Here is a 230,686-nt window from a genome sequence, read left to right on the forward strand (position 1 = left end):
TTGTTTGTCATAAAGTTACATGCTCCACATGAATCTCTTTTTCCAGCCATTCTGCTCCAATCTGGGCAAAACTTTGGCTATTGGCTGTTGTGTAAAAATGATGTTGAAGAGGTCCCGCATCTCGGCTACGATTGATTTCAAAATAGTTAAGCAAAACCGAGATATCCCGTACACACTCTGCCCCACTATCGATGAGCTGAACCTTTGGTCCCATAACATTTTGGATGATAGGGCGAAGGAGTGGGTAATGGGTACAACCCAAAATCAGGCTATCCACCTTTCCAACCAAGGGGCGCAGGGTTTCATAAACCACTTTCTTGGTGACACTGGTTGATAAGGCACCAGACTCGACCAAGGGAGCAAACTTGGGACAGGCCAAACTTTCCACCTGTAAGTCCGGGTCCAGATCATGGATCTTCTGACGGTAGATGTCTGATTGGACCGTCATGGGGGTTCCGATCACTCCGATTTTCCCACCTTGACTGGACTTGATGGCTGCCGAAGCTCCTGGCAAAATCACACCTAGGACAGGAATGTCTAGTTGAGCCTTGATCTCTTCCCAGACGACCGCAGTCGCAGTGTTACAAGCAATGACAATCATCTTGACATCCTTGGTCAAGAGAAAGTTGACCAACTGCCAAGTATATTCACGGATTTGCTCAGCAGGACGGGGACCATAGGGTGCCCGCGCCGAATCTCCAATATAGACGATTTCTTCATGGGGAAGCTGGCGCATGAGCTCACGAACAACGGTCAAGCCCCCGACACCCGAATCCAAAAAACCAATTGGTCGATTATCCATACAGTCTTCTTTCTAGTCTTTTTCTGATTGATAGTTCATCATAATTACTCGTCCTAAATGAACGGATAGACAGCTTGATAGAATGGCAACTGCCTCTCTCTTAATCATAATCAAATATCAATAGAATGCAAGGAAAAAGTCTTATCCTTGAGAACTATTGAACATAGTGAGAAGTCTGGAACTTTCATCCCAGACTTTTCCTTATTTATTTTTTCTTTTTATTGTTAGCGAGGGCTGCTTTTTGTTGGCGGATGATTTGGTGGTAAACTTGTTGTACCTTGGCTTCGCTTGGTTTTTGACCATTTGCACTCAAGAGAGCACGAACTGCCTCAGCGTTCAAACGTGGGTTGTCCGCAAATTCTTTTTCGATTTGCTTACGAACCAAGTACATCCCTCCAAGAGCTCCTCCTAGAAAAGCTAGCACAATCAAGACAATTGCTAAAAGTAAGTCCATTCTTTTTCTCCTGTTTCTTTTTGAGTCCTCTATATTATACCACAAAGTGACTTTCCTGACTAGTTTGTTTTACGCTTTCAGGGAGGAGGGAAACTAATTCTAAGCTAGTCTTACAATCAGAATGAACTATGAAATTACGAATAATTCTCCCCCTTCCTCTCTTTTCTCTACTATTTTAAGAAAAAGCAATATCAAATATGTTTTTCACCAAAAACCTCTTGACAAATGCTAGATGACCAGTAGAATGGGAGGTGAGGAGATAAATAGAAACAAATTAAACGAAACTGCTTCATGTAATGTAAGCGATTTCAGATAAACAAAGGAGAGTTTTATGAAAAAACACTTTTGGGAGAAATCCTGTCGCTATAGCATCCGCAAGCTGACGGTTGGGACTGCTTCTGTTTTACTGGGAGCTGTTTTTCTAGTCAACCACACTGTAGCCGCAGACAGTGTTGAGGTTAAGCAAACTGAACCAACCTCTGTCGAAGCTATCACTAAGCCTGATAGCGAACCCAAAGCAGCTGAAGCTACTGAAACTACAAATACGTCTCTAGCCGAGAGTCCAGTAGTTTCCGGAAGCAAGCCAGCTAACGAGACTCAGACGACAAATAGTCAAGCTAGTGAAGAAGCCATTGTAGAAGCTAAAGAAAATAAGGAACCTGAAAAAGCAGATCAGCCAGTGACAAAGCAAGAAAACTATCAACTCAACTACGATCAGCCAACAGCTCCCTCCTATGATGGATGGGAAAAACAAGCCCTTCCTGTCGGAAATGGCGAGATGGGAGCTAAGGTCTTTGGTCTGATCGGTGAAGAAAGAATCCAGTATAACGAAAAGACTCTCTGGTCTGGAGGACCACAACCCGATAGCACCGACTATAACGGAGGAAACTATAAGAACCGCTACAAGGTCTTGGCGGAGATACGTAAAGCCCTTGAAGCTGGTGACCGCCAAAAAGCAAAACAGCTAGCTGAACAAAATCTAGTTGGACCAAACAACGCCCAGTATGGACGTTACCTAGCCTTTGGAGATATCTTCATGGTCTTTAATAACCAGAAGAAAGGACTAGATACTGTAACTGATTATCATCGTGGTTTGGATATCACAGAAGCCACTACGACAACTTCTTACACCCAAGATGGGACCACCTTCAAACGCGAAACCTTCTCCAGCTATCCTGATGATGTCACTGTGACCCACTTGACCAAAAAAGGAAACAAGACACTTGATTTTACCCTTTGGAATAGCCTGACAGAAGACTTGCTTGCTAATGGGAACTACTCTTGGGAATATTCCAACTATAAGAATGGTCATGTCACTACAGATGAAAACGGAATCCTTCTAAAGGGAACTGTCAAAGATAACGGCCTCAAGTTTGCATCCTATCTAGGAATTAAAACGGACGGAACAGTCACTGTTCAGAATGAGACTCTAACCGTCACAGGTGCAAGCTATGCGACCCTCTATCTCAGCGCCAAGACAAACTTTGCTCAAAATCCTAAAACCAACTATCGAAAAGACATCGACCTCGAAAAAACAGTTAAAGGGATTGTCGAGGCAGCTAAGACCAAAGACTACGAGACACTTAAAAAGGCCCACATCAAGGACTATCAAAGGCTCTTTAACCGCGTTAAACTAAATCTAGGTGGACACAAGACTGCTCAAACGACAAAAGAGGCCCTTCAAAGCTATAACCCTAACAAAGGGCAAAAGCTGGAAGAACTCTTCTTCCAATATGGTCGTTATCTACTGATTAGTTCGTCTCGTGATCGGACAGATGCCCTTCCTGCCAACTTACAGGGAGTCTGGAATGCCGTAGACAATCCACCTTGGAACGCTGATTACCACCTCAATGTCAATTTGCAAATGAACTATTGGCCAGCCTACATGAGCAATCTTGCTGAAACAGCCAAGCCAATGATCAATTACATTGACGACATGCGCTACTATGGTCGTATCGCTGCCAAGGAATACGCAGGTATCGAATCCAAAGACGGACAAGAAAATGGTTGGCTGGTCCACACTCAAGCAACACCATTTGGCTGGACTACTCCTGGTTGGAATTACTATTGGGGGTGGTCGCCAGCTGCTAATGCCTGGATGATGCAGAACGTTTATGACTACTATAAATTCACTAAGGACGAAGCTTATCTCAAAGAAAAGATTTATCCTATGCTCAAGGAAACCGCTAAGTTCTGGAACTCCTTCTTGCACTATGATCAGGCCAGTGACCGTTGGGTGTCTTCTCCATCCTACTCACCAGAACACGGTACCATCACCATCGGAAATACCTTTGACCAGTCGCTAGTCTGGCAGCTATTCCACGACTACATGGAGGTCGCCAACCATCTAAAAGTCGACCAAGACTTAGTCACAGAGGTCAAGGCTAAATTTGACAAACTAAAACCCCTTCACATCAACAATGAGGGCCGTATCAAGGAATGGTACGAAGAAGACAGCCCACAATTCACCAACGAAGGCATTGAAAATAACCACCGCCATGTTTCCCATCTGGTAGGTCTCTTCCCAGGTACACTCTTTAGCAAGGATCAGGCTGAATACCTAGAAGCTGCGCGTGCTACCCTCAACCATCGCGGAGATGGTGGGACTGGTTGGTCTAAGGCCAATAAAATCAACCTCTGGGCTCGTCTCTTAGACGGTAACCGTGCCCATCGCTTGCTTGCTGAACAGCTCAAGTATTCAACCCTAGAAAACCTTTGGGATACTCACGCGCCTTTCCAAATCGACGGAAACTTTGGAGCAACTAGTGGGATGGCAGAAATGCTCCTGCAATCTCATACTGGCTATATTGCGCCATTGCCAGCCCTTCCAGATGCTTGGAAAGACGGACAGGTTTCTGGCTTGATTGCCCGTGGTAACTTTGAAGTCAGCATGAAGTGGAAAGATAAAAACCTGCAAAGCTTGTCCTTCCTTTCAAATGTCGGTGGAGACTTAGTTGTAGACTATCCAAATATCGAAGCCAGCCAAATCAAGGTCAATGGCAAAGCAGTCAAGGCAACTGTCCTCAAAGATGGCCGCATCCAACTGGCAACACAAAAGGGGGATGTTATTACCTTTGAACACTTCCATGGTCGTGTAACCAGTCTGACAGCAGTTCGACAAAATGGAGTCACTGCCGAACTCACCTTCAATCAAGTTGAAGGCGCTACCCACTATGTCATCCAAAGACAAGTAAAAGATGAATCTGGCCAAACCTCTGCAACTAAAGAATTTGTAACCAATCAAACTAACTTTATCGATCGATCACTAAATCCTCAACTCGCCTATGCCTATACTGTCAAGGCGATGCTGGGCGAAGTTTCCACACAGGTATCCGAACAGGCCACTGTCGAAACATACAGCGAGTTGATGGACGACCGAGATAGCCGTATCCAGTACGGAGCTGCCTTTGGAAACTGGGCAGATTCAGAATTATTTGGAGGAACAGAAAAATTTGCTGACCTTTCAAAAGGGGACTACACAGACCAAGACGTGACTGCTACTGTTCCTTTCAATGGTGTTGGTATCGAAATCTATGGACTAAAATCGTCCGAACTAGGTCTTGCTACTGCTAAAATTGACGGAAAAGAAGTTGGAGAACTTGATTTCCATACTGCTGGGACAACTGAAAAAGGCAGCCTCATCGGTCGCTTCACAGGATTATCAGATGGACCTCATACACTGACTCTTAGTGTTAAACGTGAACACAAAGGACGTGGAAGTGAGCGCTCGAAAATTTCATTAGACTACTTCAAGATTCTAGCAGGAACAGGTAACACGATAGAAAAAATGGACGACCGTGATTCGCGTATCCAGTATGGTTCCCAGTTTAAAGACTGGTCTGACCCTGAGCTCTACGATGGTACGGAAAAATACGCTGATATTAACAACAGCGACCCAAGTACTGCTTCAGAAGCTCAGGCAACTATTTCCTTTACAGGAACGGGCATTCGTATTTATGGCTTGAAGAGCCTCGCTCTTGGACGAGCACGTGTTACACTAGATGGCAAAGAAATGCCAAGTCTAGACTTCTACACTTCAGGTGCAACCGAAAAGAGAGCCTTTATTGGCGAATTTACAAACCTTACTGACGGTCCGCACACCCTGACATTACGTGTTGACCCAGATTCACCAGAAGGTCGCAAGAAAATTTCTCTAGATTCCTTTGATATTATCAAAGCTCCTGCTATTGGTATAGATAGTCCAAGTATCGCTCCTCTTAAGGAAAATGACAAAGAAATTTCCTTAAGCCTACCAGCTGGAGATTGGGAAGCCATTGCTGTAACCTTCCCAGGTGTCAAAGATCCTCTGGTATTGCGCAAAGTGGACGAAACGCATCTGGTTACAAGTGGGGATCAGACCGTGCTATCAATCCAAGACAATCAAGTTCAAATCCCAATTCCTGAAGAAACCAATCGCAAAGCTGGAAATGTCATTGAAGCTTATACCATTCAAGGAAATACCACAAGCAGCCCTGTTGTAGCCGTCTTTACTAAAAAAGATGAGAAGAAGGTTGACGAGAAGCAGCCAACTACAAGCAAGGGGGACGAACCAGCTCCTACTGTAGAGAAACCTGAGTACACTGGGCCTATCGGAACTGCAGGGCAAGAAGAACCACCTACTCTGACAATTCCTGAATTCAACGAACCTATTGGAACCGCGGGGCAAGAAGAAGCACCTACTGTTGAAATTCCTGAATACACCGAACCTATCGGTACGGCAGGGCAAGAGGAAGCACCTACTGTTGAAATTCCTGAATACACCGAACCTATCGGAACAGCAGGTCAAGAAGAAGCTCCAATAGTAGAAAAAACTGAGTACACTGACCCTATCGGAACTAGTGGAGTTCAGGCTGCTCCAACCCTCATCCGACCTGAGTATCAGTTACACACCTTGAAAGATAAAAAGACGGGTGTCGAAATTATCGGTGGAGTTGCCGACTTAGAAGGAATTTCTCACGTTTCTAGCCGACGTGTCCTAGCTCAAGAACTCTTTGGCAAGACCTATGATGCTTACGACCTACAGCTTAAAAATCCAACCGATCATAGCTTGCAGCCAAAAGACTCTGTTCTGGTTCGCTTGCCTATTTCAGCTAACGTAGAAAAGGTCTACTACATCACTCCGACCAAGGAGTTGCAAGTCCTTGATTTCACCGTTCGAGACAGAAAGGTAGAATTCATCACTAGTCATTTCAGTACCTATGCTGTCGTCTATCAAGCTGCTGGAACAACCTCTAACACAGAGGAAAAACCAAGTGCTTCAGATACAGAAACCTTAGCACACGAGACTGAACAACTTTCATCTAGTCCTAGCCTTGCTAAAACTGGAAATCATTCTCCTAAAGAAGAACTTCCAGCAACAGGAGAAGCGTCCAACCCACTCCTCTTCTTAGCAGGCCTCAGTCTAGCCCTCACAGCCACTTTTATGTTAAAAGGCAGAAAGGATGAATCCAACTAACTTTTAACATCACAAAAACAGGATGAAGAACAACTTCATCCTGTTTTATTTTTGAATCAAAGGTTATTTTACAGCAGGTATAAAAAGGCTAGGGTCAAGAGACTTGCTAGAAGCCCAACTCCCCAAAAGAAGAAATCAACCTTCCACTCGCTCCAAGGATTACCCTTACCTGAGAATCCTCCAAGCTCAAAATGATGATGCACAGGTGTCATACGGAAAATACGCTTTCCACCACTAAGTTTGAAGTAAGTAACTTGCATCATAACAGAGCTTGTCTCAAAGACATAGATAATCCCAATCAACAAAAGGGTCCATTCTTGGTGGAGGGCCATAGAGATTGCTGCCAGCATCCCACCAAGAGCCAAACTTCCCACATCACCCATGAAGACCTTGGCAGGCTTGTGATTAAAGACGAAGAAGCCTAACAAACCACCAATCATTGAAAGAATCACAAGAAGAATATCCAGTTGATTTTGCATATAAGCAATCACACCATAGGCCGATAAGCTAATCACTACTGAGATACTAGCCAAACCGTCGATCCCGTCAGTCAGATTCACCGCATTTGAAAAGCCAACTAGCCAGAAAAGGGCAAAGAAAATATAGAAAATTCCCAAATGAACTTGGTAGCCAAAAACTGAAAGCATATCACCACCACGCTCATAAAAGAGGTAGAATATTACTCCTCCAAGCAGCTGGAGAGCAAGTTTTTGCTTGGGATTCAAGCCCTCGTTGATCTTGCGAAAGACCTTGAGGAAATCATCCAAAAAACCTACCAAACCATACAAAACCAAGATAAACAAAATCATGCTAACATTGTTGGTTAATTGTTGGGTAAAGAGAGCGACAAGGAAGCTAACAACTACTGCAACGATCAGGAAGACAAGACCTCCCATAGTTGGAGTCCCAGCTTTAGCTTGGTGTTGCTTGACATCCTCGTGCATCTGTTGACCTGTAATCTGTGCTTTTCGATAAAATCGGATAAAGGCTGGAATGCCGATCAGGGTCAATAGAAAGGCAAGAATTCCAGCACTAATGGAACTAATCATCTTAATCTCCTAAAGTTACTTTCATTTTTTTAATGTCTTTAAGGGCCGTATTGGCACGGACACTTTGTTTTTTGACCGTTTTGCCACTACCTTCCCACTCGACTTCTATATTCAGCCATTTGGCAAATGTTTGCACATTTTCATCTGTCCATCCATACATATCAGGCATTTCTTCGACCTTATCTGACAGGATCAAGATCTGCTGATTGGCTTCCAAATTATCTCCTTCAGAAACCGAGAGTTCCTTGATTTTGGTTCCTGTTCCGATAACGATTGGTTGGACAAGGTTACGACGCAATTCCTCTGCTAGGTCACCCGGAGTAAAGTCCTTGGTAGCTGGCATAGCATAGCTTGTCGTCTTGCTGATCTGATCCAAGTTCTTAGCAGTTGACTGAAGATTGAGGGATTCTTTCATAGCAGAAGCTCGCTCAAGGATTGGGTTGGCAAACTCTCCCAGCTGAACGCCTGAATAATGCTCTGGCTGTTGCACCGTCACATAGAGGATAAAGTCAGGATTCTCTGCAGGATGCATCGACACAACAGAGAAGATATAGTTGGTTTCACCTGTCAGGTAACCCCCATTTTTCTCATCGGCAATCTGAGCAGTCCCTGATTTCAGGGCAACATTCTGACCCGGAACATTGACATTTGGTTTTCCTGTACTGTGGTTGTACATAGTACCGTAGACAGGATCTGTCCCGACCATGACCATGTGATCCCGAGTAGAGGAAGCTGCCGCTTTTGATACAGGATTTCCGACGATTTCCTTTTGAGACTTACGAACAGACTGGTCATTTGGATCATAGAGGGCGCTGATAAATTTAGGCTCCAACATAACCCCATCATTGGCAATGGCTGTAAAGGCACGAAGCATCTGGGTCTGAGTAACAGAGATCCCTTGTCCAAATGAACTCATGGCAATATTGACAATGTTATCCGCAGGTAATTGACCTGTGTACTCATCTGCCAGACCAAAACGGGTCGGCACCCCAAACTTAAAGCGGTTAAGATAGTCCAGCCATGTCGCATCGCCCATCTTTTGCTCGAGCAAGGTCATCCCGATATTACTTGAGTGGGCAAAACCTTGAGAGAAGGTCATGGTGCCACCACTAGTCAACCCTTCATTGACGTCCCAGTCTCGAATGGTCGCATCTGCTATTTTCAATTCACTGCTGTTAAAGTATTCGCCACCGGGGAAGGTGTTGTTATCAATAGCTGAGGCCAACATCATCACCTTCATAGTGGATCCTGGCTCATAGTTACTTTGATAGAGGATATCACGCCAGACAAAGTCTTTTGTGATGCCATCCTTGGTATCTGCATTGAAGGTCGGCCGTTGAGTCGTAGCCAGGATTTCCCCTGTCTTAGCGCTGACCAAGGTAGCCGTCATATACTTGCCCTTTACCTTTTCCTGAAAGGCATCCATCTGGGTTTCCATAAAGGATTGCAAGGGACTAGAAAGGGTTGTGTACACATCCTTTCCATCCACCGTTTGTTGGGAAGCTTGATCTGTACCCGGAACAATATTTCCCAAACGATCCTTCTCATAGGTGATGATCCCATCTGTACCCGCCAGAATGCTATTTAAAGAACTCTCCAAACCAGATGTCCCAATCAAACGTTTGGTGCCATCCTCATTTTCATGGAGTTGCGCTAAACCGATAAAGGATGAAGCAAACTGTCCATTAGGATAATTACGGTTAGGGCTTGTTGTAAAGTCAACTCCCTCAACGCCAGCAGTTTTTAGGTCATTTTTAATGGCCATCATATTGGCATAGGTGATCCCATTTCCCTTGGTACCAAAGGATACCTGTTTCAGATCTGGCTGAGAAAGTTGTTCTTTGACATAGGACTCCTCCATATCCAGATACTTATGGAAAATTTCAGCTACCTTATTAAATTGAGAATCCTCTACATAGAGAATTTTGCCGGTTGCTGACTTGTAGGTCTTGTCAATAATGGCATAGATATTATACGAAGTCGCATCCTCAGCAATAGGTGTTCCATTTCGATCGTAGATGGTTCCCCGTTTTGCAGGAATCGTCTTGGTTGTTTGATGGACCTTATTTGCTTCTTGAACCAAGTCCTTACCAAATTTTTTACCCGTTCCGATAATGACCGCAAAGTTGACCAAAAAGACAGCGAAGAGTATGACAGCCAATAAACTCAGGCTTTTTCCTACTCTTCGGCGGTTTTCTTCTGGAGATTTACGATTACGAACGGCATAACGGATGATTTTTTCTTTCCACTGTTTCATTTCTTACTCCGCTGCTCGGATATTTTCGTTATTCAGCTGCAAATCCTTAGAGTTTGCAATTTCTTTCAAACGTTCTGAACGAATCAATTCATTGACCTCTTGCTTGGCATCGTCTAGCTCGGTTTTCTTTTCTTCGATTTGAGCATTGACCTTGGTCAATTCATTCTGAACTTGTAATAGCTTGGTCTGCATAAACACAACACTGATTGCCAAGATAATCATTGTAACAGCAATCGAAACATAGAAGGCCTTTTCCACACGTGAAAAACCTTTAAACTTCGTTTGCAATAACTGGCTTGTTTTTTCGATTCTTTCTGCCATGTTTTTCCTCTTACTTGTGAATTTTTCTAGCCACGCGCAACTTGGCTGAATGCGAACGGTTGTTGGCTTCTAGCTCCTCGGCACTTGGCAAGATTGGCTTGCGGGATACCAATTCCATCTTGGGCTTAAGGTCATCTGGAATGAAGGGCAAGCCTTTCGGAACTTCAACCGTTGAAGCTTCCTTGAATAATTGCTTGGTCAAGCGGTCTTCCAGCGAATGGAAGGTAATGACCGAGATTCTCCCATCCAGAGCCAGCATGTCCATGGCCTGCTGGATGGATTCATCTGCTGCACCCAGCTCATCATTGACTTCAATTCGGATAGCCTGAAAAATCTGCTTGGCAGGGTGTCCCTTTTTCTTGAGCTCCTTGGCAGGCTTGGCCGACTTGATAATCTCTGCCAACTCCGTCGTCGTCTCGATTGGTTTCACCTCACGCGCCTGCTCAATCTTGCGGGCAATCTGTTTAGAAAACTTATCCTCCCCATACTTGAAAAAGATCCGAACCAAGTCATGATAGTCATAATGATTGACAACTTCATAGGCCGTCAGACGAGCTTCCTGATTCATGCGCATATCCAGTGGGGCATCTTTTTTATAAGAAAAACCACGCTCACGCTGATCTAGCTGAGGACTGGACACTCCCAAGTCATAACAAATTCCATCAATTTCCTGGACACCAGCCTCCTGCAAACGTGCCTGCAAATGACGGAAGTTATCCTTGATAAAGGTTACCATCCCCTTTTCGATATAGGGCGCCAACCGTTTTTGCGCGTTGTCAATAGCATTCTGGTCCTGGTCAAAGGCATAGAGATGCCCTTTTTCGCTCAATTTACTTAATAAATATTCGCTATGGCCTGCTCCGCCCAAAGTCGCATCAACGTAGATACCGTCAGGTTTTACGTCAAGCATATCAATCGTTTCATGAAGCAAGACCGTTACATGATGAAATTCTTTTGTCATATCTTATCTATTTTACCACAAATCTGACCAGCTTGCACTTGTCAGACAAGACTAAGTTTCTTCGAAAAAAATTCCCCAAAAAATGTCATATATACTTGACACCCTATCTCCAAAAGAATATAATATAGTCAAATATATGCGACACAAATCAGAAAGGAGAGCAGATGAATCGTGTAAAAGAATTTCGCAAGGAACTGGGCATTTCCCAGCTCGAGCTCGCCAAAGATATCGGTGTCTCGAGACAGACCATCAACATGATTGAAAACGACAAGTACAATCCAACCCTGGAACTCTGTCTCAATCTCGCCCGCAGCCTCCAAACTGACCTTAATAGTCTCTTTTGGGAAGACGATTTTTAAAAAAGGAGCAAACAAATGAAAAAAGAAACTCTCACTGACAAACTGATCAAGCGCATATACGGTATTTCTGGTCCCCTTGACGAACACAAACGGCGCGAAGCCGATCGTATCGGGAATCAGGTCTTTATCGTTCTCTTTTATCTGATGACATTTGGCAATCTCATTCCCTTTGTCCTTGCTTATAAATATCCACAAATTGTCGCTATCGGCTATCCTCTCGTGGTGTTTGGCATTTCGATGCTGGCTGCCCTCTATGTGGTCTCCCAAACCAAGAAAACGGGCATCACAGCTATTGATCCCGAAATGCTAAGCCCCAAAGAAAGCAAACAGCTACATTTTCCTGGTCTAAAGGCCGGTCTGATCTATGGCATGGGCATGTTCTTTGGAATACCGCTTCTGAATGTCCTAACCGATGATAGCAAGGATTATCTTGGTTCTCTTTTAAATACAGGGCATTTTGTATCAACTATCCTAGCTACCCTCTTCTTCGGATTTACCATACAAATTATCGTCTCTCTTCGCATTCGAAAAGCCAAGAAAGACCAAGAAGACGACTAGGAGGTGTCTTATGAAATCACTAGCTAGACTACTTATCAGTCATGTTTTTATCAGTATCTTTGTTACCTTTTTCCTACTTTCTGGACATATTGAGCATCCTTTCTTGATTATCTTTCTTTTATTCCTTCCTGTATTGAACAAGGGACAGAGATCCCAGAAAATCCAATCAAAAAAAATACGTCTTCTAAACGCATCTCTCTGTTTTATCCTCATATCCTTTCCACAACTTTTAACAAATCCTATGGATTGGAGATACCTGGTATTTCTAATAATCTGTATCATTTTTAGTTTGGTTTACTTCTATACTCTCTATCAACTCTTTAAAGAAGTCAATCAAAAATCGCTCATTTAGAAGGTTACTCCCATGAAAAAAGAAGATTTCACCACTCGCTTACTCAAACTATTCTTTCACATACAAGGGCCTTTTGATGAATGCCGTCAAGAGATGATTTACAAGGCTTGTGCCCGTGCCTTGATCCAAATCGTTTACTCCTCCCTCCTACTCTTCTTGTTCTATCTCCTATTTGGACGCTTCATAGAGTTGGTTCGAGATGCCATGCCCTACCTCTATTTTGGACTTATCTTCGTCCTCTCATCTAGGGCTAGACTAGCAGTTCGCAACTTGCATTTGGACAAGGATGACCCGTCCGAAATCCATCACAAAAGCTACAGCAAAAGTCAAATCAACCTTCGTAGTTGGGGTGTATTCATCAGCATTCCAATTAGCTTGTTTGTCTTATCAGCCTTTCACAAACTCTTTGTTCAGCATCTCCCCCTCAATACCTTTTGGGACAATCTCTCCCAGTTCGATAAAACGCTCCCTTTACTAGTCTTAGGTTTGGGAATTGGTGCCATCTTTGGAACCATGACCTACACCTTTTTATCGGAACACGAGATGAAACACTCTGAATCAGGAATACATAAGGAGAATATAGAAAAATGACCAGTGTATATGATTTTTCCGTTTTGAACCAAAACAACCAAGCAACTCCACTGGAGAGCTATCGTGGTAACGTTCTCTTGATTGTCAACACTGCTACCGGATGTGGTTTAACGCCCCAGTACCAGGGGCTCCAAGACCTCTATGAACGCTATCAAGATCAGGGTTTTGAAATCTTGGATTTCCCTTGCAATCAGTTCATGGGACAAGCACCCGGCAGCGCAGAGGAAATCAATAGCTTCTGTAGCCTACATTATCAGACAACTTTCCCTCGCTTTGCCAAGATCAAGGTCAACGGCAAGGAAGCAGATCCTCTTTATGTTTGGCTAAAAGACCAGAAATCTGGCCCGCTAGGAAAACGAATCGAATGGAATTTTGCTAAGTTTCTCATTGGTCGAGATGGACAAGTCCTTGAGCGCTTCTCTTCCAAAACAGACCCCCGAACCATCCAAGAGTCTCTCCAAAAAATACTCTAATTTCTTTTTAAAACGTATCCTTTCATTTAGTTTGAGCCATAAAAGGATGCGTTTTTTCTTTAAAAAGTAACGGATTTTCTTTAATTTATATTTATTTTTTTGCTTTTTGCTATTGCAATTCTTTCATTAATTTAGTATATTTGTTATATTAAAAGTTTTCAGTCATTTTAAGGGAGAAATGACCTTTTAAATTTTTTTATCTTAAAATGAAAGCGCTTTATAAATAGGAGGTAAGGTGGCTTACAAATTATCAGAGAGTTTTTTCATTAAATCAAGTTGTAACCAAGTCAGACTTGGGCTCGGGCAGTAGCTGACTGCCTTTCTAAAAATTAGGAGTATACTATGAATCGATACCTTTTTGAAAAGGGGCAAACGTTTAGCATTCGGAAGTTGACTATAGGTGTAGCCTCTGTCATCGTTGGACTGGCATTTTTTGCTTCTGGAACCGTGCGTGCAGACGAAACGTATCCTGCCACGACATCCAATTTAGATCAGCAAATTAAACAAGTCGCAGATATAGAAGAGACCAAGGCTGAACCAGTCAAAGAAGAAGGCCGTGTAGAGACTGAAAAACAAGAAACACCTGCTGCAGATACCAACAGTGCTGATTTGCTCCCTGAAGATATTCAGGACCGTGCCTATCCAGACACACCTGTCAAAGAACTCGACACAAAGACTATCGTTGAGCAGAAAGCTAGCCCTAAAGTAGAAACTGAGAGCATTCTAAAGGCTAAGGAAGAAACTCCAAAGGAAGCCGAGAACGGAAACCGTGCCATCATTAACGGTGGACAAGACCTCAAGCACATCAACTACGAGGGACAACCTGCTACTGCTGCAACTATGGTCTACAGCATTTACAATGGCGGTTCTCAACAATACATCGTTTCTGGGTCTGGTATTTTTGTAGCCCCTAATGTTTTCTTGACAGTTGCGCACAACTTTTTAGACAAAGAGGGCCATGTTCGTGGTGGAGACTCTGCGCGTTTCTATTACAATCTAGGCTCCAACGCTCCCGTTAAGAATTCTCAGCCAAATTCAGGAAATACCACACTCTTTCAAGAAAAAGATATCCACTTCTGGAATAAAGAAGAGTTTAGCAAGGGATATCAAAATGACTTGGCAGCAGTTGTATCACCTGTCCCTATACAAATTGCAAGCCCAAATAAAGCAGCAACTTTTGTACCACTCGCTGAGCATAAGACTTACAAAGCAGGGGACCCTGTCAGCACGATTGGCTATCCAACTGACTCTAGCTCAAAAGAACTCAAACAGCCTATCGTAGCTGGACAACTCTATAAAGCTGACGGCAAGGTAAAATCCGTTGATCCTTATGATGACAAAGGAGCTACTGGCATCACTTATCAAACAACTTCTGTATCTGGTTTGTCTGGTGGCGGAATTATCAATGGTGATGGAAAAGTCATCGGCGTACATCAACACGGAACTGTTGACAACGGTGTCCCTGAGAAAGATCGCTTTGGTGGCGGACTTGTCCTCTCTCCTGAACAACTCAAATGGGTCAAAGATATTATTGACAAATATGGTGTTAAGGGCTGGTATCAGGGTGATAATGGCAAACGATACTACTTTACACCCGAAGGTGAAATGCTCAGAAATAAAACAGCTGTCATCGGAGAAAATCAGTACTCCTTTGATGAGAGCGGTGTCGCTACTCTAGTCAAGGGAATTGATTACGGACGTGTCGTTATCCAGCACGTGGACGAAGCAGGCAATACAGTTAAAGAAAACGATACTTTCTTAGACAAAACAGAAGTGGGAACTGGCTTTGACTATGATTTCAAGAAAGCAATCACTCCAACCGAATTCTACAAGCAAAATCTAGAGAAATACCAGATTCTTTCCATTGATGGGGTTGAGATTCAGAAGCAACTAAAAGACGAGTGGAACCACAATGTCGTTAGTAAAACAGCTCCTGGAACTCGTGTCATCAAGGTGATTTATAAAGTCAATAAAGGCTCCTTCAAAGTTTACTACCGTCAAAAAGGAACCACTACTGAACTAGCGGAAGCGACAGTTGATAACAATGAAGGTCAAGAGTATGACGTTTCCTTTGTCAACACTTTCCATGCAAAAGACATTGCTGGCTATCGTCCAGTAAAAACTAGATTGGAAGCAACTATCCAGCAAAAAGGTGTGAATGAGGTCGTCTTTGAATACGAGCCAATCGCTGATACATACAATCCAACGACACCGACTCCACCAGTCTCTCATCCAGAAGACAAAGAAACTGAGATTGGCAATCATGGACCTCTTCCAAGCAAGGCCCAACTCGATTACCACAAGGAAGAATTGGCAGCCTTCATCCACTACGGAATGAACACTTATACCAATTCTGAATGGGGAAATGGGAAAGAAGACCCCCGATACTTCAATCCAACCAACTTGGATACCGACCAGTGGATTCGTACTCTGAAGGAAACGGGCTTCAAACGAACCATTATGGTTGTTAAACACCACGACGGATTCGTTGCTTACCCATCTAAGTACACCAACCATACCGTAGCTGCTAGCCCATGGAAAGATGGAAAGGGTGACCTTCTCGAAGAAGTTTCCAAGTCTGCTAGCAAGTACGACATGAACATGGGGGTTTACCTATCACCATGGGATGCCAACCATCCTAAATACCATGTTGCAACCGAAAAGGAATACAACCAATACTATCTCAACCAACTGAAAGAAATCCTTGGTAATCCAAAATACGGTAACAAAGGGAAATTTATCGAGGTTTGGATGGACGGTGCGCGTGGTAGCGGTGCCCAAAAAGTAACCTATACCTTTGATGAATGGTTCAAATACATCAAAGAAGCCGAAGGAGATATCGCTATCTTCTCTGCTCAACCGACAAGCGTTCGCTGGATCGGAAATGAACGGGGAATCGCAGGGGACCCTGTATGGCATAAAGTTAAAAGAGCCAACATCACAGACGATGTGAAAAACGAATACCTCAACCATGGTGACCCAGATGGTGATATGTACTCTGTAGGGGAAGCTGACGTTTCGATCCGTTCGGGCTGGTTCTACCATGACAATCAACAGCCGAAATCACTCAAAGAGTTGATGGATATCTACTTCAAGTCTGTTGGTCGTGGAACGCCACTTCTTCTCAATATTCCACCAAATAAAGAAGGAAAATTCGCAGATGCGGATGTGGCTCGCTTGAAGGAATTCAAGGCAACCCTAGACCAAATGTATGCGACTGACTTTGCCAAAGGTGCCACTGTAACAGCAAGTTCGACTCGTCAAAACCACCTTTACAAAGAAAGCCACCTCACAGACGGTAAAGATGACACCAGCTGGGCGCTCTCAAATGATGCCACAACCGGTAGCTTTACAGTCGATTTGGGGCAAAAGAGACGCTTTGACGTCGTTGAACTCAAGGAAGACATCGCCAAAGGTCAACGTATCTCTGGTTTCAAGATTGAAGTCGAAATCAACGGACGCTGGGTGACTTACGGCGAAGGTTCGACCGTTGGTTACCGTCGCTTGGTTCAAGGCAAACCTGTAGAAGCACAAAAAATCCGTGTAACCATCACCGGTGCTCAAGCAACCCCAATCTTAACCAACTTCTCAGTCTACAAGACACCAAGCAGCATTGAAAAGACAGATGGCTACCCTCTTGGACTGGAATACCACTCAAACACAACGGCAGATACAGCTGGAACAACTTGGTACAATGAATCTGAAGGTGTTCGTGGCACTTCTATGTGGACCAATCAAAAAGATGCCAAAGTAAGCTATACCTTCACAGGAACCAAGGCCTATGTCGTCTCTACGGTCGATCCAGGTCACGGAGAAATGTCCGTCTACGTTGATGGTCAAAAGGTTGCAGATGTGCAAACTAAGAATGCTAGTCGTAAACGCAGCCAAAAAGTCTTTGAGACAGGCGATTTAGCACCAGGCCAACACACTATTACCCTCGTGAACAAAACAGGCGAACCAATTGCTACAGAAGGAATCTACACCCTAAACAATGATAGTAAAGGGATGTTTGAACTCGAGTCTACTAACTACGAAGTCGAAAAAGGAAAACCAGTCACTGTTAAGATTAAACGTGTTGGTGGAAGCAAGGGGGCTGCTACTGTGCGCTTCATCACAGAACCTGGAACTGGGGTTCACGGTAAAGTTTACCAAGATACAACTCAAGATGTGACCTTTAAAGACGGAGAAACAGAAAAGACTGTTACCATCCCAACGATTGACTTTACAGAACAAGCCGACTCTGTCTTTGACTTCAAAGCCAAGCTCACTTCTGTCACTGATGGTGCCCTGCTCGGTTTCGCTACAGATGCAACCATCCAAGTGATGAAAGCTGAATTGCTGATCAAGGGCCAAACAAGTTATGATGACCAAGCTAGTCAGTTGGATTATAGTCCTGGCTGGCACCATGAAACCAATTCGGCAGACAAGTACCAAAAAACGGAGTCTTGGGCTTCCTTTGGCCGCTTAACTGACGAGCAAAAGAAAAAGACAACTGTCACAGCTTACTTCTACGGTACTGGACTTGATATCAAGGGCTATGTTGATCCAAATCATGGTATCTACAAAGTCTTTCTAGATGGCAAAGAAGTTCCTTACCAAGATGGCATGGGAAATGCTTCAACTATTGATGGCAAGAAATACTTTAGCGGTCGTGCAGCCCAACGCCAAGGCAATCAAACTCTGGTTAGCCTAAAAGGTCTGGACGAAAACTTGCATGCAGTCACCCTTCAACTCGATCCTGATCGAAACGATTTGTCTCAAAATATCGGTATTCAAGTGGACCAATTCATCACTCGTGGCGAAGGCAGTGAACTCTACAGCAAAGCAGATATCATCCAGTCTATCTCTAAATGGAAAGATGATCTGTCCAACTTTGATCCAGCAGGCTTGAAAAATACGGCTACTGCACGCCAAGCTTTCCAAGCAAATCTAGAAAAATTGAGAAACCAACTCAGTGCTGATGCAGTGGATGTTCAGGATGTCATGTTGACAGTCAGTGCCCTACAAGATATCCTATCTAAGGATGAGAACTATCAAAGAGGCCAAGAGGAACCTAGTCCAGAGCAACCGGAACAGCCAGAAGAACCTGAGAAACCTGACCAGCCTGAGAAACCAGCTGAACCAAAACAACCGGAAATTGAGTATGATAAGGCTATGGACAGCTTGACAAAAGCTATCGAGAAAAAAGTCGCTGAGCTTGGATCCAACAAGGAAGCTAAGAAGAAATTATTAGAAATTGCTGACCAAGCCATTGCTGCCATCCAAGAAGCTAAAACTCAGGAAGCAGTCAATCAAGCACTAGAAACCGCTCTCGAACAAATCAACAAACTCGAAGCGGCTCAGCCTGAGAAACCTGCTGAACCTGAAAAACCAGTTCAGCCTGAAAAACCAACTCAACCGGAAACTCCAGCGCAACCGGAAAAACCTGCCGAGCCTGAAAAGCCAGCTCAGCCTGAAAATCCGACTCAACCAGAGAAACCGGCGCAACCGGAAAAACCGGCGCAACCTGAGAAACCGGCGCAACCGGAAAAACCGGCGCAACCTGAGAAACCGACTCAACCGGAAACTCCAGCGCAACCTGAGAAACCTGCTGAGCCTGAGAAGCCAGCTCAACCGGAAAATCCTGCTCAACCGGAAAATCCTGCTCAACCGGAAAAACCTGCTCAGCCTGAAAATCCGACTCAACCTGAGAAACCGGCGCAACCGGAAACTCCAGCGCAACCTGAGAAACCAGCTCAACCTGAGAAACCAGCTGTGCCTGAGAAACCAGCTGTGCCTGAAAAACCAGCTGTGCCTGAAAATCCTGCTCATCCGGAAAATCCTGCTCATCCGGAAAATCCTGCTCATCCGGAAAAACCAGCTGTGCCTGAAAAACCGGCTGAACCCGAGAAACCGGCTGAACCCGAGAAACCAGCTGAGCCTGAGAAACCAGCTCAACCTGAGAAACCAGCTCAACCTGAGAAACCAGCTCAACCTGAGAAACCAGCTGTGCCTGAGAAACCAATTACTTCTTCAAGTCCTGAGGAAGGGCTCAAGGACCTTGTCTTTACACTTCCAAGTTTGGAAATCGTCAATAAGACAGTACCGTTCAAGACTATCCGTCGCGAACACCCACAATTAGACAAAGGAAAAGAGCAAGTTCTATCAGAAGGAAAAGACGGTCTCTTAGTCGAGTATGTTGAAGTGGACGGTGACAATCGCAAGGTTCTCCAAACAGAAGCAACTCCAGCTCAAGATCGAGTGATTGAGGTAGGTAGCAAACAAAGCTCAGTTGGAACAGAGGCACCACCAGTTGTGACTCTTCCTGAGTATGTTCTACCAAGAGAGACTGAAAAAACTGCTCCAGCCGTAACAGACAATTCACCATCAAAAGATGAAAAAGCTCCTGTTACAGCTACAATCAAAGAAGATAAGGAAAGAGAACTCCCTGCAACCGGGGAACAAGAAACGAATGCCTTCCTCTTCTTGGCAGCCATTACTTCTATCTTGTCTCTCCTCATCTTCCAAAAGAATTTTAAAGACTAATAACAATCTTTGGTTGATTCTTTCCCATTATTTCAGTTCCCCCGTTGAGAAGACCATCTGGTCTTCTCTTTTTTATCAATGGCAAGCAAAAAAAACATCCATAAATTTATATGGATGTTTTAGTATAAAATTCTAAACTAAGTTTATCATTGAGGATAGGTATTTTCAAAGTCAACTACGATTTCAAGCAAACGGTCATCTAAAAAAGTCAAAACTTCTTGTCTAATGTCTTCAGGAATGCCATAGTAAGCTTCGGCAATCCCTCCGCAGATAGCAGCGATAGTATCGCTATCTCCTCCGATGGAAATCGCATTTCGGATAGCATCCTCGAAATTTTCAGACTCAAAGAAGACCTCTAAGGCCTGGGGAACAGAGCCCTGACAAGTCACATCAAAAGTGTAATCCTCTCTGATGTCGTTCAGAGTAAAGCCCATAGGATAATAATTCTTATCAATATGGTCCCTGATTTCATCCATACTAGCACCATTTCGTGCCAAGAAAATTGCTACAGCCGTCGCTTCAGCTCCCTTTATACCCTCAGGATGATTATGAGTCACTGCTGTAACCGCTTGTGACAAAGACTTGGCTTGCTCTATACTATCTGCCACAAAACCGACAGCGCTGATGCGCATAGCGGCACCATTACCATAACTACCATAGGATTGAGGATCCTCAGAAAAAATCCAATAGAAAAAGTGACCTCCATAACCACAATCGGGATAATGACGGCCGACTTCCTGCATGTACTTGACAGCATTTTTTGACAATTGACTCCAGTCTTCCTTGCTAGCCAATAAGGCTTTAGCAACCGCCAAAGTCATAATACTATCATCGGTCGGACAAGAATTCTGGGTGAACAAATCAAACTCTTTGCTTTTATGATTATCCGCCTCGAATCGAGAACCAACAATATCTCCAATAACCGCTCCTAGCATGATTTACCTCCTGCAACATTCTCTACTCTTATGAAAATAGAGTCCATTAAATCCTTTTGAAATTTACTTTATTATAGCATATTTAGACATTTTTCAGGGACTTGGACAGGCTCTATGCTTGCAGTCCCATATAGGCATAGGTTCGATTTCTAGGAGACTCTTTTTCCGTAACCATCCTAAAATAAAAGCGATGCTCCCGCCCATCCTTGGCGTTTTCCTTGTTTAAGACAAAGTAGTTTTTCTGATTCATTGCCATGGTTCGTAGGATATCATCGATCAAAAAAGTCAAGGGAACATTCATGGCAGAGTATTTTTGGAAATCCTCTTCAAAGCGGATATAACTATCTGAAAAATAATCCATCTGCAGTTTGTTTTCATGCATCTCTTTTCTAATCATCAATCTCCTCCTCCCACAGTTGAATTTCTAAAACATCTGCAACCTCTATCAGCCTATATCCCTCGTTTGTTCTAATAGATAAGGTTTTAGAGGACAACTCTTTCACTTCACCAATGATAGTGGTTTTCTGTTTCTTTTCCTTGACAACAAAACATCCCTTCAATTGACCAACATAAAGCTGAGAAAGCAAGAGTAGCTTCTCAACTAAATTCAAATTCGTCGAAAAATCAACACGTTTTTTTTCTTCGCTAAGCGAGCTGGTATGCTCTGAGAGAAAAAAGCCCATCCACTTCTGCATCCCTGGATCTTGATAGTCACGCGCAGATTGAAAAGGTAAATAAGAACGATCAATCATTTTAATCCATCTAATCCTCCAGCAGAATGTCCCCCAATCAGCTTGCTTCTGGCAAGGCTCCTAGAGGCTTCTTCCAGTGCATTGGCTTTTAAAAGGGAAGTAAAACCAAATTGTTCCCGAATAGAGTCAATAGCCGTCTGGAGCCTTTCTTCTTTTTCTAACTTGTCAACATCATCAAAGAGAGATATCAAACCAAAGGACTCGTCTACAAAGCCTGAATAGTTTACTCCGACACTTCTGACTGCTCCAGAAGTGTATTTGTTATGAAATAACTTCAAAACATAATCCGTTAAGACAGCTGTATTATTGGTAGGTTCGATCTTTATTTGTGTGTGAATAGACGACCTAACTTCCTGTTTAGAGAAACCAAGATAGATAGAGACAAGGGTTGTTTTCTTTCCCACCCTTCTCAATCTAATAGCCACCTGCTCTGCCATTTCTCGGAGAATAATTTCGATATCCCATATCTTCACGTAATCTCTCGGCAAGATTTGAGAATTTCCCAACCCTTTGGACTTAGCTTTATAGGGTTTATGCACATTGCTCTCGTCAATCCCGTTAGCATGAAACCACAAACGCAGGCCAGCCTGACCCAGAGCTTTCTTTAATTGGTCGGGATTGCTGGTTGCCAATTCCTTGATGGTAAAAATCCCCTGAGCATGCAAGCGTTTCTCCATCCGCCTGCCAATACCCCAAAAATCCGTCATCTTGGGAATGGCCCAGACTTTCTCTTCCACGTCTTGATAAGACCAATTGGCCCTCATGGTCGGGGTGTGCTTGGCCTCATTATCCAGTGCCAACTTGGCCAATAAGGGATTGGCATTGGACATGCCCACTGTAGAGTAGATCCCTGTCTGCCTCCAAATATCCCTCTGTATGCGGGCAGAAAGCAGATCCAGCTTGTCTTTGCGAGAGAGATTCTTGTCTGGGACAAAATAATTGAGCGAACTGGTCAGATCAATAAAGCCCTCATCGATAGAGTAGGGATAAATATCGTCTGGGCTACCATAGTTTTGAAAGATTCGTTGGATTTCCATATTGACTGCTATGTATTCATCCATCCTAGGTGGTACAATCAAAGTCACTTGGGCCCAATCTTCGATGTAGCGAACATAGTCTGAGTCAGTTGGCAAGCCTTGCTTTCGAGCATTGTAATAGGAAAATTTGCGCGTTTTGATATCAAAGGGCAGATCATAAGCCCGACCAACATTGGACTTACCAAAAATCTTCTTAAACATGGGGGAGGAGGCTAGGATAAGGCCAGTTGAATTATCCGCGCGACTCATGACACAAAGTGAGGTCTTCAGCGGATGCAAGCCCCTTTTCACACACTCGACACTGGCATAAAAAGATTTCATATCGACAAAGGCAATATCACTCTTGGGCTCTCTGGAATAATCAAAGTAGCCCATAGACTAACCCTCCATCGGCACAAAATTCCCAACGATAATCCCTACAATCCGAGGATCTTCCTCATAGGAGATGAAAATGTCCTTGTATTTAGGATTGATCGAAACCAGACGCAAACCATCTTCCTCACGATAAACCCGTTTGATATAGGTCTGGTTGTTACAAACCACTGCATAAACAGCCCCATCATAATCAAATCCTGTTTCCCGAATCAGAGCCACGGAGCCATTTTGATATTTAGGTTCCATGGAGTCCCCAGCCACCCAGGAAGCAAAATCATGGGCTAGTTCTTCATTAAAGTAGACGGTATCAAAATTTCTATCGTCATATACCGAAGCCCCGATCCCTGCTGACATGCGTTCATAGACATGATACTCGTAGAGACGCTCTGGCATGGTCGCCACTTTCTGAATTTGTTCCTCTTGAGCCAAGTTGCGAGCATAAAGAACAACCTTTTCCTTCTCTTTGTTAGATAAGCTATTATAAAGACGGACAATCTCAATCTGGGTGAAATATCCTTTTGCTACTTTTAAAATCTTCTCCAGCTGAGCAACTTTCTCCTGGGACGGTTCCTTGATGCCACGCTCCCAAGCTGAATAAGCCTGAAAGCTAATCCCAAGTTGGTCTGCAATCTCTTTTTGTGTCAGTTTTAGCTCTTTCCTCCGAGCTTTGAGTTTTTCTGGTTGGTACATGATTCACCTCCTAGTGTGATGCTTTAATGGACATTATCTCCCTTAGAAAGACACATTGATGGTTGAGCTTACATTTTCAAAGCTCAACCAATTTGGTTTAGTTTTATTATATAAAAAAAGTGAACGATTGTCCACTGGGAAAAACAAGTTTAAACAGCACCACTTATCTATTCTGAACAAAAAAGACATCCAAGAGAAAAATCTTGAATGTCTGGAAAGATTATAACTCCATTAACCTTTTCAGTAGACTGGAAATAATGATATTATAGCCTTGTTATCTCAAATACTGCTGTATGAACCCACTCATTATGAATTTGTAAGTCATTTTCTATAACCCTACTAAAGGTGAAACCATTTTTTAAAAGCACCCTCTGAGAGGCTAGATTACCCGTTGCCGTTCCTGCAATGATTCTATTGAAACCATAAGTCGTAAAGGCCTTGTCTAAAACGAGCTTAACCGCTTCGCTTGCATAACCTAAGTTACTAACATTTTCCCCAATTCTATACCCAAGCTCTGCTGTTTTTCGATCACCCTCTAAGACACTTAAATTGATTCTCCCGACCATAACGCCTTGCGAATCTCTAATAAGATGCATATAGACATCACGATTCGTTTGTTCCGTTAACAATTCCCTTGTAATTTCTTTAAAACCTTCTAAATCAAAATAGTTAGCTGGTCTAGGAGGTAAATTTCGCTCAAAATACTCCCGATTTTCTGTTTCAAAAGCATATACATCTAGACTATTTCCTTCAGACAGCAACTCTAAACTGATCATTTCAAATCCTCTCCCATCATTATCCACACTCGAATTTTCTCATGTTTACACAAAGTGAAATCTACAGAATTTAAAGAGATTCTTTTGTTTTCTATATAGTTTCTACATTATAACACAAAATACTATGGATAAGCATAATATTCAAGGCGCCAGACCAGAAAAACGAGCTGGAGTGACGCTTAAGGAAACTTCTGGAGTACTAACGCACAGCGATACAACTCAGATTTATGTCAATACTTCTAATGTAGTCCCCCTATCTGCTGGATAGGGTAAATTTAGGGCAAACTTTTGTAGAAAGTACAGAAAAAAGCACCCATAAGGTAAACTTTTGAGTGCTTTGAAACGTTGATAGTATCGTATTGATTAACGTTTTGAGGCAACTGACTCTGTCAGGTTGCAGCCACATTTGTAAGCGACTAAAGTCGCAACAACTGTGTCAATTGCACCAATTTAAGTATGAAAGTACAAAAAGAACACCCCGAAAGGTGCTCTTTGTAAGTATCGTAATTCTTTCGAATTAACGTTTACTAAATTGTGATGCTTTACGAGCTTTCTTAAGACCTGATTTGGAAAGCGTGGGTTTCAGTTAGACTAAAAATAGCGTAATATCAAGGCTTTTCAAAACGATATCTACTGATTAATTTCATAAAATTTGAATCAATATTTTTTAAATAGGGGAATTTCTTAACGCAAAACTTTCAAGCCTATCCTCTTCCTTCTTATCTTAATAAAGTTTGTAATATTGGAATAACAACGATAAATAGAACCGTACTTAGAGTCACCACATTCGTAGAGAATTCCACATCTCCTTTTCCCTGACTAGCAAGGATCGGGAGAACAGCTAAAGCTGGTGTAGCGGACTGAATCATAAAGGTCTTAAATTCTACTGTCACCATATTTGGTGCAAAGAACTTCAAGACAAGAAGCATGATCAGAGGAGCTAGGATAAAGCGTCCAACCAAGGTGACAATTGTATCTTTATCAAGAGCAATGGTATTCAAGCCTGCCTTAGCAAGAACGATACCAATATAAATCAGAGATAAGGGAGTGACGATATTTCCAACATAGGTTAAGGTATTCGTTGCGAAATCTGGAATAGAGATTCGAAGAATCAAAAATAGTAGAGCCACAAGAAAACCTACAAGCGGAGCTGGTAGCAATTTCTTCCAGTCAAATTTAGTTGCCTCCTTGCTTTGACCCGACTTACTATCGCTCGTCATCAAATACACGCCCAATGTCCAGGTGGAAATCGTGTTGGTGATATAGTAAATTAAGAAATAAGGAAGAGCCTGATCCCCAAAAAGAGCAACGTTTAAAGGTAAACCAATAAAAATAGTATTAGCATTCACAAAGGTATTAATCATGGTTCCTCGCCGTCCTGGACGAACCTTGAAAAGCCTAACCGCAATATAAGCTACGATATACCCCAATTTAAATGCTACAAAAGTATAAAGGAGGCCTCCAGAAAGACTGATTAGCTTATCTAGCGTTAGGTATTTCATCACCGACACAAAGATTGATGCTGGCAAGGCTACATTCATGATTAAATGAGATAGGTTAGGTCCAAAGTCGTCTCCAAACCATCCCTTCACCTGAAGAACATACCCCAAAATAATGATAGCGATAATCGGAATGATACTCGTAATCGAGGTTAAAAAGAGTGACATAGGTATCCTTTCTAAATTACTTAAGTCCACAGCCCATACAAATCTGTCGGTAGCGAAGGATAGCAGCAGAAATGAATTATTTATACTCTGGATACCACTTCAAATCACGAACTGCTTTGGCCATATCTGTTTCCTTAGCACGCGCAAGACCTTGCTCTTGCGCTTTTTTAGCGACTGCTTCTGCTACTTTAATAGAAACATCTACTACATATTTGAACGGCGGCAAAACAGGAGCTCCTGGTTGACCTTGATTGACAATACCACTCAATGAATGAGCCGCTGCTCCAATCATTTCATCAGTTAAAAGACTTGCTTCAGAGGCCAGCATACCTAGACCAAGACCTGGGTAAATCAAGGCATTATTGGCTTGACCAATCACATAGTCGACACCTTTATAAGAAACCGTATCAGCAGGAATTCCTGTTGCGACAAAAGCTTTGCCATCTGACCATTCAATCAAATCTTTGGCACTAGCTTCAGCTAGTTTGGTTGGATTTGACAAAGGGAAGATCATCGGACGCTCTGTATTTTCACACATAGCCTCTACTATTTCTTTCGTGAAGGTATTAGGCTGAGTAGAAGTTCCTACAAGAATGGTTGGCTTCACAGTCTTCACTACTTCAAGCAGGTCAGTCAACTTGTCTGCGTTACTAAAGTCAGCACGTTTCTTAGCAAACGGTTTTTGCTCAGGAGTTAGGTCATCCATGTCATCAAAGAGAAGACCTTGTTTATCAACCATAAAGAAACGTTTATAAGCTTCTTCTTCAGAAAGACCTTCACTCACCATTTCACGAAGAACACGAGAGGCAATTCCTGCACCCGCAGTACCACCACCATAGCAGAGATAAACTTGATCTGTTAATTTTTCACCACTAATATCCAGTGAACCAAAGATACCACCCAAGGTAACGATTCCTGTGCCTTGAATATCATCATTAAAAGTTGGAATTTGTTTCCGGTACTTTTCAAGAATATTAGCAGCATTCAAGCGGCCGAAGTCTTCCCAGTGAAGGTAGAATTTAGGAAAGAGACGTTCTGCTGTTTGAACAAATTGGTCAATGAAGTCGTAGTAACGATCACCACGAACCCGTTCATGACGATTTCCTAAGTAATTAGGATTGTTACGAAGTTCTTCACAGTTAGTCCCTGCATCAATAACTAAAGGAAGGACCATAGAAGGATCGATTCCAGCAGCACCCGTGTAGACCATCAATTTCCCAACAGAAATATCGACACCATTTGTTCCCCAGTCACCGATTCCAAGAATTCCTTCTGCATCTGTTACAACAATGAGACGAATCTCGCGATTCCCAGCAGCATTTTTCAAAGTGGCTTCAATATTTTCAGGATGATTGATATCAAGATATCCCGCATATTGTGGATCTACAAAGAGATCACTATAGCCTTCAATGGTATCTGCAATAGTTGGATCGTATACAATTGGATTGAATTCCTCCAAATGTTGAGAAAAGAGGTAATAGAAAAGAGTCCGGTTCGTGTTAAAAATTTCCATTAGGAAAAGACGCTTTTCCAAATCATTGGCTTTTGTTTGCATTTGTGCATAAGTTTGCGCCGCTTATTCTTCAATCGTTTGAACATACGGTGGCAGTAAACCAATAAGGCCTAGTTCCTTCCGCTCCTCTAAGGTAAAGGCAGTACCTTTATTGAGGAAAGGATTATTTAAAATATCATGTGCAGTCATAGTGCAACCTCCTTTTTACTTCTATTATACCACTTAAAATGAATTGTTTGGAAAACTTTGTTGTTTGAAAAATACAATTGTGTACGCATATGTTATAATGAGTCTACGAGAACAATTTTCTATTAAGCTCTTTTATACTTAAAATACCATTATTAATGACACTTTAAGTTGTTATATTTTATAAAGTTCTGGACTCATAAAACTCTCGATGATCACTCTTTACTAAAAGTTTCGAGCAAAAGAAACTAATCATACAAATTGGCAATCCGAATTAAAATAAATATCATATAAGTTTGTTATACAATACTTTGTATTTTTTAAGATGTTTTTTTGTCATGCAAAACTTGTATTCTATTTATATGACGAATAAAAACTATTTACAACAATATATTTCCCAAAAAGTGAAATATTTTCGAACACAGAAAAAAATGAGCCAGGAAGAACTTTCGGAACAAGCAGGGCTCGGGCTTAAGTATATCAATCAACTTGAAAACCAAAATGTGAATCTGACCATTCACAGTCTTGAAAAAGTGATTGTCGCCCTAGAGATGACCCCAGAAGAATTTTTCAATTTTGATAGCCTTGAATCAACCTCTGATAAGACCGACAATCTTTCACTCAAAAGAATCAACATGAAGATTAAACAGCTCCCTATTGATAAACGAGAAAAGATGTTAGTCATTTTTGAAAGTATCTTAGATAACCTCTGATATCCCTGACTCACTTACATTTTAACCGGTGAATACTCGTATAGTCAAATTGTAGGATACGGATAAAAAGTATTTATCTGGTGATTTCCACTTATTTTCCTTCTCCAACTAATGAAAGTGAGCCCATATGAATTTAAAAGATCTACAATATTTTTATGACCTCTGCCAGCTTCAATCCTATACGGAAGTAGCAAAACAACATAAAGTCAGCCAACCATCTATTTCTTATGCCATCAAGCGCTTAGAGGAATCTTTTAATTGCAAATTGATTCACCATGATCCTTCACATCGCTCCTTTAAACTAACTAATCAAGGACAAATCCTTCTGAAGCATACAGAACTGATTTTACCTGAGGTCATTTCTACTCGCAAAGAAATTAATCGCTCTTTGGCGCATTGCTCTACTGTAGGATTCCCTCCTATTATCATTCAGTATCTTTTCTCTGTCTTAAATAAAGAAACTGAATTTGATTTTTTAAAAAAGGTACGTCCTATTCGTGGTGGATCCGTAGAATTATTAAACCTTCTCCTTAAGGGAGAACTAGATGCGAGCTTACTCGGATTGATTGAACCACTCAATCATCCTTCAATAGAGACACATGAACTCTTTCATAAAGAACTGTATGTCGTTTTATCTAAGAACCATCCTCTTGCTACTGCTCCTTCCCTCACTTTTGAAGAATTAGTAGATCAATCCTTTATACTTTTAGACGAACACTTTGTTCACCTGAAAGCTTTTGAACTACTTAATCAAAAGCATCAAAACAAGGCAGAAATATTCTTTAAGACTGATGACATTGTCATTCTTAAAGAACTTTTAAAGAAAGGGATTGGCCTTAGTTTACTGGCTGATATCGCACTTTCTGATGAAGATGATGATTTAATAAAAATCCCTCTAATACCGGAGGACCAGATAACATTTACAGTTTATTATGCTTATCTCAAATCAGCTACACTGTCATCAGAAGTAGAAGCCTTATTTAATCTCATTAAATCATATGAATAGAAAAAACTCTAACTATCAACTACCTGATAGCTAGAGTTTTTTACAAGACTAAAGTACGAAGAAATAGGATATGATCGCCGAATTTTTCATTTACCTGATACCATTCAACGAGATTCCCAATTATAAATCTACAAAGTGTCGATAAAAAAGAACACCCAAAAAGGTGCTCTTTGTAAGTATAGTAATTCTTTCGAATTAACGTTTACTAAATTGTGATGCTTTACGAGCTTTCTTAAGACCTGGTTTGACACGGTTTGATTTCAAGTAATCTATAAATAGCTTTACATCAAATTTTAGCAGATTTGTACTGCTTTTTTATTTCAAAAAAATTGAATAAGTTTGTTTGAAATGGGGAAATTTATTATTCCTATAAAGAGCCATCTAAATATTTACTTAGCCGATCTTTTATAAAATTAGTTGCTACACTTTTAATTACTTCCAAAGTCATAGGCAGAGCTTTTTCTTTGATACTATTCTTAGTCCTATTCCATATAGTATTTTCTCTAATTTTATTTAGAAAATCATGCCCCTCCCAAGTCAAAGCGCCAACACTAAAAAAATAGATTTCATCACTAGCATACGTTGGTTTATAACTTTTTATTAAACCCGCTTCAAACAATAAGTCGCAATGGTAAGCTATTGTCTCTACATCATACCCGTCAATTTGTAGATTAAACAACGCAGTTGATTTATACTCATCCTCAATTTTAAAAAGTATCAAACGACATAAATCCATATCTCTCTTCATCTTATATCCTCTACACATTGACATATATTCACAGTGTACAACTTATTAATAGAAGGGTCAAGTGATAGGTCAGTGGATTTTATCAAAAAAACTATAATTTTATAGAAAATAAAACGAATGTCTTAAATTTTACTTTTTGATTTCGATATTTCTCAGCTCTTGCTCACTTTCTCCAAATTTAATCATTTGGGGATCAAATAAATCTACTAAAGGATTATCTAATCTACCAAACTCTTTATTAGGTCCGCCTACTATAATTCTAAATTCCTTCTGATCTTTATACTCACTAGGCTTCTCCAAAAGAATTAAACTTGGAGTTCCTATTACATCATAAAATGAATACGTGAATTTTTTCTTTTTCTTATCATAATAGTGTACAGTACCATAATAAAATTCTTTCGCAATCAATGCCTCTCTCATTGTATCAACATCTACGTAGATAAACGGGCGAAAATTTCCACTATCATCAAACGCTATGCTTCCTTTAGCTGTTTCTTGATTTAAAAGATTTTTTATAAAAGTGCTACTTAATTTACTGTTTTCGATATCACTTTTTGTTATCTGGGTAAAACAAGAAATTCTCCAAGTTGTTTCTAAGGATCTATTAAACTCAAACTTAAAATTATCAAAACGATAATAATCGAATACTGTGCCATTTTCCTCTTTAGTACCACTTTGTATAAACCTATCGGGAACTAATACTAAGTCATAGTCTCCTTTTTTTAAGTACTCCTTAATAGCAATTTGTAAACATTTGGGATTTAAATAATTAGGAAACATAGGAAAATTTCCAATAATTAGTTTTACTGTATCAACAAATTTTACTCCTTTGGGACATTGAATACAGTAATTTCTCCCCGTAGTTGTAATTTGAGTATTTGTTAACGCAACATCTCTGTTAACATATTTTGTATATTCTGTAGAGCCTTCAATTGCTTTTTGAGCTTCAGTGCCTTTTTCTTCAAATAATTTAATAGATGGAAAAAAGACTTTTCCAGAAACTAATTGTTGAAAATGATTTTCTTTTTCTCCAACATCTTTAATATAATCTGAAAATTTAATAAACCCTACAATTTCTTCCTCAATAATAGGATCAATATTATTGAAATCCTCAGTTTTCGATATATACATTTTTGGTTCATTAACAGTCATTTTAACCTCTAGTAAATATTTAATATTATTTAATATTATTTAATATTATTTAATATTATTTAATATTATTTAATATCTTAATTATATTTAAATTTCCTTATTTTTACAAAAAAATTTAATCATTCGATTGATAGGAATTTATGAAAGCAACCAGGTTATTTACTTTTATTCTAGATTTACAAATCTTAATCTATTTTTTATTCCATATATATAAGTTGCTTTTACCTTTATCATATACTCTGTCCGATATTAAAGTTAGAATTTTACGGAGTAATATCAAGCCTAAATCTTACGTAACATGAACTTTCCGAAAAATAAGTATTTTCTAGAAAGAAGTTAATTGCTCATTATAGTACATAACGTATTTTTCTTTATAAACACTTGTAGTATGACTTTATTTATCAAAGGAGGAATAAATGAACGATTTTGAATACGGCTTACCTGTAGCTTGGCTAGTGGAATTTACTGAAGCTTTGAATAAAGCTTTAGATTTTAGAAAATTTTATGTAACTTTAGATAGTCTAAATTTAAAACTAAGTATAGAAAGCAATAGACTAGTTGATAAAATCAAGGACGAGCTATCAAGCTTCCTTCCTTATGGACAATTGAAAAGTAATAAAAGTCCAATTTATTTTGACTTAAACTATCCGGATGGTTGCTTGGGAATAGTATCATTTAATAGTAGAAACTACATTGATGTAGACTTATTGCATGAATACTTTGAGAAAATGGATCTACTAAAGGAAGATGCCCCAAAAATCTATTACAACAAACTTATCAACCAATGGATTAACGATGCTGGGATAATTGAAAATGATATTCAACTACTACTTCGACAAATTACAAAAAAATATCTGAACCAGTAACTTTCTGGCTTCAATCTTTTTTATAGAAAGAGGCTTACTTTATAAAATCAAAAAACAGTTTGCTCCAATAAAAGAAATTTAATTACCTCATTTTATATTTATAGAGATAGATCGTTTAGTATTTCTGAGATCATTGTCTAATTCAGAAATTTGACAACCTTTAAGAAATCTCTTATTACTTAACGGTCTGTTTCTACTAACATGTTCTTTCATTATTAAAATTTTCACTTTATTTGAAACCTTTTCAAAAATTTTATGTTTCTCAGATAATCTTTTTGAAGATTCTTTAGCAACGTAATAACGATTACTATTTTTACTTTTTAATAAATCTAGAAGATACTCAGACATCTTGCTATTAAATTTGTACGGAATATACTGATCTCCAGATTTAACCATTGGTAAAAATGATCCCTCACTATCACCAACACAAGTATATAACTTCACATTATCATGTTCAGAAATTGTTCCGTCACCTGGTAAATTAGGAAGATGATATTTTACTACATTTTCATTAAAAATTTGACTACAAAGATTCTCCTCGAAACGTTCATTTTTATTCGGCCACTCATAGATTTCTTTAGCTTTTAGGATTGTATCTATTTCAAACATATCAGAATCTTCCGCTGTTTTAGCTACAAACACGAAATAAACTTCTTTTTCTTTATTAATCAATTGACGAATTTCTGTCGATAATGCATGATTGGCATGACAAAAGGAATATAAAAAGTTATTGTTCCAAATAAAAGGATCTTCATTATATTTTTCATCTTTAAATCCATCAAAACTAATCTTGTATTTTTCATTATCAATTATGAATTCTTGTTTCTGACGAATTGGGTGTCCAATAAATACAATGCTAATTCTTTCGCAACTTTTCTTTTCTTCCTCGTTATCTCTAATAGTTTTCATATGTCTCCTATCTCGCTAAATACATTTTAGAATTTCAATTCCTAATAGATATCTTGACATCTATTTTATCATATTCATTAAAAGTATGCTCGATACTGTCAATGTTTTTCTGAAAAATAGAGAAATCCAAAAACATCTCGTACAATTCATACAAGATGTTTTATATTAACAAGCCACTCTCAAAAATGTTACTTTTAATATGACTTTTTGAGGATATTTTAACTATCAAGTTAGTAGAAATTTAGAAACAGGTATCATAAGTTATATAATAATAGTAACATCGAGAATTTTTAAAAGTATGTAATAAAAATATTTCATTTTACTGCTCTAAAAATCAATAGTGGAAATTATAAGGGAAATTCTTGATTTTTAAACAAAAAAAGACATCCAAGAAATAATTCTTGAATGTCTGTAAACGTTGATATAATCGTATTGATTAACGTTTTGAGAATTGTGATGCTTTACGAGCTTTCTTAAGACCTGGTTGGGGCACCACTTATTTCATCTAATTTCAAAGTGCTTTAAAATCAACGTTTTCATATGTTTTCAAAAAATAAAATTTCAACTAATTTCAATCAGTTTCATTAAAATAAGGTAAACTTTCATAAAAAATAAGTAAAAATCGAACCAGAATATCAAAAGTTTCCCTTATATAAAATTTATACATATTAGAACAACACCATAGAAAAGAGAGCCACCGCTCTCTTTCTTTTTATCTATTATATTTTCGTTTTCCTGCTAAAGCAAATAGTCCAACACTTGCTCCAAGCAATGCTAAAAGTCCTGAATCCTTCGTTCCTGTATTTGGAAGTTGTTTCTTAGGTTCTTCTTTTGCATTTGTAGCTTGTGCATTTGTAGCTTGTGCAGGAGCTTGATATGTTTTATCGTCTTTAGTTCCTACCGTCGCAACTACTGGTTTGTTTTGTGCCTTCGCATCTACAATGTCAACTACTTTACCAGTTGCGTCGGTAATTTCTTTAGGTTGACCACCTGCTTTACGGATTGCATCTTCTTTATCTTTCAAAGCCTGCAAGCGTTGTTGTTTTGCAAGGTATGCGTCATGGTCAGCTTTGAGTTGCTTGAAGTTCTCATACCCACGAGCCTTAGCTTCTGCGATACCCTCTAGGCGAGCCAACTCTTCCTTAGCAGTTTCCAACTCAGCACGGAGTACGCCAAGCTTAGATTTAGCATCAGTAAGCTCTTTGTCCAAAGTCTTAAGGACTTCATCACGCTTAGTAAGAGCGAGATTAAGAACTGTATAAGTGTCAGTAGCTTCTTTAGATGCTTCACGTTTGCGAGCAAGGTCTTCACCAGCTGACTTACGAGCCAAGACTGCTACATCATGAGCCTTAGTAAGAACTTCCAATTCACCTTTGGCAGTTTCAAGAGCCTTGTCTGCTGTTGCTTTTTCAGATTTAGCTGTTTCAAGAGCCTTTTTAGCATCAGCAAGAGCCTTAGCCTTGTCAATAGCGTTTGTTTTAGCTAGTTCAAGAACTTCTTTGGCAATTTTTAGAGCTTGCTTGTCTTCAGCCAACTGAGTTTTGGCGTCTTCAAGAGCCTTTTCGAGAGCTGGGAGGTCAATCTTGTTCAATTGGATATCGGACAAGTGTTTGCGAGCAAAGTAAAGTTCATCGTCAGCTTTACCATACTTAGTCTTAGCAAGATATACCCCATTTTCAGCGTCTTTGAGTTCTGCATAGGCATTGACGTAAGACTTCTCAGCCAAGTCTACCTTTTCCTGCAATTTTGCAAGCTGTTCTTGTTGACTTGGGGCAGTAACTACTTTCGTCTTATCAAATTTTGAATTGTTTGAAAGTAAGTTATCTGAAATCTTGATGTAGTGGATTACAGAAGTAAAGCGCTTGTTAGAACGGAAACCAAGACCAGTGTACTGCATGTACCCAACATTAGGGCTTGCTGGAAGTACCCCACTAAGTGAGTTTGCGTGTCCCCACTTAGCATGAGAATCGTCGAACAACATAGACAAGATATCGTCATAGATACGACGTTTAAGGTCTGCAACAGTAGTTGTTTCGTCGTCACTGAAACCTGCAAGCTCACCCAAAAGCAAACCGTTGTCTTTTTCTCCTACCTTGCTAAGAGCATCGAAGTCGTGACCATACTCTTCTTTAGAGGTACGAGCCACTTCGTTAGCAATACGAATTGCATCTTCTGTAACCTTAACAGGGTCTGTACCGAATTGTTTACGAAGTTGGTTGATAAGGTCTGCTGCGAACAAAGAAAGCTCTTTACGAGTTTCGTAATCAAGATTGTTGATATCTACCTTTGTGTTAAGGTCTTTCTTAGACGCTTGAGGGTAGTTCAAGTCGTAACGATAAACTTCCCCACCATCGAAAGTAATTTTACCAAATTTTTCGTACTCTTTGAAAGCGAGCGCTTTTAGTTGGTCGGAAAGCTCTTTGCTTGGGTTAGAAATGTACTGTTTAAGAAGATTTACATACTCCTGGCTTACGTTGATGGTATATTTACCACCTTGGTCAGACAACCCTTCTTTAGCACGGTCAAGATCGGATTTGGCTGCTTTAACTGCTTCTTCTTTTTGAGATTGGTTAGCTTTAGCATCGTTAAGGTCTGTAGTAGCTTGTTTAAGCACTTTTTCTGCAGAAGAAATCTTGTCTTGGGTGTCTTTTATAGCCTGTTCTTTGTCTGCAACAGCTTTTTTACCGTCGTCAAGTTTTTTCTGAGCTTCATCTACCTTTCGTTCAGAAACCCTAACTTGTACAGTAGAGGTGTAAGCATTCTTTTCGAGTACACGAATATCAGTAGTAGATGAAAGAGAATCTACCTTATTCTGAGCCTCAGCTACCTTGTTAGATGCATCTGTAGCAGTCTTTTCAGCATTAGATACTACCTTAGTTTGGTCTTCAACCTTTTCAGCAGTTGCAGATACAGACTTATCAGCATCAGCTACAGTCTTCTCAGCAGTCGCAAGCTCGTTAGCTTTCTTGTCAGCGTCAGCCTTAGCCTCAGCCACCTTTTTAGGTGTAACAGAATTAGCTTCTTCTACTTTCTTAGTAGTTTCAGCGATAGTCTTTTCAGTATTAGAAATCTTAGTTTCTGTAGCTGAAACAACTTCTTTTTGCTTAGCTACATCCTGACTAGCTTTATCTGATTCAGCTTTAGCCTTATCTACATCTGATTGACTCGGAACTTTAGGGACTACCTCGTCCTGAGCAACTACTCTAGTTGCTGGCTCATTAACGGCTACTTCAGTCTCACTAGCCGATACCGTAGTAGATACCCCAAAGGCAGTAAGTGCTAAAGTAGAAACAACTGCGCCTGTGCGCAATTTCTTGATGGTTCCGTGACCTTGAGTGTTTGATTCCATCGTATAAACTCCTTTATGTCTTAAAAGACTGTTTTATGAATAATATTATACCACATTTTACAGTCTTTTAAATATTATTATTGCAAAAAAATCAGTCTTTTGATAACGATTTATTCAATGAGATAAACTTGTATGATAGTTATGAGGTACTATCATGACTGAAAAAATAAATTTAAGAGAATTTGTTGCAAAACAAATCAGACTTCTAAGACTGAAAAGCGGGATGACACAAGAATATCTAGCAGAAAAGGCTGATCTGGGATTCAACTATATCTATAGATTAGAGAATAAACAGTTAAACGTTAAGCTTGAGACCATTGAAAAAATCATACAAGCGCTTGAAGTTGATATGAATACTTTTTTTAATATCGAAAATCAAAATCAAAGCAGAGAATTTTCACAACTCATTGAAGATATTAGAAACCTACCAACAGAAAAAAGAGAACCTACTATAAAAGCTCTCCGAGATATATTAAAACAAATAAATTAAGCCAAGTATTTTTGAACTTGGCTTTTTTAAAATTTGCTAATTTAGTTTTTAGTCCCTCAAATTATGGATGCACTTGATACAGATATAGAAACTTTTTTCGATATATCCGTAACCGAAAGCAATCCCTTAATAAATCAGCTAATATATAAAATTAAGGAACTAACACCTAGTAAACAAGAACGAGTTCTCAAGCTCATGATACAGCTTATTGACGAAATAGAAACATAAACCAAGTCACGAAAAATTGACTTGGTTTTATTTTATTCTCCTGTAAATAAAAACCGAATATTCTTTGCTATGGTTAAAAATTTCTAAGACCCTAGCATAAATTCTTTTCACCTACCGAAAATGAATAACCAAAATCCCCTACAAAATAGGTATCCCAGCGAAGAGGTCTAAATACCTGAGCAAAATAAGAAGAGTCTGACGAAAATTTAGAACAACATCATGCTATAATATATATCCACTGGCGTAAGTTTTTGACTACCTGTACTATAATATTTATACAATGGCGTATTTTTGAGATAATTCAATTTTTAATATTAAAATGACGTAGCTGAAGGAATCCCCTTGCGATATAGTAAGTGAAATTAAAAGATCGGGGTGATGAAAAATGTACTATTTGAGTTAAATTGATAACATTTGATAACTTGTTATCATCAAAGATTAAAATTACTTGTCAGCATTCTAAAAAGTCTGACCACGCAAAGACAAGGAGAAATTTATATGTCAAAAGAGAAAAAATTAATCGTAGGCAACTACGAAAGCGCAAGAGCATTTTTAAATGCTTTATCAACTTCTGTTGATATCCCCTCAGAAATCAGAGTAGTTGATACAAATAGCGGAATCATCAATGAAGGTCAAGAAAATCACCGTTCATGGGCATCTCTTACATGCGTAGATGTCGAACTCTATGAACAGTTCTCTAGCATTTCTCAAGAGGCTTACTGTCCAACCTTCAAAGTCAAATTGAAGAACTACTCAAACGAGAACTTGGATAGTTTAGTCAACGCTGACATCGTACTTAACCAGTATGACTTGTCATTTGTTCTTGACAAGTTGAAACAGCCAGTCGGCATCGCTCTTGTAGCTGAGCTTACTGATATTGCACTCAAATAGAAAAGAGGTGGCTTATGAAAAATTTCTTAAGAAAAATCATGGAATTAGAGTGGTACTATCAGATTTTCATAGCCTCAATTACCCTTGTTTTAATAGCACTACTTCTTAAGTTTCTTCTATGGATAGTTCCATTTATATTAGGTTCTTTGTTGTTCCTGTGGCTTGTGACAGATGGAGAAATTTTCTCTCTAGCTTGGCATCGATACAAACAAAGAAGTCAAACTGCTATTAATCCTTTATTTGATAGCTTCTATAACTGGTTAACAGAAGTCGGTGTAACAGAACTACCAATCTCTTCACTAAGTTACACACAAGGTGTCGAAGTTACGGAACAAGGTATTTACTTTGTTCATATTGACAAAGAAATCTCTGATGAAGCCCTTGGAAACTTTGAAACAAAAGTAAGACAAGTTGTAAAAACTATGTCAAACGATTCTATAGATTGCGTTGTAAGTCGCTCTAAGCGTGAGCCCTTTCTTGCAGTCAAGGTTCGTTTAGTGTCAACTAATGACATGATGCTAATGCAAAAAAATCAAAGAGAAGAGGACTTCTAGCATGATTAAAAACGTTTTCGAGGTCAACAGTAGGGGACACCCTTCCCCTTTCAACATTGACATAAACCGATATTTCGCTTTAATAATCGCAGGCCCATCAGCCTCGGGGAAGAGTACGTTTTTAAGAAGAATTATCGGTCTCATTTCATTTTATGATACAGATGCTGAAGCTTATTTCATGGACTTTAAAGCAGATGAAGAAATGTTTCCAATGACTAGTGACCATGTCGCAAGAGGTTTTAACTGTTTAGAACTTTTTGAAACAGTCTACAAACGTTTTGAAGCTAGACTTGATAAGCAAGAACAAAACTCGCATAATCTTTACCTAATTTTTGATGAGTGGCAAGCTTTCCTAGCTTACCTAGAACAGACTGATAAAAAGAAACATAAAGATATTTTATCAAAAATGTTGATGATGAATAGCATGGGTAGAAGTTTAGGTTTACGAATTATTTTGTCTAGTCAGCGTTTCTTGATGTCTGACCTTCCAGGGCGCTATAACTTCAACTGTATAATTTCATTGTCTACTAGTTTTCTCATGTCTACCAACAATAGACAACTCCTTTTTCCTGATATGGAAAAAGATGAAGTTGTAATAAAACCTAGAGGGTATGGATATTTTCAACTAGAAGGGGAACCTGTTAAAATGTTTCGTACGATCCAAGTAAGAGACGAAGAACGGTTAAACCAGCGGATGCAAGAGCTATTTTCAAGATATAGCTAGCGCTTTTTCTGCTACACTTGTTTGATGCGACACTGACCTACCTAGGGATTTCATCGGTTTAGTGTCGGCACGACATTACCAGCAGAAAAATGCCTATTCGCAAGGGCTTGAGGGGTGGAGATTTTTTAAGCGCAACGATGCCGAAGGCAGGGAGTGAAGCGCCAAAAAATACTACCCCGTCCCTTGTTGAATTGGCAAGCGTTCTCGGTTCGATAGGGTTCCATCGGGCAGGAGAGGCTGGGGTTTGGGGCAAAGCCCCAAGAGAAGATTTATTGGGGTTACTACGACCCCCAATAAATCAATAATCAATAATCATAGAAAGAAAACAAAATGGCTAAAGAAAAACGTTCAAATAAATGGGCATTCCTATTCTATAAGGAAAGTGCCCCAGAAAATTATTTAGAAATTCTCGAAGAGTTACACATTCCATTTGTTCTTAGCCCTTGGCATGATAAGGACATTAACAGGGAAACTGGGGAATTTAAAAAATCGCACAAGCACGGAGTCTTATTTTTTGAATCGCTAAAAAGTTATTCCCAAGTATCAGAGCTTCTTACTGAGAAACTCAATACACCTTCCCACGTTGAAGTTGTCATGTCACCAAAAGGTATGTACGATTATTTCATACATGCAGAAAACCCTGAAAAAACTTTATACAATATAGAAGATATTGAATCAGGTTGCGGATTCGAACTTGATAAGTTCTTGATAGAGCAAAATTCAAATTTATTTCTAGAAACTGTTATCGATGTAATCACCGATAACGATTTTACCGAGTTCGAAGACTTAGTTCACTACGCTAGAAATAAAGATATTTCACTACTGGGATTAATAATTGAACGAACCTACTTTTTTACAAAATTTTTAGATTCTAGACGTTATAATCCCCAAAACAACAAAAAAACCTCCTCAGAAGATACTTTGGTGAGCAATACTGATGAGGCAAATACAGATGATTAAAAATCAACTGATACTTCAATTATAGCACAATAGGGAGAAATAACTTATGCAAGTAATTCTACCAGATGAACAAGTTAAACAAATTCAGCTCCTACTTGCTGAACTTATCACAAAAGAAATTGAAAAGAAACTGCACCATTGTAACCTTGAAAGCCCATTTTTAAACAAACAGCAGGCTTGTCACTATCTAGGCATCTCAAACAATACTCTAGATAGTTGGATCAAGAAAGGACTGCCTACAATAAAAATAGGCAAGACTATACGATTTAATAAAGAAGCCATTAATTCATGGCTTTACTCACAAAACTAGAAATATCTATATTTTTGTTTTATAATAGTCATGATATTTTCTGGTTCGATACACAAGGAGAATATCATGACTATCACTAAAACAAAAAATGGTACTTATCGTTTAAAAATCTACATTCCAATAGAAGCTCGAATGCCACTTGGAATCGTCAGCAACAACTACTACGATAAACGATTCAAAACAAGAAAGGAGGCACGACAAGCAGAGATAGACTTACTCACGAAGTTAAACCAAATTGAAGACAATGCGTTTTCGGGACTAGGAAAAGAAGATATTCTTTTCTCAGACTTCTATAATAATATTTGGTGGGAATCCTATAAAGCAGGACAAACTACATCAACTTCTAAGCCACCAAGCAGGTCAACAATTGCTAATACCAAAACATGTTTTGAAAAGCATATACTACCACTTCTTGGCAACTATACGATTCAATTTTTAAACCAAAATAAACAGGTTATTCTAAATTTGATGACGGCAAAAGCCAACGAATATGCCAACTTCAAAACTTTACGAAGTTACGTTATTTCTATTTTTGATTGGGCAGAAGAACTTGAATATATTGAAGCAAATAGAGTTGCAAAAACTTTAAGACGAATTAAGGCTGTTAAAAAAATTCAACTTGCAGAATCAAAACGTGATGAAGATTTATATTTAACTCATGAGCAACTCCAAGAGTGGTTCTCAGCATTTCAAGAAGATTTAGAGAATGATAAAATAACCCTTAAAGATTATGTCCTATTTTATCTCACTTTTTTCTTAGGCGATAGAAAATCTGAAACCTATGCTCTTCAATGGAAACATATCGATTTTTCAAAATCACAGGTTCAGCTAATTCAAGCTTTAGATAGATATGGACAAGTGAAATCTACTAAGGGAAATAAGAAAACTATTTTCTCTATTTCTAATGACTTACTTCAACTCCTTACCTCTTGGAAAGAACAACAAAAATATGAACTGGCAAAATTTGGCATCATCAGTAATCCAGAACAATTTATTTTTACATATATCGACACAAAAGGAAACATCAATAAGCCTTTACATGCTGACTATCTAAACAACAAAATGAAAAGTATTAGAAAGCGACATAAAGAGCTGACACATGCTACACCTCATAAACTGCGACATACAGGAGCAACACTTGCTAAACAAGCAGGAATGAGCTTAGAAGCTATTTCTGAAGCTCTAACACATAGCGACACAGGTACAACACAGATTTATGTCAATACTTCTAATGTAGTTCCTATGGCAGTCGGTGAATTTGCCTTAAAGTCTCTAAAACAATAAGGTAAAAATAAGGTAAACTTTGAGGTGAACTTTTCAAAAAAACACAAAAAAAGCACCCATAAGGTAAACTTTTGAGTGCTTTGAAACGTTGATATAATCGTATTGATTAACGTTTACTAAATTGTGATGCTTTACGAGCTTTCTTAAGACCTGGTTTCTTACGCTCAACTTTACGTGAGTCACGAGTAAGAAGTCCTGCGCGTTTCAATGAATCGCGGAAGTCTGGGTCTACTTGAAGAAGGGCACGAGCGATACCGTGACGGATAGCTCCTGATTGACCAGCGTATCCACCACCTACAACGTTAACGAAAACGTCGTATGAACCTACAGTTGAAGTAACTGCGAATGGTTGGTTGATAACGAGACGAAGGTCAGCGTGTGGAATGTACTCTTCAACATCTTTTTTGTTAACAGTGATTTTACCAGTTCCTGGAACAAGGCGAACGCGTGCAACAGCGTTTTTACGACGTCCAGTACCTGCATATTGTGCTTGTGACATACTTTATTGTTCCTTTCCTTAGATAAGTCCTGAAATGTCAAGAACTTCTGGTTGTTGTGCAGCGTGAGTGTGCTCAGCTCCAACAAATACTTTCAATTTCATACCTTGAGCGCGGCCAAGAGTATTGTGTGGAAGCATACCTTTAACTGATTTTTCGATCAAACGTACTGCATTTTTAGAACGAAGTTCACCAGCAGAGATTTGTTTCAATCCACCTGGGTGGTTTGAGTGAGTATAGTAGATCTTATCAGTTGCTTTTTTACCAGTCAATTTAACTTTTTCAGCATTGATAACGATTACGAAGTCACCTGTATCAGTGTGTGGTGTGAATGTTGGTTTGTTTTTTCCGCGAAGTACGCTAGCAACAACTGCTGAAAGGCGTCCAAGAGGTACATCAGTTGCGTCAACAACGTACCATTTGCGTTCTACTTGGCCTGGTTTAGCCATGAATGTAGTTTTGTTCATGATTTCTCCTATATGAATATCGTTTTTGTTTACTGGGCGGATGTTCCGGTCCGCGGGGTATTTGAAAGGTTCCGGGGCCTTACAAATGGGGTAAACAATACCGTCTACTATCATACCAAATTTTACTACTAAAAGTCAATAGATATGAAAAATATTTTTACCGATTTCGGTGTTTAACATCTAGAAAAACCTCGCTTTTGCGAGGCTCTCCTATTTGTAAGCTAAGGCACGTTTAAAGGTTTTCCAGATTCCCAAATCATCTGTCTGAAGGACTAGGCTGGCATACATACGTCCGATAAAGGCTGTTGCAGTTACTGCAAAAACAACCGTTATGGCAAGTGAAATCCAAGCTTCTAGACCACTTGCATACCCATTAATAGCTCTAAATGGCATAAAGAAGGTCGAGATGAAAGGAATATAGGAACCAATTTTCAGAACTAAATTGTCTCCTGCAGCACCTAGAGCGGTCACTCCAACGAATCCTGCGATAATCAAGATCATCAGTGGCGACAAGGCCTTTCCTGAATCCTCAGGGCGAGAAACCATAGAACCTAGGAAGGCTGCCAAAACAACATACATAAAGAGACTAACCAATACAAACAATAAGGTATTGAGCGAGAAGGCATCTCCTAGATGATTTAAAATACCAGATTGAGCCAAGATTGGTAGGTCTTTAAAGAGCAGAATGGCAGCCAGTCCACCCACGACGTAAATCCCAATATGGGTCAAAATCACAAGAAGCAGAGCCAGCATGCGAGCGTAGAAATAATGACTAGCTCTGATACTAGAAAAGACCACTTCCATGATTTTGGTTCCTTTCTCGCTGGCTACTTCCTGAGCAGTGACGCTAGCATAAGTAATCAAAATCATATAAAGGAAGAAACCGAGCCCTGCGGCCGCAATGGTTTGAACAATTTTTTTATTTTCCTTAGATTCATCAATCTTCTCGGTAAAGTCAACAGTTTGAGCCAGGCGTTTTTCCTGTTCTTGAGACAGATTAGCCGCCGAGCGATTGAGTTGGTATTGCAGTTCATTTAGCTTATTGGTTACAGCTAGTTTGATGCCACTTTCAAGAGAAGTTTCACCGTGATAGACGGCTTTGATGACGCTGTCCTCTTGGTCAATGGTTAGGTAACCCTTGATTTTCTCATCCTTGATGGCAGCTTGGGCACTGGCTTCATCCTTATAATCAAAGTTGATACCATTAGTACCCTTAAGCCCTTCTTCCACAGATGGCACAGTGGTTACTACTGCTATCTTGCTATTCTTGGCCATAGAAGAATTTTGGAGATAGCCAATTCCTACAGATAAGGCTAAAAAGAGGAACGGCGAAATCACCATAAAGAAGAAACTCCACGACTTGACATGTCGAAGATAGGTTTCCTTCATTACAATCCACATATTTCTCATACTTCCACCCCTGATTCTAGTTTAAAGATTTCATCGATTGTTGGAGCTTGTTGGTCAAAGGTCGCGATGTATTGACCTTGAGTGAGGATTGGGAAGAGTTCCCTTCCAGCACTTTCATCATCGAGGATCAATTTCCAACTGCCTTGCTTGGTCAAGCTCACCTGTTTGACATGAGGAAGTTTTTCCAATTCTTCCTTGCTTCGTTCACTTGAAACAAAAAGACGTGTTTTCCCATATTGATTGCGAACATCCTGAACTGGTCCATGCAAGACCACACGCCCATCACGAATCATCAGGATATCATCGCAAAGTTCCTCAACATTGGTCATGACATGGTCAGAAAAGATAATGGTCGCACCGCGCTCTTTCTCTTTCAAGATGACCTGTTTGAGCAACTCGGTATTGACTGGATCCAGACCACTAAAGGGCTCATCCAAGATAATCAAGTCTGGTTCATGGATTAGGGTGATAATCAACTGGATTTTCTGCTGATTTCCTTTTGAGAGGCTCTTGATTTTGTCGGTCAATTTGCCCTTCACTTCCAATTTTTCCATCCATTGAGGGAGTTTTTCTTTGACTTCCTTAGCATCCATGCCCTTTAGAGTAGCCAAGTAACGAACTTGCTCAAGGACTGTCAATTTGGGCATGAGGCTGCGTTCCTCAGGCAGATAACCAATACGAGCGTAGGTTTCCTGACGAATCTCCTGCCCATCCAGACTAATTGCTCCTTGATAGTCCAAAAATTTCAACATACTGTGGAAAATCGTTGTTTTCCCAGCACCATTTTTCCCGACCAGTCCCAAAATTCGTCCTGGGCTTGCCTGAAAATCGACACCAAACAAGACTTGCTTGGAACCGAAACTTTTCTCTAGATTTCTTACTTCTAGCATTTTCCACCTCCGAAATATGTTGCACTTATTATACTCCTTTTTGATAGCCTTTACAAGGATTTATGTACATTTTTATCTTATTCATCCCTCCTTAAAAACTAAACTCTCTAAGGATTTTAAGTACCCAAGTGATAGACCAATTATAGCCCATTAAAGTGCATACAGGTGCTTTTACTCCCCAATTGCCCATTTTTGATCCTGAACCGTCCTTTTGAAACTAAAAATCCACCCCGAAGGATGGATTGATGAGTTAACGTACTTCTGCATTCACTTTTTCTTCGAGTGATGCTTGGATTTTCTCCATGTAGCGAGCTACTTCTTCATCGGTCAGGCTATCTTCTGGATTTTGGAAGGTCAAGCTATAGGCCATTGACTTCATACCAAGTCCTAATTTTTCACCTGAGAAGACGTCAAAGAGTTTGATATCTGTCAAACGTTTCACACCGGCAGCTTGGATAGCATCTACAACTTCTTGGTGAGTGACTTCTGCCTTGAGAAGTAGAGCAATATCACGACTAACAGCTGGGAATTTGGTAATTTCCACAAATGGAGCAGCAGGTTGAAGCGCAGATTCGATGGCTGAAAGGTTGAGCTCAGCTACATACGTTTCTGGAATATCATAGGCCTTCGCAGTGACTGGATGCACTTGGCCAAGGAAACCAAGAACTTGGTCACCGAGCGAAATCACGGCTGTACGTCCTGGGTGGAGACTTGCAATCTCAGCTGTTGCTGTATAAGTCACTTCAAGTTCCAAGCGAGTAAAGAGCGCTTCAAGGATTCCCTTAGCATAGAAGAAATCAACTGGAACTGCTGCTGTTTGGAAGTCTTTTTCAGCCACCAAGCCTGTCAAGGCAAAGGCAAAGCTGTTGATTTCATTTGGAAGTTCTTCTTTTGGATTACCTATTTGTTCAAAGACTTTTCCAATCTCGTAAAGGGCCAAGTTTTTATTCTTACGAGCCACATTATAAGCCACCGTATCAAGGATACCTGAAATCATATTTTGACGGAGAACTGAACGGTCCACAGTCATTGGCCACATGAGTTCTGTAAGGTTACTTGGTTGAGCTGTGAACTCAACTGCTTTTTCAGGAGTTGTTAGAGCGTAGGTAATGATTTCTGTCAAACCTGCCCCTTCAGCAATCGTACGAACTTGACGGCGAAGTTTTTGTGTCGCAGTCAATTCACCAGCTGTACCATCGTCTTTTGGAAGACTAGTTGGCAAACGATCGTAACCATAGATACGAGCGATTTCTTCAAAGAGGTCAGCTTCGATGGTGATATCCCAACGACGACGTGGGACGCTGACTGTAAAGGCTTCAGCATTTCCAGAAAGACCAAATCCAAGATGGCGGAAGACATCCTCGACATCGGCATAAGTAAGATCAGTTCCAAGGACACGGTTGACGTCTGCAAGGGTTGAAGAAACTTCTACATCAGAAGTATCAAGCTCACCTGCTGAAACGATACCCTTACGCACCGTCGCACCTGCAAGATCAGCAATCATGCTAGCTGCAGCATCCAAGGCTTCATTGACTGTTGCTACATTAATCCCTTTTTCAAAACGAGAAGATGACTCAGAACGAAGGTTGAGGCGTCCGCTAGTCTTGCGAATCGATTTGCCATTGAAAACAGCCGCTTCAAGGACAACACGACTAGATTTCTCAGAGATTTCTGTTGCTTGACCGCCCATGACACCTGCAAGGGCTACTGGTTTGTCAGCGACAGTGATGATTAAGTCATTTGTTTCCAAGTCACGTTCTTCACCATCCAAGGTCACCAATTTTTCACCAGCACGCGCTTCACGCACACGAATCTCGCTTCCTTCAAAGGTATCCAAGTCAAAGGCATGCATCGGTTGACCAAAGTAAAGCAGGATGTAGTTGGTTACGTCAACTACGTTATTGATCGGACGAATCCCTTCGTTCATAAGAAGGTTTTGCAACCATTGTGGACTTGGTGCGATGGTCACATTGTCCAAGATACGGGCTGCATAGTAAGGCGCCTTGTCTGTCTCAATGCCTACAGAAAGGGCATCTGCTGCAGCTTCATTTGTTTCTGTTAAACTGAATTCTTTAAAGTTGACTGCCTTGTCATAGATGGCTGCCACTTCGTGAGCTACCCCACGCATAGATAGAGCATCTGCACGGTTTGGTGTGATAGAAAGTTCGATGATTTCATCATCCAGGTCTAGGTATGAGAAGACTTCCTCACCTGGAACGGCATCTTGAGGCAAGATTTGGATACCATCTGCGAATTCCTTTGGTACAACTGAGTCAGAAATTCCCAATTCACCAAGGGAACAGATCATTCCAAGTGACTCCAAGCCACGAATTTTCCCTTTTTTAATCTTGTAATTATCAGCAATACGAGCTCCCGGAAGTGCCACCATGACCTTGATACCAGCACGCACATTTGGGGCACCACAAACGATCTGACGGGCTTCTTCTTCGCCAACGTTAACCTGACAGACATGCAAGTGAGTTTCTGGCACATCTTCGCAAGACAAAACCTCACCGACGACAATTTTTGAGAGACCAGCAGCCGGTGATTCGACACCTTCGACCTCGATCCCTGTAGTTGACATTTTCTCAGCCAACTCTTGTGATGGCACATCGATGTCCACCAATTCTTTCAACCATTTATAAGATACTAACATAATTCTAATTGCAAGAACCCACAAGTAAGTTCTTTTCAATTCCTTTCTTTTTCTTCGAGTCAGTCCTTACTATTCTCATCGAGAGAAAATGACTAGGACTGTATAGGACTGTGTTTCAGGTTTCAATCTTATTTAAACTGTTCTGAGAAGCGGACATCGCCTTGGCAGAAGTATTTAAACATAAATTTATGAGCAAATTCTTGCTATGAAGCTACATTTTTTATAGCAAAAAATAACTTCCCAATTAAAATCTATTCATTCAATCTTCATAGAATGCTTAACTATTTCTTCACAACCACCTTGAATTAATTTTTTTAAATTTTGATAACCAGGATGATATACAGCATAAAAATTAAGTTCTATATTTAAATACGAGCTTTCTGAAACTTCTTCTAGCAACTCTTCTATAAAAAAACTAAAATCTTCACGCTTACTCTTTGCTAAAGCACCACAAACATATATATTTAATTTATCTTCTTTTGAATCCTGGGACAATATTTCTAATTGTTCGATTAATTTTTTATACGATTGTTTTCGGTAGTCCTTTTTATTATCATCCTTTACTGCCGAAATTACATTATCCATTACAGATTCAACAACATCAGAAAATAGATCAGTTACATATGATCCGTATAGATTTCTCCAAAATGTACTTGTTTTCATAGTTAAAAATCTTAAATGACGATCATTGATATTTGAATGATGAAATGAAGAAAAATTACTATCAGGAGATTGTTCTCTTTTAGCAGAGGGATTTACCATAAGTAATATATTTGAAGGATTTATGTAGTCTTTTTGATGGTTTTCAATAGCTTCTTCATAGGATATATTTTCAGATGTCGCTTTATCATTATTTTTAGATTCTTTATAAATCACAAATGAAGATATATCACCAAACTTCTCTAAAAGTTTATTATAGTTTTGTTCCGAAATCATAAAATTTCCTCGCGTTTGATTTATTATTTAAACTGTTCTGAGAAGCGGACATCGCCTTGGTAGAACCCACGGATATCATTGATTCCGTAACGGAGCATAGCGACACGCTCTTGTCCAAGACCAAAGGCAAATCCAGAATAAACAGTCGCATCGATTCCACTCATTTCAAGGACACGTGGGTGAACCATACCGGCCCCCATAATCTCGATCCAACCTGTTTTCTTACATACGTTACAGCCTTCTCCACCACACTTGAAGCAAGAAACATCCACCTCGACAGATGGCTCTGTGAATGGGAAATAAGATGGACGCAAACGAATTTGACGCTCTTCACCAAACATTTTTTGGACAATCAACTGAAGTGTTCCTTGAAGGTCTGCCATAGAGATATTTTTCCCAACAACCAAACCTTCGATTTGGTGGAACTGGTGACTGTGGGTCGCATCATCCGTATCACGACGGAACACACGTCCTGGTGAGATCATTTTCAAAGGACCTTTTGAAAAATCATGAGCATCCATCGCACGCGCCTGAACTGGAGACGTGTGAGTACGAAGCAAGATTTCTTCTGTGATGTAGAAAGTATCCTGCATATCGCGAGCTGGGTGATCTTTTGGAAGGTTCATACGCTCGAAGTTGTAGTAGTCTTGCTCCACTTCAAAACCATCCACGACTTGGTAACCCATCCCAATGAAAATATCTTCGATTTCTTCACTGGTTTGTGTCAAAACGTGACGGTGACCAGTCGCAACTGGGCGACCTGGAAGTGTCACATCGATGCTCTCACTTGCTAGTTGAGCTTCTACTTTCTTTTCTTCCAAGAGCTTAGCTGTTTCTTCAAAGGCCGCTGTCAAAACATCACGCGCTTCATTAACGTGTTTCCCGATGATTGGACGCATCTCAGCAGAGACATCCTTCATCCCTTTGAGGATTTCCGTAAGGGAACCTTTTTTACCAAGGACAGAGACACGCAAGTCTTGCATCTCTTTTTCATTTTCAGCAGTAATCTGCTTCAAGCTAGCCAGCGTTTCTTCGCGAAGCGCTTTTAATTGTTCTTCAATAGTTGACATAATTCCTCCATCAGTCTCTCGTAGATAAAAAGAAAACCACATGCCAAAAACTCCACTCGGAGCGTTGACACGCGGTACCATCCGTTTTCATCTGACAAGTCAGACCTTCATTTCTAAATCCATGCGCAAGTGAATTCACCCAGCTTTCATATAGAGAGCTTGCAGTCACGGCTCTCCTCCCTGATATACTTCCCTTGAGTTACTAGTCTTGCGGATTCCTATTCAATTACTACTTAGTTTATCAGATTTTTAGTTAAAAAACAAGTTAGATTAGACTAATTTCAGTATAAAACTCGTTCCTTTTTCTGTTGTTCCATTTTCCACAAATCCAAGCGACTTGAAACACCTCCTAGAAGCATGATTGTAGGTGTAGATTTCCTTGACTCTCAATTCTTTCCATCCTTTTACTCGAGCCAATTCAATCAAAGTACTTAGAACCTTTTTTCCAAGTCCTCGATGTTGGTAAGCGGGATTCCCAATCACAATGGGAAGATTATCCTGAGATAGAGTAACATCCCCAATTGGAAACCATTCTCCCTTCTCCTTGACTTCAATCCAAAAAAGCTCACCATGCTGATCCAAATAGGAATACATAGCTTCCAAGGTCGCTGGACTGTAAGGACTCTTCACACCATCTACGAGGTAAACCAAGTTCACATCCTGATACCAAGCAAAAGCTTCCTCACAATGATTGACCTTATAATAAGGAACAAGACGCAGTGCATTATCTATTTGTAAAATCTGTTTCATCTGCTTTCCCTTTCAATAAAAGAGTTGCTGCTTGATTAAAACCATCACACCAGTTATACCATTTTGCTTCATACTCATCTTGAGCTAGGATACGGTCTTTTAAATCCAAAACAGAGTAAATCTTTCTTTCCTCACAAGCTTGCGCATAGAGATGATACAGTTCATCGCCACCATCTCTATCCCACTCAGCAGAAATCGTATCCCGACCCGCCAATAAAGCCTGATAAGCCCTGTGATGCCCGTCTGTAATCAACAAGCAATCTCCGAATGCAAGAATACTGATTGGATCAACATTGCTCATTTCTTTCGGCTGATAAAGTATCTGGATGCCTGCTAGTTTCTTTTCTGATAAGTATAGTTGAGTCGGATGGAGATCTTTTATATTGACTTTCATTTCTTTCTCCTCAAGGAAATTTGATACTCACTTCTGCTTGCCTTTAAATCGCCATTGGAAGCGAAGCTTGTCATAGAAAGGAAATTCGATAAACAAGACTCCCAAGCCCACACAGAAACTGGCAAGAACATCTGATGGGTAGTGAACTCCCAGATAGACCCGAGATAGCAACACACTGACTAGGTAGAAGCCAAGGACGATTTGCACGATTTTTCTCCAGACTGGATCTTTAATCCGTTGACTGAGAATGATAATCAAAGTCCCTACCATCAACGTTACAGCCAGAGAATGCCCGCTTGGAAAAGAAAATCCTTTCTCCTCTACCAGATGTAAGATAGCTGGTCGTGGGCGCTGGTAAATATTTTTAAAAGTCACTATTAAAAGACCAGCCAAAGCCAGATTGCCTATCATAAAGAAACTTTCTATCTTCCACTTCTTACGATAAAAGATAAAGGCTGCAATGGCAACCCAGGTGATAATCACCGGGATATCAATCAAATGCGTAAGCGCACGGAATAGAACTGTCAAATAATCTGGCAAGTCCCCACGAAGGGCAGTCTGAATCGGTTGATCAAAACCGACCAGCGTTTCAGGATAGAACTTAACCATATAGCCAAGAAGGACGAAAAGTAAAAGGGCAAAACTGCCCTTCATTAAAAATGTTTGTTTATCTCTCATAATGTTTTAAGGTTGGTTTCAAGAGGACGTATAACAACCAGAATGAAACGGCAAAGATTAAACCTTCAATCAGGTTAAAAGGTAAAACCATGGTCATCAAGTAGTTAGAAAGTCCTATAATTTCTCTAATATCAAAGTTGGCAAACTGCGCGTATAAAGGAACCGCATAGACATAGTTGAGAACCAACATGGCAGAAGTCAATCCAATAGTTCCCGCTAGAGATGCTAGTAGGAAACGAAGGGTGCTGCGTTCCTTTTTCCAAATCAAACCAAAGGCGATAACAAAAACTCCCAGAGCTACGATATTCATTGGCAAGCCAATGTGGGTGTTCACTCCTTGACTATTCAGAAGCAACTTCAAGAGTGAGCGCATCAAGAGAATGCCTAGAGCAGCAGGCAAATCCATCACCACCAAGCCCACAAGGACTGGCAAGATACTAAACTCGATCTTGAGGAAGGTTGCCGCTGGCAAGAGCGGAAAGTCAAAGTACATCAGCACAAATGAAATGGCTGATAAAATCGCAATGGTCGAAATTCGACGTGTGTTTGTCATAACAGGTTCCTCCAATTTTCTATAAAATCAGAAGAAGTTGGAAAGGATCCCTCTATCTATTCTCACTTTTTATATCCCAAAAGTTCCCTCTCACTCTTTTGAGCAAACGGTTACAATTCATCAATAAACTCATCAGAACAGACAAAGCCATTCTTTCGTCTTCTCCCATCCAGACTATACTGTCGGTTGTGGAATCGCACCACATCAGCTTGCGCTCGCGGACTTCTTTAACTAAGATATTTTGGATTAATCTAGGCGTCGCAGTCGAAGATAATACTTGAGTATATCGAGACAAGACAACGAAGAGTAAGCCAAAATAGCTAGTTAAAGTCACCGCCGGTCGGGAATCTCACCCAGCCCTGAAGACCCTTTAATCATAACAAAAAACGCTTGCAAGTGCAAGCATTTTGATTATTTCAATTTATCTACTTCATAGGTGTGAACAAGCTCAAGACCTGCAAAATTCTGCTGACGAAGAGCCTCATAGACAATCATGCAGACGGTATTAGACACATTGAGACTGCGGACATGTTCATCATTCATAGGAATACGGAGTGCTTTCTCAGGATGTTCCCGCATAAAGTCCTCTGGTAAGCCCTTATCCTCACGTCCAAAAAGAAAATAATGGTCCTCGTCCGTCGATAAATCTGCTTCAGAATAGACCTTTTCCGCAAATTTGGAAATCAAGTAAAGTTGCCCTTTCATCTGAGACATAAAGTCTGCCAAATTATCATAAAAATGAATCTCTAACTTGTCCCAATAATCCAAACCAGCTCGCTTCATCTTCCGATCATCAATCGGAAATCCCATCGGTTTGATGATGTGGAGGGGAGAATTGGTCGCAGCGCAAGTACGCGCAATGTTACCTGTATTTTGTGGAATCTGAGGTTCAAATAATACAATGTGATTTGTCATGACTGGCTTCCTTTTATCATTGCAAAAAAATAGCCACACTGCCCGGAGTCAAGCTCAGCAAACAGCGTGGTTAAGGCATCGTTAACTTACCTCACAACAGGTTTGAAGTAAATCAGCGAAGCTACTTTCTTAGTATAACACTTTCAGAATCAATGTCAATAGAAACGACTTGATTTTTTTACTTTTTTTGATGAGAATTTCATGCTTGGTCATTCTATTTCTGAAAAGGGATAGTAAAAGAGTAAAATCACTTCAAATCAGAGATATTTTATAGAGGATAAACATATTTATCTTCAAAAACTTGAAAAAGTCCTTTCTTCCTTCAAAAATCGGCTTGGCAAGTGCATTTTTTGCTAAAAAAGGGTATGATAGTTACATCATGAAAAAGTAGGTTTTTTATATGAAAATTGTCCTTGTTGGTGGAGGGAAAGTCGGTTTCGCCCTCTGTCGTTCACTGGTTGCAGAAAACCATGACGTTGTCCTCATCGAACAAGATGAGGCTGTTCTCAATCATATTGTCAGTCGCTTTGATATCATGGGACTCCTTGGAAATGGTGCAGACTTTGCTATCTTAGAGCAAGCCGGCGTTCAAGAGTGTGATATCTTTATCGCTCTAACTGAGTACGATGAAGTGAATATGATTTCAGCGGTACTTGCCAAAAAAATGGGCGCTAAAGAAACCATCGTTCGAGTGCGAAATCCTGAATACTCTAATGCCTATTTTAAAGAGAAAAATATTCTTGGATTTTCACTTATCGTTAATCCAGAACTCCTAGCAGCCCGTGCCATCTCAAATATCATCGATTTCCCTAACGCCCTCTCAGTTGAGCGTTTTGCTGGAGGTCGTGTCAGCCTGATGGAGTTTGTTATCAAAGATTCTAGCGGGCTCTGTCAAATGCCAATCTCAGACTTCCGTAAGAAATTTGGCAACATCATTGTCTGCGCTATGGAAAGAGACCATCAACTCATGATTCCAAGTGGTGATGTTACTATCCAGGACAAGGATCGGATTTTTGTTACAGGAAATCGTGTAGATATGATGCTTTTCCACAACTATTTCAAATCGCGTGCAGTGAAAAGTTTGCTTATCGTTGGAGCTGGAAAAATCGCTTATTATCTGCTTGGTATTTTAAAGGACAGTCGCATCGATACCAAGGTTATCGAGATCAATCCTGAAAGAGCTCGTTTCTTTAGTGAAAAATTCCCAAATCTCTATATCGTACAAGGAGATGGAACTGCTAAGGACATCTTACTGGAAGAAAGTGCTCCTAGCTACGATGCGGTCGCAACCTTAACTGGTGTTGATGAGGAAAACATCATCACCTCTATGTTTCTTGACCGTGTTGGTGTTCAAAAAAACATCACTAAAGTCAACCGAACTAGTCTTCTAGAAATTATCCATGCGCCTGATTTTTCAAGTATCATCACGCCGAAAATCATCGCAGTGGATACCATTATGCACTTTATCCGTGGTCGGGTAAACGCCCAATACTCAGACCTTCAAGCCATGCACCATCTAGCAAATGGCCAAATTGAAACCCTGCAATTCCATATCAAGGAAGCCAATAAAATGACTTCCAAGCCCCTTTCACAGTTAAAATTGAAGAAAGGTGTGCTCATCGCAGCCATTATCCGAAAAGGAAAAACAATCTTCCCTACTGGAGAGGATATGCTTGAGGTCGGAGACAAGTTACTCGTGACGACCTTATTGCCAAACATCACCAAGATTTATGATTTGATTGAGAGGTAAAAAATGAATAAAAGTATGATTCGTTACCTCCTCTCAAAACTTCTCTTGATTGAGGCTGTTCTCCTTCTAGTACCTGTTGGTGTAGCAACCTATTACCAAGAATCCAGTCAAGTATTTATCGCTCTCTTTTCTACGATTGGAATTTTAGTCCTTCTCGGTGGTCTAGGAGTTTTACGGAAACCGAAAAATCAACGGATTTATGCCAAGGAAGGGGTCTTAATTGTTGCCCTCTGTTGGATTCTCTGGTCTTTCTTTGGTGGCCTCCCCTTTGTCTTTTCAGGACAAATCCCAAGCGTCATCGATGCCTTCTTTGAAATCAGCTCTGGTTTTACAACTACAGGAGCAACTATTCTGAACGATGTTTCCGTTCTCAGTCGTTCCCTCCTCTTCTGGCGAAGTTTTACCCACTTGATCGGAGGGATGGGGGTGCTTGTTTTCGCACTTGCCATTATGGACAATGCCAAAAATAGTCACTTAGAGGTGATGAAGGCTGAGGTCCCTGGACCTGTCTTTGGCAAGGTCGTATCCAAGCTAAAAAACACTGCCCAGATTCTCTATCTGCTTTATCTGGCTCTCTTCTCCCTTTTTGTGGTTATCTACTACCTAGCAGGCATGCCTCTCTATGATAGTTTTGTCATCGCTATGGGAACAGCCGGAACTGGGGGCTTTACCGTCTATAACGACGGAATTGCCCACTACGGTAGCTCACTCATCACCTATCTAGTTAGTATCGGAGTTCTGGTTTTTGGGGTTAACTTCAATCTCTACTACTACCTCATGCTCCGTCGGGTCAAGGCCTTCTTTGGAGATGAAGAACTGCGGGCTTATGTCATTATTGTCCTCGTGTCTACAGGTTTGATTACTCTCAATACCCTCCACCTTTACCAAGGTGTCTCTAAGAGTTTTGAGATGGCTCTCTTCCAGGTTTCCAATATCATCACGACAACAGGTTTTGGTTACGGAGATATTACCAACTGGCCCCTCTTCTCCCAGTTTATCCTCCTCTTCCTCATGGGAATCGGTGGCTCAGCTGGTTCAACTGCAGGTGGTCTCAAAATTATCCGTGGACTCATCCTCACAAAAATTGCCAAAAATCAGATTTTATCTATTTTATCCCCTCACCGTGTTTTGACTCTGCATGTCAATAAAATCGTGATTGATAAGGATACCCAGCACAAGATTCTCAAGTATTTTGTGATCTATGCTATGATTTTGTTGTCGCTCATCTTTATCGTCAGTCTTGATAGCAATGATTTTCTAGTCGTGACCAGTGCTGTCTTCAGCTGCTTTAATAATATAGGACCTATTCTAGGTACAACCTCGAGTTTTGCCATCTTTAGTCCCATCTCTAAAATCCTGCTCTCTTTTGCAATGATTGCAGGTCGCTTAGAGATTTACCCCATTTTGCTCCTCTTTATGAAACGTACCTGGTCTAAACGTTAATTACAATACAAGCCCCTTTTACAAGTAAGTAGAAGGGGAATTTTTCTATTAAAAATGAGAAGACCATTCGGTCCTCTCCTAATCTGTTTATTTTTTTAGAGCTTCTTTGTATCGAGCAACTTCCGCTTGGTTAGCCCAAACATAGTGACCTGGACGAATTTCTACCATAGATGGCTTATCTGTCTCATAGTCATGTTGGTCAGGATCGTAAACTTTCAAGACCTTCTTGCGTTCCAAGATTGGATCTGGAATCGGTACAGCAGATAGAAGCGCCTGAGTATATGGGTGGACAGGATTGTTAAACAATTCCTCTGTCTCCGCCACTTCGACGATAACTCCCTTATAGATAACTGCGATACGATCTGAGATAAAGCGAACAACTGACAAGTCATGCGCGATAAAGAGATAAGTCAAGCCCAACTCTTTTTGGAACTTCTTGAGCAAGTTCAAAACTTGCGCGCGAACAGATACGTCCAAGGCAGAGATTGGCTCATCTGCAATAACAAAATCAGGTTCCATCACAAGGGCACGGGCAATCCCGATACGCTGACGTTGACCACCAGAAAACTCGTGTGGATAACGGGTCAAGTGTTCTTTCAAAAGTCCAACTTCATGGATCATCTTTTGAACTTTTTCTTTCCGATCTTCTTCATCTTTAAACAAGTGGTAGTTGTAAAGACCTTCAGAGATGATATAGTCAACTGTCGCACGCTCATTCAAGCTAGCTGCAGGGTCCTGGAAAATCATCTGGATACGACGGATTAAGTCTGCTGATTCCTTATGAGATTTTTTCCCATTGATTTTCTGGCCATCAAAGATAATCTCACCTTTACTAGTGTTATTTAAACCAATAATGGCACGACCAATCGTTGTTTTCCCACTACCAGACTCACCTACAAGAGAGAAAGTTTCTCCCTTGTTGATAAAGAAGTTAGCGTTTTTAACCGCCACAAACTTCTTACTTCCTTCACCGAAGGAAATTTCTAAATCTTTAATTTCTACTAATTTTTCAGACATTTCCTTCCTCCTAGTCTTCTAGATGAGCAAAGCCCATTTTATCACGAATCTTGTCATGCAAATCTGCAATGACTCCAGGTTTTTCAACTTTAGGAGCATTCTCATGAAGCAACCAAGTCTTAGCCCAGTGGGTGTCAGTGACTGAAAACTTAGGTGCCTTCTCTTCAAAATCAATTTGCATCGCATAATCTGAACGAAGGGCAAAAGCATCACCTTTCAACTCAGTATAAAGAGACGGTGGTGTTCCTGGGATAGAGTACAATTCTCCTTTATCATCAGCAAGCTGAGGCAAGCTAGACAAGAGACTCCAAGTATATGGATGACGTGGATCGTAGAAGACTTCCTCAACAGTACCGTATTCTACAATTTCCCCAGCATACATAACCGCTACCTTATCCGCAATACTTGCTACCACACCAAGGTCATGGGTGATAAAAATAATGGTAAAGTGGTACTCATTCTGCAAGGTTTTAAGCAAATCAATGATTTGCGCTTGAATTGTTACGTCAAGGGCCGTCGTTGGCTCGTCACAGATCAAAATATCTGGACGACACGCAAGGGCAATCGCAATAACGATACGTTGGCGCATCCCTCCAGAATATTGGAAAGGATACTCGTCAAAACGTTTTTCAGCGTCTGGAATTCCGACCTTGTTCATATAGTCGATTGCCATTTCTTTGGCTTCCTTGGCTGTTTTTCCTTGGTGTTTAACGATAACTTCTGTGATTTGGCTACCGATTGTATTAATTGGGTCCAAGCTTGTCATTGGATCTTGGAAGATGGTCGCAATTTTAGCACCACGAATCTTCTCCCATTCCTTGTTAGAATTCAAGGCGGTCAAGTCTTGTCCACGATAGTCGATGCTTCCTTGGGCAATACGTCCATTGTCTTCTAACATCCCTGTAAAGGTTTTTGTTAAAACAGATTTACCAGAACCGGACTCACCTACCAAGGCAAGAACTTCTCCTTCAATCAGGTCCAGAGAAACTCCTCGGATAGCCGTCAGAACTTTGTCACGAACGTCAAATTCCACGACAATATCACGAGCAGTCAAAATTACATTACTTTCTTTTGTCATGTCTACTCCTATCTATGTGTACGTGGATCACTAGCGTCCGCTAGGTTTTGACCAACAACGAAAAGAGATAGGGATACCAAGATCAAGGTTGTCAACGGAATCCAGAACAAGTAAGCGTTGGTCGTAACGTTTTGTGAGTAATCTGAGATCAAACGTCCCAAACTTGGCACTGTTACAGGCAATCCCAATCCAAAGAAGGAAAGGAAGGCTTCATAAGAGATGAAACTTGGCAACATCAAGGTCATTGTAGAAACAATAACAGATACCAATTGTGGCATGATGTTTTTAACGATGATTTTAAAGGTTGGCGTTCCAAGTGTTTGAGAAGCAAGGTTGTATTCCAAGTCACGGTAACGCATGATTTGGATACGAATCATATAAGCAATCCCAATCCAAGTTGTCACACTCATGGCAAAAATCAAATTCCAGAAACCAGCACCAATTGAGTAAGTTAAGACAATGACAATCAAGAGAGATGGAATGTTTGAAATAATGTTATAAACTTCCATCATGACGCGGTCAACGGATTTTGAAATTCCCCAAATTCCACCAACAATAACCCCAATCACAAGGTTGATAAAAGTTGCAATGACAGAGATGAGGATAGAGTTACGCGCCCCAAACCAAACTCCGTCAAACAAGGATTTGCCATTGCTGTCTGTACCAAACCAATGCTCAGCATTGGGCTTGATAAAACGAGCAGAGAAGTCATTGACCTTACTTACATCGTTGAAGTCAAAATCTGAGAACATTGGGTAAATAAAGCTCATCAAGATAATGGCAACCAAAATTCCTAGCATAAAGACTGTTGATTTTTTCTTTAGAAACTGTCTAAATACAGAACCCCAGTATGAATAGGCAGGAGCATCAATTGTTTCAGAGGCAAAATCGTCACGTTTTACGAACTGAAATTTTTCTTTTCCGATTGTTGACATTATTTGCCTCCTTTCTCTGTCAATTTAATACGTGGGTCAAGCATGGTCATCCAGATATCTCCTACAAAGAGTGAGAAGATAGAAATACATGTGAAGATGAAGACGAGACCAACTACCATTGAGTTGTTTGATGCCTTAACAGAGTCAATCAACATTTTACCCATACCTGGGAAGGCGAAGACCGTTTCTGTCAATGTTGCACCACCAATAACTCCGATTACGGCACCAGGAATACCTGAAACCAAAGGAACCATGGCATTTTTAAAGATGTGTTTATTTGAAATTTCTTTTTCAGACAGTCCTTTTGCACGAGCAAATCGAACGAAATCTTGAGATTGCAAGTCGATCATGTAACGACGAATCCAGATAGCTGTACTTGGCGCTCCCAACAAACCTAGAATGACTGCAGGCAAGACATAGGAACGCCAATCCCCAGCACCCAAGATAGGGAATGAGTCTGGCAGACCGATAGATGATCCAATCAAGCGCACGATGTAAACCAAAGCGATCGTTGGAAGGGCAAGCAAGAAGGTTAGAGCACCTGTAGAGAAACTATCAATCCAAGTATTCTTGTGGCGAGCCATAGCAGATCCAAGAGGAATTGCGATAGCATAAGAAATAATCAAACCGATCAAACCAGCAACAGCTGAGCTTGCAATCATTGATGGATATTGATAATTGCTTTCTGTAGCTGTATATGGATCGTCTTTACCATAGTTAGCTACCTCACGCGCATCTGCTTGACTTGGTGACTTGTAGGTACGAGAGTAAATATCTACAGAGGAAGTCTTTTTACCCGTAGGGAATTGAACTTCTGATGTCTTGGTTTGTCCCTGACCCTGTGTGATAACTTGAAGCACTGGTGTGTTCGCATAAGTTGGGTAAGAGTCTCCCAAGTTAATGTTCACAAAGTTTTGGTGTACAAATGGGAATTGATTATTGAAATACAAAAGGTATTTATGTTTTGTACCTGAACCAACCAATGACCAACCAATAGCAGGGTCATTTTCAAAACGAAGATAGCGTTCCAAGTTTGGATTTTCAGGGTCTTGAATCTTGTTTGTATGATCAATGTCGAGCAAGTTCGAGTAGAATTTGAAAACACGTTCAAAAATTGGAATTTCACGCGTAGCATAGAATTGACCACTTTCTGAGAATACACCGAGTGTCCAACCATTCCCTAGTTGGTTGATGTATTTTTCGTAGATTGCCTTATTAGTATCATTGGCATCAACTGTTACAGATGAGTCCATTGTGCTCGCTTTTTCTTGCAACTCCTTGGTATCGTAGTACTCGATATAGCCCATCCGCTCATAAACGGTATTTTCATAGTTATCCCGTTTATCTGGCGTCGTTGCAATTTTGTTATAGTTGGTATCCTGCTTGAAAATCAGTTTTCGAGGAACCATCGTATAGATAATCGTGTAGGTCAAGGTTGTCACCAAGAAGATAGACACCAATGAACGCAATACACGCATAAAAATATATTTCTTCATATCGTTTCCTTTTAAAATCCCAAAAGAACCTTCTCCTCATGGAGAGAAAGTTCTCTTGAGAGTTATTTATTTAACGTGATTAGTCAATTCTTTTTGAACTTTTTCGTTTGATTCTTTTTTCTCTTTGAGCCATTTTTCACGAGCTTGTTCGTAATCAGCTTTCGTTACAACCTTGTCTTGCAACTGAATATACTTGAAGTATACATCTGAGCCTTTATCTCCAGATTGGCTATATGATGCAGAGAATGGCACAACACGAGAAATGAATGGTGCAGCACCAGTTGATGACATAGCTGGCAAGATGAGTGAGCTATCTGTCAACCAAGCTTGAGCTGCTGCATATTTTTCATAACGAACATTCAAGTCGCTTGTTTCTTTAGCAGCTTCATCAACTAGCTTATCGTATTCTTTCAAACCAACTTGAGCTGCTGCAGCATTATCTGCACCTTCGTAACCCATGTATGTTTTTGTTTGTTCAGTATTCGTTGTTTTCAAGATATCAAGGTAAGTTGATGGATCTTCATAGTCAGGGTTCCATCCAACGGCACCTGAGAGATCCCAGTCTTCTGCTGCTGCATTCGCCGCATAGTAGGTAATATTATTAAACTCATCTTTAGAAACTTGTTGAATATCAATAACTACGTTGCCTTCACCAAGCACTGTTTCAACGGATTGTTTGAAGGATTGAATACGTGCGATATAGTTTTTAGCTGTTTGGTCTACTGGAACATCCAAATGGATAGGGAATTTTACACCTTCTGCTTCCAATGCTGTTTTGGCTTTGGCAAATTCAGCTTTGGCTTTATCGGCGTTGAAGAGTCCATCTTGACCATCCGCAAAGCTTACATTCTTCCATTCATCGCCATAAGCTGCCATCTTATCAGTCACCAAGTCACCGAAAGTTTTTTCGCCAGCAGAGACAAAGTCAGGTTTTACAAAGAGGTTACGAACGGCACGAGGAGCACCTTCTTTACCATTTACTTGAGCTGAGTAAGACGTACGGTCAAAGGCAAAGTTCAAGGCTTGACGGAAGTCCTTGTTAAGAAGGGCTTTCTTAGTAGAAGTCTTCTCTTCGTCAGTTGTCTTAGAAGTGTATTTGTAACCTTGGCGGTCAATATTCACACCCAAACCACCAACACCAGGTCCTGATGGGGTGTAGAAGATATTTTCCTTGTAGGTTTCTTCTACTTTAGAGTAGTTTGAACTTGTTGGGTAAAGACGGGCATAGCTATAAGCTCCACTTGTAAAGTTACGTTCAATAGACTCTTGGTCTGAACCATCATAGTAAGCAAGTGTTACTTTATCAAGATGAACATTGTCTTTATCCCAGTATTGTTCATTTTTAGCGAACTCGATAGAAGACTTAGCAGTCAAACCTTTCAGCAAGAATGGTCCATTGTAAAGCAATGATGTAGGGTCAGTCGCTTTAGCAAAGTCAGATCCTTTTGATTTTTCAAATTCTTCGTTCAATGGCCAGAAGATTGAATAAGCCATCTTAGAGTTCCAGTATGGTTCGGGTTTGTTCAAAGTATACTCAAGTGTATAATCGTCAACTGCTTTCACACCTACTGAAGAAAAGTCTTTATTGTTTCCAGCTTTATAGTCAGCTAGACCTTTAACTGAATCTTCTGCTAGATAAAGTGCTTCAGACTTGTTATCAGCTGCGTGTTTCAAGCCATTTACGAAGTCTTTAGCTGTCACTTCAGCATACTCTTCGCCATCTGATGTCATCCATTTGACACCTTTACGAATCTTGTAGGTATAAGTCAACCCATCTTTTGAGACTGACCAGTCTTCTGCAACTGCAGGAGTCAAATTCCCATATTTATCATTTGTAAAGAGACCATCGATACCATTTGAAGTGGCAATTTTGGTACTTTGTTTCCCTGAAATGAGGTAATCCAATGTTTCTGGGTCAGCTGAATAAACATAACCATAGGATTTTGGAGCTGTTGAATCAGATGATTTTGAAGAACCACAAGCAGCGAGAACGCCAGTTGCCAGCAAAGCAATCCCTGCTGTAACAAATACTCTACTTTTTTTCATGTATGTAACTCCTCTTAAAAAATTTAGGCTTATTGCCAATTATACCATAGATTTCTCAAAAAGTAAACGAATTTTCAGAATATTTAGGCGTGTAACCACAAAAAACTTTCATTTATCAAATTTTTCTATTCTTTGTTTGCTATCTATAGAATCAAAAGGGAAGTTAAGGCTCTATAAAGCCTGATTTTCAGATTTTCTCTCCCCATTTTTCCATCCAATCAGAAAGGGCAATCTTCTAAATTGGATTTTCGATTAAGAAACTATTGACGTAGAATGATTTTCAAGGTATAATATTAAACGTTGAGGCGGTATAGCCAAGTGGTAAGGCACGGCTCTGCAAAAGCTTGATCGTCGGTTCAAATCCGTCTACCGCCTTTCAGTACCTGAAATAACAGGAATTAACCGAATGAAAAGCCCGTAAATCGGGCTTTTTTGTTTTTTTCTTCGGACAAATAAGGACAACTTTGAAAATCTTTTGGGGCGAATAAAAAACAGTGACGAAAATCACTGTTTTACTCGGTTTCTTCTTCAGGTTCTAGTTCTGTGATTTGAACTTTTACCTTGGTAACACGTCCATTTTTCACCTTATCATTGGTTAAGATAATCTGCTTGTTTTGGCTGACCAATTCATAACTAATTTTCTCAGTTGTTGGAATCGTTCCAACACCTGTCAAATAATAACCAGCGATAGTATCAACGTCATCGCTTTCTAGTTCAACGCCAAAGTAGTCGTTGAAGTCGTTAAGATTCATGGTTCCTTGTGCAATATAGGTATCCTCACCGATTTGATGGACTTCGATTTCTGCCCTGTCCGTTTCATCATCAATTTCGCCGACAATCTCTTCTAGGAGATCCTCCAGAGTTACCAAACCAGCCATACCGCCGTATTCGTCTAGTAAGATAGCCATTTGATTTTGGGTATTTCGAAGCTCTTTAAGGAGGTCATCCACAAAGATGGTCTCAGGCACAAATAGTGGCGTTTGGAGGATTCGCTTCCAGACAATATTTTCAAAACCATCCGCATAGGCAGCGTTTAGCAAACGCTTGGTATGGATCAAACCGATCACATTGTCCTTATCCCCATCATAAACAGGGATACGTGAGAAATTTTGCTTCAAAATACTTTCGATAATCGCCTTACTGTCATCCTGAATATCCACCATGAAGGCGTCGGTTCGGGGCACCATTAGCTCACGAGCCATCAGCTCATCTAAAGAGAAGATCCCCTGTAGCATTTCAATCTCATCTGCATCTAGTGTTTCTTCACTATTGGTGAGCATGTACTCTATTTCATCACGTGTCATCTTTTCATCAGCATCATCAAAGGTCATTGGCGTCACACGGCTCAACAAATTAGTTGAAGCAGATAACAGCCAGACAAAGGGACTTACAATCTTTCCAAGACCAATAATAATTGGTGCTGTTCGAATCGCCAAAGCATCTTTCAAATTGAGGGCAATCCGCTTAGGATAGAGCTCACCAAAAACAATGGAGATATAGGTCAAGAATGCCAAAGAGAGGAAACTTGCAATGGCGTAAGCCGTCTCTCCGCTTCCCATCCAAGATGCGATCACTTGCCCAAGGGTATCCGCCAATTTGGCCCCTGACAAGATGGTAATTAACGTGATACCAACTTGAATCGTTGATAAAAAGTGATTAGGATTTTCAAGTACCTTTAACAAACGGATGTAGCGTTTATCGCCTTCTTCTGCTTTTTGCTCTACTCGGGCACGGTTTAGTGACACCATCGCCATTTCAGTGGCTGAGAAAAAAGCATTTAACAAGGTCAAGATAAATAATAATACAAACTGTAGCAACAAATTCTGACTGCTCGGGTCTTCCATGGTCTTTCTCCTAAAATAGTATCTTGCGTTCCATTATATCATAAATCGGCCTAGGAATCACATTATTTTCTAATTTATACAATCGCTCCCTTATCGTATGATAAACAAAGGAGCGATTTTTGTTCTTTTGTAGATTGTTTCTAGTTTGTCACTGTGACTTGACCTGTTCGGTAATCAAGCTGGATGCCCTTTTGAACATTGGGGATCAGGACATTGAATTCCAATTCACCATCCGAAGACTTGGCTTCGATTTGTGAAGCGGATGGAACTAGATCCTCATTTGTCGCATAGTGAAGCGTCACCCGATAACGGACTCTCTTATTCTGGTCCAAGGCTTTTCTGACCAAACTCTCATAGTAGTTCTGACCTGTCGAATCCTCAGCTTGCGCTTGATTCGCCCAAGCTGTCTGGACTGCAATGTTCTTGGGATTGCTGGTAGAGGCATCAAAACCATCCAAACCACCTATTAAGGCATAGCCCAGCAGGTGTCCTCTATCAACTGCATGTGTATAGGTCCCCTTTAGATTCTTGACCTGATGCCACCCTGGTGGAGTCCAAGAGGTGGATCCATTTCCAGTCTCTTCCCGATTCTTATATTGCCGAGTCGCTTTAGATAAGATGGCATTGGCAACAGTTGGAACTGTTTCTTTTCCCACTGTCTTTGTTTTATTATCCGCATAGGGTTTGCTGGAAACCTTGGCATCTAGATTGGTTTTATTGCCATTGACAACAAAGGCACCTGCTCCATTCCACTCGAGCCCCCCCTTGATTTGGTTTTTGAGTGAATCAGTTAAGACACTTTCAGCTAGCTCCTGACTAGGAGCTTCTGAAGCTTGTCTTTTCTGGCTAACCTTGGTTTTAGGCGTGTTTGGTGTCGACTGCATCTGCTTGATATAATAGCTTCCAGCAGCCAAGAGTAAGAATATAAGTAACCCTACCAGGGCCTGTCTCGTTTTTTTGTTCATTTTTCTCCTTATTTCTTTAGAAAAAGACTGGTTTCCCAGTCTAATTTCCTGTAAATTTACTAATCAATTCTTGCCACTTTGCCGGAGACAAGATAGCCCACGGATCCTGTCCCTTTCCTAGAATCCCGTAGCCGATCATCAAGCCGATTCCTAAAGCAAGGAATCCCAGCAAGAGTACGATAAAAATCAACAGTAAACGACGGAGTACATAGCGTAAGTTTTTATTCTTCATCCTTAACCTCAATCCGCTGAATCTTTGCTCCTAGCTGAGCTAACTTCTCATGGAAGCGGTAGTAACCTCTATCAAGGTGGACTAATTTACCAACAACTGTTTCTCCCTGCGCAACCAGACCTGTCAAAATCAAGGCCGCACTGGCACGAAGGTCCGTTGATAGAACTTCTGCCCCCTGTAAAGCCTGTCCTCCGACAATACGAGCTGTATCACGGATAATCTCTGAGTGCAAGCCCATCCGACGCATTTCCTCCAGATGTTGGAAGCGATTCTCAAACACAGTTTCCACCATGGTTGATTCCCCTTTTGCAACTGTCATCAAGGCTGTAAATTGCGCCTGCATATCTGTTGGGAATCCTGGATGTGGTAAGGTTTTTACATGAACAGCTTTGAGATTTTCTAGTTGAGACCGGACACGAATACCTTCCGACTCCTCCGTCACCTCTACTCCCATTTCAAGGAGTTTAGCAATCAAGGGGCGATTATGTTCCCAGACTGCATCTCGAATGAGGACATCGCCACCAGTCATGGCTGCCGCCACCATAAAGGTTCCAGCTTCGATACGGTCCTGTACCACATTATGAGTTGTTCCATGGAGTTCCTTGACACCAGTCACTGTGATTGTTTCAGTACCAGCTCCCTTGACCTTGGCTCCCATTTCATTAAGAAGGATAGCAAGGTCAACAATTTCCGGCTCACGCGCAGCATTTTCAATCACTGTCACACCATCAGCTAGAGTCGCTGCCATCATCAGGTTTTGTGTTGCGCCGACACTAGGAAAGTCCATGTAGATATGAGCGCCGTGCAGACGTTCGGCCTTGGCTTCGATGTAACCAGCTGTCTGGGTAATCTTAGCCCCCATAGCTTCCAAACCCTTGAGGTGGAGATCAATCGGACGACTCCCAATGGTGCAACCACCTGGCATGGATACCTTAGCATGTCCTACACGAGCAAGGATTGGTCCCAAGACAACGATCGATGCCCGCATCTTGCTAACATACTTATACGGAGCTTCCTCCGTGATATCTCCAGTCGCATCGACCTCGACAACATGAGCTTCCTCATCAAAGTCCACCTTGGCATTCAGACCTCGAACCACTTGATTCATGGTGAAAACATCTGACAAGATTGGAACATTCTGCAAGACTGTCTCACCCTTGCTTGCTAGAATAGTCGCTGCCAACAAGGGCAAGACTGCATTCTTTGCTCCCTCGATGGTCACACTCCCGACCAGACGATTATCTCCGCCTTGAACCACAATTTTTTCCATAGTTGTTTCCTTTACTTTTGATTTTATAATAGTCCTCTAAGTGCTTCTTGCCACAGTTGGTACAAACTGATAAAGAATGAACTCAAGATGTAGCCCATTACAATACTAAAGAAGCCTACCAACAAATGAACTTTTTTTGTGTTAATAGCGGTCACTTTTAAAACCTTTTCCCATCTCACAAGATCCTTTAAAAGGTAAAAACTCAAATAAATAAAGAGCATATGACTACTTAAAGTGAATAATAATTGAACCATTTGACTATTATACCACCTTATCCGCTTGCGCGCTAGTTTTCGATTTTTCTACAGATTAGGGATTGTTTTTAAGATAATCAATCGCATCCTGCAAGGTTTTAACGGGCACGATTTTCATCTCTGTCTTGATTGTTTTAGCAGCTTCTAGGGCTGTTTCATAGTTGCTTTTCGCATTGGGATCTGCTTTTTTCGCTTCCTCGGTGACTGGATTGTCAGGGGCAAAAAAGATGTTGGCTCCCTGACGAGAGGCTGCAACTACTTTTTTGTCAATTCCACCAATATCGCCAACATTTCCATCGCGATCAATGGTTCCCGTACCTGCTACGATACGACCATTACGCAGACCTGGATCTGCTATCTGGGTATAAATAGCTAGACTAAACATGAGACCGGCACTTGGCCCACCGATTCCAGCTGTGGAGAAGCGAATCGGAACGTCACTAGTCACTTCCGTACGGTCAATCAAGCCAATCCCAATCCCGTTTTTTCCGTTTTCGAGAGCGATAATTTTACCTTCAGCAGTCTTGACTCTTCCGTCTTCTTCGTAGGTTACCTTGACTGGATCTCCTAGTTTTTGAGAATTGACATAATCAATCAAATCTTTGGAACTGTCAAAGGTCTTATCATTAACAGCCGTCACCGTGTCTGCAATATTCAAAATACCCTTAAAAGTTGAATTGTCCGTCACGGTCAAGACATAAACTCCTAGGTACTTGAGTTCGATATCCTTGCCTGCCGTCTTCAAGCCTTGATACTTGGCCATATTTTGGGATGTTTGCATGTAGAACTGATTGATCCGCATAAACTCTGCATCAGTAGAACCACCCGTTGTCTCCTGAGCGCTTCTAATATCCGTAAATGGAGTCAGCCAAGCATAGACAAGATGCGACAGGGTTGCATGCCGAATACCGACTGTTACAAACTGGTAAGCCCCTGCTTCTGTATCTTCTGTTTCATTGACTTTCAAAACTTGACGAATATCTTCCGCTCCACCTGGAACTTCTATGTAGTAAGGTAAAGGTACTACAAAGGCTAAAAAAGTCAATACTAGTGCTAGGATGACATATAAGGGCCATCTAGTTTTTTTCTTCATGTTCTAATTCCTCCACAACACTGTTTGGGACATATTGCTGAATCTCCTGACCAAACTTCAGAAGTTCTCTCATGGCTGAAGAGCTAATATAGAGATGCTCTGGGCAACTATATAGGTAGACAGTCTCAATCTCTGGAGCCAGTTGATGATTGTAGTAATCAAAACTAGCCTCATATTGCAAGTCTGCGGCATTCCGCAAGCCACGGACAAGGGTCTTAGCACCCAATCTTCTTGCAACATCGACGACTAATTGGTCATGAGAAGCCATGACCTCTACATTTTCTAAATGCGCCACCGCTTTTTCAACTGCTCGTTTGCGATTTTCAACAGGGAGAAAGCCTTGTTTGTGGGGATTGTAGAACACCCCGACATAGAGCTTATCAAAGAGTTTGCTGGCTCGCTCAATGATATCCAGATGTCCATTTGTCATCGGATCAAATGAACCTGTAAATAATCCAATTTTATCTGACATAAACTGTCACCTTACTAATCCCATATATTTTTTCCTTCCAGATGCCTAAGCAGGCAATTTCTTCTGGGAGTTCTACAGACTTATCGGTTTCGCAGACAACCATGACCTCTTCGGAGAAAAGGTTTCTTTCTGCCATTTTTTCGATATCTGCAACGATTTGTTCCTTGGCATAGGGAGGGTCTAAAAAGACCAGATCAAAGGGACCTGTCACTTGCTCCAAGGCCCGTTCAGCTTCCATCTTTAAGAGCTGAAATTTAGAAACTTCCTTGGTCATTTGGATATTTTCAGCGATGATAGCTTGTGCCTTTCGATCCCGTTCTACTAAAACAGCATGGGACATGCCACGTGATACTGCCTCAATAGATAGACCGCCACTGCCCGCATAAAGATCCAAGACACGACCGCCCTCAAAATAAGGACCAATCATGTTAAAGATAGCTCCTCTCACCTTATCTGATGTCGGCCTAGTCGTCTTGCCTTCTAGCGTCTTGAGGGGACGCCCCCCATAGATTCCTGATACGATTTTCATACCGTTTATTATACCAAATTATGGGCAAAAAGAGAAAGAAAACCGAACCTTACGGTTCGATTCCCTACAAGATATTTTCGTAAGTATCGCGGACTTCTTGTGGCCAAACACTAGTCTGAACCTCTCCGATGTGTTTCTTACGAAGAAGGAACATGGCCATCCGAGACTGTCCAATCCCTCCACCGATTGTCAATGGGAAAAGGCCGTTAAGCAAGGCTTTATGCCATTCCAACTCCAGACGGTCTTCGTCTCCTGTAAGGGCCACTTGACGGCGAAGCGTATCTTCATCGACCCGAATCCCCATTGAGGAAAGTTCAAAGGCGCAGCCAAGAGATTCATTCCAAACCAGAATATCTCCATTTAGTCCCTTGTAGCCATTCTCAGACTCTGTGGTCCAGTCATCGTAGTCAGGCGCACGGCCATCATGAGGTTTCCCATCAGGTAATTCCCCACCAATACCAATCAAGAAGACTGCACCGAACTCTTTACAGATTGCATTTTCACGCTCTTTTGGTGTCAAGTCTGGGTAACGTTCTACCAACTCTTCTGTATGGATAAAGGTGATTTGTTTTGGCAAGATTGATTCGATATCATAGCGAGCTTCTACTGCTAGCTCTGTCAGACGAATAGCCTTGTAAATCTTTTCAACTGTTTCTTTAAGATAAGCGATATTGCGTTTTCCATTTGGAATAACTTTTTCCCAGTCCCACTGGTCTACATAAACAGAGTGGGTCGCATCAAGTGAATCTTCGTCTGGACGAAGGGCCTTCATGTGAACAAATAGACCCTCACCCTCACCGAAACTAAAACGAGCCAAGGTATGGCGTTTCCATTTAGCAAGTGAATGAACGACCTCGTAGGTTTCATCTGGAATTTGCAAGACCTTCACAGTTACTGCATTTTCAACACCTGAAAGATTATCCTGCATCCCATCACCGACCCTACTCAAGATAGGACCTTGAACTTCGACAACTTCTAACTTATCTTTCAAATACTGGGTAAAAGTGTTTTTGACAAAGGAAATTTCTTCTTGTTGCTGGATAAAACTTTTCTTCATAAGCTACTCCTCAAAAAATTAATTAAAAGCATTATACACCTATTTTCAAGAAAAGAAAAGGGTAAATAAGAAAAAGTCAGTGCTCTTTGGAACACTGACTCTCTAGACTTTTAATCGTTTCGACCAAAGATTCGTAAGATGCTAAGGAAGAGGTTGATAAAGTCTAGATAGATGCTGAGAGCCATTGAAATGACCCAACCTGTTGCTACTTGCCCTCTAGACTGCTCATAAACATAGCGAATCTTTTGGTTGTCCCAAGCAATCAAACCTGAGAAAACCAAGACCATGGCAATACTAATCATGTAGTCAAAGAAGCTATTGGCTAGAAATAGATTGACGATCATAGCAATAATTAACCCGACAAGCGCAGCCATCAGAGCTCGACCCATTCCACTCAAATCTTTCTTGGTGAAAATTCCGATTGCCGCCATGACAAAGAAGAGTAGGGCACTGGATACAAAGGCTGATAAGACGGTCCCAGGTGTATAGAAGGCTACGACAAAGCTGAGCGTAAAGCCATTTAAAACAGAATAAACTAAAAATACTGGGAGAGCTGCTGGGCTATTTTTGGCAGCCATGCTACTTGCAACAAAGACTAGAGCAAGTTCTGCAAAAGTTGCAATCATCAACCAGAGACGGCCATGCATTAAAAAGTAGATCAATTGAGACTGAAAGACTGTCAACATTAAAGCTGACACCAGAGCTGACAGACCAATCCCAAGTCCCACAAAGGCGTAAACCTTAGCGTAAAATTGATTGAGACCTGAACGTTCTTGAATAATTGTTTGATTCATTCTGATTCTCCTTTTTCTATAAATATGTATGTCTTGATTATAACAAAGTTTTTATAAATTAGCTGAAATAAAACATCAAAATGCCTGCGGCAATGGCAACATTGAGACTCTCTGCTCGACCCTTCATGCCAATATGAACCAGCTGATCAGCACTCTCAGCCATGACAGAACTAATCCCCTGCCCTTCATTTCCCATGACTAAAACAAAGTCTTCTAGGGGAGAAAGCTCACGATAGTCCTTGGATTCTTTGGATAAGGTCGTTGCTAGAATGGGCATAGCAGTCTTCTTAGCCTCTTCTACAAAGGAAGCAAGAGACATCCGATAGATGGGCAAGTGAAAATGACTGCCTTGCATGGAACGCAAGGTCTTGAGACTGTATATATCTGCTGACTTGTCTGAAACAATGACCCCTGTAAAACCTGCAGCATCCGCAGTCCGAATCATGGTACCTACATTACCAGGATCTTGAACGTCTTCTAAAAATAGAAACTTTCCCTGACTAAAATCAGGCAGTCCCACTTCTTCTTTTTGAATCACAGCGACAATGCCTTGAGGGGTTTGCGTATCTGCTAAATCCCGCAAAATATCCTCTGAAACCCAGATAGTTTGAGGAAAAGCAGCTAGCTGATCTCGGTAACTTTCTAGGGCAAAGATTTTCTCAATCGTTACTCCTGCTTGAACAGCTTCTTCAAACAAGTGCCAGCCTTCAATCAAATAGGCAGACTTTCGATATTTTTTTTGATGCAATTTCTTGGCATTTTTCACCACAGAATTGGCTTTTGAGGTTATAATAGTCATAGAAACATTATAACACAATTAAAGGGGGTTAGTATGCAAAAGGTTAGAATGATTGCCCAAGGCAGGGTGCAGGGTGTTGGTTTTCGCTGGGGCGTTTATACTTTAGCTCTTGAAATCGGTGGCATCACTGGCCGTGTCTGGAATAACGACGATGGTACAGTGGAAATTCTCGCTCAGACAGACTCCTCTGCTACCATGGCGAAATTTATCCAAGAAATCCGAAAAGGTCCGACACCTTTCTCAAAAGTCACCTATCTAGATGTGCAGATGAGCAACTTTTCATCCTATTCGGACTTTAAAGTCGCAAATTAGGTCTCCAGAACTATTGTATATTTTACAAAAAAACAGTAGAATAGAAAGGTATAATTTTTAAAGAAGGAATGAAAACATTGAAATCTATTAAACGTTTTGCCCTCTCAGCTATGGGAGTGGCTATGCTACTTATCTTGACAGGCTGTGTTTCTGTTGATAAAACGACTGGAGAACCGACTGGATTTATCTGGAACACCATCGGAGCGCCTATGGCAGAGGCCATCAAATACTTTGCTAATGATATGGGACTTGGTTTTGGGATGGGGATTATCATCGTCACCATTATCGTGCGTTTGATTATCTTGCCACTCGGTATCTACCAATCGTGGAAAGCGACGCTTCACTCTGAAAAGATGAACGCCCTCAAACACGTGCTTGAACCACATCAAACACGTCTCAAAGAAGCAACAACTCAAGAAGAAAAACTTGAGGCTCAACAAGCTCTCTTTGCCGCCCAAAAAGAACATGGTATCAGCATGCTAGGAGGCGTCGGATGTTTCCCTATCTTGCTCCAAATGCCTTTCTTCTCTGCTATCTACTTTGCAGCCCAGCACACTGAAGGGGTAGCTAGCTCTACCTTCTTGGGTATCGAACTTGGTTCACCAAGTATGATCCTCGTAGCCTTTGCTGGTGTCCTCTACTATCTCCAATCAATCCTCTCGCTTCATGGCGTAGAAGATGAGATGCAAAGAGAACAGCTCAAGAAAATGATCTACATGAGCCCACTCATGATTGTGGTCTTCTCCCTCTTCTCACCAGCTAGTGTGACGCTTTACTGGGTTGTCGGTGGTTTCATGATGATTCTCCAACAATTTATCGTCAACTATGTCGTTCGTCCAAAACTTCGTCAAAAAGTACGTGAAGAATACGAAAAGAACCCTCCGAAAGTCAGCCCTTCTGCAGGTGCAAGAAAAGATGTGACTCCTAAGCAGGCTCAAGCGATCACGACCAATAAGAAAAAGAAAAACCGCAACTCTGGCAAACAACGATCTAGATAAGACTCAAAAGGCTTAGCTGAAAGGCTAAGTCTTTTTGCATCACAAAAGCCCGATGTTTCCATCAGGCTTCTTTTTATCCATGTACACGTTTCATATAGTCTTGATAACTTTCTGTATCCATCAATTCCTTGGCATTCTTAACACGGTCCGCTGTTGGAGGTTTGACTCCTTCGAGCGAATATGGAATCCCAAGTTCACGCCACTTGAATTCTCCCATAGTGTGATAAGGTAGGATTTCAAATTTGTCAACGTTTTTGAGGGTTTTGACGAATTTACCAAGTTCAATCAAATCCTCATCTCTATCTGTCAATCCCGGAACCAGCACATGGCGAATCCAAACAGGCTTCCCAATATCTGATAGGTACTGGGCACAGGCCAAGATATTTTTATTGGTTTGGCTAGTGACAATCTTGTGCTGTTCTTCGTTGATTTCCTTGATATCCAAGAGAACCAAATCTGTCACAGCCATGAGTTTATTAAACTTTTCGAGATAACGTGGTTTATTACGGAATGGAAGGGCGCAGGTATCCAAGGTACAGTGGATTCCTTTTTCCTTGGCCTTGGTAAAGAGGGCAATCAAGAAATCAATCTGTAAGAGAGCCTCTCCACCACTGACAGTGATTCCTCCCTTGTCTCCCCAGAAACCACGGTAGCGAAGGGCTTCTGTCAAGACATCGTCTACTGTCCGTTCGCGTGATTTATTGGTCTCCATAGCCCATGTATCAGGGTTATGGCAGTACTGGCAACGCATGTGACAACCCTGCAAAAAGACAATAAAACGAATCCCAGGACCATCTACCGCCCCAAAACTCTCTGTCGAATGCACCATTCCTGTCACTTGTCCATAGTCAATTGTTTCTTCAGACATATCGTCACCTTCCTTGAAACCGTTTTATAGTTTTATTATATCACGACTTGAGGGAAAAACAAGATTTTTGTCTATTTTTTAGAAAGCAATCTGTTTTTCACTTTCATTTTCATTTTTTTAATGATCGGGTTCAAAATCAAAACCATACAAGGTTGCAAAATAGTCCTCAGGACGCTCTGCACGGCGGATTTGGCGGGCTTTACCTTCTTCGGTATAGAGGATTTCCGCTGAACGCAGTTTGGCATTGTACTGATAACCCATGGAGAATCCATGTGCACCTGTATCATGAATCACCAGCAAATCACCGATTTCTGTATGAGGCAGTTCACGATTCACTGCAAATTTATCATTGTTTTCGCAGAGTGAACCAACCACATCTACCACCTCAACTGGTCCGTCTGAATGGGTCAGATTGGTGATATGGTGGTAGGCTCCATACATGGCTGGGCGCATGAGGTTGACTGCTGATGCATCCACACCTAGATAGGTACGGTAGGTTTTCTTTTTATGAGTGACTTTTGTGACGAGAACTCCGTGAGGTGCCAACATAAAACGGCCCAATTCAGTGAAAATCTTGACCTGACCAAGACCTGCTGGCGTAAGGACTTCTTCATAAACCTTTCGCACGCCCTCACCAATCATAGCAATATCATTTGGCTCCTGGTCTGGGCGGTAGTTGACTCCGATTCCGCCAGAAAGGTTAATAAAGTCCAGTGAAATGCCCAATTTTTCTTTGATTTCCACAGCTAATTCAAAGAGTTGGCGGGCCAATTCTGGATAGTAGAGATGGGTCACGGTATTGGATGCTAGGAAAGAGTGAATCCCAAATGTCTTGGCTCCTTTTTTCTTCAAAATGGCAAAGGCTTCAAAAAGCTGGTCCTTGGTCATGCCAAACTTGGCTTCTCCAGGATTGTCCATGATATCTGTTCCTAGCTCAAAAACGCCCCCAGGATTGTAACGACAAGAGATGATTTCTGGAATGCCTGCCGCTCGCTCCAGATGTTCAATGTCTTCAAAGGCATCCAAGTTAATGGTTGCCCCCAATTCACGCGCATAAGCGTACTCTTGGTCTGGAGTATTGTTTGATGAGAACATAATCTCAGAACCGGGGAAATCCAGTTTGTGGCTCATCAAGAGCTCTACATAACTAGAACAGTCCACACCACAACCTTCTTCTTGGAGGATTTTCAAGATGGTTGGAGTTGGAGTGGCCTTGACTGCAAAATATTCTTTGAATCCCTTATTCCAAGAAAAGGCCTGGTTGACTGCTCGCGCTTTCTCGCGAATCCCCTTCTCGTCATATAAGTGAAAGGGAGTCGGGAACTCGGAAACAATCGTTTCTAAATCTTCACGGCTAATAAATGGTGTTTTCATAAGCTTCCTTCTATTCTGTTTGCAAAGAAAGGCTGGGACAATCGTTCCAACCTTTAGTTCTATCTCTTATTTATCTTCGTCAAAGATATTTCCAATCTCAACATCGATGGATTGGTTCTTGACATCAATATTGGTTACCTTCAAAAGTGACTTGTAATCGAACTGCTTTTCACGTTCTTCTTGGGCATTATCTGCAAAGACTGCGACACCAGCCAATTCAGAGTCGAACTCACGCAAGAGACTAATCATCCCATTGACAGTTCCGCCACCTTTTAGGAAGTCATCCACGATCAAGACTCGACTTCCTGCCTTGAGGCTGCGTTTTGAAAGGAACATTTTCTCAATACGGTCACCACTTGAACCTGAAACATAGTTGACGCTGACCGTTGAACCTTCGGTAATTTTTAAGTCACGACGCACGATAACAAAAGGAACATTCAGAACGTTGGCAACCGCATTTGCGAGCGGAACACCCTTAGTTGCTACTGTCATAACGGCATCGATTTTTTGGTCCATAAAGCTCTTGGCAATAATGCGACCAATATTTTTCAAAATGGCAGGTGTACTGAGCAAATCAGATAGGTAGATATAGCCACCTGGCAAGATACGGTCGCTTTCTGAAAGCTTGTCACGTAAGTCTGCTATCATTTCTTTGGCTTCATGACTCGAGATTGATGGTGTAAAGATAACGCCACCACCTGCTCCAGTCACAGTCTGGATATGGCCGATTTCAATTTCCTCAAAGGCACGCTTGATAATCACGATGTCTTCTGAAATCGATGATTTAGCAGATTCGTACTTTTCTGCAAAAGTGTTAAGACTTGTTAGTTTGTATGGATTATTAATCAAATAGTTGGAAATGACAACCATCCGATCACTTCTTCTTAATTTCATTTTTATTTACCATTCCATTTAATTTTGATATTTTATCCATTATACCACATTCGCATAAAAAAACGAACATTATTGCGTAAAAAATGCTCGTTTTTCTTAAATTATTAATCTAAATCTGGTTTATAGAAGGAACGATTGTCCATAGCGAAGATTTTATTGGTCATCTCTCCTTTATCCACCAAAGCTAGAGCCGTTGACATCATCATCATGCTGGCATCTAGATTGTCAATCATATGGATAATCTCTGCCTCCATAACGCGTGGACGGACTGGACTTCCATACTCTAGCAAGCCATGATGACTGAGGATGACATGGCGCAGTAGCACCACTTCTTCTCTAGTATCATCGATGCCCAGTTCCATGACTGTCTTGGTAATTTCACTATCGATGAGGGCTATATGGCCGATGAGATTGCCTCGTACTGTATACTCCGTCTGATTGGGACCGCTGAGCTCTAAAACCTTGGCCAAGTCATGCAACATAATCCCAGCATAGAGCAGGCTCTTATTGAGCTGAGGATAGATCTCACTAATGGCATCTGCCAAGCGCACCATGGTTGCTGTATGATAGGCTAAACCCGTTTCAAAGGCGTGGTGGTTGGTCTTGGCAGCTGGATAGGAGTAGAATTCCTTATCATACTTGGTGTAGAGACTACGCACGATACGCTGCCAGACAGGATTTTCAATCTTGAAAATCATTTGCGACATGTAGTCACGGATTTCCTTGACATCAACTGGCGACTTGACCTTGAAATCAGCTGGATCATTGGGTTCCCCAGGTTGAGGCAAGCGGAGAGTGATTTGATTGACTTGAGGAGTGTTATTGTAGACTTCTCGACGTCCCTGCATGTGGACTACTTTCCCTGCGGTAAAGGCCTCAACGTTATGAGGTTGGGCATCCCAGAGTTTTCCTTCAATCTCGCCACTATCGTCTTGGAAGGTAAAGGCTAGGTAGTTTTTCCCAGCACGTGTCTGTCTCAGGTCAGCTGATTTGATCAGGTAAAAACCTTCAAACAGCTCATCTTTTTTCATGTGACTAATCTTCATATTCTTCCTCATCTTCTTGGAAATGGAGTAGTTCAAGCGCAGGCTCACCTTCTGATAACTCAATGTGACGGAGCGTCCGCTCGATAGCTGTGGTACGACGGTTTAGTAATTCATCAATATTGCCAGAGGCATGTTGGAGATGCTTTTGTGCCTTGACCAGAATGCCCCCGAACTTGCCAAACTCGGTCTTGACACTGGCTAGGGTCTTACTGATATGGTCGGCACTCTTTTGGATATTGAGAGTTTTGAAGCCAACTGATAGAGAGTTAAGCAGGGCCGACAGGGTACTTGGACCAGCAACAATAATCTGCTCCTCCCGTCTCAAATCATCAAAGAAGACCGGATTGCGGACGATTTCTGAGTAGAGTCCCTCTGTCGGAACAAACAAAACTCCAAAATTGGTCGTTCTTGGCGGTGCTATGTACTTGCTCTTGATATCCTTGGCAAAGCGCTTGACGCTCATTAAGAGCGACTTGCGACAGCGTTCAATTTCGTCCTTATCACCTGCTTCATAGGCTTCCTCTAAGCGATAATAATCCGCCAGTGGAAACTTGGAGTCAATCGGCAAATAGACATATTCCCGATCACCCTGTCCAGGTAACTTGATAGCGTACTCTACTCGCTCGCTAGAGTTCTCAACCGTTGCGTATTCTCGTTCGTACTGGGCAGGAGTCATGATGTCTTCGATGATTTGCCCCAGTTGCAATTCTCCCAGAATGCCTCGCGTCTTGGTTCCTGAGAGAACCTTGTTGAGGGCTCCGACATCACGGGCAACCGTCTGCATTTCTCCCAAACCTCGATTAACAGACTCTAGTTGCTTGGAAACTGTTTCAAAGGAGGCCTGCAAGCGTGTCTGCAAGGTCTTTTCTAACTTTTCCTCGACCGTTTGGCGCATTTGCTCCAAGCGTTGCTCATTTGATTCCTGCAAAGCTTGAAGGCGTTGGTCAGTCTTGTCTCTGGTTTGGAGGAGATTATCTGTCATTTCTTGACGGACTTGAGTCAATCCTTGATGCAACTCCATTCGCACTTCCTGCAAGCGGTCGCTGACAGCCACTTCCAGATCTTTTTGATCTAGCTGGCTGGCTTGTCTGGCTTGTTCAAACCGGTAATCCAACTGGTCTGACAGATGATCTGCCTGATCCTCCAAACTCTTGGCTAGATATTTATCTTGCTTATCCTGCCTTTGCCAAATGAGAAAGAGCCCAAGAAGATTAGCAACTAATAAAATAACAAGTAAAATCTCCATCCTATCTCCTGTCCTTGCTATGCAGTACGACTACATAGCCATCTAGGCAAGTCACCGAAACTTCCCTATCTATATATTCGTTAGAAGCGTACACTTTTTTAAAGAAAAAATTCTCCTCAGTCAACTCATACTTGGCACCGAGAATGGTCAACCTGCTATCCCGAACCGGCATAAAGGCTAGATAGTCATAGTCCAAACGTGGTTGAAGCTGACTGGTCCCTTCTGGACAATAGCTAATCACATTTTGTCCATCCTCAATCGCTATCTGGCGCATATAGGGCGCCAACTTGGGATTGCTAGGCAGAAAAACATTGGCCAGCATATGGTCAATACGACCACCAAGAGCACCAAAAATAGTGACCTGAGCCTGAGGATTCTTTTCGAAAATCGTTAAGAGTGCTAGTTCCAGATCCGTATCATCTTTTTCCGGCTGGGCTTGAACAAAGCGCAGAGCACGCTTTTGAATCATCTGTCGCTCTTCTGCAGTGACGGAATCAAAATCTCCAACGGCTAGAGCGAGAGGCAGGGCTTCTTCCAAGACCCAGAGCGATCCTCGATCCACACCGACAAAGCAGTCAAAATCCGTCCGATAATGACCACGGTCTCCGCCTGCAAAAACTGCAACCCTAGTCCAGTTGTTTTCGGAGAGCTTGCACTCGTTCATTGACATCTCCCTTAAAGACATAAGACCCTGCTACAAAAACGGTCGCTCCAGCTTCTTTGGCTTGAGCAATGGTTTGATCATCAATACCCCCATCTACTTCGATCTCAAAGTTCAAACCTTTTTCCTGACGAAGGGCAACCAACTCACGAATCTTATCCATGGTTTCTGGCAGAAAGGCTTGTCCACCGAAGCCAGGGTTAACTGTCATGACTAGGACTTGGTCAACTAGATGAAGCACATGCTTAATCGCTTCAACTGGTGTACCAGGATTGATAACAACTGATGGCTTGACACCGAGTGAACGAATTTTTTGGAGGGCACCATGAATATGAGGCGTTGCCTCTATGTGAATGCTGATGATATCTGCACCTGCACGCGCAAAGTCCTCTAAATGATGTTCAGGATTAGCTACCATCAAGTGGCAGTCAAAGACCATCTTGCTATGGGGACGCAGACTCTCGACCACACCTGCACCAAAACTGATTTGTGGCACAAAGTGACCATCCATGATATCGATATGGGCATACTCTGCTCCAGTTGCTTCTAGGCGTTTGATTTCACGTTCAAAGTTGGCATAATCTGCTGCCAGAATTGACGGAGCAATCTTGTATTGAGACATAGGTTTCTCCTTATTTTGGAATTTTTTTGCTGACTTTTTTATAGGTTTCTCTGCGATTTTCAATTTCACTGAGGAATCGCAGGTAGTTGTCAAAACGGAAGGTTGCAACAACTCCCTCTTCGACAGCTGGCTTAACCGCACAAGACGGCTCATGGGTATGGGTACAAGTACGGAACTTACAATCTCGACTGACACTAGCAATCTCTGGGAAGGCCTGATTGAGGTCTTCTGCTGTTGAAACTTCATAATCCAGTGATGAAAATCCTGGTGTGTCCGCAATCTTTCCACCATTGAGGTTGTAAAAACTAACAGCCCGAGTGGTATGGCGACCACGACCTAGACTATCTGAAATTTCTCCTGTTTCAAGATTGAGATCCGGAGCAATTTTATTGAGAAGGGTTGACTTACCAACACCCGTTTGTCCCATAAAGACCGTAACCTTGTCTGTCAACAGAGGCAAGAGCTCTTCCTTACTAGTCACAAAGTCGTAACCAATAGCACCATAGGTTTGTTGGTAAAAACTTAATTCTTCCCTATCTTCCAGCAAGTCCATTTTAGAAATATAGACAATAGGATGGATGCCCTTGTGCTCCAAAAGAACCAAGAAACGATCCAGCAAACTACTATTAAAATCAGGTTCCTTGACGGACATGATTACCACAGCTTGGTCGATATTGACAATAGGTGGGCGAACCAGACTATTTTTTCGTTCGTGAATCTTGAGAATGTAACCTTCTGAATTTTCCTCCGCAGAAAAATCTACCCAGTCCCCAACATAGGGTGTATGGCCTTTTTTGCGGAAATTCCCACGCGCGCGTGTTTGATAGACCTGGCCATCACTCTCTACATAGTAGAATCCTGCCAAAGCTTTAATGATTTGTCCCTGCATCTTAGAGTCCTTGTCCTTTAAGTGCATCTGCTAGGCTAGCAAATTCTGACAAGCTGAGAGCTTCTCCACGTACACTTGGTGACAAGCCTGCCTGATCCAAAGCCTTGGTCAGTTTGTCCTTGATTTCTTCGGTCTTGCCAAAGTAGCCTGTTAAATTGTTCCACAAGGTCTTGCGACGATGGGTGAAACTAGCCTTGGACACCTTAAAGAAGAAGCTCTCGTCTTCCACTGCTACAGCTGGTTCTGGACGGCGTACCATTTTCAAAATAGCCGAGTCTACGTTTGGCGCTGGTACAAAGACTGTACGAGGCACGATAAAGGCCACCTTAGCTGTCATGTAATACTGCACAGCAATAGACAAACTACCGTAAGCCTTGGTATTCGGTTGGGCTGAAATGCGGTCTGCCACTTCTTTTTGCATCATGACGACAAACTCACTAAAAGGAATGCCACTCTCAATCAAGTGCATGAGGATAGGCGTCGTGATGTAGTAAGGCAAGTTGGCTACTACCTTGATTGGCAGTTCAGGATTTTTGAAATTCTGGATATGCTGCGCCAAATCAACCTTGAGAATGTCCTCGTTGACTACGGTCACATTGTCAAAATCACGCAAGGTATCAGCTAAAATCGGTACCAAACGGTGGTCAATCTCAAAAGCCATGACTTCCGCTGCACGCTCAGCCAAAAACTCCGTCAAGGCACCAATCCCTGGCCCGATCTCAATGACATTGACCTGGTCATCAATCTCAGCCGTATCCACGATCTTTTGAAGGATATTGGTATCCGTCAGGAAATTTTGCCCGAAGGACTTTTTAAAGGTAAAACCGTGACGCTCCAGCACTGCCTTGGTCACGCTATAATCTGCAATTCTCATTTATTCTCTTTTCTATTTATTAGCTAAAAACAATATATAGAACCCACATAATTCCTAGTACCAATACAATCCAAAACACAAAATGAATACGATGCTTGTTTGAATCGGATCCAGTCATATCAAGCGCTTTCTTATCTTCTTGGGGGTTCATTTTCTTCAATTCATCCTGATAGGCAACCGAATCTAGAATATTGTCTTCTGGCAATAATTCTGAAGTATAATAATCAGGAAAACCCATAGCAAGGCCAATTAAGTTCTTATCCGTTAGAGAAAAATCCAAATCCTTTGGTTGATTTTCCTGAATAGCTCGGATATTTTTTAACAGTTTATCAGAAACTACAGACACTTGGTCCATAAAAACAACATCTAAAAGATCAAATCCAAGCACATCACCATCTTTGACGTTTGCAAGAATATAACGAACAAAGGCATCATATAGTTGCAAGGCTTGCGGGGTATTTTCTTCTAAAAAAGACCGATTTTGGAGGGCATTTTGCTGGAATTTTTCAATAGAAAGTAAGATATCTACATTCTGCTCTTGGTAAAACTTTTCTGCTTCCTCTTCATCTTCTTCGAGTTTTTCTGCTGTTTCCCAGAGAGCAATAGGAGCTTTTAAATCTTCTTCATCCCAAAACAATTGCCAAAAATAAGGTATTGTGTAAATTCCCTCTGTTAGAATACGGGCTTCATCTCCGTTTTTTAAGTAAATATAACTTCTATTTGCCATATCGTTTCCTTTCACCATTTTTATGAAGGCTTTACCTTCCGTCAAAGTCACTCCAAACAGGGCCAACTGTTTAGATCACCTCTTGTTGTCAAAAAGTCAATGCATATTGTTCTAATTTTCATTCATTATCTTTTAAGAAAATCATTTATTCTCTTTTCTATTAGGAACGGCGATATATCCAAACAAATTCATTTCCTCTAGAACTCTGATGAATCAGGTCTTTTAAATAGATACTGGGATTCGTCAGTTCTTTTGTTTCTGTATGATAGCTTGTTATTGTCTGCCCACCATGTCGGAGAAGCCACTCTGTATCCAATCTAGGCAAATATCTGTCCTTTTGAAGAAAACTACAAAGCTCCTCAACTGTCATATCCTCCGGGATATCAAGATCCATCTGATGAGAAAAAACATCATCCCCCATGCAGATAGACTCTCTGTCAACTTGTATTTTCATTTCGCTCTGTCCTTATAAGTTTCTATTTGAACGCTATCAAAATAAATCTAAGTACCTCTATTGTAACACATTCCCTTTGTATTTTTGGGCTATCTAGCTATTATCATAACTTTCCATAGTCTCTTCCACTTCTGCCAAGGTTATCCCAAATAACTCTAAGCGCTTGAGGAGTTGCTTGCCGTTGGAATAGCCGATGCGGAGCTGCTCGCCTAGATACTCTCTGCGTCTACGACTGTCTGCTCCCGCTAGGAAACCAAGACGAATCAAGTCACTACGAGATATATCAAACTCGTTCTCTGTTTCAAACTGCTCTGTCACTTGACTTAAGGCTGTTTTCAGGTCTTCATAGCTGGCGTGTTCAATTCCCAGAGAACGTCCCTTGGACTTGGATTTGGGAACAGCCTCATCTCGCTTGAGAAAGGCATGCTGCACCGTTGGAATGGCCGTCATAATCATGCGCCGAATCCGCTCCCCATTAAAATCTGGATCTGTAAAGACAATGACTCCATGCAGTTCATGCAAGCGACGAATGCGCTCTATATCTTGGTCATTTATTGCGGAACCTCTTGTTTCGTAGGTCTCTACATCAAAGTAGCGTTTGAGATTGACCGTATCATCGCGACCTTCGACCACGATGACTTGGGAAATTTTTTCTTTCATCACTTGCTGTCCAATCCAAAGATACGCTCTGCATTTGCAGTTGTTACTGCGGCTAACTCCTCGGTCGTCATCCCACGCAAGTCGGCGATAAAGTCCACCACATAGCGAGTATAGGCTGTTTTGTTTTCACGGCCACGTTTAGGCACAGGAGCCAGGTAAGGTGCATCCGTTTCTACCAAAATCTTGTCCAAAGGAAGTTCCCTAGCGGCCTCTTGGATATCCGTCGCTTTCTTAAAGGTCACCACACCTGAGAAAGAAATGGTCATGCCAAGCTCGACAAACTTCTCCGCCCACTCCAAAGAACCTGAGAATGAGTGCATAATTCCACCACGAGGACCAACGCCCTCGCTCTTGATAATCTCATAAGTATCTTCTAGCGCATCACGGGTATGGACCACAAAAGGTAAATTCAAGTCCTTGGATAACTGAATCTGACGACGAAAAACCTGTTCCTGCACTTCCTTAGGTGCTGTCATCCAATGGTAGTCCAGACCAATCTCACCTAAAGCAACAACCTTGGGATGTTTTAGCTTTTCAAGCAAGTAAGCTTCGACCTCGTCTGTGTATGTCCCTGCTTCCGTCGGATGCCAGCCAACAGTCGCGTAGAGTTGTTCATACTCATCTGCTAACTCCAGGGCACGTTCAATGGTTGGTTTATCAAAACCAACAATATTCATCTGTGTCACACCCATCTCAGCAGCCAAGGCGATTTCTTCTGTTTCACGGCCTGCAAATTCTTCTACATTTAAATGTGTGTGCGTATCAAAAATCATCTCTTCTAACCTCATTTTCTTCCATCTATTATACCAAAAATAGCATCCCTCGGCTTGTAAAAATATTCTAATACCAATCATTCTCCCTTGACTGCCTTTTCTCAAAGCAGTATAATAACACTTATTGAAATTTTCAGCAAAGGAAAAGAAAATGTTTAGAAAATTAAAATATACCTTTATCGGTCGACCACTCAAGTCTCTCACAGACGGCGAAGGAGGGTTATTGGGAAAAATGCAGGCACTTGCAATGTTATCCAGTGACGCCCTGTCTTCTATTGCCTATGGGCCTGAACAAGTCATTCTCGTTTTAGTTAGTCTCTCTCCTCTCGCTATTTGGTGGAGCCTCCCTATCGGTATTTTTGTCCTCTTACTCCTCGCTAGTTTGACCATTTCCTATCGTCAAATCATCCACGCCTATCCTCAAGGCGGAGGAGCTTATATGGTCACTCGGGAAAATCTCTCCCCCGAACTAGGCTTGATTGCAGGAGGCAGCCTCCTTGTTGACTATATGCTGACAGTAGCCGTATCCGTTGCGTCTGGAGCTGATGCCATTACTGCAGCTATCCCTGCCCTCCATCCTTATAATCTTCATATCTCTATTTTCCTAGTCTGCCTGCTCATGCTCTTGAATTTAAGAGGCTTGAAAGAATCTGCCAGCTCTCTGATGATTCCCGTCTACCTCTTTATCTTCAGTACCGTCTTTCTCTTGCTTTATGGGTTCTTTCAACTATTTACAGGTTCCCTAAACTATCAGGCGACTTCAACCATTGGACAAACTGTTCCGAGCCTTTCCATCGTTCTCCTACTAAGAGCCTTTACCAGCGGTTCGGCATCCCTGACAGGGGTTGAGGCTATTTCAAATGCGGTACCATTTTTCAAAACTCCGAAAGAAAAGAATGCTGCTCAGACCTTAACCATCATGTCGCTGATTTTAGGATTTCTTTTTGCAGGCATCACCTTCCTAAACTACTGGATGGGCATCACGCCTCAAAACGGAGAAACCATCCTTTCGCAAATGGCCAAGGGCATTCTTGGTGATTCATTCTTTGGTCATGCTAGCTACTATCTCTTCCAGTTCTCAACAGCCTTAATTCTAGCTGTAGCTGCAAATACTGGCTTTTCAGCCTTCCCTATGCTAGCTTACAATATGGCTAAAAACAAGTACATGCCCCATCTCTTTATGGAAAAGGGGGATCGTCTCGGTTACTCCAACGGTATCTTAACTCTGGCCTTCGGGGCTATGATCCTTCTTCTCATTTTTAACGGGAATACTGAACGCTTGATTCCTCTTTATACTATCGGAGTCTTCGTTCCCTTTGCCCTTTCTCAGACTGGGATGATTCGCCATTGGAAAAAGGAAAAAGGAGCAAACTTCTTAAAATCTGCCTTCGCTAATATCCTTGGGGCCATCATTTGTTATGCCATTGTCCTCATTTTACTCCTCTTCAGACTGGGTGATATCTGGCCATTCTTCCCAATTATCCTAGTCTTAACCTTCCTCTTTTTGTCCATTCACAGTCATTATCAAAAAGTAGCAAAACAACTACGACTCTACGAAGGAATCCAAAAACGCACTTATGACGGCAACCTTGTCCTTGTCCTAGTAGGAAACGTCACTCGAGTAAGTGTCGGAGCCATTAACTACGCTCAAAGTATCGGTGATGAAGTGTTGGCCATGCACATTTCTACTAAAGAAACGGAAGAAAAAGACCAAGAAATTCTTCAGGAATTTGCCGATTACTTCCCAAATATCACTCTGAAAAATATCAACACTAGCTACCGAAACATCATCACCCCTAGCGTCAAGTATGTCAAACGAATCGCCCAAGAAGCCAAGCAAAAAAACTATACCGTTACAGTCCTCGTCCCACAGTTTATCCCTAACAAGCCTTGGCAAAACATCCTGCACAATCAAATGAGCCTCAAACTAAAATACGCTCTCAGATGGCATGAAGACGTCGTTGTCGCTAGCTACTCCTATCACTTAAAAGAATAAAGAAAAGGCCCTACCAGAACTAAAAAGCGTCTGGTGGGGCCTTTTTCTGAATCCAGCCACTATGCTTAACTAAAAAGCATGACTAGGAATATTATTGAATGTGGTTAGCTAAATCTTCTTGGGCTTTTTTGTTGGACTCAACTTTTTCTTTTTGCCATTTTTCATAAAGCTCTTGGTACTGTTTCGCAGTCACGGGATCTTTTTGCAACTCAAGGTATTTGTAGTTGTCCGCATCCCCTTTGTGTCCGACAAATGAGAAGGCTCCTGTGAACGGTACAGTCTTACGGAAGATTGGATTAGCTCCTCCACTTTGAACCGGCAGAAAGAGAGCACTATCTGTTAGCCATGCTTGAACTTCGGCAAATTTCTCATAGCGAACCTGAGTGTTTTCAACTTCTTTATCTGCCTCATCCAACAACTTCTTGTAGGTAGAGAGACCGATTTTTTCCTTGACATCATTGTCTTTTCCTGGAGTTAAGCCAAGATTTTTTAACTGAGAACCAGAGTCTGGATCCAAGAGGTCAAGATAGGTTTTCGGATCTGAATAATCTCCACTCCAACCTGAGATGTCGATGTCATAGTCCTTTTGTTCAGCTGTGTCAGCAAAGAAGGTTGCATTGTCTTTCTCGTCTGGAGAAAGTTGAATCACATCGATAACAATATTATCTGATCCAAGTGTCTCCTCAACCGTCTGCTTGAAAGAACTGGCTTGTTGTACGTCCAACTTAGCAGTCTGGTCCACTGGCATGTCTAGATGGATTGGGAAAGTCACACCTTCTGCCTGTAAGCTTTCTTTGGCTTTGGCAAATTCTGCCTTGGCTTTATCAGCATTCAAGAAGGCAGGCTGAGCGTCGTTTAGATTGACATTAGCCCACTCTGTGCCATAGTTGACCATCTTTTCATTGACAGCATCTCCGAAGTTTTTCCCACCAATTTGAACAAAATTGCTTGGTGTGACTGTGTTTCGAAGGATACGGTCAGCTCCATCTTCTCCATTTGTCTGTGCGGCGTAGGCATGACGGTCAAAGGCAAAGTTAATCGCCTGACGGAAGTCCTTGTTTTGCATAGCTGCACGCGAATCGGTTTTTTCTTTATCCGTCTGTTTCATGGTTTGATTGTAACTTTGACGGTTGACATTGAAGAGATAGTAGAAAGTCACAGCATCCTGAGGAGTATAGGTAATCTTATCTTCATTCCCTTTTTTCAACTGGTCAAAGACAGAACTTGTCGGGAAGATACGGCCATCTGTGTAGTTGCCTTCTAAGAATCCTCGAGCCAAACTATCTTGGTCTGAACCATCATAGAAGGAAAGTTTTACCTTCTCAATTTTCACATTGTCCTTATCCCAGTAATTAGGGTTCTTTTCAAACTCAATTAAAGATTTTGATGTGAAAGACTTGAACAAGTATGGCCCATTTGACAGGATACTAGATGGGGTAACACTTCCAAAGTCATCTCCCTTAGATTTCAAAAAGGCTTCATTGACAGGGCTCAAAATTCCCCCTGTTGTCTTTGAATTCCAATAAGACTCCGGCTTGTTCAAGGTGTATTGGAGAGTATAGTCGTCCACTGCCTTGACTCCAACCGTCTCAAAGTCAGATGTTTTCCCTTCGACATAATCTGCCAAACCTTTGATTGAATCCCGTACCAAGTACAAGTTCTCAGCCTTTTTATCCGCTGCATACTTAAGACCTGTCACAAAGTCATGAGCTGTCACTTCAGCGTATTCTTCTCCTTCAGAGGTATACCACTTAGCCCCTTGGCGGATTTTGTAGGTATAGGTCAAGCCATCCTTTGATACCTTCCATGACTGCGCCATAGAAGGAACGAGGTTGCCGTACTTATCATTTTCCAACAAACCATCAATCAAGTTTGTCGTAATGCTAGAGGTTGAACCACGTGTCGAAGTGATATAGTCTAATGTATCTGGATTGCTAGCAAATACATACGAGTAGGTTTTATCTGTATTTGATTGTGCCGAACTACAAGCCACCATCAAGAAGCTTGCACTCAAAATTCCAGCCCCTAGTAGGAGGGCTTTTGATTTCTTCATAACTGTTCTCCATTTTTATAGTATATGAAACATTATACATTATTTCAGAAAAAATATAAAGCATTTACAGACTGATATTATAGGAAAAAGAAAAGCCAGTAGACTCGAGTTCCTACTGACTTCTTTGTTGAATTCGTTTGGATTATGCAGCCAAAACTTTGCGTCCTTTACGACGACGAGCTGCCAATACGCGACGACCGTTTTTAGTTGACATACGGTTACGGAATCCGTGTTTGCGCGCACGACGAAGTTTACTTGGTTGATAAGTACGTTTCACGATGAATACCTCCTCATAGATTTTGTATTCGTTTAGCCGGCTATAAAGTGATCAGTTACTAAACATACTTTACTATTCTATCTGATTCTGCCACTTTTGTCAATAGCTCCAAGCAAATGTTTTCTAGCTTTTCCTATGAAAGCCCTATCTACGATACTGTTTCAAGAAACGAGTCATCTTTTCTTGGATTTGTGCTAATTCGTCCACTCGTGGGAGGTAAACGATACGGAAATGGTCTGGTTCTTGCCAATTAAAGCCGCGACCATGAACCAAGAGAACCTTTTCTTGTTTCAAGAAATCAAGAACGAACTGTTCATCATCATTGATGCGGTACATATTGCGGTCAATTTTAGGGAAGATATAAAGACCCGCCTTCGGCTTGACCGCAGACAAACCTGGAATATCTTGAATAGCATTGTAAATGAAGTTTCTTTGCTCATAGATACGACCACCAGGAAGGAGTAATTCGTCCACTGACTGGTGCCCACCTAGTGATGTTTGTACGACTTGCTGGGCCAAAACGTTAGAACAAAGGCGCATGTTGGACAGCATATTGAGACCTTCGATATAGCCCTTGACATGAGTCTTAGGACCAGACAAGACCATCCAACCCACACGGAAACCAGCGATACGATGCGATTTTGACAGACCGTTCATGCTGACACAGAAAACATCAGGTGCCAAGCTTGCCACAGGCGTGTGTACATGCCCATCCATTACCATGCGGTCATAAATCTCATCCGCAAAGATAATCAAATCGTTTTGACGAGCAATCTCAATAATCTCCAGTAAGAGTTCCTCAGGATAAAGGGCTCCAGTTGGGTTATTTGGATTGATAAGGACGATAGCCTTGGTATTGGAAGTAATTTTTGACTTGATATCGTCAATATCAGGATACCATTCTGCAACTTCATCACAGATATAGTGAACCGCATTTCCCCCAGCTAGGCTGACAGCAGCCGTCCAGAGAGGATAGTCTGGCATAGGCACCAAGACCTCATCTCCATTGTCCAAAAGCCCCTGCATGGACATAACAATCAGCTCACTGACACCATTTCCAAGGTAAATATCATCAATGTCTACATTGGGAAATTTCTTCAGTTGGCAATACTGCATGATGGCCTTACGGGCTGAGAAAATCCCTTTGGAGTCAGAATATCCCTCACTATCACGCGCATTCATAATCAAGTCATGAATGACTTCATCTGGCGCTGTGAAGCCAAATTCTGCTGGATTTCCTGTGTTCAGACGTAAAATCTTTTCTCCGTTTGCTCGCATCCGCATAGCTTCTTCTAAAACGGGGCCACGGATATCATAAGCAACATGCTCTAACTTACTAGACTTGTTATATTCTTTCATCTTGTTTCCTCAATTCGTCAGGATAGTAACATTATACCACTAGAAAGGGATTGCGACAAGTTTCCTGAAATGAGCAAGCAAAGAAAAAAACTCACAACGACTAGGTTCTCACCGTCTAAACAACTAGAATACAGAAGCATTTTCTCACATACCAAAAGACAAACCTAGAAAGACCAATGCTAAAAAGGAATCATACAAAAGATTAAACATGAGAAAGAGCCCCCACGTGACCAAATAGTCCAAGCGACCACTTCTCTTTGCAATCACAAATAAAATGATGTGGTAGACTAAGTGAAAGAGAAGAAAAACAACAAAACCTGGATAGAGAACAGGCACGACTCTTTCCAGCTGCCAAAGCATCACTACTTCTCCTACAAGTGACGCAAGGATAATTCCATTATAAAGAAGACTTATTTTTTTAGAAGCTTGAACAGACTCTTTCATACTTTCTCATCCCTTCACTATGTTTCCTAATATCCCGTTTTCTTTTATTTTAACATATCTCCACCAAATCGAATCTCCGATAATATTTATTTAAATATGATTTTTACTTTACTTCTTTAGTGAAAAGGATTACAATAAAAGTAAGAAAATTTCAGGAGGTTTCATTATGGCACAACGTTACCAAAATGTTATGGTTGCAATTGATGGTTCTAAAGAGGCAGACTTGGCTTTTGTTAAAGGTGTTTACACTGCTCTACGCAATGATTCCAAGCTCACCATTGCCCATGTTATTGACACACGCGCTCTTCAAAGCGTGTCTACCTTTGATGCTGAAGTTTACGAAGAACTCCAAGTCGATGCTGAAAGTTTGATGAAGGAGTACGAAAAGCGTGCGAGAGATGCGGGCGTGACGGATATTCACATCGTCATCGAAATGGGAAATCCGAAAACCCTCCTTGCCCGTACCATTCCAGACGCAGAAAATGTTGACCTGATTCTCGTCGGTGCAACGGGTCTTAATGCCTTTGAACGCCTCTTGGTTGGCTCTTCATCTGAATACATCCTCCGCCACGCAAAAGTTGATTTGCTCGTCGTGAGAGAACAAGAAAAAACATTATAGGAACATAAAAGGAGCCTGCTAGGCTCCCTTTTTTCTTACTTATTTCTCTCTTTATGTCGCTCATAAGCCTTGAGCTGACGCTGCAGTTCCTTTCTGATAGCAGGTTCTGGAGCATATTTTTCGTCCCAGTCATCCGGTTTTAAGATTTTATGTGTAACTGGATCAAAATGGGCTTTTCCATCAGGAAAAACCTTCCCCATGTTTGCCTCATGCACAATATCAAAGATGCGTTCTGGATCCACTCCCATCAAGGCAAAACTGCCGTAAGTAAAATATAGTGTATCGATTAGGGCATCAACCTGACCGATTAGATCTTTTTGGGCAGGCGTTTTTTGCCTCACCTTTTCGGCCGCCTTATCAAGTGCCGCATGCATGCTTGCAAGTGACTGCTGGAATTCTTCCTCTGAAGAACTTGCTGCGCGAACAAACTCTACTAATTCTTCAATTTTAAAGTCTGCACGATGGGTCGCCCCTTCAATATCCCATGCTTGCGGCTCTTCCTGCGTCCGTTCATCCATCATGTGGTGGAAGGTCTTGACCTTATTAAAATGGTAATCTCGACTGACAAAAACTTTTTCTGAAGCCAAAACACCAAAGTGCTCGAGCGCCTTGTGGATGCCATCTTGTTGGTTACTTGCAGTAATGTGCTTGGCAACTTCTTTGACGCTGCTACTGCCATTTCCCATGGCTACAGACATACCAACACCTGCCAACATTTCCAGGTCATTGTCTGAATCTCCGAAGGCCATGACTTGGTTGAGATCAAAACCATACTCTTTCCCAACTCGACGAATGCCTTCTAGTTTGGAATTCCCTTGGTTGATGATATCCGCAGCGAAGGGATTGCTTCGAGTCAATTTCAAATCTTCAAAATCACTTGCAGCTTTCTCAGATTCTTCGGGTGTCATCAGCATTAACACTTGATAGATTGGCTCATTGATCAAACGAAGTAGGTCATCTTCCTTTTGAGGAACTGCCTTGCTGACCATTCGATTAAAGGAACGGCTAACGGTTCTTGTTAAGCCAGTTGGAATGAAACGGCTAACCAGCTGTGAAAAGGATCCGAGACCAAATGACATAATTTTCGAACCAACAACAGCATGCTCGGTTCCAAGAGCGATTTCTTTTCGCTCCTTTTTAGCATAGGCAATCAGTTGACGCAGACTTGACTTGGCAATCGGGCTAGCAAATAAGACTTTTTCTTTATTAAAGATATATTGTCCGTTATAAGTTATTGCAAAATCCAGATCTAAATCCTCCATCAATTCCTTGACAAAGAAAGGCCCCCGTCCTGTCGCCACTCCGACAAGTACCCCTTGTTCTTTCACAATCCTAATCGCGTCCTTAGTGGATTTCAAAACACTCTTACGATCGTTGACTAGCGTTCCATCGATATCAAAAAAAACAGCTTTGACTTCCATCCTATCCCATTCTCCCCTTTTGTGTTACAATGATTATACCACATTTCAGAGAGAGTGAGTAAATCATGCCTAAGAAAATCCTTGTTTTACATACAGGTGGAACTATTTCCATGCAAGCTGACGCCACTGGTGCCGTTGTAACTAGCCAGGAAAATCCCATGAACCATGTTTCCAATCCGCTTGAAGGGATTGAGGTTTATGCCCTAGACTTTTTTAACCTGCCGAGTCCCCATATCAAACCCAAGCATATGCTTGCACTCTATCATAAAATCAAAGAGGAAGCAGACCACTACGATGGAGTTGTCATCACACATGGAACAGATACGCTAGAGGAAACTGCCTACTTCCTTGATACCATGGAAATCCCACACATGCCCATCGTTCTAACTGGAGCTATGCGTAGTTCCAACGAACTCGGTAGCGACGGTGTATACAACTATCTGAGTGCTTTACGAGTTGCCAGCAATGACAAAGCAGCCGACAAGGGTGTGCTGGTCGTCATGAATGATGAAATCCACGCGGCCAAGTATGTTACCAAAACCCATACCACCAACGTCGGTACCTTTCAAACTCCTACTCACGGGCCTCTCGGTCTCATCATGAAGCAAGAAATTCTCTACTTCAAAACAGCTGAGCCTCGTGTCCGTTTTGATCTCGAACATATTCAAGGTCTGGTTCCCATCATCTCTGCCTATGCCGGTATGACAGACGAGCTGATCGATATGTTAGACTTGGAACAGCTAGATGGCTTAGTCATTCAGGCTTTTGGAGCAGGCAATGTTCCCAAAGAAACAGCTCAAAAATTAGAAAGTCTCCTCCAAAAAGGCATTCCAGTCGCCTTGGTTTCACGTTGTTTTAACGGAATTGCAGAACCTGTTTATGCCTACCAAGGCGGAGGAGTGCAGTTGCAACGAGCTGGTGTTTTCTTTGTCAAAGAACTCAATGCTCAAAAAGCGCGCCTCAAATTATTGATTGCTATCAACGCGGGACTAAAAGGGCAGGCCTTAAAAGACTATATGGAAGGCTAATCCTCTTCTCTAGAATACAAAATCAGGAAATCTTCTCGATTCCCTGATTTTTTCTATTTGCGTTTTCGTGTCGAACGACGTTCTGTCAAACCGTGAGGGAGAAGAACTTCACGTTCTTCCAACTCTTCCTTGTGCATGATTTTAGTCAACATACGCATGCTGATAGCACCTAGATCATAAAGAGGTTGGGCAATAGTAGTCAAGTTTGGACGAGTGAATCGTGCAATCTGAGAATCATCTGTCGTAATGATTTCAAACTCTTCCGGTACAGAAATACCGTGATCTGCCAAGCCATTTAACACACCTGCAGCCAATTCATCACCTGTCACAACTGCAGCTGTAGCCTGTGAAGAAACCAAGCGTTCTGCCAAGGCATAGCCATCATTATAGCTGTATTTAGACTCAAATACCAAGCCCTCGCTATAAGGGATTCCTGCCTTTTTCAATGCTTCTTTGTAACCAATCAACCGAATTTTACCGTTGATATCGTCAACAAGTGGCCCACTGACAAAGGCAATCTTTTCATTTTCTTGAAGCAAATGGGTGACGGCATCAATCGTTGCTTGTTTGTAATCAATATTGACACTTGGAAGTTGGTGTTCTATATCCACAGTACCAGCAAGAACAACTGGTGTCCGTGAACGAGAAAATTCTGAACGAATCTTTTCAGTCAAGTGATAGCCCATAAAGATAATACCATCAACTTGTTTTGAAAAGAGAGTATTAACTACTGAAACTTCTTTTTCATCGTCTTCATCACTGTTGGCTAGGACGATATTGTACTTATACATCTCTGCAATATCATCAATTCCTTTGGCTAGGGTTGAAAAATAGCCATTAGTGATATTTGGAATCACAACACCAACTGTCGTGGTTTTCTTGCTGGCCAAGCCACGCGCTACCGCATTTGGACGGTAGTCAAGACGATCAATCACCTCTAGAACTTTTTTACGAGTATTCTCTTTGACGTTCTTATTGCCATTCACTACACGGCTAACAGTTGCCATTGAAACCCCAGCTTCACGGGCAACATCATAAATCGTTACTGTATCATCTGTGTTCATTCTATTTCCTTTCTATATTGAAAATTTCGCTTTCATACATCTGCTTACTCCATTTTATCACTTATTGTAAACACTTTCAAGTATTTTTTAGAGAAACTTTGAAAAAATTTCACAACCTATTCCCATTTTGAAAAAGCGAGTACGATTTCTTGATTTTTGGGATGTTTTGCTGTATGATAAGGAAAAATAAAAGGAGGGAGGGAATGTTTATGGCTTTTACAAATACTCAGAGACGTTCGGCCAGTTTTGGCGTTGTGACCAGCTTGCCTGACGATGTTATCGACTCTTTATGGTTTATTATCGATCATTTTTTGAAAAACGTCTTTGAATTAGAAGAGGAACTTGAATTTCAACTGCTAAACAACGAGGGGACCATTACCTTCCATTTCTCTAGTCAGCACCTGCCGACTAGTATCGACTTTGATTTTAATCATCCCTTCGACCCTCTTTACCCTCCTCGGGTCCTTGTTTTAGACATGGACGGGAAAGAAACCATCCTCCTTCCTGAAGAAAATGACCTATTTTAAAAACTCTAGCTTCTCGGCGCAAACTGCTGAGGAACTAGAGTTTTTTCTATTTGTTCAATTCTTGATACAAGTAGCGTATAGGCTGTTTGAGTACTGGATGAATAAAATGGGGAGCTATTTCCAATAAAGGTTCAAGGACAAAGAGGCGTTCTGCTATATAAGGATGAGGTAAGATGAGCTCGTCTGTATAAATGACTTGGTCCTCCACAAAGAGTAAGTCCAAATCAATCAAACGAGGCCCCCAATGCACCTCTCGAACCCGTCCCATTTCTGACTCAATGGCTAATAATGTTTCTAACAAGACTGGAGCCGGTAGCCAGGTTTCTACTTCAATCACCTGATTGGCAAAGCTATCCTGCTCCACACCGCCCCAAGGCTCCGTCGTCAAGACACTGGATTCTTTGAGAATATGGATACCTCGAACTCGCAGTTTGTCAATGGCTTGTTCCAAGTTCGCTTGCTTATCCCCCATATTGCTTCCTAGAGCGATAAAAGCTCGTTGCTTACGACGGTGAATGGTCACCGAGCAGGTATCCAACGGTAAATGCACTGGAGCCCAAGGTTTTTTGAGTTCCAACTCAATTTCTTGGACAAGAGGATAGGTCTCAAAGGTACGCTCTACTAGTTTGTAGGCTACCGTTTCAATCAAGTCCTCAGTGGTTTCCTGAAACCAAGTCGTCCACTGCTGACAAAGTTCTCCGTAATGGACAGAAGCCGCCAAGTCCAAGTCTGTCGCTGCCTTGGTCATATCATAGGATAAGCTTGCGGAAATAACAAACTTCTGCCCCAATTCTTTCTCACTAGGGAAAAGACCATGATAGGCAAAAATTTCCAAATCTTTAATCTGCAGTTGATCCATAACTTGTCCTTTCTAGAAAAATCCGCTTAAAGCGGATTCTTTTTATAGTCCCATTAGACGATAAGCCTGATCTCGGAGGTCCTTATCTGTTTCAAATAGACCACGAGCGACTGTCGTCAAGGTTACCGTGCCTGGCTTTCTGACACCACGCATGCTCATACACATATGCTCGGCCTCAATGACAACAAAGGCTCCTTTAGCCCCCAGATAGTTCATCAAGGCATCAGCCACTTCAATATTCAACCGTTCTTGAATCTGTGGTTTTTTAGAATAAACTTCAACCGTACGTGCTAGCTTGGACAAGCCTGCCACACGACCATCTGGAATGTAGGCAATGTGCGCTCTCCCATAAAAGGGCAAGAAGTGGTGTTCACACATAGTGTGGAAAAAAATATCCTTTTCTACAACCATATTATCATCAATAATCTCAAAGGATTTTGACAGGTGTTCCTCCGCTGTTTGACCAAGACCTGAAAAAATCTCTTGGTACATACGGGCTACACGAGCAGGTGTTTCCTGCAATCCCTCGCGATTAGCATCCTCACCGACAGCCTCAATAATCATTTTTACAGCCGTTTCAATCTTTTGTGTATCCATTCTCGTTCTTCCTCTCCATCAGATAGGTTCTCACTTGGCTCAAGAAATACAAGGAGCCCGTAACAATCCTAACTGTTTTTTTCTCTTCTTTTCTATCTGTCAATTTCTGCTCTAGAAAATCCTGCCAACTTTGATAGTTGAGATTTCTAGACTCAGCTGCCTCTTTCAATACTCTTTCATCCGTCGCCCGACTATCGTCAAAACAGGTTAAAGTCAGTTGACTATCTGGCACCGTTTCTAGCAAATCCAGCATATCCTCCAAAGCCTTGGTTTTGATGCAGGTAAAGAGGATTTCCTTATGATAATCCGCAAAGCGTTCTCGCAAGGTTACCAACAAGGCCTTGATAGCATGCGGATTGTGAGCCCCATCCAAAAGCAGCAAAGGGGCACTAGACACGACCTCCAAACGCCCTGGCCATCTGGTTTCCTCCATGGCTTGAGCAACCAAGTCATTGCTAGCTAATTCTCGTCCAACCTCCTGACAATAAGTGTCTAAGAGAGCAAGCGCCATCCCCGCATTTTCTATCTGGTGCAAGCCAAGCAGACCTGTTTGAAAGCGACCTTGTCTGACAGAACTGGTATAATCAAAGATTTCACCCGCTACCACGCTTTCTTGATGACGAACCTGATAATCTTTTCCATAGGCAAGTCTAGGCGCATCTTTCCCTTCCGCAATGCGGTCAATAACAGTCAAGGCTTCAGGAACAATATGACCTGTCACTAATGGAATACCTTGTTTGATAATACCAGCCTTCTGCTCTGCTATGGCTTCCAAGGTGTCACCAAGTAGGGCTACATGATCCAGTCCAATGGTCGTAATTCCTGTTAAAATCGGCTTGCAGACATTGGTACTATCCAAAAGACCACCCATGCCCACTTCCATGATGGCCACATCTACTTTCTCTGAGGCAAAGTAATCATAAGCTAGAGCTGTGATAATCTCAAACTCAGTCGTTCCTTGTAAAGCAGCGACCTTCTCCCCCTCAAGCAAAGACTGATAGTCTGCCATGAGGGCTTCTAGCCTAGCCTCGGGAATGGATTCCCCATTGATGCTAATCTGGTCTGTGTAATGAATGAGATAAGGCGAGCTAAAAACTCCAACTTTCAACCCCATCTTTTCCAGCATACTTTTCAAAAAAGCAATGGTCGAACCCTTTCCATTGGTTCCACCGATATGGATAACCCTGAGCTTGAGATGGGGATTGCCACGCAAAGCTAATAGTTCCACCATTCGTTCCAAACCAAAATGCGGTTGGTCCGTCCGGTAGTGAGCAATCCACTGATTGTTTTGAATTTCTTTCATCTTATTTATATTGTTTTAAATCTAGATTTTCTGCATCATCTGCCAAACGAATGGCTGACGCAATTTCAACTGCCATCTTATGACTGGCTACATCGTGCACGCGCACCACTTCGACACCCTGTCTCGCAGCGATACTAGTCACATGAGCCGAAGCGGTGTCCCGATTTCGGAAACCGACTTCCGTTTCAGGATTGACTTCAAAGCCATTTCCCTCCAAGATATTGAGGACAAATCGCTTGCGCGAAACTCCAAGAAAGATTGGATAGCCTTTCTGATGCAGTTTATCCAGATCACGTAGAAGGAGTAGATTTTCTTTCTTAGTCAGACCAAAGCCAATTCCTGGATCCAGCAGAATATTTTCTTGTGCAATCCCAGCTTCTTCTGCTCTTGCTAAGGCTCGTTCGAAGAAAGACTTCATCAAATCTTCGATTGGCATTTTTTCAAAGTCAGCTAACTCTTCCTCTGTAAAAGCTTGTCCAAAGCCAAAATGAGGAAATATGAGCGAACTAGGGTGCTGAGGTCGAGTCATGACTGGATTAAACATGATAACTACTTGCGCTCCCGCTTTGGCAACCACATGAGACATTTTCTCATCACCCATGAGACCAGTGATATCATTTACCAGATTGGCACCAGCTTCCAAAGCAGCTTCTGCCACCTGACTTTTCCAAGTATCGATGGAAATAAGGACATCACTTTCCTTACGGATAGCTTTGATTACTGGAACAACACGCTGGATTTCCTCTTCTATCTCAACATAGCTGCCACCCGGCCGAGTTGATTCTCCACCAATATCTAGCATGCTAGCTCCTTCAGCTATCAATTTACGGGCTTGCTGAAGAGCCTGGTCAACAGCAAAAAACTGCCCACCATCCGAAAAGGAATCTGGGGTTACATTGATAATTCCGCAAACGGCTGTTTTTGCCTGACTAGCTTTATTGGACATACGGTCACTCCTCAAGGTTTTTCACCACATTATTTCTCTATTTTACCATAAAAAGAAAAAGATGGATACGCTAGCATTTATCTTTTCCAAGTAAGGAAATGGTTTAGAAAGGTAAGCCTACATTTCGACTAATCAAAACCAGTAAAGCCAGCAAACAGAAGGCGATACCATTGACAATCATATGAAGCAAGATTGACATCTCTAAACGTTCTGTTCTGTAGGCTGTCCAAGTTAAAACTGTCGACATTCCTCCATAGATAAGGAGAGAAGGCAGATTGGTCGGTGTGTGGAGCAAGGCAAAGACGACTGCACCTACAAGATAACCCAACTTCTCCTTCCCACGGAAGATCTTTTTAGGGATAATTCCACGACACAATATTTCCTCACAAATGGGAGCAATCAGAACCAGTAAGAAAAAACTGGAAATCAGCGAGCTATTCTGAACCAGATTATTAATAGTTGATTGGTTGCTGGTCGTAGATTCATTCATCAGACGAAGCAAGGCAGATCCGAATAAATTACTTGTGAAAATAACCAAATAACTCAAAACCAAGCGGGCCAGATCTTTTGCCTTGAAAAAAGAAAGATTGAAGGTCGCAATCTCTGTTTTTCGCGCACTAAAGATAAAAACCGCTAGAATAGCAACCGACAGCAAAGCCACCAAGAGTCCTGACTGGAGGAGTGGGAATTGTCTAGCAGATAAAAGGGCAGATAAAATTAAAGGAAGTTGGGATAACACCAATCCTATTAAAAAAATCAACACCCATATTCCTCTATCCAGAATTTCTTGCCAGATACCTTTTTTCTTCATGATGTACCTCCTTATAATAAAAAGGGGAGACTCCCCTTTTTCTATTATACCATTTATAGCTTATAGCGCCATGCTAATATAGTTCAGGATGAACAAGGCATCCAAAATCCAAATCATCACGTGCACATCCTTGGCTTGACCTTTGACAACTTTTGTCAAGGTATAAGTCAAGAAACCAACAGCAATACCTTGTGTGATAGAGTAGCTGAATCCCATAAAGATAGATGTGAAGAAGGCAGGAACCGCTTCAGCCATATCATCCCAAGGAATGTTTTTCAAGTTAGAAAGCATCATGATTCCGACGATGATCAAAATTGGCGCTGTTGCAGCTGTCGGAACAATCGCTAGAAGTGGGCTAAAGAAGCTAGAGAGAGCAAAACAGATTGCAACAACTAGGGCCGTCAAACCAGTACGTCCACCAGCACCGATACCCGCCGCAGACTCAACATAAGTCGTAACGTTTGAAGTACCTGCAATGGCACCTACTGAAGTCGCCACCAAGTCAGAGTAAAGAGCCTTGTCCAATTTAACTGACTCATGGTTTTCCCCACTTGTCGCAACGATACCAACTTTTTCACCAGTACCGATAAGAGTACCAATTGTATCAAAAATATCCGTTAGTGAGAAGGCAAGAATAGCCATCAAGGTTTCTGGTAAACGTGAAGTGTTTGAAATCAAAGATCCTAAACCTTCTGAGCCCAGAGCGGCACCAAACAAAGTCCCAAGATCATTAACTGCTGATGAAAGATTGTTGCTAGCGAAGTCAATCCCTGATAATTTCACAACACCAACAGCAATGGCAAGCACAGTCGTTGTTAAAATAGAAAGAATGATTCCACCTTTGATGCCTTTAACAACAAAGAAGATGGTAATAGCCAGACCAGCAAGAGCCACCAATACTGCTGGAGTATTGAAGTCTACCAATCCTGGAACGGCTGCTGAGTTTGCAGTAAGTGCAGCTTGAGCCTTGTCTGCTCCTTCACCTGCTACAGTATAAGTACCTGGGTCAATTGAGAATTTCAAGAGACCAGCATTCTTAATCCCAACATAGGCAAGGAAAACACCAATACCAGCTGAAATAGCTGAACGAAGTGTTGTAGGAATAGATTCGATGATCATTTTACGAACATTTGTCAAGGTAATAATCAGTGAAATAATTCCACAAATGAAGACCATACCAAGAGCTTCTTTCCAAGTATAGCCCATCCCAAACACAACTGTAAATGTGAAGAAGGCATTGAGTCCCATACCTGGTGCTTGTGCGTATGGCAAATTAGCATAGAAAGCCATCATCAAAGTACCAACTACAGAACCGATAATTGTTGCCAAGAACACACCTTGAACAGGCATCCCTGTTTGTGAAAGCATTTGAGGGTTTACAAAGAGAATATAACTCATTGCAAAGAATGTTGTTAAACCAGCAAGCACCTCTGTACGGACATCTGTCCCGTGCTCTTTTAGTTTAAATAGTTTGTCCATGTTTAATCTCCTTTTGTTTTTTTACGAACAATGAGAGTATTATATCATTTATCATTCACCTTTTCAATATATTTGTTTGATTTATTTAACAAAATGAAATTTCTATTTTTGTTTTGAGTCTGTTTTTCTTCTTTCTTTTTGATATAATAGTAGACATCTTATCTGGAATGTACTAGGAAGGTTTATATGACTAAAAAAATTATCGCAGTCGATTTGGACGGAACCCTGCTCAACTCAGAGAGTAAGATTTCAGATTTTACTCGAAACACAATTAAACGAATTGCTGAAAAAGGCCACCATGTCATCATCACTACTGGGCGCCCTTACCGTATGGCAAAAGAATTTTATCAGGAACTAGAGTTGCACACACCTATGATCAACTTCAACGGTTCTCTTACCCATCTACCAGGACAGACTTGGGAACACGAAAAGTGCTTGACCTTGGACAAAAAATACCTCTTAGACATGGTCAAACGCAAAGAGGATATCCAAGCCGACTTTATTGCAGGAGAATACCGCAAGAAATTTTATATCACGGCTCCTAATGAAGAAATTGCCAATCCCAAACTATTTGGTGTAGAAAATTTCCAACCAGAAAATCAATTCAAATCTGAATTGGTGACCAAGGACCCTAACTGTATCCTCTTGCAAACAAGAGTCGATGATAAATACGCGCTAGCAGATGAGATGAATCGTTTTTACCAACACCAACTAGCAATCAATACCTGGGGAGGGCCCCTCAACATTCTCGAATGTACACCAAAAGGGGTCAACAAAGCCTTTGCTTTGGAATACTTGCTCAATGTTATGAACCGTGACAGACAAGATTTGATTGCCTTTGGTGATGAGCATAATGACACCGAAATGTTGGCATTTGCAGGCAAGGGATATGCCATGAAAAATGCCAATCCTGATCTTTTGCCGTATGCAGATGAGCAACTCTCTCTGACAAATGATGAAGATGGTGTTGCCCATACCCTACAAGATTTATTCCTATAACGCTCAAAAAGTTAGCTTGTGCTAGCTTTTTTGATTTTCACAATTTTTCAATTAATCGTCCTGTTTTCATTTTTTTATATTAAATTACCCTCTTATTTTTTCATACATTTCCACAAAATGTTTATATATTAACATTTTGTAAACGAGTTTTCATTGAAAATTAACACATATTTATAAGAAATGGTTGCTTTTTGTTTGAAAACGGTTTATACTTAAAGTTAGGCTTAAAGTTTTCTTAAACATACAGTCAAACATTTTATAAGGAGGAATGACAATAATGAGTATCGGAATCATTATTGCGAGCCACGGCGAATTTGCTGCGGGTATTCATCAGTCAGGATCTATGATCTTTGGTGAACAAGAAAAGGTTCAAGTTGTAACCTTTATGCCAAATGAAGGTCCAGATGACCTTTACGCTAAATTCAACAACGCTGTGGCTGCATTTGACGCAGAAGATGAGGTTCTAGTATTGGCTGACCTTTGGAGTGGATCTCCATTCAACCAAGCTAGTCGCGTAATGGGAGAAAATCCAGAACGTAAGTTTGCCATCATCACAGGACTGAACTTGCCGATGTTGATCCAAGCCTACACAGAGCGCCTTATGGACGCGAATGCAGGTGTGGATAAAGTCGCTGCGAATATCATTAAAGAAGCCAAAGATGGCATCAAGGCTCTTCCAGAAGAGCTTAACCCAGTTGAGGAAGTTGCAACCGCTGCAGCTGCTCCAGTTGCACAAGCTGCTATTCCAGAAGGAACAGTTATCGGTGACGGTAAACTGAAAATCAACCTTGCTCGTCTAGACACTCGTCTCCTTCACGGTCAGGTTGCCACTGCTTGGACTCCTGATTCAAAAGCAGACCGTATCATCGTTGCTTCAGACAACGTTGCAAACGACGAATTGCGTAAAGAATTGATCAAACAAGCAGCTCCAAACGGAGTAAAAGCTAACGTTGTCCCAATTCAAAAATTGATCGACGTTGCAAAAGACCCACGTTTCGGCGAAACTCATGCCCTTATCTTGTTTGAAACTCCACAAGATGCACTTCGTGCTATCGAAGGTGGCGTGCCAATCAAGACCCTTAACGTTGGTTCTATGGCTCACTCAACAGGTAAAACAATGATTAACAACGTTTTGTCTATGGACAAAGAAGACGTTGCAACCTTTGAAAAATTGCGTGACCTCGGTGTTGAATTTGACGTACGTAAAGTACCAAACGACACGAAAAAAGATTTGTTTGACTTGATTAAGAAAGCAAACGTTCAATAATGTTAATCTGTTTCGATCATTTTTGAAAACAGGATTAAATACTTTATTAAAACTAAATAGAAAAGGAATAAAACCATGTCAGATATTTCAATCATTTCTGCTATCTTGGTTGTAGTTGTTGCCTTCCTTGCAGGTCTTGAAGGTATCCTCGACCAATTCCAATTCCATCAACCAATCGTCGCATGTACCCTTATCGGACTTGCAACTGGTAACCTCGAAGCAGGTGTTATGCTTGGTGGATCTCTTCAAATGATCGCCCTTGGTTGGGCAAACATCGGAGCTGCCGTAGCTCCTGACGCTGCTCTTGCATCTGTTGCGGCAGCGATTATCTTGATCAAAGGTGGTAACTTTACTACTGATGGTATCGCCGTTGCAACAGCAACAGCTATCCCTCTTGCCGTAGCTGGACTTTTCTTGACTATGATTGTTCGTACAATCTCAGTTGGTTTGGTTCACACTGCTGATGCTGCTGCTAAAGACGGAAATATCGCTGCTGTTGAGCGTGCTCACTTTGTTGCACTTCTCCTTCAAGGTCTTCGTATTGCAATCCCTGCTGCCTTCCTTATTGCTATCCCAGCTTCTGCCGTTCAAGATGCTCTTAAATTGATGCCAGACTGGTTGAATGGTGGTATGGCTGTCGGTGGTGCTATGGTCGTTGCCGTTGGTTACGCTATGGTTATCAACATGATGGCAACTCGTGAAGTATGGCCATTCTTCGCAATCGGTTTTGCTCTTGCAGCAATCTCTCAATTGACTTTGATTGCCCTTGGTGTCATCGGTGTTGCCCTTGCCTTCATCTACCTTAACCTTACAAAACAAGGTGGAAACGGTGGCGGCGGAGCTGCGACTTCTAACGACCCAATCGGTGATATCCTAGAAGACTACTAGAAAGGGGAACAATCATGGCTGAAAAAATTCAATTATCAAAATCAGATCGTCAAAAAGTTTGGTGGCGTTCACAATTCCTTCAAGGTTCTTGGAACTATGAGCGTATGCAAAACTTGGGTTGGGCTTACTCTTTGATCCCAGCTATCAAAAAATTGTACACTAAAAAAGAAGACCAAGCGGCTGCTCTTGAGCGTCACCTTGAGTTCTTCAACACTCACCCATACGTAGCTGCTCCAATCATGGGGGTTACTCTTGCACTTGAAGAAGAGCGCGCTAACGGTGTTGAAATCGACGATGCGGCTATCCAAGGGGTTAAAATCGGTATGATGGGACCTCTTGCTGGTATCGGTGACCCAGTATTCTGGTTTACAGTTCGTCCTATCCTTGGAGCTCTTGGTGCATCACTTGCTGCATCTGGTAACATTGTTGGTCCCCTTCTTTTCTTCTTTGGATGGAATGCTATCCGTATGGCCTTCCTATGGTATACACAAGAGTTCGGTTACAAAGCTGGATCTGAAATCACTAAAGACATGTCTGGTGGTATCTTGAAAGACATCACTAAAGGAGCTTCTATCCTCGGTATGTTCATCCTTGCCGTTCTTGTACAACGTTGGGTGTCTATCAACTTTACTGTTAACCTTCCAGGTAAACAATTGGCTGAAGGTGCCTACATCAACTTCCCAGAAGGACCTGTATCAGGTGCTGAGTTGAAAGGTATCCTTGGTCAAGCACTTGGTGGATTGAGCCTAGATAAGATTCAACCACAAACCCTTCAAGGTCAGTTGAACTCATTGATTCCAGGATTGATGGGACTTCTCCTTACTTTCCTTTGCATGTGGTTGCTTAAGAAAAAAGTATCACCAATCACAATCATCCTTGCTCTCTTTGCAGTAGGTATCGCAGCTCGTTTCTTCGGTATCATGTAATCCAAGTGATTGAAGATGTAGATAAAAAAGAATCAGGATTAAACCCTGATTCTTTTTGTGTGTCAACTTTTTCTCCTAGTAAGATAATGAAAGCTTCCAATTACAACTGCTAGAATGGCAACATAGAGCATCTGTTTGGCTTCTAAAGGCACAAAAGATCCTTGCAGGATAAAAGTATTGGCAAGTACGCCAACAAGGGCTCCAAGGCTCAAAAACGTGAGCAAGAGTAGCTTGTATCGATTAAAGGGAAGGCTGACCTTGGCAACTAGACACAGACCATTGATCAGAGCAAAGAGGAAGCAAATAAATTTGACCTGACCTGAGACAGTGATAAAGAAGTTCGTCAGGAGAACACTAGCAACCAAAATGCCACCACCAATCGCAGCATTGATTAAAATATCTCGCATAAAATGGGTGCTAACCTTCTCTTTATTGGACTCAAAAGTTAGGAAGAAGGATGGAATCCCAATCGTAATGGCTGAAATGATTGTAAATTGAATAGGGATAAAGGCAAATTCCAAACCAAATATTACACTCAAAATGGCAAAAACGATGGAGAAGAAGGTCTTTGTTAGAAAGAGAGAGGCTACCTTTTGGATGTTATTGATGACACGGCGACCTTCCATCAAGATATCATAAAAAACTGCAAAGTCATCTGTCAGAAAAACAATATTAGATACACTTTTAGCTGCACTCGTAGCACCATTCATAGCAAAGCTGATGTCTGCTTTCTTGAGAGCCAGAACATCATTGACTCCATCACCACTCATAGCAACTGTTTTCCCAGCATTTTGCAAAACGGTCACCATCTTTTCTTTCTGCTCAGGTGTCACGCGACCAAAGATATCGTGTTCCAAGACTACTTTTTCAAAGTCCTCATCACTCACCTTGGTCATATCAATCGCACGGGCTGATTCTTTAAATCCTGCCTTACGAGCCACCCCATATACAGCCACATGATTATCACCACTGATAATCTTTACTTCAACACCTTGAGATTCGAAATAGTCAAAGGTGTCCTTGGTATTGTCCTTGATCTCATCCGACAGAACGACGTGCCCTAGTAGTTCCATATTGGCTGGAGTCGTGATTTGGTCCTTGCTATGAGCAAGCGATAAGATTCGAAAACCTTGTTGTTTTAGATGTTCATAGTAAGGATCCATCGGTTGAGTAAAGCCTAGAAACTCATAAGCCCCGAAGAAATAGGTCCCGCCCTCTTTTACTTGGACAAAGGAATACTTGTTTTTGCTTGAAAAGGCACCGACCTCTTGAACTTCCCACTTTTTCTCACAGGTTAAGTAAGTCTTCAGAGCTCGCGAAGTCGCATTCTCATCGTCAAAATAGGCTAGATAAGAAGACAGTTTCTCTGCTACATTAGCATCCATTTCTTGGACCTTCATATTACCAGTCGTGATGGTACCTGTCTTATCAAAACAAAGAACATCTACCCGCGCCAAGGTCTCTACACAGTATAGCTCCCGCACCAGAACCTTCTTTTTGGCCAGCTTCATGGCCGCTACTGCTAGGGATACACTGACCAGGAGAATCAACCCCTCCGGAATCATGCCGACCAAGGCACCTGAACTTCCCAAGACAATCTCAACATAAGTCCGTCCCAGACTAAAACCTCTGACATAGAGCAGAATGGCAACCGGCACCAGCAAAATCGAGACGATTTTTAAAATCTTATCCATGTAATCGCGCAGTTGAGAAGGGTATTTTTTGAATTCCTTGCTGGATTTTGCGAGTTTGTTAATATAGCTATCCTGCCCCACAGCCGTCGCCGTAACAAGGCAGGATCCGCTAATGACATTGCTTCCGCTCATCAGCTGGTCACCAATCGTTTTAAAGACCGAATCACTCTCGCCAGTCAGCAAGGACTCATCCACTTCAATATTTCCTTCAAGCACTTCTGCATCGACAGGCACCTGGTCTCCCAGATTGAGATGCAGATACTCCCCTAAAACGATGTCCTCTGGATCAATCTCGATCGTTTGACCATCTCGGTTGACCCTGTACTTACTTTTACCAAGCAAACTTAGCTTTTCCAAGGCATTTTTTGATCGCACTTCTTGGAAAATCCCAATGGCTGTATTGATAGCAATCACACCTAAAAAGAGCATATTCTCAAATCGCAAGGTTGTGGCTACCAGAACTGCCAGAGCCAAGTTCATGGCATTAAAGAAGGTAAAGATATTTGAAAAAATGATTTCCTTGGTCGTTTTATAAGGTTTAATATCGCTGATATTTCGTTGACAATCCTTGATGTCTTGACTGCTTAAATACTTCATTTCTACTCCGATATCCTTTTGTACTACTATAATAACACATATCTTTTTCTCTGTCACTTAAAGACTCAAAATAAGAAGAACTCCCTTGGCAAGCATTATCTATCACTACTTTAAGAAATTACTTGAAAAAAAGAGGCTAGAATTCCCCTAACCTTTTTTCTTTATGCTTTATTCTGCCAAGGCACCCATTGGATCCCATGGTGCTAACACGATTGGTTCTGCTTCATATGCGGCTTGTTCTTCTGCTGTCAGCAATTCCTTACGGACAACGATTTGGTAAGTGTATTCGTCCATCCAAGCGTCTGAAGCAACAAAGTAACCATCTGTACCGACCTTGTCTCCCCATGAGTTTTCAACTTTCCACTTGAGTGATTTGCCGTTTTCATCCAAATCCACACCTGTCAAGACCATGGCGTGGGTCATCAAGCTTTCACTGTAGTCCAAACGTCCAGCCTTGTCTTGAGTCAGTTGGATATCCATGCTTGATTCGAAGTCATAAACATCTGTCGCAAGGATCCCTGCTTTACGGTTGCTGAGTTGGCCGACATCAGAACCAAACCAAACGGTCTCACCTGTTTGCATTTGAGCAATCGCTAATTCTTTCAAACGCTCCATAGGTACATTGATGTAGCGAACTGCACGGCTACCAACCACATTTCCTAACATCTCAACTGTGTAAGATTTACCGTAAGGCTTGTCAGCAGTTGGGGCGTTGATAACCGAAACATAATCTTCTAGAGGAAGATTGACATATTTCTTGTAAAACTCTTGTGGTGTGATCCCCTTTTCGCTTTGGTAGTTATCATCCTTATCACGATAAGCAAAGTCAAAGTTACGTGGTGGAAGTCCTAGTGACATAGCAAGGAAGTTAAAGATTTCTTGCAAGAGGTCTTCTTTCTTAGCTTGAACAGTCGCTTGGTCTGCACCAGAAGCGAGCAAGTCACGCAAGATTTGAGCATCTTGGCGAAGCAATTTGTTAAGGATGGCATTGAGCTCACGGCTGCTGCTAGATGAAACAGACTCAGGATAAACAGACTTAGGAACGACACCGTATTTCTCAAAGAGGGCAACGACCATATCCCACTGTCCACCGTCTTGTTGTGGAGTTTGGAGTAGGAAGCTAACCTTACGGCTCGTCAATTCTTGGTCTGCAGTCGCAATCACTTGCTCCAAGAACCAGTTAGATTTTTCATACTTGTCCCAGAAGAAAGTGTGGGCTTGTGACAATTCAAAGTTTTCCAATTTATATTGAGAAATGAGTTTGTGACGGAAGGTGTTGAGAGCTGCAAACATCCAGCAACGACCAGACGCTTTCTGGTTAGTAACCTTGTCCTTGGTCAAATCCAATGAGAAAACAGGTGCATTGTCTACATGACTTTGGCGACGTTCTAGAGCTGCAAAAATTCCATTGTGGCTGGCAGCATTTTCGATCGCTTGGTATTTGACATTTGCTTCATAGTTGGCAAATAGTTTATCTGTAAATGATTCTTGAATCGAGTTCATAGATTCCTCCTTTTATTCTACTGTCTATTATAACTCTTTTCACAAAGGAAGCAACTGAAAAACGAAAAAGGCAGGGATATTCTCCTCACCTTTTTACTAAAATACATTGACTTAATCAATACTAGCAAGGAGCTCCTCTAACTCCTCCTTGGTCAGGCGACGCCACTCACCACGTTTCAGGTTCTCGTCTAAAATAAAAGTTCCCATAGTCAAACGTTGTAGATCCACCACTTCCTTGCCACAGTAGGCCACCATTCGTTTGACTTGATGAAACTTCCCTTCAGCAATGGTCACGCGAACCAAACTTTGATTCTTTTCTGGATCTACCGACACAATCTCCAGCTTAGCTGGCTGACAGGTAAAGTCTTTGAGAGGAATGCCCTTTGTAAATGTCTCCACATCTTCTTGGGTCATAATTCCCTCGACTTGTGCCAGATAGGTCTTATACACATGACGTTTTGGTGAAAGCAAAGCATGGGCCAGCTGGCCGTCATTGGTCAAGAGTAGGAGACCATGTGTATCGATATCCAAGCGCCCTACTGGGAAAACTCCCTTGGTCCGTGCCAAGTCATCCAACAAGTCTAGAACCGTTCTATGCTTGGGATCCTCAGTCGCCGAAATGACTCCTTGGGGCTTGTTCATCATGTAGTAGACAAATTCCTCGTATTCTAGCTTTTGACCATCAAAGCGAATCTCATCTCTTTCTTCATCAATCTGCAGTTTCGCTGACTTTTCTTTTTTACCATTTACCGTCACGCGCCCAGCCTTGAGCAAGTTTTTAACCTCAGTTCGACTCCCTACAGCGCAGGCAACTAAAAATTTATCTAATCTCATAGAACTATTATATCATACTCAAAAGGAGGCTAGCCCAAGTGACCAACCTCCTTTCCTTTTCAGAGTCGGAAAGCTAACTTCCTCTGTCCCAGAAGATAGCTAAGACAATCATGGCACCGAGAACTGCTGGGATAATGGCTGTACCGTTTAGGCTTGGCCCCCAAGAACCAAAGAGTAATTGTCCTAGAAAGGCACCAATCCAGCCGAGGAACATCTTCCCAAAGCATCCCATACGTTCTCCACGATTGGTGATAGCTCCAGCTAATAGTCCGATTAAAAGGCCGACAAACATGCTTCCAATCATAGCTTCTCCTTAATTTGCCCAGTCTCCATTACGGAAGAGAGGTACGCGCGTTCCATCCTCACGGATACCGTCTATATCCATTTGATTCGAACCAATCATAAAGTCAACGTGAACATCTGAACGATTAAGCCCTGCAGCTTCAAGCTCTTCTTCGCTCATATCTGCTCCACCAACAACGCTGGTCGCATAGGCTGCACCGATAGCCAAGTGATTTGAAGCATTTTCATCAAAAAGGGTGTTGAAGAAGGTAATGCCTGACTGTGAAATTGGACTTGGATCTGGTACCAAGGCACATTCACCCAAGGCACGCGCACCCACATTTTCAAAGACAAGGTCTTTCATGACCTGATCCCCCTTCTCAGCAGTGATATCTACGATTTGTCCATCCTTAAAGGTCACTTTAATCCCTTCGATGATATTTCCATTGTAGCTAAGCGGTTTTGTAGAGGTTACATAACCATCTGCACGACGGAAGTCAGGCGCCGTAAAGACTTCTTCTGTTGGCATATTTGGTAAGAACCCTTCGCCCTGTGCATTGATAGCACCAGCTGATTCCCAAACGTGGTTTTTCGGCAAACCAAGTGTCAAATCTGTTCCTGGCGCTGTGTAGTGAAGGGCTGAAAATTGCTCCTTATTAAGCATATCTGCCTTGCTCTTGAGGATGGCTGCATGTTCTTCCCAAGCCTTAACAGGATCTTCTTCGTAGACACGGCAAGTTTTGAAAATTTGGTCCCAAAGGAGATCGACTGCTTCCTCGTCGCTTGCTGCATTTGGGAAGACCTTCTTAGCCCACTCAAGTCCAGCAGCGGCCGCCACTGTCCAGCTAACCTTGTTGGATTGCGTTGCGATACGCATTGGCTTCATGGCAAGTCCCATCGCTTTTGCAGAAGCTGAAAGTTTGTCAGCATCCACTCCGTTCAAGGCACCTGGGTCAGAAGAACGAACCCCAAGACGGCTAGCCTTGTTCTCCAAGAGATAGTTCATCTCAGCAATCTTGTATTCTGGCACATTGTCCAGACGCTCCATCGGAGCATGGAGGAATTTCTCACGGTTAATCACATCATCTGTCCACTGAACGATGACCTCATGAGCACCCAAGGCATAGGCTTCCTTCACGATCAGATGAGCCAACTCGCGTTGCTCCACATCAATAGAAAGAGCCAAGGTGTGACCAGGTTGCACGTTAATTCCGTTCGCAACCAACAATTTAGCATATTTTTCTAGATTTTCTTTAAAATTTGGTAAAACCATTTTATTTTTCCTTTTCTATTGTTATTTCTCTTTAAACAAGGACAGCAGGCTAACTGCTGCTACCGTACCGCAAATCAAAGCGGTCATTTTCAAAATCGTATCAGGGTCAAGATCCAGCTGGTAATCAAATACCTTTTGCGCTGGCTTATCCTGAGCGGAAATGGTAAGTTTCATAAAAACCTCTTTCTATATTTTAGAAAAACTCATCAAACAAACTCATCAAACAAACTCAACTGGTTATCCTCTGGCATATTTCCGAGAATGCCCATTTCATCCATCTTTTCAACCAAGGTTGATGAGAGGCAACCGCGTTTGCGGAGTTCTGTTTTAGAGAGGAATTCTCCCTCTTCACGCGCTCGCACCAGTTGCTTGGCAACGTTCTCTCCTAGACCATCCATTGCTACAAATGGAGGGATAAGAGTGTCTCCGTCAATGAGAAACTCTGTCGCCTGACTACGATAGAGATCGAGTTTGCCGAATTTGAAGCCACGTTCCCACATTTCATTGACAATCTCAAGAGTTGTGTAGAGATCAATTTCCACATTAGAGGCTTCGTTGTTTTTCCGTTTTTCAGCGATTTCTGCCATTCTGCGCTTGATGGCATCCAAACCCGCACCCATAGTCTTGATATCAAAAGCCTTAGCGCGGATTGAGAAGTAAGCACAGTAATAATAAATGGGGTGGTGAACCTTGAAGTAGGCTACGCGAAGGGCCATCATAACGTAGGCCGCCGCATGGGCCTTAGGGAACATGTACTTGATTTTCCCACAGGATTCGATATACCACTCTGGCACCTTATTGGCCTTCATAGCCTCGATGTAGCCATTTCTCTCCTCTTCAGAAATCTTGAGCCACAAACCTTTACGCACCCGTTCCATGATGGTAAAGGCCATCTTAGGTTCGAGACCCGCATGCATGAGGTAAACCATGATATCGTCCCGACAACCGATAACAGTTGATAGATCCGCAATCCCTTGCTTGATCAGATCCTGGGCATTTCCCAACCAGACATCAGTACCGTGGGACAGACCTGAGAGCTGAAGCAACTCTGCAAAGGTCGTCGGATGCGTCTCGTCTACCATCCCACGTACAAAGTTGGTTCCAAACTCTGGAATTCCCAGCATCCCTGTTGGAGTTCCAATTTGCTCAGGTGTCACCCCTAAAACTTCCGTTCCAGAAAAGAGGGCCATCACGCCTTCATCATCCATGGGAATTTCATTAGGGTCAATCCCAGACAAGTCTTGTAGTTTCCGAATCATGGTCGGATCATCATGTCCCAGTACATCAAGTTTGAGGACATTCTCATCGATATCGTGGAAGTTAAAGTGAGTGGTCTGCCATTCAGCCGTCACGTCATCTGCTGGATACTGGACAGGCGTAAAATCGTAGACGTCCATGTAGTTAGGAATAACAACGATTCCCCCGGGGTGTTGTCCTGTAGTCCGCTTGACACCAGCCGCACCTTGAGCGAGGCGTTCCACCTCTGCATCACGATAGAACTTGCCATAATCTCTCTCATAGCCCTTTACAAATCCATAGGCAGTCTTGGCAGCAACTGTACCAACCGTTCCTGCACGGAAGGCATACTCTGAACCAAAGATATCACGAACATCCAAGTGGGCACTAGGCTGGTCTTCTCCCGAGAAGTTCAAGTCAATATCAGGAACCTTGTCTCCATCAAAACCAAGGAAGGTTTCAAAGGGAATATCTTGCCCATTTTTGCTGAGTTTGTGACCGCAGTTTGGACAGTCCTTATTGGGCATATCAAAACCTGAACCGTAAGAACCATCGGTGATAAACTCACTGTACTGACACTGACCACAGACATAGTGAGGAGAGAGAGGATTAACCTCCGTAATCCCAATCATGGTCGCAACGAAACTGGACCCAACAGACCCACGAGAGCCAACCAAGTAACCCCGTTCATTGGAACGTTGCACCAGCATCTGGGAAGCCAGATAAATCACGGCAAATCCATTCCCCAGAATAGAAGTTAATTCTTTTTCAATCCGCAAATCAACAATATCTGGTAGCGGATTTCCATAAATCTCAAAGGCCTTCTTGTAGGTCAGCTCAGCGACCGTTTCTTCAGCTTTATCGATGAAAGGTGTATACAAGTCGCCCTTAACAACCTCAACAGGCTCAAAGATTTCTGCCAAGGCATTGGTGTTTTCAATAACCAGTTTACGAGCCAATTCCTCTCCCAAGAAAGCAAATTCATCCAACATCTCATTGGTTGTTCGAAAATGAGCCTTAGGTAGCGGGGCCGGTTGGGCATGTTCGCCATGACCAATGGTTCGGTTAATCACAGCCCCCTGTCCTAAACTACGGACGATAATTTCACGATAAATCTCTTCTTCTGGTTCGATATAATGGACATTTCCCGTAGCTAGAACAGGCTTGCCAAGACGGTCTCCCACTTCTATCAAACTTTTGATAATGGTCTGAAGTTCCTCCATATCCTTGACCTGCTCCTTGGCAATCAAGGGCGCATAGATAGCTGGGGGCATGACCTCGATAAAGTCATAATACTTAGCCACCTCAACCGCCGCATCCACACCTTGGGAAACAACTGCGTCAAAAACTTCACCCTCCGAGCAAGCTGAGCCTAAAATCAAACCTTCCCGATGGGCATCTAGAACCGTTCTCGGAATTCGTGGCACCCCTTCAAAGTACTTGGTGTTGGACAAAGAAACCAGTTTAAAGATATTTTTTAGACCAACTTGATTCTTAACATAAATAGTCGCATGCTTGATTCGAGCTTTTTTATAAGAATCTGGACTGATTAGATCAATATTGAGTCTAGCCAAATCCGTCACACCATGTTTGTCTGCTACCTCTTTGATAAAGATGAAAAGCAAACGACCAGTAGCTTCCGCATCGTAGTTGGCCATGTGGTGATGTTCCAAAGCCACTCCAAAACGCTTGGTCAAAGGCCCCAAACCATGACGTTTATACTCAGGGTAGAGATTTCTAGCAAACTCTAGCGTATCAATGACTGGCTGGCTAATCTTAGGCAGACCATGGCGCTCATAGTTGGCATTCATAAAGCCAACGTCAAAGGTGGCATTGTGGGCAACTAAGACTGTATCCTTGCAAAACTCTTGAAATTCTTGCAGAACTTGTTCCAGTGGTTTAGCATTTTTGACATGGTCATCTGTAATTCCAGTCAACTCAGTGGTAAAAGCTGACAAGGGATGCCCAGGATTGATAAATTCATCAAATTCGGCAATGACATTCCCCTTGTACATCTTAGAAGCCGCAACCTGAATCAAGTCATTATAGATGGCTGAAAGACCTGTCGTTTCCACGTCAAAAACTACATAGGTCGCTTCTGACAAGTCCATCTCCACTTCGTTGTAGACGATAGGAACTCGGTCTTCAACAATATTGGCTTCCATTCCATAGATCAGCTGGATCCCAGCTTTCTTGGCCGCCTTATAGCCATGTGGGAAGGACTGAACATTACCATGATCCGTAATGGCAACCGCCTTATGTCCCCACTTAGCCGCTGTCGCAACGATTTCTTCAACCTCTGGTAGAGCATCCATAGTCGACATATTAGTATGAGCATGAAACTCAACCCGACGCTCACCTTCTGGCATTAAATCCTTCCGCTCATAGTGAACAACTTCCTGCACATCCTGCACATTCATGGTCAAATCGCGTGTGAAGTTATTCATCTCTACATTCCCACGAACACGAAGCCAAGAATTTTTTTTAATGATGTCAAACTTCTGAGCCTCTTCTTCATTCTTAACCCATTTTTGCATTGAGAAGCTCGAACTATAGTCCGTCATCTTAAAGTTGATCAAGACACGACCTGTTCTGGTCACCTTATGCTCCACATCAAAAACGACCCCTTCAAAGACCAAACGATTTTCCTCAGTTGTCACATCGATCATCTGGGTCACTTCTGCCTTATCTAGTTTTAGCTTGGTCGCAGCCTTTTTAGCCTGAAAATCAAAGGCTGGTTTCTCTTCTACTGGTGGAGGAGCCATTTGTTCCAGTTGTTCCATAGCCCGCAAAGCTTCTTCGTTGGCAGCCTGGACGATTTGTTCATTCTCCACATGAAAGGCTTCCTCCTGCTCTTGTGTAAGGGTATCATTCTTTTCTATCTGGCAAACAAAAACAGGGAAACCAAATTTCTCAAGTTGCTTTGCTAAGTTAGGAAGATGATTCTTCTTAAAGTGTTCCTTATCAATCGCCTCTGAACCTTCAATAAAGAGTTGATTACCCTCCGCACGAACTTGCAGATTCTGATAAAGAGACTTAAATCCTTGGCTAGCACACGGACCTTCAGAAAAAGCCTCCTTATAGTAGGCCTGCAAGAGTTCATTAGAAAATTCTTGAGAAAGAGCCTTGATTTCAAAAACAGCTTGATTGCCTGTCTTAGAAAATTCCTCACTCAACCCCTTCTTTAACTCTAGAAAAATTTCGATAGGTAAAATTTTAGAAAATACAAAATGAAATTCCCATACCTTACTAATTTTATGAACCACAACACGCTCAATACTTGCATCAATAAGAGCAGGATCCTGTCTCAGCTGATCAGAGATTCCTAGTTGATTCATTAAAATTTCAAACTTACTTGACATTCATTTTCCTCACATTATTCTCTTACTATTTTACCATAATTAAAGAAAATATATAGCTAGTACCATTTTCCTTGCGATTTAGATGGAAAGGTTTTATACTTGTAGTAGATAAAACTATACTGATCCATAGTCACATATTAAAAAGTGAGATGACATCTCACTTGGCATCTCACTCTTTTTATTCTTAAAATCCATTATGGTCGCTGAGTTCCTTGAACCAGTGCCCTGATTTCTTCAGACGGCGTTCTTGTGTTTCCAAGTCAAGCTCAACCAAACCATAGCGGTTTTTATAGCTATTGAGCCATGACCAGCAATCAATAAAGGTCCAAATCAAGTAACCCTTACAGTTGGCTCCGTCTTCAATAGCACGGTGCAGTTCACGCAGATGTCCTTTGACAAAGTCGATACGATAGTCGTCCTGAATCATGCCATTCACACGGAACTTGTCTTCCCCTTCAACACCCATGCCATTCTCTGTCAACATCCACTCAATATTACCATAATTTTCCTTGATATTTTGGGCAATATCATAAATCCCTTGCTCATAGATTTCCCAACCTCGGTGAGGATTGATTTTACGGCCTGGCATGACATAAGGCTCATAGAAATGTTCAGGCAAGAGGGGACTGTCTGGATGCTTGGCAAAACGTGGGGCCATGACGCGCAGAGGCTGGTAGTAGTTGACTCCAAGAAAGTCCACTGTATGCTGGCGAATAAGCTCCAACTCTTCAGCAGTAGAATCTGGCAGTAAATCATGCTCAGCTAAAATCTCCACCAATTCTTCTGGATAAGTTCCCAAGACAGATGGATCTAGGAAAGACTGCGCTTGAAAGAGATCCGCAATACGAGCGGCTTTCACATCTGCAGGATGTTGACTACGTGGGTAGGCCGGTGTCAAGTTGAGGACAATCCCAATCTTAGAACCTGGCAAAACCTCATGACAAGCCTTAACTGCAAGAGTGCTAGCCAGTTGCGTATTATAGGCTACCTGAACCGCCGCCTTGGCATCCACCTTATGAGGATAGTGGGCATCATAGAAATAGCCAAACTCAACAGGAACGATAGGTTCATTGAAGGTAATCCATTGGTCCACCAAGTCACCGTAAGTCTCAAAACAAAAACGAGCATAGTCTTCATAAGCCTTGACAGTTGCCTTATTTTCCCAACCATCGCTGTCTTCTTGGAGGGCAAATGGCAGGTCGAAGTGATAGAGATTGACTAAGAGACGAATCCCCTTGGCCTTAATGGCTTCAAAGACCTGACGGTAGAAAGTCACACCTTGAGGATTGACTTCTCCACGACCTTGCGGGAAAATACGTGACCACTGGATAGAAGTACGAAAGGCTGTATGACCTGTTTCTACTAGAAGCTCAATATCCTTTTCCCAGTTTTCGTAAAAAGTCGATGTTTTGTCAGGTCCAATTCCATTGTAGTAACGATTTGGCTCTACTTGGAACCAATAATCCCAGAGATTGTCTCCCTTTCCGTCACCAGGTACACGACCTTCTGTCTGTGGTCCAGAAGTAGAGGAACCCCAGACAAAATCCTTTGGAAATTTTAACATACTTATACCTCTTAACTTGATGATGTATTTCTTCACTCTCATTATATAGAAAAAACAAGGTAAAAACTAGTTACATTTTTGCCTTGTTTTTCTTCTGATTATAGTTTTTATTTCTTGCTTAGAATTTCAAGGGTTTCGAGCAAGTTGTCTGCGTGAACTTCAATGGTGTCACCAGTTGCCTTGATCTTAACTTCGACAATGCCATCAGCCGCTTTCTTCCCAACAGTGATACGGATTGGCAACCCAATCAAGTCGCTATCGCTAAACTTCACTCCGACACGTTCGTTACGGTCATCTGTCAAGACTTCGTAACCAGCTTCCATCAAGTTGGCTTCCAATTTTTCTGTCAAGGCTTGCGCTTCTTCATCGTTAACATTGACAGTAATCAAATGCACATCGAATGGCGCCAATTCTTTAGGGAAGTTAACTCCCCAAGCGTAACGGTATTCACCTTTTGGAGTTTTATTGACAAAGAGGCGAGCGTGTTGCTCCATCACCGCTGAGAGGAGACGGCTGACACCAATACCGTAACAACCCATGATGATTGGGATCGCACGGCCATTTTCATCCAAAACATCCGCACCCATGCTTGCTGAGTAGCGAGTTCCCAATTTGAAGATGTGACCAATCTCGATACCACGCGCAAAGTTTAGAACACCTTGTCCGTCTGGAGAGATTTCACCCTCACGAACTTCACGGATATCCACATATTCTGCAGTGAAGTCGCGACCTGGGTTCACACCCGTCAAGTGATAGCCATCTTGGTTGGCACCAGCAACAGCATTGCGAACATCTTGCACCTTGCGGTCAGCAATGATTTTGACATTTTCTGGCAAAGCAACTGGTCCAAGCGAACCAAAGCCTGCTGGGACGACACTTGCCACTTCTTCCTCGCTCGCAACGTCAAAGAAATCTGCACCCAAGTGGTTTTTCAACTTGACTTCGTTGAGTTGGTCATTTCCAACTAGAAGGGCTGCGACAAGCTCACCATCTGCCATGTAGAAGAGGGTTTTAATGGTTTGCTCTTCTGGCACGTTAAGGAAGGCTGCCACTTCATCGATGGATTTAACATCTGGAGTTTCCACTCGAGTCACTTCTTCTTCCGCAACAACACGGTTGCTTGGTTTGTACTCGTTTGTTGCCATTTCCAAGTTAGCCGCATAGCTAGACTCACTTGAGTAGGCAATAGTGTCTTCACCAGAAACCATCCATTTGAGCAATTCTGCTTTGATTTCTTCTTGCACTTCTGCAGGAATTTCATCAAATGAGGCAACTGACTTGTCCAAGACAACCCAGCGGTCAAGGTCTGTACGAGCAGGGGTGATGGCCATAAATTCTTGGCTATCCTTACCACCCATGGCTCCACCGTCACCGATGATAGCCTTGAAATCCAAACCACTACGAGTGAAAATTCGTTCGTAGGCCGCCTTGTACTCGTCATAAGTCACATCCAAACTATCGTAATTAGCATGGAAACTATATCCATCTTTCATGATAAATTCACGCGTACGGAGAAGTCCGTTACGTGGACGTTTTTCATCACGGTATTTCGGTTGGATTTGGTAAAGGTTAAGTGGCAATTGCTTGTAAGATTTCACAGAGTCACGAACAATAGCTGTAAAAGTTTCTTCATGTGTCGGACCTAGGATAAAGTCTGACTTTTCACGATTTTTCAGTTTATAAAGGTCTTCACCATAGGTTTCGTAACGGCCTGATTCGCGCCAGAGATCGGCACTGAGAAGGGCAGGAGCCAACATTTCCACCGCACCAATCTTATCAAACTCTTGGCGCATGATATTCTTAGCCTTTTCAATCACACGGTTAGCGAGTGGTAGGTAAGAATAAACACCGGCAGAAACTTGACGAACATAACCAGCACGCAACATAAGGGCGTGGCTGATAACTTGAGCATCGCTTGGCATTTCACGAAGCGTAGGGATTAGCATTTTACTTTGTTTCATAATATTCCTCGATTATCTAAAAAAAGAGTCGCATAATGTCATTCCAAGTCACAGCTAGCATCAAGACAACCATGATAACTACACCAGCCATGGTGACATAGGTTTCAATCTCTTGTTTAAGGGGTTTCCGGCGGATAGCCTCTAGGATATTGAGCACAATCTTTCCACCATCCAAAGCCGGGATAGGAATCAAGTTAAAAATCCCGATATTGATGGAAATTATAGCTAGGAAGTAGAGGACATTCTCAAGACCATTTTTAGCAGCATCGCTACTTGCCTTAAAAATAGCCACGGGACCACCGAGTTTGTTCAAATCTGGATGGAAAATCAAGTTTTTCAGAGCCGAAAGGATGCGGAGTCCTGAGTCAGCAGCAGTTGTAAATCCACCAACAAACATGGATAGAAAGTCTGACTTGACTCCCGGTTGAACCCCAAGAATATAACGTCCTTGATTCTCTTCTGGTGTCACAGTAACTTGCTTTTCGCTACCATTTTCAGAAATGGTCACATCCAAGGTCGGGGCAGTCTTGTCCTTGGTATCTGCTTCCACAGCCTGGGTCAAGTCTTGCCAATTCTTAACCTCATGCGAGCCGACCTTGGTGATTTGAGCTGTCTCAGCTACGCCCACCTTGGCCAAAGCTCCTTCTGGCATGACATGAAAGAGATTGGTCTGAGTGTCTCTAACACCACCCTGCAAAAAGATCAGGATCCAAAAAACAACAACACCTAAGATAAAGTTATTCATGGGACCTGCAAAGTTGGTGATGAGCTTGCCCCAGATAGAAGCATTTTGATACTGTACATCCAGAGGGGCGATGCGCACTTCGGTTCCGTCTTCTTCAACAACCGTTGCATCGTGATCTACTGCAAAAGTCTTTTCTTCTTCCAAAACCAATCCTTTAATGAAGAGCTTGTCTTCAAAGTCAAACTGGGTTACCTGCATAGGAAGAGCCGTTTGATCCAGCTTCTTCCCTGAGAGGTTAATCCGTTTGACCTTGCCATCATCAGCAAGTGTTAAACTGACTGGAGTTCCTGTCTTGATTTCTGTCGCATCATCACCCCAGCCTGCCATACGAACATAGCCTCCTAGAGGAAGGATTCGAATGGTATAAGCAGTGCCATCCTTGCCGATATGGGAAAAAATCTTGGGCCCCATACCAATGGCAAATTCACGAACTAGAATGCCTGATTTCTTGGCAAAATAAAAATGTCCAAACTCATGCACCACCACAATAATCCCAAAAACGAGGATAAAGGTTAGCAATCCAATCATTCAATATTCCTTTCTTTAAAACAGGCCAAATAAGTGCATCATTGGAAACACAATCAGCATGCTGTCAAAGCGATCCAACACACCGCCATGTCCAGGGATAAATTTTCCAGAATCCTTAACACCGAAATGGCGTTTCGTAGCACTCTCAATCAAGTCACCAAACTGACCTGCCACACTGAAGAAGGCAGCAAAGAGACTCATTCTATAAATTCCATAAGGAAGAGCAACTGTACTGTCCACTAGCATGAAGATTACCGTTATCAGTACCGCACCTAAAATACCCCCGACAAAGCCCTCAATGCTCTTATTGGGAGAAACTCTCGGAGCCAACTTATGCTTGCCAAAATTCACACCCGTCAGATAAGCTGCACTATCTGTCGCCCAAACGATAAAGAGAGCCAGAAGAACCTTGTCAAAACCTGCCACCCGAGCATCTAGTAAGGCGTTAAAGCCAAAACCAACATAAAAGCTCATCGCAATTGGAAAAACAGTATCTTCAATCGTATAGCTTTTACTGAAAACGGTCGTCCCTAGCATTATGGTAATCAAAACACTGTAAGCAACCACATTCCCATCAACTGGCAAAAAAGTTAGATAATTTTCTAAGGGGATTGTGAGGGCAAAGGTCGCAAAGAGGGTCATGGCACCCTCGATGGTCATGGTCTTTAGCCCCTTCATCTGCAAGAGTTCATGGACAGCCAGCATCGCTAACAAACCAATTCCTATCTGCAACAAGAGTCCTCCCACAAATAAGACTGGAAGGAAAATAGCCAGGGCCAATACCGCAAACAATGTTCTCTTTTGTAAATCTTGGGTCATATCTTCTCCTAAACTCCTCCAAATCGGCGATTCCGACGATTATAGGCTGTAATAGCCTCCTTCAAAGAGGCTTCATCAAAATCGGGCCACAAGGTATCCGTAAAGTAAAGCTCGCTATAGGCTGCTTGCCATGGCAAGAAATTACTCAAACGCAACTCACCACTCGTACGGATAATCAAATCAGGATCTCGCAAATCCTTTGGCAGGCGTTGTGTGAAAAGATAATCCCCTATCATATCTTCTGTAATATCACCAGGATTGATTTTGGCATCTAGAACTTCCTGAGCCAAGCTCTTAAAAGCCTGCGTAATTTCAGCACGACCACCATAGTTAAGCGCAAAATTGAGAATCAAGCCCGTATTGTTCTTGGTCAATTCCTCTGCTTTTTTCAAAGCTTCAAAGGTCGGCTTAGGTAGGCGATCTGTCTCCCCAATCATCTGAATCTTAACGTTATTTGCATGTAATTCCGGGACGTAGTTGTCATAAAACTCGACTGGTAAGTTCATGATAAACTTGACTTCTTGATCTGGGCGCGTCCAGTTTTCCGTTGAAAAGGCATAAACCGTGATGACCTTGACTCCCATCTTGTTAGCTGCCTTGGTCACCTTTTGGAGGGCTTCCATCCCTGCCTTATGACCAAAAACCCGTGGTTGCATCCGTTTTTTAGCCCAGCGGCCATTCCCATCCATGATGATACCAATGTGAGCAGGAACCTGTGTTGGAACCTCAACTTCTACAGCTTTATCTTTCTTAAAAAATCCAAACATGATCTTATTCCTATTCAAAAATCTATCGTTTCATTATACCATATTTCCCTCTATTCTTCTATTGCTAAGTTACTGCCCCTACTTGCAGATAGACAAAAAATAAGCCGCCTGATTAGGCGACTTTATTTTATAGGGAGATTATTATGAAAAAGTTTTAGGAGTTTAAGTTAAGTTTCTCTTAACTTATGAACTTAGTATACACCTCCTAGCTTAAATTTTTCTTAAGTTTTTTGAGAAATGAAAAATCTAAAATAAGATTGCCCACTTGAGTGTACGAAAAGTACCTCAAATCATCTCAAATAGCCAATCTAAGTCTAAAACCTAGCTTTTTCGGAAAGTCATTTCAAGCTGACACCTTTTTCCATAGTTTATAGATTGAAACTTTGCCTCATAAGTTACTTTCATAATGCACTTATCTATCAAATCATATATTCTACACTATAGCTAGCGTCTGATAAGATACGAGCCAGAAACTGCTTGGTTCGTTCTTCTTGTGGACGACTAAAGAAATCGTGGGGATTATTCTCCTCTACTATACGACCTCCATCCATGAAAATAACGTGGTTAGCGACATCCCTAGCAAATCCCATCTCATGTGTGACGACCACCATGGTCACACCTTCTCCCGCCAACTGTTTCAGAACATCCAAAACATCTCCAACCAACTCAGGGTCTAGTGCAGATGTTGGTTCATCTAGCAAAATCACCTCGGGCTTGACGGCAATGGCACGCGCAATCCCTATTCGTTGTTGTTGCCCTCCAGATAGCTGAGAAGGGTAGTAGTCTTTATAGGCCAGTAAACCAACTTTTTCCAAGGCAGATTCTGCACGTTTGAGCGCTTCTTCCTTGGGAACTTTACGAGCCACGATTAGGCCTTCTAGAATATTTTCCAGAGCAGTTTTGTTTGCAAAGAGATTGTAGTGTTGGAAAACAAAGGCTGTTTTTTGGCGAATTTCTAGAATGTCTTTCTTGCTTAATTTGGCTAAGTCATAAGTTTTTCCTGCCAAGGTCAAACGGCCACTGTCAGCTTTTTCTAAGTGGTTGAGACAACGGAGAAAGGTCGTTTTCCCCGAACCTGATGGTCCTAAAATAACGACGACATCCCCTTGATCGACCTGAAGATTGACATCCTCCAGGACCTGCCTCTCACCAAATGTTTTTGCGATATGTTCTACTTGTAACATCCTGTCCTCCTATACAAAACGTGCGCTAGATGCTTTTGCTCTCTTTTCTTTTTTCACATAGCCTTTCTCCAGTAGGGAGAAGCCCCACTGAATCGAACCACAGATCAAAATATACTGCAAAAAGATCACAAAATAAGACTCAAAATACTGGTAACCGTAGGACGCTTCTACACGAGCAATAGCGGTGATATCCTTGATAGTCATAACAAAGACCAGGGAGGTCCCTTTGACGATATTGATCACCAGATTGGCCAGGTTAGGCAAGGCTGAGCGCAAGGCTTGAGGAAAAACAATCCTTAAATAGGCCTGGGTCGTAGTCAGCCCAATCGCATGCGCCGCCTCTAATTGTCCCTTGTCCACCGTCAAGATCGCTGAACGCAAAATCTCCGACAAACTCCCGACTGTCATCAAACTATAAATGATAAAGGCATAGTAGAGAGGATCAAGCTTGAAAATATCAAAGTCGCTTCCTGTGCTTTTGAAAAATTGATTCAGCAGACTTGGAAACAAACTATAAAAGAAGAGAATCAATAAAATCGGAGGGGTCGCTCGGATAAAAGCCAGATAGACCAGAGAAAAACTTCTCACCCCTCGAACCTTGTAAATCTGCCCTAAGGCTAAAAATAGAGCAGGTAAAAAACTTAAGACCATAGCCACAATCATGATGACCAAGGTGATTGGCACACCCTTCAAGGTCTCCAGAAAGGTCTTTACAATATAGTCTATATCCATTTCTTACCTCCCTTTTGTTTCCAAAGACTTCTCAAGCAAACGACTCAAGCTAGAAATAACCAAGGCAATCCCCCAGTAAAGAAGCGCAACTGCCGTATAGGTTTCCAGAGAGTAGTTCCCTAAATTGCGACTAATCAAGAGATTGCCTGCCCCCATAACATCAACAAAACCAATCGTATAAGCCAAGGCAGCATCCCGCATGAGATTGAGAATAGCGGTCGTTATATTGGGAAGAGCAACTTGAAAAGCTTGAGGAAAAATGATTCTCCAAAAAGTCTGACTTGGAGTCAAACCAATACTAAGCCCGGCCTCTGTCTGCCCCTTTGGAATAGCTTGATAGGCCGCCTTGAAAACCTCGGCAACAATAGCCGCAAACAAGAGAATCATCGTCAAGAGAACAAAAATAGTTTTAGACCAGTTGTTGATGTCCAAACCAAGCCACCATTTCAGAAATTCTGGCAAGCCATAAAAGACTAGAAAAAGCAAGACAATCGGCGGTGTACAACGTAGGGTAAAGATATAGCCTTTGGAAATCGCTGCAAAACTCTTGTCTTCTCCTACTTGTGCCCAGGCCAAGAGACCTCCAAAAAGGGACCCAAGAAGAGTGGTAAAAAAGAGAATGGACAAGGTCATAGGAAGTGCCTGCCATAAGGTTGGCAAAAACTGAAAGACCTTGGAAAAATCATAAGAAACCATGCAAAACCCTTTCTAGTCTTGGAATTTCTGGTCTAGTCTTTGTCTACGTAACTAAAGACATCTTCTTTAAAGTATTGCTGAGATAGCTTAGCAAGCGTGCCATCTTCCTTCAACTCTTTGATTGCTTTTTCATATTCTTTAGCGAATTTCTCACCCTTTTCATCACGGTGAATCAAGGGATAAGTTGGAATGCCCTTGTATGGGAACCAGCTGAGTTTATCCGCATATTGGTGGTAAGGTCCATCTTCTGCGGTAACTGCTTTTTCAAAGGACAGTTTGATATCAAAGAAGGCGTCATAACGTCCTTCTAAGACCCAGGCATAGGCATCTGCCACTTTAAAGGATTCAGCTGCTGTTAGCTCAATCGGTGCATCCTGATGTTTTTCATTGTAGCTGGTGATGACATTCCATTGAGCATTCTGTGGAGAGATAGGAACCAATTTCCCTTTATTCTTAGCAAAGTCATCAATGGTTTTGTATTTCTGTTCATCTTCTTTTCTGACAGTAAATCCAATGATGCTCGCTCCGACTGGTTCAGATGGAATGACAAACTTTTTAGCTCGTTCATCTGTGTACCAAGCTCCCTTGGTTCCGATGTCATACTTGCCTGATTCCAGACCAATCAAGAGGTCGTCATCACTGGTGCCCGTATATTCAAATTGATAGTTTGCCAACTTCTCATCAACAGCCTTCAAAACAGCTACTTCATAACCATCTGATTCCCCTTTTTCATTGACAAAGTCATAAGGTACGTAGTTTTGTGTATGGGCAACCTTCAAGGTTATGACTTCAGCAGACGAAGCCGTTTCTCCCTCCTTGGCTGGAGCGCCAGCTAAACTTCTCCCGATAATCGTTGCCCCAATTACTACAACAACTGCTACACCACCGATAATCCATGCTTTTTTACTCATCTTTTTCTCCTTTAGTTTTCAAGCGCTTCTCTCACCCACTGGATACGTTCAACTGCGATATCACTTGGAATGGTACAATCTGCCCCAAGTACCAAGCCCTGTTCCCCAGCTTCTGCAACTAGTTTCTTTGCCTCAGCCTGAATGGCATCCTTGCTACCAGTATACAGTAAGCCTGTCTTGCCATTTTCGAATCCTCCAAGAACCGTACGTCCCTTGAAAATCTCACGACCTTCCTTGAGAGTGATTCCCTCTGGTCCTACAGCCCAGTTAAAGACTTGGGCTGGATAGTCTGCAAAAAGATGAATATCATTTCGCGCTCCCTCGTAGCCACAGATATGAAGAACAGTGACGCCACCAACAGCACTAGCCGCTTCCAGAACCGTTATCTCGCTAGGTGCAATGACGGCTTGATAATCTGCTGCCGACACTCGTTGATCTTGGATACTCTGCACGCTGAGATAGATTCCATCAGCACCAGCCTCTTCGATGACAGCTCGACTGAGACTCGCAATATCTTCTGCAATCACATCCAACACCTTCTTGAGGGCTTCAGGGTCTTCCACCAGAAAGTCCGCGATAAGGTCATCGCCACCAGATACTTCCCCTAGTAGCCACTTGAGATAGGTCACAGGAGCAAAAATATTGTAAATCGCAACGATATCTTCTGTAAATTCTTGCTTGATTTTCTTAACCAAGTCAACCTGCTCTTTTATCCAAGCGTGATCTGGTCCGAGTGATTGAATGGTCGCCAATTCTTGAAGTGATTTGCCTTTGGCAATCGCTGGATTTGGATAAGCAAAGTAGCCATCACTCATGAGTTTGATAAAGTCTGGCTGAACTTCTCGGATAAAGCGCTTATGTCCCTCGATATTCTTCTCGATAATGACTGGATTTGAGAAACCATGTAGCCATTCGTCTTCGGATGTGAAATGGTGCCAAAAGCCAACTGGCACACGATCAACCTTTTCACCTTTAAATGCTTTTAAAACCCATTCTCTTTTTTCTGACATTCTTATTCTCCATTTCTTACTTTTTCAACTAATAAACTGCTTGCGATATCATTCGAGCGTAGAAAGGGGAGACTGGACTTGGAAAAATCCTGAACTCCACGACATCTCTCTCCATTTTTGCAGTGCTGATTTTTTACGACGCTTATGGCAACCAAAGCCAGCAAACCGACAACTGCAATGAAGATGCCCCATCTTTTACTTTTCATAGCTCCTCCTTTTAGAGAACAGCTGCCTGTCGAATCCAGTCCAACCTCTCTAAGTCAAAGTCATCTGGAACAGTACAGTCAGCTCCCAGAAGAACGCCTTTACTACCAGCTTCAGCCAGCAACCGTCTTGTTTCATTTTGCAATTCCGCCTTGGAACCTTGATAAAGCAAGCTTTTCTTGCCATTTTCAAATCCACCTAAAACGGCCTTGCCTCGAAACAACTCCTGACCCTGTGTCAAACTAACATCCTCATGATGAGTCGCCCAGTTGACCACTTGAGCTGGATAGTTCTTAAATATCGTCACATCATTGCTCGCACCTTCAAAACCACAGATATGGAGGATATTGGTCCCACCAACCTGATTGGCTGCCTCCAAAATCGCTATATTGCTCGGTTCGATATAGGTTTGGTAGAGTGCTGGTGTGATGCGCTGATCTTGAATTTCCTGGGTACTGAGGTAAATCCCGTCAACACCGCCTTGCTGGATGATTTTCTGAGTTAGGATAGCAATATCTCCTGCAATCACATCTAGAATCGCTCTGAATTGCTCAGGATTTTCAAGCAATAGATCAGCCACTTCCCTATCTCCTCGAGAAGTTTCTGTACGGAACCAGCGCTTGAGGTAGGAGATAGGGGAAAAGATATTGTAGAAAGAAGCAATCTCTTCGGTAAAGGTCTCTCGAATCGCTTGTACCACTTCCACCTGTTGCTGAATCCATGGGTGTTCCTCACCAATCGACTCAATAGAAGTCAGCTCCTGAATGCTTGCAATCGTAGGACTATAAACATTACTTGGATAAAGGAAAAAACCGTCACTCATAATTTTGACAAAATCAGGGCGAATCCTTTCCACATAGTTACGATGCCCGTCAACACTTTTTTGAAAGATACGTGGATTATTTAATCCCTGCCCCTTTTCTTCGAGTGTTACAAAATGAAACCAAAATCCCACAGGAACTCTTTCCACTTCATCGCCTCGAATCGCTCTAAAGACTAGCTCTCTTTTACTTGCCATACCTCTCTCCTTCCATTTGGATTGAAACCATCTTACCACTCCTTTTCCCCTTTTCCCAATATATATTGACTATCAACTCGATTGGAAATTTTTATATCTATAAAGAAAAAAATCCCTAAAAAGCTTGATGTTACTAGCCTTTCAAAGATTCACTTTATTTTCATCTATTTTTCAAAAAGGAGTTGATATAGATTTTCTATCAAGCCGATTGGATTTTTTTATACCCCCTCTTTCATGGCAAAGTAAGCACGTATTTTCGGCGCCACTTGCGTGCCATAGAGTTCAATAGCTCTCAGAACCTGGTTATGTGGCATAGAACCAAGCGGTAGATGCAACATAAAACGCTCCAAACCTTTGCTAAGCTTGGATCAGTTTCTTGAAATAACGCGGATTCTCACCCAGTAGTCAAGGTAGCACTAAACAGTTTTATTTGAAATACATTCGCTCATTAGAAAAGTATCTGATACAAAAAGATTTTGATTTTAGGAATTCTTTATTATAAATTTTTAAAATCGATAGATTAGAAAAAAAGCGAACAAGACAGAATTCTGAGTGTCAGATAACTCGTTTTGTTCGCTTTTTATATTTAAGGTTAGACTTTTGTCCTAGACTCATTAGAAAAAGCCTAGATCAACTAGACTTTTTTAGTTTATTCTACCTGTAGTTTATTATCTTTCAAAGTCAATTTCGAGTTTTCTGTCAATTCTGTTTGTTCAAAAGTGTAAATCGTCTCGCCCTTTGTATCAATCATGTACCAGGCTTGATCTTTGCGGACAACCAGTGCAAGCTCCGTGCTATTTTCGTTCTCGTTTTTGATCGACAATGGAAAGGCCTTGTCCACACCTTCCAGAGCTACTTTCTCACCTGTTTTTAATTCTACTAGGTAGTACACGCCATCCTTTGTACCAAAACTGTAGTCCCCATTAATCGGTGTGTGGCTATCATAGTTTTTCATTAGAATGGAAGTTTTATCTACACCATCAAATGCCTTTTTAAATTGTTCTCTCTGCTCTTCAGCTTTCTTTTGATCTTGAGACTGAACCGTCTCTTGCACAGCAGCAATCCGTTCCATGTTTTGCTTTTTCGCTTGTCTCGCCTGATGGATCAAGACCGTTCGTATCAAGAAAGAACTAGACAAGACGATACCAATCAGCATAGCAATAATATTTTTTTCTTTTTCATTTTCTTCTCCTTATAAAAAACTGCCTTCGGAATACAAGGATTCCTATCTCAAGTATAACAAGGAAGAGCAAAAAAGTCTAGGAGGACTAGACTCTTTTAGCTTATTCTACTGTTACTGACTTGGCAAGGTTACGAGGTTTGTCCACATCGAGACCACGGTGAAGTGTTGCAAAGTAAGCAACCAATTGCGTTGGTACGACCATTGAGATTGGTGAGAGGTAAGGGTGAACGGTCGTAAGGACGATATCGTCTGTCTCTTTAGCGACATTTTCTTCTGCGATGGTGAGAACCTTGGCACCACGGGCTGCGACTTCTTGGATATTTCCACGAGTATGATTGGCAAGGACTGGATCTGACAGGAGGGCCAAGACAGGTGTCCCCTCTTCAATCAAGGCAATGGTTCCGTGCTTGAGTTCTCCTGCCGCAAAACCTTCACACTGGATGTAAGAAATCTCTTTAAGTTTGAGACTTGCTTCCATAGCTACATAGTAATCTTGACCACGTCCGATGTAAAAGGCGTTGCGAGTTGTTTCAAGAAGCTCACGAACCTTGGTATCAATGGTTTCTTTCTCAGAAAGAGTTGATTCGATAGACTGAGCCACGATAGACAACTCACGAATCAGGTCAAAGGCTTGCGCTTTGGCATTGCCGTTTGCTTCACCGACTGCTTTTGCAAGGAAGGCAAGAGCTGCGATTTGTGCTGTGTAGGCCTTGGTTGAAGCCACGGCGATTTCAGGCCCTGCATGAAGAAGCATGGTATGGTTGGCTTCACGTGAAAGAGTTGAACCTGGCACGTTTGTCACTGTCAAGCTTGGGATGCCCATTTCATTGGCCTTGACCAAAACCTGACGACTATCCGCTGTTTCACCAGACTGGCTGATAAAGATAAAGAGTGGTTTCTTGCTGAGAAGTGGCATGCCGTAGCCCCACTCAGATGAGATTCCAAGTTCAACTGGTGTATCCGTCAATTCTTCCAGCATCTTCTTAGAAGCAAAGCCTGCATGGTAAGATGTTCCAGCTGCAAGGATGTAGATTCGGTCTGCGTCTTGAACAGCCTTGATGATAGCTGGATCCACGACAACTTGACCAGCCTCATCTGTATAGGCTTGGATGAGTTTACGCATCACCGTTGGCTGCTCGTCGATTTCCTTAAGCATGTAGTAAGGGTAAGTTCCCTTACCGATATCTGACAAATCGAGTTCAGCAGTGTAGCTAGCACGCTCACGACTATTGCCATCATAGTCTTGAACTTCGACGCTATCAGCCTTGACGATTACCAACTCTTGATCATGGATTTCCATGTATTGGTTGGTCTCACGAATCATAGCCATGGCATCTGAGCAGACCATATTGTAGCCATTTCCAAGACCAATCAAAAGTGGTGATTTGTTCTTTGCGACATAGATGACATCTGGATTTTCAGAGTCAATCAGGGCAAAGGCATAAGAACCACGGATGATGTGAAGAGCTTTTTTGAAGGCTTCGAGAACTGACAAGCCGTCTTCTTCGACAAATTTTCCAATCAAGTGAACGGCGATTTCCGTATCGGTTTGTCCCTTAAAGTGGTGACCCGCAAGATATTCTTCCTTGATTTCAAGGTAGTTCTCAATCACTCCATTGTGGACCAAGACAAAACGTCCAGTCTCAGAGCGATGTGGGTGAGCATTGTCCTCAGTTGGTTTACCATGAGTCGCCCAACGCGTATGTCCGATACCAGTTTTTCCCTCAACACCGGTAGTTTTAGCAGACAATTCAGCGATACGGCCAACAGCCTTAACTAGATGATTTTCAGCACCACCTAGAACAAAAATTCCCGCAGAATCATAGCCACGGTATTCAAGCTTTTCAAGCCCTTGAATCAAAATATCAGTTGCATTTGTGTTTCCAACAACACCGACAATTCCACACATAGTATATACGACACAGACCAGCTGTGCTTTCCCCTTAAATTGGTATAGTCTGATTTTCCTTTTACAGAACCAGCAAAGACAGTATATACTTGTTTTTCTCACTTGTCAAGCATAAAAATTGGTATAGTTTTTTAAAATGCCATCAGAGCAAGATTTCACTTGAGAACTGACAAGTAGGATTCGATTACTTATAATAGAGAGAGGAGGTAGTTACCATGTGGTTTTTCTTCGCACTTTTATCTGCTGTCTTTGCAGCCTTAACTTCTATTTTAGCCAAGATTGGGATTGAGGGAGTTCCGTCCAATCTAGCAACAGCCATTCGTACGATCGTCGTCATCCTTATGGCTTGGGCCATAGTTTTCTTGACCAATAGTCAGACTGAGATTGTCAACATCAGTAGAAAAAGTTGGTTCTTTCTCATCCTGTCTGGTTTGGCAACAGGCGCCTCCTGGCTCTGCTACTACAAGGCCTTGCAGATGGGCAATGCGACTGAGGTATCTGCTGTCGATAAGTCTAGTCTCGTCATTACACTCGTTTTAGCCTTTTTCTTTCTACAGGATGTCCTGACGTTTAAAACAATCATTGGATGTATACTGATTACGATTGGGACCTTGGTGATGATTTTGTAATCCTCATCCTCCTCCATATATGACTTTTCCCCCAAAAAAAGCTAGATAGTTTTGGGGGTATTTTCTTACGTCTAAATTTATAGGTACAGGGAATCAGCTTCAAGCGGCTAGCAAAAAGGAGAGAACCAAATTGGTTCCCTCCAAGATGTGGTTTTTCATCAACCCATTACAGTTGATAAAAAACTAATTATCTAAGATGGCTAACTTCGACTTGAAATTTTGCCTTTCTAAATCTGAATGTGGTAAACCGATGACCGACTTTTGACTAATCTAAGAGCATCATGGAATCAATAAACAACTTCTTTGTGAAATAACCATTTTTAATTAAGTAAGCTGTATATTTTGCTCTTGTGACCATTTGATCATACTCTTCTGCCGTACATTCCTGAACCACGCGGCTAGCTTCTTCCAAACTAGATACGACAAAGCCCAAACCTTTCTCACGGATATAGTCCACATTAGAAAGATAGTCTGGCACAACCACAGGAATACCCGCAGCCAGATAAGTTGTCAACTTATAAGAAACATTTTCTTTGTAGTAGTCACGCTCTTCCGCAGGATTTTCGGAATTTCCCCATACTAGGCCAAAACCTCCTCCTTTAGACAACTCCAACAATAATTCCTGCTGAGTTCGCCACCCCTCAAGATGGACTTTGGAATAATCTACTCCCTCTGCTCTCGTAGCATAAACATGAAGGGGGGTACTGTGTTTCCAGTCAACAATATGTGGGAAACGAGATGGGTCCCCTGAGAAGATTAATTTTTTCTCAAATTTTGGAGTATAGAGTTCCAAACCATGGGGAAGATCCCAGAGTGTTTGAACAACGTAGTTCTTGACGGTTAATCCTTCTGAAACGAGTTTCTGGTACATTTGTTCGGATGGTACTACCACCACATCACATTTATTATACATGTCAATGTGGGCCTTCATAAGATAATAATTGCTCTCAAACATTAGTGGCTGAACATCATGGATAAACATCACCATTTTTACATGAGAAAGCTTTAACTTTTCTACCAAGTGATTGTCCCATTCAACACTATTCCATGAAGGAGATTGGAAAAAAACGACATCTCCATAAGATACCCCCGCGACAATCCCATCCATCCGCGAGTTCAGTTCTTCCCACGGTTCATGGCTTGCATCATAAAAATATATCCCCAGTTCGTTAACTCCAAAGTCTCGAACAATTTTCATGACATTGTTCTGCGCCATCAAGGCAACACTCGTTGATGCTTGCCCAAATAAATTTGTGAAATGTACTTTCATTGTTTTCTAAATCCTCGTCTCAGTAATTTCTCTAAACATTGTATCATAATTTACGACTTTTCAAAAGCGTTTACATGCCAATTTTCAAGCTCAAGTTAGTTACTTGGGATAATTTCCCCAGGAGTCTTGTCTTCCAAGAACAATAAGGATAGCCTTAATAGATGTTTTTCTCACTCAATCTCACAAATTCGGTATCTTTGTTAGCTATGATAGATTGAATGAGTTGTTCCTGTTGAGTATATAATTTTTTGCATCTTTAGATTTCTCTGCTCATCTTGTGATGATTACAAACTCACATATAGAATTCTTATGCGATCAAGTCACTAACTTCTTTTCAAAGATTCGAGAACGTGAGATTTTCCCATTTTTCTTGCCAATTTTTCTTGGATAATCGTGTTTGATAGAGTTTCATTCGGTCTTCATTTTCTAAGAAGTGAGGAGTCGGATGAGCTTGAAAGTTCAAGATATCCTCGAGTCCATAGGGGGCAAAAAGCTCTAAAGTGGAATCTTCATTCAAGCGAAGTCCTACCGCCGTACAGCGCTCTGGATATTTACTCATGGCATCACGAGAACTCGTATAGGGCACAGTGTGGGGACTGTGCTGATGCATATAGACCTGATTTTTCAACTCCCACTGATACTGAGGGAAATCTTCTCTCAGCTTGTTCTCTAGGGATACTGTTTCCTCATAAGAAACATCTGGATCAAAGAAAATCACATCCACATCCGTTTCACGGTCAAAAGGGGATTTGTCTGACAAGAGATTCCAGATGAAATTTCTAACCGAACCCGCTGCCAACCACGAATCTTTCAGACCAAGGTTACGAATGATGGTCAGAATGGTCATAATATCCAGATTTTCTCTGAAAGCATCTAGAATTTCTTGTTCATTTTTCACTGTATTCATAACCTAAATGCTCATATGCTTTAGCTGTTGCAACCCGTCCAGACCGTGTCCGCATGATAAATCCTTTTTGGATCAGGTAGGGTTCGTACATGTCTTCGACCGTCTCACGCTCCTCGGCAATATTAACAGAGAGGGTTCCTAGACCGACAGGACCACCACCGTACATCTCAATCATGGTTCGAAGAATTTTTTGGTCCACATAGTCCAATCCTTCATGGTCAACATCTAGCATGGTCAAAGCCTTATCCGTAATCACATCATCAATCAAGCCATCCCCCATAATCTGGGCAAAGTCGCGCACGCGCTTGAGGAGACGATTGGCGATACGGGGAGTTCCTCGACTGCGTAAGGCCAGCTCAGCAGCTGCTTCATGAGTGATTTCCATCTCAAAAATATCGGCCGTCCGCTCAACAATTTCCGTCAAGTCAGCATGGGCATAGTATTCCATATGACCTGTAATACCAAAACGTGCTCGTAGCGGATTTGAGAGCATCCCCGCACGTGTCGTCGCACCAATCAAGGTAAAAGGTGGCAAGTCTAAATGGACACTGCGACTGCCCTCACCAGCCCCAATCATAATGTCAATGTAGAAGTCCTCCATGGCACTATAGAGCACCTCTTCCACCGACATGGGCAAGCGATGAATCTCGTCAATAAAGAGGACGTCCCCAGGCTCCAAATCATTCAAAATCGCTACCAGATCACCCGCTTTTTCAATGACAGGACCAGACGTTTGCTTGAGATTGACTCCCAATTCATTAGCAATGACAAAGGCCATGGTCGTTTTCCCCAAACCTGGAGGCCCAAATAAGAGTACATGGTCCAGCGCTTCATCCCGCATTTTGGCAGCTTCGATAAAGATTTGGAGCTGATCCTTCACCTTATCCTGCCCGATATATTCACGTAAGTATTGAGGACGGAGCGTACGTTCTACTAACTCCTCATCCCCCATTATCTCATTATCTAAAATTCTATTCATGTTTCCATTATATCAAAAATCCAAGCCACAAACAAAAAAGCCACCTGATTGGGTGGCCTCTTTAGGGAGATTATTATGAAAAAGAAAGGATTAGGATTTCATTAAATAAAGTTAGGAGGTCTTTATCTAATGACTATATGATACACGAGGAGACTTAAAATTACCTTAACTTTTTTCTGATTTATCATTTTTTTAGAAAAATTTTTTCCAAATGAAATTTCCTTTCTCAAGTCACAAAAAAGCCACCTGATTGGGTGACTTCTTTAGGAGATTATGATGAAAAAGAAAAGTTTAGGATTTCATTAAATAAAGGGTACTCAATGAAAATCGAAATCAGACTAGGCAGATAGACGCAAGCATAACTATAGTTAGCTAAGTCGACTCTAACGAAGGTTGATGAGATTTTCGAAGAGTATTAGGAGGTCTTTATTTAATGACTATATAATACACGAGGAGACTTAAACTTTACTTAAGAAAAAAAATTATTTTTATTTTTTTCGATCGACCCAAATCATTCCTGTGCAATCATAAGTAGATAAGGTTTCAAAACCCAGAGAACGATAGAATCCCAAGGTTTTTTCTGTCTGTTCGGTCACTAGTTGGACTTGATAGGCATCTTTGTAATCAGCTAAAGCCTCTTTCATCAAGGCACTGCCAATTCCTTGGTGCTGATAAGTAGGCAAAACGATCAAATCCTGAACAAAAATCGACGAAAAACCATCTCCGACCAAACGAACCAAGCCCACCACGGCATTGCCATCAAGTGCCAGATAAATCGCTAATGAGTGAGACAAGGCCTTCTCCAGCATCTGAGGTTGATGGGTATAATTTGTCCAACCGACTGCCTGATAGAGATGCAAAACATCATTTATATTTACTAATTCTTGCTTTCTAACGGTAATCATGTCAACACCTCTTAGATTTCTCTCAAACTCTTGTACTGCCGTCCATTCTTGTCAAAATTTTTAGGAGCCAGCCATGCTTCCAAACGAGCTTTGACTTGAGGCCAGTCCTTATCAATCATAGAGAGCCAATCCGTATCCCTCGTACGCCCCTTATAAACGACTGCCTGACGGAAGGTTCCTTCATAGACAAAGCCCAAACGTTCCGCAGCTCGTCTTGATGGAAGATTTAGAGCGTCGCATTTCCACTCATAGCGACGATAGTTGAGTTCCTCAAAAACATAGCGAGCCAAGAGATACTGGGCTTCTGTTCCTATCCTCGTCCCCTTAAGTGCTGGTGAAAAGGTGACGGCACCCACTTCTATTACTCGGTTATTCTGGTCAATGCGCATGAGAGAAAAAGTTCCCAAGGCCTTACCAGTTGCCTTGTCTATAATCGCATAGTAAAAACGATCCTTACGAGCCAACATCTGATTTAAGACGGTGACCAGTCCCGCCATATCTGCCATCGGCTCCTGAAAGAGGTAGGTCCACATCTCCCGAGGCGTATCTGGACCATAGACAGCTAGCAAATCCTCCGCATGCTTTTCCACTGAAAGAGCTTCTATCCGAGCGTAGCGCCCTTCTAAGAAATCAATGGCAGGCAATTCACCTGGTGTATAACCTTCCATTGACTCACCAATCATCTGACCATATTCGTTTACTGGCATCGTTTTTCTCCTTGATTCACTTTTCAAACTTTACAGTTGCACATAGTATATCATACTTTCATATCAAGATTCAAAAAATCCTCCAGATTCTACTCTGAAGGATTTATATTTTATTTCCCAACAATATTAACGAGTTTAGTTGGCTTCAATGGTCCAGTGGACTATTGAAGGTGGCAGATAGGGCTAATAAACTCGTTATTTAACAACGATATTAACGAGTTTGTTAGGTACCGCAATCACCTTCACGATTTCCTTACCGTCAATTTCTGCTTTAACTTTTTCATCCGCTAGAGCGATTTCTTGCAATTCTTCACGTGATAGGTCTTTCGCAACCATGAATTTGGCACGGACTTTACCTTTGATTTGGACGACGATTTCGATTTCGTCTTCAACCAATTTGCTTTCGTCCCATGTTGGCCAAGCCACGTAAGAGATGGATTCACCTGTTGCTGCAACAATTTGCCAGAGTTCTTCTGCCAAGTGAGGTGCAAATGGGGCAATCAATTGGATAAAGCCTTTGGCATAGTCCACATAGAGTTTGTCTTCCTTATTAGCAGCGTTGACAAAGACCATAAGTTGGGCAATGGCTGTGTTGAATTTCATGGATTCGATTTGCTCAGTGACAGATTTAACTGTTTCATTGTAGACCTTGTCAAGAGCGCCATTATTTTCCGCAACAATTTCTTTACTTGTAATCAAACGGTAAACACGGTCAAGGAACTTACGGCTTCCTTCCAGACCTTCTTCTGACCAAGCAATCGAAGCGTCAAGCGGTCCCATGAACATTTCATAAACACGAAGGGTATCGGCACCGTATTGTTCCACCACATCGTCTGGGTTAACAACATTCTTAAGAGATTTAGACATCTTGGCTGGTGCTTGCTCCAACTCTTCTCCTGTTTCCACATGGAAGAAGGAACCGTCACGTTTTTCAACCTTGTCAGTCGCCACAAGCGCACCACGGTGATCACGGTAGCTAGTTCCCAAAATCATTCCTTGGTTAAAGAGTTTTTGGAATGGTTCCTTAGTCGGAACAACACCGAGGTCATAGAGGAATTTATGCCAGAAACGAGCGTAGAGCAAGTGAAGAACAGCATGCTCTGCACCACCCACGTAGATATCTACTGGCAACCATTGTTTGAGGAGATCCTCATCAGCTAATTTCTCTGTGTTATGTGGATCGATATAGCGGAGGTAGTACCAGCTTGAACCAGCCCATTGTGGCATAGTGTTGGTTTCACGACGACCTTTGACCCCATCTTCACGAATCACTTCTAGCCAGTCTGTCAAGTTAGCTAGTGGGCTTTCACCAGTACCTGAAGGGCGGATGTCCTTGGTTACTGGCAAGACAAGTGGCAATTCACTTTCTGGAACGGCTGTCGAAGTTCCATCTTCCCAATGAATGATTGGGATTGGTTCACCCCAGTAACGTTGACGACTAAAGAGCCAGTCGCGGAGACGGTAGGTAACCTTCTCCTGACCACAACCTTTCTCTTCCAACCAAGCCACAATCTTAGCAATAGCGTCTTCTTTGTTAAGGCCATCTAGGAAGTCTGAATTGACATGAAGACCATCTTCAGTATAGGCAACTTCTTCAACGTTTCCACCTTCTAGCACTTCTACGATTGGAAGGCCAAATTGTTTGGCAAATTCCCAGTCACGTTGGTCATGAGCAGGTACAGCCATTACCGCACCTGTCCCATAGCTAGCAAGAACATAGTCGGCAATCCAGATTGGAATTTCCTTACCATTGACAGGGTTGATGGCATAAGCACCAGTCCAAACCCCTGTTTTTTCTTTGGCAAGGTCTGTACGAGCCAAGTCTGACTTAAGACTGGCTTGGTGTTTGTAGTCAGCTACTGCCTCTGCTTGCTCCGAACTTGTGATAGCGTCAACCAAGTCATGCTCAGGAGCCAAGACTGTGAAGGTCGCACCGAAAAGAGTATCCGGACGAGTAGTAAAGACGGTGAATTCCTTGTCTGTTCCTTTCACTTTAAAGCTTACATTGGCACCAGTTGACTTCCCAATCCAGTTACGTTGCATGTCCTTGATAGATTCTGGCCAATCCAACTCATCCAAGTCATTGAGCAAGCGCTCTGCATAGGCCGTAATTTTGAGCATCCATTGGCGCATTGGCTTGCGGACAACTGGATAGCCCCCACGCTCAGAAGTTCCGTCAGGAAGGACTTCTTCATTGGCAATGGCTGTTCCTAGTTCCTCAACCCAGTTTACTGGTACTTCCGCTTCATAAGCCAAACCTTTTTCGTAAAGCTTGGTAAAAATCCACTGCGTCCACTTGTAGTAGTTTGGATCTGTTGTATTGACTTCACGATCCCAGTCGTAAGAGAATCCAAGCGCATTGATTTGGCGTTTGAAGTTAGCAATATTTTCCGCCGTAAATTCTGCTGGGTCATTCCCAGTATCCATAGCGTATTGCTCTGCAGGCAATCCAAAGGCATCCCAACCCATTGGGTGAAGGACGTTGTAGCCTTGCGCACGTTTGTAACGGCTGAGAATATCCGTTGCTGTGTAGCCTTCTGGGTGTCCTACGTGTAGACCCGCTCCTGAAGGATATGGGAACATGTCGAGAGCATAAAACTTCGGTTTCGACACATCTGTTCCTGTCTTAAATGTATGATGTTTTGCCCAGTAGCCTTGCCACTTAGGCTCAATTTCCTTATGATTGTAAAAACTCATGGTCTCTCTCCAATTTTATGATGTTACTATTATACCATTTTTGAGGGAATTTGAAAGACGAGAAAGAATCTTTTCCCCTCCATTATCAAAGATTGGCTCTGAAAACACTCTTGCTAAGCTGAATAAAAAATAGCTCCTATACGGAGCTACCTTGATCAATGCTTATTTTCTTCCATCTTCTCACGTCCCAGCTCCCGATAGCTACGGTCACCAACGACATCGACTGTAAACTGGCCGCTCTCGTATTCTAGAATGGTCACACTGCCATTATCCAAACCGTGCGGATGCATGCCATTGATCAGATATACAATGGTACCAATCGTCATTCCATGACTCACAACAAGAGCATTGCCCCCACCTTGTTCTTCCATTTCTTTGGCTATTGCTTCAAAGCCTTCCTTGATTCGACCACTGAGTTTTTCCCAGCCTTCTGCCCAGCCAGCTGTATCAACCTCTACCAAGCCTTCGGCTAGCTCCGCATAGGACAACTGATGAACATGATCCACCTTGAAAACACGAGGAATGACCCCCATAAAAAGATCCCCATCATAGGCCCCATCAAAACTACCAAAGCACCACTCACGGATTCGCTTGTCCATGCGGTAAGGGATTTTCCCCTGCAAGCCAAGTTCTTCTAGGATAATTCCCATGGTTTGAATAGTCCGACCTGAATCACTGGAATAAGCGCGGTCAAACTGCAAGCCAGATTCTCTCAAGCCAATTCCCAGTTCATGGATTCCCAACTCACCTTCTGCAGTCAGAGGTGTATCACTCCATCCTTGAGCACGTCCAATCGTGTTAAACATGGTTTTTCCATGACGGACCAAGTACAATCTTACTTTAGACATTTTCTATCCTCCATTTTCTTCTATTATATCATGGAACAAAGAAATATTCGGCTTTCAACAGTAAAGTCCGCTCTCGTAATTTTCCCACAAGAAAAGCTACCCTCATGGTAGCTTTCCTAGGAGATTATTATGAAAAAGTTTAGGATTCTAATTAAATAAAGTTAGGAGATCTTTATTTAATGATTATAGTATACACAGTCATCCTTAAACTCAACTTAAATCCTCTCTCTTTTTTATTAATTTTTAAAACTATGGATTGGAGCAGGAATTTGGCCACCGCGAGAGATGAAATCGACAGACGAAGCTCCGTTGACCTTCATAACAGGAGCTGTTCCTAGCAAACCACCAAACTCAATCATATCGCCTTCTTTGCCCTTTGGAATGATACGGACGGCCGTTGTCTTCATGTTAATGACACCAATTGCCGCCTCATCCGCAATCATAGCTGCAATGGTTTCAGTAGGCGTATCTTCCGGAATGGCAATCATATCCAACCCAACAGAACAGATAGCCGTCATGGCCTCTAGTTTCTCTAAATTTAGGGAGCCATTTTGCACCGCAGTAATCATACCCTCGTCTTCAGAGACAGGGATAAAAGCCCCTGACAAGCCGCCAACCTGGTTACAAGCCATCACTCCCCCCTTCTTAACTTGGTCATTCAAAAGAGCGAGTGCAGCAGTTGTCCCATGCGTTCCAACTGTTTCTAGGCCCATTTCCTCCAGTACCCGAGCCACAGAATCACCAACCGCAGGAGTTGGCGCCAAACTTAGGTCTACGATCCCAAAGTCAACTCCAAGGCGTTCACTTGCCATTTGACCAACCAGCTGACCAATACGAGTAATCTTAAAAGCTGTTTTCTTGACCGTCTCGGCTACTACATCAAAGCTCTGTCCACGAACCTTTTCTAAGGCGCGCTTCACCACACCAGGACCCGAAACCCCGACATTAATGATAACATCTGCTTCGCCAACACCGTGGAAAGCACCTGCCATAAAAGGATTGTCTTCAACAGCATTAGCAAATACGACCAATTTGGCAGCTCCCATATCTGATAACGCAGCTGTTTCCTTGATGATACGTCCCATATCAGCGACCGCAGTCATGTTGATACCTGACTTAGTTGAGCCAATGTTAACAGATGAACAAACCTTGTCTGTCTCAGCTAGAGCGCGTGGGATAGAATTGATGAGAATCTCATCTCCTTTTTGGTAGCCCTTTTGTACCAAGGCCGAAAAACCTCCGATAAAGTCAACACCAATCTCCTTGGCAGCCTTGTCAAGAGCCTTTGCCAAAACGACATAGTCCGTCGCATCAGTCGCTGCTCCAATCAATGAAATCGGAGTCACCGATACTCGTTTATTGACAATCGGAATCCCAAGTTCTGCAGCAATTTCATCTCCTACAGCCACTAGATTTGCAGCTTTAGTTGTGATTTTTTGGTAAATCTTTTCAGCAGCACGATTGATGTCTGGATCAATACAGTCCAAAAGGGAAATCCCCATGGTGATGGTTCTGATATCGAAATTCTGCTCTTCAATCATGGCAATGGTTTCAGTAACTTGTCTAATATCCATGATGACCTCCTAGATATTGTACATAGCATCAAAAATCGCTGCACTTTGAATATTGATTTTGACATTCAGTGTTTGGCCAAAGCTTTCAAACTCATTTCTAAGAGTGGTAAAATCCTGCTTTTCATCACTAGATACGACTGCCATCATGGTAAAATACTCATCCAGTACTGTTTGAGAAATATCGTCAATATTCAAACCCAACTCTGCAATCTTAGTAGACACGCCTGCAACAATACCAGCCTTGTCCTTGCCAACCACTGTAATAATAGCCTTCATCCTTATACCCCATTTCTACGATTTTTAGAAAACCTGAACGTTTTTGATTTTCTTTTTTCCTAGTATAGCATATTTCCATAGAAAATACTAAAAAACGCCTGCTTACGAAGTTGTTCTTAAACAAAAAACAATTTCGTAAACAAGCGTCTACCCTATCAAATGATGATGAGTGTTCCCGCTAGGACCGAAGTCCCAGCGGTAGACCAGAGCTAGACTAAGAGCACAAGACTCCATCATCATAACACTCAACAAAAATGATGATTTTATACTAATTCGATGATCGCCATTGGCGCAGCATCACCACGACGTGGTTCAGTTTTAAGGATACGAGTGTATCCACCGTTACGTTCAGCATAACGAGGTGCGATTTCTGAGAACAATTTTTGAAGTGCTGTAGTAGAAGTGTACTTATCAGTTGCTTCATCATAGTTTTCAGATGCGATTTCATTACGTACGAAAGCAGCTGCTTGACGACGTGCATGCAAATCACCACGTTTACCTAGAGTAATCATTTTTTCAACAGTTTTACGGATTTCTTTAGCACGAGCTTCAGTTGTCACGATTGATTCGTTGATCAAAAGGTCAGTTGTCAAATCGCGAAGCATTGCTTTACGTTGTGAGCTAGTGCGTCCTAGTTTACGGTAAGCCATGTATTCCTCCTTTATTTATCTTTTAATCCAAGACCCAAGTCAATGAGTTTGAGTTTCACTTCTTCCAAACTCTTGCGTCCAAGATTTCGTACTTTCATCATCTCTGCTTCAGATTTTTCTGTCAAATCATGCACAGTATTGATACCGGCACGTTTCAAACAGTTGTATGAACGCACAGACAAGTCCAGTTCCTCAATCGTCCGATCCAAAATACGATCGTCAGATTCAGTATCAGCTTCTTTCATCACTTCAGTTGACTTAGCAATCTCAGTAAGATTTGTAAACAAATCAAGATGTTCTGTCAAGATACGTGCTGAAAGCCCTAAAGCATCTTCTGGAATAATTGTTCCATTAGTCAAGATTTCAAGGGTTAATTTGTCAAATCCATCATTGCTACCTACACGAGCAGGTTCAACCTGATAGTTGACTTTTGTAACTGGTGTATAAATAGAATCTACAGCAAGTGTTCCAACTGGTGCATTATCTTTTTTGTTTTCATCAGCAGGTACATATCCACGACCACTGTTAACAGTCATTGTCGCTTTTAGAGAAGAACCTTCACCGATTGTAAAGAGATAATGATCTGGATTTACAATTTCAATATCACTGTCAGTCAAAATATCTCCAGCTGTAATTTCAGCAGGACCTTCAACGTCAAGTTCAATGATTTTTTCGTCTTCAACGTATGATTTCACTGCAATCCCTTTAATGTTCAGAATGATTTGCATCACGTCTTCACGAACACCTGGAACTGTGTCAAACTCATGCAAGACACCTTCAATGTTGATAGATGTCACTGCTGCTCCTGGTAGAGAAGCTAGTAGTACACGACGAAGAGAGTTACCAAGAGTTGTACCGTAGCCACGTTCAAGCGGTTCGATTACAAACTTGCCATAATCTTTATTTTCATCAATTTTTGTTATATTTGGTTTTTCAAACTCGATCATTTAGTTACTCCCTCTTAAACGAAAAGCAGTGTAATGCAATGATTATACACGGCGACGTTTTGGAGGACGAGCACCATTGTGTGGCACTGGAGTCACATCACGAATTGCTGTTACTTCAAGACCAGCGGCAGCAAGCGCACGAATAGCTGACTCACGACCAGAACCTGGACCTTTTACAGTAACTTCAACTGATTTAAGACCGTGTTCTTGTGCAGATTTAGCAGCAGCTTCAGAAGCCATTTGAGCAGCGAATGGTGTAGATTTACGAGAACCTTTGAAACCAAGAGCACCAGCTGATGACCAAGAAATTGCGTTACCATGCACATCAGTAATCATAACAATAGTGTTATTAAATGTAGCGTGAATATGGGCAATACCAGATTCGATATTCTTTTTCACACGACGTTTACGTGTTGGTTTAGCCAAGACTTTTACCTCCTATATTATTTTTTCTTACCAGCAATCGCAACAGCTTTACCTTTACGAGTGCGAGCGTTGTTTTTAGTGTTTTGTCCACGGACAGGAAGTCCACGACGGTGACGAATACCACGGTATGAACCGATTTCCATCAAACGTTTGATGTTCAAGTTTACTTCACGACGAAGGTCACCTTCAACTTTGATTGCATCCACTTCACGACGGATAGCATCTTCTTGATCTGATGTAAGGTCACGTACACGAACATCTTCTGAGATTCCAGCAGCAGCCAAAATTTTCTTAGATGTTGCAAGTCCGATACCATAAACGTAAGTCAATGAGATTACTACGCGTTTGTCATTTGGAATGTCAACTCCAGCAATACGAGCCATGTTTTCTCCTTTCTATCTTATCCTTGACGTTGTTTGTGTTTTGGATTTGCTGGGCAAATTACCATAACACGACCATTACGACGAATTACTTTACAGTATTCGCAAATTGGTTTGACCGATGGTCTTACTTTCATTTCTTATCCCTCCAAGTTTTTCGATTATTTAAAGCGGTAAGTGATACGTCCACGTGTCAAGTCATATGGACTCATCTCGACAGTAACACGATCTCCCGCTAAAATACGAATATAGTTTTTACGAATTTTACCAGAAACTGTTGCTAAAATCTGATGTCCATTTTCAAGTTCAACCGTAAACATTGCGTTAGGCATTGTATCGACTACTTTGCCTTCAACTTCAATCACATCGTCTTTTGCCACGCAAAAGCACCTCCATAAATTTCGATTTGATGCCTCTAGACACAGAGACAACAATTATAAGTCAGACTATCTCAGTATAACATTTGTAACGATTTTTTGCAAGTGTGAAAAACGCTTTATTTCAAATTTGTCAATACTTTTTCGATGTCTTTGAACACATCATTGATATCTTGATTTCCTTCGATATCGTGGACCAAACCTTTGGCACGGTAGTGAGCAATGATTGGTTCACCTTGGGCGATGTTGACATCCAAACGACGCTTCACTGTCTCAGGTTTATCATCTTCACGTTGGTAGTAATCTTCTTCTTTGTAGTCAACTGGTGGGTTGAAAACTTTGTGGAAGGTTTCACCTGTTTGGCGGTGAATGATACGGCCACTCAGACGTTCCAAGAGACAGTCTGGATTCACTTCGATATTGATCACACCTTCCAATTCAATACCAAGTTCAGCCAATGTTTTGTCTAAAGCATGGGCTTGTTCAATTGTGCGTGGGTAACCATCCAACAAGAAACCTGTTTCTTTGATATCATCCTGTGAAAGGCGTTCTTTAACAATTCCATTTGTAACTTCATCTGGAACCAACTCACCTTTGTCAATGTATGACTTTGCAAGTACACCCATTTCAGTTTGATTTGCCATAGCAGCACGGAACATATCTCCAGTTGAAATGTGTGCCACGTGGAATTGCTCCACAATTTTAGCTGCTTGCGTTCCCTTACCTGCTCCAGGTAAGCCCATAATCAAAAGATTCATGATCTGATCTCCTTATTTTGTATTTAAATAGAAGCAAAAAGCTAGTTTCAACTCCTATTTAAAAACAAAATAGAAGAGGGGAGACGAAAGTCTCTCTTATAGGTAGACCTTCATACTCCACTCTCTAAGCAAAAGTAGTCTTGCTTTTATTCTGTTTTGTCCATGAAACCAACATACTTACGTTTCAATAGGTAACCTTCTAGCTGTTTGATTCCTTCGATACCTGTCGAAATAATGATCAAAAGACTAGTTCCCCCAAAAGCAACCGCTTCTGAGAGCCCAAAGACATCTTTTGCTACAATCGGCAAGATTGAAATCACACCAAGGAAAAGGGAACCGACGGTTGCAAGGCGACGAAGAAGTTTTGACATAAACTCTTCCGTTCCTTTACCTGGACGGACACCATGGATATAGGCTCCGCTCTTCTGCAAGTTTTCTGCTGCTTTCTCTGGATTGATCTGTACAAATGTATAGAAGAATGTAAAGAGAATAATCAGCAGTGCATACATGGCAACACCTGTTGGAGATGTTGTAGATAACATTTCCTGTGCTGTACGTACCCAAGCCCAATCATGACCTGTAGCGCTGACAAACTGAAGAATAGCCGCAGGTGCTGCTGTAATCGAACTTGCAAAGATAACTGGGATAACACCAGCAGGATTGACCTTCAAAGGAAGGTAAGAACTGGATGGAGCACCTTGAGCAACTTTTGTATATTGGATCGGAATTTTATATTCTGCCTGTTGTACATATGTTGTAAAGTAAACAATCAACAAGACAGCGATAATGAGAATAACGACAAATATAATAGATGACGTCAACCGATCACTTGGAATATTGACAAAATAGTCCACGTAGATGCCATGAATCATCTCTGGAATTGAAGCCACAATCCCTGCAAAGATAATCATAGACACCCCGTTACCATATCCCTTATCAGTGATTTGCTCCCCTAGCCAAGTAACAATCATAGTACCTGCAGTCAGGATAATACCAATCGTAACAAAGACTTGAGGGGTTAGATCTGTCGTTAATAATTTTGCACCAGATAGAGTATTAAAACCAGCAGTGATTCCGATTGATTGCACAAACGCAAGTACAAGCGCAATATAACGAGTCGCTTGGTTTATCTTTCTCCGTCCTACTTCCCCCTGCTTGCCCCACTCTACAAACTTTGGAACAATATCCATTTGTAGCAATTGAACAACGATGGAAGCTGTGATATACGGACTCACACCGAGTGCAAAAACCGAGAAGTTCTTCATGGCATTCCCTGAAACTAAACTAAGCATGTTTAAGAAGGATAATCCACTCAAAGCTTCCAGACTTTTTGCATTCACACCTGGTACAGTAATACTAGTCCCGATACGGAAGACAAGTATGATAAAAATCGTAAAGAGAATTTTTGATCGTACTTTCTTAACCTTGAGGGCCTCTTTTAATAATTTAAAAAACATAGGTCACCTCTCTAGATGACTTCTACTGAACCACCTTTAGCAGTGATAGCTTCTTCAGCTGTTTTTGAGAATTTAGCTGCTTTCACAGTCAACTTCTTAGTCAACTCACCGTTACCAAGAATTTTAACGCCTGATTTTTCAGCCTTTACAATTCCTGCTTCGATAAGAACAACTGGAGTAACTTCAGTACCATCTTCAAAAACGTTCAATTGATCAAGATTTACAATTGCGTATTCTTTAGCGTTGATGTTAGTGAATCCACGTTTTGGAAGACGACGGAACAATGGAGTTTGTCCACCTTCAAAACCAAGGCGAACTCCGCCACCGCTACGAGCTTTTTGACCTTTTTGACCGCGACCAGATGTTTTACCGTTACCTGATGAAGTACCACGACCAACACGGTTACGTACTTTACGAGAACCTTCTGCAGGTTTCAATTCATGAAGTTTCATTTATATTTTCTCCTCTTTTGTAAAATGCTAGCGCCGATAAGAGAGAAAAGGTTGTCTCCCTTATCAACTCGCCTATACATTCGTCATCTTAGATGACTATATCTAGTTTTAGGGGATGAGTATTGCCACATCCCCTAAAAATTCATTAGTTTACTTCTTCAACTGTTACCAAGTGAGATACTGCAGTGATCATACCACGGATAGCAGCGTTGTCTTCTTTGATAACAGAGCTGTTCAATTTGCCAAGTCCAAGTGCTACAACAGTTTTACGTTGTGATGGAATGCGTCCGATTGGAGACTTAGTCAAAGTAATTTTAATTTGAGCCATTTTATCCCCTTTCTTATGCCAAATCAGAAACTGAAATACCACGAAGGGCAGCAACTTCTTCAGCGCGTTTCAATTGTTTCAAACCTTCAACAGTTGCACGAACAATGTTGATTGGAGTGTTAGAACCAAGTGATTTAGATGTAATATCTGCCACACCTGCCAATTCCACAACGGCACGAACTGCACCACCAGCGGCAACTCCAGAACCTTCTACAGCAGGTTTCAACAATACTTTAGCTCCACCAAATTCTGAAAGAACTTCGTGTGGGATTGTTGTTCCAACCATAGGAACTTCAATCAAGTTTTTCTTAGCATCTTCTACTGCTTTACGGATTGCTTCTGGAACTTCTTGAGCTTTACCAGTACCAAATCCTACGCGACCATTGTGGTCACCAACAACAACAAGAGCTGCGAAACGAAGACGACGTCCACCTTTAACAACTTTTGTAACACGGTTGACAGCAACTACGCGTTCTTCTAATTCAACTGCATTGTCTTTAAATGCCATTTTCTAGTGTCCTCCTATTAGAATTTCAATCCGTTTTCACGAGCTGCATCAGCCAAAGCTTTCACACGTCCGTGATATAGATATCCACCGCGGTCGAACACCACTTCTGAAATACCTTTAGCGTTTGCACGTTCTGCAACGAGTTTACCGACAGTAACGGCTTGTTCAGTTTTAGTTCCTTTTGAAACTTCTTTGTCAAGAGTTGAAGCACTTGCGAGCGTTACACCCGCTACGTCATCAATCACTTGAGCGTAGATGCCTGTATTAGAACGGAATACGTTCAAACGTGGGCGATCAGCAGTTCCAGAGAGTTTTCCGCGAACGCGACGGTGGCGTTTTTGGCGGAGTTTGTTTTTATCTGGTTTTGAAATCACAGTTTTCACCTCTTTAGTTTTAAATCGTGTGCTATGCACAAAGTTGGAAAATAGGTCGGTGGTTGAAGATCAACCACTCAACATTATTTACCTGTTTTACCTTCTTTAAGACGAACATATTCGCCAACGTAACGGATACCTTTACCTTTATATGGTTCTGGTGAACGAAGGCTACGTACGTAAGCAGCTGTTTGACCAACTACTTCTTTTGAAATTCCGCTAACAACGATTGTTGTTGGGTTTGGAAGTTCAAAAGTAATTCCTTCTGGAGCTTCAACTTCGTCTGGATGAGATTTACCTACAGCCAAAACAAGTTTTTTTCCTTGAAGTTGTGCACGGTAACCAACCCCACGCATTTCAAGTTCTTTCTTGAATCCTTCTGATACACCAACAACCATGTTGTTCAAAAGGGCACGAGTAGTTCCGTGGATTGTTTTCATTTCTTTTGAATCGTTTGGACGGTGAAGAGTTACTTCAGTACCTTCCACACGGATTTCAATATCTTTTGAGAACTCACGAGTAAGTTCTCCTTTAGGTCCTTTTACAGTTACTACGTTGTCATTGTTAGTGAGTTCAACACCAGCAGGCAACACGATAACTTTATTACCAATACGTGACATGTTTATTTTCTCCTGTTAGATTGTCAGGCCATGACGGCCAGTTTTCACGGGGGTTAAATCGATTTCTCAATTTAAAGGAACATTTAGGTTTCAATTTCAAAGTGAATCTAGGTATCGTCTCGCAGGCATAACTTTGGGTTAGGCAAGAGACGATAACGAAGAGTCACAAAGAAATTAGAAGCTAAATATTACCAAACGTAAGCGATAACTTCTCCACCAACATTCTTTTGGCGAGCTTCTTTATCAGTAAGCAAACCTTCAGAAGTTGAAAGGATAGCAATTCCAAGTCCGTTAAGAACTTTTGGAAGATCTTCACGTTTTTTATAGACACGAAGTCCTGGTTTAGAAACACGTTTCAAGTTAGTGATAACTTTTTCACCGTTTGGTCCGTATTTAAGGAATACACGGATGATGCCTTGTTTGTCATCTTCGATGATCTCTACGTTCTTAACAAAACCTTCGCGTTTAAGGATTTCAGCAATCCCTTTTTTGATGTTTGATGCAGGTACTTCAAGTACTTCGTGTTTCGCTTGGTTAGCGTTACGAATACGAGTTAGAAAGTCTGCGATTGGGTCAGTCATAACCATTTTATTTTTCTCCTCTTACTAGTAGTTTGCAAGTTGCACTTGCTAGTTAATGATTGAGCTAGGCTCAGATAGTATTGACACATTCAAATGAGAGAACTCTTATTTGAACACGAGCTACAACCTGTGCAAAAAAGATAAATTTGTTTTGGAGCATCGCTCCTTCACCAAATTTCCTATTTTTGCTGTGGTTGTTACGCTCTTTGTATCATGATATTACCAAGATGCTTTTGTTACACCAGGAATTTGTCCTTTGTAAGCTAATTCACGGAAGCAAACACGGCAAAGTTTAAATTTGCGGTAAACTGAATGTGGACGACCACATTTTTCACAACGAGTATAAGCTTGAGTAGAGAACTTCGCTGGACGTTTGTTCTTAGCAATCATTGATTTTTTAGCCATTAGATTTACCTCCTATATTATTTTGCAAAAGGCATTCCAAGGCCTGTAAGCAATGCACGTGACTCTTCGTCAGTGTTAGCAGTTGTTACGATAACGATGTCAAGACCACGAGTTTTGTCAACGTCATCAAAGTTGATTTCTGGGAAGATCAATTGTTCTTTCACCCCAAGTGTGTAGTTCCCGCGTCCGTCAAATGATTTTGTTGGAACACCGTGGAAGTCGCGCACACGTGGAAGTGAAACTGAAACCAATTTGTCCAAGAATTCGTACATACGTTCACCACGAAGGGTAACTTTTGCACCAATCGCTACACCTTCACGAAGACGGAAGCCGGCGATTGATTTTTTAGCTTTAGTGATAAGTGGTTTTTGACCTGAGATGAGTGCCAATTCTTCAGCAGCTTTTTCAAGGCTTTTAGCGTTTGATACAGCTTCACCAACACCCATGTTCAAAACGATCTTATCTACTTTAGGCACAGCCATCACTGATGAGTAGTTAAATTGTTCTGTCAAAGCAGGAACTACTTCATTAAGATATTTTTCTTTTAAACGATTTGCCATTATACTTCTCCTTTCCTTCGTGATTAATCAAGCACTTCGCCTGATTTTTTGTTGTAGCGAACTTTTTTACCGTCTACAAATTTGTAACCAACACGACCAGCTACACCATTTTTATCCAATACTTGAACATTTGATACGTGGATAGCTGCTTCTTTCTCGATGATACCACCTTGAGGAAGCTCGTTAGTTGGACGTTGGTGTTTCTTAACGATGTTAACACCTTCAACGATAACTTTGTTTACTTTTGGAAGGGCAGTAAGGACAACAGCTTCTGTTCCCTTATCTTTACCAGCGATTACGCGAACTTTGTCGCCTTTTTTTACAAACATTAGGTTTCTCCTTGATTTTTCTTACGCCCACAAGGGCACCCTAGCTTGAAGCTAGGGGACTAGTTTGTTTCTAAAAATTAAAGTACTTCTGGAGCAAGTGACACAATCTTCATGAAGCCACCTTCACGCAATTCACGTGCAACTGGGCCAAAGATACGTGTTCCGCGAGGAGTTTTGTCTTCACGGATGATAACTGCTGCGTTTTCGTCAAATTTGATGTATGAACCATCAGCACGACGAGCACCTGATTTAGTACGAACGATAACAGCTTTTACAACGTCACCTTTTTTAACCGCACCACCAGGAGTAGCTTGTTTTACAGATGCCACAATGACATCACCGATGTTCGCAAATTTACGTTTAGAACCACCAAGAACTTTGATAGTCAAGATTTCGCGTGCACCGCTGTTGTCTGCGACTTTCAAACGAGTTTCTGTTTGAATCATTTCAGTTTTCTCCTTTCAGGCTTGATTAGATGATGACCGCTTCTTCAACAACTTCTACAAGACGGAAACGTTTTGTAGCTGAAAGCGGACGAGTTTCCATGATACGTACGATATCGCCTTCTTTGGCAACATTGTTTTCATCATGTGCTTTGTATTTTTTAGAGTAGTTAATACGTTTACCATAGACTGGGTGGTTACGTTTTGTTTCAACTACAACTGTGATTGTCTTGTCCATTTTGTCAGATACAACACGTCCAACAAGAACTTTACGATTATTGCGTTCCATTGAAATTTCTCCTTCCCTAGTCTATTATTTCGCTTCAGATTGAACTGTTTTGATACGAGCGATTTGTTTTTTAACTTCTTTCAAGCGAGCTGTTTGTTCCAATTGACCAGTAGCAGCTTGGAAACGAAGTTCAAACAATTCTTTTTTCAATTCGTTTTCGCGCTTCGCGAGTTCTTCTTGAGAAAGACCACGAAGTTCTTTAACAAATTCTTTTACTTCATTAAGTTTCATGCCTTCTCCTTATTCTGCTTCACGTTTTACGAATTTACATTTAACTGGCAATTTGTGGCTAGCAAGACGAAGCGCTTCGCGAGCGATCTCTTCAGATACACCAGCAACTTCAAACATCACTTTACCACGTTTAACTGGTGCTACCCAACCTTCAGGTGCCCCTTTACCAGATCCCATACGCACACCGATAGCTTTAGCAGTGTATGATTTGTGTGGGAAGATTTTAATCCAAACTTTACCACCACGTTTCATGTAACGAGTCATGGCGATACGAGCAGCTTCGATTTGGCGGTTAGTGATCCAGTGGCTAGTTGTAGCTTGAAGACCGTATTCACCGAATGCTACTTCTTTTCCACCTTTTGCTTCACCGCGCATTTTTCCACGGAATTCACGACGGTGTTTAACACGTTTAGGTACTAACATTGGTTATTTACCTCCTTTAGTGTTTTTACGAGCTGGAAGAACTTCACCACGGTAGATCCATACTTTAACACCAAGTTTACCGTATGTAGTATCTGCTTCTTCCCAAGCGTAATCGATATCTGCACGAAGTGTGTGAAGTGGAACAGTTCCTTCAGAGTATCCTTCAGCACGGGCGATATCTGCACCGTTCAAACGACCTGATACTTGAGTTTTGATCCCTTTAGCTCCAGCACGCATTGCACGTTGGATTGCTTGTTTTTGTGCACGACGGAAAGCAACACGTTGCTCCAATTGACGAGCAATTCCTTCACCTACAAGGTGAGCATCTAAATCAGGTTGTTTGATTTCGATGATGTTGATGTGTACTTGTTTTCCAGTCAATTTGTTAAGTTTTGCACGGAGTGCATCAACGTTAGCACCACCTTTACCGATAACCATACCTGGTTTAGCAGTGTGAAGTGAAACGTTAACTTTGTTTACTGCGCGTTCGATTTCGATAGTTGAAACTGCTGCGTCAGCAAGTTCTTTTTGAACGAATTTACGGATTGCAAGATCTTCATGAAGGTAATCCGCGTATTCTTTTTCAGCATACCATTTGGCATCCCAATCACGGATGATGCCGACACGCATACCAATTGGATGTACTTTTTGACCCACGATTTTACCTCCTTATTTTTCTGCAACAGCTACAGTGATGTGAGCTGTACGTTTGTTGATTGGTGAAGCTGAACCTTTCGCACGTGGACGGAAACGTTTCATAGTTGGTCCTTCGTTTGCGAATGCTTCAGATACTACCAAGTTAGCTTTGTCCAAACCAAAGTTGTTTTCAGCGTTAGCTACAGCTGAATTCAAAACTTTCAAGATGATTTCAGCAGCTTTGTTTGGTGTGAATGTCAAGATTGCAATAGCATCGGCTACGCTTTTACCACGGATGTTGTCAAGAACAAGACGTGATTTACGAGGTGAAACACGTACTGTACGAGCCATTGCTTTAGCTGAAGTAATTTCTGCCATTTATGTTCTCCTTATTTTCTACGTGTTTTCTTGTCGTCTGCAGCATGACCTTTGTAAGTACGAGTTGGTGCAAATTCACCAAGTTTGTGACCTACCATGTCTTCTTGGATGTAAACAGGTACGTGTTTACGTCCGTCATAAACTGCGATAGTGTAACCAATGAAACTTGGGAAGATCGTTGAACGACGTGACCAAGTTTTGATAACTTTTTTCTTTTCGTCGTTAGCTTGAGCTTCAACTTTTTTCATCAAATGCTCATCGACGAAAGGTCCTTTTTTAAGACTGCGTCCCATTTTATTTTTTCTCCTTTAAATGTTGTACCACAGCGGCTTGTGCTCACATGGAGCGCTACCGAGCTGGCGGATTTCCTAGTTGCTTAAGCGACTAGTTTTAAATTATTTCTCGTTGCGACGACGAACGATAAGTTTGTCAGATTTCGCTTTCTTGTTACGAGTTTTAAGACCAAGAGCAGGTTTGCCCCATGGAGTTGATGGTGCTTTACGACCAACTGGTGCTTTACCTTCACCACCACCGTGTGGGTGATCGTTAGGGTTCATTACAGAACCACGAACTGTTGGGCGGATACCTTTCCAACGGCTACGTCCTGCTTTACCAAGGTTCACAAGTCCATGTTGTTCGTTTCCGACAACACCAACTGTTGCACGACAAGTTCCAAGAATCATACGTACTTCGCCAGATTGAAGACGAACAAGAACATATTTACCTTCTTGACCCAATACTTGAGCAGAAGCACCAGCAGCACGTACCAATTCTCCACCACGACCTGGTTTCAACTCGATGTTGTGGATCAAAGTACCAACTGGGATGTTAGCAAGTGGAAGTGCGTTTCCGACTTTGATATCTGCTTCTGGACCTGAAACGATACGTTGACCAACTTCAAGACCTTTTGGAGCGATGATGTATGCTTTCACACCGTCAGTGTAGTGTACAAGAGCGATGTTTGCAGAACGGTTTGGATCGTACTCGATTGTTTTAACAACAGCTTCAACGTTGTCTTTGTTACGTTTAAAGTCAACCAAACGGTAGAAACGTTTGTGTCCACCACCTTGGTGACGAACAGTGATACGACCGTTGTTGTTACGACCAGCCTTGTTCTTCAAAGCAACAAGCAATGATTTTTCAGAAGTGCTTGTTGTGATTTCAGCGAAATCCAAAGAAGTCATATTACGGCGACCGTTTGTTGTTGGTTTATAAACACGAATTCCCACGATATTTCCTCCTTAGATTATTCAGCTTCAGCAGCAAACAACTCGATTGCTTTTGAATCAGCTGTAAGTGTGATGATAGCTTTTTTAGTTTTGTTAGTAAAACCAGTATAACGTCCAACACGTTTAGCTTTTGGTTTTACGTTGATTGTGTTAACGTTGGCAACTTTAACACCTTCGAAAGCAGCTTCAACAGCTTGCTTGATCAAAAGCTTGTGTGCACGAGTGTCAACTTCAAATACATATTTACCTGCTTCAAGTTGAGCCATTGAGCTTTCAGTGATGACAGGTTTTTTGATAACATCATACAAATTCATTATGCAAGAACCTCCTCGATTTTAGAGATAGCTGCTTGTGTGACAAGAAGTTTGTCGCTATTTGCGATGTCAAGAACACTTGCAGTTGTAGCAGTTGCAACTTTCACATTTGGAAGGTTACGAGCTGAAAGAGCTGCGAATTCATTTCCTTCTTCAAGGATAACAAGAACTTTTGAATCGATGCTCAATGCTGCAAGAACTTTTGCAAATTCAGCAGTTTTTGGAGCTGTAAATGAAAGAGCGTCTACAGCTACGAATTTGTTTTCAGCAACTTTTTCAGAGTAAACTGATTTAAGAGCTAGGCGACGAACTTTTTGTGGAAGTTTGTAGCCATATGAACGTGGAGTTGGTCCGAAGACAACACCACCACCACGCCATTGTGGTGAGCGGATAGAACCTTGACGAGCACGTCCAGTTCCTTTTTGACGCCATGGTTTGCGTCCACCACCTGATACTGCAGAGCGGTTTTTAACAGCGTGTGTTCCTTGACGAAGGCTTGCGCGTTGGCTGATGATCACATCAAACACAACTGATTCATTTGGTTCGATACCAAATACTGCATCGTTAAGAACAACTTGGCCAGCTTCTTTACCAGTTTGGTCAAATAATGTTACGTTTGCCATTGTGACTGATTTCCCCTTTCTTTATTATTTACCAGCTTTAACTGCTGATTTGATAGTGATAAGAGATTTCTTAGCACCTGGTACGTTACCTTTGATAAGGATAACGTTCTTTTCTGGAACAACTTGTACAACTTCAAGGTTTTGAATTGTTACGCGGTCGCCACCCATACGTCCTGCAAGGTTTTTACCTTTGAATACGCGGTTAGGTGCAACAGGTCCCATAGAACCTGGACGACGGTGGTAACGAGAACCGTGAGCCATTGGTCCACGTGATTGTCCGTGACGTTTAATAACACCTTGGAAACCTTTACCTTTAGAAGTACCAGTTACGTCAACAACGTCTCCAGCTGCGAATGTTTCAACTGTGATTTCAGCACCAACTTCCAAGCCTTCAACGTTTTTGAATTCACGAATGAAGCGCTTAGGAGCCGTGTTAGCTTTCGCTACATGTCCTTTAGCAGGTTTGTTGCTCAATACTTCGCGTTTGTCATCGAAACCAACTTGGATAGCGTTGTATCCGTCTGTTTCAACAGTTTTAACTTGAAGAACAACGTTTGGAGTTGCTTCAATAACTGTTACAGGGATCAATTCGCCAGCTTCAGTGAAGATTTGAGTCATTCCCACTTTTTTCCCTAAGATTCCTTTTGTCATGAGAAAATAGTTCCTTTTCTATATTTTTATTCAAAAAGTTTTTAACGAGCGTTTTTTATGCTCAAGGTATCAAGCTTTAAATTAAAGTTTGATTTCTACGTTTACACCACTTGGAAGATCCAATTTCATCAAAGCATCAACGGTTTTTTGAGTTGGGTTAACGATATCGATCAAACGTTTGTGTGTACGCATTTCGAATTGTTCGCGAGAGTCTTTGTATTTGTGAGTCGCACGAATGATTGTGTAGAGGCTACGCTCAGTTGGAAGTGGGATTGGACCCGCAACTTGTGCACCTGTACGAGTAGCTGATTCTACGATTTTTGCAGCCGCTGTGTCAAGCGTACGGTGTTCGTAAGCTTTCAAACGGATACGGATTTTTTTGTTTGCCATCTTTTTCTCCTTTTCGTCTATTTAAGATAATAGGCTAGCTCCACAAGAAAACCGACGCGCGTTGCGTGGCAATGCAACCGAGCGTGTCGCAACCTCTTGCATCAAAGCTAAGGCTGTAATTTACAGCACCATAATAGAATAACACAAAGCCCCTGCGATTGCAAGGGATTTGTGAGCTTTTTTTCGTTTTTTTAGGATGAAACTGTTTTCCTTTTTCATCTCCTTATGACTACTGATTTACGATCTTAAAATTCAATCTTTTCTTCTATATTAGACGAGTCATGTTGACTTCAAACTTATCTTCTGATTGATCCACTAAGATATCTGCTTCAGACTCGGTTTCTCTATAGTAACGCAGATACTGCTCCCGTCTCATCTGATGGCTAGCTAATATAAAGGAAGCATCGCGATTTCTCATAGTCGTATCTCGAGCGAGACGCCTCTTTAATTCTGTTTCTTCATCCGTGTAGAAACAAATGGTTTTGTCAAAGAGTTCCTTGGGTAGAAAACTCACAGACATCCCTTCGACAATCAGAATCGGTTTGGCTCCAGATAAGATCTCGCTAGCCTTCCAAGGTTCATCGATTGTTAAGATATCCATACCTGCCTGCAAGGCGAGAATATCTCTCTGCAAACTTGCCAGTTCATGCGCCACTGGTAGACAAGCTGTCACCTTTTGATCTGGTGCTTGCTTTGGTACTACCAGGTGACGTTCTGAGGTGATATAGGGATCTGTTTCTAACAAATTTACTTTTGTAGAATCTAAGGCTTGATATAATTCTTGAGCAAAGGTAGACTTACCTGAAGCGCCATGGCCGTAAATCCCCAGTGTTTTGACTTTTCCCATTTCTATCTCTGAGACCAGTTGTTCTATCAGGTCTTTTTTCTTCATTCTCTCTTCACCTGTTCATAGCTTTCTTTTCCGTCATTAAGCTTGTCCCAAATCACTATTTGCCCACTTTTGAGGGATTTTTGTACATCGATAATTCGTTGATTAGAGGAACCTCGAAACTGGAGCATGAGATTGCGCTTGCTTTTATCATACCGTCCATCAACAAGGATGTCAATCAGCGACAAGAGTTCCAATTTATCTGGAGTTTCCAGCATCATTTCTTCCCACGTATAGCCCGTCCAGGACCAGATGTCTTTATCTGGCAATTCCTTTCGAATGCGTTTAACGAGGGGCAAGAGAATTCCCGTATTAAGAAAGGGCTCTCCTCCCAGCAGGGTCAATCCTTGAACATAGGGCTGGGCAAGGTCTTCCATAATCTGTTCTTCTAACTCTGCTGTATAAGGAATGCCTGCGTTGAAAGACCAAGTCGCAACATTATAGCACCCCTCGCAGTGAAACATGCAACCTGATACATAGAGAGAGTTTCGCACACCTTCTCCATCGACAAAGTTAAAGGCCTTGTAGTCAATGATTCGCCCTTTACTAAGTTCCTCGCTTTTCCATTCACCTGGTTTTGGTGTATTCCATGTCATGCTGTCTACTCCAAGTCTATCCAGTAACGTTCTACGCCATTGCGAACATCCTCCAACTCCCCACCATTAGCTAAGATAACAGCTCGGCTTGCTGGATTTTCTGTGCTACAAGTCACTAAAGCTCGTTTAATATTCTTTCCCTTAGCAACTTGTAGACCTTGTCGGAGGGATTCTTTCGCATAACCCTTACCTCTTTCAGACGGTCGAATGGAGTAGCCAATATGGCCCCCATTTTCTAGTAAGTAGTCATTTAATCGGAGACGAAGGTTGAGAAAGCCAAGAGCCTGGCCTGCTACGTCAAAACTAACCAGCTGGATAGCAGGAACCCAGTTTTCAGGAATATTGAGTCCCGCTTCCGCTTGAAGATTTTCTTCTAACCACTCTTCATAAACAAAATTCTCAGCATCCCAAAATCCGCCATCGTGTGCTGATTGAGTCTGTTCAAACTCTGCCATCATCTCTAAAACTGTTTCTTTATCTGCCAATGTTGGTCTGCGTAGTATCATTTTTACCTCCAATTAAGAGAAAAGCGAGAGGCAACTCTCACTTTTATTTTTTCTTGTTCTTGTTTAAAAACTGTTCTCTGAGGTTGAGCAAGCGTTCTTTTTTACCTGTTCCACCTTTAGAGTATTTCTCGTGATAACGGGTCACTTGTGCACGCCCCTTATCATCTAATTGGTATTTCCCCATTCCATTTCCTTCTAATTTGTTACTTCGTGCCCTGTGGTTTTAATAGTCGAACCGTTCATGTGTTTGACACGCGCAGCGATTTCCTTGTGGCGTCCGTTAACCATCGGACGCGCTTGAGGATTTCCCAGATAACCACACGTACGTTTGACCACATCTACTGTTTTAGGGTCGCTATTGCCACAGTTGGGACAAGCAAATCCTCTTTCAGTTGGTTCAAAATCCCCTTCAAAGTCACACTTGTAACAGCGATCGATCGGAGTATTGGTTCCTAGATAGCCAACACGGTCATAGGCATAGTCCCAGACAGCTTCCAAGGCTTTAGGATTTTGCTGAAGAACTGGATACTCACAATAATGAATGAAACCACCTGACGCACCTGCTTCTGGATAAACTTTTTCAAAGTCTAACTTTTCAAACGGTGTTGGATTTTTACGGACATCGTAGTGGAAAGAGTTTGTGTAGTATTCCTTGTCCGTAATATCAGGAATAGAGCCGAACTTCTCTGTATCCAAGCGACAGAAGCGGTCTGTCAGACTTTCAGACGGTGTGGAGTAGATAGAGAAATGGTAACCATATTGGTCAGACCACTCTTCCACACGTCGTTTCATATCACGAATGATATCAAGCGTGAATTCCTTGGCTTCAGGATTGCTTTCCCAACTATTTCCAAAGAAGACTGTAGCCACTTCGTACAAACCGATGTAGCCCAACGAAACTGTGGCACGGCGATTCTTAAAGAGTTGGTCAACACTTTCTTCTTTTCCAAGACGGCGACCAAAGGCTCCATACTGATAAAGGATCGGAGCATTTGCTGGTGTTGCTTCCTTGGTCCGTTCAACACGATAAACCAAAGCATCTTCTGCGATGTTCATACGTTCATTGAAAATTTCCCAGAACTTATTCAGATCTCCTTCAGACTCGAGGGCGATACGAGGCAGATTGACTGTCACAACACCTAGATTCATTCGGCCTGAATTGACCTCAACACCATTTTCATCCTTCCATCCTTGGAGGAAAGAACGGCAGCCCATAGGAACCTTGAAAGAACCTGTCAGTTCGATAATCTTATCGTAGGACAAGACATCTGGGTACATCCGCTTGGTTGCACACTCGAGGGCCAACTGTTTGATGTCGTAGTTAGGCGAACCTTCCTCTAAGTTGAGGCCTCTTTTTAATGTAAAGATGAGTTTAGGGAAGATGGCTGTGCGATGTTCTGAACCAAGTCCCTTGATACGAATAGTCAAAATAGCTTTTTGAATTTCACGCTCAAAACGATTGGTTCCCAGGCCAAAACCTAGCGAAGTAAAAGGTGTTTGGCCATTTGAAGTGAAGAGAGTGTTGATTTCATACTCAAGAGATTGCATGGCATCATAGATGTCTTTTTGCGTTTTCTTCCAGGCATAATCTTCCCGTTTTTCAGGCAAGACCCATTCTTCTGCATCTTTAAGGTGTTTTTGGTAATTCTTCTCTGCGTACGGCGCCAGGACCTCATCGATACGGTCAGCTGAACAGCCACCATACTGGCTAGAAGCGACGTTGGCGATGATTTGTGAAATCTGAGCTGTCGCAGTCTGGATAGACTTGGGACTCTCTACCTCTGCATTTCCAATCTTAAAACCATTTTCCAACATGCCTTTAAAATCAATCAAACAGCAGTTGGTCATCGGTGTGTAGGGGCTATAGTCCAAATCGTGATAGTGGATATCCCCCTTTTGATGAGCATTGGCTACGTGCTTAGGAAGCATTTGCAGTCCGATTGATTTCCCCACAATCCCTGCTGTCAAATCACGCTGGGTGTTAAAGACATCACTGTCTTTATTGGCATTTTCATTGACAACTGCCTGGTCTTTACTGAGAAGTTTATGAATGCTAAAGTTGATATCTGTCGCTTTTGAGCGCTCAAAATCCCTTTGTGTCCGATAAGTGATATACTCCTCAGCTAGCGCATATTCTTTGGCTTCAAGGAGTTCATGCTCTACGATATTCTGAATCTCGTAAATCTTGACACCTTGAGGGAAACGACTGTGAATTTCCGCAACAATACGCTCAAGCAGTCCATTTAGACGTTTTTCGACCAAGGGTGTCACATCCATGACTTTGTCAGCCGCCTTGTGGAGAGCTTTGTCAATCTTGTCTATATCAAACACTACACGTCTACCATCTCGTTTTTCAACGAACAAAGTGGGAACGGTTGCAAGGTTTTCTTCTAATACAATCATATCCATGCTCTTTTCTATTTTTCTTCTTAAATGATATTATACCACTCCAAAAAGAAAAATCAATATCTTGTGTTAAAAATTCTAAAATTTTTAAAAATACACAAGATATTGATTTATTATTTAGATTTATAAAGTTTGAATTCCTTACTATCCGTCTGAACAAGTTCGTATTTTTCACTAAGTAGGCTCTCTACATCCGACCACAAGGCAACCTTTTGGTTGACCAAAATCATCTTCGGTTGATTTTCTTTCAAGTCATTGACTAGTTTCGTTTTATTCTCGTCGCTTGCAGTATAGAGCGTCGGTGTTACTAGAGAGCTTGGTGCCAAGCGTTCACTTGCTCGATAAAAATCTGGACGATCATCCCAAGCATAGACACGATCCTCAGAACTCGTTTGCTGCTTGACCAAGCTAGCAAGCTGCTCGCGTTCCTGATAAGTACTTGGATGCGAAATATAGCGACTCAAAACAGGTAGGAAAAGTAAATAGACTATCGCAATTAATGGTAGATAGAAATTTCCCTTGAGGTAGCGACCAAAGAGTGATGAAGAACGAACTCTTCGTCTACTACGGCTGATACGATCAGAGCTTCCTTCTTTGATGTTGGTTAACAATAACAATGTCAGAAAGGGCAAAATCGCTGCCAAACGTGAGCCATGCAAAGGTTCCTTTGAAAGAATTAACAAAGAAAGAGTTACTAATAATCCTAAAATAGCGCCTATTGAGACAGCAGATTGCTGAGCTGACTTGGTCTGAAACAATCCTGAAAAGATCAATGTCAGAATCCCAATACCGATGGATAGCAAACCATAGAAAGCAGCATTCTCCATAAGATTGGCATTTGAAAATAGACTAAGCGTATCTATTGGATACAAGGTATGGCTAATCGCATCACCAAAAGTTCCTGTTAAGACTGTATAGTAGCCAATTGGATAAAAAAGGAGAGAAAATCCTAGAGCTGATGCGAAAAATTGATACAAACCATGAGCAAATCGACGCTTGGCAATATTAAATCCAAACAAACTCAAGGCAAGTATGGCTGCAAACAAAGCTGTGGGAATAGGTGATAGGAAGAAAGCTAAGGCTAAACTCATCCCAACTCGCAAGAAACCTTTATCGTTACTTAGATCATCCAGATAGTCAGCCACTAGGCTAAAACTATAAAACAGGAAAGGCAAGGCCACAACTACTGCATAGCTACCACCAAATCCCAGACTGCCCACAAGCAGATAGAAAACCAACAAAAGCTGTCTAGCCTGCTCTCCCTGACCTGTCAAGGTATCTGCGGATTTAAATAGAAAAACACCAGCTCCGAACAAGGCCAACCACTCCACCAAAGCAAAAAGGATATTCCCTTGAGAGAGATAGGTTAGTAAGTAATAAAGCAGTCCATTTGAACCATAATAATCCGTGTAAATCTGCCCACTCTGATGTAGCGCCCAACCAGTATAAAGATCTTGCATCTGTTGGGGGCTCACCAAACCAAAGATCAGAGGCAACATTACAGAAACAGCTGTAGCAGCCAAACTCCAAATTGCCATACTAAAAAATGGAAGCGGAGTTCGTTTCTTCTTACCTCGCTCCAGTCCAAATTCAGACTCTTGATCCAGCCGTTCCCGATACTGGTATCGAAATTCTTCTAGCTGTTCGTCTTTTTCCTCGTATACGTTCATTCAATTTCTCCTCTAAGTTTATCTGTTTTAGTATATCAAAATCTTACAGGAATGTCAGCTAGGGATTGATATTTCCTTAACTTCTTATCTAGCTCAGCATAGCGTTCAATCTCTCGAAAACGGTGTAAACTGCTTGTTTGAAACTCTAGGATAAAATCATATTCTTTTTGATTTAGCATTTTCATCCTCCTGCTTATCTATTCGCAAAAAGACAAAAATAAGATCCAGCCTTGGACTAGATCTTGGTGGATAGTTAGAGCATGGGCGCAAACAACTGGACAATTTCCTTGATTAAGCTTTGATACCAGCTGGTTTTGATGGTGTGGGGATAAATTTCTTGAGAAACCTTAAAAATCTCTTCGAAGTCCCTCTCAATATCGATGATAGACTGTGTTTTATAAAGCAAAACGCCATTTTCATAGTGGTGGAGCAAGCTACGATAATCAAAATTGATGGTTCCCACAGTGGCCACCTCTCCATCGACAAGCATTTGCTTGCTATGAAGAAATCCGGGACTGTACTCGTAAATGCGAACTCCAGCAGACAACAAGTCAGGATAGGCTCCGCGAGTAACTAACTGAATAACCTTCTTATCTGGGATACAAGGCGTCACAATTCGCACATCTACCCCTCTCAGAGCTGCATTTTTGATACTTTCTGTTAAATCATAGTCAGTGATCAGATAGGGAGTCGTGATGTAGACGTAATCTGTAGCTTGATTGATAAGATTTTGATAGACCGTTTTCCCAACTTGGGCTCGGTAGATAGGTTTTGGCCCACTACTATAAGGAATGCAAAGTCCCATCCCATCTTTTGGTTGATTTTCGAGATGGTATTGGTCAAAGTCACTAATTTCCCCACGGTTGATATACCAGGTTGATAAAAAGAGTCTAGTAAAAGCCTTAACCGCCGATCCATCTAGGCGAATACCGCTATCTTTCCAATAACCAAAGCGTTCGATACGGTTGATATACTCATCTGCTAGATTGGCACCACCTGTATAGGCAATCTGCCCATCGATAATCATGATTTTACGGTGATCACGGTTGTTATAAGCAACGGTCAAGCGTGGAATCACCTTGTTAAATTTATGGGCTTCAATCTCTCGACCACGAAGCTGGATGGTGTAATCTCCAGGCAAGGTTGCCATACAACCAATATCATCATAGAGGAGCTTCACTTCTACTCCTTGAGCTGCCTTTTCTTCCAAAATCTCCAAAATGCTGTCCCACATCAAGCCTTCTTCGATGATATAGTATTCGAGAAAGATAAATTTCTCAGCTTTTTTGAGGTCCTCTAGCATCTGACACCACATACTTTCACCAGAGTCAAAAAATTGTGTATCCGTTCGATCATAGACATCTGCGTTCGTATCCATGCTGAGGAGGGATTTGATGACACCGTAAGCCGACTTATCCTCTTCCTTTAACTCCAAACGGAGGGCTCTGCTATTATCCTCTCTGTCAACCATTGATTGAAGCTGCTTTAGCTGTTTCATTTCTTTTTTCGATAAACGGCGTTCTCCAAACATGATATAGAGCAAGGGGCCAAATACTGGCACAAAGGCTACTAACAGCCAAGTCACCTTGCTTTCTGGATTCATGGACCGATTAACAATCGATACAATGGTCGCTAAGCTCACTAAAATGACAAGGATAATCCAGAGAATCGGAGCCATCTGTCCTAGATAGATAAATAAACCAAAGACGATAAACAACTCTGCCAACATAATGGTAATACTAAAACCATATTTGGACATGAGTAGCTGCATTTTTCTAGCTGTCATACATCCCCTTCCTTTTCTAACATTCTCCCTAATTGTTTGCTAAACTAATATTGCTACTAGTATACCTCAGTTCAGGGGGAGATGGCAACCTTTTACTCTTGCCCTTCCATTTTCAGATGCGTATTACAGTTTGAGAGCCAACATATTGGCCGTCATACCAGCTGCAGTCCCCATAAGGTAGACGACATCTCCCTCCTTGATAAGTCCATATTCCAAAGAATAAGCCAAGCCAAACGGTACAGAGACTGACACCATATTTCCATAGTCAGTGACGAGATTGAGGTACTGATCCTCGGCCACACCTAGTTTTTCCATGACCAAAGGAAGAGCACGACTTGCTTGGTGAGGAATGATATAGTCCACGTCTGCCAAGGCTAACTGTGTTTTTTCTTGAAACTCTTCAAACATGACTGGGATTTTACGAGCAGACAAGAGGAGGATTTTCTTCCCCTTCATGTCAAACATATAGTTGGTCTTAGTCACTTCAGAGTACTCTTTGGGTTGAAAAGAAGTCAGACCTCCACGAATCTCAGTATCATGAACTCCTTCTGACCAAGTACGTTGGAGACTAGCAATGACCCCTTTTTCCTGATGACTTTTTTGGAAAATAAAGGCTGCTGCCCCGTCACTAAAGAGTTCAAAACTTTCTTTTTGCTTGGGATTGAGCCCTAAACTACCAACCTCACTAGACACAATCAGGACACGACCGTATTCGCCCGCCTCAATCAAGTGGGACATGGTCGATAGAGCAGAAATAAAGCTAGTACAGGTCGTATTGATGTCCATAGCTGGGATTGAGTGTCCTTTTGCCACGCGTTCATGAATCAAGGCAGCCGTACATGGAATAGGCTGGACTCCAACGGCACTCGCCGAAACCAGACAATCAATGTCTTCTATTTTTAAATTTGCTTTTTCAAGTGCCTGCTGGATAGCTGCTTCTGCCAAATCTAGTTGGGTTTCTTCATTTTCAACTACACGATAACGGGTCTGGTCTTTAAATTGCACTGTATGCTTTGGAAGGGAAATGCCATAACCTGCGATTTCTACATGTCTTTTTACTTCTGTCATTGTCTTTTTTCCTTTCATAAACGTTGGATACGTTTGAGTTTACGGCTAGTATCCCAGTGATAATCTGAAAATTGGATTTGAGGAACTATGAACTCTTTTTGCTGGGCCAAGAGTTGGAACTGTGCTAAAATTGCTGTCTCTACGTCCTCATCTCGTCGGCTTAGACAAACTTCTACTAATTTCTCGGAATGTTGCTTAACTTGGTAATCTCCCACATTCTCCACAAAGAGGATGCAACGTCTGATAAAGTCTGGATAGATGGTCACCTGTCCCCCATCCTGCCCTTCAAAGTAGAAAATATCATCAGAGCGTCCTTCGACCTTGTCAATCCGCGTATAGCAGGAGCCACAGGGACAAGGCTCCGGATTTTCAACCAAGATATCATTGAGCTGGTAGCGATAAACAGGCTGACTGCTTCGTTTAAAGTCCGTAATCACTGGATAAAAACGGCAGTCATCTAGATACTGCTTTTCCACAAAGATAATGTCTTCGTTGAGATGCAGATTGCCAGCTGAGCAAGTACAGGCTAGAAAACCTTCAGTTGCCTGATAAACCTGGTCAATAATGGATAGAGAAAAGGCTTCTGCGATGCGTTCCCTATCCTTATCTTCCAAGATTTCTGCTACAGAAACGATTTTTTGTGGATGAATGTCTAACTCTCCAGCTTTTAGTCGTTTGCTCAACTCGAGCAGCATAGAAGCAGGCGCCACCACTATGGTCGGTTGGTAGCTATTGAGACGGCCGATATGGTCATCCGTATTTTTAAAAATATCAAAGTACTCTAACCGAATGAGCGCTGTATTAATGGTTTGATAGAGTTCATTATCAGCTCTCAGGAAAAAGGCGATGCGATGGCCAAACAGCTGGTCCTTGGGCAACATCTTGGCTAAAATAGCCGCCGCCCACATACTACGCTCTTTCTCGTTCGTGATAAAGAGCCCTCTATGCCCAGATGTCCCCGAAGATAGACCGACAGCTACTTCACCTTTAAGTTCAGTGAAATCACGGGTCTTTTCACTTTCGATGGCTAGAGCTAGCGCTTCATCACGATCCACTCCTTGGGTGTTGAGTTCATTGAAATGTTCCATCATAAAGGCCTTGTCCATATGGTCAAAGTCGGCTGGTATCCCATTTTTAAAATAAGGAGATTCTCGCTTCAAAAAGTCCATATAGTTAGCTAATTGCTTTTTCTGATAGTTTTCTAAGGCTTCTCGAGACTTAAAATTATGAAGCCAACGCGTTTGGATAAAAGTTTTAAGAAAGGTTATTTTTTTCATACAAAATCCGCTCGATCCTTTCTACAGGGTCATGGCTAACAACTACCTCAATACCGTCTCTCAAGACTTCCTCCAGAAACTCTGTCCCCTTGATATAGTCTGCCTTATTGTCCTGCACCAGGGAAGGAAGCAGGTGCATCTGCTTGGTGTAAGGCAAGAGGTCAATTCCCCAACAGAGGTCTGCTGCGATGAGAAGATTAAGCTCTGGAAGGCACAGACAAGCTTGCCCCCTGGCATGCCCGTCAACAGAAGCTACTAGGATACTGCCATCTCCGAAAAGATCACAAATCGGACGATAGGGAAATCCCGAGTGATGCTGGTCAGTTCTGATAATGGTTAGATTTTCTTCAAAAGAAGCTGGCAAAAACTCCTTGAAAATCAAGTCTTTCAAATTAGGTTTTTGGTAGACTTCATACACTTCTTTGGTCAGTATAAAGGTTGCATGAGGAAAGAAGCTAGCTCCTCCCAGATGATCTGGATGTAAATGAGATAGAAGGACATAGTTTATTTCTTCTGGTTTGATTCCCTTCGCTTTCAGTAAATGTGAAATCTGGTCCTTCTCCGTCATTTGAACAGGTGTTCCTAGACGATAGAAACCATAGCGTAGTTTAGTTTTAATGTTATAGTGATAACCAGTATCATATAGCAAATAGCCCTTGTCTCTATGTTTAATCAGAAAGACACCAGCTGGGAAGGTCATCTTTTTATTCTTGACTCCCTTGAATAGCAAAGCCGCATAACTAGTACAATATCCGGCAGGGAAATAATCAATGCTTTCGATAATCTTGGACATATTGTTCAATCCCTTCCGAAATACTGATTTGAGGGCGATACCCCAAGTCTCGCTCCGCCTTGCTGATGTCCAACGTCTGGCTATAACGGAGCAGATAATAGGTATAGCGTGTCAGAGCTGGCTCGCCTTTGAGTTTCAAGGTCTTATAAAGAAACTCCAAACTACTTGCAATAGCTGAAAGAAGAGGAGCCGGCACTTTTCTGTATGTTATCGGATAGCCCAGTCCTCTCAGGGTTTCTTCTATCAAATCCTTAAAGGCTCTTGGTTCCCCATTGGTAATATTATAAACTTCGCCACTAGCTTGAGGGGTCTCTAGTGCCAAGCGAATTGCCAGAGTGACATTTTCTACACAGGTCATATCCATGAGCTGACGACCGTCCCCTATCAAGGGAATGCCAATCTTCTGACTGAGTTTGAGAACTCGAGGCAAAATACTGGTATCCCCAATCCCAAAAAGCCCACGAGGTCGTAAGATCATACTCGGAACATCGGGATAATCCTTAAACAGCTTCTCCGAAGCCAGTTTGCTACGAATGTAGTTGTTCAGATTATTTTCCTGAGGCGCAGCGCTTTCTTTGATGGCTAGCTGATCTCGAGGAGCAGCATAGATGCTAGGCGAGGACACATAAACCAAACGCTGAATACCAACCTCCCGACAAGCATCCAGAACATACTTGGTCCCCAAGACATTTGTCTGGTAGAAATCTTCCCAAGGTCCCCAGACGGTAGAAAGAGCTCCCGCATGCACAACCATGTCCATACCCTGACAAGCCTGAGTCAGGTCCTCTTGCTTGGTCAAATCTCCTTGGAAAAATACCACAGAGGAGTTCTCTAAAGACTGACCAACCTTGCGATTGCGTCCAAAAGCGCGTACCTGATAGCCATGCTGACTGAGCTCTTCAACAACATACTTACCTAGAAAGCCCGTAGCACCTGTTACCAATACTTTCTTCATCTTTTATTTCTCCATGTTCTCTAAGAGCCGATGTATTTCGCTCTTCAGAATCTCTGTTGGCTGGTAGTCTTGAGCTGCACGACTAAGTTTGTTCAAGTCTGACCAGTCATCTCTAGCCAACAACTCATCAAAAGCGCGTCCAATCGCTTCCGTATCCTCTCGTTTAGTAGTCAGGGAAATCCCCGCCTCTAATCCACGAACCGCATAGTCATACTGATCATAGTCATGGGGGAGAATCAAGGCAGGCTTGCCATAGATGATACACTGGTAAAAAATACCCGCACCGCCATGATGAATCACATAATCCATCTGAGGAATGTACTTCTTATAGGGAAGATAGGATACCACCGAAACATTGTCCATGAGCTCTTCACATTGGAAGTCTTGTCCGCCAAACCCCAGAGTTACAAAGAAGTGGCAATCTGGATGGGCTTTAGCCAATTGTTGTGTCTGGTAGAGGAGATTGTCTTTGGCCCATGCTAGCTGAGTCCCACAAGATACGAGGACTTTCTTATGATTTGCATAAGGAGCCAAATCCAGAGGATAATTCTCTGCCCTCTCAATCGAAGACCCAAAAGGTCCCACCCAAAGGTAGTGCTCTGGAAAACCACTTTTCAGCTCCAACTCTTTCATCCCAATTCCCAAGATGGAATAGGGCGAATAAATGGTTTCCTGATTTTTGTGATTGTAGAGCTTAAAATCGTAACGTTTCAAGCGTTCTCTAAGTAGAAAGGTTACGATTCGTTTCCCTAAACGAGTCACTTTTCTTCCTAGCCATTGCTGGATAGATTGGAAAGGATTCTTTGGACTACCCATTCCTCCAAAGAAACAAGGCGGTCCATCTGTCGTTTCAATGGCAAACTGTGTCGCCATAGTGGTAATCCAAGGAATCCCCAACTGTTCCGCTACTAGTCCTCCAGAGAGGGTTATAAAATCCGCAATAACAATATCTGGTCGATTTTTCTGCCATTCTTGCACTAGTTGGTCAGACACTACATTGATCAAATCTAGACTAGCTGACAACTGTTGATAAGCAGAAATAAGGTTTAATTGCCCTTCATTATTAGCTACTCGCTCAAACTCATCTACAGAATTTTCTAAAATGGGAATCACTTGGAATCCCATCTCCTCTGCGACAGCTTTTCGTTGTGGTCCTGTAAATAATCGAATCTCATACAAGGGATCCTTCAACAAGGGAGCGAGTAGGTTGAGGGTTGGGAAGAGATGCCCACTTAAGGGCACTACAACCACATCAATTTTGATTTTTCTCATATGTCTAGGATAGCAAATTTTTAAAAAAAGAACTACCAAAATGATAGTTCTTTCTAATATTATTTATATTTTGGGGAATACGTCGCTTTCACTTGAGTCAATCCTTAAAAGAGTTCTTTATAGAGAGCAATGGTTTCTTCCAAAGTCGGCATAAATGGGTTTCCTGGTGCACAGGCATCGATCAAAGCATTCTTAGAAAGGTAGTCAAAGTCAAAATCTTTTTCTTGGATACCGAGTTCAGTGAGTTTCTTCGGAATCCCTACTATTTCAGACAGTTTCTCAATTTCAGTGATGGCGTAGGCTGCACATTCTTCATCAGTTTTCCCTTCAACATGAAGTCCCAAACCCTTGGCTACATTGCGGAAAGCTTCTGGTACACGTTTGGCATTTTCACGTTCTACAACTGGAAGAAGCATGGCACAGCAGACACCGTGCGGTAAATTATACACTGCACCGAGCTGGTGAGCCATTGAGTGAACGTAGCCCAAACCAGCATTGTTAAAGCTCATACCACCGAGGAAGATAGCATTGACCATCGCCTCACGCGCTTCGATATCTTGTCCATTAGCCACAGCACGAGGGAGGTACTCCTTGATGAGTTCAATGGCTCCGATAGAGAGTTTCTTGGTCACATCATAAGCACCCGGTGTTACCAAGGCTTCGACAGCGTGGGTAAGAGCGTCCATACCTGTTGCTGCTGTCAATCCTTTCGGTTTAGAAAGCATGAGTTCTGGGTCATTAACAGAGATAAGGGCTAGGCTGTTCTTATCTACCATTACCATTTTGACCTTGCGTTCTTCGTCAGTAATCACATAGTTAATGGTGATTTCTGCTGAAGTTCCAGCCGTTGTATTGATCGCAACCACCGGCAACCCTTTTTTAGCAGACTTGTGGAGACCCTCATAGTCTTGCGGTTTTCCACCATTTGTCGCAATGATAGAGATACAACTAGCCGCATCCTGAGGAGATCCTCCCCCAAGACTAATGATGAAGTCACATCCATGCTCCTTCAAAGCAGCCACCCCGTCTTTGACGTTCTTACAAGTCGGATTTGGCTCGACATCGCTAAAGATCACATATTCGATCCCTTCAGCATCTAATGGTTTTAGGACTTTGGGTAAAATATCACTGCCTTCGATGAACTTATCTGTCACCAAGAGAGCCTTCTTATACCCCAGTTCCTTGATATACGGACCTACTTCATTTACAACACCTTTACCAATAAGGTTAACTGATGGAACGTAAAATGTAGCCATATGCTTTTCCTCCTGCGCCTTTGCGCTATTTGATTATTTACTATAAGTATACGATCTTAGTACAAGTATTACAAATTTTTGTAAGCGTTTTAAGTAAAAAATCAGTAAAGAACCACTGGTCACATTTTAAAAACAAAAAAGCTCCAATAAGACGAATTTCATCTCATTGGAACTTTAACTTAATCGTTATTGCTTAGTTAGGACGACTCGGTCAGATGCCTCACGGTCCATATCATCGATAATCATTTGATTACCATTAACCGTGTAAATTTTGACATCATCACCGATAATGACACGTTGATTTTCTGGCTCAAAGCTAACTTGCTTGATTTCCTTATCTCCATCTGGCTCGACCTCAGTCCAGGTACCAGTTTTACCAGTTACAACAAGAGTGATCTGGTCATTCTCATCTTTTCCAGTATAGGTACCATCGATGTTAGTAGGTTGAGCTACAGCAGTGTCCTGACTTGAGGACGCCTGTGGTTGGCTAGCACTTGTAGTAGCACTAGAAGATGACTCTTGTTGAGTAGAGGATTGCTGGGTAGGTGCTTGTGTCTTAGATCCACAAGCTGCTAAAAGACTAAGAATTGCTAGGGAAGCAATAGAAAGTGTGAATGTTTTTATTTTCATAGCGACTTCCTTTCTTTTGTGCTAATGTTGTTTCTGAAATCGCTTTCAAGTTTTCCTATCCCCAGTATAGCAACTTAAACCTCGAAGGTCAATTAATCTCACGCTTTCCCACCAAACCCGCTCGCACTTCCGAGATAAAGTAGAGGGAGCCCGTCACGAAAAGCAGGTCCTGATCATTGGCATTTTCTTCAAATTCGCTGATAAAATCACGATAAGAGTCAACCAGTTTATAGCCAGAAACATCGCTTTCTTCTAAAGAGCCTTGGTAATCAAAGCCAGTCACCTTGACTTTCGCCTCTGGCAAAGCATCTGTTAAATAACCTAGCATCCCTTGATAATCCTTACGTTTAAGGGCGCCAAAAAGGATTTGAACCTGGTATCCTTGCTGAATTTTCCCTTGGATAAACTCGACCAGACGAGTCAAGGCTGGAAGATTGTGAGCCCCATCTAGGTAGATATGCGGACGAATCCGTTCCAATCGACCGGCCCAGTGGGTCTCTTTCAAGGCCTGTCTGACAAGCTCTTCTTCGACCCTTTCACCTCCTGATGCCATAAACAGAAGAAAAGTTTGTAAAGCCAAGGCGGCATTTTCTTGCTGATAAGCACCCTCCAAACTGATTTCAAGCCGTGAAAAACTTGCTAGCTTACTTGAAAAATCTCCCGCATTTAAGGTGAAGTCTTGCCCGGTTTGATAAAGGTCCACGTCTAACTCTCTCGCTTTACTTTGGCAGACAAGCTCTGCTTCTGGAGAAAGCTTAGCAATGACCGCCTTCTTGCCAGACTTGAAAATACCAGCTTTCTGATCTGCTATTTCCTCCAGACTATCGCCCAAGGTCTCCTGATGATCTAGACCAATCGAAGTAATAACTGCAATCTCGCCTGTTACGACATTAGTCGTGTCAAGCAAACCACCAATCCCCACTTCTAGAAGAACCAGATCCACTTCCTGCTCTTTAAAGTAAAGCAAGGCAATCAGGGTCAACAACTCAAAGAAAGACAATTGGTCATGTGTTTCCAAAAGAGTTTTTTCCATCTCCTTGACTTGGTTAGCTGTACGAATAAAATCTTCATCAGCAATCGGTTGTCCATTGATACAAATTCGATCATTGATGCTGATAATATGAGGAGAGGTAAAGGTGCCAACTTTTTTACCATGAGCAACAAACAACTCCCTCATAAAGGCAATCGTTGATCCCTTGCCATTGGTCCCTGTCACGTGGATAATAGGATAAGTCTTCTCAGGATTCCCCAGCAAATCCACTGCTTGCTGCATTCGTCCAAGTCCAGATCTAAAGTTTAAACCAATCCGACTATGAAGCCATTCTTCTACTTCAAACATGCATATCTCCTTAACAAAAGTACATTCCACTACCACAACAAAGTATAATTACAAGTAAAAAGCGAGGTCGGGACAAAAATCCCGACCTCTTACCTGGTTAGCTAATCACTAGCTACTATGAATTTTAGCGCAGGGCTAAAAACGTCCACTGGACTTACTTACGGTCTTTATTTTTAGCGTAAGGGTAAAAATATTCCCCAGACTTACCAGTTCTCTCTTAGTTAAAGGAACTGGGGTAAAAATATCCCCCGGATATTTTTACTCCTCCATAAAGCTGTTGAAGACTTCTTCAATCATGTTCCATTCGTCTTCTGAGTCTTCTGGGATTGGTTGCAATTCGCCTTCTGTTCCGTCTTCATTTTCGATGAATGAGTAGGCTTGGATTTCAACTTCACCATTTTCATCTTCTTCTGCGTTAACTGGCACTAGAAGAACATAGTTCTTACCAAATTCTTCTTTCCCGTCGATGGTCAAAAGAATTTCAAATAAGGTTTCATTTCCTTGCTCGTCTACTAGTGTAATCAATTCACGTTCTTCGTGATCGTGGTTGTGATCGTGTGACATAGTTTCTCCTCTGTCTTAAAATTTTCTATCTAAATAATTTTGCAAAATCAGCTGAGCAGCCAATTTATCAATGACTTTTTTTCGCTTGTTGCGACTGATGTCAGCCTGCTCAATCAACATACGCTCAGCTGCGACTGTCGTCAAGCGCTCATCTTGATACTCTACTGGCAAACTAAAAAGTTCCTCTAGTTTTGCTCCGTAGGCTTGACTAGCTTCTACTCGCGGACCGCTGGTATTGTTCATGTTTTTAGGCAGACCTACTACAAAACGTTCCACCTTATAGCTGTCAACCAATTCCTTGATACGGTCAAAACCAAACTGGCCCTGATCCTCATTAATCTGGATGATTTCAAGTCCTTGAGCGGTGAAGCCTAGTGGATCGCTAATCGCAACACCCACTGTTTTTGAACCGACGTCCAATCCCATAATTCTCATAGATTATAGATCGACTCCTTGTCCTTTAAGGTAATAGCGCACCAATTCTTCAACAATTTCATCACGCTCATACTTACGAATTTGATTTCGTGCATTATTGTAACGAGGAACGTAGGCAGGGTCTCCACTCAATACATAACCGACGATTTGATTTATCGGATTATAACCCTTTTCATTCAAAGAAGCATAGACATCTGTCAACGTCTCGCTAATCTCTTTTTTGTTGGAATCATCCAATTTAAAACGTACAGTTTCTTCAGTAAATCCCATTCTAACACCCTCTTTCCTTAGAATAGTACTATTATAGCATATTTCCTTACGTTCTACAATTAAGTCAATCCATTTATTTGGATTTTCTTACTGTTCTGTCGCACCATTTGCCACTCTGTCTGCGATATATTGGCTTGGTTCATTTTTCAAAAGAGTCTCTAAGCCAAGATTTTTCAAATAATCTGTCTGTGACGCCTTTTTGACATCCAAGACTTGTAAATCATAGGTCGTTGTGGTCTGGATTTCAGTCTCACTGAGCAGTTTGGTTTCAAGTGTAAAACCTGCCAATTTGCGCGCTTCCTGAAGTATTTCATCCTTTTCTTCTGCTTCTAAAAGAGCTTTTTGAGTTTCTTCAAGACCGTGGTCAGCGATAAAGGATTTCAATTCCTCACTTAAGGGCCGTATTTGCCGAATAACCAATTTTAGAAATTGTTTCCCTTTATAGGTAATGGTTTGCGTTTGCTTGACACCATCTCCTGACTCAGGGAAAATCAAAGTCTTGGTCACAACCGTATTCTTTTCCGCATTTTCCAAAACGGGCAGAGTAGACTGGAGTGTTTCGGATTCACTTTTTGAACTGGATGTCGTTTCCTTCTTTTGGCCACATCCTGCAAGTAGCAGGAGGAGAGTAGCTGCGCCAATTACTATCTTTCTCATAATTCCTCACATGATTTTTGATAAAAAATGAACAAGGCTAGGAGATACCCCAGCCTCGATGTTTATAGAGCTGCACGCAAACGTGCTTCTGCATTTTCTACATTACGGACAGAGCGTGGTAAAAAGGCACGGATATCATCTTCTTTGTAACCGACCTGCAAACGCTTCTCGTCAACTAGAATAGGACTTTTTAAGATCCGTGGCGTTTCCATGATTAAGTTGAGTACTTCATTCACACTCAAATCTTCGATGTCAACTCCTAAAGCTTTCGCATAGCGGTTTTTTGATGATACAATGCTGGCAATTCCATTATCTGTCTTTGTCAGAATATCAAGTAGTTCTTCTCTCGTAATCCCTTCTTTACCAAGGTTTTGTTCTTTATAACTTAACTGGTGTGCGTTGAGCCAAGTCTTCGCTTTCTTACAGCTTGTGCAACTGGAGACGGTATAAATCTTAATCATGTGCCTACCCCTTTCGCTACATGTTACTATCAGTTTAATCTATTATACCATAAAAAACATCCGACTTGCGACCTATTTTTAAAAAAATTTAACTTTTTTAGCGATTTCCGTACTTTTTTCTTGACAAAATCAATTTATAGCCAACTTTTAAATTTTTTGATATACATTCGTTTCACAACTGTAACACTTATCATATAAAGGACGATAATCAAAAGCAAAAAGAGGAAATAAATTGGTTCCAAAGGGGTTAAATGAAGCAGGCTAGCAATTGAAGAGTAGGGAAGGAAGGTCACAAAACTAGCTGCTAGGAAGGTTGTTCCAAGAACAAACCATGATGGACGACTTTGTAAGAAAGGCAGTTTTGCTGAACGAAGCATATGGATAACCATGGTTTGGGACCACATGGATTCAATGAACCAACCTGTCTGGAACAAGATGATAAAGCCCGTTGCAGCCTCTGCTCCGTGAGTATAAGCTTGACCTGTCGCCATTGGGACAATGACAAAATAGAGCAAGATAAAGGTCAAAATATCAAAGGCAGAAGAAATCGGACCCATCCAAATCATAAAACGAGTAATAGACTTAGCCTCCCACTTATGAGGATGTTTCAAAAAGTCTTCATCTACATTATCAAATGGCAAGGCAATGCAAGAAAGATCATAGACGAGGTTTAAGACAATCAAGTGAATCGGAGCCATAGGAAGGAAAGGTAAAAAGATACCAGACACTAAGAGTGAAAGAATATTCCCGAAATTAGAGCTGACCGTCATCTTGATATATTTGGTCATATTAGCATAGACTTTGCGTCCTTCAACCAGACCTTTTTCAAGCACCATCAAATCCTTATCCAGCAAAATGACATCAGCTGTCTCTTTGGCAATATCTACTGCTGTATCAACAGAAATCCCCACATCTGCTACTTTCATAGAAGGAGCATCATTGATCCCATCTCCCATATAACCGACACAATGTCCATTAGATTTGATTTGTAAAATGATTCGTGCCTTTTGATCAGGAGAGAGTTTGGCAAAGACAGTCACCTTCTCAACTGCTTGGGCTAACTCTTCGTCCGTCATGGCGTCAATATCAGAACCCCGCAAGATTTGATCAACGTTTAAACCAACTTTTTCACATACTGCTTGTGTTACCTTCTCATTGTCCCCCGTCAAGATCTTTGTTTCAACACCATGCTCCAGCAAAGCTTGGATAGCAGGGGCTGCAGATGGTTTTGGTGGATCTAGAAAGGCAAGATAACCTGTTAGAATCATCTCCTTTTCATCTTCAACCGAGTAAGCAAAACCTTCTTTTAGGCCTGTTTTATAAGCGACTCCCAAGACTCGCAAGCCCTGTTGATTAAGTTGGTCCACTTCTTTTAAGATTTCCACTCGGATATCATCCGTCAGAGGGCTAATCTGACCTTGATATTCCACATGGGTTGAAATCGCAAGCATTTCCTCTAGGGCACCCTTGGTTACCAAACTAACAACTTCGTTTTCATCCTTGACGATAACACTCATCCGTCTGCGTTCAAAGTCAAAGGGCAATTCATCTATTTTTTGGAAGCTAGTATCCAAATTTTGTAGAATAGCGTGTTCTTTAGCTTCTTTTTCAGTTCTACTGATAATGGCTCGGTCCATTAAATTTTTCAATCCCGTTTGAAAATAGGAATTGAGATAGGCACGTCTCAACACAGACAAATCCAAATCCCCATGTATATCCAAAGGATATTCAAGGACAATCTCGTCTTGGGTAAGGGTTCCCGTTTTATCCGTGCATAGGATATCAATAGCACCTAGGTCCTGTATGGCATTGAGTTTCTTGATAACCACTTTTTCCTTGGCCATGATAATGGAGCCTTTTGCTAGACTGGCCGTGATGATCATAGGAAGCATCTCAGGTGTCAATCCAACACCAACACTCAGTGCAAACACACCTGCTTCTAACCAATCTCCATCTGTCAAGCCATTGGAGAGAAAGACGATGGGAACCATGACTAACATCAAACGGATTAAGAGCCAAGAGATGCTGTTCATCTCCCGCTCAAAAGAGGTTGGTTCGTCATAGGTATTGAGAGTCTGCTCGATTTCTCCCATCATGGTGTCATCACCGACCGCTAGAATCAAAGCCTTGGCACTTCCTGATATCACATTGGTTCCCATAAAGGCGAGCGCTTCTGCTTCTAGCAGACTATCAAAGTTTGACTGACTCATTTTTGACAAGGCCAGTTTTTCAACCGAGTCACTTTCACCTGTCAAGCCAGACTGTTGGACAAAGAAATCACGTGATTCAATCAAAAGGAGATCTGCTGGAATCATATCCCCAGCACTTAATTTGACTATATCTCCAACGACCAAATCTTCAATTGCGACCTCTAAACTCTGGCCTTCGCGGATAACTGTGGCAGTGTTCACAATCATTTTTGATAGATTGGTCGCAGCCTTGTCACTCCGCAGTTCTTGGACAAAGCGTATGCCACCAGAGATTAGAACGAGAACGACGATGATGATAGAGGTCGTCGGATCTTCTTGTCCAGGCTTCGCCAGCCAGACATTGGTCACCATGGAGATCATAGCGATGACCAGCAGGATGATTGTAAATGGATTGATAATAGATTCGTAAATCTTTTTGAGGATACTGTCTTCTTGACCCTTGGTGATGGTGTTTTCGCCATATAGGTCACGATTTTTCTCCACCTGCTCTTCAGTCAAGCCTGTTAGACTTGTCTTATAAAAAGATAGAGTTTCGTTTAAAGATGTGTGAATAGCTGTTGCTAATCTTTCTTTTGTAGTTTTCATTGGTTTCTCCTATCTGTATGAATGATGTGTTTCATACACAGAGACCAATCACTTTATAAGGGCAGAACGACACAAATCAGCGATTGGCTGTGTATGTGCGGTTCTGGATGATCGTCAATTTGCATCGTTTGTCTCCTTTCCTTGTTCTAAAACAGTAGAAAATCCCACCATAAAATGGCAGGATTAAAAAACTAATTATCTGTTTTTTCGTTCAAGCTTTAACTCCATAGGGCAATGAAATGAGCTTAGTCTTGGCCTTCGCGACCAGGACTGTTGACCAACGAGTAGTGTCTCCACTGCTTTGCGGTAGTCATCCGTATCCCTATGGTAGCCTCACCTACCGTTTTCGTCTATCAGTATAAACCTTTAAAATATAAAAGTCAATGATTTATCTCATTTTTTAGATAACAATCAATTCTTTTGGAGCAAGTGTCAATAACTCACAACCATTATCTGTAATCAGGATATCATCTTCAATACGAACGCCGTATTTACCTTCAATATAAATACCCGGTTCATCAGTCAAGACCATACCAGATTTAATGACTTCTTTGGAAGTTTGGCTAAAATAAGGTTCTTCGTGTATATCCAGTCCGATACCGTGTCCAATACCGTGAGTAAAGTAGTCACCATAGCCTGCCTCGATGATAATATCACGAGGGATTTTGTCAAAGTCGCGGAAACCTAAGCCATCCTTAGCTTGATCAATCAAGGCTTGGTTGGCTTTCAGGACCGTATTGTAAATCTCTGCCTGCTCGTCACTGACATGACCGAGGTAGATGGTCCGTGTCATATCACTGACATAGTGGTCGTAGAGACAGCCGAAGTCCATGGTCAGGGTTTCGCCCTTTTGAATGACCTTGTCACTAGCTACGCCATGTGGCATAGCAGAGCGGTAGCCCGAAGCGATGATGAAGTCAAAAGAGGCACCTGAAGCACCTAGCTGGCGCATACGGGCATCTAAAAAGTTCATAACGGATAGCTCAGTCGTCTCACCGGGCTTGATAAAATCCAGTACATCTAGGAAGGCTTGATCCGAAATCTGGCAGGCCCTACGAATGGTTGCGATTTCTTGCTCATCCTTGATCATCCGCAGATTTTCAATAAAACCAGTCATTGGAACCAGCTCATGACCAGCAAACACATTTTCCAGCATCTTGAAGTAAGCATAGGAAATCTCGTCATCAAAGCCAATTTTTTCCAGCTTGTCGTCCGCTATAATTTTAGCAATTTCACCAACCGCATCTCGCGTTTCAACAATATCAAAGCCCTCAACCACTCCCTTGGCAATCAGGGTATAGCGCGCATCCGTCAGGAAAATCCGACGCGACTTGCTAATGAAAACTGTCGCCTCTGTCCCGCTGAAACCAGTCAGATAGTAGATATTCTTCAGATTGGTTACTAGGACAGCATCACACTCTGTCTGTTTTAAGGCTGCTTCAAATTTTTCAACTCTTGATAACATGAGAAAACCTCCGTAAAATGATTTAATTTATTATAGCAAAAAAATACCGAAAATAATACAATCTATATAGCTAAGATTAGATAAAATTGACATTTGAAAGCGCTTAATGTATAATTTCTGTTAAACAAGAAAGAATGAGGTATCGATATGAATAAAACAGAATTGCTGTTACAAAGACTAGATGATATTGGTCAGTCTCTAAAAAATTCGAACCAAGCACTAGCTTTGCTGGCACTTGGTTCTTGCGGAACAGAAAGAGAACGATTGGATCAGTACTCAGATTTAGACTTCTTTGTTATTGTAAAAGATGGCTACAAGCAGACTTATATCCAAGACCTAACCTGGTTAAGTAAGCTAGAACCAATTGCATTTCACTACCAAAATACAGTGGACGGACATAAAGTTCTATTTGAAGATGATGTTTTTTGTGAATTTGCTGTCTTTGAAGCTCAAGAACTAGTAAACATTCCCTTCTCTGAAGGCAAGATTATCTGGAAGGAGGTCGGTTTTGATGAAACAATCTGTCAGCCACAAAGACTGCCATCAAAAGAAAACAGAGACCGTGAATGGTTGTTGGGAGAAATTTTATGTAATCTATATTTAGGGCTAGGTCGTTATCAGCGAGGCGAAAAATTAGCTGCTTATGATTTAATACAAAACAGAACCGTCAAGCTTTGGACTGAACTAATCAGTTTGGAAACAACTTCTAAATCTAATTTTATAGATATCTTTAATACCAACAGACGATTTGAAGAAGGTTATCCAAAGGAAGCCAAGCAATTGCCTCACTTTTTGCAAGGTTACGAACGCATTTCTGAGTCTGCTCAAGCACTCCTAGAATATCTGGATAAACACTATTCTCTTAACTCATTTATAAAAGAAAAAATTCGTAATTTATTATAAAAAAGACTCTGCCTAAAAAAGCAGAGCCTTTTAAATCTTATTTTAACTTTCCTTTCAAATACTGTCCTGTGTAGCTGGCTTCATTGGCCGCTACTTCTTCTGGGGTTCCTGTTGCGATGATGGTTCCACCACCGACACCGCCCTCAGGTCCCAAATCGATGATATGGTCTGCTGTCTTGATAACATCTAGATTGTGCTCGATGACGAGGACAGTATTCCCATCGTCGACAAAGCGAGCCAAGACTTTAAGCAAGCGAGCGATATCCTCAGTGTGAAGCCCTGTAGTTGGCTCATCCAGAATGTAGAAGGATTTCCCTGTCGAGCGTTTGTGGAGTTCACTAGCCAACTTCATACGCTGAGCTTCTCCTCCAGAAAGGGTGGTAGCCGGTTGCCCTAGCGTTACATAGCCCAGCCCCACATCCTTGATGGTCTGAAGTTTACGCTGAATCTTGGGAATGTGTTGGAAGAATTCCACCGCATCGTTGACGGTCATGTCCAAAACCTGCGAGATATTCTTTTCCTTATAGTGGACTTCTAGGGTTTCACTGTTGTAGCGAGTCCCGTGGCAGACTTCACAAGCCACGTAAACATCTGGCAAGAAGTGCATCTCAATCTTGATGATCCCGTCACCTGAGCAGGCTTCGCAACGACCGCCCTTGACGTTGAAACTGAAACGGCCCTTCTTGTAGCCTCGAATCTTAGCTTCGTTTGTCTGGGCAAAAAGGTCACGTATGTCGTCAAAAACTCCTGTATAGGTAGCTGGATTGGATCTCGGCGTCCGTCCGATTGGACTCTGGTCAATATCAATCAGACGATCGACATGCTCAATCCCAGTAATCGTTTTAAACTTACCAGGTTTGTCTGAATTGCGGTTTAGCTTCTGCGCAATGGCTTTTTTGAGGATGCTGTTGATCAAGGTCGACTTCCCTGAACCTGACACCCCTGTCACTGCGATGAATTTTCCTAATGGGAAGCGAGCGGTAATATTTTGCAAGTTGTTCTCACGCGCTCCTGTCACTTCGATAAAGCGACCATTTCCGGCACGGCGCTCTTCTGGTACTGGAATGGCACGTTTACCTGACAAGTACTGGCCTGTAATAGACTTACTGTTACGGGCCACCTGCTTGGGTGTTCCTGCAGCAACAATCTCTCCACCAAAAACACCGGCACCCGGACCAACGTCAATCAGATAATCCGCCTCACGCATGGTATCTTCGTCGTGTTCTACCACGATGAGAGTATTGCCCAAGTCACGCATCTTTTTCAGACTGGCAATGAGACGGTCATTATCCCTCTGGTGGAGACCAATGGACGGCTCATCCAGAATATAAAGGACACCTGAGAGGTTGGACCCAATCTGAGTCGCCAAGCGAATTCGCTGACTCTCCCCACCTGACAGGGTTCCTGCCGAACGTGACAGCGTCAAATAGTTAAGCCCCACGTTATTGAGGAAGGTCAAGCGATCCTTGATTTCCTTGAGAATAGGACGAGCAATAATGGCTTCATTTTCAGACAAGGTCAGCTGGCTCACCAACTCCAAGTGGTCTGCGATAGACAGGTCTGAGATTTCACCGATATGTGGCCCTTTCTCGCCACCCACACGAACAGACAAGGCCTGGTCATTGAGACGGTAGCCGTGGCAAGTTCCGCAGGTCAGCTCATTCATGTAGAGACGCATCTGGGTGCGGGTGTAGTCACTATTGGTTTCATGGTAGCGACGCTTGATATTATTGACAACTCCCTCAAAAGGAATATCGATATCGCGCACACCACCAAATTCATTTTCATAGTGGAAATGGAATTCCTTGCCATCTGAGCCGTAAAGAATCAAGTTTTTATCTTCTTCTGACAAGTCCTCAAAGGGCTTATCCATATCCACCCCAAAGGCTGTCATGGCCTGCTCTAGCATATTTGGATAGTAGTTAGATGAGATAGGATTCCAAGGCGCCAGCGCTCCTTCACGCAAAGTTTTGCTGGTATCAGGAACCACCAAGTCAACATCCACCTCCAGCTTGATGCCCAAACCATCACACTCACTACATGAGCCAAACGGTGCATTGAAGGAGAAGAGACGTGGCTCTAACTCTGGCACAGTAAAGCCACAAACTGGACAGGCGTAATGCTCAGAAAAGAGCAACTCAGAATCGTCCATTGTATCGATAATCACATAACCTTCTGCGATACGAAGGGCAGCCTCAATGGAGTCAAATAGACGGCTACGAATGCCCTCCTTGATGACAATACGGTCAACCACGACATCGATATTGTGTTGCTTGCTCTTAGACAGCTCTGGAACTTCGGTCACATCGTAGACCTCCCCATCCACTCGGACACGAACATACCCATCTTTCTGAATCTTTTCAATGACACTCTTATGTTGCCCTTTTTTCTTACGGATGACAGGAGCTAAGATTTGCAGGCGCTGGCGTTCTGGCAACTCCAAGACCTTATCCACGATTTGCTCTACAGAAGAGGCCTTGATAGCCCCATGCCCGTTGATACAGTAAGGCGTCCCCACACGTGCGTAAAGGAGACGCAGATAATCATTAATTTCAGTCGTCGTTCCCACGGTCGAGCGTGGGTTTTTACTAGTGGTTTTCTGGTCGATGGAAATAGCTGGGCTAAGACCGTCAATGGCATCCACATCTGGTTTTTCCATGTTGCCCAAAAACTGACGAGCATAGGCTGACAGACTCTCTACATAGCGTCTTTGCCCCTCAGCATAGAGGGTATCAAAGGCCAGACTGGATTTCCCAGAACCTGACAAACCAGTCACGACGACCAGCTTGTCTCGTGGAATCTCCACATCAATATTTTTTAAGTTATGGGCACGTGCCCCATGAATGACAATTTTATCTTGCATCTTTGTTCTTTCTAGTCCATTATTGCTTTCCATTATACCAAAAAATGTGAAATTCTATTACCCAAAAAGCTGTTTTTGTAGTATAATAGTACGGTGCAAAAAATGAATCACTGAATAGTAGGAAAGGATAGGGGATATGAAACAAGTTTTTCTCTCAACAACAACTGAATTTAAAGAGATCGACACGCTTGAACCGGGTACTTGGATCAATCTCGTCAATCCTACACAAAATGAATCGTTGGAAATCGCCAATGCCTTTGACATTGATATTGCCGACCTTCGAGCACCACTCGATGCGGAAGAAATGTCCCGTATCACCATTGAAGATGAGTATACTTTGATCATCGTGGACGTTCCCATCACAGAGGAAAGAAACAATCGCACCTACTACGTAACGATTCCGCTAGGGATTATCATCACCGAGGAGACCATTATCACTACCTGCTTGGAATCCCTCCCCGTTCTCGATGTCTTTATCAACCGCAGACTGCGCAACTTCTACACCTTTATGCGTTCACGCTTTATCTTCCAGATTCTATACCGCAACGCAGAGCTTTACCTTACGGCCCTTCGTTCAATCGACCGTAAGAGTGAACAAATCGAAAGTCAACTTCACAAGTCTACTCGAAACGAAGAACTGATCGAGCTCATGGAATTGGAAAAGACCATCGTCTATTTCAAAGCCTCACTTAAGACAAATGAGCGCGTGATTAAGAAATTGACCAGCGCAACTAGCAATATCAAGAAATACCTAGAGGACCAAGACCTGCTCGAAGATACCCTGATCGAAACCCAACAGGCCATCGAGATGGCAGATATCTATGGAAACGTCCTTCACTCTATGACAGAGACCTTTGCCTCTATCATTTCCAACAACCAGAACAACATCATGAAGACCCTGGCTCTCGTGACCATCGTCATGTCTGTCCCAACTATGATCTTCTCAGCCTACGGGATGAACTTTAAAGATAATGAAATCCCTCTGAACGGTGAACCCCACGCCTTCTGGTTAATCGTCTTTATCGCCTTTGCTATGAGTGTCTCGCTCACTCTCTATCTCATCCATAAAAAATGGTTCTAAGAGGAATCCCTATGTCTCAGATTGATTTACAAAAACTAACCAAGAAAAACCAAGAGTTTATCCACATCGCTACCCAACAATTTCTCAAAGATGGCAAAACAGATGCTGAAATCAAGGCCGTCTTTGAGGAAGTCATTCCTAAAATCCTTGAAGAACAAGCCAAAGGAACGACCGCTCGTTCCCTCTACGGTGCTCCAACCCATTGGGCTCATAGCTTCACTGTCAAGGAGCAGTATGAAAAAGAGCATCCAAAAGAAAATGATGATCCAAAACTCATGATTATGGACTCAGCCCTTTTTATCACCAGTCTCTTTGCATTGGTTAGCGCCCTGACTACCTTCTTCTCTACAGACCAGGCTATTGGCTATGGGTTGATTACCCTCTTGTTGGTTGGACTTGTAGGAGGACTTGCCTTCTACTTGATGTACTACTTTGTCTACCAGTACTATGGACCAGACACAGACCGTAGTCAACGCCCTCCATTCTGGAAATCAATCCTCGTCATCCTGGCCTCTATGGTCCTTTGGTTGGTTGTCTTCTTTGCAACAAGCTTCCTACCGGCCAGCCTCAATCCAGTCCTTGCTCCATTGCCTTTGGCTATCCTAGGAGCGGCTCTTCTCGCCCTTCGCTTCTATCTCAAGAAACGTTTCAATATCCGAAGTGCAAGCGCGGGCCCATCACGTTATTAAGAAAAGTGAAAAGCTATGGCATATAGTCAATCCTTAGCTCAGCAGATTCGAAAAATTCTAGCACTTAAACTTCCTCCCCAAATTTTCGAAGAAGAGTTAGAAGAAAAGAAACTGTTTGGTGGCCTGGCTTTTATGATTCGTGGGAAAATGGTCCTTACAGTCAGTTCCAGAAAGGACGAGCTGGTTATGGTGAGAATTGGCAAAGAAACGGAAAAGCAAGTTCTACCCCGAACAGGAGCTCATACCACATTGATGAGAGGGCGACCTTATCATGGCTATATAGACCTAGATATCGAAGGTCAAAAAGAACTTCCTTACTGGATTGATTTAGCTCTCTCCTATAATCAAGAGTTGACCAAGTAACTCATATCTAGTGAGATTAGTGATTAGAAAAACGAAAAGCAACTGCACAAGCGGTTGCTTTTTCACTTGCTTTCTTGAGATTCAATAGCACTTCTGAATCTCATTCTTATAGTTTTCTCTCATCATTTGTGATAGAATAGGCTTCATACTCAATGAAAATCAAAGAGCAAACTAGGAAGCTAGCCGCAGGTTGCTCAAAGCACTGCTTTGAGGTTGTAGATAGAACTGACGAGGTCAGTAACATATATACGGCAAGGCAAAGCTGACGTGGTTTGAAGAGATTTTCGAAGAGTATCAATCTATTTCTAGGAGGATGAGATATGGTTTCTACTATTGGTATTGTTAGTTTGTCTAGCGGTGTTATCGGAGAGAATTTTGTCAAACACGAAGTCGATTTGGGTATCCAACGTCTCAGGGATCTAGGACTCAATCCTGTCTTTTTACCCCATTCGCTAAAAGGGTTAGACTTTATCAAGGACCATCCTGAGGCACGTGCAGAAGATTTGATGCAGGCCTTTTCGGACGATAGCATCGACATGATCCTCTGCGCCATCGGTGGGGATGATACCTATCGTTTACTACCTTATCTTTTTGAAAACGACCAGCTTCAAAAGGTTATCAAGCCAAAGATGTTTCTTGGCTTCTCGGATACCACTATGAACCACCTTATGTTGCACAAACTAGGGGTCAAGACTTTTTATGGCCAATCCTTTCTAGCAGACATTTGTGAATTAGACAAGGAGATGTTACCCTATAGCTTCCGCTACTTTAAAGAATTGATTGAGACTGGAAGAACCTCAGAAATCCGTCCTAGCGACGTTTGGTATGAGGAACGGACTGATTTTAGTCCCAAGGCCCTGGGAACAGCTCGTGTCAGTCATGCAAATACTGGTTTTGACTTGTTACAAGGAAATGCCCAGTTTGAGGGGGAAATTCTCGGCGGTTGCCTTGAGTCTCTCTATGATATCTTTGACAACTCTCGATACGCAGATAGCACGGAGCTCTGCCAAAAATACAAACTTTTTCCTGACTTATCCGACTGGCAAGGAAAGATTCTCTTGTTAGAAACAAGCGAAGAAAAGCCTGATCCGGAGGACTTCAAAAAGATGTTGCAGGCTTTGAAAGAAACTGGGGTATTTGAGGTCATCAGTGGACTCTTGGTCGGAAAGCCAATGGATGAAACCTTCTATGACGAGTATAAGGAAACGCTATTGGATGTAGTTGACAGCAGTGTCCCGATTGTCTATAATCTGAATGTCGGCCACGCAACTCCAAGAGCCATTGTTCCCTTTGGCGTTCACGCTTATGTGGATGCACAGGAGCAAGTCATTCGCTTTGACTATAACAAAAAATAAACAATTTCTCCATTTTTGTGCTTTGGTATTGATTTTCGTTACAATTTGTGTCTGAATTTATTGCATTTTGCTTATTTCTATGATATCCTTTTGAAGGAGGTGTATATGACTAAACAAAAAATAAATCAAATTGTCGGTTCAATCGGGGCTTTTATCGGGATTATTGTATTTATCGCCTACATCCCACAAATTTTTGCCAATTTACAAGGCAACAAAGCTCAACCATTCCAGCCTTTATCCGCAGCAGTATCTTGTTTAATTTGGGTTATTTACGGATGGACAAAAGAACCTAAGAAGGATTGGATACTAATTATTCCAAACTCAGCTGGCGTTGTCTTAGGTGGACTGACATTTCTCACTGCACTATAAAAGTTACTAGCATATAATCAAAAAGCTGAGATGAGTTTCTCAGCTTTTTCTATATTCTCAGATAGTTAGACGCTTGCACTCACTAATTTCCGTTTTTCCACTCACAATCATTCTCGTGGTCGTCAATCAGACCTGCCGCTTGTAAAAAAGCTAAAACTGCGACTGGACCTGTGAATTTGAATCCTTTTTTTTTGAGATCTTGAGATAACTTTTCAGACAAGGCTGTTTTAGCAGGTGCTAGGTGATAGTCAGGAACATCATTGATGATGGTTTGTCCATCTACAAAAGACCAGAGGTAAGCATCAAAGGAACCGTAGGTTTTCTGGACTTGTAAAAATGCTTGGGCGTTGGCGCGTGTTGCAAAGAGCTTGGCACGATTTCGGATGATGGCTGGATTATCTAACAAGGCTTCCAACTCCTCATCTGTCATCTCAGAGATACATTGGGCTTGATAGTTGTAAAAGACTTCTCGGAAAGCTTGGCGCTTGTTTAGCACCGTTTCCCAAGACAGACCAGCCTGATAAGTCTCCATACAGAGCAGTTCAAAAAGAGCGCGGTCATCATGAAGGGGTTGACCCCACTCTTCGTCATGATAGGCTATATACAGAGGGTTGTTCATTTTAACCCAACCACAGCGTTTTGGCATCTTATTCTCCTATTTGACCAACATCTTAAGAGCTGACTTGATATAGTTCTCAGCTGTATCCGTCGTTCCCTCAAAGAATCTCTTGATTTTCTTAAGCTCGGTTGCCTTGTAACCCAGTGCCAACATGGCTTCCATAGCTTCTTCCAGTTCTTGGTTTTCAGCGCTGGTTTGCACTGCCACCTTGGCAGGAAGATCATCACTAGCCACAACTACCTTCCCTTCCAAGTCCAGCACCATCTGTTGGGCTGTTTTCTTACCGATTTTAGGGAACTTGGTCAAGTAGGTGATGTTCTTAGTCTCGATCGCCTGAACCAAGCCAGCATTGTCATCGGCAGCGATGATAGCAAGAGCTGACACAGGACCAATCCCAGAAACCGAAATCAGACTAAGAAAGAGTTTTTTCTCATCTTCTGATCGAAAACCGTAGAGCAGATGCACGTCCTCACGGACAACTTGGTGCACATAAATTTGGGTCTCTTGATTAACCTGACCTGAGTAGGCATAGGGATTGGCTACATGCAAGATATAACCGATACCATTTGCCTCTAGGACAATGTATTTAGCAGTGATTTTGGTAATGATTCCTTTTAGATATTCGTACATAATTTTTCTCCATTATTTTGCCTATCTAGTATACCATATTTCCCCAAGACAGACTGCAACAAAAGGCGCAACCTCTGGTTGACAAATAGTACAGGAGATTGTATTCTCATTATAAGTAAAAATTGTTAGGATAGAGGTAGAAAAAGGAGGATAGAATAATGAAACTCGCAGAAAAACTATTTGAGCTCAGAAAGGAAAAAGGTTGGTCCCAAGAAAAACTAGCAGAACAAATCAATGTTTCTCGGCAAAGCATCTCCAAATGGGAGTCTGGACAAGTCTTTCCTGAAATCGAAAAAATCATTGAATTAAGTAAGATTTTTCAAGTGACAACTGACTATCTACTATTAGATGAAAACTCTGAAAAAGCTTCCACAGCAGTGATCTTGGAGGAAGACAAGGACAACTACTATAAAGAGGTTAAATCCTTTGGCCTCTGGCAAGTGATTTATATTTTCGTTTTGGCTCTGGCCATCTATCTCTTTTTAGCTGGTTCTAGTTTCCCAGCTGAATTCACCGCCTGGATCTGGCTGACCTTCGTTCTCTTAATCGCTTCTGCAATTGCTATCAACAAGGCTCTCAAAACCAAACAACGTTATCTTGATAAGGTGATTGGTCTTGAGAATCCTTTAGACCAAGACGACTCTACGAAACCTTGAGTCAATTGATTCATATTTTTCAGTACTTTTATAGGACTGGTCTTGTCAAGCAAGTGTAAACCTCGTGTCAAGTTTCCCATGTTCAGTCAAAGTACCTCCTTAGAAAAGCTAAAAAGCCTTGTTCAAAAGGAACAAAGGCTTTTTGTGTTCTTAATATTTCCCCAACTCACGAAGACTAGTATGATTTTCCTGAATACGTCGGAACATCTTTTCCATATCCGACTTGGTGAAATGCACCAAAACAGGACGTCCATGAGGACAGTTATAAGGATTGTCACATTGAGAGAGCTGATAGAGAAGCTGTCTGGCTGAGTGGTCATCGATACGATGGTTGGCCTTGATAGACCGCTTGCAGGACATCATGATAGCCAACTCTGCTCGGTATTTCTTGATCGAAACTTCCTTGGTCAAGAGCAGCATGTCGCACATTTCATAGATACCTGACTCAATCTCTTCTTCTGCCATCCATATGGGATGTTCGCGTAGGATAAATTGATTTTCTCCGTACTCTGCTAGGAAGACGCCCACCTCCTCTAAGAGAGGCATTCTTTCCCTGAGACGAAGGGCATCATCCGCTGGGAATTCAAAGATGTAGGGCACTAGGAGTTGCTGCTGACTCTGGTCAACATTGCCAATACTTTCTCGGTATTCCTCATACTTGACCCGTTCCTGAGCCGCATGCTGGTCTATGATATAGAGGCCATCTCGCCCTTGGGCAAAGAGATAAGTTCCATGCATCTGCCCGAAAAACTCCAACTCTGGGAAGTTTGATGATTCTTCTCGCTCCAGCTTATCATAGGCCTTATCAAGACTAGCTAGATCTAACTCTGGATGATCTAGTTGGTCGTAGTTAGCAGGCTTTCTCTCTGCAAAATGCAGTTTTGCGGGCTTGGTCAACTGGTCCAAGGTTTCCTTGGCAAATAAGGTCAAATCTTTCCCTTCCTCAGTTAATTCAACCTGATGATCAGCCACCTCAGCTTGACTGGGTTTTGAGAGTTCTGTTTTTTCATAGTAGAGCGTATTTTCTTTGAGTGGGAGAATGGTCTGCTCTACCTTTTGACGATTGCGCACGGTCGACTTGGCAAGATTTTCTAAAGCATCAGGTATCAAGGCTTGTTCCTTGAGACTGTTAGAAATAGCCTCTGAAAGCAGCGCCATCAGTTCTTTTTCCTTAGAAATTCGCACTTCTTGTTTGGTTGGATGCACATTGACATCAGCCAGATAAGGATCGATATGGATGTGAATGACAGCCAGTGGAAAGCGCCCTACCATGAGTTTGCTTCCGTAACCGTCAAGGATAGCGCGATTGAGCAAGAAGTTCTTGATATAACGGCCATTGATAAAGAGGCTGATATAGTTGCGGTTGGCTCGGGTTAACTCAGGCAAAGACACAAAACCTGTAATTTCAAAATCTAGATCCGAATTCTCAATGGCAATCATCTTCTTAGCACTCGCCAAACCGTAAATCCCTGCAATAGCTTGACGCAGTTGACCAGTCCCTGCTGTCCGTGTCATTTCCTTGCCATCACTAATCAAGCTAAAAGAAATCTCAGGATGGGCCAACCCCAGACGGTTGACAATATCAATGATATGAGACAACTCCGCCTGCTGGCTCTTCATATACTTGAGGCGGGCTGGTGTATTGAAAAAGAGGTCCTCCACACAAACCTTGGTCCCCACAGGACTAGTCGCTGGGATGATTTCTTCAACTTCTCCTCCACGCGCAACGATCTTGGTCCCATGACTCTCACCATCCACCGCTGTCAACAGAGTCAATACACTGACAGAAGCGATAGAGGGCAAGGCTTCACCACGAAAACCAAGCGTCCGAATCCGAAAGAGGTCTGCTTGATTTTTTATCTTACTGGTCGCATGGCGACGGAGAGCCAATTCCACCTCATCGTGGGCAATTCCATGACCATTATCGGTGATTTGAATTTTCTTAAGACCAGCTTCCTCAATCTCAATGATAATCTGGCTAGAACCGGCGTCAATAGCATTTTCTACCAACTCTTTGACCACACTAGCAGGACGTTCAATAACCTCCCCTGCTGCAATCTGGTTTGCCAGCACCTCTGGCAATTCAATAATATGAGACATCTTTCAGCCCCTTTCTGTATCTATTTTCCTAGAAATTGATTAGTGCTATTATACCATATTTCAGATACTATCAGAAAAAGCAAATACCACATAGACTCCAAATCCCGCCGCATAGGCAAAAGCTCTTGCCATGGGCCCTAAAATAGTGTTTAATAAAGGTGTACAAGAAGTGATCACAATTTTGTATGAAATATAAGGAGAGAAATTTATGAAAGTAGAACTACAGATTAAGGAGACTTACAAGGAAGAAAAGCTGATTGTCCAAGCACCTCAGCCAACCGAAAAAGTCCAGAAAGTCATCGAGTTCGCTGAAAATCTTGACCAAAAAGAAACAATCAAAGGTAAGATTGATGATCAGGTCTATCTAGTTGAAATTGGCAAGATTCAGCGCTTCTATATCGAGAATCGAAAGGTTCTAGCAGAAACTGCCAGTCAGATCTACAGCATTGATTTGCGACTCTATCAAGTGCTTGAAATTCTACCGACAACTTTTATCCAAATTTCCCAATCTGAAATCGTCAATATCGACTCCATCTCTCATCTCAGGCTCACGCCCAATGGTCTGGTTGAAATTTTCTTGAAAAACGAAAGTTTCACCTACTCTTCACGCCGTTACCTAAAAACCATCAAGGAGAAATTAGAACTATGAAAAAACAAATCTTTCACGATGCAGCCACTGGTGTTCTTATCGGCCTCATCCTCTCTATCCTCTTTTCACTCATTTATGCACCAAATACCTATGCCCCACTGAGCCCCGAGTCTCTGATTGGCCAAGCGATGGTTCAACATCAGGTTCACGGTGCCCTGGTCTTACTCTACTGCACGATTATCTGGTCAGCTATCGGCGTTCTCTTTAGCTTTGGCAGTCGCTTATTCAGCCGTGACTGGAGCCTTCTCCGTGCGACGCTTTCCCATTTCTTCCTCATGCTGGCTGGCTTTGCCCCACTAGCAACTCTGGCTGGTTGGTTTCCCTTCCACTGGACCTTCTATCTCCAGCTCATTCCAGAGTTTGCGATTGTCTACCTCATCATCTGGGCTATTCTCTATAAAAGAGAGGCAAAAAAAGTAGACCATATCAATCAACTCTTGGCCCATAAAAAGTAATAGAGAAAAATCCCACTCACAAATGCATGAGTGGGGGTCTTTTTATAATTTTTGCTTGAACTCGACTAAGACATTCATAGCCTGCATAGGCGTCATGTTGTAAACATCCAGTTCAGCTAATTCTGCTAGGATAGGATGCTCTTCAGGCGTATCAAAGAGTGACATCTGTTCAGTGATGGCGCTAGTTTGCCTCATCGGAACTGGACTTTCTTGCCCCTGACTCTCCAGTTGCGTTAAAATCTTATCCGCTCTTGCTAAAAGTTCTGCTGGTAAGCCAGCAATCTTAGCAACATGGATACCGTAAGATTTGTCAGCTGGTCCTGGTTCAATCTTGTGAAGGAAGGTGACTTGTCCATCCTGCTCCAAGGTTGCCACGTGGACATTGATCAAGTGTTCCAAGCTAGACTCCAGACTGGTCAACTCATGGTAGTGGGTCGCAAAGAGGGTCTTGGCTCCGATATGTTCATGAATGTATTCAATGATGGACTGGGCAAGAGCCATCCCATCATAAGTTGCAGTTCCACGTCCCAATTCATCAAAGAGAATCAAGGAATTCTTGGTTGCATGCGAAATGGCATTGTTGGCCTCCATCATCTCTACCATGAAGGTTGATTGCCCTGAAACCAAGTCATCTGCTGCTCCAATGCGGGTAAAAATAGCATCAAAAATCGGCAAATGAGCGCTCTCAGCCGGAACATAAGAACCCAGCTGAGCCATAACCGCCGTCATAGCTAGCTGGCGCATGTAGGTAGACTTCCCGCTCATATTGGGCCCTGTAATCAATTGAATGCTGGTATCTTCTGACATCTGAATACTGTTTGGAATATAGGTCTGAGCTCCCATGACCTTTTCAACGACCGCATGGCGTCCTTTCTGGATAGCGATTTGGGAATCCTCTCCAAACTCAGGCCGAATCAAATGCTGGGTTTCAGCCACAACTGCGAGACTTTGCAAGACATCAACCGTCGCAATTCCTTGGGCTAAAGCCTGCAATCGCTGGATGTACTTGCTGACTTCCTCACGGATGCGCATAAAGATTTCATACTCTAGGTCGGCTGACTTCTCACGCGCCTCCAACATATCCCCCTCGATACGGGCTAATTCCTCAGTACCAAAGCGTTCTGAGTTTTTCAGCGTCGCCTTGCGGAAAAAGTGGGCTGGCACATTTCCCAGTTGCGAATTGGTCACATGGAAATAGTAACCATCCTTTTTATTGTAGTCAATCTTGAGCGTGCTGATGCCAGAGTTTTCTCTCTCCTTAGCCTCAATCTCAGCAATCCATCCAGTCCCTTCTCTGAGCACTAGGCGGTATTTATCCAAGGTCTCATCAAATCCCGTACGGATAATGCCACCCTCCGTAATCACATGAGGAGCTTCAGGAGCAATCGCTGCGCTAATCAAGCTCTCCAACTCAGGGATTCCATCCAACTGTGTGATGAGATAGGCCAGAGCAGGCTGCTCCATGCCTTCTAAAATCGCACGAATCCGTGGCACACTAGACAAGGTGGTCGCTAACTGCAAGAGATCCTTGGGATTGGTCTTGCCAAAAGAAACCCGACTAGCCAAGCGTTCGATATCATAAACACCTTTGAGACTGTCTGTCAAATCACTGCGCTCAAAGAAGTGGTCAAGAAAGACCTGCACCACCTCTTGACGCTGGACGATTCGCTCCTTATCAATCAAAGGGCGATGAATCCAAGAACGCAAGAGGCGCATACCCATAGCTGTTTTGGTTTCATCCAAAAGCCAGAAAAGACTGCCTTGCTTCTTGCCTGAACGGGCATTCTCAACCAAATCCAGACTAGCCTTGGTCGCATAGTCCATCTGTAAGAAATCTTTGATTTCATAGCGAATAACGGGTTTGAGATGGTTCAATTCCCGCATCTGGGTCCGATGAACATACTGGAGCAACTTACTAGCTGCCGCTTGCTCCACAGTTGCTAAACGTGAATCCAGTAAATGAATATCCTCAAAGCCTTCTTTCTCGTAGGAAAGTACCAGATTCATCTGACGACTGAGGATTTGTTCTTCTTCCTCAGACAAGTCATAACCCAGTACCACTTCACGAGCCTTGAGGTTACGGATTTCCCCACAAACCAGCGTAAAATCCAATAGACCCGTCACATAAAAGTCACCAGTCACCAGATCCATATAGGCTAGGCCAAATTGATTGCCATCACGATCTATGGCAACCAAGAAATTGTTCTGACTATCGGGCTTACTGCTATCGACGACCGTTCCAGGTGTGATGACCTGAACCACCTCGCGCTTAACCACCCCAACTGCTTGTTTGGGATCTTCCATCTGCTCAGCAATGGCAACTTTATAGCCCTGCTCAATCAGAACATCGATATACTGCTGGGCAGAATGATAGGGAACACCAGCCATGGGTATCGGATTTTCTGCATTTTTATTACGACTGGTCAGTGAAATCTCTAAAATCTGCGCCGCATTGACCGCATCTTCGTAAAACAGCTCATAAAAATCACCCATCCGAAAGAGCAGAAAAGCATCTGGATATTGCTTTTTAATATCCACATACTGCTGCATACCAGGTGATAGTTTTTCTGTCGTCATATTGGCTCTCTCCTTGTCAAAAATAAGGCTTGGGAACAAGTCCCAAAACCCTATTTATCCTTCATCAAATCTAGCAGACGCTCTTCCATGAGCTTGGCAACATGCTGGTCTCGACAAATAACCAGTAAGGTATTGGCACCAGCAACCGTCCCTAAAATCGCCTCGTCCTTATTTTCATCAACAATATTTGCTAACACGGCCGCTTCTCCCAGCTTGGTATGAAGTACCAAAGTAAACTCTGCTCTCGCAACCCCTTCTAAATGATGCGACAAAAACTCTACCAAATCAATCTTTTCTGTTTCATTCGCTAGCACATAATATACCATACCATTTTTCTTAACCTTGATCAAGCCGATTTCGCGCAAATCGCGAGACAAGGTCGTTTGCGTCACAAAGACATTCCGAACTTCTAGGCGATCTTGGATATCCTTTTGTGTAGCTAGTTTTTCCTCAGTGATCATCTTTTTAATCAACTGGTGTCGTTCTTTTTTTCTCATATCAACCTCTTACATGAATATTTATAACCGATTTCGGGTTTATTTTTAGATATAATTATACCAAAAAAACTGAATAATTCAAAAAAATCTTTCTTCTTTCACTAAATTTATGATAAAATAGAATAAAAGTCCAAAAGGAGCCTACTTATGAGTACAAAAAAACTGATTGCTAGTGAATTGGCTAGCGTCATCGATAGCCTAGATCAAGAGGCTATTTTAAATTTACTAGAACAACCAAAAAACTCTGACATGGGAGATATCGCTTTCCCTGCTTTCTCACTTGCAAAAGTCGAACGCAAGGCACCTCAAATGATTGCTGCTGAAATCGCTGAAAAAATCAACAGCCAAGCCTTTGAAAAAGTTGTTGCAACTGGCCCTTACGTCAACTTCTTCCTTGATAAAGCTGCCATTTCTGAAGCAGTTATCAAAGAGATCATAGAAAAAGGATCTGACTACGCTCAACAAACGGAAGGCAGAGAGCAAAATATCACGATTGACCTATCAAGTCCAAACATCGCAAAACCTTTCTCAGTAGGTCACTTACGTTCAACTGTTATCGGAGATGCTCTTTCTAATATCTTTAAGAAAATGGGCTACAACACTATTAAAATCAACCACCTTGGAGACTGGGGTAAACAGTTTGGTCTTCTCATGGTTGCTTATAAAAAATGGGGAAGTAAGGAAGCCGTAGAAGCTAATCCAATTGACGAATTGTTAAAATTGTACGTTCGCATCAATGCTGAAATCGAAAATGACCCAGCTCTTGATGATGAAGGACGTCGCTGGTTTAAAAAATTGGAAGATGGCGATCCAGAAGCAACTCAACTTTGGCAATGGTTCCGTGATGAAAGTTTGGTTGAGTTCAACCGCATTTACAAACTGTTGAACGTTGAATTTGACAGTTTGAACGGTGAAGCCTTCTACAACGATAAGATGGATGAGGCCGTGCAAATCCTTGAAGAAAAAGGTTTGCTAGAAGAATCACGCGGCGCTAGCATTGTCAACCTCGATGATGTTGAACTTCCACCTGCTATGATTAAGAAATCTGACGGTGCAACCCTCTACATCACACGTGACATTGCGACAGCTATCTACCGTGCACGTACTTACAATTTTGTTAAAAATGTCTACGCAGTTGGTCAAGAGCAGTCTAACCACTTTAAACAGTTAAAAGCCGTCTTGAAAAAAATGGGATTTGACTGGAGCGATGATATGATTCACGTAGACTTCGGTCTGGTAACCAAAAATCGTCAAAAGCTCTCTACTCGTAAAGGAAATATCATCCTGCTCGAACCTACTCTTCAAGAAGCTATCAGCCGTGCCAAAGCACAAATCGAAGCGAAAAATCCTGATCTCGAAAACAAGGAACAGGTTGCCCAAGCTGTCGGAGTGGGAGCTGTTAAATTCTATGACCTCAAGACTGACCGCCGAAATGGTTACGACTTTGACCTTGAAGCTATGGTTTCCTTTGAAGGAGAGACTGGTCCATACATCCAATACGCTTACGCTCGTATTCAGTCTCTACTTAGAAAAGCAGACTTCCAACCAAATGCTCAAGCAAGTTACAGTCTAAGTGATGCTGAAAGCTGGGAAATTATCAAACTTCTCCAAGACTTTGCCCGTGTCATCAAACGCGCATCTGTTAACTATGATCCATCGCTCATTGCCAAGTATGCAATCAGCTTGGCTCAAGCCTTCAATAAATACTATGCCCACACTCGTATCTTGGATGAAAGTCCAGAGCGCGACAGTCGCCTAGCCCTCAGCTACGCAACAGCTGTTGTTCTCAAAGAAGCCCTTCGTTTGCTCGGAGTAGAAGCACCAGAGAAGATGTGATTCAGTACTAACAATTGGAACTAAAGTTCCTAATTGTTAGACACTAGCCGCTTTTATGCGGACTAGCTAACTGCTTCACTAGTATTGTAATAGAAATAATATCGATTTCTATTACAATACGTCGTAATCTTCAAGTTACTTGATTGCAAAGCAATCTAAGTAACTAACACCAAATCCTATAAGGGATTTGGCTAGGCGCTTCACTAGTTCTGGGACATAAATATTATCGATTTATGTCCCAGAACGTCGTAACCAGTACGAACTGCCTAAACGCTTCACTATTATCTCGAAACAAATAATATCGATTTGTTTCGAGATAGGTCGTAATCTTTTAAATCACTTGATTGCAAAACAATCTAAGTAACTAACGCCAAATCCTATACGGACTTTGAGTTGGTGCTTTACTAGTCTTCATTAAAAATTGGACGGACGTTTCAGTTAAAGGTCCAGACCGTCTGACTTAATCTATCAGATACCTGTTCTGTTCGTCTAGTGACTTAGTTGAAAAGCGAAAATTTCTTTCGCTTTTCTTATGTCATCAACTTTTTTATCAAATCAGGAGAGATTTTATGAGCCAGTATGCTTATATCTTAGTTCTTATCAGTCTTGTCGTTCTTTTTCTCATCAATAAATACGAAAAAGAAAAACTTCAACAACTCCTTCAGGAACAGCTTTTGAAAGACGAAGCTTTCAAAACAGACATACGCGAAAGAATCCAAACAACGGAAAATATCAATGATGTCATAGCCTACATCAATAAAGGGTATCGTTTGGGACTCCTGCTTTCTAAGGAAATCACTGAGCAACTGAAATAAGGGAATCCGAGAAGCTTTCTTCTCGGATTTTTTACTCTCATCAATCCCATTTCCTTGTGATAATCATATCTTTCATATGATTTTTCTGAAATTTTCTAAATTTTTCAAAAATTCTCTTGCATTTTTCATAAGTTTCTTGTAGAATAGAACTTATCTATTCAGATTATTCTGAAAATTCAAAAACGGGAGGTTTTTATGTCACAAGTTACTTCATCACACCAATCTACCTGGACAAGCAAGCTGAAAGCAATGGGACCCGGGATCCTAATGGCTTCCGCTGCAGTCGGAGGTTCTCACATCGTATCCTCTACTCAAGCTGGCGGTTCTTATGGATGGTCTCTGCTTCTCTTGGTCATCTTAGCCAATGTTTTTAAATATCCATTTTTCCGTTTTGGTGCTGAATACACAGCAGATACTGGAAAGACCTTGGTTGAAGGCTATGCCGAAAAAGGAAAACTCTATCTCTGGATTTTCTTTATCCTCAATGTCTTTTCTGCCTTGGTCAATACTGCCGGTGTTGCCATCCTTTGCTCAGCTATCATTGCTAGCGCCTTTCCAATGATTGGTCTTAGCATCACTCAATGGTCTCTCATCCTTGTTGCGGTCATTTGGGCTATGTTGCTCTTTGGGGGGTACAAACTATTGGACGGTATGGCAAAATGGATCATGTCTGCCTTAACTATTGCAACTGTTCTTGCCGTCATCATTGCTGCCGTTAAGCACCCAGAATACAGCTCTGATTTTATCGAGAAAACACCTTGGCAAATGGCAGCCCTCCCCTTTATCGTTTCCCTTCTAGGCTGGATGCCTGCTCCTATTGAAATCTCAGCCATCAACTCACTTTGGTCAGCCGAAAAGAAAAAGACCGTCAACTTTAATACCGAAGACGCCCTTTTCGACTTTAACGTCGGCTACATTGGAACTGCTATTCTAGCTGTATTCTTTGTGGCACTAGGAGCACTCATTCAGTATCCTACAGGTCAAGCAGTTGAAGCTGCATCTGCCAAATACATCTCGCAATTTGTGGGCATGTATGCCTCTGTCCTGGGCGAATGGTCTCGATATTTGATTACCTTCATCGCTTTCCTCTGTATCTTTGGGACAGTGATTACTGTCATCGATGGCTATTCACGTGTCAATCAGGCCTCCCTTCAACTCTTGGCAAATCAAAAAGAGGATAATCGTAAATCTTTGAACATCTGGATGACCATCACAGCTATCATTGGTATCGTCATCATCAAGTTCTTTGCCGGTCAAGTTTCAACCATGCTCCGCTTTGCCATGATTGGATCTTTTCTTACAACACCATTCTTTGCCCTTTTGAACTATGTCTTGGTCGCAGGTGAAAATAAAAATCTTCCTTCTTGGTTGAAACTCCTCGCCATTGCAGGATTGATCTTCCTCTTTGGATTTGCCATCTTCTTTATCTATGCACTTGCCATCGGAAAAGCAGGTTAGTTCACAAAGCAGCACCCTCGTCTGGGTGCTTTTTCTGCATTCAAAAGGCAGTTGAGAAAACCTAACTGCCTACTTGAACGATTCTAACTTTCTGAGTCCAATCCATATAAGTCCGCGATAATCGCTGCGACCTTTTTAATATCTCCCAGCATTCCTCTCATTTCAAAGTCAGCCAATACAGGGAAACCAAAGCGCTGGCTGTACTGCTTGGCAGTCAGACAGTACTGGTTATTAAAATTACGATTACCAGAGCCCACTACACCAAAACACTTACTGGCATTGTCTCCATAGGCGATAAAATCACCCACTGGAGTCGTTAAAATCTCAACATCGCCGTTATCGACACCATTTCCACCTTCTAGATAGGTTGGTAAAAAGGCGACATAAGGATGATCCATTTCAAAGAAATCTTTCCCTTCCTTGACTAGATCCTTGATATGAATCTTTTGTACCTCAATCCCTTCGTACTGGGACAAGAGATAGTCCTTGAGTCGAGTTACAAAACTCTCTGTATTCCCACTCAAACTGATATACACTAAGGATATTTTTTTCATGTTAACCTCGATTTTTATGTTTACGATATAAAAAGAACTAACAAGATTGTAACTTGATAGTTCTTTTTTGTCAATACTTAGGCAGCTTCTTCTGCTTCAACTTCCTCAGCCAAATCTTTTTGTTGACGCCACATCTTGTAAAAGACAATGGCAAGGAAGAGGACATTGATAACAACAAATAAAATCGTTGTTCCCTTTCCAAGGACTTCTGTTCCTAGTCGCAAAGTTTCATCACGGATAGCTTGTACAGCATCTTGCATTCCCATATAAGTATAAATCGAACCAACAATGGCAAGCAAAACATAAGCAATGTAAGCATAATTTGCATATTGCAAATGATTACGAACCAAGAGCACAATACCTGCGACTACTAAAATCGCAGATAAAATAATCAAAACGATGTTAACAGTCGAATGCGATAATTCAGCTGTCTTATGTAGATAATTAATCGTATCCTCCAGCTGCTGAGCGCTAATGCCTTGTACTTGTGCTTGTGCTTGACTGGCACCTAGTGCTTCTTTACTAGGTACTGGACTTAGTATTCCAAACAAAGACATAGCTGAAATCAATGCTGATAGGACTAATAAAACCCAAAGATAAATAGGTTTCTTTTTCATAATTTTTCCTCCTTAAGGTATTTTGGACATTATAGCATTTTTTGCACGTAAATACAAGCTTTACAGGGAACTTTCGACTTGTTTGCGGTAAGCTTTTGGTGATTTTCCGCACAATTTACGGAAAACCTTGTAGAAATATCCAACATTGCTGTACCCAACAGCATAGCAAACATCTTCAATACTATCATTGGTTGAAAGCAAGAGCTGTTGCGCTGCCTTAATCCGCTGTTTGTTGAGCAATTCCGCAAAGGTTGAGTTGGTTTCTCTTTTGATTAGCTGACCGAGGTAGACAGGATTTATAAAGAGATCCTTGCTGATATCCTTAAGCGAAAGCTCTTTCTGGTAATCACGCCCGATGACTTCAAGAACACTCACCACATTTTCATTCATGCGGTACTGGCCAAAAAACTTAGTCAAGGTTTCTTTGATGTAGGCAACCAATTCTTTAAAGGAGTTAATAGCATGGATGGCTTTGACAATCTCAGTCATATCATCCGCTTTTAGATGCTCAAACAAGTGGAAGACATCCATGACAAACTGAGTAAAGAGTTGTTTGGTGATAGCCACGCGCGGTGTGTTCTTTAAGACAACCTTCTCCAGTAGGGTCAATTCTTCAATGATTTGATTGATATTTCCTTGGATAATCACGCGATAAATCGGTTCGTAATAAGCAAATAAACTCTCGGATTTTTCTAGATTAACTGAACCGTAGAAGAGGGCTTTTTCTGCATTGATCTTCCATTTTTCAAAGGCTTGTTGGTAGGGTGCTTCAAAAGGCGTTACTACGATTCCATCTAGTGGCTGATCAGAGATAAAAATCTGCCAGTCTTGACCTAAAACATAGTAAGGAATAGTGAAAGATCCTTGTTTTTCCTTGGAAAGACCAATCCACCAGTTGTCTTTACCTGCTAAGAAGTTGACAAAGCCTTCTTCATCCAATTCTTGGCTGAGAGTTTGACTTTGCTCCACCTTTTCCTGAAGTTGACTCGCAATTTTTTCTAATAAATGACTCAACTCCACCTTATCCACTGGCTTCACCAAATAATCCACGACACTCAGGTTCATTGCTTTCTTGACATAGTCAAACTCCTGATAGCCAGACAGCAAGATATAATAGGTATCTGGAAGCAGCTCTTTCATTTCCTTAATCATCTCAAGCCCTGTCTTATCTGGCATATTGACATCGGAAATGATCACATCTACTGGATTTTCCTTGACATAGTCTAAAGCATCATCTGCGTGATTAGCTGTTGCGACGATTTGCATATCCCATTTTTCAAAGGGGATTAATCGCTTGAGCCCCTCTGTCACCATATACTCGTCGTCTACTAATAAAACTTTATACATTTCCCTTCCTTTCTATTCATTTTGAATAGTAATACGGTAACGAACACCTTCTTGCTCAGCTGACTCTACACTGATTTGGTAGCGATCCCCAAAATAGAGGACAAAGCGTTCGTGTACATTGACTATTCCAATTGATTGTCGCTCTCCGCTATAGCTTGCCTCGTGCTCAAAACTTCTCTGAGTTAGTTTTTCTTGCAAGCTAGCTAGTTTCTCAGCAGTCATCCCGCGACCATTGTCTACCACTAGAATTTCAACAAATCCCTCACCCTTCAAGACCTTGATGCTGATTACATTGTCTGTTCGACGGTGGTCAATACCGTGGGCAAAGTAGTTTTCTACCAATGGTTGGAGCGTAAACTTGGGAATCTTCATATTTTCTAATTCTGGCGCAATCTTAAAACCATAGGCAACTGACTTTGGATAACGCACCATACAGAGATAGCTGTATTTGCGACAAAATTCTAATTCTTGCTTCAGCGTCGTTTCCCGCTCGTCGGAGATATTATTGCGTAGTAAACTGCTAAATTCATAGATAATATCCGCCAGTTCATCTTGGCTTTCCATGACGGCATACATGCGCAGAAACTCTAAGGTATTGTACATAAAGTGAGGATTGATTTGAGCTTGCAGGGCTCGCATATTAGCATCTTTTTGACTGAGCTCTAGCTGGTAAATATCGTGGATATTCTTTTCCAGGCGATCCAACATATCATTGGTGGTTTCTGCGATGAGGAGCAATTCCTGATCTTTTTCAGAAGTATCGATGCGAAGTCCCTCTTCTCCTTGAGCAATCACCTCGATAGAATCTACTAAATCTACGACCTGCCTTTGGTAATTGGAGAAGGTCTGCCTCAAGGTCACATATAAAATAATAATAAAGAGAACACTCAAACCAACAATGACAGCAGAACTGGTCAAAGTGCCCTTAAGAACAAAATCCTTAGGAACTGCTGATTGGACTTGATAGCCATGTGATGTCAAACCAACAATCCAATTTTCCCGTTCAGCTACTACATTTTCTCCTATATGAAACAATTCAGTATCAAAAGGGGAAGTGATCGTCACGGCCACAGGAGTCAGACCGCGAGTATTATCAATTGCTTGGTAAAGTACATCCTGCGATAAAGAAATGTAGATAACACCTAGAGACTGATCGGAGTTAGGATCAAGTACTGGTATGGCAAAACTATTGGCTGCTGGTTTGAAATCCTCAGCAAGAATTTTCTCTCCGCTACGTTTCTCTCTAGTAGAAACGTAGACTTCCTTGTAGTCTTGCAAAACAATTGCAACACCTGTCACAAAGTCATTTCTTACATACAAATCATCAATGTTTTCATACAAGGATACTGAGACATAGGGAGACGCTTTACGTTGCAACAGCCAGTAAAAATAATCCGATGTACTCAGACTAAAATACTTGTAAATCCCTTCAATCCGTGCTCGATTTTCAACCAGTTCCTGCGCTAGCTGAGTCGACTCTCTGTGGTAATATTCAATCTCACTCACTGTTCGAGTCGTCACACGTTGAGCTACTCGCTGGGCTTCTTTTTCACGGGAACTCCAGTCAGCATAGGAGAGCATGACTGCAAAGCTTGCAATGATGACAATCATCACCAAGGTATAGATGCGCAAGAGCGAGTGGAGCCAGAACGGCTTCATTTTATTTTGTCGCCAATTTTTCATGGATACTTTCATATACGGGTTCCAACATATCACTGATAAAGAAATGCCATACACCAATTCCTACGAAAAAGAGGAGGGCAGGCATATAGTAACCAATTCCTACAAGCATGACTGTACCAAATAAAACCTTGGCAATTGCCGGCAAATTCATAAAAATTCCGATAAGAGCGAGTTTTACAGTATTTCGATAAGAGAGCTCATAGTGAACTTGTAGTTTCAATGAAACGGTATAAGCCAAAAAAACAAAGGCAACAACAAGGATATTGAGAAAAGTTGCCAAGAGATGGAAGATAGTCTGATGGGGCAATTGAACCAAAAGGTACAAACCATAGATTAAGACTAAATCTACAAGTACAAAACTATAGAAAGCTAGGTTACTCTTGACAAAGTTACTCTTATACAATTCCCAAGCTTCTTTCAAACTATAAGCCCGATAAGTATAACCGTTCTCCGCATATAAACTCATAAGAGTTGCGCTAGCTGGTGCCAAACCAAAGACTACACCTCCTGCTAGTGTGAATAACCAGAAAAAAGCCGTCGCAATCATTCCTAAAAAGAAACGATTAAAGACGAATTCTAGAAACTTTCCCATAATATCCTCCTTAAAACAACTATGTAACTATTATATCATATTTCAAACGTTTTCAAAAACATAGAGCACCCATTTACAATCCTCTAAAAGCGTGATACAATTGATTTTGACAGTTTTATATAAGGAGATTCTCATGAAGAAAAATATCTTAACTACCCTCTTAGCCGTCGTCCTCTACTTCCTCTGTCTAGGAATCGGAGTATTACTTGGACACTTGGTAGACTCAACGGGCAATATGTTCTACGCGCCTGCCTTTTCTGCCCTTGTCGGGGGGAGCGTCTACATGCTTCTTTTAGCAAAGGTTCCTCGTTTTGGAGCGATTACCACTCTCGGACTCTTTATGGCTCTCTTTTTTCTAGCTAGTAAACACGGTGCTGGTGCCTTTCTACCAGCTATCACCTGCGGTCTTGCAGCAGATGCTATCGCTCGCCTCGGTAACTATAAAGATCGAATCAAAAACACCCTCTCCTTCCTCGTCTTTGCTTTTAGCACAAGTGGTCCTATCTTCCTCATGTGGATCCGTCCCAAAGCTTACGTGGCCACCTTACTTGCGCGTGGGAAATCCCAAGAATACATCGACCGTATCATGGTCCCTCCAGAGTTGGACAAAATTTTTCTCTTTGTCGCAAGCATTCTCCTTTGTGCCTTGATTGGTGCTTTGCTTGGGCAGTTTCTAAGTCAAAAAATAGCCGATAAAAAAATATAATGTAAAAAGCCCTGAAGACTAGCAATGCCTAGTTCCAGGGCTTTTTAAATATACAATCTTAGAATTCACTGTAGATAAATTCTTGAATATTCGAAAAATCGGTCACAAAACAGTAAATCACAATGCTTAAGATAACCGTATAGAAAAATAGTGTCCACAAGATTAAACGATGTGTGTTAGTTAGCTTGGTTTGCAAATTTGTAAAGTTCTTTTTCAACTTCCATCCATCCTTTCACTCCAACGTGCATCACGTCAAATAAAAAGTAATCATCATATTCTCTGTTTCCATAGTTTAGCACCGTTGCACCATGGCTTTTTGCGACATCTTCTATTTTTTTATAAGTTTTTTCCCGCATCTCTCTTGAGACACCTGTGTAGTCGTTCCATTTCCCGTTTACTGGGAAAATGATGACTTCAACTTCGATTCCCAATTCTTTAGCAACTGTCAAGAAGAGTTCCATATCTGAATATTCTGGTGACTCCAGGTAGCTCAAATCTTTATTAGAATCTTTCAGTGATGCATAGCGGTCTTTTAAGTAAGTATTGTAGTAGTTATTATCCACCGCATAGTCATTGTTGTCTGTTTTCTTTTTGACCTCTTCTACAAACTGATTCGTCATTTTCTCCCAATCATAGTCTGGGGTTTTATCTCCTAGTGAAGGATAATCTGATTTAGCATGTTTTTGATAAAAAGTCTGTTTGAGCTTAAAGGAATAAATCGCCTTATCTAACTCTAATAGTTTTTTATCAACAATGGTTCCTTTTCCATCTATGAAATAACTTTTATATTTTCTGTAGATGTCATTTTGTTGCTTGTTCCCTTTGGTAATCTGGATAATGCGATTGATTATTTTTTCTTTCGTTTCTTTGCTAATCTTGTCATTATCTAGCATATGGAAAATATGTTCCTGAGAAGCCTTGTTCAAAAAGGCATCTTGATGGGTCCCATCTTTTTCAAACCACTGAACAGACTCTACTATAGCTACTTTTCGCTTACTCATCGATCCTTCAATAGAGCCCAAGGTCGTAGCCTGAATGATGTTTTGAGAATAACTGGTCCCAATCTGCATGATATAAAAATCGTTGTAGTTAAAAATTTTATTGGGATGATAGTCTTCATTTATCGTCGCAACCAACTCAGATGACCCCAATAAAACCAGTGTGTTGGGAGTGATATTGCTTGTTAAAATATCTCTACTTTTATACTTTTCATACGAAGTGCTATAACGAATACTGTTATCCTTGACTTTATAATAATCATCAATCTTCTTGACATATGTCACATTTAAAAGGGCAAGCGTCGCAATTACGAGCACAAGCGATAGTAAAAATGCTTTTAATTTAATCATCTCGTTTTATCCTATCCCTTCAATCTGGCAGACTTCTTTTCAATCTCTTATCTCTTTAAAATCGTCAGTAAGATTTTATAGGGTTCACCTGAAAAGATAAAGAAACCAACCATAACCAGATTCATGGTCACAAACCAACTTAGTAGCTTATACCAGTTTTTGTTTTTATTTTTCTTATAAAAATTGCTTTTCTTTTGATACACTTCAAATCCAGCCATCAAGACACCATGATAAAAACCATAGACAATGTAGCTAACACTAAGACCATGCCAAAAACCCATGACCAACATATTGACCATATAGGCATAGGTTGCATTGTGTAGTCTATTTTTAAACCATTTTTTCCTGATAACCTGCATCAATACTCTTGAAAATACAAAATCTCTCAACCAGGTCGACAAGGTGATATGCCATCTGGTCCAAAAATCCTTGATATCGACACTCAAGAAAGGTTTGTTAAAGTTCATTGGTGTCTGAATACCTAGAATATTACTACTTCCAACGGCCATTAGACTATAGCCTGCAAAGTCGAAGAACAGATACAAGGTATAGAGGTACATATACTTGATTGAATAGACGACTGTGCCAGTATTATTTAGAGCGAGTAACATCTGGTAAACATAGGTTGATAAAACAACCTTGTAAAGAAGGCCTAGAACGATACGATACACACCGTCCCCTGCTAACTCTAGATACTCTTTTCGGGGCATGACCTCGTTTATCTCTTTTAAAAATCTCCTACTCCGATCAATCGGACCAGCACTAACTGTTGGGAAAAAGAGCAAAAACTGTAGATAATCTTTTACACCAATCTTTTCTTTGATCAAGCCATCCGATATTTCTAGCATGATCTGAATGGTCTTAAAGGACATGTAGGAAATTCCAATAAAGGCCAACAAATGCAGAGAAGTCAGGGCAAAGACTTTATTGATCACCAAAGGAAGAATGGAAAGGAAAACCAGTGGTTTCAACCGCTTTGCTTCTATCCTCTGTGCTAGAAAAACCAGAAAATATTGGTAAACGATAAAGGCGAGTAAATAGACCATCATCGCTCGACTCTTGCCATAAATAGCTCCTGCGAATAAGAAAGAGAGCGCCAAAATATAATAGTCCTTACGTTTTTCAAAAAAGTTTACCACAAAACCAATCAGTAAAACTATAAACAAGAGAAGGAAAAACTCATTCCCCTCAAAATAATTCATATCAACCGAACTCCTTTTTCATTTTCTTATCTTGCTTCAGAACTTATCTTTCTAGTTTTTTCCTATCCTATCACTAGAGAGAATTAGCTTTATCTATTATACCATAATTTAAAAACTTTAAATGCCCCTGTTGGCAGCTTCCTAGAACAAAAAAGAGCCGAATGGCTCTTTTTATTTATGACTTAATTTCTTGGTCAAGAAATCTCCCAAGAACTGAATCGTGAAGATAATCAAGATGATAATGATGGTTGCTAAAACTGTCACATCGTGATTGAAACGGTTAAATCCATAAGCGATGGCTACGTTACCGATACCACCAGCTCCGACCGCACCAGCCATAGCTGTTTCACCGACTAGTGAAATCAAGGTCACAGTCGTCACACGAATCAAATCTGGAAGACCTTCCGATAGATAAACACCCACGATGTCCCAGAAAGTCGCTCCACTAGCCTGCGCCGCTTCAATCACACCGCCATCTAGCTCAGCCAAGACCACCTGCACCTGACGGGCAAAGAAGGCAAAGACTGCAAAAGAAAGTGGAACAAGGGCTGCATTTGGCCCGATACTAGTCTTGACAATCAAGTGAGAAAGGGGTGATAAGATTGCCAAGAGGATGATGAAGGGAACCGCACGGAAAATAGAGGTAATCTTGTCTAAAATCCAGAAGACTACCTTGTTCTCCAAGACACCACCTGGCGCTGTCAAGACGAGGAAAAGACCTGCCACCAGCCCCAAGAACCCTCCGATGATGAAGGAAAGAACTGTCATATAAAGAGTTAGGTAGATAGCCGTTCCCCAGCCGGCTTGACCTGACCAGCCCATCTTGTAGACATTTGGTAAGTAAGTTTGAATAAACTCTGTCATATTACTGTCCTCCCTTCAATACTTTTAACTGGACACCAGCCTGACGGATGGCTTCTTGAGCACCTGCTAGTGCTGCTTTTTCACCTGACAAGACCACAACCAATTCTCCAACAGGAGTGCCATCGAGAATTTCGATATTTCCATAGAGAATATTAGCTGTTACTTGGTAATGTTTGTACAATTCATTCAAAAGTGGTTCGTCTGTCGAAGCACCTGCATACTTGAGTTGCACTAAGATACTGTTCTCAGATAGATGCTCTACGATTTCTTGCTTCTCAATCTTGACCATGGCTTCGTCAATACCTGTGGCAGTTGAGATGAAGTCTTGAGTCAAAGGTTGTTTAGGGTCTGAGAAAATTTCAAGGACACTACCTTCTTCAATCAAACGGCCATCCTGCATAACTGCCACACGGTTAGCAATGTCTTTGACAATCTGCATTTCGTGTGTAATCAGGACAACGGTCAAGCCTAATTTTTGGTTCAAATCTTGCAACAAGGCTAGAATTTGCTTGGTTGTCTTAGGGTCGAGGGCAGACGTTGACTCGTCTGAAATCAAAATTTTCGGATCATTGGCCAAGGCACGCGCAATGGCCACACGCTGTTTTTGCCCTCCTGATAGTTGTGAAGGGTAGTTTTCGGCACGATCCGCCAAGCCAACCAAGTCCAACAACTTAGCTACTTTAGCTTTCTTTTCTTCCTTGCTGAGTCCAGAGTGCTTAAGAGCAAAGGCCACATTTTCCTCTGCTGTCTTTTGACTCATGAGGTTAAAATGCTGGAAAATCATCCCAATGTCTTGACGCTTACGGCGCAACTGCTCTGCCGTCAAGGTCACCTTGCCGTCAAAAATCACATCGTTATCAATGGTAATTTTCCCTGCAGATGGTTTTTGCAGGAGGTTAATCACCCGTACAAGGGTTGATTTCCCTGCTCCAGAATATCCAACGATTCCGTAGATATCCCCTTCTTGGATGTGAATGGTCACATCCTTGACCGCTGTGATGGTTCTCTTCTTTTGGTGAAAAGTCACATCAATCTGATCTAACTTGATAATATCTCTACTCATAGCTTCTAATCAGCTCCTCTACTAATTCAATATGGGTGTAGTAATCGGCGATTCGCACATTTTCATCTCCACCGTGGTCTCGGCTATTGGCATTCCCTAAACCAAAGGCCACCATTGGTACCTCTAGGGCATCAAAGACCGTATGCATAGGCCCTGTCCCCGCCGTTGTCGGCAAGACTGAAACGCCCTGTGGATAGAATTTCTTAGCCAACTCGATTACGTTGAGAATGGCTGGCGCACTCATATCGCTTCGATAGCTCATCTCTCCCAAGGTATAGTATAATTCTACCTTATCAAAGCCATTTTTGTCTAGCTGTTTCCGAATTTTTTCCAGAACATCATGCGGTTCTAGGCCAGGAACCAAACGAACCTCTAGCTTAGCACTGGCTTCTGCTGGCAAAATCGTTTTAACCCCTTGCCCTTGATAACCTGACTGAATCCCTTCGATATTAAGGGCTGGCTCGAAAAAGAACCGTTTTAGAAAGGCTGCACGTTCCTCTTGTAAGAGAGGCAATTCCAAGCCATAAATGCGACTGATTTCCTCAGGATTGCGTTGGGCATAGGTATCTACCAAGGCTAGTTCTCGTTCATTTGGCTCTTGAACATCCTCGTACAAGCCTTCTACCAAGATACGGCCATCTGCAGATCGCAGGCTACTTAGGGCCTGGATGAGATACCATGGTGCTGACTCCACAACTCCACCATAACTCGAGTGGATATCCACATCCGCACTTTTCACCTTAGCATCAAAGGTCACAATCCCTTTGTTTCCGCCAGAGATTTCCAGCTGTTCCAAGGCGTTCTTGGTCCCTTGTTCCCAGACTAGCAAGTCCGCCCCACGAAGTTTGTCTGCGTGTTTCTCTAAATACTTATCTAGATACATGGAAGCAGACTCCTCTGCCCCTTCCATGATAAAGCTGATATTGACAGGCAGGTCATCATGGTGCTGCATATACTTTCTCAAAGCACTCAAACGAGCCGTGATGTGGCCTTTGTCATCGTCAACCCCACGCCCATACATAAAGCCATTTCGCACAGAAAGGGTAAAAGGATCCTCTGTCCACACCTGGTCACCATCCGCTGGCACGGTGTCATAGTGATTATAGAAGATCAAGGTCTTGGCATCCGGACGCGAACTCTTGAAATGCGCCATGACAAAGGGAGCCGTGTAGCTCTCATCAATCTCCACTTCAGCCCCCACACGCTTGAAAATCTCACCCAGATAGTTTGCGACTTCTTTGAGTCCAACCTGCTGGGCAAAGACTGATTTCTTGGAAATTAAGGTGCGCAAGACTTCAAAATAATGCTGGGCCACATGATCCTTTTCAAATTTTTCAATCTGCTCTTGTTCGCTAGGAAAAACCATTTTCTCTCTCTTTCTACTATGTACTTGTGTCCTTGGAACGACAACAAGTGCATCTTTAAAATCAACTCTCTATATAAAAGCAAGAGGTGGAAACTCTCTCCCACCTCCCTGTGTCTTATTACCAAACTGGTTGGTCCAAACCGTCTGATGTTTCTTCGATAACTTTTTTCACTTCATCAGTGTGGTAAGCTGCGATAATTTTCTTGATGGCATCCGCTTTAGGTGATGATTCCCAATCTTTTTTCGCAACGATGATGTTGTACCATTGTTTTGAGTTTTCGTCAGCTTGTTCTTTGAAGAGCGCTTTCTTGTAGTCCAATTTTGCTTCTGTAACGAAGGTATTGTTTACAACGGCAGCATCAACTGATGACAATGAACGAGCTGTTTGGCTAGCGTCCAATTCAGTAATCTTCAAGTTCTTTGGATTTTCTTTGATGTTTGCGATAGTAGCAAGTTCAGTTCCAGAAACATCCAATTTGATCAAACCAGCTGATTGAAGCAAGTAAAGCGCACGGCTTTCGTTTGTTGCATCGTTTGGTACAGCGATTTCACCGTTATCTGGGATTTCTTCCACTTTAGTGTACTTGTTTTCTTCTCCATTTTTACCTGAGTAAAGGCGGATTGGTGAGATGTACGTATCTGCAATCGCTACAAGGTCTTTCCCGTTTTCCTTGTTCCAGTTGTTCAAGAAGTTGTAGTGTTGGAAGGCGTTCAAATCTACTTCGCCATCAGCAGTTGCCTTGTTTGGTTGAGAGTAGTCAGTGAACTCTGTGAATTCCAATTTAATACCATCTTTTTTAACCAATTCTTGGATTTTATCCCAACGTTTTTCTTCAGAACCGCTACGGTTAACTGTTGCGATTTTAACAACTGTTTCATTGTCCGCTTTCTTTTCTGAATTCCCGCAAGCTGCAAGAGCCAAACCTGCGACTGTAGCGATAGCTGCTACACCGAGCCATTTTTTGATTTTCATAATTCTATCTCCTTTAAAAATAATACTGTAACAGTATCTCATAAATTGTTTGATTTAACAAATTGTTAATAGATAGGCAGATATATAGTTTAAAACTATATATCTCCAGAATGGAAAACCATCCATCTCCCAGAGAATGGATGATTTACAAACTTATTTGATATCAGCTTCTGCTGGGAGGTAAGTGTCCCCGAAGAACTGTTTAGACAATTTTTCAAGAGTTCCGTCTTTGTAGAGTTCTTGGATACGTTTGTCTACAAATGATTTCAACTCATCTTGACCTTTAGCAAGAAGTGGGTAAACGTAAGGTTGTTGGTCGCTTGGAAGTTCAATGACTTTCAAGTTGTCCAAACCTTGATTCTTGATAACTGTTTCAACACCGATTTTATCAAAAATCTTGTAGTCAAATTGACCATCGCTCAAACGAGACATGATTTGTTGGAAATCTGCCTTGGTGTAGTTAAGAACCGTTGGATTGTCTGCGTGTTGTTTGTTATAGTCTTCCAGTTGTTTAGCTGTTGTTGTTCCTTGAACGACTTCAGTAGACTTTCCACCAATATCATCGAGAGACTTAATACTGTTATCGTCTTTCTTTACAACGAGAACGTTAGGATTTTTAGCAGTTGGAGCTGCATAAAGGTATTTTTCAGCACGTTCTTTGGTGTAGCTGATGTTGTTCACAGCCATTTGGTAGCGATCAGCGTCAAGGCCCGCAAAGACACCTGACCACTCTGTCTTTTCAAACTTGACATCGTATTTGTCAGAGTCTTTAAAGATAGCACGAACTACTTCAATCTCATAACCAGTCAACTCACCGTTGTCTTCATAGTTAAATGGTTTTGGTGAACCGTTGGTCGCTACGACAATTTCTTTCTTACCAGGTGTTGCTGCTTCGCTAGATGCGCTATCTTTCTTATCTCCACCTGAGCAAGCTGCTAGCACACCTGCGGCAACGAGTCCTAAGGCAGCAAGAGATGAATATTTGACGATTTTTTTCATGTCATTTCCTCCAAAATAGAATACTGTACTATCTTAACAGAAAATATTTTTTTTCGCCATTATATGATATCTATCTCTGTGATAAGTTTTCTTTATGACTGATTTAAAAGACCAAACGCAAGACTGCAATCAAGACAACCCCAAAGAGAACCGTGCCGACTAAATTGCGATAGCGAAAGGCTACAAAAGCCGTTGGAAAGACTGCCAAGAAGTCCAGCCACTTGACCTGAGGAAGGCTCCCAACCTTACCTGACACTACACTGGAGAGGATCAAGGCAAAGATAATGGAAACAGGCAAGAACTTCAAAAATCGCTCAACGATAGCTGGCAAACCCTTGTACTTGACCAAAATGAAAGGAATCATACGAGGTATCCAAGTCACTAGGCCTGAAAAGATAACGGCTAACAAAAGATATTTACTGACCATCTAAGACCACCCCCATTGTACATCCAAGTAGCGTCGCAAATAGAACAGCTAGTGACTGAGACACCACTGTCAGGAGCAAAAAGAAAGACACCGTAACAACTGCTAAGATCTTCAGCAGATTTCGGACAGGAATCCGTCTTTGCATAATCTGGAACTGCGAAGCAAAAATCCCGATAAACATTCCCACAAGGGCAAAATCTAAACCAAAAATTTCTGGATTTGGTAGGAGTCCACCTAGAGCCGTTCCGACAACTGTCCCCACAAACCAAGCTACATAGCTGTTGAGATTGTTCCCGTGCATCCACATAGGATTGACCTTGTCTGTATGGGCTAATTCTCCCATCAAAACCCCGTAGGTCTCATCTGTCAGGAGACTGGACATGCCGATATTTTGCCAGAGACTGGTATGACGGAAATAAGTCGACGCATGCAAGCTCAGCAAAAAGAGGCGCAAGTTGATCAAAAAGACCGTCATAGCAATAGCTGCCACAGGCGCTTGTACCGCAATCAGTGCCAACATGGCAAACTGGGCACTCCCAGCATAAACAAAGAGACTCATTAGGCCCATCTCAACAGGTGTCACATAGGGCGCACCGATAATGCCGCAAGCCAGACCGATACTAACATAGCCAAGGGCAGTCGGCATAGCCGCCTGTACACCTTCCCAAAATCCTTTTTCTTTCATCTCTCTCCTCTTATTATCTTCAATTGAGGCTGTTCATGGTCACAGCCACAGCAAGGAATATTATAACACATTCAAAGAAGAGAAAAAAGTTTAGAGTTTGAAACTTAGAGCTAGTAAAAAATGCTGAAATCCCATGAGTGTTATTAATGCATCCTAAACTGATCCACCCGAATAGTATACTTTTTATCTTCAATTTCTTTAGCATCTTCATCTTCTGTCGGATAAACATCGATCCAAAATTCTCTACTTTGTCCTTTCAACTTGACTTTATAGCGATAGCCGTCATCGTATAGTCCTACCGGATCAGTGGTCATGGACTGGTAATCTGGAAGAGCTTCAATTTCTTTTTTTATAGTATGGGATAGATTGTTGAGCACTACATATTGCTCCCCTTTTGAAGCTACAGGAATATGAGCTGTCGCTTCTTCCAAGCGATGCGATTTTGAAAATGTGAATCTTGCTCGACCTGTATAACCATTCAAAGCAATATTTTCGTAATCATAGAAAAGGCGGCCTGTTTTATAGAAATAAGGGTCTTCTGCACGCCAAGTATCTCGATAGGCCATCTCTGTTTCCTCCACTACTTCGCTAGCCTCTCCAAACACTTCTTCAAAGGATTTAAGGGACATATTGAATGAAAGGGATTCAAACAAGACCAGTTGTGTCTTTTTAACATTCTGGCAAGCTGATAAAAGCATGAGGAAAGCTCCAAGAGCAAGCAAACTACTGATTATTTTTGTAAATTTCATATTTCTACTATACAAAAAAAATCTAGAATTGACAAACTTTGATAGAGTCGGATTCCGTGATTAGATTTTAAAATTGCTTCTTTTTATTTTAAATTGAGCAATAGTCAGTAACAAACCGCCATAATAAGAAAAAGACTGGGAAGCCAGCCTTATCGTATGAACAAAAGTTAAATCAGAAATCCCTACTAAATGCTCTCACGAATATTCAAGAGCATGACAAATGCGGTTAGGAGTAATAGCAATAGAATAAAGCTGACCGCTAGGGTTCCAAAACTTGTAGCAATCGTTACGAAAACGATTGTGAATAGACTTGGTAAAACAACCGTAATAGCACCAATAGAGGATTGAACCGCTCCCATTGACTCCTCAGGTATTTGTTTAAAGACGAGTTCTTGCAATCTAGGAGAGAGTATACCTGCGATGAAGGCATCCAAGGAGCTGAAAAGCAGAATCAAGCCAAAATGAACTGTGGCAAATCCTACTAAAAGGAGTAACTGGATGACAACTGAGGCATATAGAGCTATTTTTATAGAAATCGTATTTTTCAGATAGCCACTTACAAGACTTCCGACAATAAGTGCTGACAATTCTAGTGTTGATAACAAAGCGAGTGATTGACCAGTTTGTAGATCCAAAAACGGTTGGTTTCTTAAAAAAAGAGTTGAAATAGGAACAGTGACATTGATCACAGCTTGGCTGATAGAGACGATAAATAAAATGAAGATCACTCTATCCATATTCCAGATCAATTTCGATGATTGGAACAAATGCTGGCAAAACGATTTTACAGAAAGACCTTCTTGATAGCTAATTGTTTTTTCAACTTTCAAAAGATCATTTTTTATGAAAAGAATACCTACAAATGCTATCAGAAACGTCAGAGCGTTTAGCAAGGAAATAAACTGAATGGAAAGAATTCCTAGTAAAATCCCTCCTAGAATATTACTGATTGTCCGAACTAAACTAACTGTTGATTGTTTAAAGCCAATGGCTTCTGTCAGATGTTCTTTCCCAATGATTCTTATAAAAATAGGAGTTAGCATGGCTCCTGAAAAATAACTCAATGTATCCGACAAGAGGTTCATCAAACAAATAAAGAATACGAGCGATAAGGAAAAGGACTGCCCTGAAAGCGAAAGTGCCACTATAGAATAAAGTACAAATTTGACAAAACTAATAACCGTGTACTTTAGGACACGATGATGTTGAAAATCCGCCAAAACTCCCATAAAGATTTGCAGAACTTGAGGAACAGTCTCTGAAATCGTGATGAGTAAAATCGCCAAGGGGGCAAACGAAGCATCTGCCACATAATTCAAAAAAGCAAGATAAAAAATCGTATCCCCAACCGTTGAAATCCACTGGTTGATGGTTAATTGCCTAAAATCTCTATTTTGAATAAATACTTTCATCGCAACTCCTTTTTAGTTCAAATGGGAAATTTTCTCCCGCAAGATAGACCGATATTATTGAGCACCCAAAATTACAGCAACGGTAAAATTTGACCAATGCCATTGTAGACTATGTGAAGTCCAATAGGCCAATAAATGGACTTTGTCACTCTAAACAATACTGCAAATATGAGACCACCACCCATATAGAAGACAAAGTCTGTCAAAATCCATCCATGACTACTAATGTGCAAGATTCCAAATAATATAGCTGATCCGAGTACATCCAGTCCCCATTTCTTCCCTTTTTCCAGAGCAGTCATCACCAATCCACGATAAATCATTTCTTCAAAAATGGGACCTGCAATTACAGGATAGAAAAAATACATCAAAAATGCCGTAGCTCCTTTAAAATTTGGAGCAGCAAGTTGATAAGCAATTTCATTTTTGGTAGATGGGAAAAGATAAAATGTGACGAAATTCCAAACAACAAAAGCAAGCAGAGCTAAAAAGGAATAGAAAAGATAGGATCCTTTAAACTTTCTACTGTTGATTTTCTGCCATTTCCCCGACCAAATCATAGCAATAAGAGCAAATAAAACCACAAGAAAATTCAACAGCATATCCGACAGATAATAGGCAAAGTCAGATAGACCAGTAACAAGGTCGCTGCGTAAAACCAGACCACTGAACTCCTGGTCAGCAATGACAAGTAAAATAGCTATAAAAAAGTAGTAGTTAGAAATTATCTTTTTCATATTTCACCTTTCTAAAATCCAAATACCAATAAGCTGACGATAATTAAAAAGCTATTCCACAAGATGTGGAGTGCCATTGACCAATAAATTGAACGTGTATAACGAAAGAGCATACAGAGTAGCAGACCTGCTCCTGCATAAACGATGAAGTCTGTTAACACCCATCCATATTGCAAGACATGGATAAGACTAAAAAGAGTAGAGGAAACTATGACATCAACATAGTATGTTTTAAATTTAACTAGAGCTGTCATCAGAAGACCACGAAAGACCAACTCTTCAACTACCGGAGCAATGAGACTGCTATAGAGAATACGTGTTACAAAGTAACTAATTCCTGTTAAATTAGCTGCTTCTTTCACTATTGCACTCCCATTTTGCGTGCTGGGAAAGATCCGAGTCGTTATATTTACCCACAAAAACATCAATATAAAGGAAAGAAAGAAGATACCCAGATAGGACCAACGAAACTCGAATCGACCGTACTCTTTCCAACGTTGACTCTTTACAAGAACCACAGTAGCAACAATTCCCTCAATTACTATCAATAAAATTTGAATCCCATAAAATCCCAAATCAGATAACTGGCTCACTGAGTCTAATTTTGCTACAAGATTAAAAATCAAGTAATAGGACACAAGCACCAAAATGGTCCCTAGATAAAATTTCGTTTCTTTCTCTTTCATAGTTGATCCTTTTAAGTTTTATTTACGTCGCCTTTCAGCCAAACCTACCCAGAGTCCTTTCATCCAATCAAAAGCTCCGTAAGGGCTTGGTCCAATACCACAAACTGACTCAGGAATTTTTAATTTCACAACTAGTATTCTCTTTTGTTATTTACAATGCTTCAAAAACCTCTAAAACAACAAGGGCAGAATTTGACCAATACCGTTGTAGACTATATGCAGTCCAATAGGCCAATAAATGGACTTTGTTGCTCTAAATAAGACTGCAAATATGAGGCCACCACCCATATATGAGAAAAAGTCTGCCAAGATCCATCCATGACTACTAATGTGCAAGATTCCAAATAATATAGCTGATCCGAGTACATCCAGTCCCCATTTCTTACCTTTTTCCAGAGCAGTCATCACCAACCCACGATAAATCATCTCTTCAAAAACGGGACCTGCAATTACAGGATAGAAAAAATACATCAAAAATGCCGTAGCTCCTGTAAAAGTCGGAATGGCGAGTTGATAAGAAATTTCATTTTTGGTAGGTGGGAAAAGATAAAATGTGATGAAATTCCAAATAACAAAAGCAAGAAGAGCTAAAAAGGAATAGAAAAGATAGGAGCCTCTAAATTTTCGACTGTTAATTTTCTGCCATTTACCTGACCAAACCATAACAATAAAAGCAAGCAGAACCACAAGAAAATTCAACATCATATCCGACAAATAATAGGCAAAGTTAGATAGATCAGCAGCAAGGTCGCTATGTAAAAGCAAACGAATGAAGAACTGGTCAGCAATGACAAGTAGAATAGCTATAAACAAGTAATAGCGTGAGATTATCTTTTTCATTTTATTTTCTCCTATACTATGAAATAAGGACAGTATAACACGAAAACTGCCCTATTTTAGAAAATCGCATATTTGACATTTTTTCTTATAGAATTCTCTCATTTGCGATTGTTGACTAATCTATAAGCTCTTTGTATTGCTGTAATCGTAGTTCAAAAAGGGCTGTAAATTGGGGATTCTCTAATATTTGCAGAGATTGGATAAAGTTTTCAATCTCTTTTTGATTGCTTCCTTTGGTTTGGAGGAAAATGCTCAATTTCTTTAAAAATTGCCATGATACTTTCTCAAAAACATCATATGGCCGGAGCATACTCTCCAATTCGGCTTCAAAGATTGGAATATAGGAAAAAAGTTTGCGCTCCATGAGCTCTGAGATGATATTCAGATAGCCACTTTTCATATACAATTGATTGTGTACTAACTCTTTAAATTCCTTGGATTTTTCGAGTAAAGAGGTAGATAAAAAGATCAGATCTTGATTACTCAAGAAGGGCATGGTATTGCAAAAAATATAGAGTTCAAACCAGGTCCAAGACTCAATAGCATAGAGATAGGTGGTCAAAAACTCACTATCCTCTTCTTCTAGCGGATAGTTTTTATCCAAGGAATGGATAGCATCTTTGATCACAATAGCATTCAAACGACGATAAGTTTGCGCCATCTGTTCTTGCTCGACTTCCTCTAACAGTTGCTCTAATCCTGCTATATCTTGATGAGCAAAGCGATCCACAACTTTTCGACCGATTCGCATATGGGGAGATTCTTGGTAGTTATTAAGCTTGTGCCCAAACTCATCGAAGGTCACATTTATCCCTTGGATAGCTAGGATCAGTTTATCCGCAGACAACATGGACTGCCCTAGTTCAAACTTGGATAGCTGGGATGCTGTTAGACCCTCACAAGCCACATCTGACTGCTTGAGTTTTCTAGCCAATCGCAATTCCTTGTAAAATTCCCCTAATTCCATTCTCTCAATCATCTGACCACCTCCTAATTTTTACATATTATATCATCATTTTTACGGTTGTGTCAAAATATTCTGACATTTTCCGGAGTTAAAAAGCCAGCCTCTAGCTGACTCTTTATTCCATAGTATCAAAAGCGAGACTTGGTTTGGCATTGAGGCCCAAGCCTGCAAAATTTTCTTTATTCCACTCGCTAACGCTGGCATAGGCGATCATACCCGCATTGTCTCCGCATAGGCGCAGAGGTGGGATGATAACCTTGACATCTGTGATTTCAGCTGCCAAGCGTTCTCTGAGACCTTTATTGGCTGCTACACCACCTGCCACGACTAAGGTTTTGACAGGGTATTTTCCCAAGGCCTTCTTGGTTTTGGCCATAAGAATATCCATGACTGCTGCTTGGAAGGAAGCTGACAAATCTTCCTTGGATAAAGTTTCTCCCTTTTGCTCGGCATTGTGGTGAAGATTGATAAAGGCAGACTTCAATCCTGAGAAAGAAAACTCCAGATTGTCTTCCTTGATCATGGCACGAGGGAAGTCATAAACATCCTGACCTTGATGGGCCAACTCGTCAATCTCACGACCTGCTGGATAAGTCAAGCCCATGACACGACCGACCTTGTCATAAGCCTCCCCAACTGCATCGTCCCGCGTTTCCCCAACAATCTTGTAATCCCCAGCCTCAGAAACATAGACCAACTCTGTGTGGCCACCGCTGACTAGTAGTGCCAACAAAGGAAACTCCAAAGGCTCCACACTCTGAGCTGCCATGAGGTGACCAGCCATGTGATTAACGGGAATTAGAGGCAAGCCATGCGCCCAAGCAAAGGCCTTGGCAGCTGACAAACCAACTAGCAGAGCTCCAACCAATCCAGGTCCGTAGGTAACGGCAACGGCTGTCACGTCCTCTTCGGTAATCCCTGCTTCTGCTAGAGCCTCCTCGATACAGGCTGTAATGACCTCGACATGGTGACGACTAGCTACTTCTGGCACTACGCCCCCAAAACGTTTGTGGCTCTCGATTTGACTAGCAATGACATTGGACAAGAGCTGGTCGTCGTTTTTTAAGACAGCGACACTGGTCTCATCACAGGATGTCTCAAATGCTAAAATATATCTATCCTTCATCTACTTCTCTCTTCATGATAATGGCGTCCTCGACTGGGTCATGGTAGTAGGCCTTTCGCTCAGCGATGACCGCCATCTTTTCTTTCTTGTAAAATGCTTGCGCTCGGTGATTAGATTTTCTGACTTCGAGGAAAATCTCCTTTTCTGTCGGCAATTGAGCAAACAAGGCTGACGCAATTTCCTGACCCTGATAGACTTTTTTGACAGCGATTTGTAGGACTTCTGCTTCAAAGAGATTCTCCTGAACGGCTAGAAAGCCAATCACTTCTATCCCATCATAAGCCAGAGCATACCAAGTCTGGTCTTGGGACAGGTCTGCTTGAATTTGTTCCAACGTCCAAGGAATGACTGGGTAAACATCTACCATAACAGCATAGATAGCTTGAGCTAAGTCAGGTTGCTGTTGGATTCGTTTGATCTTTATCATAGGCGTTTAATGTAGGACTCGCCAGACTCGGTGTGATTCTTGAGCCAGTTTTCCTCAGCCTCAACTCGTTTGAGGTAATTTGGCACAAAGTCGTGCAAGGAGTCTGCTTCCCTATCCCAGGCCCTAAGAGCTAGATTAGCTGCATTTGGCAAGGTTTCTTGGTAGCTGGCTTGTGGTAGTTGTTCTTGGATCTGTTCCACAAAGGCTCCAACTTCTCCAACAAAGGTCACCTGCTCAGCATCCTTGACCTGCTCTAGCACTTCCGCAAAGGACAGGTGTGCTTCTGGCAAGACAGGCTGAGTATTTTCATAAAATCCTGCGTAAACATTGTTGCGACGCGCATCCATCAAAGGAACCACCAAGCCTTCTTGTTGGCGTGGCACCAGAGCCAAGAGGCTAGACATACCAACCAACTCAATGTTCAGGGTATGAGCCAAGGTCTTAGCAGTTGCTACCGCAATTCGCAAGCCTGTGTAGCTACCTGGCCCTTCAGCTACCACGATTCGATCCAAATCCTTGGGCGTCCAATCTAGACTGGCCATCAAAAAATCGATGGCAGGCATGAGGGTAATACTGTGATTTTTCTTGATATTAATCGTCGTCTCGGCAAGAACCTGCTTATCCTCTAAAATGGCTAGAGAAAGAGCCTTGCTGGACGTATCAAAAGCTAATACTTTCATAACACATTCCTATCTTTTTGTCTGTTTACTATTATACTACAAAAGCCAACGCATGGGAATTTTCTTTGTTTTAAAACAAAAGGGCCTGCCACTTAGACAAAAAGAAGTGTAAATAAGTCATATATGCCTTAACTCGATTTTCGATGTGAGAAATCATCATCGTAAAAATAAAAATATCACCTAAAAATAGAAAAAGTCCATCCCATCTAAAGACGAGGTGGATTTTCTGTATATCTAGATGAATAATTGACTTTAGGTATTTAAACCAAAGTAGAAAACGAGCCAGACAACATAGGTGACAAGAAGCAGAAATATAGAGTAGAGTGTTACAAAGGTCAGCTTCCAAAGGAATTTTGTTTTTCGGTGCTCTAGATATGTAAAAATAAGATTTCCTCCATAAACACAAGCTACAAAGACTATAAACACCAAGAGGCGAGCTCCTATCGCAAATTCAAACAAACTAAACATCCTTAATCCTCCTTGTTTTAAAAGCTATAGGGAACATTCCCATCTATAAACTTCCCTTTCCCCTTCCATTATAACACCTTATAGCTATCCTACCAAGCCCTACTAATCTCTTTTTCCCCTCTTTCCCTCACGACTTTCTCATTTTCCGTCTTTTACTAATTTTTCATTTTGTGGTATAATTGAAATAATTGTAACGAATCAAGGTCAATCTAGACACAAAATGGAATGAAATCAAGCAAATCTCTACTAAAAGTTTGGAATAAGCTGACCTGTAAAATAGAAAGGAACTATATGATTTACAAAGTTTTTTATCAAGAAACAAAAGAACGTAGCCCACGTCGTGAAACAACACGCTCACTTTACCTAGACATCGATGCCAGCTCAGAACTTGAGGGCCGTATCGCTGCTCGCCAACTTGTTGAAGAAAACCGCCCAGAGTACAACATCGAATTTATCGAACTCTTGTCTGACAAATTGCTCGATTACGAAAAAGAAACTGGCGCTTTCGAGATTACGGAGTTCTAATATGGCCTACACTCTTAAACCTGAAGAAGTCGGCGTTTTTGCCATCGGTGGTCTGGGAGAAATCGGGAAAAACACTTACGGAATTGAATACCAAGACGAGATTATCATTGTCGATGCTGGGATTAAATTTCCAGAAGATGACTTGCTGGGTATCGACTATGTCATTCCTGATTATTCTTACATCGTGGACAATATCGACCGCGTCAAGGCTGTCTTAATCACACACGGACACGAGGATCACATCGGTGGGATTCCCTTCCTGCTCAAGCAAGCAAATGTCCCTATCTACGCTGGACCACTTGCCTTAGCTTTGATCCGTGGAAAACTCGAAGAACACGGTCTCTTGCGCAACGCCAAACTTTACGAAATCAACCACAACACTGAGTTGACCTTTAAAAATCTCAAGGCAACTTTCTTTAGAACCACCCACTCCATTCCAGAGCCCTTAGGGATTGTCATTCATACTCCTCAAGGGAAAATCGTTTGTACGGGTGACTTTAAGTTCGACTTCACTCCAGTTGGAGAACCTGCAGACTTGCACCGTATGGCTGCCCTTGGGGAAGAAGGTGTGCTCTGTCTCCTCTCTGACTCGACAAATGCGGAAGTACCAACCTTTACCAACTCTGAAAAAGTCGTTGGCCAGTCTATCATGAAGATCATTCAAGGTATTGAAGGACGTATCATCTTTGCATCCTTTGCCTCAAACATCTTCCGTCTCCAGCAAGCAACAGATGCTGCTGTTAAGACTGGACGCAAGATTGCGGTCTTTGGACGTTCGATGGAAAAGGCCATTGTCAACGGGATCGAGCTTGGCTACATCAAAGCTCCTAAGGGAACCTTTATCGAGCCAAATGAAATCAAAGACTACCCTGCAGGCGAGGTTCTTATCCTCTGTACAGGTAGTCAGGGCGAGCCGATGGCGGCCCTCTCTCGTATCGCCAATGGAACCCACCGTCAGGTGCAACTCCAACCCGGCGATACGGTTATCTTCTCTTCTAGCCCAATCCCTGGAAACACCACTAGCGTCAACAAGCTGATTAACATCATTTCTGAAGCTGGTGTCGAAGTTATCCACGGTAAAATCAACAACATCCACACCTCTGGACACGGTGGTCAGCAAGAGCAAAAACTCATGCTCCGCTTGATTAAGCCGAAATACTTCATGCCTGTCCACGGTGAATATCGTATGCAGAAAGTCCACGCTGGACTAGCGGTGGATACGGGTGTCGAGAAGGACAATATCTTTATCATGAGCAATGGTGATGTGCTTGCTCTTACTGCTAACTCAGCCCGTATCGCAGGCCATTTCAATGCCCAAGACATCTATGTCGATGGAAATCGTATTGGTGAAATCGGTGCAGCCGTCCTCAAAGACCGTAGAGATTTATCCGAAGACGGTGTCGTACTTGCAGTCGCAACTGTTGACTTCAAATCTAAAATGATCTTGTCTGGTCCAGATATCCTCAGCCGAGGTTTTGTTTACATGCGAGAGTCTGGAGACTTGATTCGCCAAAGCCAGCGTATCCTCTTCAATGCCATTCGTATCGCACTGAAGAACAAGGACGCTAGCGTCCAGTCTGTCAATGGTGCCATCGTCAACGCCATTCGTCCTTTCCTCTATGAAAATACAGAACGTGAACCGATTATCATCCCGATGATCCTCACACCAGATGAAGAAGAATAAATCAACAAAACAGCCCCGTCTTCGGAGCTGTTTTTCTCTATGCTTTCTTTTCTTGATTTTTAGAAATACTACGATTTTTACCTTCCAGATACACCATCAAAATGGAAATATCTGCTGGGTTTACTCCCGAAATACGGCTGGCTTGGCCGATGGTTTCTGGATTGATAAGTTTGAACTTCTGACGGGCTTCGGTTGCGATAGAATCAATATCATCCCAATCAATATTGGCTGGAATGCGTTTTTCTTCCATGCGTTTCATCTTGGCAACCTGATCCATGGCTTTGGAAATATAGCCTTCGTACTTGATTTCTGTTTCAATCAATTCGATAATCTTGTCATCTAAGTCCTCAGCAGCTGGTCCGATGAAGGCCACCACATCTTGGTAAGAAACTTCTGGACGGCGAAGGAATTCTTTGGCTGTCACCGCATCTGTCAACGGTTTGAAGCCCATTTCCTCAACCTTGGCATTGGTTTCCTTGACTGGTTTGAGTTTGATGCTATCTAGTCGCTTCATCTCATTGTCAAATTGATTTTTCTTGATTTCAAAACGAGCCCAGCGTTCATCATCAACAAGGCCAATCTCACGCCCCATCTCTGTCAAACGCATATCGGCATTGTCATGACGGAGGATGAGACGGTATTCTGCACGACTGGTCAAGAGACGGTAGGGTTCAATGGTCCCCTTGGTCACCAAGTCGTCAATCATAACCCCGATATAGCCATCGCTCCGTTTCAAGATTAGCTCAGGTTTGCCTTGGATTTTCAGAGCTGCATTGATACCCGCGATAATCCCTTGCCCAGCTGCTTCTTCGTAACCTGACGTTCCATTTGTCTGACCAGCTGTGAAAAGTCCTGAGATTTTCTTGGTTTCCAGAGTCGCACGCAACTGGTGAGGCAAGACCATGTCGTACTCGATAGCATAACCTGTTCGCATCATCTCAGCATTTTCCAACCCTTTGATAGAATGTACCAAGTCACGTTGGACATCCTCAGGAAGACTGGTTGAAAGACCTTGGACATAGACTTCCTCTGTATTGCGCCCTTCTGGCTCAAGGAAGAGTTGGTGACGTTCCTTGTCCGCAAAGCGCACAATCTTGTCCTCAATCGACGGACAGTAACGAGGACCTACACCCTTAACTACACCTGTAAACATAGGCGCACGGTGGAGGTTGTTTTGGATAATCTCATGACTGGTTCCATTGGTATAGGTCAACCAGCATGGCACTTGGTCCTTGACATAGTCCTCATCTCGTGAAGTGTATGAGAAGTGATTAGGCGCTTCGTCCCCTGGCTGAATCTCTGTCACGTCGTAATTGATAGAGGAAGCCTTGACACGTGGAGGCGTTCCTGTCTTGAAACGACCGATTTCGAGTCCCAATTCCTTGAGGTTATCAGCTAGGTTAATCGAAGCTAGGCTGTGGTTTGGTCCTGATGAGTACTTGAGGTCTCCGATGATGATTTCCCCACGGAGGGCAGTCCCTGTAGTCACGATAACAGCCTTGGCGCCGTACTCTTGGTGAGTCGCTGTTCTCACACCAACTACCTTGCCATCTTCCACCAAAATCTCATCAATCATGGTTTGACGAAGGGTCAGATTTTCTTGATTTTCAACTGTCTTGCGCATTTCCTTAGAGTAAAGCTCCTTGTCAGCCTGCGCACGAAGGGCGCGAACAGCAGGCCCTTTCCCTGTGTTTAGCATCTTCATCTGGATGTAAGTCTTGTCAATATTCTTGGCCATTTCACCACCGAGGGCATCGACTTCACGCACAACAATCCCCTTGGCAGAACCACCGATAGAAGGGTTACAAGGCATAAAAGCCAGCATTTCAATGTTGATGGTCGCGAGCAAGACCTTGCAGCCCATACGGCTGGCAGCCAAAGAAGCCTCGACCCCAGCGTGTCCCGCACCGATTACAATAATATCGTATTCTTCCGTAAAATTATAAGTCATCTCTTAACCTTTCAAAAATTTCTCGCAAATAAGGAACTAACTTCTCCTCCTTTAGAGCTTGATCCATAGTAACCCATTTAAAGTGTGTATGCTCTTCAGGATCTAATCTGATAATTGGCTTCTCCCCAACCCACTCTGCTTTATAAACTAAGCGAGTAAAGACCGTATCCTTAGAGGTATCCAGTTGACTATCTTCGTGAAGAAGTTTGAGCGAACTGCTATCTAGCCTAACTCCCGCTTCTTCAATGCATTCTCTAAGAGCACCATCTCGCGGAAGTTCACCCTTTTCAACCCCGCCACCAGGAATATCCCAGTAAGTTGGATAAACGTTGGGTTCTCCTCTTTTAATTTCCGAACGCTGAATGAGCAAATAATCACCACCACTATGAACAAGTACATGGGCAATAAGCTTAACCATCATTTTCTCTCCTATTCCTCAAGATGAATGTGTCTTAGTTGGCCGTCCCAATCTGGAAGGGCTGATTTTAAAAAGGCTGGAACTAACTGGAACTCCTCAAGTTTATCCAAGTCAATCCACTCACAGGGTTGCTTTTTCTCATCTTCTTGCATGGTCAATGGGGCATCCTCAAGCAAGTCCACTAGATAATGAAACTCGATGTTGTGATAGGAAACACCGTCTTGTTCAAAACGATTTTCAACCACGAAAGCTAGTGGACCAGCTTGAGCTTTGACACCTAGTTCTTCCCTCACCTCACGGACTACCGCTTCTTCCGTTCTTTCATTGACTTGGATGGCACCGCCGATAGTGTAATACTTGCCCTTATCTTTAGTGACTAGGAGCTTGCGATTTTGAAGAATCAAGGCTGTCGCCCGAATACCAAAAACAGTATTTCCTACTTTTGTCCGAAAGTCTTGCTGAGTCATTCTGATCCTTTCCCTTAAACGACACAAAAACAGTCAAAACTCCAAAGAAGTGCAGGACAAAAAAGCCTGCAACATCCATGAGCTTTGACCATCATTTCTATTGCTTTTATTATTGTAGCAAATTGAGAAAATTTGTCAATCTAAATGTACTGACAAACTTGTCCGTCACGGTAGGCATTGTCAATCAAACCGCCACCTAGACACTCTTCGCCATCATAAAAGACAACTGCCTGTCCTGGTGTAATCGCACGTTGTGGTTCCGCAAAGATGACCTCTGCCTTGTCTCCTTTGACATGTACTGTCACCTTTGAGTCAGGCTGACGATAGCGGAATTTAGCCGTACATTCTAGCGTAAACTCTTCAGGCATGTCACGAGTAAAGTGGACTTGACTGGCTTCTAGGCTTGTTGACATGAGCGAATCATGGTAGAAGCCTTGTCCGACATAGAGGATATTCTTGCTTAGGTCTTTTCCGACAACGAACCAAGGGGCATTGTCACCGCCGTGTTGGCCACCGATACCGAGTCCGCCACGCTGACCAATCGTATAATACATCAGACCAGCATGTTCACCCATATCGCGACCATCCACAGTCATCATGCGACCAGGCTGAGCTGGTAGGTAGTTGCTGAGAAAGTTTTTAAAGTTCTTTTCTCCGATAAAGCAAATCCCTGTCGAGTCTTTCTTCTTAGCAGTCGCAAGGCCTGCTTCTTCTGCTAGTTTTCGTACTTCAGACTTTTCCAAATGCCCCAACGGGAACATGGTTTTTTGGAGTTGTTCTTGCGACAGTTGGCTGAGGAAATAGGTCTGATCTTTGCCATTGTCCACGCCACGAAGCATGTGAACAATGCCATCCTCATCACGCGCCACTCGAGCATAGTGCCCCGTCGCTACATAGTCTGCCCCCAAGGTCATGGCATAGTCCAGAAAGGCCTTGAACTTGATTTCCTTGTTGCACATAACATCTGGATTTGGCGTGCGCCCTGCACGGTATTCTGCTAGGAAATACTCAAAAACGCGGTCCCAGTACTCTTTTTCAAAATTGACAGAGTAGTAGGGAATACCGATCTGATCTGCCACCGCAGCCACATCCTTGTAATCTTCGGTCGCCGTACAGACGCCGTTTTCATCTGTGTCATCCCAGTTTTTCATGAAGATACCAATCACATCGTAGCCCTGCTCCTTGAGCAAGAGAGCCGTCACCGACGAATCAACACCACCACTCATCCCCACAACAACACGTGTTTTAGAGTTATCACTCATGGTAAGTCTCCCATCTATTCGTTTATTCACGATTGAAGGTCGTGTGTGCTTCACGATTGAAGGTCGCTTGAGCAAGATTCATTATAGCACGCTTTAAAGAAGAAGACAAGAAAGAGGCTGATAAATCATCTCAGCCTCCCTTTCTTACTTTGCAAACGAATCAATTTCCCCCTTTAAGTTCTTTCTTCGCTTGTTCTATCTGGTATTTCACTTGCTCAAAGCCGGTTCCTCCTAAGGAATTCCGTCTCTGAACAGCAGTCTCCGGACGCAAGTAGATATAAATATCCTCTTCAATCAGGGGATGGTAGACCTGCAACTCCTCCAAATCCCAATCTTGGATATTTTTACCATGCTTGATAGAGTCTAGAACCAATTTTCCTACAATTTCATGCGCTTCTCTAAAGGGGAGGCCTTTTTCAGCCAAATAATCTGCCAGTTCGGTCGCATTCGAAAAATCATTCTCTGTGGATTGCTGCATTTTGGCCTTATTAACCTGCATGCTCGATAGCATACCTGCCAACACATCCAGAGAATTCAAAATCGTGTCTACTGTATCAAACATGCCTTCCTTGTCCTCTTGCAAATCCTTATTGTAAGCCAGAGGCAAAGACTTCATGACGGTCAATAGTCCAAGTAAGTGCCCGTAAACCCGTCCTGTCTTCCCTCGAATCAATTCGGCCATATCAGGATTTTTCTTCTGGGGCATGATAGACGAACCCGTTGAAAAGCTATCAGACAAGCTAATGTACTGATACTCAAAACTGCACCAATTGATGATTTCTTCACAAAAACGACTCATATGCATCATCAAAATGCTGGCATTTGACAGGAATTCCAAGATAAAATCACGGTCACTCACTGCATCCAAGGAATTGGTATAGGGCTGTTGGAAGCCCAGTAAATCGCTCGATAATTGACGATTGATTGGAAAAGTTGTCCCCGCCAAGGCAGCCGCACCTAGTGGAGATAGGTCCGTATGTTTCAGGTTAAATGCAAAGCGTTCGCTGTCCCTTTGGAACATATTGTAATAAGCCATGAGATGGTGGGCAAAACTAATCGATTGGGCGTGCTGTAAATGGGTATAACCTGGCATGATGGTTTCCACATGTTTTTCAGCCAAATCCAGCAAAACACTGTTCAGATTCGCCAACTTATCCAAGACATGACCAAGCTGCTCCTTTAGATATAAGTGCATATCCGTTGCGACTTGGTCATTCCGAGAACGAGCCGTATGTAGTTTTCCAGCCAGAGGACCGATTTTCTCTGTCAGCAACACTTCCATATTCATATGAATATCTTCATTTGCAATATCAAAATGAAGCTCTCCTGCCTCTAAATCTCGCAACAAAGCTTGCAGACCATCTTGGATCTGCTCTGCTTCTTCCAAGCTCAAAATGCCAGTCTGTCCTAGCATTTGAACATGGGCTAAGGAACCCATCAAATCAAATTTTGCCAGCTGGTGGTCAAAG

233 protein-coding genes, 1 tRNA gene, 3 pseudogenes and 2 riboswitches (2 of these 239 only partly in view) are annotated in these 230,686 nt (G+C 41.9%); of the genes and pseudogenes, 47 read left to right on the plus strand and 190 right to left on the minus strand.

Going from position 1 to position 230,686, the window contains the following annotated elements:
* The 3 genes from BLS46_RS04425 to BLS46_RS04435 form a co-directional block, all read right to left on the minus strand.
* Nucleotides 1–50: the start of a nucleoside-triphosphate diphosphatase gene (locus BLS46_RS04425; RefSeq protein WP_373878966.1), read on the minus strand. It extends 961 nt beyond the left edge of the window; the window shows 50 of its 1,011 coding nt (coding positions 1–50); its start codon is at nt 48–50; the stop codon falls past the left edge of the window.
* A complete protein-coding gene (racE, locus tag BLS46_RS04430) occupies nt 8–802 on the minus strand; it encodes a glutamate racemase (protein WP_084974343.1) in 795 nt (264 codons plus the stop codon). The genes BLS46_RS04425 and racE overlap by 43 nt, the downstream gene beginning before the upstream one ends.
* Before the next feature lie 205 nt (nt 803–1,007).
* Nucleotides 1,008–1,256, minus strand: a complete 249-nt coding sequence (locus BLS46_RS04435) for a YneF family protein (protein ID WP_000364987.1) — start codon at nt 1,254–1,256, stop codon at nt 1,008–1,010.
* A 331-nt stretch (nt 1,257–1,587) separates the two neighbouring features.
* Here BLS46_RS04435 and BLS46_RS04440 point away from each other — a divergent pair, with 331 nt between their 5' ends.
* The gene (locus tag BLS46_RS04440) at nt 1,588–6,711 is read left to right on the plus strand and encodes an SIALI-17 repeat-containing surface protein (protein ID WP_093585904.1); all 5,124 of its coding nucleotides are present in this window, start codon (nt 1,588–1,590) and stop codon (nt 6,709–6,711) included.
* A 68-nt stretch (nt 6,712–6,779) separates the two neighbouring features.
* Here the strand turns inward: BLS46_RS04440 and mraY are convergent, their stop codons facing one another.
* Genes mraY through rsmH form a run of 4 tightly spaced genes read right to left on the minus strand, consistent with a single transcriptional unit; the run spans nt 6,780 to nt 11,299 of the window.
* Nucleotides 6,780–7,760, minus strand: a complete 981-nt coding sequence (gene mraY, locus BLS46_RS04445; protein ID WP_093585906.1) for a phospho-N-acetylmuramoyl-pentapeptide-transferase — start codon at nt 7,758–7,760, stop codon at nt 6,780–6,782.
* A 1-nt stretch (nt 7,761) separates the two neighbouring features.
* Nucleotides 7,762–10,017 (minus strand): penicillin-binding protein PBP2X, encoded by a 2,256-nt coding sequence (pbp2X, locus tag BLS46_RS04450; protein ID WP_093585908.1) that lies wholly within the window; start codon nt 10,015–10,017, stop codon nt 7,762–7,764.
* Between the two features lie 3 nt (nt 10,018–10,020).
* On the minus strand, nt 10,021–10,338 hold the full coding sequence (gene ftsL, locus BLS46_RS04455; RefSeq protein ID WP_000840800.1) for a cell division protein FtsL: 318 nt from the start codon (nt 10,336–10,338) through the stop codon (nt 10,021–10,023).
* A gap of 10 nt (nt 10,339–10,348) precedes the next feature.
* Nucleotides 10,349–11,299, minus strand: a complete 951-nt coding sequence (gene rsmH / locus BLS46_RS04460) for a 16S rRNA (cytosine(1402)-N(4))-methyltransferase RsmH (RefSeq protein WP_000159386.1) — start codon at nt 11,297–11,299, stop codon at nt 10,349–10,351.
* 164 nt (nt 11,300–11,463) lie between these two features.
* Between rsmH and BLS46_RS04465 the strand changes: the two genes are divergently transcribed.
* From BLS46_RS04465 to BLS46_RS04490, 6 genes are all read left to right on the plus strand, one after another.
* Nucleotides 11,464–11,658 carry a helix-turn-helix transcriptional regulator gene (locus tag BLS46_RS04465; protein ID WP_001082470.1) on the plus strand — a complete coding sequence of 65 codons (195 nt, stop codon included), beginning with the start codon at nt 11,464–11,466 and terminating at the stop codon, nt 11,656–11,658.
* Nucleotides 11,659–11,673: 15 nt separating this feature from the next.
* On the plus strand, nt 11,674–12,216 hold the full coding sequence (locus BLS46_RS04470) for a DUF3278 domain-containing protein (RefSeq protein WP_093585910.1): 543 nt from the start codon (nt 11,674–11,676) through the stop codon (nt 12,214–12,216).
* A gap of 10 nt (nt 12,217–12,226) precedes the next feature.
* Nucleotides 12,227–12,568 carry a hypothetical protein gene (locus BLS46_RS04475; RefSeq protein WP_093585912.1) on the plus strand — a complete coding sequence of 114 codons (342 nt, stop codon included), beginning with the start codon at nt 12,227–12,229 and terminating at the stop codon, nt 12,566–12,568.
* Nucleotides 12,569–12,580: 12 nt separating this feature from the next.
* Nucleotides 12,581–13,159, plus strand: coding sequence for a DUF3278 domain-containing protein (locus BLS46_RS04480; RefSeq protein WP_093585914.1), 579 nt, complete (start codon nt 12,581–12,583; stop codon nt 13,157–13,159).
* Complete coding sequence (locus tag BLS46_RS04485; protein WP_093585916.1) at nt 13,156–13,632, plus strand: glutathione peroxidase; 477 nt, start codon at nt 13,156–13,158, stop codon at nt 13,630–13,632. Before BLS46_RS04480 ends, BLS46_RS04485 begins: the two co-directional genes overlap by 4 nt.
* Nucleotides 13,633–13,974: 342 nt before the next feature.
* The gene (locus BLS46_RS04490; protein ID WP_093585918.1) at nt 13,975–20,157 is read left to right on the plus strand and encodes an alpha-L-fucosidase; all 6,183 of its coding nucleotides are present in this window, start codon (nt 13,975–13,977) and stop codon (nt 20,155–20,157) included.
* Nucleotides 20,158–20,303: 146 nt separating this feature from the next.
* Here the strand turns inward: BLS46_RS04490 and BLS46_RS04495 are convergent, their stop codons facing one another.
* From BLS46_RS04495 to BLS46_RS04520, 6 genes are all read right to left on the minus strand, one after another.
* Nucleotides 20,304–21,092, minus strand: a complete 789-nt coding sequence (locus BLS46_RS04495; RefSeq protein WP_093585920.1) for an ADP-ribosylglycohydrolase family protein — start codon at nt 21,090–21,092, stop codon at nt 20,304–20,306.
* A 112-nt stretch (nt 21,093–21,204) separates the two neighbouring features.
* Complete coding sequence (locus BLS46_RS04500) at nt 21,205–21,489, minus strand: DUF5960 family protein (RefSeq protein ID WP_093585922.1); 285 nt, start codon at nt 21,487–21,489, stop codon at nt 21,205–21,207.
* Nucleotides 21,482–21,844 (minus strand): hypothetical protein, encoded by a 363-nt coding sequence (locus BLS46_RS04505; protein ID WP_084976018.1) that lies wholly within the window; start codon nt 21,842–21,844, stop codon nt 21,482–21,484. The genes BLS46_RS04500 and BLS46_RS04505 overlap by 8 nt, the downstream gene beginning before the upstream one ends.
* Complete coding sequence (locus BLS46_RS04510) at nt 21,841–23,256, minus strand: Y-family DNA polymerase (RefSeq protein WP_093585924.1); 1,416 nt, start codon at nt 23,254–23,256, stop codon at nt 21,841–21,843. The genes BLS46_RS04505 and BLS46_RS04510 overlap by 4 nt, the downstream gene beginning before the upstream one ends.
* Nucleotides 23,257–23,259: 3 nt before the next feature.
* On the minus strand, nt 23,260–23,946 hold the full coding sequence (locus BLS46_RS04515) for a LexA family transcriptional regulator (protein ID WP_093585926.1): 687 nt from the start codon (nt 23,944–23,946) through the stop codon (nt 23,260–23,262).
* A 263-nt stretch (nt 23,947–24,209) separates the two neighbouring features.
* Entirely contained in the window at nt 24,210–24,722 is a 513-nt protein-coding gene (locus BLS46_RS04520; protein WP_093586334.1) for a GNAT family N-acetyltransferase, read from the minus strand.
* Nucleotides 24,723–24,867: 145 nt separating this feature from the next.
* Between BLS46_RS04520 and BLS46_RS09815 the strand changes: the two are divergent.
* Nucleotides 24,868–24,990: pseudogene (locus tag BLS46_RS09815) on the plus strand (site-specific integrase); the annotation flags it as partial.
* 451 nt (nt 24,991–25,441) lie between these two features.
* On the opposite strand, the gene BLS46_RS04525 reads toward BLS46_RS09815, so the two are convergent.
* Nucleotides 25,442–26,389 (minus strand): AEC family transporter, encoded by a 948-nt coding sequence (locus BLS46_RS04525; RefSeq protein WP_093585928.1) that lies wholly within the window; start codon nt 26,387–26,389, stop codon nt 25,442–25,444.
* A 76-nt stretch (nt 26,390–26,465) separates the two neighbouring features.
* A pseudogene (locus tag BLS46_RS04530) lies at nt 26,466–28,091 on the minus strand (malolactic enzyme).
* Nucleotides 28,092–28,450: 359 nt separating this feature from the next.
* Here BLS46_RS04530 and BLS46_RS04535 point away from each other — a divergent pair.
* On the plus strand, nt 28,451–28,801 hold the full coding sequence (locus tag BLS46_RS04535; protein WP_025168989.1) for a helix-turn-helix domain-containing protein: 351 nt from the start codon (nt 28,451–28,453) through the stop codon (nt 28,799–28,801).
* A 127-nt stretch (nt 28,802–28,928) separates the two neighbouring features.
* Entirely contained in the window at nt 28,929–29,807 is an 879-nt protein-coding gene (locus BLS46_RS04540; protein WP_093585930.1) for a LysR family transcriptional regulator, read from the plus strand.
* Nucleotides 29,808–30,174: 367 nt separating this feature from the next.
* Here BLS46_RS04540 and BLS46_RS04545 read toward each other — a convergent pair whose 3' ends face one another.
* A complete protein-coding gene (locus tag BLS46_RS04545; RefSeq protein WP_180364052.1) occupies nt 30,175–30,555 on the minus strand; it encodes a DUF2513 domain-containing protein in 381 nt (126 codons plus the stop codon).
* Between the two features lie 129 nt (nt 30,556–30,684).
* Complete coding sequence (locus BLS46_RS04550) at nt 30,685–31,707, minus strand: hypothetical protein (protein WP_093585932.1); 1,023 nt, start codon at nt 31,705–31,707, stop codon at nt 30,685–30,687.
* Nucleotides 31,708–32,123: 416 nt separating this feature from the next.
* On the opposite strand from BLS46_RS04550, the gene BLS46_RS04555 reads away from it, so the two are divergent.
* Nucleotides 32,124–32,573 carry a hypothetical protein gene (locus tag BLS46_RS04555; protein ID WP_093585934.1) on the plus strand — a complete coding sequence of 150 codons (450 nt, stop codon included), beginning with the start codon at nt 32,124–32,126 and terminating at the stop codon, nt 32,571–32,573.
* Nucleotides 32,574–32,660: 87 nt separating this feature from the next.
* Here BLS46_RS04555 and BLS46_RS04560 read toward each other — a convergent pair whose 3' ends face one another.
* Complete coding sequence (locus BLS46_RS04560; protein ID WP_093585936.1) at nt 32,661–33,482, minus strand: hypothetical protein; 822 nt, start codon at nt 33,480–33,482, stop codon at nt 32,661–32,663.
* Between the two features lie 712 nt (nt 33,483–34,194).
* Nucleotides 34,195–36,831: an SEC10/PgrA surface exclusion domain-containing protein gene (locus tag BLS46_RS04565; protein ID WP_049484590.1), complete on the minus strand. Its 2,637-nt coding sequence runs from the start codon at nt 36,829–36,831 to the stop codon at nt 34,195–34,197.
* 154 nt (nt 36,832–36,985) lie between these two features.
* Here BLS46_RS04565 and BLS46_RS04570 point away from each other — a divergent pair, with 154 nt between their 5' ends.
* From BLS46_RS04570 to xerC, 7 genes are all read left to right on the plus strand, one after another.
* On the plus strand, nt 36,986–37,321 hold the full coding sequence (locus BLS46_RS04570) for a helix-turn-helix domain-containing protein (protein WP_020900063.1): 336 nt from the start codon (nt 36,986–36,988) through the stop codon (nt 37,319–37,321).
* A 726-nt stretch (nt 37,322–38,047) separates the two neighbouring features.
* Nucleotides 38,048–38,440 carry a hypothetical protein gene (locus BLS46_RS04580; protein ID WP_049484589.1) on the plus strand — a complete coding sequence of 131 codons (393 nt, stop codon included), beginning with the start codon at nt 38,048–38,050 and terminating at the stop codon, nt 38,438–38,440.
* Between the two features lie 14 nt (nt 38,441–38,454).
* Nucleotides 38,455–38,994, plus strand: a complete 540-nt coding sequence (locus BLS46_RS04585; RefSeq protein ID WP_049484588.1) for a hypothetical protein — start codon at nt 38,455–38,457, stop codon at nt 38,992–38,994.
* 1 nt (nt 38,995) lies between these two features.
* A complete protein-coding gene (locus BLS46_RS04590; protein ID WP_049484587.1) occupies nt 38,996–39,718 on the plus strand; it encodes a P-loop NTPase family protein in 723 nt (240 codons plus the stop codon).
* Between the two features lie 330 nt (nt 39,719–40,048).
* Nucleotides 40,049–40,678: a replication protein gene (locus BLS46_RS04600; protein WP_049484585.1), complete on the plus strand. Its 630-nt coding sequence runs from the start codon at nt 40,049–40,051 to the stop codon at nt 40,676–40,678.
* Between the two features lie 46 nt (nt 40,679–40,724).
* Entirely contained in the window at nt 40,725–40,988 is a 264-nt protein-coding gene (locus tag BLS46_RS04605; RefSeq protein WP_049484584.1) for a helix-turn-helix domain-containing protein, read from the plus strand.
* Nucleotides 40,989–41,054: 66 nt separating this feature from the next.
* Nucleotides 41,055–42,272 (plus strand): site-specific integrase, encoded by a 1,218-nt coding sequence (xerC, locus tag BLS46_RS04610; RefSeq protein ID WP_049484583.1) that lies wholly within the window; start codon nt 41,055–41,057, stop codon nt 42,270–42,272.
* 106 nt (nt 42,273–42,378) lie between these two features.
* On the opposite strand, the gene rpsI is transcribed toward xerC, so the two are convergent.
* From rpsI to BLS46_RS04670, 12 genes are all read right to left on the minus strand, one after another.
* Nucleotides 42,379–42,771, minus strand: a complete 393-nt coding sequence (gene rpsI / locus BLS46_RS04615; RefSeq protein WP_000075973.1) for a 30S ribosomal protein S9 — start codon at nt 42,769–42,771, stop codon at nt 42,379–42,381.
* 18 nt (nt 42,772–42,789) lie between these two features.
* On the minus strand, nt 42,790–43,236 hold the full coding sequence (gene rplM, locus BLS46_RS04620; RefSeq protein WP_001044624.1) for a 50S ribosomal protein L13: 447 nt from the start codon (nt 43,234–43,236) through the stop codon (nt 42,790–42,792).
* Between the two features lie 210 nt (nt 43,237–43,446).
* Nucleotides 43,447–44,646, minus strand: a complete 1,200-nt coding sequence (locus tag BLS46_RS04625) for an ABC transporter permease (RefSeq protein WP_093585938.1) — start codon at nt 44,644–44,646, stop codon at nt 43,447–43,449.
* Nucleotides 44,643–45,536, minus strand: a complete 894-nt coding sequence (locus tag BLS46_RS04630) for an ABC transporter ATP-binding protein (protein WP_093585940.1) — start codon at nt 45,534–45,536, stop codon at nt 44,643–44,645. The genes BLS46_RS04625 and BLS46_RS04630 overlap by 4 nt, the downstream gene beginning before the upstream one ends.
* Before the next feature lie 250 nt (nt 45,537–45,786).
* Complete coding sequence (gene pheT, locus BLS46_RS04635) at nt 45,787–48,192, minus strand: phenylalanine--tRNA ligase subunit beta (protein WP_093585942.1); 2,406 nt, start codon at nt 48,190–48,192, stop codon at nt 45,787–45,789.
* A 255-nt stretch (nt 48,193–48,447) separates the two neighbouring features.
* Nucleotides 48,448–49,128 carry a hypothetical protein gene (locus BLS46_RS04640; RefSeq protein WP_038804559.1) on the minus strand — a complete coding sequence of 227 codons (681 nt, stop codon included), beginning with the start codon at nt 49,126–49,128 and terminating at the stop codon, nt 48,448–48,450.
* Between the two features lie 23 nt (nt 49,129–49,151).
* On the minus strand, nt 49,152–50,198 hold the full coding sequence (pheS, locus tag BLS46_RS04645) for a phenylalanine--tRNA ligase subunit alpha (RefSeq protein ID WP_008289063.1): 1,047 nt from the start codon (nt 50,196–50,198) through the stop codon (nt 49,152–49,154).
* 270 nt (nt 50,199–50,468) lie between these two features.
* Nucleotides 50,469–50,918 (minus strand): GNAT family N-acetyltransferase, encoded by a 450-nt coding sequence (locus BLS46_RS04650; RefSeq protein WP_025168488.1) that lies wholly within the window; start codon nt 50,916–50,918, stop codon nt 50,469–50,471.
* Nucleotides 50,919–50,922: 4 nt separating this feature from the next.
* Nucleotides 50,923–51,342, minus strand: a complete 420-nt coding sequence (locus tag BLS46_RS04655; protein WP_084940426.1) for a chromosome partitioning protein ParB — start codon at nt 51,340–51,342, stop codon at nt 50,923–50,925.
* A 27-nt stretch (nt 51,343–51,369) separates the two neighbouring features.
* Nucleotides 51,370–52,020 (minus strand): phosphatase PAP2 family protein, encoded by a 651-nt coding sequence (locus BLS46_RS04660; protein WP_093585944.1) that lies wholly within the window; start codon nt 52,018–52,020, stop codon nt 51,370–51,372.
* Entirely contained in the window at nt 52,010–52,573 is a 564-nt protein-coding gene (locus BLS46_RS04665) for an ECF transporter S component (protein ID WP_084945786.1), read from the minus strand. The genes BLS46_RS04660 and BLS46_RS04665 overlap by 11 nt, the downstream gene beginning before the upstream one ends.
* Before the next feature lie 153 nt (nt 52,574–52,726).
* Nucleotides 52,727–52,944, minus strand: a riboswitch (FMN riboswitch).
* A gap of 40 nt (nt 52,945–52,984) precedes the next feature.
* Nucleotides 52,985–53,488 (minus strand): tRNA (cytidine(34)-2'-O)-methyltransferase, encoded by a 504-nt coding sequence (locus BLS46_RS04670; RefSeq protein WP_084945785.1) that lies wholly within the window; start codon nt 53,486–53,488, stop codon nt 52,985–52,987.
* 400 nt (nt 53,489–53,888) lie between these two features.
* Here BLS46_RS04670 and trkA point away from each other — a divergent pair, with 400 nt between their 5' ends.
* Nucleotides 53,889–55,238 (plus strand): Trk system potassium transporter TrkA, encoded by a 1,350-nt coding sequence (gene trkA, locus BLS46_RS04680; RefSeq protein ID WP_093585945.1) that lies wholly within the window; start codon nt 53,889–53,891, stop codon nt 55,236–55,238.
* Nucleotides 55,239–55,241: 3 nt separating this feature from the next.
* On the plus strand, nt 55,242–56,681 hold the full coding sequence (locus tag BLS46_RS04685; protein ID WP_093585947.1) for a TrkH family potassium uptake protein: 1,440 nt from the start codon (nt 55,242–55,244) through the stop codon (nt 56,679–56,681).
* 87 nt (nt 56,682–56,768) lie between these two features.
* Here BLS46_RS04685 and BLS46_RS04690 read toward each other — a convergent pair whose 3' ends face one another.
* The 5 genes from BLS46_RS04690 to BLS46_RS04710 all read right to left on the minus strand — a co-directional run bounded on the left by BLS46_RS04690 (nt 56,769) and on the right by BLS46_RS04710 (nt 63,253).
* Nucleotides 56,769–57,698, minus strand: a complete 930-nt coding sequence (locus BLS46_RS04690) for an ATP-binding cassette domain-containing protein (protein WP_001291315.1) — start codon at nt 57,696–57,698, stop codon at nt 56,769–56,771.
* Nucleotides 57,699–57,708: 10 nt separating this feature from the next.
* The gene (locus BLS46_RS04695; RefSeq protein WP_093585949.1) at nt 57,709–58,776 is read right to left on the minus strand and encodes an ABC transporter ATP-binding protein; all 1,068 of its coding nucleotides are present in this window, start codon (nt 58,774–58,776) and stop codon (nt 57,709–57,711) included.
* Nucleotides 58,777–58,784: 8 nt separating this feature from the next.
* On the minus strand, nt 58,785–59,711 hold the full coding sequence (oppC, locus tag BLS46_RS04700) for an oligopeptide ABC transporter permease OppC (protein WP_000103934.1): 927 nt from the start codon (nt 59,709–59,711) through the stop codon (nt 58,785–58,787).
* A complete protein-coding gene (locus tag BLS46_RS04705; protein ID WP_093585951.1) occupies nt 59,711–61,207 on the minus strand; it encodes an ABC transporter permease in 1,497 nt (498 codons plus the stop codon). Before BLS46_RS04705 ends, oppC begins: the two co-directional genes overlap by 1 nt.
* 66 nt (nt 61,208–61,273) lie before the next feature.
* Nucleotides 61,274–63,253, minus strand: coding sequence for a peptide ABC transporter substrate-binding protein (locus tag BLS46_RS04710; RefSeq protein ID WP_093585953.1), 1,980 nt, complete (start codon nt 63,251–63,253; stop codon nt 61,274–61,276).
* Nucleotides 63,254–63,557: 304 nt separating this feature from the next.
* On the opposite strand from BLS46_RS04710, the gene BLS46_RS04715 reads away from it, so the two are divergent.
* Nucleotides 63,558–63,628, plus strand: a tRNA-Cys gene (locus BLS46_RS04715).
* Nucleotides 63,629–63,765: 137 nt separating this feature from the next.
* On the opposite strand, the gene BLS46_RS04720 is transcribed toward BLS46_RS04715, so the two are convergent.
* From BLS46_RS04720 to BLS46_RS04770, 11 genes are all read right to left on the minus strand, one after another.
* Entirely contained in the window at nt 63,766–65,097 is a 1,332-nt protein-coding gene (locus BLS46_RS04720) for a hemolysin family protein (protein WP_093585955.1), read from the minus strand.
* A gap of 140 nt (nt 65,098–65,237) precedes the next feature.
* Nucleotides 65,238–66,062 carry a DNA/RNA non-specific endonuclease gene (locus BLS46_RS04725; RefSeq protein WP_093585957.1) on the minus strand — a complete coding sequence of 275 codons (825 nt, stop codon included), beginning with the start codon at nt 66,060–66,062 and terminating at the stop codon, nt 65,238–65,240.
* Nucleotides 66,063–66,102: 40 nt separating this feature from the next.
* Complete coding sequence (locus BLS46_RS04730; RefSeq protein ID WP_093585959.1) at nt 66,103–66,294, minus strand: DNA-directed RNA polymerase subunit beta; 192 nt, start codon at nt 66,292–66,294, stop codon at nt 66,103–66,105.
* Nucleotides 66,284–67,564, minus strand: coding sequence for a UDP-N-acetylglucosamine 1-carboxyvinyltransferase (gene murA / locus BLS46_RS04735; RefSeq protein WP_093585961.1), 1,281 nt, complete (start codon nt 67,562–67,564; stop codon nt 66,284–66,286). The genes BLS46_RS04730 and murA overlap by 11 nt, the downstream gene beginning before the upstream one ends.
* A gap of 23 nt (nt 67,565–67,587) precedes the next feature.
* Nucleotides 67,588–67,818, minus strand: a complete 231-nt coding sequence (locus BLS46_RS04740) for a DUF1146 family protein (RefSeq protein ID WP_093585963.1) — start codon at nt 67,816–67,818, stop codon at nt 67,588–67,590.
* Nucleotides 67,819–67,873: 55 nt separating this feature from the next.
* Nucleotides 67,874–68,911, minus strand: a complete 1,038-nt coding sequence (locus tag BLS46_RS04745) for a SepM family pheromone-processing serine protease (protein WP_093585965.1) — start codon at nt 68,909–68,911, stop codon at nt 67,874–67,876.
* On the minus strand, nt 68,895–69,383 hold the full coding sequence (gene coaD / locus BLS46_RS04750; protein ID WP_093585967.1) for a pantetheine-phosphate adenylyltransferase: 489 nt from the start codon (nt 69,381–69,383) through the stop codon (nt 68,895–68,897). Before coaD ends, BLS46_RS04745 begins: the two co-directional genes overlap by 17 nt.
* Nucleotides 69,373–69,912 (minus strand): 16S rRNA (guanine(966)-N(2))-methyltransferase RsmD, encoded by a 540-nt coding sequence (gene rsmD / locus BLS46_RS04755; RefSeq protein ID WP_000706947.1) that lies wholly within the window; start codon nt 69,910–69,912, stop codon nt 69,373–69,375. The genes coaD and rsmD overlap by 11 nt, the downstream gene beginning before the upstream one ends.
* A 64-nt stretch (nt 69,913–69,976) precedes the next feature.
* Nucleotides 69,977–70,969 carry an aspartate--ammonia ligase gene (asnA, locus tag BLS46_RS04760; protein ID WP_093585969.1) on the minus strand — a complete coding sequence of 331 codons (993 nt, stop codon included), beginning with the start codon at nt 70,967–70,969 and terminating at the stop codon, nt 69,977–69,979.
* A 110-nt stretch (nt 70,970–71,079) separates the two neighbouring features.
* Nucleotides 71,080–71,763 carry a Bax inhibitor-1/YccA family protein gene (locus BLS46_RS04765; protein ID WP_093585971.1) on the minus strand — a complete coding sequence of 228 codons (684 nt, stop codon included), beginning with the start codon at nt 71,761–71,763 and terminating at the stop codon, nt 71,080–71,082.
* 58 nt (nt 71,764–71,821) lie between these two features.
* A complete protein-coding gene (locus BLS46_RS04770) occupies nt 71,822–72,562 on the minus strand; it encodes a TrmH family RNA methyltransferase (protein WP_093585973.1) in 741 nt (246 codons plus the stop codon).
* Nucleotides 72,563–72,595: 33 nt separating this feature from the next.
* On the opposite strand from BLS46_RS04770, the gene BLS46_RS04775 reads away from it, so the two are divergent.
* A complete protein-coding gene (locus tag BLS46_RS04775) occupies nt 72,596–72,874 on the plus strand; it encodes an acylphosphatase (RefSeq protein WP_038804579.1) in 279 nt (92 codons plus the stop codon).
* A 77-nt stretch (nt 72,875–72,951) separates the two neighbouring features.
* Entirely contained in the window at nt 72,952–73,872 is a 921-nt protein-coding gene (yidC, locus tag BLS46_RS04780) for a membrane protein insertase YidC (RefSeq protein WP_093586338.1), read from the plus strand.
* A gap of 73 nt (nt 73,873–73,945) precedes the next feature.
* Here yidC and pflA read toward each other — a convergent pair whose 3' ends face one another.
* The 13 genes from pflA to BLS46_RS04845 all read right to left on the minus strand — a co-directional run bounded on the left by pflA (nt 73,946) and on the right by BLS46_RS04845 (nt 84,960).
* Entirely contained in the window at nt 73,946–74,740 is a 795-nt protein-coding gene (pflA, locus tag BLS46_RS04785; protein ID WP_001288281.1) for a pyruvate formate-lyase-activating protein, read from the minus strand.
* Between the two features lie 117 nt (nt 74,741–74,857).
* Nucleotides 74,858–76,114: a diaminopimelate decarboxylase gene (locus BLS46_RS04790; protein WP_093585975.1), complete on the minus strand. Its 1,257-nt coding sequence runs from the start codon at nt 76,112–76,114 to the stop codon at nt 74,858–74,860.
* Between the two features lie 66 nt (nt 76,115–76,180).
* Nucleotides 76,181–77,008, minus strand: coding sequence for a pur operon repressor (gene purR / locus BLS46_RS04795; protein WP_002874197.1), 828 nt, complete (start codon nt 77,006–77,008; stop codon nt 76,181–76,183).
* 104 nt (nt 77,009–77,112) lie between these two features.
* Entirely contained in the window at nt 77,113–78,054 is a 942-nt protein-coding gene (locus tag BLS46_RS04800; protein WP_093585977.1) for a 3'-5' exoribonuclease YhaM family protein, read from the minus strand.
* Complete coding sequence (gene rmuC, locus BLS46_RS04805) at nt 78,044–79,300, minus strand: DNA recombination protein RmuC (RefSeq protein WP_093585979.1); 1,257 nt, start codon at nt 79,298–79,300, stop codon at nt 78,044–78,046. The genes BLS46_RS04800 and rmuC overlap by 11 nt, the downstream gene beginning before the upstream one ends.
* 1 nt (nt 79,301) lies before the next feature.
* On the minus strand, nt 79,302–79,964 hold the full coding sequence (locus tag BLS46_RS04810) for a thiamine diphosphokinase (protein ID WP_093585981.1): 663 nt from the start codon (nt 79,962–79,964) through the stop codon (nt 79,302–79,304).
* The gene (gene rpe, locus BLS46_RS04815; RefSeq protein WP_093585983.1) at nt 79,927–80,583 is read right to left on the minus strand and encodes a ribulose-phosphate 3-epimerase; all 657 of its coding nucleotides are present in this window, start codon (nt 80,581–80,583) and stop codon (nt 79,927–79,929) included. Before rpe ends, BLS46_RS04810 begins: the two co-directional genes overlap by 38 nt.
* Nucleotides 80,584–80,593: 10 nt before the next feature.
* On the minus strand, nt 80,594–81,472 hold the full coding sequence (gene rsgA, locus BLS46_RS04820) for a ribosome small subunit-dependent GTPase A (protein ID WP_093585985.1): 879 nt from the start codon (nt 81,470–81,472) through the stop codon (nt 80,594–80,596).
* A 1-nt stretch (nt 81,473) separates the two neighbouring features.
* On the minus strand, nt 81,474–82,346 hold the full coding sequence (rsmA, locus tag BLS46_RS04825; protein WP_093585987.1) for a 16S rRNA (adenine(1518)-N(6)/adenine(1519)-N(6))-dimethyltransferase RsmA: 873 nt from the start codon (nt 82,344–82,346) through the stop codon (nt 81,474–81,476).
* A gap of 19 nt (nt 82,347–82,365) precedes the next feature.
* The gene (locus tag BLS46_RS04830) at nt 82,366–83,073 is read right to left on the minus strand and encodes a dimethyladenosine transferase (RefSeq protein ID WP_093586340.1); all 708 of its coding nucleotides are present in this window, start codon (nt 83,071–83,073) and stop codon (nt 82,366–82,368) included.
* A 160-nt stretch (nt 83,074–83,233) separates the two neighbouring features.
* Nucleotides 83,234–83,527: a hypothetical protein gene (locus tag BLS46_RS04835; RefSeq protein WP_093585989.1), complete on the minus strand. Its 294-nt coding sequence runs from the start codon at nt 83,525–83,527 to the stop codon at nt 83,234–83,236.
* A gap of 93 nt (nt 83,528–83,620) precedes the next feature.
* Complete coding sequence (gene rnmV / locus BLS46_RS04840) at nt 83,621–84,187, minus strand: ribonuclease M5 (RefSeq protein WP_093585991.1); 567 nt, start codon at nt 84,185–84,187, stop codon at nt 83,621–83,623.
* Nucleotides 84,187–84,960 carry a TatD family hydrolase gene (locus tag BLS46_RS04845; protein WP_093585993.1) on the minus strand — a complete coding sequence of 258 codons (774 nt, stop codon included), beginning with the start codon at nt 84,958–84,960 and terminating at the stop codon, nt 84,187–84,189. Before BLS46_RS04845 ends, rnmV begins: the two co-directional genes overlap by 1 nt.
* Nucleotides 84,961–85,111: 151 nt before the next feature.
* On the opposite strand from BLS46_RS04845, the gene BLS46_RS04850 reads away from it, so the two are divergent.
* Entirely contained in the window at nt 85,112–86,956 is a 1,845-nt protein-coding gene (locus tag BLS46_RS04850; protein WP_093585995.1) for an APC family permease, read from the plus strand.
* Between the two features lie 91 nt (nt 86,957–87,047).
* Here BLS46_RS04850 and BLS46_RS04855 read toward each other — a convergent pair whose 3' ends face one another.
* The 4 genes from BLS46_RS04855 to BLS46_RS04870 all read right to left on the minus strand — a co-directional run bounded on the left by BLS46_RS04855 (nt 87,048) and on the right by BLS46_RS04870 (nt 91,089).
* Nucleotides 87,048–89,009 (minus strand): peptide ABC transporter substrate-binding protein, encoded by a 1,962-nt coding sequence (locus BLS46_RS04855; protein ID WP_038805804.1) that lies wholly within the window; start codon nt 89,007–89,009, stop codon nt 87,048–87,050.
* 142 nt (nt 89,010–89,151) lie between these two features.
* A complete protein-coding gene (gene rpmH / locus BLS46_RS04860) occupies nt 89,152–89,286 on the minus strand; it encodes a 50S ribosomal protein L34 (protein ID WP_000831905.1) in 135 nt (44 codons plus the stop codon).
* 144 nt (nt 89,287–89,430) lie between these two features.
* The gene (locus tag BLS46_RS04865; protein WP_093585997.1) at nt 89,431–90,645 is read right to left on the minus strand and encodes a pyridoxal phosphate-dependent aminotransferase; all 1,215 of its coding nucleotides are present in this window, start codon (nt 90,643–90,645) and stop codon (nt 89,431–89,433) included.
* Between the two features lie 144 nt (nt 90,646–90,789).
* Nucleotides 90,790–91,089, minus strand: coding sequence for a hypothetical protein (locus tag BLS46_RS04870; RefSeq protein WP_093585999.1), 300 nt, complete (start codon nt 91,087–91,089; stop codon nt 90,790–90,792).
* Between the two features lie 166 nt (nt 91,090–91,255).
* On the opposite strand from BLS46_RS04870, the gene BLS46_RS04875 reads away from it, so the two are divergent.
* Nucleotides 91,256–91,708 (plus strand): universal stress protein, encoded by a 453-nt coding sequence (locus BLS46_RS04875; protein WP_000079160.1) that lies wholly within the window; start codon nt 91,256–91,258, stop codon nt 91,706–91,708.
* A gap of 35 nt (nt 91,709–91,743) precedes the next feature.
* On the opposite strand, the gene BLS46_RS04880 is transcribed toward BLS46_RS04875, so the two are convergent.
* Nucleotides 91,744–93,129, minus strand: coding sequence for a Cof-type HAD-IIB family hydrolase (locus BLS46_RS04880; protein WP_093586001.1), 1,386 nt, complete (start codon nt 93,127–93,129; stop codon nt 91,744–91,746).
* 65 nt (nt 93,130–93,194) lie between these two features.
* On the opposite strand from BLS46_RS04880, the gene BLS46_RS04885 reads away from it, so the two are divergent.
* Nucleotides 93,195–94,157: an asparaginase gene (locus BLS46_RS04885; RefSeq protein ID WP_093586003.1), complete on the plus strand. Its 963-nt coding sequence runs from the start codon at nt 93,195–93,197 to the stop codon at nt 94,155–94,157.
* Between the two features lie 53 nt (nt 94,158–94,210).
* Here BLS46_RS04885 and ccpA read toward each other — a convergent pair whose 3' ends face one another.
* On the minus strand, nt 94,211–95,221 hold the full coding sequence (ccpA, locus tag BLS46_RS04890) for a catabolite control protein A (RefSeq protein ID WP_038804599.1): 1,011 nt from the start codon (nt 95,219–95,221) through the stop codon (nt 94,211–94,213).
* A 209-nt stretch (nt 95,222–95,430) separates the two neighbouring features.
* Here ccpA and BLS46_RS04895 point away from each other — a divergent pair, with 209 nt between their 5' ends.
* Nucleotides 95,431–95,748: a DUF960 domain-containing protein gene (locus BLS46_RS04895; protein WP_000886039.1), complete on the plus strand. Its 318-nt coding sequence runs from the start codon at nt 95,431–95,433 to the stop codon at nt 95,746–95,748.
* A gap of 46 nt (nt 95,749–95,794) precedes the next feature.
* Here BLS46_RS04895 and folK read toward each other — a convergent pair whose 3' ends face one another.
* The 6 genes from folK to BLS46_RS04925 all read right to left on the minus strand — a co-directional run bounded on the left by folK (nt 95,795) and on the right by BLS46_RS04925 (nt 101,743).
* Nucleotides 95,795–96,607 (minus strand): 2-amino-4-hydroxy-6-hydroxymethyldihydropteridine diphosphokinase, encoded by an 813-nt coding sequence (folK, locus tag BLS46_RS04900; protein WP_093586005.1) that lies wholly within the window; start codon nt 96,605–96,607, stop codon nt 95,795–95,797.
* A gap of 42 nt (nt 96,608–96,649) precedes the next feature.
* Nucleotides 96,650–97,204 (minus strand): GTP cyclohydrolase I FolE, encoded by a 555-nt coding sequence (gene folE / locus BLS46_RS04905; protein ID WP_000380934.1) that lies wholly within the window; start codon nt 97,202–97,204, stop codon nt 96,650–96,652.
* Complete coding sequence (locus BLS46_RS04910) at nt 97,185–98,507, minus strand: bifunctional folylpolyglutamate synthase/dihydrofolate synthase (protein ID WP_093586007.1); 1,323 nt, start codon at nt 98,505–98,507, stop codon at nt 97,185–97,187. The genes folE and BLS46_RS04910 overlap by 20 nt, the downstream gene beginning before the upstream one ends.
* A gap of 1 nt (nt 98,508) precedes the next feature.
* Nucleotides 98,509–99,453 (minus strand): dihydropteroate synthase, encoded by a 945-nt coding sequence (gene folP, locus BLS46_RS04915; protein ID WP_093586009.1) that lies wholly within the window; start codon nt 99,451–99,453, stop codon nt 98,509–98,511.
* Between the two features lie 103 nt (nt 99,454–99,556).
* The gene (locus BLS46_RS04920; RefSeq protein WP_000726540.1) at nt 99,557–100,264 is read right to left on the minus strand and encodes a CPBP family intramembrane glutamic endopeptidase; all 708 of its coding nucleotides are present in this window, start codon (nt 100,262–100,264) and stop codon (nt 99,557–99,559) included.
* A 60-nt stretch (nt 100,265–100,324) separates the two neighbouring features.
* Nucleotides 100,325–101,743, minus strand: a complete 1,419-nt coding sequence (locus BLS46_RS04925) for an NCS2 family permease (RefSeq protein ID WP_000359243.1) — start codon at nt 101,741–101,743, stop codon at nt 100,325–100,327.
* A 186-nt stretch (nt 101,744–101,929) separates the two neighbouring features.
* Between BLS46_RS04925 and BLS46_RS04930 the strand changes: the two genes are divergently transcribed.
* The 4 genes from BLS46_RS04930 to BLS46_RS04945 all read left to right on the plus strand — a co-directional run bounded on the left by BLS46_RS04930 (nt 101,930) and on the right by BLS46_RS04945 (nt 105,823).
* On the plus strand, nt 101,930–102,742 hold the full coding sequence (locus BLS46_RS04930) for a Cof-type HAD-IIB family hydrolase (protein WP_000162368.1): 813 nt from the start codon (nt 101,930–101,932) through the stop codon (nt 102,740–102,742).
* A gap of 277 nt (nt 102,743–103,019) precedes the next feature.
* Nucleotides 103,020–104,009 carry a PTS sugar transporter subunit IIB gene (locus tag BLS46_RS04935; RefSeq protein ID WP_045593666.1) on the plus strand — a complete coding sequence of 330 codons (990 nt, stop codon included), beginning with the start codon at nt 103,020–103,022 and terminating at the stop codon, nt 104,007–104,009.
* 75 nt (nt 104,010–104,084) lie between these two features.
* Nucleotides 104,085–104,897, plus strand: coding sequence for a PTS mannose/fructose/sorbose transporter subunit IIC (locus tag BLS46_RS04940; protein WP_093586011.1), 813 nt, complete (start codon nt 104,085–104,087; stop codon nt 104,895–104,897).
* A gap of 14 nt (nt 104,898–104,911) precedes the next feature.
* The gene (locus tag BLS46_RS04945) at nt 104,912–105,823 is read left to right on the plus strand and encodes a PTS system mannose/fructose/sorbose family transporter subunit IID (RefSeq protein ID WP_000818317.1); all 912 of its coding nucleotides are present in this window, start codon (nt 104,912–104,914) and stop codon (nt 105,821–105,823) included.
* 62 nt (nt 105,824–105,885) lie between these two features.
* Here BLS46_RS04945 and BLS46_RS04950 read toward each other — a convergent pair whose 3' ends face one another.
* The 22 genes and pseudogenes from BLS46_RS04950 to glmS form a co-directional block, all read right to left on the minus strand.
* Nucleotides 105,886–108,114, minus strand: a complete 2,229-nt coding sequence (locus BLS46_RS04950) for an HAD-IC family P-type ATPase (RefSeq protein WP_093586013.1) — start codon at nt 108,112–108,114, stop codon at nt 105,886–105,888.
* 168 nt (nt 108,115–108,282) lie between these two features.
* On the minus strand, nt 108,283–109,617 hold the full coding sequence (gene pepC, locus BLS46_RS04955) for an aminopeptidase C (RefSeq protein WP_093586014.1): 1,335 nt from the start codon (nt 109,615–109,617) through the stop codon (nt 108,283–108,285).
* Nucleotides 109,618–109,728: 111 nt separating this feature from the next.
* On the minus strand, nt 109,729–110,451 hold the full coding sequence (locus tag BLS46_RS04965) for a pseudouridine synthase (RefSeq protein ID WP_093586016.1): 723 nt from the start codon (nt 110,449–110,451) through the stop codon (nt 109,729–109,731).
* A 73-nt stretch (nt 110,452–110,524) separates the two neighbouring features.
* The gene (locus BLS46_RS04970; protein ID WP_000580440.1) at nt 110,525–110,755 is read right to left on the minus strand and encodes a GlsB/YeaQ/YmgE family stress response membrane protein; all 231 of its coding nucleotides are present in this window, start codon (nt 110,753–110,755) and stop codon (nt 110,525–110,527) included.
* Between the two features lie 9 nt (nt 110,756–110,764).
* A complete protein-coding gene (locus BLS46_RS04975) occupies nt 110,765–112,006 on the minus strand; it encodes an aminopeptidase (protein ID WP_093586018.1) in 1,242 nt (413 codons plus the stop codon).
* A 21-nt stretch (nt 112,007–112,027) separates the two neighbouring features.
* Nucleotides 112,028–112,180: a hypothetical protein gene (locus tag BLS46_RS09890; protein ID WP_000778898.1), complete on the minus strand. Its 153-nt coding sequence runs from the start codon at nt 112,178–112,180 to the stop codon at nt 112,028–112,030.
* A gap of 32 nt (nt 112,181–112,212) precedes the next feature.
* Nucleotides 112,213–116,604 carry a PolC-type DNA polymerase III gene (locus BLS46_RS04980; protein ID WP_093586020.1) on the minus strand — a complete coding sequence of 1,464 codons (4,392 nt, stop codon included), beginning with the start codon at nt 116,602–116,604 and terminating at the stop codon, nt 112,213–112,215.
* Between the two features lie 184 nt (nt 116,605–116,788).
* A complete protein-coding gene (locus BLS46_RS04985) occupies nt 116,789–118,168 on the minus strand; it encodes a glycoside hydrolase family 1 protein (RefSeq protein ID WP_093586022.1) in 1,380 nt (459 codons plus the stop codon).
* A gap of 107 nt (nt 118,169–118,275) precedes the next feature.
* A complete protein-coding gene (locus BLS46_RS04990; RefSeq protein ID WP_093586024.1) occupies nt 118,276–120,129 on the minus strand; it encodes a proline--tRNA ligase in 1,854 nt (617 codons plus the stop codon).
* A gap of 16 nt (nt 120,130–120,145) precedes the next feature.
* A complete protein-coding gene (gene rseP, locus BLS46_RS04995; RefSeq protein WP_093586026.1) occupies nt 120,146–121,402 on the minus strand; it encodes an RIP metalloprotease RseP in 1,257 nt (418 codons plus the stop codon).
* A gap of 15 nt (nt 121,403–121,417) precedes the next feature.
* Nucleotides 121,418–122,221 carry a phosphatidate cytidylyltransferase gene (locus BLS46_RS05000; RefSeq protein ID WP_093586028.1) on the minus strand — a complete coding sequence of 268 codons (804 nt, stop codon included), beginning with the start codon at nt 122,219–122,221 and terminating at the stop codon, nt 121,418–121,420.
* Between the two features lie 8 nt (nt 122,222–122,229).
* Nucleotides 122,230–122,988, minus strand: a complete 759-nt coding sequence (locus BLS46_RS05005; RefSeq protein ID WP_038805815.1) for an isoprenyl transferase — start codon at nt 122,986–122,988, stop codon at nt 122,230–122,232.
* 419 nt (nt 122,989–123,407) lie between these two features.
* The gene (locus BLS46_RS05010) at nt 123,408–124,172 is read right to left on the minus strand and encodes an amino acid ABC transporter ATP-binding protein (RefSeq protein WP_093586030.1); all 765 of its coding nucleotides are present in this window, start codon (nt 124,170–124,172) and stop codon (nt 123,408–123,410) included.
* Between the two features lie 9 nt (nt 124,173–124,181).
* Nucleotides 124,182–124,904, minus strand: coding sequence for an amino acid ABC transporter permease (locus tag BLS46_RS05015; RefSeq protein WP_093586032.1), 723 nt, complete (start codon nt 124,902–124,904; stop codon nt 124,182–124,184).
* 3 nt (nt 124,905–124,907) lie between these two features.
* A complete protein-coding gene (locus tag BLS46_RS05020) occupies nt 124,908–125,600 on the minus strand; it encodes an amino acid ABC transporter permease (protein ID WP_000255460.1) in 693 nt (230 codons plus the stop codon).
* A gap of 32 nt (nt 125,601–125,632) precedes the next feature.
* A complete protein-coding gene (locus BLS46_RS05025) occupies nt 125,633–126,511 on the minus strand; it encodes a transporter substrate-binding domain-containing protein (protein ID WP_093586034.1) in 879 nt (292 codons plus the stop codon).
* 11 nt (nt 126,512–126,522) lie between these two features.
* The gene (locus BLS46_RS05030; protein WP_084945742.1) at nt 126,523–127,521 is read right to left on the minus strand and encodes a uroporphyrinogen decarboxylase family protein; all 999 of its coding nucleotides are present in this window, start codon (nt 127,519–127,521) and stop codon (nt 126,523–126,525) included.
* Nucleotides 127,522–127,523: 2 nt separating this feature from the next.
* A complete protein-coding gene (locus BLS46_RS05035; protein ID WP_000837741.1) occupies nt 127,524–127,727 on the minus strand; it encodes a hypothetical protein in 204 nt (67 codons plus the stop codon).
* An 11-nt stretch (nt 127,728–127,738) separates the two neighbouring features.
* Nucleotides 127,739–128,743: a uroporphyrinogen decarboxylase family protein gene (locus BLS46_RS05040; RefSeq protein WP_093586036.1), complete on the minus strand. Its 1,005-nt coding sequence runs from the start codon at nt 128,741–128,743 to the stop codon at nt 127,739–127,741.
* A gap of 218 nt (nt 128,744–128,961) precedes the next feature.
* Nucleotides 128,962–129,096: pseudogene (locus BLS46_RS05045) on the minus strand (oxidoreductase); the annotation flags it as partial.
* A gap of 296 nt (nt 129,097–129,392) precedes the next feature.
* Complete coding sequence (locus BLS46_RS05050; protein ID WP_093586040.1) at nt 129,393–129,899, minus strand: hypothetical protein; 507 nt, start codon at nt 129,897–129,899, stop codon at nt 129,393–129,395.
* 127 nt (nt 129,900–130,026) lie between these two features.
* Nucleotides 130,027–131,835, minus strand: a complete 1,809-nt coding sequence (gene glmS, locus BLS46_RS05055; protein WP_093586042.1) for a glutamine--fructose-6-phosphate transaminase (isomerizing) — start codon at nt 131,833–131,835, stop codon at nt 130,027–130,029.
* 215 nt (nt 131,836–132,050) lie between these two features.
* Here glmS and BLS46_RS05060 point away from each other — a divergent pair, with 215 nt between their 5' ends.
* Nucleotides 132,051–132,464 (plus strand): EamA family transporter, encoded by a 414-nt coding sequence (locus BLS46_RS05060; protein ID WP_093586044.1) that lies wholly within the window; start codon nt 132,051–132,053, stop codon nt 132,462–132,464.
* 265 nt (nt 132,465–132,729) lie between these two features.
* On the opposite strand, the gene BLS46_RS05065 is transcribed toward BLS46_RS05060, so the two are convergent.
* The 61 genes from BLS46_RS05065 to BLS46_RS05360 all read right to left on the minus strand — a co-directional run bounded on the left by BLS46_RS05065 (nt 132,730) and on the right by BLS46_RS05360 (nt 180,476).
* Nucleotides 132,730–133,734 (minus strand): sugar transferase, encoded by a 1,005-nt coding sequence (locus BLS46_RS05065; protein WP_038805827.1) that lies wholly within the window; start codon nt 133,732–133,734, stop codon nt 132,730–132,732.
* 334 nt (nt 133,735–134,068) lie between these two features.
* Nucleotides 134,069–134,641, minus strand: a complete 573-nt coding sequence (locus BLS46_RS05070; protein WP_093586046.1) for a nucleotidyltransferase family protein — start codon at nt 134,639–134,641, stop codon at nt 134,069–134,071.
* Complete coding sequence (gene ruvB, locus BLS46_RS05075; RefSeq protein WP_004246634.1) at nt 134,622–135,620, minus strand: Holliday junction branch migration DNA helicase RuvB; 999 nt, start codon at nt 135,618–135,620, stop codon at nt 134,622–134,624. Before ruvB ends, BLS46_RS05070 begins: the two co-directional genes overlap by 20 nt.
* Nucleotides 135,621–136,108: 488 nt before the next feature.
* Nucleotides 136,109–136,525, minus strand: a complete 417-nt coding sequence (locus BLS46_RS05080) for a GNAT family N-acetyltransferase (protein WP_084945735.1) — start codon at nt 136,523–136,525, stop codon at nt 136,109–136,111.
* Between the two features lie 11 nt (nt 136,526–136,536).
* Nucleotides 136,537–137,232 carry a GNAT family N-acetyltransferase gene (locus BLS46_RS05085; protein ID WP_038804629.1) on the minus strand — a complete coding sequence of 232 codons (696 nt, stop codon included), beginning with the start codon at nt 137,230–137,232 and terminating at the stop codon, nt 136,537–136,539.
* 195 nt (nt 137,233–137,427) lie between these two features.
* A complete protein-coding gene (leuS, locus tag BLS46_RS05090; protein ID WP_093586048.1) occupies nt 137,428–139,929 on the minus strand; it encodes a leucine--tRNA ligase in 2,502 nt (833 codons plus the stop codon).
* A 155-nt stretch (nt 139,930–140,084) separates the two neighbouring features.
* On the minus strand, nt 140,085–140,777 hold the full coding sequence (locus BLS46_RS05095) for a histidine phosphatase family protein (protein WP_093586050.1): 693 nt from the start codon (nt 140,775–140,777) through the stop codon (nt 140,085–140,087).
* Between the two features lie 236 nt (nt 140,778–141,013).
* On the minus strand, nt 141,014–142,351 hold the full coding sequence (locus BLS46_RS05100; RefSeq protein ID WP_093586052.1) for a PFL family protein: 1,338 nt from the start codon (nt 142,349–142,351) through the stop codon (nt 141,014–141,016).
* Nucleotides 142,352–142,360: 9 nt separating this feature from the next.
* Nucleotides 142,361–142,627 (minus strand): ACT domain-containing protein, encoded by a 267-nt coding sequence (locus BLS46_RS05105; RefSeq protein WP_000644110.1) that lies wholly within the window; start codon nt 142,625–142,627, stop codon nt 142,361–142,363.
* A 263-nt stretch (nt 142,628–142,890) separates the two neighbouring features.
* On the minus strand, nt 142,891–143,277 hold the full coding sequence (gene rplQ / locus BLS46_RS05110) for a 50S ribosomal protein L17 (protein WP_000331493.1): 387 nt from the start codon (nt 143,275–143,277) through the stop codon (nt 142,891–142,893).
* Between the two features lie 11 nt (nt 143,278–143,288).
* The gene (locus tag BLS46_RS05115) at nt 143,289–144,224 is read right to left on the minus strand and encodes a DNA-directed RNA polymerase subunit alpha (RefSeq protein WP_000568993.1); all 936 of its coding nucleotides are present in this window, start codon (nt 144,222–144,224) and stop codon (nt 143,289–143,291) included.
* A gap of 42 nt (nt 144,225–144,266) precedes the next feature.
* The gene (gene rpsK, locus BLS46_RS05120; protein WP_001118386.1) at nt 144,267–144,650 is read right to left on the minus strand and encodes a 30S ribosomal protein S11; all 384 of its coding nucleotides are present in this window, start codon (nt 144,648–144,650) and stop codon (nt 144,267–144,269) included.
* A gap of 17 nt (nt 144,651–144,667) precedes the next feature.
* Nucleotides 144,668–145,033 carry a 30S ribosomal protein S13 gene (rpsM, locus tag BLS46_RS05125; RefSeq protein WP_000090781.1) on the minus strand — a complete coding sequence of 122 codons (366 nt, stop codon included), beginning with the start codon at nt 145,031–145,033 and terminating at the stop codon, nt 144,668–144,670.
* Between the two features lie 17 nt (nt 145,034–145,050).
* Nucleotides 145,051–145,167 (minus strand): 50S ribosomal protein L36, encoded by a 117-nt coding sequence (gene rpmJ / locus BLS46_RS05130; RefSeq protein ID WP_001808836.1) that lies wholly within the window; start codon nt 145,165–145,167, stop codon nt 145,051–145,053.
* Nucleotides 145,168–145,191: 24 nt separating this feature from the next.
* Complete coding sequence (gene infA / locus BLS46_RS05135; protein ID WP_001029883.1) at nt 145,192–145,410, minus strand: translation initiation factor IF-1; 219 nt, start codon at nt 145,408–145,410, stop codon at nt 145,192–145,194.
* A 116-nt stretch (nt 145,411–145,526) separates the two neighbouring features.
* Nucleotides 145,527–146,165, minus strand: coding sequence for an adenylate kinase (locus BLS46_RS05140; protein WP_093586054.1), 639 nt, complete (start codon nt 146,163–146,165; stop codon nt 145,527–145,529).
* Nucleotides 146,166–146,311: 146 nt separating this feature from the next.
* Nucleotides 146,312–147,622: a preprotein translocase subunit SecY gene (secY, locus tag BLS46_RS05145; protein ID WP_038805841.1), complete on the minus strand. Its 1,311-nt coding sequence runs from the start codon at nt 147,620–147,622 to the stop codon at nt 146,312–146,314.
* Nucleotides 147,623–147,633: 11 nt separating this feature from the next.
* Entirely contained in the window at nt 147,634–148,074 is a 441-nt protein-coding gene (gene rplO, locus BLS46_RS05150) for a 50S ribosomal protein L15 (RefSeq protein WP_000766092.1), read from the minus strand.
* 145 nt (nt 148,075–148,219) lie between these two features.
* Complete coding sequence (rpmD, locus tag BLS46_RS05155) at nt 148,220–148,402, minus strand: 50S ribosomal protein L30 (RefSeq protein WP_000057241.1); 183 nt, start codon at nt 148,400–148,402, stop codon at nt 148,220–148,222.
* 13 nt (nt 148,403–148,415) lie between these two features.
* Nucleotides 148,416–148,910 carry a 30S ribosomal protein S5 gene (rpsE, locus tag BLS46_RS05160; RefSeq protein WP_000874204.1) on the minus strand — a complete coding sequence of 165 codons (495 nt, stop codon included), beginning with the start codon at nt 148,908–148,910 and terminating at the stop codon, nt 148,416–148,418.
* Between the two features lie 17 nt (nt 148,911–148,927).
* Nucleotides 148,928–149,284 (minus strand): 50S ribosomal protein L18, encoded by a 357-nt coding sequence (gene rplR / locus BLS46_RS05165; protein WP_004244055.1) that lies wholly within the window; start codon nt 149,282–149,284, stop codon nt 148,928–148,930.
* A gap of 83 nt (nt 149,285–149,367) precedes the next feature.
* Nucleotides 149,368–149,904 (minus strand): 50S ribosomal protein L6, encoded by a 537-nt coding sequence (gene rplF, locus BLS46_RS05170; protein WP_061453122.1) that lies wholly within the window; start codon nt 149,902–149,904, stop codon nt 149,368–149,370.
* Between the two features lie 188 nt (nt 149,905–150,092).
* Nucleotides 150,093–150,491, minus strand: coding sequence for a 30S ribosomal protein S8 (gene rpsH, locus BLS46_RS05175; protein WP_000245504.1), 399 nt, complete (start codon nt 150,489–150,491; stop codon nt 150,093–150,095).
* Between the two features lie 213 nt (nt 150,492–150,704).
* Nucleotides 150,705–150,890: a type Z 30S ribosomal protein S14 gene (locus BLS46_RS05180; protein WP_001085697.1), complete on the minus strand. Its 186-nt coding sequence runs from the start codon at nt 150,888–150,890 to the stop codon at nt 150,705–150,707.
* A gap of 17 nt (nt 150,891–150,907) precedes the next feature.
* Nucleotides 150,908–151,450 carry a 50S ribosomal protein L5 gene (gene rplE, locus BLS46_RS05185; protein WP_000013542.1) on the minus strand — a complete coding sequence of 181 codons (543 nt, stop codon included), beginning with the start codon at nt 151,448–151,450 and terminating at the stop codon, nt 150,908–150,910.
* A 23-nt stretch (nt 151,451–151,473) separates the two neighbouring features.
* Nucleotides 151,474–151,779, minus strand: coding sequence for a 50S ribosomal protein L24 (gene rplX, locus BLS46_RS05190; protein ID WP_000497691.1), 306 nt, complete (start codon nt 151,777–151,779; stop codon nt 151,474–151,476).
* A 77-nt stretch (nt 151,780–151,856) separates the two neighbouring features.
* Nucleotides 151,857–152,225: a 50S ribosomal protein L14 gene (rplN, locus tag BLS46_RS05195; protein WP_000616548.1), complete on the minus strand. Its 369-nt coding sequence runs from the start codon at nt 152,223–152,225 to the stop codon at nt 151,857–151,859.
* 25 nt (nt 152,226–152,250) lie between these two features.
* Complete coding sequence (gene rpsQ / locus BLS46_RS05200; protein ID WP_000440801.1) at nt 152,251–152,511, minus strand: 30S ribosomal protein S17; 261 nt, start codon at nt 152,509–152,511, stop codon at nt 152,251–152,253.
* Nucleotides 152,512–152,535: 24 nt separating this feature from the next.
* Nucleotides 152,536–152,742 carry a 50S ribosomal protein L29 gene (rpmC, locus tag BLS46_RS05205; protein WP_000772918.1) on the minus strand — a complete coding sequence of 69 codons (207 nt, stop codon included), beginning with the start codon at nt 152,740–152,742 and terminating at the stop codon, nt 152,536–152,538.
* Nucleotides 152,743–152,751: 9 nt separating this feature from the next.
* Nucleotides 152,752–153,165: a 50S ribosomal protein L16 gene (gene rplP / locus BLS46_RS05210; RefSeq protein WP_000960948.1), complete on the minus strand. Its 414-nt coding sequence runs from the start codon at nt 153,163–153,165 to the stop codon at nt 152,752–152,754.
* Between the two features lie 3 nt (nt 153,166–153,168).
* Nucleotides 153,169–153,822 carry a 30S ribosomal protein S3 gene (gene rpsC, locus BLS46_RS05215; RefSeq protein WP_000529936.1) on the minus strand — a complete coding sequence of 218 codons (654 nt, stop codon included), beginning with the start codon at nt 153,820–153,822 and terminating at the stop codon, nt 153,169–153,171.
* A gap of 12 nt (nt 153,823–153,834) precedes the next feature.
* The gene (rplV, locus tag BLS46_RS05220; protein ID WP_000818137.1) at nt 153,835–154,179 is read right to left on the minus strand and encodes a 50S ribosomal protein L22; all 345 of its coding nucleotides are present in this window, start codon (nt 154,177–154,179) and stop codon (nt 153,835–153,837) included.
* Nucleotides 154,180–154,190: 11 nt separating this feature from the next.
* Nucleotides 154,191–154,472: a 30S ribosomal protein S19 gene (gene rpsS, locus BLS46_RS05225; RefSeq protein WP_000533766.1), complete on the minus strand. Its 282-nt coding sequence runs from the start codon at nt 154,470–154,472 to the stop codon at nt 154,191–154,193.
* 102 nt (nt 154,473–154,574) lie between these two features.
* Nucleotides 154,575–155,408: a 50S ribosomal protein L2 gene (gene rplB, locus BLS46_RS05230; RefSeq protein ID WP_093586056.1), complete on the minus strand. Its 834-nt coding sequence runs from the start codon at nt 155,406–155,408 to the stop codon at nt 154,575–154,577.
* Nucleotides 155,409–155,425: 17 nt separating this feature from the next.
* Entirely contained in the window at nt 155,426–155,722 is a 297-nt protein-coding gene (locus BLS46_RS05235) for a 50S ribosomal protein L23 (RefSeq protein WP_001055347.1), read from the minus strand.
* Nucleotides 155,722–156,345, minus strand: a complete 624-nt coding sequence (gene rplD, locus BLS46_RS05240) for a 50S ribosomal protein L4 (RefSeq protein WP_000024537.1) — start codon at nt 156,343–156,345, stop codon at nt 155,722–155,724. Before rplD ends, BLS46_RS05235 begins: the two co-directional genes overlap by 1 nt.
* 24 nt (nt 156,346–156,369) lie before the next feature.
* Entirely contained in the window at nt 156,370–156,996 is a 627-nt protein-coding gene (gene rplC / locus BLS46_RS05245; protein WP_000160197.1) for a 50S ribosomal protein L3, read from the minus strand.
* 81 nt (nt 156,997–157,077) lie between these two features.
* Nucleotides 157,078–157,386: a 30S ribosomal protein S10 gene (gene rpsJ, locus BLS46_RS05250; protein ID WP_001284513.1), complete on the minus strand. Its 309-nt coding sequence runs from the start codon at nt 157,384–157,386 to the stop codon at nt 157,078–157,080.
* A 265-nt stretch (nt 157,387–157,651) separates the two neighbouring features.
* Nucleotides 157,652–158,278: a uridine kinase family protein gene (locus BLS46_RS05255; RefSeq protein ID WP_093586058.1), complete on the minus strand. Its 627-nt coding sequence runs from the start codon at nt 158,276–158,278 to the stop codon at nt 157,652–157,654.
* The gene (gene nrdG / locus BLS46_RS05260; RefSeq protein WP_045617788.1) at nt 158,275–158,871 is read right to left on the minus strand and encodes an anaerobic ribonucleoside-triphosphate reductase activating protein; all 597 of its coding nucleotides are present in this window, start codon (nt 158,869–158,871) and stop codon (nt 158,275–158,277) included. Before nrdG ends, BLS46_RS05255 begins: the two co-directional genes overlap by 4 nt.
* A 5-nt stretch (nt 158,872–158,876) precedes the next feature.
* Nucleotides 158,877–159,377, minus strand: coding sequence for a GNAT family N-acetyltransferase (locus BLS46_RS05265; RefSeq protein ID WP_093586060.1), 501 nt, complete (start codon nt 159,375–159,377; stop codon nt 158,877–158,879).
* Nucleotides 159,378–159,420: 43 nt separating this feature from the next.
* Entirely contained in the window at nt 159,421–159,561 is a 141-nt protein-coding gene (locus tag BLS46_RS05270; RefSeq protein ID WP_000521635.1) for a hypothetical protein, read from the minus strand.
* A gap of 11 nt (nt 159,562–159,572) precedes the next feature.
* Nucleotides 159,573–161,780: an anaerobic ribonucleoside-triphosphate reductase gene (gene nrdD / locus BLS46_RS05275; RefSeq protein ID WP_180364053.1), complete on the minus strand. Its 2,208-nt coding sequence runs from the start codon at nt 161,778–161,780 to the stop codon at nt 159,573–159,575.
* A gap of 116 nt (nt 161,781–161,896) precedes the next feature.
* Nucleotides 161,897–163,453: a damage-inducible protein CinA gene (locus tag BLS46_RS05280; RefSeq protein WP_093586064.1), complete on the minus strand. Its 1,557-nt coding sequence runs from the start codon at nt 163,451–163,453 to the stop codon at nt 161,897–161,899.
* A gap of 35 nt (nt 163,454–163,488) precedes the next feature.
* Nucleotides 163,489–163,632 carry a hypothetical protein gene (locus BLS46_RS09895; protein ID WP_000934190.1) on the minus strand — a complete coding sequence of 48 codons (144 nt, stop codon included), beginning with the start codon at nt 163,630–163,632 and terminating at the stop codon, nt 163,489–163,491.
* Between the two features lie 74 nt (nt 163,633–163,706).
* Entirely contained in the window at nt 163,707–165,239 is a 1,533-nt protein-coding gene (cls, locus tag BLS46_RS05285) for a cardiolipin synthase (RefSeq protein WP_093586066.1), read from the minus strand.
* 123 nt (nt 165,240–165,362) lie between these two features.
* Nucleotides 165,363–166,307, minus strand: a complete 945-nt coding sequence (locus tag BLS46_RS05290) for a 3-oxoacyl-[acyl-carrier-protein] synthase III C-terminal domain-containing protein (protein ID WP_093586068.1) — start codon at nt 166,305–166,307, stop codon at nt 165,363–165,365.
* A gap of 14 nt (nt 166,308–166,321) precedes the next feature.
* A complete protein-coding gene (locus tag BLS46_RS05295; RefSeq protein ID WP_093586070.1) occupies nt 166,322–167,584 on the minus strand; it encodes a F390 synthetase-related protein in 1,263 nt (420 codons plus the stop codon).
* Nucleotides 167,562–168,377: an MBL fold metallo-hydrolase gene (locus BLS46_RS05300; RefSeq protein ID WP_093586072.1), complete on the minus strand. Its 816-nt coding sequence runs from the start codon at nt 168,375–168,377 to the stop codon at nt 167,562–167,564. The genes BLS46_RS05295 and BLS46_RS05300 overlap by 23 nt, the downstream gene beginning before the upstream one ends.
* Nucleotides 168,352–169,332, minus strand: a complete 981-nt coding sequence (locus BLS46_RS05305) for an NAD-dependent epimerase/dehydratase family protein (RefSeq protein WP_093586074.1) — start codon at nt 169,330–169,332, stop codon at nt 168,352–168,354. The genes BLS46_RS05300 and BLS46_RS05305 overlap by 26 nt, the downstream gene beginning before the upstream one ends.
* Before the next feature lie 3 nt (nt 169,333–169,335).
* Nucleotides 169,336–170,604, minus strand: a complete 1,269-nt coding sequence (locus tag BLS46_RS05310; RefSeq protein ID WP_093586076.1) for a glycosyltransferase — start codon at nt 170,602–170,604, stop codon at nt 169,336–169,338.
* A 104-nt stretch (nt 170,605–170,708) separates the two neighbouring features.
* On the minus strand, nt 170,709–171,860 hold the full coding sequence (locus tag BLS46_RS05315; protein WP_093586078.1) for an iron-containing alcohol dehydrogenase: 1,152 nt from the start codon (nt 171,858–171,860) through the stop codon (nt 170,709–170,711).
* 186 nt (nt 171,861–172,046) lie between these two features.
* Nucleotides 172,047–172,490: an SP_0198 family lipoprotein gene (locus BLS46_RS05320; protein WP_093586080.1), complete on the minus strand. Its 444-nt coding sequence runs from the start codon at nt 172,488–172,490 to the stop codon at nt 172,047–172,049.
* An 88-nt stretch (nt 172,491–172,578) separates the two neighbouring features.
* A complete protein-coding gene (locus BLS46_RS05325) occupies nt 172,579–173,829 on the minus strand; it encodes a bifunctional folylpolyglutamate synthase/dihydrofolate synthase (protein ID WP_093586082.1) in 1,251 nt (416 codons plus the stop codon).
* A gap of 258 nt (nt 173,830–174,087) precedes the next feature.
* Nucleotides 174,088–174,393 (minus strand): DUF1292 domain-containing protein, encoded by a 306-nt coding sequence (locus BLS46_RS05330; RefSeq protein ID WP_000017624.1) that lies wholly within the window; start codon nt 174,391–174,393, stop codon nt 174,088–174,090.
* A 15-nt stretch (nt 174,394–174,408) separates the two neighbouring features.
* Nucleotides 174,409–174,828, minus strand: coding sequence for a Holliday junction resolvase RuvX (ruvX, locus tag BLS46_RS05335; RefSeq protein WP_004244031.1), 420 nt, complete (start codon nt 174,826–174,828; stop codon nt 174,409–174,411).
* A gap of 3 nt (nt 174,829–174,831) precedes the next feature.
* A complete protein-coding gene (locus BLS46_RS05340; protein WP_000507060.1) occupies nt 174,832–175,098 on the minus strand; it encodes an IreB family regulatory phosphoprotein in 267 nt (88 codons plus the stop codon).
* Between the two features lie 87 nt (nt 175,099–175,185).
* Nucleotides 175,186–175,755, minus strand: a complete 570-nt coding sequence (locus BLS46_RS05345; protein WP_093586084.1) for an SP0191 family lipoprotein — start codon at nt 175,753–175,755, stop codon at nt 175,186–175,188.
* Between the two features lie 62 nt (nt 175,756–175,817).
* Entirely contained in the window at nt 175,818–176,216 is a 399-nt protein-coding gene (spx, locus tag BLS46_RS05350; RefSeq protein WP_000591165.1) for a transcriptional regulator Spx, read from the minus strand.
* A gap of 134 nt (nt 176,217–176,350) precedes the next feature.
* Nucleotides 176,351–179,011, minus strand: coding sequence for a magnesium-translocating P-type ATPase (gene mgtA / locus BLS46_RS05355; RefSeq protein ID WP_093586086.1), 2,661 nt, complete (start codon nt 179,009–179,011; stop codon nt 176,351–176,353).
* A 195-nt stretch (nt 179,012–179,206) separates the two neighbouring features.
* A riboswitch (M-box (ykoK) riboswitch) is annotated at nt 179,207–179,358 on the minus strand.
* Nucleotides 179,359–179,411: 53 nt separating this feature from the next.
* Entirely contained in the window at nt 179,412–180,476 is a 1,065-nt protein-coding gene (locus BLS46_RS05360; protein ID WP_093586088.1) for a M24 family metallopeptidase, read from the minus strand.
* Between the two features lie 147 nt (nt 180,477–180,623).
* Between BLS46_RS05360 and BLS46_RS05365 the strand changes: the two genes are divergently transcribed.
* On the plus strand, nt 180,624–181,379 hold the full coding sequence (locus tag BLS46_RS05365; RefSeq protein ID WP_093586090.1) for a hypothetical protein: 756 nt from the start codon (nt 180,624–180,626) through the stop codon (nt 181,377–181,379).
* Between the two features lie 37 nt (nt 181,380–181,416).
* Here BLS46_RS05365 and uvrA read toward each other — a convergent pair whose 3' ends face one another.
* On the minus strand, nt 181,417–184,242 hold the full coding sequence (gene uvrA / locus BLS46_RS05370) for an excinuclease ABC subunit UvrA (protein ID WP_093586092.1): 2,826 nt from the start codon (nt 184,240–184,242) through the stop codon (nt 181,417–181,419).
* 136 nt (nt 184,243–184,378) lie between these two features.
* Here uvrA and BLS46_RS05375 point away from each other — a divergent pair, with 136 nt between their 5' ends.
* From BLS46_RS05375 to BLS46_RS05400, 5 genes are all read left to right on the plus strand, one after another.
* Entirely contained in the window at nt 184,379–185,323 is a 945-nt protein-coding gene (locus BLS46_RS05375; protein ID WP_000815621.1) for a magnesium transporter CorA family protein, read from the plus strand.
* A gap of 11 nt (nt 185,324–185,334) precedes the next feature.
* Nucleotides 185,335–186,012 carry a DUF1129 domain-containing protein gene (locus BLS46_RS05380; protein ID WP_180364054.1) on the plus strand — a complete coding sequence of 226 codons (678 nt, stop codon included), beginning with the start codon at nt 185,335–185,337 and terminating at the stop codon, nt 186,010–186,012.
* A gap of 15 nt (nt 186,013–186,027) precedes the next feature.
* Nucleotides 186,028–186,375: a TfoX/Sxy family protein gene (locus tag BLS46_RS05385; protein WP_093586096.1), complete on the plus strand. Its 348-nt coding sequence runs from the start codon at nt 186,028–186,030 to the stop codon at nt 186,373–186,375.
* Nucleotides 186,376–186,695: 320 nt separating this feature from the next.
* Entirely contained in the window at nt 186,696–187,730 is a 1,035-nt protein-coding gene (locus tag BLS46_RS05395) for a S66 family peptidase (RefSeq protein ID WP_093586098.1), read from the plus strand.
* 105 nt (nt 187,731–187,835) lie between these two features.
* Entirely contained in the window at nt 187,836–188,099 is a 264-nt protein-coding gene (locus BLS46_RS05400) for a SemiSWEET family transporter (protein WP_000166112.1), read from the plus strand.
* 82 nt (nt 188,100–188,181) lie between these two features.
* Here BLS46_RS05400 and BLS46_RS05405 read toward each other — a convergent pair whose 3' ends face one another.
* Nucleotides 188,182–188,745, minus strand: coding sequence for a DNA-3-methyladenine glycosylase I (locus tag BLS46_RS05405; protein ID WP_093586100.1), 564 nt, complete (start codon nt 188,743–188,745; stop codon nt 188,182–188,184).
* Nucleotides 188,746–188,754: 9 nt separating this feature from the next.
* Nucleotides 188,755–189,348, minus strand: coding sequence for a Holliday junction branch migration protein RuvA (gene ruvA / locus BLS46_RS05410; protein ID WP_093586102.1), 594 nt, complete (start codon nt 189,346–189,348; stop codon nt 188,755–188,757).
* A gap of 158 nt (nt 189,349–189,506) precedes the next feature.
* On the opposite strand from ruvA, the gene BLS46_RS05415 reads away from it, so the two are divergent.
* Complete coding sequence (locus BLS46_RS05415; RefSeq protein WP_093586104.1) at nt 189,507–190,004, plus strand: helix-turn-helix domain-containing protein; 498 nt, start codon at nt 189,507–189,509, stop codon at nt 190,002–190,004.
* A 150-nt stretch (nt 190,005–190,154) separates the two neighbouring features.
* Here the strand turns inward: BLS46_RS05415 and mutL are convergent, their stop codons facing one another.
* On the minus strand, nt 190,155–192,104 hold the full coding sequence (gene mutL / locus BLS46_RS05420) for a DNA mismatch repair endonuclease MutL (RefSeq protein WP_093586106.1): 1,950 nt from the start codon (nt 192,102–192,104) through the stop codon (nt 190,155–190,157).
* A 208-nt stretch (nt 192,105–192,312) separates the two neighbouring features.
* On the opposite strand from mutL, the gene BLS46_RS05425 reads away from it, so the two are divergent.
* Together BLS46_RS05425 and BLS46_RS05430 are read left to right on the plus strand one after the other, a co-directional pair.
* A complete protein-coding gene (locus BLS46_RS05425) occupies nt 192,313–192,753 on the plus strand; it encodes a LytTR family DNA-binding domain-containing protein (protein ID WP_093586108.1) in 441 nt (146 codons plus the stop codon).
* Nucleotides 192,750–193,208: a DUF3021 domain-containing protein gene (locus tag BLS46_RS05430; RefSeq protein ID WP_093586110.1), complete on the plus strand. Its 459-nt coding sequence runs from the start codon at nt 192,750–192,752 to the stop codon at nt 193,206–193,208. Before BLS46_RS05425 ends, BLS46_RS05430 begins: the two co-directional genes overlap by 4 nt.
* 42 nt (nt 193,209–193,250) lie before the next feature.
* Here the strand turns inward: BLS46_RS05430 and mutS are convergent, their stop codons facing one another.
* Nucleotides 193,251–195,785, minus strand: a complete 2,535-nt coding sequence (gene mutS, locus BLS46_RS05435) for a DNA mismatch repair protein MutS (protein WP_093586112.1) — start codon at nt 195,783–195,785, stop codon at nt 193,251–193,253.
* Nucleotides 195,786–195,835: 50 nt separating this feature from the next.
* On the minus strand, nt 195,836–196,282 hold the full coding sequence (argR, locus tag BLS46_RS05440; protein WP_001227366.1) for an arginine repressor: 447 nt from the start codon (nt 196,280–196,282) through the stop codon (nt 195,836–195,838).
* A gap of 147 nt (nt 196,283–196,429) precedes the next feature.
* On the opposite strand from argR, the gene argS reads away from it, so the two are divergent.
* The 3 genes from argS to BLS46_RS05455 all read left to right on the plus strand — a co-directional run bounded on the left by argS (nt 196,430) and on the right by BLS46_RS05455 (nt 200,391).
* Entirely contained in the window at nt 196,430–198,118 is a 1,689-nt protein-coding gene (argS, locus tag BLS46_RS05445) for an arginine--tRNA ligase (protein WP_093586114.1), read from the plus strand.
* Between the two features lie 569 nt (nt 198,119–198,687).
* On the plus strand, nt 198,688–198,933 hold the full coding sequence (locus BLS46_RS05450; RefSeq protein WP_000084852.1) for a hypothetical protein: 246 nt from the start codon (nt 198,688–198,690) through the stop codon (nt 198,931–198,933).
* Nucleotides 198,934–199,128: 195 nt separating this feature from the next.
* On the plus strand, nt 199,129–200,391 hold the full coding sequence (locus BLS46_RS05455; protein ID WP_000084742.1) for an NRAMP family divalent metal transporter: 1,263 nt from the start codon (nt 199,129–199,131) through the stop codon (nt 200,389–200,391).
* A gap of 83 nt (nt 200,392–200,474) precedes the next feature.
* Here the strand turns inward: BLS46_RS05455 and nrdI are convergent, their stop codons facing one another.
* The 5 genes from nrdI to BLS46_RS05480 all read right to left on the minus strand — a co-directional run bounded on the left by nrdI (nt 200,475) and on the right by BLS46_RS05480 (nt 205,184).
* Complete coding sequence (gene nrdI / locus BLS46_RS05460) at nt 200,475–200,945, minus strand: class Ib ribonucleoside-diphosphate reductase assembly flavoprotein NrdI (RefSeq protein ID WP_084975961.1); 471 nt, start codon at nt 200,943–200,945, stop codon at nt 200,475–200,477.
* A 77-nt stretch (nt 200,946–201,022) separates the two neighbouring features.
* Nucleotides 201,023–201,562, minus strand: coding sequence for an ABC transporter permease (locus BLS46_RS05465; protein WP_093586116.1), 540 nt, complete (start codon nt 201,560–201,562; stop codon nt 201,023–201,025).
* Nucleotides 201,563–201,622: 60 nt separating this feature from the next.
* On the minus strand, nt 201,623–202,909 hold the full coding sequence (locus BLS46_RS05470; RefSeq protein ID WP_093586118.1) for a response regulator transcription factor: 1,287 nt from the start codon (nt 202,907–202,909) through the stop codon (nt 201,623–201,625).
* Between the two features lie 12 nt (nt 202,910–202,921).
* Nucleotides 202,922–204,592: a sensor histidine kinase gene (locus BLS46_RS05475; RefSeq protein ID WP_093586120.1), complete on the minus strand. Its 1,671-nt coding sequence runs from the start codon at nt 204,590–204,592 to the stop codon at nt 202,922–202,924.
* Nucleotides 204,570–205,184, minus strand: a complete 615-nt coding sequence (locus tag BLS46_RS05480) for a YesL family protein (RefSeq protein WP_093586122.1) — start codon at nt 205,182–205,184, stop codon at nt 204,570–204,572. Before BLS46_RS05480 ends, BLS46_RS05475 begins: the two co-directional genes overlap by 23 nt.
* 133 nt (nt 205,185–205,317) lie before the next feature.
* Between BLS46_RS05480 and BLS46_RS05485 the strand changes: the two genes are divergently transcribed.
* Nucleotides 205,318–205,890 carry an MptD family putative ECF transporter S component gene (locus tag BLS46_RS05485; protein ID WP_093586123.1) on the plus strand — a complete coding sequence of 191 codons (573 nt, stop codon included), beginning with the start codon at nt 205,318–205,320 and terminating at the stop codon, nt 205,888–205,890.
* 176 nt (nt 205,891–206,066) lie between these two features.
* Here BLS46_RS05485 and dltD read toward each other — a convergent pair whose 3' ends face one another.
* From dltD to BLS46_RS05590, 19 genes are all read right to left on the minus strand, one after another.
* Nucleotides 206,067–207,239, minus strand: a complete 1,173-nt coding sequence (gene dltD / locus BLS46_RS05490; RefSeq protein WP_093586125.1) for a D-alanyl-lipoteichoic acid biosynthesis protein DltD — start codon at nt 207,237–207,239, stop codon at nt 206,067–206,069.
* A 47-nt stretch (nt 207,240–207,286) separates the two neighbouring features.
* Nucleotides 207,287–208,441 carry a D-alanyl-lipoteichoic acid biosynthesis protein DltB gene (dltB, locus tag BLS46_RS05495; RefSeq protein ID WP_093586127.1) on the minus strand — a complete coding sequence of 385 codons (1,155 nt, stop codon included), beginning with the start codon at nt 208,439–208,441 and terminating at the stop codon, nt 207,287–207,289.
* A 171-nt stretch (nt 208,442–208,612) separates the two neighbouring features.
* Nucleotides 208,613–209,305, minus strand: a complete 693-nt coding sequence (locus BLS46_RS05500) for a methionine ABC transporter permease (protein WP_000134269.1) — start codon at nt 209,303–209,305, stop codon at nt 208,613–208,615.
* Nucleotide 209,306: 1 nt separating this feature from the next.
* On the minus strand, nt 209,307–210,368 hold the full coding sequence (locus BLS46_RS05505; protein ID WP_084852794.1) for a methionine ABC transporter ATP-binding protein: 1,062 nt from the start codon (nt 210,366–210,368) through the stop codon (nt 209,307–209,309).
* A complete protein-coding gene (locus tag BLS46_RS05510; RefSeq protein ID WP_093586129.1) occupies nt 210,361–211,734 on the minus strand; it encodes a M20 family metallopeptidase in 1,374 nt (457 codons plus the stop codon). Before BLS46_RS05510 ends, BLS46_RS05505 begins: the two co-directional genes overlap by 8 nt.
* Before the next feature lie 118 nt (nt 211,735–211,852).
* Entirely contained in the window at nt 211,853–212,707 is an 855-nt protein-coding gene (locus BLS46_RS05515; protein ID WP_093586131.1) for a MetQ/NlpA family ABC transporter substrate-binding protein, read from the minus strand.
* A 153-nt stretch (nt 212,708–212,860) separates the two neighbouring features.
* Nucleotides 212,861–213,706 (minus strand): amino acid ABC transporter substrate-binding protein, encoded by an 846-nt coding sequence (locus BLS46_RS05520; RefSeq protein ID WP_093586133.1) that lies wholly within the window; start codon nt 213,704–213,706, stop codon nt 212,861–212,863.
* 103 nt (nt 213,707–213,809) lie between these two features.
* Nucleotides 213,810–214,133, minus strand: a complete 324-nt coding sequence (locus BLS46_RS05525) for an AzlD domain-containing protein (protein ID WP_093586134.1) — start codon at nt 214,131–214,133, stop codon at nt 213,810–213,812.
* Nucleotides 214,123–214,818: an AzlC family ABC transporter permease gene (locus BLS46_RS05530; RefSeq protein WP_000659757.1), complete on the minus strand. Its 696-nt coding sequence runs from the start codon at nt 214,816–214,818 to the stop codon at nt 214,123–214,125. Before BLS46_RS05530 ends, BLS46_RS05525 begins: the two co-directional genes overlap by 11 nt.
* Before the next feature lie 143 nt (nt 214,819–214,961).
* A complete protein-coding gene (locus BLS46_RS05535; RefSeq protein ID WP_093586136.1) occupies nt 214,962–215,567 on the minus strand; it encodes a hypothetical protein in 606 nt (201 codons plus the stop codon).
* 185 nt (nt 215,568–215,752) lie between these two features.
* Entirely contained in the window at nt 215,753–216,979 is a 1,227-nt protein-coding gene (locus tag BLS46_RS05540) for an MFS transporter (protein ID WP_093586138.1), read from the minus strand.
* A 71-nt stretch (nt 216,980–217,050) separates the two neighbouring features.
* Entirely contained in the window at nt 217,051–217,716 is a 666-nt protein-coding gene (locus BLS46_RS05545) for a CPBP family intramembrane glutamic endopeptidase (protein WP_093586140.1), read from the minus strand.
* A gap of 11 nt (nt 217,717–217,727) precedes the next feature.
* A complete protein-coding gene (locus tag BLS46_RS05550) occupies nt 217,728–218,402 on the minus strand; it encodes a CPBP family intramembrane glutamic endopeptidase (RefSeq protein ID WP_093586142.1) in 675 nt (224 codons plus the stop codon).
* 171 nt (nt 218,403–218,573) lie between these two features.
* Complete coding sequence (locus BLS46_RS05560) at nt 218,574–219,242, minus strand: CPBP family intramembrane glutamic endopeptidase (RefSeq protein WP_093586144.1); 669 nt, start codon at nt 219,240–219,242, stop codon at nt 218,574–218,576.
* 115 nt (nt 219,243–219,357) lie between these two features.
* Entirely contained in the window at nt 219,358–220,221 is an 864-nt protein-coding gene (locus tag BLS46_RS05565; RefSeq protein ID WP_093586146.1) for an Rgg/GadR/MutR family transcriptional regulator, read from the minus strand.
* Between the two features lie 103 nt (nt 220,222–220,324).
* On the minus strand, nt 220,325–221,335 hold the full coding sequence (tsaD, locus tag BLS46_RS05570; RefSeq protein WP_093586148.1) for a tRNA (adenosine(37)-N6)-threonylcarbamoyltransferase complex transferase subunit TsaD: 1,011 nt from the start codon (nt 221,333–221,335) through the stop codon (nt 220,325–220,327).
* Complete coding sequence (gene rimI, locus BLS46_RS05575) at nt 221,325–221,762, minus strand: ribosomal protein S18-alanine N-acetyltransferase (RefSeq protein WP_093586150.1); 438 nt, start codon at nt 221,760–221,762, stop codon at nt 221,325–221,327. The genes tsaD and rimI overlap by 11 nt, the downstream gene beginning before the upstream one ends.
* Nucleotides 221,759–222,442 carry a tRNA (adenosine(37)-N6)-threonylcarbamoyltransferase complex dimerization subunit type 1 TsaB gene (gene tsaB / locus BLS46_RS05580; protein WP_093586152.1) on the minus strand — a complete coding sequence of 228 codons (684 nt, stop codon included), beginning with the start codon at nt 222,440–222,442 and terminating at the stop codon, nt 221,759–221,761. Before tsaB ends, rimI begins: the two co-directional genes overlap by 4 nt.
* Nucleotides 222,443–222,694: 252 nt before the next feature.
* Entirely contained in the window at nt 222,695–222,910 is a 216-nt protein-coding gene (locus BLS46_RS05590) for a hypothetical protein (RefSeq protein ID WP_093586154.1), read from the minus strand.
* A 291-nt stretch (nt 222,911–223,201) separates the two neighbouring features.
* On the opposite strand from BLS46_RS05590, the gene BLS46_RS05595 reads away from it, so the two are divergent.
* Together BLS46_RS05595 and rnjA are read left to right on the plus strand one after the other, a co-directional pair.
* Nucleotides 223,202–223,435, plus strand: a complete 234-nt coding sequence (locus BLS46_RS05595) for a DNA-dependent RNA polymerase subunit epsilon (RefSeq protein WP_000639585.1) — start codon at nt 223,202–223,204, stop codon at nt 223,433–223,435.
* Nucleotide 223,436: 1 nt separating this feature from the next.
* Nucleotides 223,437–225,119: a ribonuclease J1 gene (rnjA, locus tag BLS46_RS05600; protein ID WP_000331971.1), complete on the plus strand. Its 1,683-nt coding sequence runs from the start codon at nt 223,437–223,439 to the stop codon at nt 225,117–225,119.
* 37 nt (nt 225,120–225,156) lie between these two features.
* On the opposite strand, the gene mnmG is transcribed toward rnjA, so the two are convergent.
* From mnmG to argH, 5 genes are all read right to left on the minus strand, one after another.
* Nucleotides 225,157–227,070 carry a tRNA uridine-5-carboxymethylaminomethyl(34) synthesis enzyme MnmG gene (gene mnmG, locus BLS46_RS05605; protein WP_093586156.1) on the minus strand — a complete coding sequence of 638 codons (1,914 nt, stop codon included), beginning with the start codon at nt 227,068–227,070 and terminating at the stop codon, nt 225,157–225,159.
* A complete protein-coding gene (locus BLS46_RS05610; RefSeq protein WP_093586158.1) occupies nt 227,060–227,491 on the minus strand; it encodes an NUDIX hydrolase in 432 nt (143 codons plus the stop codon). The genes mnmG and BLS46_RS05610 overlap by 11 nt, the downstream gene beginning before the upstream one ends.
* Nucleotides 227,492–227,499: 8 nt before the next feature.
* A complete protein-coding gene (locus BLS46_RS05615; RefSeq protein ID WP_180364055.1) occupies nt 227,500–227,955 on the minus strand; it encodes an NUDIX hydrolase in 456 nt (151 codons plus the stop codon).
* 140 nt (nt 227,956–228,095) lie between these two features.
* Complete coding sequence (gene mnmA, locus BLS46_RS05620; RefSeq protein WP_093586162.1) at nt 228,096–229,217, minus strand: tRNA 2-thiouridine(34) synthase MnmA; 1,122 nt, start codon at nt 229,215–229,217, stop codon at nt 228,096–228,098.
* A gap of 160 nt (nt 229,218–229,377) precedes the next feature.
* Nucleotides 229,378–230,686, minus strand: partial view of an argininosuccinate lyase gene (argH, locus tag BLS46_RS05625; protein ID WP_093586164.1) — the 3' portion only. The gene runs 83 nt beyond the window's last position; only the last 1,309 of its 1,392 coding nucleotides appear in the window; its start codon lies off the right edge, out of view; its stop codon occupies nt 229,378–229,380.

Origin of the sequence: Streptococcus sp. NLAE-zl-C503 (assembly GCF_900104285.1) — a bacterium.
In the GTDB taxonomy this organism is placed as follows: domain Bacteria; phylum Bacillota; class Bacilli; order Lactobacillales; family Streptococcaceae; genus Streptococcus.

Coding starts and splice junctions, on each gene's coding strand:
- BLS46_RS05105 (WP_000644110.1), bottom strand. CDS start 142,627: ATGAAGGCTATTATTACAGTGGTTGGCAAGGACAAGGCTGGTATTGTT.
- BLS46_RS04695 (WP_093585949.1), bottom strand. CDS start 58,776: ATGACAAAAGAAAGTAATGTAATTTTGACTGCTCGTGATATTGTCGTG.
- pepC (WP_093586014.1), bottom strand. CDS start 109,617: ATGAACTCGATTCAAGAATCATTTACAGATAAACTATTTGCCAACTAT.
- BLS46_RS04690 (WP_001291315.1), bottom strand. CDS start 57,698: ATGTCTGAAAAATTAGTAGAAATTAAAGATTTAGAAATTTCCTTCGGT.
- BLS46_RS04945 (WP_000818317.1), top strand. CDS start 104,912: ATGGCTGAAAAAATTCAATTATCAAAATCAGATCGTCAAAAAGTTTGG.
- ruvA (WP_093586102.1), bottom strand. CDS start 189,348: ATGTACGAATATCTAAAAGGAATCATTACCAAAATCACTGCTAAATAC.
- nrdI (WP_084975961.1), bottom strand. CDS start 200,945: ATGAAAAAAATATCCTTAGTGTATATCAGTTTGAGTGGGAATACAGAG.
- BLS46_RS05300 (WP_093586072.1), bottom strand. CDS start 168,377: ATGTCCAAGATTATCGAAAGCATTGATTATTTCCCTGCCGGATATTGT.
- cls (WP_093586066.1), bottom strand. CDS start 165,239: ATGACAGCTAGAAAAATGCAGCTACTCATGTCCAAATATGGTTTTAGT.
- BLS46_RS05060 (WP_093586044.1), top strand. CDS start 132,051: ATGTGGTTTTTCTTCGCACTTTTATCTGCTGTCTTTGCAGCCTTAACT.
- BLS46_RS04525 (WP_093585928.1), bottom strand. CDS start 26,389: ATGTCACTCTTTTTAACCTCGATTACGAGTATCATTCCGATTATCGCT.
- BLS46_RS04885 (WP_093586003.1), top strand. CDS start 93,195: ATGCCTAAGAAAATCCTTGTTTTACATACAGGTGGAACTATTTCCATG.
- BLS46_RS04625 (WP_093585938.1), bottom strand. CDS start 44,646: ATGAGAAATATGTGGATTGTAATGAAGGAAACCTATCTTCGACATGTC.
- BLS46_RS04930 (WP_000162368.1), top strand. CDS start 101,930: ATGACTAAAAAAATTATCGCAGTCGATTTGGACGGAACCCTGCTCAAC.
- rplX (WP_000497691.1), bottom strand. CDS start 151,779: ATGTTTGTAAAAAAAGGCGACAAAGTTCGCGTAATCGCTGGTAAAGAT.
- rsmH (WP_000159386.1), bottom strand. CDS start 11,299: ATGACAAAAGAATTTCATCATGTAACGGTCTTGCTTCATGAAACGATT.
- BLS46_RS05430 (WP_093586110.1), top strand. CDS start 192,750: ATGAAAAAACAAATCTTTCACGATGCAGCCACTGGTGTTCTTATCGGC.
- mutS (WP_093586112.1), bottom strand. CDS start 195,785: ATGACGACAGAAAAACTATCACCTGGTATGCAGCAGTATGTGGATATT.
- BLS46_RS05080 (WP_084945735.1), bottom strand. CDS start 136,525: ATGATTACCGTTAGAAAGCAAGAATTAGTAAATATAAATGATGTTTTG.
- BLS46_RS05525 (WP_093586134.1), bottom strand. CDS start 214,133: ATGGTCAGTAAATATCTTTTGTTAGCCGTTATCTTTTCAGGCCTAGTG.
- tsaD (WP_093586148.1), bottom strand. CDS start 221,335: ATGAAGGATAGATATATTTTAGCATTTGAGACATCCTGTGATGAGACC.
- BLS46_RS05295 (WP_093586070.1), bottom strand. CDS start 167,584: ATGAAAAAAATAACCTTTCTTAAAACTTTTATCCAAACGCGTTGGCTT.
- BLS46_RS04920 (WP_000726540.1), bottom strand. CDS start 100,264: ATGAAGAAAAAAGGTATCTGGCAAGAAATTCTGGATAGAGGAATATGG.
- dltB (WP_093586127.1), bottom strand. CDS start 208,441: ATGAATTATTTTGAGGGGAATGAGTTTTTCCTTCTCTTGTTTATAGTT.
- asnA (WP_093585969.1), bottom strand. CDS start 70,969: ATGAAGAAAAGTTTTATCCAGCAACAAGAAGAAATTTCCTTTGTCAAA.
- BLS46_RS05030 (WP_084945742.1), bottom strand. CDS start 127,521: ATGTCAGAAAAAAGAGAATGGGTTTTAAAAGCATTTAAAGGTGAAAAG.
- mnmG (WP_093586156.1), bottom strand. CDS start 227,070: ATGACTTATAATTTTACGGAAGAATACGATATTATTGTAATCGGTGCG.
- BLS46_RS05050 (WP_093586040.1), bottom strand. CDS start 129,899: ATGCTGATTGGTATCGTCTTGTCTAGTTCTTTCTTGATACGAACGGTC.
- folE (WP_000380934.1), bottom strand. CDS start 97,204: ATGGATACACAAAAGATTGAAACGGCTGTAAAAATGATTATTGAGGCT.
- BLS46_RS05595 (WP_000639585.1), top strand. CDS start 223,202: ATGATTTACAAAGTTTTTTATCAAGAAACAAAAGAACGTAGCCCACGT.
- BLS46_RS05085 (WP_038804629.1), bottom strand. CDS start 137,232: ATGCCAGTAAACGAATATGGTCAGATGATTGGTGAGTCAATGGAAGGT.
- BLS46_RS04670 (WP_084945785.1), bottom strand. CDS start 53,488: ATGACAAATCACATTGTATTATTTGAACCTCAGATTCCACAAAATACA.
- BLS46_RS04725 (WP_093585957.1), bottom strand. CDS start 66,062: ATGAACAAAAAAACGAGACAGGCCCTGGTAGGGTTACTTATATTCTTA.
- pheS (WP_008289063.1), bottom strand. CDS start 50,198: ATGTCAACTATTGAAGAACAATTAAAAGCGCTTCGCGAAGAAACGCTG.
- BLS46_RS04505 (WP_084976018.1), bottom strand. CDS start 21,844: ATGATTGATCGTTCTTATTTACCTTTTCAATCTGCGCGTGACTATCAA.
- BLS46_RS04665 (WP_084945786.1), bottom strand. CDS start 52,573: ATGACAAACACACGTCGAATTTCGACCATTGCGATTTTATCAGCCATT.
- rpsS (WP_000533766.1), bottom strand. CDS start 154,472: ATGGGACGCAGTCTTAAAAAAGGACCTTTCGTCGATGAGCATTTGATG.
- BLS46_RS05095 (WP_093586050.1), bottom strand. CDS start 140,777: ATGTCTAAAGTAAGATTGTACTTGGTCCGTCATGGAAAAACCATGTTT.
- rpsI (WP_000075973.1), bottom strand. CDS start 42,771: ATGTCACAAGCACAATATGCAGGTACTGGACGTCGTAAAAACGCTGTT.
- mgtA (WP_093586086.1), bottom strand. CDS start 179,011: ATGAAAACTACAAAAGAAAGATTAGCAACAGCTATTCACACATCTTTA.
- BLS46_RS04740 (WP_093585963.1), bottom strand. CDS start 67,818: ATGGTTCAATTATTATTCACTTTAAGTAGTCATATGCTCTTTATTTAT.
- BLS46_RS05235 (WP_001055347.1), bottom strand. CDS start 155,722: ATGAATTTGTATGATGTTATCAAAAAACCTGTCATCACTGAAAGCTCA.
- BLS46_RS04465 (WP_001082470.1), top strand. CDS start 11,464: ATGAATCGTGTAAAAGAATTTCGCAAGGAACTGGGCATTTCCCAGCTC.
- BLS46_RS05315 (WP_093586078.1), bottom strand. CDS start 171,860: ATGGCTACATTTTACGTTCCATCAGTTAACCTTATTGGTAAAGGTGTT.
- BLS46_RS04710 (WP_093585953.1), bottom strand. CDS start 63,253: ATGAAAAAAAGTAGAGTATTTGTTACAGCAGGGATTGCTTTGCTGGCA.
- rplP (WP_000960948.1), bottom strand. CDS start 153,165: ATGTTAGTACCTAAACGTGTTAAACACCGTCGTGAATTCCGTGGAAAA.
- rpsH (WP_000245504.1), bottom strand. CDS start 150,491: ATGGTTATGACTGACCCAATCGCAGACTTTCTAACTCGTATTCGTAAC.
- BLS46_RS05395 (WP_093586098.1), top strand. CDS start 186,696: ATGGTTTCTACTATTGGTATTGTTAGTTTGTCTAGCGGTGTTATCGGA.
- BLS46_RS04475 (WP_093585912.1), top strand. CDS start 12,227: ATGAAATCACTAGCTAGACTACTTATCAGTCATGTTTTTATCAGTATC.
- BLS46_RS09895 (WP_000934190.1), bottom strand. CDS start 163,632: ATGCTAAATCAAAAAGAATATGATTTTATCCTAGAGTTTCAAACAAGC.
- BLS46_RS05040 (WP_093586036.1), bottom strand. CDS start 128,743: ATGGCAAGTAAAAGAGAGCTAGTCTTTAGAGCGATTCGAGGCGATGAA.
- BLS46_RS05265 (WP_093586060.1), bottom strand. CDS start 159,377: ATGATACTACGCAGACCAACATTGGCAGATAAAGAAACAGTTTTAGAG.
- rsmD (WP_000706947.1), bottom strand. CDS start 69,912: ATGAAAATCGTATCAGGAATCTATGGGGGGCGTCCCCTCAAGACGCTA.
- BLS46_RS05325 (WP_093586082.1), bottom strand. CDS start 173,829: ATGTTTGAAGTAGAAGAATGGCTTCATAGTCGGATTGGTTTAAACTTT.
- BLS46_RS04535 (WP_025168989.1), top strand. CDS start 28,451: ATGACGAATAAAAACTATTTACAACAATATATTTCCCAAAAAGTGAAA.
- BLS46_RS05565 (WP_093586146.1), bottom strand. CDS start 220,221: ATGATTGAGAGAATGGAATTAGGGGAATTTTACAAGGAATTGCGATTG.
- BLS46_RS05485 (WP_093586123.1), top strand. CDS start 205,318: ATGAAGAAAAATATCTTAACTACCCTCTTAGCCGTCGTCCTCTACTTC.
- rmuC (WP_093585979.1), bottom strand. CDS start 79,300: ATGGAGATTTTACTTGTTATTTTATTAGTTGCTAATCTTCTTGGGCTC.
- BLS46_RS04895 (WP_000886039.1), top strand. CDS start 95,431: ATGGCTTTTACAAATACTCAGAGACGTTCGGCCAGTTTTGGCGTTGTG.
- BLS46_RS04730 (WP_093585959.1), bottom strand. CDS start 66,294: ATGAAGAATAAAAACTTACGCTATGTACTCCGTCGTTTACTGTTGATT.
- BLS46_RS05380 (WP_180364054.1), top strand. CDS start 185,335: ATGTCTCAGATTGATTTACAAAAACTAACCAAGAAAAACCAAGAGTTT.
- BLS46_RS04685 (WP_093585947.1), top strand. CDS start 55,242: ATGAATAAAAGTATGATTCGTTACCTCCTCTCAAAACTTCTCTTGATT.
- BLS46_RS04640 (WP_038804559.1), bottom strand. CDS start 49,128: ATGATTTCGGAACAAAACTATAATAAACTTTTAGAGAAGTTTGGTGAT.
- BLS46_RS04835 (WP_093585989.1), bottom strand. CDS start 83,527: ATGAAAATACAAGTTGACAGAGAGTCTATCTGCATGGGGGATGATGTT.
- mraY (WP_093585906.1), bottom strand. CDS start 7,760: ATGATTAGTTCCATTAGTGCTGGAATTCTTGCCTTTCTATTGACCCTG.
- uvrA (WP_093586092.1), bottom strand. CDS start 184,242: ATGCAAGATAAAATTGTCATTCATGGGGCACGTGCCCATAACTTAAAA.
- BLS46_RS04515 (WP_093585926.1), bottom strand. CDS start 23,946: ATGTACCAACCAGAAAAACTCAAAGCTCGGAGGAAAGAGCTAAAACTG.
- rimI (WP_093586150.1), bottom strand. CDS start 221,762: ATGATAAAGATCAAACGAATCCAACAGCAACCTGACTTAGCTCAAGCT.
- ruvX (WP_004244031.1), bottom strand. CDS start 174,828: ATGAGAATTATGGGATTGGACGTCGGTTCAAAAACAGTGGGTGTTGCG.
- BLS46_RS05385 (WP_093586096.1), top strand. CDS start 186,028: ATGGCATATAGTCAATCCTTAGCTCAGCAGATTCGAAAAATTCTAGCA.
- rpmD (WP_000057241.1), bottom strand. CDS start 148,402: ATGGCTCAAATTAAAATTACTTTGACTAAGTCTCCAATCGGACGCATT.
- BLS46_RS04545 (WP_180364052.1), bottom strand. CDS start 30,555: ATGAAGAGAGATATGGATTTATGTCGTTTGATACTTTTTAAAATTGAG.
- folK (WP_093586005.1), bottom strand. CDS start 96,607: ATGGATCAACTGCAGATTAAAGATTTGGAAATTTTTGCCTATCATGGT.
- BLS46_RS05340 (WP_000507060.1), bottom strand. CDS start 175,098: ATGGGATTTACTGAAGAAACTGTACGTTTTAAATTGGATGATTCCAAC.
- BLS46_RS04810 (WP_093585981.1), bottom strand. CDS start 79,964: ATGAACGAGTGCAAGCTCTCCGAAAACAACTGGACTAGGGTTGCAGTT.
- BLS46_RS05005 (WP_038805815.1), bottom strand. CDS start 122,988: ATGTTTGGATTTTTTAAGAAAGATAAAGCTGTAGAAGTTGAGGTTCCA.
- BLS46_RS05530 (WP_000659757.1), bottom strand. CDS start 214,818: ATGAAAGAAAAAGGATTTTGGGAAGGTGTACAGGCGGCTATGCCGACT.
- BLS46_RS05255 (WP_093586058.1), bottom strand. CDS start 158,278: ATGAAGAAAAAAGACCTGATAGAACAACTGGTCTCAGAGATAGAAATG.
- BLS46_RS05020 (WP_000255460.1), bottom strand. CDS start 125,600: ATGGTTTCTTATGATTTTTCCAAGGTCTTTCAGTTTTTGCCAACCTTA.
- BLS46_RS04775 (WP_038804579.1), top strand. CDS start 72,596: ATGCAAAAGGTTAGAATGATTGCCCAAGGCAGGGTGCAGGGTGTTGGT.
- BLS46_RS04520 (WP_093586334.1), bottom strand. CDS start 24,722: ATGATCAGTTTAGAGTTGCTGTCTGAAGGAAATAGTCTAGATGTATAT.
- BLS46_RS04440 (WP_093585904.1), top strand. CDS start 1,588: ATGAAAAAACACTTTTGGGAGAAATCCTGTCGCTATAGCATCCGCAAG.
- BLS46_RS04485 (WP_093585916.1), top strand. CDS start 13,156: ATGACCAGTGTATATGATTTTTCCGTTTTGAACCAAAACAACCAAGCA.
- BLS46_RS05015 (WP_093586032.1), bottom strand. CDS start 124,904: ATGGATATAGACTATATTGTAAAGACCTTTCTGGAGACCTTGAAGGGT.
- rsmA (WP_093585987.1), bottom strand. CDS start 82,346: ATGAGAATTGCAGATTATAGCGTGACCAAGGCAGTGCTGGAGCGTCAC.
- ftsL (WP_000840800.1), bottom strand. CDS start 10,338: ATGGCAGAAAGAATCGAAAAAACAAGCCAGTTATTGCAAACGAAGTTT.
- BLS46_RS04470 (WP_093585910.1), top strand. CDS start 11,674: ATGAAAAAAGAAACTCTCACTGACAAACTGATCAAGCGCATATACGGT.
- BLS46_RS05535 (WP_093586136.1), bottom strand. CDS start 215,567: ATGAAATTTACAAAAATAATCAGTAGTTTGCTTGCTCTTGGAGCTTTC.
- BLS46_RS04655 (WP_084940426.1), bottom strand. CDS start 51,342: ATGAAAGTCAATATAAAAGATCTCCATCCGACTCAACTATACTTATCA.
- ccpA (WP_038804599.1), bottom strand. CDS start 95,221: ATGAACACAGATGATACAGTAACGATTTATGATGTTGCCCGTGAAGCT.
- BLS46_RS04705 (WP_093585951.1), bottom strand. CDS start 61,207: ATGAAGAAATATATTTTTATGCGTGTATTGCGTTCATTGGTGTCTATC.
- BLS46_RS04950 (WP_093586013.1), bottom strand. CDS start 108,114: ATGAAGTATTTAAGCAGTCAAGACATCAAGGATTGTCAACGAAATATC.
- BLS46_RS04550 (WP_093585932.1), bottom strand. CDS start 31,707: ATGACTGTTAATGAACCAAAAATGTATATATCGAAAACTGAGGATTTC.
- argR (WP_001227366.1), bottom strand. CDS start 196,282: ATGAGAAAAAAAGAACGACACCAGTTGATTAAAAAGATGATCACTGAG.
- BLS46_RS05405 (WP_093586100.1), bottom strand. CDS start 188,745: ATGCCAAAACGCTGTGGTTGGGTTAAAATGAACAACCCTCTGTATATA.
- nrdG (WP_045617788.1), bottom strand. CDS start 158,871: ATGACATGGAATACACCAAAACCAGGTGAATGGAAAAGCGAGGAACTT.
- BLS46_RS05035 (WP_000837741.1), bottom strand. CDS start 127,727: ATGAAAAGTAAAAGATGGGGCATCTTCATTGCAGTTGTCGGTTTGCTG.
- pbp2X (WP_093585908.1), bottom strand. CDS start 10,017: ATGAAACAGTGGAAAGAAAAAATCATCCGTTATGCCGTTCGTAATCGT.
- BLS46_RS05560 (WP_093586144.1), bottom strand. CDS start 219,242: ATGAAAAAGATAATCTCACGCTATTACTTGTTTATAGCTATTCTACTT.
- BLS46_RS04870 (WP_093585999.1), bottom strand. CDS start 91,089: ATGAAAGAGTCTGTTCAAGCTTCTAAAAAAATAAGTCTTCTTTATAAT.
- BLS46_RS05455 (WP_000084742.1), top strand. CDS start 199,129: ATGTCACAAGTTACTTCATCACACCAATCTACCTGGACAAGCAAGCTG.
- folP (WP_093586009.1), bottom strand. CDS start 99,453: ATGTCCAATAAAGCTAGTCAGGCAAAAACAGCCGTTTGCGGAATTATC.
- racE (WP_084974343.1), bottom strand. CDS start 802: ATGGATAATCGACCAATTGGTTTTTTGGATTCGGGTGTCGGGGGCTTG.
- rplO (WP_000766092.1), bottom strand. CDS start 148,074: ATGAAACTTCATGAATTGAAACCTGCAGAAGGTTCTCGTAAAGTACGT.
- BLS46_RS05540 (WP_093586138.1), bottom strand. CDS start 216,979: ATGAAAGTATTTATTCAAAATAGAGATTTTAGGCAATTAACCATCAAC.
- BLS46_RS05010 (WP_093586030.1), bottom strand. CDS start 124,172: ATGTTACAAGTAGAACATATCGCAAAAACATTTGGTGAGAGGCAGGTC.
- BLS46_RS04540 (WP_093585930.1), top strand. CDS start 28,929: ATGAATTTAAAAGATCTACAATATTTTTATGACCTCTGCCAGCTTCAA.
- BLS46_RS05505 (WP_084852794.1), bottom strand. CDS start 210,368: ATGAGTAGAGATATTATCAAGTTAGATCAGATTGATGTGACTTTTCAC.
- rsgA (WP_093585985.1), bottom strand. CDS start 81,472: ATGCAGGGACAAATCATTAAAGCTTTGGCAGGATTCTACTATGTAGAG.
- leuS (WP_093586048.1), bottom strand. CDS start 139,929: ATGAGTTTTTACAATCATAAGGAAATTGAGCCTAAGTGGCAAGGCTAC.
- rpsJ (WP_001284513.1), bottom strand. CDS start 157,386: ATGGCAAACAAAAAAATCCGTATCCGTTTGAAAGCTTACGAACACCGT.
- BLS46_RS04925 (WP_000359243.1), bottom strand. CDS start 101,743: ATGGACAAACTATTTAAACTAAAAGAGCACGGGACAGATGTCCGTACA.
- BLS46_RS05115 (WP_000568993.1), bottom strand. CDS start 144,224: ATGATCGAGTTTGAAAAACCAAATATAACAAAAATTGATGAAAATAAA.
- pheT (WP_093585942.1), bottom strand. CDS start 48,192: ATGTTAGTATCTTATAAATGGTTGAAAGAATTGGTGGACATCGATGTG.
- BLS46_RS04875 (WP_000079160.1), top strand. CDS start 91,256: ATGGCACAACGTTACCAAAATGTTATGGTTGCAATTGATGGTTCTAAA.
- BLS46_RS05480 (WP_093586122.1), bottom strand. CDS start 205,184: ATGGGAAAGTTTCTAGAATTCGTCTTTAATCGTTTCTTTTTAGGAATG.
- BLS46_RS04585 (WP_049484588.1), top strand. CDS start 38,455: ATGAAAAATTTCTTAAGAAAAATCATGGAATTAGAGTGGTACTATCAG.
- rplC (WP_000160197.1), bottom strand. CDS start 156,996: ATGACAAAAGGAATCTTAGGGAAAAAAGTGGGAATGACTCAAATCTTC.
- rpsE (WP_000874204.1), bottom strand. CDS start 148,910: ATGGCATTTAAAGACAATGCAGTTGAATTAGAAGAACGCGTAGTTGCT.
- BLS46_RS04975 (WP_093586018.1), bottom strand. CDS start 112,006: ATGGTTTTACCAAATTTTAAAGAAAATCTAGAAAAATATGCTAAATTG.
- BLS46_RS04985 (WP_093586022.1), bottom strand. CDS start 118,168: ATGTTAAAATTTCCAAAGGATTTTGTCTGGGGTTCCTCTACTTCTGGA.
- BLS46_RS05100 (WP_093586052.1), bottom strand. CDS start 142,351: ATGGATATTAGACAAGTTACTGAAACCATTGCCATGATTGAAGAGCAG.
- BLS46_RS05270 (WP_000521635.1), bottom strand. CDS start 159,561: ATGGGGAAATACCAATTAGATGATAAGGGGCGTGCACAAGTGACCCGT.
- BLS46_RS04850 (WP_093585995.1), top strand. CDS start 85,112: ATGTTTAGAAAATTAAAATATACCTTTATCGGTCGACCACTCAAGTCT.
- BLS46_RS04940 (WP_093586011.1), top strand. CDS start 104,085: ATGTCAGATATTTCAATCATTTCTGCTATCTTGGTTGTAGTTGTTGCC.
- rplN (WP_000616548.1), bottom strand. CDS start 152,225: ATGATTCAAACAGAAACTCGTTTGAAAGTCGCAGACAACAGCGGTGCA.
- BLS46_RS05330 (WP_000017624.1), bottom strand. CDS start 174,393: ATGTCACACGATCACAACCACGATCACGAAGAACGTGAATTGATTACA.
- BLS46_RS05550 (WP_093586142.1), bottom strand. CDS start 218,402: ATGAAAGAGAAAGAAACGAAATTTTATCTAGGGACCATTTTGGTGCTT.
- rplD (WP_000024537.1), bottom strand. CDS start 156,345: ATGGCAAACGTAACATTATTTGACCAAACTGGTAAAGAAGCTGGCCAA.
- BLS46_RS04590 (WP_049484587.1), top strand. CDS start 38,996: ATGATTAAAAACGTTTTCGAGGTCAACAGTAGGGGACACCCTTCCCCT.
- BLS46_RS05070 (WP_093586046.1), bottom strand. CDS start 134,641: ATGAATACAGTGAAAAATGAACAAGAAATTCTAGATGCTTTCAGAGAA.
- BLS46_RS05375 (WP_000815621.1), top strand. CDS start 184,379: ATGAAACAAGTTTTTCTCTCAACAACAACTGAATTTAAAGAGATCGAC.
- BLS46_RS04495 (WP_093585920.1), bottom strand. CDS start 21,092: ATGCTAGGAGCGGTTATTGGAGATATTGTTGGTTCTCGATTCGAGGCG.
- BLS46_RS04600 (WP_049484585.1), top strand. CDS start 40,049: ATGGCTAAAGAAAAACGTTCAAATAAATGGGCATTCCTATTCTATAAG.
- BLS46_RS05465 (WP_093586116.1), bottom strand. CDS start 201,562: ATGAAAAAGAAACCTATTTATCTTTGGGTTTTATTAGTCCTATCAGCA.
- BLS46_RS04660 (WP_093585944.1), bottom strand. CDS start 52,020: ATGAGAGATAAACAAACATTTTTAATGAAGGGCAGTTTTGCCCTTTTA.
- BLS46_RS05360 (WP_093586088.1), bottom strand. CDS start 180,476: ATGTTATCAAGAGTTGAAAAATTTGAAGCAGCCTTAAAACAGACAGAG.
- rplQ (WP_000331493.1), bottom strand. CDS start 143,277: ATGGCTTACCGTAAACTAGGACGCACTAGCTCACAACGTAAAGCAATG.
- BLS46_RS05545 (WP_093586140.1), bottom strand. CDS start 217,716: ATGAAAAAGATAATTTCTAACTACTACTTTTTTATAGCTATTTTACTT.
- BLS46_RS05615 (WP_180364055.1), bottom strand. CDS start 227,955: ATGACTCAGCAAGACTTTCGGACAAAAGTAGGAAATACTGTTTTTGGT.
- rpsQ (WP_000440801.1), bottom strand. CDS start 152,511: ATGGAACGCAATAATCGTAAAGTTCTTGTTGGACGTGTTGTATCTGAC.
- argS (WP_093586114.1), top strand. CDS start 196,430: ATGAGTACAAAAAAACTGATTGCTAGTGAATTGGCTAGCGTCATCGAT.
- BLS46_RS04865 (WP_093585997.1), bottom strand. CDS start 90,645: ATGAAAGAATATAACAAGTCTAGTAAGTTAGAGCATGTTGCTTATGAT.
- BLS46_RS09890 (WP_000778898.1), bottom strand. CDS start 112,180: ATGAAACTTACCATTTCCGCTCAGGATAAGCCAGCGCAAAAGGTATTT.
- BLS46_RS05365 (WP_093586090.1), top strand. CDS start 180,624: ATGAATAAAACAGAATTGCTGTTACAAAGACTAGATGATATTGGTCAG.
- BLS46_RS05180 (WP_001085697.1), bottom strand. CDS start 150,890: ATGGCTAAAAAATCAATGATTGCTAAGAACAAACGTCCAGCGAAGTTC.
- BLS46_RS04435 (WP_000364987.1), bottom strand. CDS start 1,256: ATGGACTTACTTTTAGCAATTGTCTTGATTGTGCTAGCTTTTCTAGGA.
- BLS46_RS05000 (WP_093586028.1), bottom strand. CDS start 122,221: ATGACCCAAGATTTACAAAAGAGAACATTGTTTGCGGTATTGGCCCTG.
- coaD (WP_093585967.1), bottom strand. CDS start 69,383: ATGTCAGATAAAATTGGATTATTTACAGGTTCATTTGATCCGATGACA.
- BLS46_RS04790 (WP_093585975.1), bottom strand. CDS start 76,114: ATGAAAACACCATTTATTAGCCGTGAAGATTTAGAAACGATTGTTTCC.
- glmS (WP_093586042.1), bottom strand. CDS start 131,835: ATGTGTGGAATTGTCGGTGTTGTTGGAAACACAAATGCAACTGATATT.
- BLS46_RS04855 (WP_038805804.1), bottom strand. CDS start 89,009: ATGAAGAAATCAAAAGCCCTCCTACTAGGGGCTGGAATTTTGAGTGCA.
- rplV (WP_000818137.1), bottom strand. CDS start 154,179: ATGGCAGAAATTACTTCAGCTAAAGCAATGGCTCGTACAGTACGTGTT.
- BLS46_RS04605 (WP_049484584.1), top strand. CDS start 40,725: ATGCAAGTAATTCTACCAGATGAACAAGTTAAACAAATTCAGCTCCTA.
- BLS46_RS05610 (WP_093586158.1), bottom strand. CDS start 227,491: ATGATGGTTAAGCTTATTGCCCATGTACTTGTTCATAGTGGTGGTGAT.
- BLS46_RS05450 (WP_000084852.1), top strand. CDS start 198,688: ATGAGCCAGTATGCTTATATCTTAGTTCTTATCAGTCTTGTCGTTCTT.
- BLS46_RS04745 (WP_093585965.1), bottom strand. CDS start 68,911: ATGAAGAAAAAAACTAGATGGCCCTTATATGTCATCCTAGCACTAGTA.
- rplE (WP_000013542.1), bottom strand. CDS start 151,450: ATGGCAAATCGTTTAAAAGAAAAATATCTTAATGAAGTAGTTCCTGCT.
- BLS46_RS04980 (WP_093586020.1), bottom strand. CDS start 116,604: ATGTCAAGTAAGTTTGAAATTTTAATGAATCAACTAGGAATCTCTGAT.
- oppC (WP_000103934.1), bottom strand. CDS start 59,711: ATGTCAACAATCGGAAAAGAAAAATTTCAGTTCGTAAAACGTGACGAT.
- BLS46_RS04770 (WP_093585973.1), bottom strand. CDS start 72,562: ATGACTATTATAACCTCAAAAGCCAATTCTGTGGTGAAAAATGCCAAG.
- BLS46_RS04935 (WP_045593666.1), top strand. CDS start 103,020: ATGAGTATCGGAATCATTATTGCGAGCCACGGCGAATTTGCTGCGGGT.
- BLS46_RS05345 (WP_093586084.1), bottom strand. CDS start 175,755: ATGAGAAAGATAGTAATTGGCGCAGCTACTCTCCTCCTGCTACTTGCA.
- BLS46_RS04965 (WP_093586016.1), bottom strand. CDS start 110,451: ATGAGATTAGATAAATTTTTAGTTGCCTGCGCTGTAGGGAGTCGAACT.
- BLS46_RS04630 (WP_093585940.1), bottom strand. CDS start 45,536: ATGCTAGAAGTAAGAAATCTAGAGAAAAGTTTCGGTTCCAAGCAAGTC.
- BLS46_RS04565 (WP_049484590.1), bottom strand. CDS start 36,831: ATGGAATCAAACACTCAAGGTCACGGAACCATCAAGAAATTGCGCACA.
- BLS46_RS04500 (WP_093585922.1), bottom strand. CDS start 21,489: ATGATTAGAAAAGAGATGCATGAAAACAAACTGCAGATGGATTATTTT.
- secY (WP_038805841.1), bottom strand. CDS start 147,622: ATGTTTTTTAAATTATTAAAAGAGGCCCTCAAGGTTAAGAAAGTACGA.
- BLS46_RS05065 (WP_038805827.1), bottom strand. CDS start 133,734: ATGAAAGTACATTTCACAAATTTATTTGGGCAAGCATCAACGAGTGTT.
- BLS46_RS04990 (WP_093586024.1), bottom strand. CDS start 120,129: ATGAAACAAAGTAAAATGCTAATCCCTACGCTTCGTGAAATGCCAAGC.
- BLS46_RS05280 (WP_093586064.1), bottom strand. CDS start 163,453: ATGAACGTATACGAGGAAAAAGACGAACAGCTAGAAGAATTTCGATAC.
- rplM (WP_001044624.1), bottom strand. CDS start 43,236: ATGAACAAAACTACATTCATGGCTAAACCAGGCCAAGTAGAACGCAAA.
- murA (WP_093585961.1), bottom strand. CDS start 67,564: ATGGAAAAAATTGTGGTTCAAGGCGGAGATAATCGTCTGGTCGGGAGT.
- spx (WP_000591165.1), bottom strand. CDS start 176,216: ATGATTAAGATTTATACCGTCTCCAGTTGCACAAGCTGTAAGAAAGCG.
- BLS46_RS04555 (WP_093585934.1), top strand. CDS start 32,124: ATGAACGATTTTGAATACGGCTTACCTGTAGCTTGGCTAGTGGAATTT.
- ruvB (WP_004246634.1), bottom strand. CDS start 135,620: ATGAATAGAATTTTAGATAATGAGATAATGGGGGATGAGGAGTTAGTA.
- BLS46_RS04765 (WP_093585971.1), bottom strand. CDS start 71,763: ATGAATCAAACAATTATTCAAGAACGTTCAGGTCTCAATCAATTTTAC.
- mnmA (WP_093586162.1), bottom strand. CDS start 229,217: ATGAGTGATAACTCTAAAACACGTGTTGTTGTGGGGATGAGTGGTGGT.
- BLS46_RS05510 (WP_093586129.1), bottom strand. CDS start 211,734: ATGGTTTTTCCTAGCGAACAAGAGCAGATTGAAAAATTTGAAAAGGAT.
- rseP (WP_093586026.1), bottom strand. CDS start 121,402: ATGATTGGATTGCTAACCTTTATCCTCGTTTTTGGGATTATTGTGGTG.
- BLS46_RS05475 (WP_093586120.1), bottom strand. CDS start 204,592: ATGAAAAATTGGCGACAAAATAAAATGAAGCCGTTCTGGCTCCACTCG.
- BLS46_RS04560 (WP_093585936.1), bottom strand. CDS start 33,482: ATGAAAACTATTAGAGATAACGAGGAAGAAAAGAAAAGTTGCGAAAGA.
- BLS46_RS04580 (WP_049484589.1), top strand. CDS start 38,048: ATGTCAAAAGAGAAAAAATTAATCGTAGGCAACTACGAAAGCGCAAGA.
- BLS46_RS05290 (WP_093586068.1), bottom strand. CDS start 166,307: ATGACAGAAGTAAAAAGACATGTAGAAATCGCAGGTTATGGCATTTCC.
- BLS46_RS05140 (WP_093586054.1), bottom strand. CDS start 146,165: ATGAATCTTTTGATTATGGGCTTACCTGGAGCAGGTAAGGGAACGCAA.
- nrdD (WP_180364053.1), bottom strand. CDS start 161,780: ATGATTGTATTAGAAGAAAACCTTGCAACCGTTCCCACTTTGTTCGTT.
- rplF (WP_061453122.1), bottom strand. CDS start 149,904: ATGTCACGTATTGGTAATAAAGTTATCGTGTTGCCTGCTGGTGTTGAA.
- trkA (WP_093585945.1), top strand. CDS start 53,889: ATGAAAATTGTCCTTGTTGGTGGAGGGAAAGTCGGTTTCGCCCTCTGT.
- BLS46_RS04720 (WP_093585955.1), bottom strand. CDS start 65,097: ATGGAAGACCCGAGCAGTCAGAATTTGTTGCTACAGTTTGTATTATTA.
- BLS46_RS05515 (WP_093586131.1), bottom strand. CDS start 212,707: ATGAAAATCAAAAAATGGCTCGGTGTAGCAGCTATCGCTACAGTCGCA.
- pflA (WP_001288281.1), bottom strand. CDS start 74,740: ATGTCTGAAGAAACAATTGACTATGGACAAGTGACAGGAATGGTGCAT.
- BLS46_RS04510 (WP_093585924.1), bottom strand. CDS start 23,256: ATGGGCTACTTTGATTATTCCAGAGAGCCCAAGAGTGATATTGCCTTT.
- rpmJ (WP_001808836.1), bottom strand. CDS start 145,167: ATGAAAGTAAGACCATCGGTCAAACCAATTTGCGAATACTGTAAAGTA.
- BLS46_RS05305 (WP_093586074.1), bottom strand. CDS start 169,332: ATGAAGAAAGTATTGGTAACAGGTGCTACGGGCTTTCTAGGTAAGTAT.
- BLS46_RS04490 (WP_093585918.1), top strand. CDS start 13,975: ATGAATCGATACCTTTTTGAAAAGGGGCAAACGTTTAGCATTCGGAAG.
- BLS46_RS05320 (WP_093586080.1), bottom strand. CDS start 172,490: ATGAAAATAAAAACATTCACACTTTCTATTGCTTCCCTAGCAATTCTT.
- rnjA (WP_000331971.1), top strand. CDS start 223,437: ATGGCCTACACTCTTAAACCTGAAGAAGTCGGCGTTTTTGCCATCGGT.
- BLS46_RS04910 (WP_093586007.1), bottom strand. CDS start 98,507: ATGAAAGAAATTCAAAACAATCAGTGGATTGCTCACTACCGGACGGAC.
- BLS46_RS05590 (WP_093586154.1), bottom strand. CDS start 222,910: ATGTTTAGTTTGTTTGAATTTGCGATAGGAGCTCGCCTCTTGGTGTTT.
- rnmV (WP_093585991.1), bottom strand. CDS start 84,187: ATGAAAGAAAAAATTTCCCAAGTCATCGTGGTCGAAGGTCGCGATGAT.
- dltD (WP_093586125.1), bottom strand. CDS start 207,239: ATGATTAAATTAAAAGCATTTTTACTATCGCTTGTGCTCGTAATTGCG.
- BLS46_RS04970 (WP_000580440.1), bottom strand. CDS start 110,755: ATGATTGGAAGCATGTTTGTCGGCCTTTTAATCGGACTATTAGCTGGA.
- rpsM (WP_000090781.1), bottom strand. CDS start 145,033: ATGGCTCGTATTGCTGGAGTTGACATTCCAAATGACAAACGCGTAGTA.
- mutL (WP_093586106.1), bottom strand. CDS start 192,104: ATGTCTCATATTATTGAATTGCCAGAGGTGCTGGCAAACCAGATTGCA.
- BLS46_RS05425 (WP_093586108.1), top strand. CDS start 192,313: ATGAAAGTAGAACTACAGATTAAGGAGACTTACAAGGAAGAAAAGCTG.
- BLS46_RS04570 (WP_020900063.1), top strand. CDS start 36,986: ATGACTGAAAAAATAAATTTAAGAGAATTTGTTGCAAAACAAATCAGA.
- purR (WP_002874197.1), bottom strand. CDS start 77,008: ATGAAATTAAGAAGAAGTGATCGGATGGTTGTCATTTCCAACTATTTG.
- BLS46_RS04800 (WP_093585977.1), bottom strand. CDS start 78,054: ATGAAGATTAGTCACATGAAAAAAGATGAGCTGTTTGAAGGTTTTTAC.
- BLS46_RS04480 (WP_093585914.1), top strand. CDS start 12,581: ATGAAAAAAGAAGATTTCACCACTCGCTTACTCAAACTATTCTTTCAC.
- BLS46_RS04830 (WP_093586340.1), bottom strand. CDS start 83,073: ATGGCAAATAGAAGTTATATTTACTTAAAAAACGGAGATGAAGCCCGT.
- BLS46_RS05470 (WP_093586118.1), bottom strand. CDS start 202,909: ATGTATAAAGTTTTATTAGTAGACGACGAGTATATGGTGACAGAGGGG.
- BLS46_RS04880 (WP_093586001.1), bottom strand. CDS start 93,129: ATGGAAGTCAAAGCTGTTTTTTTTGATATCGATGGAACGCTAGTCAAC.
- BLS46_RS05025 (WP_093586034.1), bottom strand. CDS start 126,511: ATGAGTAAAAAAGCATGGATTATCGGTGGTGTAGCAGTTGTTGTAGTA.
- BLS46_RS05520 (WP_093586133.1), bottom strand. CDS start 213,706: ATGAAAAAAATCGTCAAATATTCATCTCTTGCTGCCTTAGGACTCGTT.
- rpmC (WP_000772918.1), bottom strand. CDS start 152,742: ATGAAACTTAATGAAGTAAAAGAATTTGTTAAAGAACTTCGTGGTCTT.
- BLS46_RS05310 (WP_093586076.1), bottom strand. CDS start 170,604: ATGAGAAAAATCAAAATTGATGTGGTTGTAGTGCCCTTAAGTGGGCAT.
- rpe (WP_093585983.1), bottom strand. CDS start 80,583: ATGTCTCAATACAAGATTGCTCCGTCAATTCTGGCAGCAGATTATGCC.
- BLS46_RS05415 (WP_093586104.1), top strand. CDS start 189,507: ATGAAACTCGCAGAAAAACTATTTGAGCTCAGAAAGGAAAAAGGTTGG.
- BLS46_RS04845 (WP_093585993.1), bottom strand. CDS start 84,960: ATGATTTTTGATACGCACACACATTTAAATGTAGAAGAATTTGCAGGC.
- BLS46_RS05400 (WP_000166112.1), top strand. CDS start 187,836: ATGACTAAACAAAAAATAAATCAAATTGTCGGTTCAATCGGGGCTTTT.
- xerC (WP_049484583.1), top strand. CDS start 41,055: ATGACTATCACTAAAACAAAAAATGGTACTTATCGTTTAAAAATCTAC.
- tsaB (WP_093586152.1), bottom strand. CDS start 222,442: ATGAAAGTATTAGCTTTTGATACGTCCAGCAAGGCTCTTTCTCTAGCC.
- BLS46_RS05500 (WP_000134269.1), bottom strand. CDS start 209,305: ATGACAGAGTTTATTCAAACTTACTTACCAAATGTCTACAAGATGGGC.